At 68.8% G+C, this 215,900-nt stretch carries 154 protein-coding genes, 1 pseudogene and 1 riboswitch (1 of these 156 only partly in view); of the genes and pseudogenes, 84 read left to right on the top strand and 71 right to left on the bottom strand.

Going from position 1 to position 215,900, the window contains the following annotated elements; genetic code table 11:
* Positions 1-283 precede the first annotated feature (283 nt).
* From tnpA to tnpC, 3 genes and pseudogenes are all read left to right on the top strand, one after another.
* A complete protein-coding gene (gene tnpA, locus ACG0Z3_RS13610; RefSeq protein WP_394398231.1) occupies positions 284-688 on the top strand; it encodes an IS66-like element accessory protein TnpA in 405 nt (134 codons plus the stop codon).
* The gene (gene tnpB, locus ACG0Z3_RS13605; RefSeq protein ID WP_394398229.1) at positions 685-1,017 is read left to right on the top strand and encodes an IS66 family insertion sequence element accessory protein TnpB; all 333 of its coding nucleotides are present in this window, start codon (positions 685-687) and stop codon (positions 1,015-1,017) included. The genes tnpA and tnpB overlap by 4 nt, the downstream gene beginning before the upstream one ends.
* A gap of 76 nt (positions 1,018-1,093) precedes the next feature.
* Positions 1,094-2,653: pseudogene (gene tnpC / locus ACG0Z3_RS13600) on the top strand (IS66 family transposase).
* 766 nt (positions 2,654-3,419) lie between these two features.
* Here tnpC and lysS read toward each other — a convergent pair.
* Positions 3,420-4,925, bottom strand: a complete 1,506-nt coding sequence (gene lysS, locus ACG0Z3_RS13595) for a lysine--tRNA ligase (protein ID WP_394398227.1) — start codon at positions 4,923-4,925, stop codon at positions 3,420-3,422.
* Between the two features lie 46 nt (positions 4,926-4,971).
* Between lysS and ACG0Z3_RS13590 the strand changes: the two genes are divergently transcribed.
* From ACG0Z3_RS13590 to ACG0Z3_RS13555, 8 genes are read left to right on the top strand one after another with little or no spacing between them, the layout of a single operon-like run.
* Entirely contained in the window at positions 4,972-6,189 is a 1,218-nt protein-coding gene (locus ACG0Z3_RS13590) for a lipopolysaccharide biosynthesis protein (RefSeq protein WP_394398225.1), read from the top strand.
* Positions 6,186-6,779: an acyltransferase gene (locus ACG0Z3_RS13585; protein WP_394398223.1), complete on the top strand. Its 594-nt coding sequence runs from the start codon at positions 6,186-6,188 to the stop codon at positions 6,777-6,779. The genes ACG0Z3_RS13590 and ACG0Z3_RS13585 overlap by 4 nt, the downstream gene beginning before the upstream one ends.
* On the top strand, positions 6,776-7,861 hold the full coding sequence (locus ACG0Z3_RS13580) for a glycosyltransferase (protein ID WP_394398221.1): 1,086 nt from the start codon (positions 6,776-6,778) through the stop codon (positions 7,859-7,861). Before ACG0Z3_RS13585 ends, ACG0Z3_RS13580 begins: the two co-directional genes overlap by 4 nt.
* Positions 7,858-9,084 carry a glycosyltransferase family 4 protein gene (locus ACG0Z3_RS13575; protein ID WP_394398219.1) on the top strand — a complete coding sequence of 409 codons (1,227 nt, stop codon included), beginning with the start codon at positions 7,858-7,860 and terminating at the stop codon, positions 9,082-9,084. The genes ACG0Z3_RS13580 and ACG0Z3_RS13575 overlap by 4 nt, the downstream gene beginning before the upstream one ends.
* Complete coding sequence (locus tag ACG0Z3_RS13570) at positions 9,081-9,749, top strand: methyltransferase domain-containing protein (protein ID WP_394398217.1); 669 nt, start codon at positions 9,081-9,083, stop codon at positions 9,747-9,749. Before ACG0Z3_RS13575 ends, ACG0Z3_RS13570 begins: the two co-directional genes overlap by 4 nt.
* Before the next feature lie 19 nt (positions 9,750-9,768).
* Entirely contained in the window at positions 9,769-10,929 is a 1,161-nt protein-coding gene (locus ACG0Z3_RS13565; RefSeq protein WP_394398215.1) for a DegT/DnrJ/EryC1/StrS family aminotransferase, read from the top strand.
* Between the two features lie 7 nt (positions 10,930-10,936).
* The gene (locus ACG0Z3_RS13560; protein ID WP_394398213.1) at positions 10,937-11,521 is read left to right on the top strand and encodes a sugar transferase; all 585 of its coding nucleotides are present in this window, start codon (positions 10,937-10,939) and stop codon (positions 11,519-11,521) included.
* A 9-nt stretch (positions 11,522-11,530) separates the two neighbouring features.
* Complete coding sequence (locus ACG0Z3_RS13555; protein WP_394398211.1) at positions 11,531-13,468, top strand: polysaccharide biosynthesis protein; 1,938 nt, start codon at positions 11,531-11,533, stop codon at positions 13,466-13,468.
* A gap of 174 nt (positions 13,469-13,642) precedes the next feature.
* Here the strand turns inward: ACG0Z3_RS13555 and ACG0Z3_RS13550 are convergent, their stop codons facing one another.
* The 9 genes from ACG0Z3_RS13550 to ACG0Z3_RS13510 are packed head-to-tail and all read right to left on the bottom strand — an operon-like array spanning position 13,643 to position 25,446.
* On the bottom strand, positions 13,643-16,168 hold the full coding sequence (locus tag ACG0Z3_RS13550) for a GMC oxidoreductase (protein WP_394398209.1): 2,526 nt from the start codon (positions 16,166-16,168) through the stop codon (positions 13,643-13,645).
* Positions 16,169-16,184: 16 nt separating this feature from the next.
* Positions 16,185-17,405 (bottom strand): lipopolysaccharide biosynthesis protein, encoded by a 1,221-nt coding sequence (locus ACG0Z3_RS13545; RefSeq protein WP_394398207.1) that lies wholly within the window; start codon positions 17,403-17,405, stop codon positions 16,185-16,187.
* The gene (locus tag ACG0Z3_RS13540) at positions 17,402-18,250 is read right to left on the bottom strand and encodes a glycosyltransferase (protein WP_394398205.1); all 849 of its coding nucleotides are present in this window, start codon (positions 18,248-18,250) and stop codon (positions 17,402-17,404) included. The genes ACG0Z3_RS13545 and ACG0Z3_RS13540 overlap by 4 nt, the downstream gene beginning before the upstream one ends.
* Positions 18,237-18,986, bottom strand: coding sequence for a WecB/TagA/CpsF family glycosyltransferase (locus ACG0Z3_RS13535; protein ID WP_394398203.1), 750 nt, complete (start codon positions 18,984-18,986; stop codon positions 18,237-18,239). Before ACG0Z3_RS13535 ends, ACG0Z3_RS13540 begins: the two co-directional genes overlap by 14 nt.
* On the bottom strand, positions 18,967-20,166 hold the full coding sequence (locus tag ACG0Z3_RS13530) for a glycosyltransferase family 4 protein (RefSeq protein ID WP_394398201.1): 1,200 nt from the start codon (positions 20,164-20,166) through the stop codon (positions 18,967-18,969). The genes ACG0Z3_RS13535 and ACG0Z3_RS13530 overlap by 20 nt, the downstream gene beginning before the upstream one ends.
* Positions 20,167-20,172: 6 nt before the next feature.
* Positions 20,173-21,048 (bottom strand): hypothetical protein, encoded by an 876-nt coding sequence (locus ACG0Z3_RS13525; protein WP_394398199.1) that lies wholly within the window; start codon positions 21,046-21,048, stop codon positions 20,173-20,175.
* Positions 21,042-22,406 carry a hypothetical protein gene (locus ACG0Z3_RS13520; RefSeq protein WP_394398197.1) on the bottom strand — a complete coding sequence of 455 codons (1,365 nt, stop codon included), beginning with the start codon at positions 22,404-22,406 and terminating at the stop codon, positions 21,042-21,044. The genes ACG0Z3_RS13525 and ACG0Z3_RS13520 overlap by 7 nt, the downstream gene beginning before the upstream one ends.
* Before the next feature lie 50 nt (positions 22,407-22,456).
* Positions 22,457-23,533, bottom strand: a complete 1,077-nt coding sequence (locus ACG0Z3_RS13515; protein ID WP_394398195.1) for a Wzz/FepE/Etk N-terminal domain-containing protein — start codon at positions 23,531-23,533, stop codon at positions 22,457-22,459.
* Between the two features lie 41 nt (positions 23,534-23,574).
* Positions 23,575-25,446, bottom strand: coding sequence for an SLBB domain-containing protein (locus tag ACG0Z3_RS13510; RefSeq protein WP_394398193.1), 1,872 nt, complete (start codon positions 25,444-25,446; stop codon positions 23,575-23,577).
* A gap of 119 nt (positions 25,447-25,565) precedes the next feature.
* Here ACG0Z3_RS13510 and ACG0Z3_RS13505 point away from each other — a divergent pair, with 119 nt between their 5' ends.
* Together ACG0Z3_RS13505 and ACG0Z3_RS13500 are read left to right on the top strand one after the other, a co-directional pair.
* Positions 25,566-26,699, top strand: a complete 1,134-nt coding sequence (locus tag ACG0Z3_RS13505; RefSeq protein WP_394398191.1) for an MraY family glycosyltransferase — start codon at positions 25,566-25,568, stop codon at positions 26,697-26,699.
* Positions 26,696-28,189 (top strand): DEAD/DEAH box helicase, encoded by a 1,494-nt coding sequence (locus ACG0Z3_RS13500; protein ID WP_394398189.1) that lies wholly within the window; start codon positions 26,696-26,698, stop codon positions 28,187-28,189. The genes ACG0Z3_RS13505 and ACG0Z3_RS13500 overlap by 4 nt, the downstream gene beginning before the upstream one ends.
* On the opposite strand, the gene ACG0Z3_RS13495 is transcribed toward ACG0Z3_RS13500, so the two are convergent.
* Both ACG0Z3_RS13495 and ACG0Z3_RS13490 read right to left on the bottom strand, forming a co-directional pair.
* Positions 28,186-28,947 (bottom strand): SAM-dependent methyltransferase, encoded by a 762-nt coding sequence (locus ACG0Z3_RS13495; RefSeq protein ID WP_394398187.1) that lies wholly within the window; start codon positions 28,945-28,947, stop codon positions 28,186-28,188. The genes ACG0Z3_RS13500 and ACG0Z3_RS13495 overlap by 4 nt on opposite strands.
* On the bottom strand, positions 28,944-29,519 hold the full coding sequence (locus ACG0Z3_RS13490) for a Maf family nucleotide pyrophosphatase (protein WP_394398185.1): 576 nt from the start codon (positions 29,517-29,519) through the stop codon (positions 28,944-28,946). The genes ACG0Z3_RS13495 and ACG0Z3_RS13490 overlap by 4 nt, the downstream gene beginning before the upstream one ends.
* Positions 29,520-29,551: 32 nt before the next feature.
* Here ACG0Z3_RS13490 and ACG0Z3_RS13485 point away from each other — a divergent pair, with 32 nt between their 5' ends.
* From ACG0Z3_RS13485 to acpS, 21 genes are all read left to right on the top strand, one after another.
* Entirely contained in the window at positions 29,552-30,109 is a 558-nt protein-coding gene (locus ACG0Z3_RS13485) for a YceD family protein (RefSeq protein WP_394398183.1), read from the top strand.
* A 323-nt stretch (positions 30,110-30,432) separates the two neighbouring features.
* Positions 30,433-30,618, top strand: a complete 186-nt coding sequence (gene rpmF, locus ACG0Z3_RS13480) for a 50S ribosomal protein L32 (protein WP_056876082.1) — start codon at positions 30,433-30,435, stop codon at positions 30,616-30,618.
* Positions 30,619-30,748: 130 nt separating this feature from the next.
* Positions 30,749-31,855 carry a phosphate acyltransferase PlsX gene (gene plsX, locus ACG0Z3_RS13475; protein WP_394398181.1) on the top strand — a complete coding sequence of 369 codons (1,107 nt, stop codon included), beginning with the start codon at positions 30,749-30,751 and terminating at the stop codon, positions 31,853-31,855.
* The gene (locus ACG0Z3_RS13470; protein ID WP_394398179.1) at positions 31,852-32,850 is read left to right on the top strand and encodes a beta-ketoacyl-ACP synthase III; all 999 of its coding nucleotides are present in this window, start codon (positions 31,852-31,854) and stop codon (positions 32,848-32,850) included. The genes plsX and ACG0Z3_RS13470 overlap by 4 nt, the downstream gene beginning before the upstream one ends.
* A gap of 7 nt (positions 32,851-32,857) precedes the next feature.
* A complete protein-coding gene (fabD, locus tag ACG0Z3_RS13465; protein ID WP_394398177.1) occupies positions 32,858-33,802 on the top strand; it encodes an ACP S-malonyltransferase in 945 nt (314 codons plus the stop codon).
* Positions 33,803-33,806: 4 nt separating this feature from the next.
* The gene (gene fabG / locus ACG0Z3_RS13460) at positions 33,807-34,550 is read left to right on the top strand and encodes a 3-oxoacyl-ACP reductase FabG (RefSeq protein ID WP_394398175.1); all 744 of its coding nucleotides are present in this window, start codon (positions 33,807-33,809) and stop codon (positions 34,548-34,550) included.
* 145 nt (positions 34,551-34,695) lie between these two features.
* Positions 34,696-34,935: an acyl carrier protein gene (gene acpP, locus ACG0Z3_RS13455; protein ID WP_056204266.1), complete on the top strand. Its 240-nt coding sequence runs from the start codon at positions 34,696-34,698 to the stop codon at positions 34,933-34,935.
* Positions 34,936-34,970: 35 nt separating this feature from the next.
* The gene (gene fabF / locus ACG0Z3_RS13450; RefSeq protein WP_394398173.1) at positions 34,971-36,215 is read left to right on the top strand and encodes a beta-ketoacyl-ACP synthase II; all 1,245 of its coding nucleotides are present in this window, start codon (positions 34,971-34,973) and stop codon (positions 36,213-36,215) included.
* Between the two features lie 13 nt (positions 36,216-36,228).
* Positions 36,229-36,648 (top strand): hypothetical protein, encoded by a 420-nt coding sequence (locus ACG0Z3_RS13445; protein ID WP_394398171.1) that lies wholly within the window; start codon positions 36,229-36,231, stop codon positions 36,646-36,648.
* Positions 36,645-37,220 (top strand): sigma-70 family RNA polymerase sigma factor, encoded by a 576-nt coding sequence (locus ACG0Z3_RS13440; RefSeq protein WP_394398169.1) that lies wholly within the window; start codon positions 36,645-36,647, stop codon positions 37,218-37,220. The genes ACG0Z3_RS13445 and ACG0Z3_RS13440 overlap by 4 nt, the downstream gene beginning before the upstream one ends.
* Positions 37,217-37,765, top strand: a complete 549-nt coding sequence (locus ACG0Z3_RS13435) for a hypothetical protein (RefSeq protein WP_394398167.1) — start codon at positions 37,217-37,219, stop codon at positions 37,763-37,765. The genes ACG0Z3_RS13440 and ACG0Z3_RS13435 overlap by 4 nt, the downstream gene beginning before the upstream one ends.
* Before the next feature lie 40 nt (positions 37,766-37,805).
* Positions 37,806-39,272: a Do family serine endopeptidase gene (locus ACG0Z3_RS13430; RefSeq protein ID WP_394398165.1), complete on the top strand. Its 1,467-nt coding sequence runs from the start codon at positions 37,806-37,808 to the stop codon at positions 39,270-39,272.
* 533 nt (positions 39,273-39,805) lie between these two features.
* Positions 39,806-41,614, top strand: a complete 1,809-nt coding sequence (gene lepA, locus ACG0Z3_RS13425) for a translation elongation factor 4 (RefSeq protein ID WP_394398162.1) — start codon at positions 39,806-39,808, stop codon at positions 41,612-41,614.
* Positions 41,615-41,654: 40 nt separating this feature from the next.
* Entirely contained in the window at positions 41,655-42,632 is a 978-nt protein-coding gene (lepB, locus tag ACG0Z3_RS13420; RefSeq protein WP_394398247.1) for a signal peptidase I, read from the top strand.
* Positions 42,633-42,705: 73 nt separating this feature from the next.
* A complete protein-coding gene (locus tag ACG0Z3_RS13415; protein ID WP_394398160.1) occupies positions 42,706-43,038 on the top strand; it encodes a DUF4845 domain-containing protein in 333 nt (110 codons plus the stop codon).
* A gap of 25 nt (positions 43,039-43,063) precedes the next feature.
* A complete protein-coding gene (rnc, locus tag ACG0Z3_RS13410) occupies positions 43,064-43,756 on the top strand; it encodes a ribonuclease III (RefSeq protein WP_394398158.1) in 693 nt (230 codons plus the stop codon).
* On the top strand, positions 43,753-44,673 hold the full coding sequence (gene era / locus ACG0Z3_RS13405; protein ID WP_394398156.1) for a GTPase Era: 921 nt from the start codon (positions 43,753-43,755) through the stop codon (positions 44,671-44,673). The genes rnc and era overlap by 4 nt, the downstream gene beginning before the upstream one ends.
* 3 nt (positions 44,674-44,676) lie before the next feature.
* Positions 44,677-45,432, top strand: coding sequence for a DNA repair protein RecO (gene recO / locus ACG0Z3_RS13400; RefSeq protein WP_394398153.1), 756 nt, complete (start codon positions 44,677-44,679; stop codon positions 45,430-45,432).
* A gap of 165 nt (positions 45,433-45,597) precedes the next feature.
* Positions 45,598-46,365 (top strand): pyridoxine 5'-phosphate synthase, encoded by a 768-nt coding sequence (locus ACG0Z3_RS13395; protein WP_394398152.1) that lies wholly within the window; start codon positions 45,598-45,600, stop codon positions 46,363-46,365.
* Positions 46,362-46,856, top strand: a complete 495-nt coding sequence (locus ACG0Z3_RS13390) for a GNAT family N-acetyltransferase (RefSeq protein ID WP_394398150.1) — start codon at positions 46,362-46,364, stop codon at positions 46,854-46,856. The genes ACG0Z3_RS13395 and ACG0Z3_RS13390 overlap by 4 nt, the downstream gene beginning before the upstream one ends.
* Positions 46,853-47,248 (top strand): holo-ACP synthase, encoded by a 396-nt coding sequence (gene acpS / locus ACG0Z3_RS13385; RefSeq protein WP_394398148.1) that lies wholly within the window; start codon positions 46,853-46,855, stop codon positions 47,246-47,248. The genes ACG0Z3_RS13390 and acpS overlap by 4 nt, the downstream gene beginning before the upstream one ends.
* Before the next feature lie 11 nt (positions 47,249-47,259).
* Here acpS and ACG0Z3_RS13380 read toward each other — a convergent pair whose 3' ends face one another.
* From ACG0Z3_RS13380 to ACG0Z3_RS13370, 3 genes are all read right to left on the bottom strand, one after another.
* Entirely contained in the window at positions 47,260-48,939 is a 1,680-nt protein-coding gene (locus ACG0Z3_RS13380; protein WP_394398146.1) for a hypothetical protein, read from the bottom strand.
* A gap of 117 nt (positions 48,940-49,056) precedes the next feature.
* Positions 49,057-50,604: a POT-type proton-dependent oligopeptide transporter gene (locus ACG0Z3_RS13375; RefSeq protein ID WP_394398144.1), complete on the bottom strand. Its 1,548-nt coding sequence runs from the start codon at positions 50,602-50,604 to the stop codon at positions 49,057-49,059.
* A gap of 90 nt (positions 50,605-50,694) precedes the next feature.
* The gene (locus ACG0Z3_RS13370; RefSeq protein ID WP_394398142.1) at positions 50,695-53,598 is read right to left on the bottom strand and encodes an Rne/Rng family ribonuclease; all 2,904 of its coding nucleotides are present in this window, start codon (positions 53,596-53,598) and stop codon (positions 50,695-50,697) included.
* Positions 53,599-54,178: 580 nt separating this feature from the next.
* On the opposite strand from ACG0Z3_RS13370, the gene ACG0Z3_RS13365 reads away from it, so the two are divergent.
* Positions 54,179-55,174 (top strand): RluA family pseudouridine synthase, encoded by a 996-nt coding sequence (locus ACG0Z3_RS13365; protein WP_394398140.1) that lies wholly within the window; start codon positions 54,179-54,181, stop codon positions 55,172-55,174.
* A gap of 16 nt (positions 55,175-55,190) precedes the next feature.
* Here the strand turns inward: ACG0Z3_RS13365 and ACG0Z3_RS13360 are convergent, their stop codons facing one another.
* Entirely contained in the window at positions 55,191-55,763 is a 573-nt protein-coding gene (locus ACG0Z3_RS13360; RefSeq protein WP_394398138.1) for a TMEM165/GDT1 family protein, read from the bottom strand.
* A gap of 3 nt (positions 55,764-55,766) precedes the next feature.
* Positions 55,767-55,944, bottom strand: a riboswitch (yybP-ykoY riboswitch).
* Positions 55,945-55,997: 53 nt separating this feature from the next.
* Between ACG0Z3_RS13360 and ACG0Z3_RS13355 the strand changes: the two genes are divergently transcribed.
* Positions 55,998-56,663 carry an HAD family hydrolase gene (locus ACG0Z3_RS13355; protein ID WP_394398136.1) on the top strand — a complete coding sequence of 222 codons (666 nt, stop codon included), beginning with the start codon at positions 55,998-56,000 and terminating at the stop codon, positions 56,661-56,663.
* A 19-nt stretch (positions 56,664-56,682) separates the two neighbouring features.
* Here the strand turns inward: ACG0Z3_RS13355 and ACG0Z3_RS13350 are convergent, their stop codons facing one another.
* Positions 56,683-56,841, bottom strand: coding sequence for a hypothetical protein (locus ACG0Z3_RS13350; RefSeq protein ID WP_394398134.1), 159 nt, complete (start codon positions 56,839-56,841; stop codon positions 56,683-56,685).
* On the opposite strand from ACG0Z3_RS13350, the gene ACG0Z3_RS13345 reads away from it, so the two are divergent.
* Positions 56,840-57,217: a Rieske (2Fe-2S) protein gene (locus tag ACG0Z3_RS13345; protein WP_394398132.1), complete on the top strand. Its 378-nt coding sequence runs from the start codon at positions 56,840-56,842 to the stop codon at positions 57,215-57,217. The genes ACG0Z3_RS13350 and ACG0Z3_RS13345 overlap by 2 nt on opposite strands.
* Position 57,218: 1 nt before the next feature.
* On the top strand, positions 57,219-58,232 hold the full coding sequence (locus tag ACG0Z3_RS13340) for a S49 family peptidase (protein ID WP_394398130.1): 1,014 nt from the start codon (positions 57,219-57,221) through the stop codon (positions 58,230-58,232).
* A gap of 3 nt (positions 58,233-58,235) precedes the next feature.
* Here ACG0Z3_RS13340 and ACG0Z3_RS13335 read toward each other — a convergent pair whose 3' ends face one another.
* Both ACG0Z3_RS13335 and ACG0Z3_RS13330 read right to left on the bottom strand, forming a co-directional pair.
* Positions 58,236-59,138: a choice-of-anchor A family protein gene (locus tag ACG0Z3_RS13335; protein WP_394398128.1), complete on the bottom strand. Its 903-nt coding sequence runs from the start codon at positions 59,136-59,138 to the stop codon at positions 58,236-58,238.
* A gap of 156 nt (positions 59,139-59,294) precedes the next feature.
* Positions 59,295-59,612: a hypothetical protein gene (locus ACG0Z3_RS13330; protein WP_394398126.1), complete on the bottom strand. Its 318-nt coding sequence runs from the start codon at positions 59,610-59,612 to the stop codon at positions 59,295-59,297.
* 122 nt (positions 59,613-59,734) lie between these two features.
* Here ACG0Z3_RS13330 and ACG0Z3_RS13325 point away from each other — a divergent pair, with 122 nt between their 5' ends.
* The 3 genes from ACG0Z3_RS13325 to ACG0Z3_RS13315 all read left to right on the top strand — a co-directional run bounded on the left by ACG0Z3_RS13325 (position 59,735) and on the right by ACG0Z3_RS13315 (position 63,451).
* Positions 59,735-61,435, top strand: a complete 1,701-nt coding sequence (locus tag ACG0Z3_RS13325; protein WP_394398124.1) for a gamma-glutamyltransferase family protein — start codon at positions 59,735-59,737, stop codon at positions 61,433-61,435.
* A gap of 163 nt (positions 61,436-61,598) precedes the next feature.
* Positions 61,599-62,879: an MFS transporter gene (locus ACG0Z3_RS13320; protein ID WP_394398122.1), complete on the top strand. Its 1,281-nt coding sequence runs from the start codon at positions 61,599-61,601 to the stop codon at positions 62,877-62,879.
* On the top strand, positions 62,876-63,451 hold the full coding sequence (locus ACG0Z3_RS13315) for a GNAT family N-acetyltransferase (protein WP_394398119.1): 576 nt from the start codon (positions 62,876-62,878) through the stop codon (positions 63,449-63,451). The genes ACG0Z3_RS13320 and ACG0Z3_RS13315 overlap by 4 nt, the downstream gene beginning before the upstream one ends.
* A 63-nt stretch (positions 63,452-63,514) precedes the next feature.
* Here ACG0Z3_RS13315 and ACG0Z3_RS13310 read toward each other — a convergent pair whose 3' ends face one another.
* Both ACG0Z3_RS13310 and ACG0Z3_RS13305 read right to left on the bottom strand, forming a co-directional pair.
* Positions 63,515-64,948 (bottom strand): S41 family peptidase, encoded by a 1,434-nt coding sequence (locus ACG0Z3_RS13310; RefSeq protein ID WP_394398117.1) that lies wholly within the window; start codon positions 64,946-64,948, stop codon positions 63,515-63,517.
* Between the two features lie 198 nt (positions 64,949-65,146).
* Positions 65,147-66,538 (bottom strand): metallophosphoesterase family protein, encoded by a 1,392-nt coding sequence (locus tag ACG0Z3_RS13305; protein ID WP_394398115.1) that lies wholly within the window; start codon positions 66,536-66,538, stop codon positions 65,147-65,149.
* Positions 66,539-66,631: 93 nt separating this feature from the next.
* On the opposite strand from ACG0Z3_RS13305, the gene pelA reads away from it, so the two are divergent.
* A complete protein-coding gene (gene pelA, locus ACG0Z3_RS13300; protein ID WP_394398113.1) occupies positions 66,632-67,912 on the top strand; it encodes a pectate lyase in 1,281 nt (426 codons plus the stop codon).
* Between the two features lie 21 nt (positions 67,913-67,933).
* On the opposite strand, the gene ACG0Z3_RS13295 is transcribed toward pelA, so the two are convergent.
* The 5 genes from ACG0Z3_RS13295 to ACG0Z3_RS13275 all read right to left on the bottom strand — a co-directional run bounded on the left by ACG0Z3_RS13295 (position 67,934) and on the right by ACG0Z3_RS13275 (position 73,737).
* Positions 67,934-69,373, bottom strand: a complete 1,440-nt coding sequence (locus ACG0Z3_RS13295; RefSeq protein WP_394398111.1) for an aldehyde dehydrogenase family protein — start codon at positions 69,371-69,373, stop codon at positions 67,934-67,936.
* A gap of 11 nt (positions 69,374-69,384) precedes the next feature.
* Positions 69,385-70,713, bottom strand: a complete 1,329-nt coding sequence (gudD, locus tag ACG0Z3_RS13290) for a glucarate dehydratase (protein WP_394398108.1) — start codon at positions 70,711-70,713, stop codon at positions 69,385-69,387.
* 147 nt (positions 70,714-70,860) lie between these two features.
* The gene (locus ACG0Z3_RS13285; protein WP_394398106.1) at positions 70,861-71,823 is read right to left on the bottom strand and encodes a Bug family tripartite tricarboxylate transporter substrate binding protein; all 963 of its coding nucleotides are present in this window, start codon (positions 71,821-71,823) and stop codon (positions 70,861-70,863) included.
* 48 nt (positions 71,824-71,871) lie between these two features.
* Complete coding sequence (gene kdgD, locus ACG0Z3_RS13280) at positions 71,872-72,783, bottom strand: 5-dehydro-4-deoxyglucarate dehydratase (protein WP_394398104.1); 912 nt, start codon at positions 72,781-72,783, stop codon at positions 71,872-71,874.
* Between the two features lie 213 nt (positions 72,784-72,996).
* Entirely contained in the window at positions 72,997-73,737 is a 741-nt protein-coding gene (locus tag ACG0Z3_RS13275; RefSeq protein ID WP_394398102.1) for a FadR/GntR family transcriptional regulator, read from the bottom strand.
* Positions 73,738-73,854: 117 nt separating this feature from the next.
* On the opposite strand from ACG0Z3_RS13275, the gene garD reads away from it, so the two are divergent.
* Both garD and ACG0Z3_RS13265 read left to right on the top strand, forming a co-directional pair.
* Positions 73,855-75,438, top strand: a complete 1,584-nt coding sequence (garD, locus tag ACG0Z3_RS13270) for a galactarate dehydratase (RefSeq protein WP_394398100.1) — start codon at positions 73,855-73,857, stop codon at positions 75,436-75,438.
* A 41-nt stretch (positions 75,439-75,479) separates the two neighbouring features.
* Entirely contained in the window at positions 75,480-76,493 is a 1,014-nt protein-coding gene (locus ACG0Z3_RS13265) for a hypothetical protein (RefSeq protein ID WP_394398098.1), read from the top strand.
* Positions 76,494-76,508: 15 nt separating this feature from the next.
* Here ACG0Z3_RS13265 and ACG0Z3_RS13260 read toward each other — a convergent pair whose 3' ends face one another.
* From ACG0Z3_RS13260 to ACG0Z3_RS13230, 7 genes are all read right to left on the bottom strand, one after another.
* Complete coding sequence (locus tag ACG0Z3_RS13260) at positions 76,509-78,029, bottom strand: Lcl C-terminal domain-containing protein (RefSeq protein ID WP_394398096.1); 1,521 nt, start codon at positions 78,027-78,029, stop codon at positions 76,509-76,511.
* Positions 78,026-79,942 (bottom strand): hypothetical protein, encoded by a 1,917-nt coding sequence (locus tag ACG0Z3_RS13255; protein WP_394398094.1) that lies wholly within the window; start codon positions 79,940-79,942, stop codon positions 78,026-78,028. Before ACG0Z3_RS13255 ends, ACG0Z3_RS13260 begins: the two co-directional genes overlap by 4 nt.
* Positions 79,932-82,112 (bottom strand): PqqD family peptide modification chaperone, encoded by a 2,181-nt coding sequence (locus ACG0Z3_RS13250; protein ID WP_394398092.1) that lies wholly within the window; start codon positions 82,110-82,112, stop codon positions 79,932-79,934. The genes ACG0Z3_RS13255 and ACG0Z3_RS13250 overlap by 11 nt, the downstream gene beginning before the upstream one ends.
* 163 nt (positions 82,113-82,275) lie before the next feature.
* Complete coding sequence (locus ACG0Z3_RS13245) at positions 82,276-84,192, bottom strand: efflux RND transporter periplasmic adaptor subunit (protein WP_394398090.1); 1,917 nt, start codon at positions 84,190-84,192, stop codon at positions 82,276-82,278.
* A gap of 14 nt (positions 84,193-84,206) precedes the next feature.
* Positions 84,207-85,010 (bottom strand): efflux RND transporter periplasmic adaptor subunit, encoded by an 804-nt coding sequence (locus tag ACG0Z3_RS13240; protein WP_394398088.1) that lies wholly within the window; start codon positions 85,008-85,010, stop codon positions 84,207-84,209.
* Positions 85,007-86,656, bottom strand: coding sequence for a TolC family protein (locus tag ACG0Z3_RS13235; RefSeq protein ID WP_394398086.1), 1,650 nt, complete (start codon positions 86,654-86,656; stop codon positions 85,007-85,009). The genes ACG0Z3_RS13240 and ACG0Z3_RS13235 overlap by 4 nt, the downstream gene beginning before the upstream one ends.
* Complete coding sequence (locus ACG0Z3_RS13230; RefSeq protein ID WP_394398084.1) at positions 86,656-87,393, bottom strand: SapC family protein; 738 nt, start codon at positions 87,391-87,393, stop codon at positions 86,656-86,658. The genes ACG0Z3_RS13235 and ACG0Z3_RS13230 overlap by 1 nt, the downstream gene beginning before the upstream one ends.
* A 334-nt stretch (positions 87,394-87,727) precedes the next feature.
* Here ACG0Z3_RS13230 and ACG0Z3_RS13225 point away from each other — a divergent pair, with 334 nt between their 5' ends.
* Together ACG0Z3_RS13225 and ACG0Z3_RS13220 are read left to right on the top strand one after the other, a co-directional pair.
* The gene (locus ACG0Z3_RS13225) at positions 87,728-126,574 is read left to right on the top strand and encodes an LEPR-XLL domain-containing protein (RefSeq protein WP_394398082.1); all 38,847 of its coding nucleotides are present in this window, start codon (positions 87,728-87,730) and stop codon (positions 126,572-126,574) included.
* A gap of 33 nt (positions 126,575-126,607) precedes the next feature.
* Entirely contained in the window at positions 126,608-134,857 is an 8,250-nt protein-coding gene (locus tag ACG0Z3_RS13220; protein WP_394398080.1) for an LEPR-XLL domain-containing protein, read from the top strand.
* Positions 134,858-134,878: 21 nt separating this feature from the next.
* On the opposite strand, the gene ACG0Z3_RS13215 is transcribed toward ACG0Z3_RS13220, so the two are convergent.
* The 3 genes from ACG0Z3_RS13215 to ACG0Z3_RS13205 all read right to left on the bottom strand — a co-directional run bounded on the left by ACG0Z3_RS13215 (position 134,879) and on the right by ACG0Z3_RS13205 (position 137,764).
* Positions 134,879-135,937, bottom strand: coding sequence for a serine/threonine protein kinase (locus ACG0Z3_RS13215; protein ID WP_394398078.1), 1,059 nt, complete (start codon positions 135,935-135,937; stop codon positions 134,879-134,881).
* 27 nt (positions 135,938-135,964) lie between these two features.
* Positions 135,965-136,822: a DUF2726 domain-containing protein gene (locus ACG0Z3_RS13210; RefSeq protein WP_394398076.1), complete on the bottom strand. Its 858-nt coding sequence runs from the start codon at positions 136,820-136,822 to the stop codon at positions 135,965-135,967.
* Positions 136,823-136,960: 138 nt separating this feature from the next.
* Positions 136,961-137,764 carry a GNAT family N-acetyltransferase gene (locus ACG0Z3_RS13205; protein WP_394398073.1) on the bottom strand — a complete coding sequence of 268 codons (804 nt, stop codon included), beginning with the start codon at positions 137,762-137,764 and terminating at the stop codon, positions 136,961-136,963.
* Positions 137,765-137,970: 206 nt separating this feature from the next.
* On the opposite strand from ACG0Z3_RS13205, the gene rplM reads away from it, so the two are divergent.
* The 3 genes from rplM (at position 137,971) to erpA (ending at position 139,263) form a co-directional block, all read left to right on the top strand.
* Positions 137,971-138,399: a 50S ribosomal protein L13 gene (rplM, locus tag ACG0Z3_RS13200; protein ID WP_088482271.1), complete on the top strand. Its 429-nt coding sequence runs from the start codon at positions 137,971-137,973 to the stop codon at positions 138,397-138,399.
* Positions 138,400-138,408: 9 nt separating this feature from the next.
* A complete protein-coding gene (rpsI, locus tag ACG0Z3_RS13195) occupies positions 138,409-138,801 on the top strand; it encodes a 30S ribosomal protein S9 (RefSeq protein ID WP_233373278.1) in 393 nt (130 codons plus the stop codon).
* Positions 138,802-138,900: 99 nt separating this feature from the next.
* Positions 138,901-139,263 carry an iron-sulfur cluster insertion protein ErpA gene (gene erpA / locus ACG0Z3_RS13190; protein ID WP_268167289.1) on the top strand — a complete coding sequence of 121 codons (363 nt, stop codon included), beginning with the start codon at positions 138,901-138,903 and terminating at the stop codon, positions 139,261-139,263.
* A 38-nt stretch (positions 139,264-139,301) separates the two neighbouring features.
* On the opposite strand, the gene ACG0Z3_RS13185 is transcribed toward erpA, so the two are convergent.
* Complete coding sequence (locus ACG0Z3_RS13185) at positions 139,302-140,432, bottom strand: anhydro-N-acetylmuramic acid kinase (protein ID WP_394398245.1); 1,131 nt, start codon at positions 140,430-140,432, stop codon at positions 139,302-139,304.
* A gap of 37 nt (positions 140,433-140,469) precedes the next feature.
* Positions 140,470-141,858: a peptidoglycan DD-metalloendopeptidase family protein gene (locus tag ACG0Z3_RS13180; protein ID WP_394398070.1), complete on the bottom strand. Its 1,389-nt coding sequence runs from the start codon at positions 141,856-141,858 to the stop codon at positions 140,470-140,472.
* 222 nt (positions 141,859-142,080) lie between these two features.
* On the opposite strand from ACG0Z3_RS13180, the gene tyrS reads away from it, so the two are divergent.
* Positions 142,081-143,307: a tyrosine--tRNA ligase gene (gene tyrS, locus ACG0Z3_RS13175; protein ID WP_394398068.1), complete on the top strand. Its 1,227-nt coding sequence runs from the start codon at positions 142,081-142,083 to the stop codon at positions 143,305-143,307.
* 15 nt (positions 143,308-143,322) lie between these two features.
* Positions 143,323-143,646 (top strand): hypothetical protein, encoded by a 324-nt coding sequence (locus ACG0Z3_RS13170; RefSeq protein WP_394398066.1) that lies wholly within the window; start codon positions 143,323-143,325, stop codon positions 143,644-143,646.
* 202 nt (positions 143,647-143,848) lie between these two features.
* Here the strand turns inward: ACG0Z3_RS13170 and ACG0Z3_RS13165 are convergent, their stop codons facing one another.
* Positions 143,849-147,205, bottom strand: coding sequence for a S41 family peptidase (locus ACG0Z3_RS13165; protein ID WP_394398064.1), 3,357 nt, complete (start codon positions 147,203-147,205; stop codon positions 143,849-143,851).
* Positions 147,206-147,260: 55 nt separating this feature from the next.
* Entirely contained in the window at positions 147,261-148,151 is an 891-nt protein-coding gene (locus tag ACG0Z3_RS13160) for a 5'-nucleotidase (RefSeq protein ID WP_394398062.1), read from the bottom strand.
* A 60-nt stretch (positions 148,152-148,211) separates the two neighbouring features.
* Between ACG0Z3_RS13160 and ACG0Z3_RS13155 the strand changes: the two genes are divergently transcribed.
* Entirely contained in the window at positions 148,212-148,994 is a 783-nt protein-coding gene (locus tag ACG0Z3_RS13155; protein WP_394398060.1) for a substrate-binding periplasmic protein, read from the top strand.
* A 234-nt stretch (positions 148,995-149,228) separates the two neighbouring features.
* Here ACG0Z3_RS13155 and gspF read toward each other — a convergent pair whose 3' ends face one another.
* The 11 genes from gspF to gspG all read right to left on the bottom strand — a co-directional run bounded on the left by gspF (position 149,229) and on the right by gspG (position 159,625).
* Entirely contained in the window at positions 149,229-150,440 is a 1,212-nt protein-coding gene (gene gspF / locus ACG0Z3_RS13150) for a type II secretion system inner membrane protein GspF (protein WP_394398057.1), read from the bottom strand.
* A 1-nt stretch (position 150,441) separates the two neighbouring features.
* A complete protein-coding gene (gene gspE / locus ACG0Z3_RS13145) occupies positions 150,442-151,863 on the bottom strand; it encodes a type II secretion system ATPase GspE (protein ID WP_394398055.1) in 1,422 nt (473 codons plus the stop codon).
* A gap of 22 nt (positions 151,864-151,885) precedes the next feature.
* Positions 151,886-154,069, bottom strand: coding sequence for a type II secretion system secretin GspD (gspD, locus tag ACG0Z3_RS13140; protein WP_394398053.1), 2,184 nt, complete (start codon positions 154,067-154,069; stop codon positions 151,886-151,888).
* Between the two features lie 2 nt (positions 154,070-154,071).
* Positions 154,072-154,941 (bottom strand): type II secretion system protein N, encoded by an 870-nt coding sequence (gene gspN, locus ACG0Z3_RS13135; RefSeq protein ID WP_394398051.1) that lies wholly within the window; start codon positions 154,939-154,941, stop codon positions 154,072-154,074.
* Positions 154,941-155,471 carry a type II secretion system protein GspM gene (gene gspM, locus ACG0Z3_RS13130; RefSeq protein WP_394398049.1) on the bottom strand — a complete coding sequence of 177 codons (531 nt, stop codon included), beginning with the start codon at positions 155,469-155,471 and terminating at the stop codon, positions 154,941-154,943. The genes gspN and gspM overlap by 1 nt, the downstream gene beginning before the upstream one ends.
* A complete protein-coding gene (gene gspL, locus ACG0Z3_RS13125) occupies positions 155,471-156,721 on the bottom strand; it encodes a type II secretion system protein GspL (RefSeq protein WP_394398047.1) in 1,251 nt (416 codons plus the stop codon). The genes gspM and gspL overlap by 1 nt, the downstream gene beginning before the upstream one ends.
* A 68-nt stretch (positions 156,722-156,789) precedes the next feature.
* Positions 156,790-157,758, bottom strand: coding sequence for a type II secretion system minor pseudopilin GspK (gene gspK, locus ACG0Z3_RS13120; RefSeq protein ID WP_394398045.1), 969 nt, complete (start codon positions 157,756-157,758; stop codon positions 156,790-156,792).
* Positions 157,755-158,390, bottom strand: a complete 636-nt coding sequence (locus ACG0Z3_RS13115; protein WP_394398043.1) for a PulJ/GspJ family protein — start codon at positions 158,388-158,390, stop codon at positions 157,755-157,757. The genes gspK and ACG0Z3_RS13115 overlap by 4 nt, the downstream gene beginning before the upstream one ends.
* Positions 158,390-158,755: a type II secretion system minor pseudopilin GspI gene (gene gspI, locus ACG0Z3_RS13110; RefSeq protein ID WP_394398041.1), complete on the bottom strand. Its 366-nt coding sequence runs from the start codon at positions 158,753-158,755 to the stop codon at positions 158,390-158,392. Before gspI ends, ACG0Z3_RS13115 begins: the two co-directional genes overlap by 1 nt.
* On the bottom strand, positions 158,752-159,225 hold the full coding sequence (locus ACG0Z3_RS13105) for a prepilin-type N-terminal cleavage/methylation domain-containing protein (RefSeq protein WP_394398039.1): 474 nt from the start codon (positions 159,223-159,225) through the stop codon (positions 158,752-158,754). The genes gspI and ACG0Z3_RS13105 overlap by 4 nt, the downstream gene beginning before the upstream one ends.
* Complete coding sequence (gene gspG / locus ACG0Z3_RS13100; RefSeq protein ID WP_268167311.1) at positions 159,197-159,625, bottom strand: type II secretion system major pseudopilin GspG; 429 nt, start codon at positions 159,623-159,625, stop codon at positions 159,197-159,199. The genes ACG0Z3_RS13105 and gspG overlap by 29 nt, the downstream gene beginning before the upstream one ends.
* Before the next feature lie 52 nt (positions 159,626-159,677).
* Here gspG and ACG0Z3_RS13095 point away from each other — a divergent pair, with 52 nt between their 5' ends.
* Positions 159,678-160,256 carry a hypothetical protein gene (locus tag ACG0Z3_RS13095; protein ID WP_394398036.1) on the top strand — a complete coding sequence of 193 codons (579 nt, stop codon included), beginning with the start codon at positions 159,678-159,680 and terminating at the stop codon, positions 160,254-160,256.
* A 4-nt stretch (positions 160,257-160,260) separates the two neighbouring features.
* On the opposite strand, the gene ACG0Z3_RS13090 is transcribed toward ACG0Z3_RS13095, so the two are convergent.
* Both ACG0Z3_RS13090 and ilvA read right to left on the bottom strand, forming a co-directional pair.
* Complete coding sequence (locus ACG0Z3_RS13090) at positions 160,261-161,334, bottom strand: nicotinate-nucleotide--dimethylbenzimidazole phosphoribosyltransferase (RefSeq protein WP_394398034.1); 1,074 nt, start codon at positions 161,332-161,334, stop codon at positions 160,261-160,263.
* Positions 161,335-161,368: 34 nt separating this feature from the next.
* Positions 161,369-162,889 carry a threonine ammonia-lyase, biosynthetic gene (ilvA, locus tag ACG0Z3_RS13085; RefSeq protein ID WP_394398243.1) on the bottom strand — a complete coding sequence of 507 codons (1,521 nt, stop codon included), beginning with the start codon at positions 162,887-162,889 and terminating at the stop codon, positions 161,369-161,371.
* A 98-nt stretch (positions 162,890-162,987) separates the two neighbouring features.
* Here ilvA and ACG0Z3_RS13080 point away from each other — a divergent pair, with 98 nt between their 5' ends.
* Complete coding sequence (locus ACG0Z3_RS13080) at positions 162,988-163,173, top strand: hypothetical protein (RefSeq protein WP_394398032.1); 186 nt, start codon at positions 162,988-162,990, stop codon at positions 163,171-163,173.
* A gap of 2 nt (positions 163,174-163,175) precedes the next feature.
* Positions 163,176-163,607 carry an OsmC family protein gene (locus tag ACG0Z3_RS13075; protein WP_268167314.1) on the top strand — a complete coding sequence of 144 codons (432 nt, stop codon included), beginning with the start codon at positions 163,176-163,178 and terminating at the stop codon, positions 163,605-163,607.
* Here ACG0Z3_RS13075 and coq7 read toward each other — a convergent pair whose 3' ends face one another.
* Positions 163,608-164,270 (bottom strand): 2-polyprenyl-3-methyl-6-methoxy-1,4-benzoquinone monooxygenase, encoded by a 663-nt coding sequence (gene coq7, locus ACG0Z3_RS13070; RefSeq protein ID WP_394398030.1) that lies wholly within the window; start codon positions 164,268-164,270, stop codon positions 163,608-163,610.
* A gap of 194 nt (positions 164,271-164,464) precedes the next feature.
* Here coq7 and ACG0Z3_RS13065 point away from each other — a divergent pair, with 194 nt between their 5' ends.
* The 6 genes from ACG0Z3_RS13065 to ACG0Z3_RS13040 all read left to right on the top strand — a co-directional run bounded on the left by ACG0Z3_RS13065 (position 164,465) and on the right by ACG0Z3_RS13040 (position 170,893).
* Entirely contained in the window at positions 164,465-165,478 is a 1,014-nt protein-coding gene (locus ACG0Z3_RS13065) for a porin (RefSeq protein ID WP_394398028.1), read from the top strand.
* A gap of 173 nt (positions 165,479-165,651) precedes the next feature.
* Complete coding sequence (locus ACG0Z3_RS13060; RefSeq protein WP_394398026.1) at positions 165,652-166,821, top strand: porin; 1,170 nt, start codon at positions 165,652-165,654, stop codon at positions 166,819-166,821.
* A 177-nt stretch (positions 166,822-166,998) separates the two neighbouring features.
* Positions 166,999-167,976: an ABC transporter permease gene (locus ACG0Z3_RS13055; protein ID WP_394398024.1), complete on the top strand. Its 978-nt coding sequence runs from the start codon at positions 166,999-167,001 to the stop codon at positions 167,974-167,976.
* Between the two features lie 3 nt (positions 167,977-167,979).
* A complete protein-coding gene (locus ACG0Z3_RS13050) occupies positions 167,980-168,924 on the top strand; it encodes an ABC transporter permease (protein ID WP_394398022.1) in 945 nt (314 codons plus the stop codon).
* Positions 168,921-169,901 (top strand): ABC transporter ATP-binding protein, encoded by a 981-nt coding sequence (locus tag ACG0Z3_RS13045; protein WP_394398020.1) that lies wholly within the window; start codon positions 168,921-168,923, stop codon positions 169,899-169,901. Before ACG0Z3_RS13050 ends, ACG0Z3_RS13045 begins: the two co-directional genes overlap by 4 nt.
* The gene (locus ACG0Z3_RS13040) at positions 169,898-170,893 is read left to right on the top strand and encodes an ABC transporter ATP-binding protein (RefSeq protein WP_394398018.1); all 996 of its coding nucleotides are present in this window, start codon (positions 169,898-169,900) and stop codon (positions 170,891-170,893) included. Before ACG0Z3_RS13045 ends, ACG0Z3_RS13040 begins: the two co-directional genes overlap by 4 nt.
* Here the strand turns inward: ACG0Z3_RS13040 and lptM are convergent.
* On the bottom strand, positions 170,890-171,036 hold the full coding sequence (gene lptM, locus ACG0Z3_RS13035) for an LPS translocon maturation chaperone LptM (protein WP_394398016.1): 147 nt from the start codon (positions 171,034-171,036) through the stop codon (positions 170,890-170,892). The genes ACG0Z3_RS13040 and lptM overlap by 4 nt on opposite strands.
* An 11-nt stretch (positions 171,037-171,047) precedes the next feature.
* On the opposite strand from lptM, the gene cyaY reads away from it, so the two are divergent.
* A complete protein-coding gene (gene cyaY / locus ACG0Z3_RS13030) occupies positions 171,048-171,380 on the top strand; it encodes an iron donor protein CyaY (protein ID WP_394398014.1) in 333 nt (110 codons plus the stop codon).
* A 6-nt stretch (positions 171,381-171,386) separates the two neighbouring features.
* Here cyaY and ACG0Z3_RS13025 read toward each other — a convergent pair whose 3' ends face one another.
* Entirely contained in the window at positions 171,387-173,777 is a 2,391-nt protein-coding gene (locus ACG0Z3_RS13025) for a penicillin-binding protein 1A (protein WP_394398012.1), read from the bottom strand.
* Positions 173,778-174,061: 284 nt separating this feature from the next.
* On the opposite strand from ACG0Z3_RS13025, the gene ACG0Z3_RS13020 reads away from it, so the two are divergent.
* The 12 genes from ACG0Z3_RS13020 (at position 174,062) to ACG0Z3_RS12965 (ending at position 192,575) form a co-directional block, all read left to right on the top strand.
* On the top strand, positions 174,062-175,141 hold the full coding sequence (locus ACG0Z3_RS13020) for a pilus assembly protein PilM (protein WP_394398010.1): 1,080 nt from the start codon (positions 174,062-174,064) through the stop codon (positions 175,139-175,141).
* Positions 175,138-175,740, top strand: coding sequence for a PilN domain-containing protein (locus tag ACG0Z3_RS13015; protein WP_394398008.1), 603 nt, complete (start codon positions 175,138-175,140; stop codon positions 175,738-175,740). The genes ACG0Z3_RS13020 and ACG0Z3_RS13015 overlap by 4 nt, the downstream gene beginning before the upstream one ends.
* A 5-nt stretch (positions 175,741-175,745) precedes the next feature.
* Positions 175,746-176,423, top strand: coding sequence for a type IV pilus inner membrane component PilO (locus ACG0Z3_RS13010; RefSeq protein WP_394398006.1), 678 nt, complete (start codon positions 175,746-175,748; stop codon positions 176,421-176,423).
* A complete protein-coding gene (locus ACG0Z3_RS13005) occupies positions 176,420-176,944 on the top strand; it encodes a pilus assembly protein PilP (protein ID WP_394398004.1) in 525 nt (174 codons plus the stop codon). The genes ACG0Z3_RS13010 and ACG0Z3_RS13005 overlap by 4 nt, the downstream gene beginning before the upstream one ends.
* Positions 176,941-179,145, top strand: a complete 2,205-nt coding sequence (locus tag ACG0Z3_RS13000; RefSeq protein ID WP_394398002.1) for a type IV pilus secretin PilQ — start codon at positions 176,941-176,943, stop codon at positions 179,143-179,145. Before ACG0Z3_RS13005 ends, ACG0Z3_RS13000 begins: the two co-directional genes overlap by 4 nt.
* A gap of 37 nt (positions 179,146-179,182) precedes the next feature.
* Positions 179,183-182,593, top strand: a complete 3,411-nt coding sequence (locus tag ACG0Z3_RS12995; protein WP_394398000.1) for a beta strand repeat-containing protein — start codon at positions 179,183-179,185, stop codon at positions 182,591-182,593.
* A gap of 6 nt (positions 182,594-182,599) precedes the next feature.
* Positions 182,600-183,160, top strand: coding sequence for a shikimate kinase (locus ACG0Z3_RS12990; RefSeq protein ID WP_394398241.1), 561 nt, complete (start codon positions 182,600-182,602; stop codon positions 183,158-183,160).
* Positions 183,161-183,198: 38 nt separating this feature from the next.
* Positions 183,199-184,293: a 3-dehydroquinate synthase gene (gene aroB, locus ACG0Z3_RS12985; RefSeq protein ID WP_394397998.1), complete on the top strand. Its 1,095-nt coding sequence runs from the start codon at positions 183,199-183,201 to the stop codon at positions 184,291-184,293.
* Positions 184,293-185,432 (top strand): deoxyguanosinetriphosphate triphosphohydrolase, encoded by a 1,140-nt coding sequence (locus ACG0Z3_RS12980; protein ID WP_394397996.1) that lies wholly within the window; start codon positions 184,293-184,295, stop codon positions 185,430-185,432. The genes aroB and ACG0Z3_RS12980 overlap by 1 nt, the downstream gene beginning before the upstream one ends.
* Before the next feature lie 60 nt (positions 185,433-185,492).
* Positions 185,493-186,200: an REP-associated tyrosine transposase gene (locus ACG0Z3_RS12975; protein ID WP_394397994.1), complete on the top strand. Its 708-nt coding sequence runs from the start codon at positions 185,493-185,495 to the stop codon at positions 186,198-186,200.
* A 130-nt stretch (positions 186,201-186,330) separates the two neighbouring features.
* A complete protein-coding gene (locus ACG0Z3_RS12970) occupies positions 186,331-191,088 on the top strand; it encodes a glutamate synthase-related protein (protein ID WP_394397992.1) in 4,758 nt (1,585 codons plus the stop codon).
* Positions 191,089-191,099: 11 nt separating this feature from the next.
* A complete protein-coding gene (locus ACG0Z3_RS12965; RefSeq protein ID WP_394397990.1) occupies positions 191,100-192,575 on the top strand; it encodes a glutamate synthase subunit beta in 1,476 nt (491 codons plus the stop codon).
* A gap of 124 nt (positions 192,576-192,699) precedes the next feature.
* Here ACG0Z3_RS12965 and ACG0Z3_RS12960 read toward each other — a convergent pair whose 3' ends face one another.
* The 6 genes from ACG0Z3_RS12960 to ACG0Z3_RS12935 are packed head-to-tail and all read right to left on the bottom strand — an operon-like array spanning position 192,700 to position 199,753.
* A complete protein-coding gene (locus ACG0Z3_RS12960; RefSeq protein WP_394397988.1) occupies positions 192,700-196,509 on the bottom strand; it encodes a pilus assembly protein in 3,810 nt (1,269 codons plus the stop codon).
* Positions 196,510-196,538: 29 nt separating this feature from the next.
* A complete protein-coding gene (locus tag ACG0Z3_RS12955) occupies positions 196,539-197,120 on the bottom strand; it encodes a pilus assembly PilX family protein (RefSeq protein ID WP_394397986.1) in 582 nt (193 codons plus the stop codon).
* A gap of 47 nt (positions 197,121-197,167) precedes the next feature.
* Positions 197,168-198,319, bottom strand: a complete 1,152-nt coding sequence (locus tag ACG0Z3_RS12950) for a PilW family protein (protein ID WP_394397984.1) — start codon at positions 198,317-198,319, stop codon at positions 197,168-197,170.
* Positions 198,316-198,708: a type IV pilus modification PilV family protein gene (locus ACG0Z3_RS12945; protein WP_394397982.1), complete on the bottom strand. Its 393-nt coding sequence runs from the start codon at positions 198,706-198,708 to the stop codon at positions 198,316-198,318. The genes ACG0Z3_RS12950 and ACG0Z3_RS12945 overlap by 4 nt, the downstream gene beginning before the upstream one ends.
* Entirely contained in the window at positions 198,708-199,298 is a 591-nt protein-coding gene (locus ACG0Z3_RS12940) for a pilus assembly FimT family protein (protein WP_394397980.1), read from the bottom strand. Before ACG0Z3_RS12940 ends, ACG0Z3_RS12945 begins: the two co-directional genes overlap by 1 nt.
* Positions 199,292-199,753 (bottom strand): type IV pilin protein, encoded by a 462-nt coding sequence (locus ACG0Z3_RS12935; RefSeq protein WP_394397978.1) that lies wholly within the window; start codon positions 199,751-199,753, stop codon positions 199,292-199,294. The genes ACG0Z3_RS12940 and ACG0Z3_RS12935 overlap by 7 nt, the downstream gene beginning before the upstream one ends.
* A gap of 250 nt (positions 199,754-200,003) precedes the next feature.
* On the opposite strand from ACG0Z3_RS12935, the gene ACG0Z3_RS12930 reads away from it, so the two are divergent.
* The 6 genes from ACG0Z3_RS12930 to ACG0Z3_RS12905 are packed head-to-tail and all read left to right on the top strand — an operon-like array spanning position 200,004 to position 203,983.
* Positions 200,004-200,855 (top strand): ABC transporter ATP-binding protein, encoded by an 852-nt coding sequence (locus ACG0Z3_RS12930; RefSeq protein ID WP_394397976.1) that lies wholly within the window; start codon positions 200,004-200,006, stop codon positions 200,853-200,855.
* On the top strand, positions 200,852-201,631 hold the full coding sequence (mlaE, locus tag ACG0Z3_RS12925) for a lipid asymmetry maintenance ABC transporter permease subunit MlaE (RefSeq protein ID WP_394397974.1): 780 nt from the start codon (positions 200,852-200,854) through the stop codon (positions 201,629-201,631). Before ACG0Z3_RS12930 ends, mlaE begins: the two co-directional genes overlap by 4 nt.
* 19 nt (positions 201,632-201,650) lie before the next feature.
* Positions 201,651-202,142 (top strand): outer membrane lipid asymmetry maintenance protein MlaD, encoded by a 492-nt coding sequence (gene mlaD, locus ACG0Z3_RS12920; RefSeq protein ID WP_394397972.1) that lies wholly within the window; start codon positions 201,651-201,653, stop codon positions 202,140-202,142.
* The gene (locus tag ACG0Z3_RS12915; RefSeq protein WP_394397970.1) at positions 202,142-202,972 is read left to right on the top strand and encodes an MlaA family lipoprotein; all 831 of its coding nucleotides are present in this window, start codon (positions 202,142-202,144) and stop codon (positions 202,970-202,972) included. The genes mlaD and ACG0Z3_RS12915 overlap by 1 nt, the downstream gene beginning before the upstream one ends.
* Positions 202,973-203,027: 55 nt before the next feature.
* Positions 203,028-203,666, top strand: coding sequence for an MlaC/ttg2D family ABC transporter substrate-binding protein (locus tag ACG0Z3_RS12910; protein WP_394397968.1), 639 nt, complete (start codon positions 203,028-203,030; stop codon positions 203,664-203,666).
* Positions 203,667-203,668: 2 nt separating this feature from the next.
* On the top strand, positions 203,669-203,983 hold the full coding sequence (locus ACG0Z3_RS12905) for an STAS domain-containing protein (protein WP_394397966.1): 315 nt from the start codon (positions 203,669-203,671) through the stop codon (positions 203,981-203,983).
* Between the two features lie 125 nt (positions 203,984-204,108).
* Here ACG0Z3_RS12905 and ACG0Z3_RS12900 read toward each other — a convergent pair whose 3' ends face one another.
* Positions 204,109-204,969, bottom strand: a complete 861-nt coding sequence (locus ACG0Z3_RS12900) for a MurR/RpiR family transcriptional regulator (protein ID WP_394398239.1) — start codon at positions 204,967-204,969, stop codon at positions 204,109-204,111.
* A gap of 73 nt (positions 204,970-205,042) precedes the next feature.
* Positions 205,043-206,488, bottom strand: a complete 1,446-nt coding sequence (gene zwf, locus ACG0Z3_RS12895) for a glucose-6-phosphate dehydrogenase (RefSeq protein WP_394397963.1) — start codon at positions 206,486-206,488, stop codon at positions 205,043-205,045.
* Positions 206,489-206,599: 111 nt separating this feature from the next.
* Here zwf and tal point away from each other — a divergent pair, with 111 nt between their 5' ends.
* Genes tal through ACG0Z3_RS12880 form a run of 3 tightly spaced genes read left to right on the top strand, consistent with a single transcriptional unit; the run spans position 206,600 to position 209,805 of the window.
* Complete coding sequence (gene tal, locus ACG0Z3_RS12890) at positions 206,600-207,541, top strand: transaldolase (protein WP_394397961.1); 942 nt, start codon at positions 206,600-206,602, stop codon at positions 207,539-207,541.
* Between the two features lies 1 nt (position 207,542).
* Positions 207,543-209,177: a glucose-6-phosphate isomerase gene (gene pgi / locus ACG0Z3_RS12885; RefSeq protein WP_394397959.1), complete on the top strand. Its 1,635-nt coding sequence runs from the start codon at positions 207,543-207,545 to the stop codon at positions 209,175-209,177.
* Positions 209,178-209,184: 7 nt separating this feature from the next.
* Entirely contained in the window at positions 209,185-209,805 is a 621-nt protein-coding gene (locus tag ACG0Z3_RS12880) for an HAD family hydrolase (RefSeq protein ID WP_394397957.1), read from the top strand.
* Between the two features lie 31 nt (positions 209,806-209,836).
* On the opposite strand, the gene ACG0Z3_RS12875 is transcribed toward ACG0Z3_RS12880, so the two are convergent.
* From ACG0Z3_RS12875 to pilB, 6 genes are all read right to left on the bottom strand, one after another.
* Complete coding sequence (locus ACG0Z3_RS12875) at positions 209,837-210,049, bottom strand: DNA gyrase inhibitor YacG (RefSeq protein ID WP_394397955.1); 213 nt, start codon at positions 210,047-210,049, stop codon at positions 209,837-209,839.
* A complete protein-coding gene (gene zapD, locus ACG0Z3_RS12870; protein WP_394397953.1) occupies positions 210,046-210,801 on the bottom strand; it encodes a cell division protein ZapD in 756 nt (251 codons plus the stop codon). Before zapD ends, ACG0Z3_RS12875 begins: the two co-directional genes overlap by 4 nt.
* Positions 210,802-210,815: 14 nt before the next feature.
* The gene (coaE, locus tag ACG0Z3_RS12865; protein ID WP_394397950.1) at positions 210,816-211,421 is read right to left on the bottom strand and encodes a dephospho-CoA kinase; all 606 of its coding nucleotides are present in this window, start codon (positions 211,419-211,421) and stop codon (positions 210,816-210,818) included.
* 11 nt (positions 211,422-211,432) lie between these two features.
* Positions 211,433-212,377, bottom strand: coding sequence for a prepilin peptidase (locus ACG0Z3_RS12860; protein ID WP_394397948.1), 945 nt, complete (start codon positions 212,375-212,377; stop codon positions 211,433-211,435).
* 70 nt (positions 212,378-212,447) lie between these two features.
* Positions 212,448-213,665, bottom strand: coding sequence for a type II secretion system F family protein (locus tag ACG0Z3_RS12855; protein WP_394397946.1), 1,218 nt, complete (start codon positions 213,663-213,665; stop codon positions 212,448-212,450).
* 20 nt (positions 213,666-213,685) lie between these two features.
* Positions 213,686-215,353 carry a type IV-A pilus assembly ATPase PilB gene (pilB, locus tag ACG0Z3_RS12850; protein ID WP_394397944.1) on the bottom strand — a complete coding sequence of 556 codons (1,668 nt, stop codon included), beginning with the start codon at positions 215,351-215,353 and terminating at the stop codon, positions 213,686-213,688.
* Between the two features lie 173 nt (positions 215,354-215,526).
* On the opposite strand from pilB, the gene ACG0Z3_RS12845 reads away from it, so the two are divergent.
* Complete coding sequence (locus tag ACG0Z3_RS12845) at positions 215,527-215,724, top strand: hypothetical protein (protein ID WP_394397942.1); 198 nt, start codon at positions 215,527-215,529, stop codon at positions 215,722-215,724.
* On the opposite strand, the gene ACG0Z3_RS12840 is transcribed toward ACG0Z3_RS12845, so the two are convergent.
* Positions 215,725-215,900, bottom strand: partial view of a phosphohydrolase gene (locus ACG0Z3_RS12840; RefSeq protein ID WP_394397940.1) — the 3' end only. 448 nt of this gene lie beyond the right edge of the window; 176 of the gene's 624 nt are visible here — the last part of the coding sequence; the start codon falls outside the window, past its right edge; its stop codon occupies positions 215,725-215,727.

The following is a 215,900-nucleotide window of genomic DNA, read 5'->3' as shown; positions in this document are numbered from 1 at the left end:
GCGGCCTGATGGGTGCCAATGCCGACCCATCGCGTCAGCCGCTGCTCCGCACCTCATAACCGCGCCCTGCTCGCCGGGCTCACCCCGCCAGTGAGTTGCGTGGAAATGTATTTTGCAGGTCTGACTACGAAGCCTTGACGGATGCCGACCGCCTGCTGGCGGCGTTCGTTGTTGCTCCCATTGCCGACGACAGCGTTTTGGGCGTAGGCGTCCGCCCAAGTCACCTTGAAGTCCGGTGGCCGGACTTGGATGCTTGTGTCCACGACAAACGATGCGTGGACACATGGACACAACAGATTTGAGCGCGGGAGATCTGACGACACCTGCGGGGCGCAGCTGGCGCCGACACTCGGCCGAGTTCAAGGCACGAGTCATCGAGCTGGCTCGCCAGCCCGGCGTTTCGACGGCAGCAGTGGCCCTGGCCAATGGCCTCAACACCAACATGCTGCGCCGCTGGGTTCGGGAGGCTGACGAGTGCGTGCCGAGCAGTGCACACAAGGATGCGGCGGCGGTGCCGGCGTTCGTTCAACTGCCAATGCCGCAAGGGGTGCCGCCTGCCTTGCCCCCCGCAACGGTGCAAGCGCCGAGCCGCATCTCCGTGGAGATCCGCCGTGGCAGCACCACGGTGCAGGCTGAGCTGCCACTGGACGCGCACAGCGCCGCCTGGCTGCGCGAGGTCCTGGGTTGATTCGCGTCGACGCGGTCTGGCTGGCCGTGCAGCCCCTGGATATGCGACTCGGTACTGAAGCAGCATTGGCCCGCGTGGTCGGCATCTTCGGTGCCGCGCATCCCCATCACGCCTACCTGTTTGCCAACCGGCGCGCCAACCGCATGAAGGTCCTCGTGCACGACGGTATCGGCGTGTGGCTCGCGGCCCGGCGGCTCAACGCCGGCAGGTTCGTGTGGCCACTGGACAGTGCGAGCACGCTGAGCCTGACGCGCGTGCAGCTCGATGCGTTGGTGCTGGGCCTGCCGTGGCAGCGCCTGGGCGAGGCCGGCATCATCTGTACGATCTGAGCGTAGCTGCCCGAGGTCGGGCAATTGCCGGATATGCCGATGCGCTGAGTCGCTGCCTTGGGCACCATGGCTGTCCATGATCAGCGCGCAGCAACTGGACGCCTTGGACCCGCAGACGCGGCAGGCCGTGCAGTCGCTGCTCGCCCAGGTCCAGCAGCGTGACCACGAGATCGCCTTCAAGCAGGCGCTCATCGACAAGCTCACGCACGAGATGGCGATCCTGAAACGGATGAAGTTCGCTGCCACCAGCGAGCGCTTCGCCAGCACCCTCTCGCCCGAGCAGAGAAGCCTGCTGGAGGAGACGCTGGACACCGACATCCATGAGCTCGACGGCGAGCTGCAGCGCCACCGCAAGAAGAGCGACAAGACGGACGAGAAGCAGCAACCGAAGCGCGCCCAGCTTCCCGCCCACCTGCCGCGTCGCGACGTGCCGCACGAGCCGGCGGATACGACCTGCGGCTGCGGCCAGGCCATGCAGCGCATCGGCGAGGACGTGGCCGAGAAGCTGGACTACCAGCCCGGCGTGTTCACCGTCGAGCGCCATGTGCGCGGCAAGTGGGTCTGCAAGTGCTGCGAGCGCATCGTGCAGGCACCGGTGCCGGCCCACGTGATCGACAAGGGCATCCCTACCACCGGCCTGCTGGCCCACGTGCTGGTGGCCAAGTTCATGGACCACTTGCCCCTGTACCGGCAGGAGGCCGTGTTCGCACGGGCCGGCCACGTGATCGCCCGCTCGACGCTGGCGGAGTGGGTGGGCGCCTGTGGCGCGCAGTTGCAGCCGCTGGTGCAGGCCCTGGCCGACGAGCTCAGGCGCCACATGGTGCTGCATGCTGACGAGACGCCGGTGGCGATGCTCAAACCCGCTGGACAACGAGATGGCAAGACCCACAAGGCCTACATCTGGTCGTACTGCACGCCCAGCACCAACCCCGTCAAGGCGGTGGTGTTCGAGTTCAGCGAGACCCGCAGCGGCAAGAACGTCCGAGACTTCCTGCGGCTGGAGACGCCCAACGCCTGGAAGGGCACGCTGGTCACCGACGGGTTCAGCGGCTACTCGGCCTGCGTGGACAAGGGCGTGACGTCGGCACAGTGCATGGCGCACAGCCGCCGCAAGTTCCATGAGCTGTGGGCCAACCACGGCAGCAAGGTCGGCGAGCAAGCGCTGCGCTTCTACCAGGCCTTGTTCCGGATCGAGCGTCAGGCCGAGCCGCTCACCGGTGAGGAGCGACAGCGGCTGCGGCAACGCAAGTCACGCCGGGTCCTCGCTGTGTTCCACCGATGTTTGCTCAGGCAGCGACAACTGGTGCCGCCCGGCTCGGCCACCATCAAGGCCATCGACTACAGCCTGAAGCGCTGGCAGGAGCTCACGCACTTCGTGAGCGACGGCGACGTGCCGATCTCGAACAATTGGGTCGAGAACTAGATCCGCCCGATTGCTCTCGGAAGAGCGAACTGGCTCTTCGCCGGCAGCCTGCGCGCCGGCAAGCGGGCTGCGGCCATCATGAGCTTGCTGCACTCGGCTCGCATCAACGGGCACGACCCGTACGCCTACTTCAAGGACGTGCTGGATCGCTTGCCGACTCACCCCGCCAGCCGCATCGACGAGCTGCTGCCGCATCGCTGGTCACCGAGCTGAGCCTCCTCGTCGTCGGACGATTCCTATCCCCGGTGTCCGGGGATGGGAATCTGCATGGGTCCCCGGACTGCAACGGTCAAGGTGTGTTCGCCGCGCGCTTACTTTTGGGCGCGCGGGGTAGGCGCTGGAAGTAGGCACGCTGGGCCTCCTGCGCCCCGGCTGCTTCGGACTGCTGCTGCCCTCGTTCCGTGGCGGTGCCGACGCGCTGCGGGTGAGGGAATACGGCGTCGAGGCGATGAAGTCCTGACACCTGCCGGGAAAGCTGGTTGGCCGCCCGGCGTTTCGTCGTGCCGGTGGCGCGGCTGACGACGTGGTGCCACGACACGGGCCAGCCCCATGCCTTGGGGCATCCAGCGGGCTGACGGTGATCCGCTGGGCTTGGCCGGCCTGTGTAGCGAGACGATCGATGCCAGTGGCACACCAGTCGCAGCGTTCTGCGTGCTGACCCTGGGGGCGGCGGGGTGCCCAGTTTTTGGCCGACTGGTGCCACCGATGTGGCAGGAGCCGCGCACGCCGGTAGTCCTGGGCGGATGCCGAGCGGGTGCTGCCGCGCCTGCTGGCCGAACTGATGAGCGCCGGCCCGCTGGAGGCGAGCGATCCAGCCTCACAACGCAGGTCTGCTGGTGTGTGCGTGGCGGAGCTGTTCTAAGGGGCGGGCTGGCTGCCAGTGCAGGCCCGCCAGCGCCGTAAGGCGCGCCGCCGCGTGACGCGGCCGCGGGTGGTGATCCGTGCGCCCGGTGGCCGGCGCCTGTTCGCCCGAGGCTGCTCAAGCTTCCCGGCGCAGCGCCGGGAACAGGATGACGTCGCGGATCGACGGGCTGTCGGTGATCAGCATCATCAGCCGGTCGATGCCGATGCCGCAGCCGCCGGTCGGGGGCATGCCGTACTCCAGTGCGCGGATGAAGTCGGCATCAAAGTACATCGCCTCCTCGTCGCCATCGTCCTTGTTGGCCACCTGGGCCTGGAAGCGCGCGGCCTGGTCTTCGGCGTCGTTCAGCTCGGAGAAGCCGTTGGCGTATTCGCGGCCGGTGATGAAGAGCTCGAAGCGCTCAGTGATCTTGGGGTCGGCATCCGACGCTCGGGCCAGCGGCGACACCTCGACGGGGTAGTCGATGATGAAGGTGGGCTCCCAGAGCTTTTCTTCGACGACGGCCTCGAACAGGCCGAACTGCAGCTCTGCCAGGCTCCAGCGGGCCGGCGCCTGTTCGCCGGCGGCGATGATCTTCGCGCGCAGCACGTCGGCGTTGTCGGCCTCTTCACCGCTCAGACCGGCGAACTGGATCAGCGAGTCGCGCACCGACAGGCGCGTGAACGGCTTGTCCAGTGCGACCGGCTTGCCGGCGTAGGTGAGTGCAGCGCTGCCCGTCGCGGCAATCGCGGCGTGGCGCAGCACGGCTTCGGTGAAGTCCATGATGTCGTGATGCGTCCAGTAGGCCGCATAGAACTCCATCATCGTGAACTCGGGGTTGTGCCGAACCGAGATGCCTTCGTTGCGGAAGTTGCGGTTGATCTCGAACACGCGCTCGAAGCCGCCCACGACCAGGCGCTTCAGGTACAGCTCCGGCGCGATGCGCAGGAACATCTCCTGGTCCAGCGCGTTGTGGTGAGTGATGAAGGGCTTGGCGTTCGCGCCACCCGGGATGGGGTGGAGCATGGGCGTTTCGACCTCCAGGAAGCCGTGGTCCACCATGAAGCTGCGGATGGCCGACACGCCCTGGCTGCGGGCGACGAAGCGCTTGCGGGCGTCCTCGTCGGTGATCAGGTCGACATAGCGCTGGCGGTACTTCTGCTCCTGGTCGGTCATGCCGTGGAACTTGTCCGGCAGCGGGCGCAGGCTCTTGGTCAGCAGGCGCAGCGTCGTGACGGCCACGGACAGCTCGCCGGTCTTGGTACGCATCAGCGTGCCTTCGGCGCCCAGGATGTCGCCCAGGTCCCAGTGCTTGAACGCGTCGTAGACCTCGGCGCCGACGTTGTCGATGGTCACGCGCAGCTGGATGCGGCCGGTGGCGTCCTGCAGCGTGCAGAAGCTGGCCTTGCCCATCATGCGCTTGAGCATCATGCGGCCGGCCACGCTGACCTTCACGCCTTGCGGCTCCAGCTCCTCGTTGGGCACCTGGCCGTACTGAGCCTGCAGCGGCTCAGCGCGGTGCTGGGGCTTGAAGTCGTTGGGGAAGGGCACCGCCGTCGCAGCCCGCAGCGCGGCCAGTTTGGCGCGGCGCTCGGCGATCAGTTGGTTGTCGTCGGCGGCGGGGGGGGTAGGGGTCGTGGTCATTGCGGGCCTTCAGTCGAACCATCGATTCTAGAATCTCGCGCCCCCTATGAGCCTGACGCGCGCCACTCTCACTCTTCTTGCCGGCAGCGCGCTGGCCCAGGCCCTGCCGCTGCTGCTGGGGCCGTGGATCGCGCGGCTGTACACGCCGGCCGAGTACGGGCAGTTCTCGCTGCTGTGGACAGTGGCCAGCAACCTGGCTGTCGTCGGCTGCGCGCGCTACGAGTTCGCGCTGGCGCTGGAGACGGGCGACAAGGGCGCTGCCGCGCTGCTGGCGCTGTGCCTGCGCGTGCTGCTGGTGATGACAGCAATGGCCATCCTCGTCGGTGCGGCATGGATGCTCTGGGCCGACCTGTCGGTCGCCGCCGCGTTGCCGCTGGCCGTGCTCGCGCTGGCGGCCAGCCAGGCGCTGGCGCAGTGGGCGGCGCGGGCGGGTGAGTTCGCCACGCTGGCCCGGGCGCGCGTCGTCCAATGGGGCGGAGGTGCCGTGGGGCAGGTGGGCTTTGGTCTGCTGCAGGCCGGCCCGTGGGGGCTGGTGGGCGGCGCCACACTGGCCACTGCGGCGGCGGCGATGCTGCAGGCCCGGCCCGCGCCGACCGGCGGCTGGCGCGGGCTGCTGAGGCCTCAACCGTTGCGTCAGATGGCGCACAAGCACCGCGACTTCCCGCTGCTGAACACGCCGCATGCGTTTGCCGGCGCACTGCAGGACACGCTGGCCATCGCGCTGCTGACGGCCTGGCTGGGCGCGCCCGAGGCGGGCGCGTGGGCGCTGGCGCTGCGCTACCTGAAGGCGCCGGCGTCGCTGGTGGGCGGCTCGCTGTCGCAGGCGCTGTACCCGAGGCTCACGCAGTCCACGAATCTGGCCGAAGCCCGCACGCTCGTGCGCCACAACCTGCTGCTGCTGGCCGCCATCGCGTTGCCGCTGATGGGGGGGCTGCTGGCCTTCGGGCCGTGGTTGTTCGCCACCGTCTTCGGCCCGCAGTGGCGCGGCGCCGGTGAGCTGGCGTGTTCGCTCGCGCCCTACATTGCGCTGCACTTCATCGCGTCGCCGCTGTCCGTCGTGCCCATGGCCTGGGGCGCGCAGGCCTGGGCGCTGAAGCTGGCGCTGGTGGGGCAGGTGATGTTCGTTGCTGGCCTGGCCGCCGGGCTGCACTTGGGTGGCCTGGCCGGGGCGGGCTGGGGCGTGTCGGCCGCGATGCTGTTTTACTTTTGCTATTTCTTCTGGGGCCTGCTTCAGCGGGCGCCAGCCAACAAGGAGATGCCGTGAAGGCAAGCCTGGCAAGGCGTGCGTGGCAGCCGATCAAGCGCCTGGTCTCGCGCCTGTGGGGGCCGCGCATGGTGGGTGGTTTCGTGCGCGGTGACGGTGAGTTCCTGCCGCACACGCGGCTGAGCAACAGCGCGGTGGTGTTCGCCCGCGAGCAGTTGGACGTGGGAGACCATGTCTTCATCGGCCACTTCAGCGTGCTGGACGCGACCTATGGCCTGCGCATCGGCGAGGGCTGCCAGATCGGCTTCTTCACGGGCGTGTTCACCCATTCCAGCCATGCCGCCATTCGCTTGTACGGCCGCGAGTACGTCAAGGTCGCGGACAAGCAGGCCTACTTCACTGCACCGGTGGAGATCGGGCCTTACTGTTTTGTCGGTGCGCATGCCACGCTGCTGCCCGGCACGCGTCTGGGCAAGGGCTGCCTCGTGTCGGCCTACAGCCTGGTGCAGGGCGAGTTCCCGGATTACGCCATCCTTGCCGGGCAGCCGGCCAAGGTGGTGGGAGACACCCGCAAGCGCGACGCACAGTTGCTGCGCCAACACCCGGAGCTGGCGGTGCACTACCAGGCCTGGGCTGGGGAGTTGCCATGAGCGGGCCGTTGTTGGGCGGCGGCCTGAAGCTGGTGCTGATCGGCGACGGCGAGAGCCCGCATCTGCTGAAGTGGGCCCGCGCGCTGAAGCCACGGGTGCAGCTTTATGCGATCTCGTCGCGCGGCTTCCTGCCCGAGTTTCTGCAGCTGCTGCCCGACGCGCAGCGGCTGGCGCTGAACACCGAGCCCGACCATGGTGGCGGCAATGTCGCGCTGATCAAGCAGCTGCCGCGCATGGGCCAGTGGCTGGCCGCCGTGGATGCTGACTGGCTGCATGCGCATTACCTGACCTCGCACGGCTCGCTGGCCTGGGCGGCCAAGCTCGGGTGGCGGCTGCGCGCGCAGATCGCCGGCTCGGCCTGGGGCAGCGACATCCTCGTCACGCCGCAGCGCGGTGGCGCCTGGCGCTGGATGACGAAGAAGGTGCTGCGCCATTGCGCGCTTGCCACGTCCGACTCGCTCTACATGACCGAGCGCATGCGCGAGCTGGGCGCGGGTGAGGTGATGACCTTCCCGTTCGGCCTGGAAGCCCTGCCCAAGCAGAACGCGAAGAAGCAGCCCTGGCTGTGCTTCGCGAACCGGGGCCTGGAGCCGATCTACCGGCCTCAACTCGTCATCGACGCGTTCGCGCGCATCGCCGCCGGGCAGCCCGAGGCCCGCCTCGTGGTGGCCAATGACGGCTCGCTGCGGCAGGCCCTCGAGGCCGACGTGTCGGCACGCGGCCTGGCGGACAAGGTGACGTTCGTGGGCCGGCTGGACGCGGCGGCGCAAGCGGCCCATTACGCCCGGTCGACGTGGTTCCTGAGCCTGCCCGAGAGCGACTCGGTGTCGGTGTCGGTGCTGGAGGCCATGGCGCATGGCTGTGTGCCGCTGCTGTCCGAGCTGCCGGCCAACCGCGAGGTGATCGGCGACTCCGCGCGCGGCCTCATCGTCGGCGCGCTGGAAGACCTGCCGGCGCGCCTGGCCGCCCTGGACGCAGCCAGGCTCGGCCCCATCAACCGCGACTGGGTCGCCGCAAACGGCCTTTTCGAGCCGCATGTGCAGCGCTTCCTGACCCGCCTGAAGGAACTTACCCCGGCATGAGGCTGCTGCTTGTCAACCACTATGCCGGCTCGCCCCGCCATGGCATGGAGTTCCGGCCCTACTACCTTGCCCGCGAGTGGGTGCGGGCCGGGCACGAGGTCACCATCGTGGCCGCGTCCTACTCGCATGTGCGCGCCGTGCAGCCCGAGGTGCCGGGTCAGCCGGTCGAGGAGCTCATCGACGGCATACGTTACCGCTGGCTGCCCACGCCGCAGTACGCCGGCAACGGCGTGGGCCGGCTGCGCAACATCCTGTCCTTCCTGCGCCAGCTGCGCGCCGATGCGTGGCGGCTGACGCGCGAGATCCGGCCCGATGCGGTCATCGCGTCCAGCACCTACCCGATGGACATCTGGGTGGCCAAGAAGCTGGCCAAACTCGCCAAGGCCAAGCTGGTCTACGAGGTGCACGACCTCTGGCCGCTGTCGCTGATCGAGCTGTCCGGCATGTCGCCGCGCCACCCGTTCGCCATGATGTGCGGCAAGGCCGAGGCCGATGCCTACCGCGATGCCGACGTCGTCGTCTCCATGCTGCCCTGCGTGCATGAGCACATGGCTTCGCGGGGCCTGGACCTGCGGAAACTTCATGTCGTGCCCAACGGCTTCGCGCCTGAGGAATGGCAGGGTGAGACCGCGCCTCTGGGGGCGGCGCTGCAGGCTCATCTGGACGCCGAGCGCGCTGCGGGCCGCGTGGTTGTCGGCTATGCCGGCTCCATGGGGCTGCCCAATGCGCTGGACGTGCTGCTGGACGCGGCGGCCCGCGTGAAGGACGCGCCGCTGAGCTTCGTGCTCGTCGGCAGCGGCCACGAGGCTGCCCGGCTGGCCGAGCGCGCGACGGCCGAAGGGCTGGCGAACGTGCGCTTCTTCGCGCCCATCCCGAAGGCGCAGATCCCGACGTTGCTGGGCCACTTCGACATCGCCTACATCGGCTGGCAGCGCACGCCCATCTACCGTTTCGGCATCGCGCCCAACAAGCTCATCGACTACCTGATGGCCGGGCGCGCCGTACTGCATTCGGTCGAGGCGGGCAATGATCCTGTGGCTGAAGCGGGCGCGGGCCTCACGGTGCCGCCCGAAGACGCCACGGCTGTTGCGCAGGGCCTGTTGAAGCTCGCGGCGCTGACCCCCGCCGAGCGCGCCGCGATGGGCGAGCGCGGCCGCGCCTTCGCGATGGCACATCACGCCTTCCCCGTGCTGGCGGCACGCTTCATCGAGGCCTTGCGATGAGCGAGCTCGACGCCATTGCCCAACGGTACGCCCGACGTGATGCGGGCGACCGCTACAGCCTGCTGCGCCCGGAGGTCTGGCAGATGTGGCAGGAGCGCCAACGCGCGCTGCTGAAGCTGCTGGTGCAGCGGCCGGGTGTGCCGGCCGACTGGCGCGCCACGGAGGTTGGCTGCGGCGCTGGTGGCAACCTGCTGGACCTGCTGCGCCTGGGCCTGCGGCCCGCGCACCTGACCGGCATTGAATTGCTGCCGGAGCGTCTCGCGGCGGCCCGTGCCGCCTTGCCCGAGGGCGTGCGCCTGCTGGCCGGCGATGCCGCGAGCGCTGACGTCGCCCCCGAGAGCCAGGACTTGGTGCTGCAATCCACGGTCTTCTCGTCCATCCTCGACGACACGCTGCAGCAGCAGGTGGCTGACGCCATGTGGCGCTGGCTCAAGCCGGGCGGTGCCGTCGTCTGGTATGACTTCACCGTCAACAACCCGCGCAACACCGACGTGCGCGGCGTGCCGCTGGCGCGCGTGCGCGAGCTGTTCCCGCACGGCCACTTCACGGCGCGCCGCGTGACGCTGGCGCCGCCGCTGGCGCGTGCGCTGCCGGCGGCCTATGCGCTGTTCAACCTCGTGCCATGGCTGCGTACCCACCGCCTGGTCCTGATCGAGAAGCGCTGATGCGCGAAAATCCCGCCCGATGAGCTCCCAGCCCTTTCTTCCCTTTGCCCTGCCCGACATCGGCGACGACGAGATCGCCGAAGTGGTCGACACGCTGAAATCCGGCTGGATCACGACCGGCCCCAAGGCCAAGCGCTTCGAGCAGGCCTTCGCCGAGTTCCTCGGCGACCCGCAGATCGAATGCATCGCCGTCAACTCCGCCACGGCCGGCCTGCACCTGGCGCTGGAGGCCATTGGCATCGGCCCCGGCGACGAGGTCATCACGACGACGCACACCTTCACCGCCACCGCTGAAGTCGTGCGTTATCTCGGTGCCGACGTGAAGCTGGTCGACATCGATCCCGCGACGCTGAACATCGACATCGCCGCCATCGAGGCGGTGATCACGCCGCGCACCAAGGCCATCATGCCGGTGCACTACGCCGGCCTGGCGGTGGACATGATCGCGGTGCTGGACATCGCGCGTCGGCACGGCCTGCGCGTCATCGACGACGCGGCGCATGCGCTGCCCACGACGCTGGAGAAGGAACTGATCGGCACGCTGGGCACCGATGCCACGGTGTTCAGCTTCTACGCCAACAAGACCATGACGACGGGCGAGGGCGGCATGCTGGTCACGCGCAACCCGGAGATCGCCAAGCGTGCGCGCATCATGCGGCTGCACGGGATGAGCCGCGACGCGTTCGACCGTTTCACGGCCAAGGTGCCAAGCTGGTACTACGAGATCGTGGCGCCGGGGTTCAAGTACAACCTGACCGACATTGCGGCGGCGCTGGGGCTGCACCAGCTCAAGCGTTTGCCGGCTTTTCAGGCCCGTCGCGAGCAGATCGCGGAGCGCTTCAACGACGCGTTCGCCGACCTGCCGCTGATCCTGCCGCCCGTTGCGCCCGAGGGCGACACGCACGCCTGGCACCTGTACGTAGTGCGCCTGGCTGAAGACGCGTCGATCACTCGCGATGCCTTCATCGAAGGCATGTTTGCGGCGGGCATCGGCTGCAGCGTGCACTACGTGCCGCTGCATCTGCATCCGTACTGGCGCGACCGCTACGGCCTGACGCCAGAGCAGTTCCCGCAGTCCCAGAAGGTCTTCGAGCGCACGGTCAGCCTACCGCTCTACACGGCGATGAGCGATGCCGATGTGGAGCGCGTCATCGCCGCCGTGCGCGCACTGCTGGGCTGAGCGCACCTTGGCCAAGCGCTTGTTTGACGTGATTTGCTCATTGTTGGGTCTGCTGCTGCTGTCGCCGCTGCTGCTGGCCGCAGCTGTGTGGGTCAAGCTCGATTCGCCCGGCCCGGTGCTGTTCCGCCAGATCCGCGTGGGCCGTTTCGGCGTGCCGTTCACCATCCACAAGTTCCGCACGATGCGAGCCTCGGCGGGGGCGCAGATCACGGTCGGCGAAGACCCGCGCATCACCCGCGCTGGCCGTCTGCTGCGTGCCACCAAGCTCGACGAACTGCCGCAGCTTTGGGATGTGCTGCGCGGCGCGATGAGCCTCGTCGGCCCGCGACCCGAGGTGCCGCGTTACGTGGCGTTGTACCCGGCCGAGCTGCGCGACGTGGTGCTGTCGGTGCGGCCGGGCATTACCGATCCGGCGTCGCTGCGATTTCGCAACGAGAGCGAGTTGCTGGCGCACGCGGCCGACCCCGAGCGCGAGTACGTGGAAGTGGTGCTGCCGACCAAGCTGCAACTGGCGGCCGACTACGTGCGCAGCGCCAGCCTGATGGGCGATGTGCGGCTGATCCTCGCCACGCTGGGCGCGTTGAAGAACTGAAAGCCGACGATGAACTGGTTGTCTCTGGATGCCTGGCTGACGCGCATCCGTCCTCACCGCGAGGCGCTGGCGCTCGCACTGGACATGGCGGCTGTGGCCGTTGCCTGGCAGGCCACCTACCTGTTCCGCCTCGGCTTCGAGCGCTGGTTCAGCGCCCGGCCCGACTACGACCACTGGGTGCTGCTGGGCGTTGTCGCCATCTACGCGTTGCTGTTGAAGCTGCTGAAGGTGCCCAAGGGCATGTGGCGCTTCAGCGGCTTCGGCGAGATCAAGCGGCTGGCCGCAGTCTGCGTGGCCTCCGGCCTTCTCGTGGCTGTCGTCGTGTTGATGGCCCAACTGACCAAGGTGCCGCGGGCTGTGCTGGCGCTACACCCGCTCTTCACGCTGATGGCGCTGGCCATGATGCGCATGGGCTACCGCATGCTGTACGAGCACATGCGCAGCCGCATCAGCGGCAGTGCCCAGGAGCAGCGGCGCGCCTTGGTCATGGGCGCAGGCGACGCCGGTCGGTTGCTGGTGGCTGGCATCCAGCACAGCCAGGGCTGGGTGGTGGTCGGCTTCCTCGACGACGCACCCGGGAAACGCGGTGCCCGCGTGGCCGGTGTGCCGGTGCTGGGCGCGCTGGAGGAGGCTCCGCGCCTCGCCGAACTGCACGGCATCACGCACATCGTCGTCGCGATGCCGGCGGCCACGATGGGCCTGCGCCGCCGTGCGCTGGAGCTCGCGGGCCAAGCTGGGCTACCGGTGTTGACTGTGCCGAGCAGTGAGGAACTGCTGGCCGGCAGCCATGTCGACCAAGTGCGAGACATCGAACCCGAGGACTTGCTGGGCCGCGAGCCGGTGGAGCTGGACGAAGGCGGCATCAGCGAATGTCTGAACGGCAAGGTGGTGCTGATCACTGGCGCGGGCGGTTCGATCGGCTCCGAGCTGTGCCGCCAAGTGGCTCGTTATGGCCCGTCAAAGATCGTGCTGTACGAGCTGAGCGAGTTCAATCTCTACACGATTGAGCAGGAACTGGGCGAGACCTTCCCGCACATCCCGCTGGTGCGCCTGATCGGCGATGTGAAGGAGCTGGAACACCTGCGCCACGTCTTTGGCAAGTACAAGCCGCAGATCGTGTTCCATGCGGCGGCGTACAAGCATGTGCCCTTGATGGAAGAGGAGAACGCTTGGGCGGCGCTGCGGAACAACACGCTGGGCACCCACAACGCCTGCCAGGCCGCCGCAGAGTGCGGGGTTGATCGCTTCGTGCTGATTTCTACGGACAAGGCCGTCAATCCGACCAACGTGATGGGGGCGACCAAAAGGGCTGCCGAGCTCATGATCAGCCACATGGCGGGCCAAGGCCACACGACGAAATTCATGGCGGTGCGATTCGGGAATGTGCTGGGCTCAAGCGGAAGCGTGATCCCCAAGTTCAAGGAGCAGATCGCCAAGGGCGGGCCGGTGACGGTGACGCATCCCGACATCACGCGTTACTTCATGACGATTCCAGAGGCGGCAAGACTGGTGGTGCAGGCCTGCGCGATCGGCGAGACCGGGCAGGTCTATGTGCTGGATATGGGGAAGCCAGTAAGGATCTTGGATTTGGCCGAGACGATGATTCGGATGGCTGGACGCTCAGAAACAGAGATTGGCATTCGGTTTACGGGGCTGCGACCGGGAGAGAAGCTGTATGAAGAGTTGCTTTCTGACATGGATAAGACAGTGGCGACCCGTATCCCACGCTTGCGCGTCGCGATCATTGAACCTTGCATAGCCGAACGCGTTTTGGCCTATGTCGCATTCAGCGCGAAGCAAGTCGTCCAGTATGGCGAAACCGATGTCGTCAAGCTCCTGATCAACTGGTTGCCGGAATATCGACCTGCCGCGGCTCAACCGAGGGGACGGCCCCAAGTCTCTGACGCGCAAATTTCCCAGCAGCTACAGCGCTCTCAAAATACCTGATCAGGCACAAAGTTTCGCTGATGCATTTCGCAAGCCGGCTCGAGGGTTGGTAACCGTACGCCTCAGAGCCCGACAGTGAAACTTCGCCGCGCAGGCTGCTCTCGCAGCGGCCAGCGGGGCAGCATGCTTTGGCGTTTTGAGCAGAACCACTACGAAGTGCGGGCTCGGCCCGGCTCAGTCGATCAGTCCTGCACGCCGAGCGGCTGCAGCGTCGACGACCGCCCAACCTGCGACGGTAAGGCGATCGAGGCCCCGGAGGGTTAGCGCCTGGGCGGGCATCTTCCCGTCGCTTTGCGGCGCAACGCCCAAGCGGGGATAGTGCCAGCGGCGGCCGCCGGTGTACTTGAGGCAGAGCAGGAGGTTCATGACCAGGCTTTCCGCTAGCAGTCCGCGACCAGCCCTTGCAATACGCGGAGGCTGCGCCTTCGCGCTGGCGGCGATGCGATCGGCCCAGCTCGATGCGGCTGACCCGTTCAGCAGGAACTTGTGGAAACCGGCGGACAGTCCTGTCGTTCCCAGCGCGGCGCGCACAGCCGCTTCGGCCACGACATCGACGTCGACGGCATTGAGCGGGGCTGCGCCGCCGTGCGGCAACACTACGGCCAGTGATTCTGCAGCATGGTCGAAAAAGCGGTTCCAGGACCCGCCGGCTCCTGTCACGATGGTGGGCTGCAGCATGAGGATCTTGGCTTCCGGGTACTTCTCCGAAAGCGTGCGCAGACTGCTCTCAAGTCCTTGCTTGCCTACGATGTAGGGTAGCCGCAGCGACGAGTTTGGGCTGGCCTCGTCCACCCGATCGCGAAGCGAGTCGTAGGTGGAGTAGGTGCCAAAGAACACGAAGGATCGGATGCCCGCCCGCATCCCGGCGTCTACGAGCCGGCCGGCAAACTCGCCCTCCCGCATTGGCTGATTTGGATCATAGGCTGCGTGGATCACCACGTCGCAGTCAGCGACGGCTGCAGAAACAGAACGTTCGTCCGCATAATCGATTCGAACGCGCCCTGGCGCCTGTCTGGCCGGCGCGTCGGCACGCACGCCCGACAGCACCGATAGCCTGCCGGCGGCGCGTTTTGCAATCGTTCTTCCGATGAAGCCTGTAGCGCCTGTGAGCAGTGCCCTGGGCAGGCCTCCGGGCGTATCGACGATTGCCTGTACGTCCGTTCGGGTATCAGTGGCGCGCAGAAGTGGCTGCAGATGATCGAAAAGTCGATGCGCCAGCGCACAGATTGTCAGCGAAGGATTCGCGTTACCCACGCTCGGGAACACGGAACCGTCGCAGACCCACACATTGTTTGCGGCGTGCAGCCGTAGGTCTGAAGAAACGACGCCGTTCTCGCCTGTCGCCGACATTCGCATGGTGCCTAGATGATGCGCGGCCGATGTGAAGTGCTCGCGCCAATGCTCGATCGTCGGTGCGGCGGTGAGTGTCAGCCCCCCAGTTTGCAGACTAGGCGCGATCACCTCCTTGAACATGACGTCCAGTCTTCGAAGATCGCCGTCCGGGACATGCCAGTGATAGCCCCCCTCGCGCAGGCCGTCAGCCGCCGGGGCGGCGCGGAGCTGGACGCGACTAATCCGTTCGCTGCCCTGTTCAGTCACGAAGAATAGGTCTGCGTGTCTATACCGCACCGGCAGTGCGAACCGATTGGCAACGGCTCTGTAGGCCACGCGGGGGTGTGCGAGGATCGTCGCCAGGTCTTTTATGCGGACGCTGCTGGGGCGACGCAGCGCGACCATGCTTAGCAGTATTTTGTCCTCTACGTCGTTGCTGCGTTCGCCGAAAGAGGGCCTGAGATAGAGGTTGGAGTTGCCGAAGGTCGGGATGTCCTTGGGACGCAGACCGATTCTGACGCGATTGCCCATGCCGTCGGACATGTCGGAGTAGAGCGGTGCGCGCCTCGGCTGTTGGACCCGGACCTTACCGACGAAGGCCATCGGGTGGTCGCCTAGATACCGTCCGACATGGCCCATACGGTTGTAGCGGCCGCCGGGCTCGCCGCCCGGGCTGTTGAGCAGCACGACCGGCGATTCGAGCGCGCCGGCGGCGATGACAATCTGCGAAGCCACCAGCCGATGCAGTTCGCCGCCTCGGTTCACGATGACCGCCTCAGCGAGCGTGCCGTCTTGCGACCATTCCAGTCGCCGTGCTCGGCAACCCCGTAACAAGGTCAGTTGTCGTTTGCGCTCCAGTTCCAAAAGTATCGGCTTGAGGCGCGTGGGCTTGTGCAGTACTCGGAACAGCTTGGGTGTGACCCGGGTGAAATCAACCCCGAGGTCGGTCGCATGCGCGCTTAATTCAGCTGGCCAGTGCCCCAATTCAAGGCGTGTCGGCTCGCGGAAACCCAGGAACGTGGCAGCAGCGGCCCAGTAGGGAACCAAGGTGTCGCGTGTGATCGGCCAGCCCGGGTGGCGTTCGGGACGACTGTCTTGGAAGTCCTCCTCGTCCAGCGGTGCAGTAACGCCGTGCCAGAGATTCGTGCCTCCGCCGATCTCAATTGCACGGTTCTTCGCTATGCCGAATGGGCGGCCCGTTGCCGGCTCGTCGGCGATCGACCATTCCCGTTCGTCACCGGCCTCGATGACAACAGGGTGGTATCCGGCCCGGGCTAGTAATACGGCAAGCGTGCCGCCTCCCATGCCAGATCCGATGATGACGATCGAGCGGTCGCCATTGATGGTCTCGAACGACAGTTGCTTCATCCGGGCATAGCCTCGCTCATGCTGGATAGCGCGTGTGGCGGCTCGCGCGTAGGGCAGTCAACATCACAATGAACATGATGAACTCGCCCAACAGAATGGAAAAGATGCCGCCTTGGGGGCCCCAATAAGATGTCAAAGGATGAACTAGTGCCATCGTGCTGGCTGCGCCAGCAATGGCGGCGCCGACAACGACCACGTCGCGCTTTCGCGGCAGCAGGTAGTTCAGGCCAAGGGCAGCGTTGATCGCCAGTAGCGGTAAACCGATGGCGTATAGGCGGAGCAGTTGAGTTGTGTCGGCATGCCACCCACCCCAGAACAGCAGCACAAGCCAAGGCGCTGTCAGCGCCACGAGCACGGCAGCCAACGAACTGACCCCTAGCTGGTAGAACGTCGCCCGAAGCGCCGTGCGACGAGCTTCGCTGTGGTCCCCGTTCTGTTTGACGATAAGTGCGTAGCTGGCCTGTGACACCACCAGCAGTACCGATTGGGCAGCGGTGAAGATGCGTTCTGCACGTTGGAATCCGAGCAACTCCGGACGGGTCAGCATATAGGCAATCACAACTGGTACGCCGAGATGCACAGCATTGGCAGACGCCTTGTGAAGGAAGAGTGGGAAAGATTCTCGTAGAGTCGTCATCACCATCCGCAGCGGAATCCACTCGAACCCGTGAGTGGCATGGATGCCCAGAATCAACACCATCGTCGCAATGAATCGCGGTATGACCCAGGCGATGGCGAGCGCGCCAGGATGGGGGATATGCTGCGCAGCGACGGTCACTGATGCTAAAGCCACAACGCTCGCCGCGATCTCGATTTTGATCAGACGCCAGTACGTTTCGTTCGCCTGGAAGTACCACAACGGTCTGGCACCGTAGGAGAAGATCGCCATGCAGACGCCCAGTAGCATGTCCGGCGTCACAGTGATCTGCGTGCCGAAGGCGGCCACGCTAACAGCAATCGCCAGCGCGATGACTAGCAGCACCGCCTTGGCGGCATGAATGGATGAGTAGGTCCGGCGTTCGGTCCCGGTGGTAATCGCCTCACCTGCCATACGGACGGCAGACAAGTGGAATCCGTACTCCACGATGATCGCCAGTAACGCTGCCAGCGACTGCACGTAGAGAAACCCCGAGAGCGCAAGCGGCGGGGCCAGTCGCCCCGCCGCCGCAAGCGTCGCAAAGGGCACAACATAGCCGGCGATCTGTATCACCCCGAGGGACATCGCGGAGCGAATCATTGAGAGACTCCGCGCTTTGGGAACACTCGGCGAGTCAATGCAACGGCTATGCGTAGTAATTCGAAGCCCAAGTGCCGCAGCATCGACAGCGCGAACGTCGGGTTGGCCGTCAAGATCAGCTCGCGCAATAACAAAGCCTGCACGTTCGCTATGTTCCGGCGTGCGGCTTGCAGCGATGTGCTCTGACCGGCGTGGATGCGGTAGAGGAGCACAAGGTCGGGAATATTCGCGAAGCGTTTTCCCGCTCGGCGCATACGCAGCCACAAGTCCCAGTCCTCCGCGTACAGACCGTAGGCGTAACCGCCCACCTGGATTGCGTCAGCGCGCCGCATCATGACGGTCGGATGTGGGATGCAGGATTCGTACGGCATGCGTTCATGAATCTTGTCGGGGTCCAGTCTCAGCGAGGTGGGTTGACCTATCAAATGGCCGCGTTCGTCGATGTGCTCATAGTTGCCGCCGACCACGCTGACGCTAGGATTCGCGCGCAAAAAATGCAGCTGACGGGCCAGGCGGTCTGGTAACGCGAGGTCATCTGCGTCCATGCGCGCGATGAACTCGCCGCGAGCCTGGTGCAGGCCGACGTTGAGGTTGTAGGGTAGTTGCCCCAGCGGCGTGCGCAACGGCCGCAGGCGTGTGTCTCGCGTTGCCAGCATTTGCAGATGAGCCCAGAGTTCGTCGCTGCAGTTGTTTGCGACCACCAAAAGTTCCAGGCTTTGCATCGATTGCGTGAGGATGCTCTCGATGGCAGAGGTTAGGAAGCCGTCGTCGCGATTGACGGCCATGACCACGGAGACGACAGGCGTCGCGGCCTCAAATTCGAGGACGGGGTCATTTGAAGACATAAGCGAAAACTCGGAAGCTGCGGAGGAGGCGGAGCAGCCGGAAAAAGCGAGGTTCAGACACGAGGCGGTAAATGCCCTCCATCCCGATGGATTGAACCCAGCGTGGGGCGCGCTTTATCGTGCCGCCGAGGAAGTCGATGCTGCCGCCGCAGCCCATCACGCACTCGACGCCTGCGACACGCAGTGCATCGAGGTTGTCGGCAATCCAGCGTTCCTGTTTTGGCGCGCCGAGCGCGACGAAGAGGTAAGCTGGCCGCGCAGCGCTGATACGTTGTAGCGCCTCTTCGGTCCAGGTCGCGGGCAATGGCTCCTCGGCGATCGGCGGCGAGTAGCCAAGCACCAGACCACCATAGAGCTCCTTACTCGCCTTTACCGCGCGCTCGTTCGCCGCAGGTGAAGCGCCAAACAGGAAAGAGGTTTTGCCTGCTTCAGCCGCTTCCTTCAAGTACGTGTAGATTAGATCCGAACCGCTCAGTTTCTCGATCTGTGAGGCCCTGTCGCGATTGAGCATCCGCGCCAGGGCGAATGGCACCTGGCCGTCGAAGGTGGACAAGTGGCTTTCGATTAGTCGACGGAAGTCGACGTCCTCCTGGGCGCGCACGATGAAGTCCGCATTGACCGTCACGATGAACTTCGGCATGTCCGGTGCCCGCCGGATTGCCTCAAGGTTGTGGCCGCGAAAGGTCAGCCCGGCAAAGGGCACGGGCTGTGATGTTTCATGACCGGACGCTGACATTCAGGCACTCCTCCAACTTCGAGCGAGCGGCTTCGGTTGAGAAGTGCCGAGCCGCGTATTGTTTTGCTTGACTGCTGGCAGTTGCCCAGCCTGTCGTGTCATTGATGAGCTCGCGCACCGCCTGGCGGAAGCCGGCCGGATCGTCGCTGACGCGTACTGCACCCTCCCAACCTGGTGGGAATCCTTCGATGCCGCAGGAGGTCGTGACCACCGGCAGCCCGCGTGCAAGCGAATTCACGATCTTGATCTTGATGCCTGAGCCCGAGAAGACGGGCGCGATCATGACGCCTGCCTCGGCATAGAGCGGCTCGACGCTAGGGACGCGTCCGAGAAACTCCACTTTTGCTGCTGATGGCAATTGAAGCCAGGCGGGCACCGGGGGGCCGCCCACCACTTGTACGGTTTGGGCGATGTCTAGGTTCGGCAGAACCTCGCGCAGGAACCAGTCTAGGCCCTCGACATTTGGTATCCAGGTCAAGGTTCCGGCGAACAACACATGACCGCCCGGTCGGCCTGACGAGGCTGTGCCGGCATTGACGCAAGGCAGGATCGCCGTGATGTTCGATGCGGGAATGCCGGTGGCGATGAGTTCCTGACGATCGGCTTCGCTGATTGAGTGCACGGCGTCTGCCTGCACGCCGATTCGTCGCACATAGCGGCGCACGCGCTTCGCTTCGAGGCTAAGCAGGTACTTGAGTGCACCCTGGTGAGCTTCTGCTGCGCGCTGGAAGATCAGATGTTCGGCGTTATGCAGGTTCAGCAGGCGGCGGGCGGCTGGATTGAATCCCTTTGATGCCGGCCACATCAGCCAATGATCCACGTACACCACGTCGTAGGTCGTGCCTGCGTGGCGATCGACCAGGGCGCGCAACTCAGCGATGTTGTTGCGCCAGACGCTCAGCGGCATGCCGCGTAGCATTGACTCAGCCCAGTGGCGCATCGTCCGGGGCTTTAGCTGGCCTGCAGCGTGCACCGGCCGACCACCAAGGAGCTCAGACAGACGACGCAGTTGCTCGGGGGCATCCTCAAGGCAGAACACATCGACGTCGGCAAGTGTGGCTAGCCCGAGCAGCCGATCCAGGGTGAACTGCTTCCCGCCCGAGTCAGCATCAATCGGGTTGGACGGCGTCAGGAATGCGAGGCGTGGGCGAGTTATATCGGCGGAAGGATGGCTAGCCATAATGATTTAGCGATTGGGAGCCAAGGGCGAGCCCAATTGCTCGTGGTCCGCGCGACCGGCGAAGTAGCCTCGGAGCAGGGTCCATGGCATCTTGAAAGAGAGGGCGCCGGGGCGCAGTACGAACGCAGCCAGCGAACGCAGCCATTTATATCGGAAGTAGCTCGCGGCGTAGGGATAAGGTCCCTTGGCGCACCATCCCAAAAAGTAGGCCAAGGAATGGTGATTGCGACTGTTCGTGGCGATCTTGTGAGGATGGAACACCGGCGCGTCGTCTAGGCTCAGCACGCGTATCCCTGGCGCCGCGTCCAATGCGTGGAAAAGAAAAAGCGTTTCCTCGCCTTGCGCGATGTGGCAGCCGAGTCCGATCTTCTCGTTGAATCGCAGGCGAAGACCTAGCTTGGCGGGCATGTCGATGCCTATGGACGTCGCGCAGTAAAGCAACCGGTCCGGCGCGATGAGCGAGTGACGAGGCAGGCCGCGGACGTCGGTGACGGCGAACGCGCGGCCGTTGGCCGGGTCGTAGGCCGGGTGTACCAGGATCGCTTCGCGAGCGATCGCCTCGAGCCCTGCGTCAAAGAATGCCTGTGTATACCAGCAGTCGTCATCGGCCAGAATCAGGCGCGTGGTCGGCCCCAGTTCTGCAGGATCGAGGCGCTGAGTGAGGTTATCCAGCAGACGGTTCCGAGCCACCGACAAGGGAATGCGGTTAGGGCTAGATAGCCGGAGAAATCTCCGTCCCCCATCCGGTAGCTCTGCTGCACTGCCACACTGCTCCAGCAGGGCAATAAGGATTCGGCCGTCGGCGGGAACGGACGTAATGAGCCTGCGCAGTTCTGCAGGACGGCTGCCGTCGGTCGTGACGAGAAGAATGTGAGTCAGCATTGGTTGGCTGGTGCTGCGTGCGGATGTGAGGGTGCGAGTGCTGTTGCCAACCTTCCGCCAATTGCGTATATCGCATAGAGCGTGACCACCTGGAGGACGAGATAGCTCACCTCGCCGCGGTTTAGCTCCAGCGCGTGGGCGTACACGATAAATCCGACAAGGGGCCTTCGGCGGGCGATCCGGAGCAGCAGGCCGAGCATCAGGCCAGCAACAAGGGGAAAGGCGAATCCGGCAGCATTGCCGAATGTGCACCACGCTTCCGCCATGGGGACGATGGAGAAGCCTTCCTGGCCGTCGTAGAGATAGTTCGACAGCGATTGCGCGAGCGAGAACGGCTTGTCGTCCCACAAGATCCGAGGGACGAACTGCAGGCCTGTCATCAGGTAGCTGTTGACGCTCGACTCATAGAAGCTGCATTCCGACGCTATGGTGGTCGGGAAGGTCAGGAAGGTGAATACAAACTCGCCACCGAGTTGCAGTGCGATGGAGGCGAAGCCATCAGCCTCTCCTGAGAACTTGTCGTAGAAGATCGCCCGGACCGACATCGCCACCATCGCGACGGGTATCGCCATCGTGATCGTGCGCAGGCGCGGTACACCGAAACGCAGGGCGCCGTAGATCGTGCCGAGCAGCGCCGCCGCGATGATCTTTCGACCTCCCACCGCCGAGTCCATCGCACAATAAAGGGCCAGTAGCATGGCTGCAACAATCAGGCGAGTCCGGACGCCTCTGTGGTTTGGCGATCGAGCGGCCTGGAGAATGGCGGCAAAGTAGAACAGCAGGTGCATCCAGCCGAGAAACACCCATTGGTACAGGTTGAAACTCTGGGCGACGCCCAAGCGCCCCGCTTCGGCTGAGATATCCCCAGCGATGGTCGAGAAGTAACCAAGCGACGTAAGCATCAGCAGTGCGTTGCCGCCGATGATCCACCTTGACGGCGCTACGGCGAGACATCGGACTCCTTTCGCTGACGACGTTGCGTGATTGGTGCCGCGCCAAGCGTCCAGTGTTGCCAGCATGCACATGATCACCAGAGCTACTGTGGCTTGCGCCTGGGCGATCGCCGTGAACTCCTCGGAGGTCTCCAGTCCGGGATAGACGAGGTCGATGCCGCTTTGGAGGATGAACGGATAGGTGTTGTTGTACAAGAAGAAAGCAATCAGGAAAGGGGGCCACAGGCTTACTTCCTGATCCCGGGACGCCGACACGCGCACGCTCCACAGGCTGATCAAATATGCGACAAAGCAGAGGAGTGCTGCCAGTAGCGTGGCCGAGAGGTCGCTTGCCTGGAGTGTGGTGATCCCTGCTGCGAGGTAGCACGCGAGCAGTACGGCCACCTTCAGCGAGTTGTTCACCATGATGTTGGGCTCAAGCTTCTACCAAAAACGCGCGTCGTCAATGGACGCTGTTAGCGCAGCCTGAACACCGCGCGCGTGACTGCACCGACGATGCCGACCATCATCGCCAGCATAGCCAGAGAGCTGCGCTTGGGCTTGCTCCGCTTCTCCGGAGGCGTGGCCACATCCAGAACTTGAATCAATGTTCCCTCGCGCGCTTCATCCGTCTTTGCGAGCTCGAACTGGCGGCTGAAAATTTCGAACAAGGCTTCCCGATACTTGTAGTCACGGTAGGCGCTTACGTAATCCTGGTTTCCGGAAGACGTTCCAGGTAGTTCCATCTGCGTGAGTTGCCCGCGCAGTGCAGACAGCGCAGAGAGGGCCTGTTGAACTTCCGGCGCACTATTGGCGAGGCGTTGGCGTAGGGCCGCCAAGCGGATTTCGGTAGCAGAAACCTCGGCCTTGGTCCGCGCGTAGATCTCCGCTGCGGCCTTGGGTTCGTTCTTCAGAGCGCCGGCTGTGAAGCCGGTTTCTTGCAGGCGCACCTGGGCTGTGACCATTTGATCCCGGGTGCCCTCCATTTGCTGTTGGAAGAACATGCGGCGTTGTTGAGCCTCTGTGACAGCGAGTCCGTTCGTGAGTTTGCGCAACTCTGTCACGTAGGCATTTGCCATGGCTGCGGCCCGCTCCGGGTCGTGATCATCGACATCGATGGAAATGAGGTTGTCTTTCCTCCCTGCGGTGATGCGTACGTTATCGCCCAGTTCCTTACGGGCGTCCATCATGTACTTCGAGTCGTATACCTTGCTCAGCGCAAACTGCTCAATGATCCGATCCGAAAGGGTGACGCTCTTCATTAAGGCGACGTACTGGTCGGCCGGGCTCTTTATGCCTGTTGCCGCCCCTGTCAAACCGGACAATGCACCGAGAGAAGCCAAGGCGGCGGCGGCCGTGTTCTGCTGCTGTTGCGGGCTGATAAAAGTTGTGCGCGCCGTGTACGTAGGCGGAATCAGGTGGCTGAGCCCGTAACCGACCAGACCTGTCGCCAGACCCGTGCTCAGTATGAACTTCCAGTCAGATCGGATTGCGCGCCAAGCAGCGTGGGGGTCGAAACCCGGCGCCTGTGCGCCCTTACTTTGTTCAGACATTTGTTGGGGGGAGCTCCGTGCCCTGACGGGCGCGCTGAAGATTAATTGCGAATCGTCTTGAGGGCTGCGGCACCTAACCCGAACTGCGCCAGGATCTGCGTCCAGTCCTTGGCCTCTTGCATGAACGTGGTCTTGTTCATTTCCTCCGGCACGAAAACAGTGTCTCCGGGCAGTGCTGTTATGTTTGTCAAGGTATTGCCGCCAAACCAGCCGCTGCGCGATTGACGCGCGCTGATCACACTTCCGTTTGCGCGCAATACAAACATGCTTGCTATATCGGCGCCGCGCGTCGCCCCCCCGGCCAAGCGAATGGCGTCTTCGATCGAATTGCCGGTTTTGACCAGATAACTGCCCCCGTTGAATACGCTGCCGAACACGCCCACCGTGTTGGGCATGGATGGCACATAGAGCCGATCACCGTCTTCAACGGCAAGCGGAGGCAGGGTTCTAGTGGTTTCGCTCATATCCAGCACGATGCGGCCGGTCGGTCGCACGGCACGCAGCCGTTCAATCAACTTGGCTGTTCCGGTCTGCTGCTGGTTCAACGCGATAGCGCCGTCCGAGTTGCTGATCTTCTGCGTCGAGGTTGAGCGGGTGAAATCGGTTTCGAGGTCACGCAGTGCGCGGTCGTATTGCGCCTCTTGCGCGCGCTTGACACTTTCGCGAGTGAAGTCGGCGCCAAACAGATAGGCTTCCTTTGTGAGGCCTCCGGCGGCGGCCAGCGCATCGGGCAAGGTGCTGCCGGGCGGCAGGATGTATTCGCCAGGCTTGCCGACCTCGCCTTCAACCCGCACCCGCTTGTATTGCTTGGCTTGTGGCAATGCGACGGTGACAGTATTGAAGGCGCGCAGTACATCGCCGTTCACGAGTTTCATGGAGTTGGACTCCGGGAGAGCCAGTTCTACCACTCGGTGGTTGTTGCGGTCGCTCAGGCGTTCCAGCGACAGTCGGCTTGTGTCGGCAACCGTGGCGAGGCCGCCGGCGTAGCTTGCAGCATCGGCCACCGTTTCGTTGTCCTTCAGTTCGACGACAGCCCCACGGTTGAAGGTGCCGATCAGGCCCACCTGTGGCCCTACAGGCCCCACATGAACCACGTCGTCGGCTTGCAGTGGAACGTCAGCTCGTTTGTCGCCCTTGACCATCAGGTCGTACAGATCGAAGCGGCTGACCACTTGGCCATTGCGACGGAGTTCAATGTTTCGGAAGCTGCCGCTGCTGGATGGGCCGCCCGCCTGTGCTAGTCCAGACATGACGGTAGCCAAGCTGCTGACGCTGTAAGCGCCTGGGTGTGTCACGAAGCCGGTAACGTAATACCGGATGCTGCGCAACTTGCCGAGACTCGCGCTGAGCTGAAAGTTCTTGAACACTTGCCCGACACGGCGCGTCAGCAGTTCATTCAGGTCGCCGTGCCGCACTCCCGCCACCACCACGGGGCCAACGCGCGGGATCACGATCCGACCGACGCGGTCCACCGTGAGTCGCAGATCGGCATCCACGGCCCCCCAGGTCGTCAATTGAATCTCATCGCCAAATCCGACGATGTAGTCGGGCGGCACTTGGCGATTCGATTCAACAAGCGAGGCATTTCGGTTGGGGAGCATCAATTCAGCGCCCAGTCGACGAACGCTTGCGCCGGCGAGGTTGCTGACGTACGCCTCGAATTCACTGAGTGGCCCCGGCTTCAGGGGTTCCGAACGAGACTGTTCAAGAGGTTGGTCCGCGGGAGATGCTGATCTGGCGCTGGGCTCCTCGCTCGCTGCGGGTGCACGTGTCGTGCTATCGACAAGCCGAATCGGGCCGGATGTCGCCTGCTCGATATCTGCGGCCATAGAAGCCGTGCTGGCCATCGCGTTGCAAGCGACGAGTGCTGCCGTCAAGTGGCCGAAGATGCGAGACCGGCTGAGGAGTTTCATCGAGGGCGGGATCATTTGTGGCGGGATGTGGCGGGCGCGACACGCCGCATAGGTGAAGGTGAATTCTAGTGGTCGCTACAGGGCAGCCTTGGGCTTGCCTGCTTCGTACACTAGCGCCAATGCTTTACCTTCTGGTGTCGTTCTTCGTGGCCGCCGTGGTGACCCTGCTGGTCATCCACTCCTCTCGTAGCCATGCGCATTTTTCGGCTGATGCAGACCTGTCCGGGCCGCAAAAGTTTCATGCCGCACCAGTGCCTCGCATCGGTGGCGTGGGAATGTTTACGGGCTTGGTGTGTTGTGTCGGCGCCGCAGCGGTAACAAATCGTGCCGAGTGGGTGTTGGGGGCGTTGTTGTTGGTGTGCGGTTTGCCGGCGTTTGCCGCAGGGCTGATCGAAGACCTGACCAAGCGTGTGTCGCCAGCCAAGCGGCTGTGTGCCACGGCGGTTTCCGCTGCGCTTGGCATCTGGCTGTTGGATGCGACCATCTCGCGAACCGACGTCCCTGGGCTTGACTGGCTGCTGGCTGTGGCAGCGGTTGGATGGGGCGTCACTGTTTTGACAGTGGCGGGTGTCGCCAACTCAGTCAACATCATTGACGGCTTCAACGGGCTCTCGTCCATGTGCGTGAGCCTGATGCTGCTGGTGTTTGCGTACGTCGCCTACATGGTGGGTGATGTGCCGCTGGCGGTGTGGGCCTTGGCGGGGGTTGGAGCGGCTCTTGGGTTTTTCGTCTGGAATTTCCCTGCGGGCCTGATTTTTCTCGGTGACGGCGGTGCTTATTTCCTGGGCTTCTACCTGGCGGAGATCGGCATCTTGCTGGTGGCGCGGAATGCAGAGGTGTCGCCGCTGTTCCCGCTGATGGTGTGCATCTACCCGGTGTTCGAGACGCTGTTTTCGATGTACCGGCGCAAATTCATCCGCGCTGTGCCGACTTGGTTGCCGGATGGGATCCACCTGCACTCCCTGGTCTACCGCCGGCTGATGCGCTGGGCGATCGGGGCTGCTGACGCTCGCATCGTGACGCGACGCAACTCGATGACGGCACCTTACCTGTGGATGCTGTGCATCACGTCCCTGGTGCCGGCGGCGCTGTTCTGGGACTCCACGCCATGGATGGCTGTGTGCCTGCTGTTGTTCGTGACCATTTACGTGGGGCTCTACCGTCGAATCGTCCGGTTCAAGACGCCCAAATGGCTCGTCGTAACGGGCAAAAACATGCCCGCCAGCATGACCGGCGATAATCGTCGGCTATGAGCGACACCGCCTCCCCGTCCGTCCAGCCTGACCTTGCAGGCGCTGAGCCCGCTCCCCCGGCCCGTTTCGACACCCTTCCCCTCGACCCCAAGCTCCTCCGTGCGGTCGCTGATTCCGGCTACCTGACGATGACGCCCATCCAGGCCAAGGCGATCCCCATCGTCCTGGAGGGGCGCGATGTCATGGGCGCCGCGCAGACCGGCACCGGCAAGACCGCAGCGTTCTCGATCCCGTTGCTGCAGCGCATGCTCAAGCACGAGAACCCCAGCGTGTCGCCCGCCCGCCACCCGGTGCGGGCCCTGGTGCTGGCGCCGACGCGCGAGCTGGCGGACCAGGTCGCGGAGAACGTCAAGAAGTACGCCAAGCACACGAATCTGCGCTCTGTCGTCGTCTTCGGCGGCGTTGACATGAAGCCGCAGACGGCCGCGCTCAAGGCCGGCGTCGAGGTGCTGATCGCCACGCCCGGCCGACTGCTGGACCACATCGAGGCCAAGAACTGCGTGCTGAACCAGGTCGAGTACGTCGTGCTCGACGAGGCCGACCGCATGCTGGACATCGGCTTCCTGCCGGACCTGCAGCGCATCCTCAGTTACCTGCCCAAGGCACGCCAGACGCTGCTGTTCTCGGCGACGTTCTCGCCCGAGATCAAGCGGCTGGCGCAGAGCTATCTGCAGGATCCCATCCTTGTCGAGACCGCGCGGCCCAACCAGACGGCGTCGACCGTCGAGCAGCGCTTCATCAGCGCCACCGATGACGACAAGCGCGCCATCATCAAGCAGATCTTGAAGGAGCGCGCCATCCGTCAGGCCATCGTGTTTGGCAACTCCAAGCTGGGCGTCGCCCGTTTGGCGCGTGCCTTCGAGCGTGACGGCCTGCGCACGGCGGCGCTGCATGGCGACAAGTCGCAGGACGAGCGGCTCAAGTCGCTGGAAGCCTTCAAGCGCGGCGAGATGGATGTGCTGGTCGCGACTGACGTCGCGGCCCGCGGCCTGGACATCGCGGATCTGCCGGCGGTCTTCAACTTTGACGTGCCGTTCAACGCCGAGGACTATGTGCACCGCATCGGCCGCACGGGCCGCGCGGGTGCGTCGGGCCTAGCGGTCACGCTGGTAACCAAGTCGGACGCGCGCCTGGTGGCGGACATCGAGAAGCTCATCAAGCGCGAGATCGTGCTGGACAGCTTTGAACTCGAGAATGAGCGGCCGCGCTTCGAGCGTCGTCCGCGTGAAGATGCGCCGGAGCGCCAGGAGCGCTACGAGCGCCCGGAGCGCCCCGCGCGAGCGACCAGCCCCGCGCTGCGCACGCCAGCGCCTTCCGCCGACCCGTTCTTCAACAAGCCCTACGAAGCCAGCTCGCGCGACGAGCCGCCGGCCTGGGAGAAGGCCAAGGCGGCCGCGCCGGTCAAGGGCCTGTCCAGCTACATCAAGCCCAAGAAGCAGGTCGCGGCGCTGTTCGGCGTCAAGAAGCCGGCGGCGCCGGCCGAGTCCTAAGCCAGCAGCGCGAAGACCGCAGGGATGCGGTCGGGCAGGGTGGTGCGGTTGGCGCGCCAATCGGCCACCGTGGCGGTCTGTGTCCAGCCGCCCGGCAGCGTCAGGCCCACACTGACCGACAGCCGCGTCGACGGCTTCAGCGCGGCCAGCAGCGCCTGGCGCAGCGCCTCGTTGCGGTAGGGCGTCTCGATGAGCAGTTGCGTCTGCTGCGCCTTGACGGACATCGCCTCCAGCTCGCGGATGCGCGCGGTGCGGGCCGCGGCGTCCACCGGCAGGTAGCCGACGAACGCGAAGCTCTGGCCGTTCAGGCCGCTGGCGGCCAGCGCCAGCAGCAGCGAGCTCGGCCCCGACAGCGGCACCACCTCGATGCCGGCCTCGTGCGCCAGCGCCACCAGCCGCGCGCCGGGGTCGGCGACGGCGGGCAGGCCTGCTTCCGACATCAGCCCCACGTCGTGTCCGGCCAGCGCCGGCGCCAGCAGTGCACGCCAGGCTGTCGAATCGTCGCCCGCCGGCCGGCTGCCCTTGGGTGGCCGCGGCAGCTCGGCGATCTGTAGCGCCTGCAGCGGCTGGGCCAGCGGCGCGATGGCGTCGATGCGCTTGAGCAGCGCCCGCGTCGTCTTCGCGTTCTCGGCCGCCCAGTGCGTCAGCCGTGCGGCGGTCTCGATGACGCGCTGCGGCAGCACCTCGCGCAGGTCCAGCGAATCGTCCACGCCGAAGTCCAGCGTGTTGGGCATCAGGATGAGTCGGCCGTGCTTCATGCCAGAGGCTCCAGGCCGGCGCGGCGCAGCAGCGCGCAGGTGCGGATCAGCGGGAGGCCGATCAGCGCGGTGGGGTCATCGGACTCGACGGCGTCCAGCAGTGCGATGCCCAGGCTCTCCACCTTGGCGCTGCCGGCGCAGTCGTAGGGTGTGTCGGCGCGCAGGTAGGCCTCGATGGCCGCGTCGCTCAGTTCGCGCACCCGCACCCGCACCTCGGCCCGCTCGATGGCGGCCATGCCGGGGGCAACCACGGCCACGGCGGTCTGGAACACGACCTCGCGGCCGCTCATGCGGCGCAGTTGCGCGGTGGCGGCGTCGTGGGTGCCCGGCTTGCCCATGGCGTCGCCCGCCAGGTCGGCGACCTGGTCGGAGCCGATGACGATGGCGCCTGGGTGTTGCGCCGCCACGGCCCGGGCCTTGGCCAGGGCCAGGCGTTCGGCCAGCGCCGCCGGCGCCTCTCCGGGCAAGGCGGTTTCATCGACTTGTGGCGCCATGGCGTCAAAGGGCAATCGCAGCCGGGCCAGCAATTCCTGGCGGTAGCGCGATGTCGAGGCGAGGATCAATCGGGGCATCGCGGCATTTTCGCCCGCCTAAACTTCAGCCTATGAAACAGCGTGCCTTTGTTCCCGAGAAGCTTGACCTTGCCGCCTTTGCCCATGACGGGGCCAGTCTGGAGGGCGAGTGGCCGGCGGCGGCGTTCGAGCGCTTGGCGGAGTCGGGCGCGCCCGAGTCGCCGGCCTCGCAGTGGCCGGCGCTGCGCTGGTCGCTGCGCGGTGAGTTGCGCCAGCCCAAGGGAGGCAAGGCCCAGACCTGGCTGCACGTGACGGCGCAGGCGCAGGTGGCACAGACCTGCCAGCGCTGCTTGCAGCCGGTGCAGGAGTCGCTGGTGGTTGATCGCTGGATCCGGTTCGTCGAGACCGAGGCCGAGGCTGCGGAACTGGATGCGGACAGCGACGACGACGTACTGGCCATGCCACGCCACCTGGATGCGCGCGAGCTCATCGAAGACGAGCTGCTGCTGGCATTGCCGCTGGTGCCCCGTCACGAGGTCTGTCCCGAGCCGCTGCCGCAGCCCGATGCGGATGTGCCGGAAGCGGCCGAGGATGAGCGCCCGAATCCGTTTGCCGCGCTGGCCGCGTTGAAGCGAAGCGGCAAGGCCTGAGAGGGTGAGAGCCTTTCATCCATGCCCGCCTTGCCCGTCAAATCACCCCCGCCCGTCGTTGCAAATGCTCGGCATAGCCCGAGCTATGCCTGCGCTTTGCGCCTCGTTCGAGGGCGTTTTGACGCGCCTTTCGAGCACGGCCGAAAAACTCTCACCCTCTGAGGCCATGGACGAGCGGGCGCTCGCGCGTCCAGCAGGTGGGGGTACTTGGCGACTTCGGCAACCGGCGCTATACTCACGGGCTTTTCTGCGGCCTGGAGTTCGAGCGTTGTTCTCACTCTACGGGGTCGCAAGCCCCAACCCCGCAGATTTCGGAGAATTTCATGGCCGTTCAGCAAAACAAGAAGTCGCCTTCCAAGCGCGGCATGCACCGTTCCCACAATGCCCTGGTGACCCCGGGCACGGCCATCGAGCCGACGACGGGCGAAGTGCACCTGCGTCACCACATCAGCCCCACCGGCTTCTACCGTGGCCGCAAGGTGCTGAAGAGCAAGGCCGACGCGGCCTGAGCCCGGTCAGGCCTGTGACGGGCCTGAGGCTGACGCGCTGCACTGTCGTGGCGCGCACCGATGAATTTGCCAACCCGGCCTGCGCCTGCGCTGTGCCGGGTTTGGTCTTTTCTGAATAGCTTTTGTCTCGATGACCCACGCGCCCCTGCCTGATCCCGTTCGCCTCGTTGTCGACTGCATGGGCGGCGATCACGGTCCCTCGGTCACGCTGCCCGCCTGCCGGGCCTTCCTCGACAAGTACCCGGCGGCGGAGCTCATCCTTGTGGGCCAGCCGGAAGCGCTGAAGGCGGCCGTCGCCTGGCCGCGTTGCCGCATCGTGGCGGCCAGCGAGGTGGTCACGATGGACGACCCCATCGAGGTGGCCCTGCGCCGCAAGCGGGATTCGTCCATGCGCGTGGCCATCCAGCAGTTGAAAGAGGGGCGCGACGGTGAGGCGCCGCTGGCGCATGCCTGCGTCTCGGCCGGCAACACCGGTGCGCTGATGGCCGTGGCCAAGGTGCTGCTGAAGACCGTGGCCGGCATCGACCGCCCGGCCATCGCAGCCGTGATGCCCAATGTCAGCGGCGGCTTCACCACGGTGCTGGATCTGGGCGCCAACGTCGACTCGTCGGCCGAGAACCTGCTGCAGTTCGCCGTGCTGGGCAGTGCGCTGGTGTCGGCCGTGGACGGCATCGAGGAGCCCAGCGTGGGCCTGCTCAACATCGGCGAGGAAGCCATCAAGGGCAGCGAGACCATCAAGCGGGCCGGCGAGTTGCTGCGCGCCGCAGGCGGCGCCGGCCAGCTGAACTTCTACGGCAACGTCGAAGGCAATGACATCTTCAAGGGCACGACGGACATCGTCGTCTGCGACGGCTTCGTCGGCAACGTCATGCTCAAGGCCTCCGAAGGCCTGGCCGGCATGATGGGCGGCTTCATCAAGACCGAGTTCACGCGCGACTGGCTCAGCATGCTGGGCGGCCTGCTGGCCAAGCCCGTGCTGAACCGCTTCAAGCACCGCGTGGACCATCGCCGCTTCAACGGCGCGGCGCTGCTGGGCCTGCGCGGCCTGGTGTTCAAGAGCCACGGCTCGGCCGATGCCTTCGCCTTCGAGAACGCGCTGGCCCGCGCTTATGATGCCGCCCGCAACCGGCTGCTTGACCGGGTACACGAGCGCATCGTCGCCACGCTGCAGGCCTCTACGGGCGCAGCGGCTGCCGATGCCGGAGACAAGGCGGCGCCCGCTGCCCAGGCTGCATGAGCCCCACCGCACACCCCTCTCCCCGCCATTCCCGCATCCTCGGCACCGGCAGTTTCCTGCCCGCCGACAGGCTGACCAACCAGGCCCTGGCCGACCGCCTCGCCGCCGACGGCATCGAGACCTCTGACGACTGGATCGTCGAGCGCACCGGCATCCGGGCGCGCCATTTCGCTTCGCCTGACCAGGCTTCCAGCGATCTCGCGCTGCCGGCCGCGCAGGCGGCTTTGCAGGCGGCTGGTATCACGGCCGACGACCTCGACCTCATCATCGTCGCCACGTCCACGCCCGACATGGTGTTTCCGTCCACCGCCTGCCTGCTGCAGAAGAAGCTGGGCGCTTTCGGCTGCGCGGCCTTTGATGTGCAGGCTGTCTGCTCGGGCTTTGTCTACGCGCTCAGCGTGGCGGACGCCATGATCAAGAGCGGCGCCGCCAGCAAGGCGCTCGTCGTCGGCGCCGAGGTGTTCTCGCGCATCCTGGACTTCAAGGACCGCACCACCTGCGTGCTGTTCGGCGACGGCGCCGGTGCCGTCGTGCTGGGTGTCAGCGACACGCCGGGCATCCTCGCCACCGAGCTGCATGCCGACGCGCGCCACAGCGACATCCTGTGCACGCCCGGCACCGTGTCCGGCGGCCAGGTGCTGGGCTCGCCGCTGCTGAGGATGGACGGCCAGGCCGTCTTCAAGCTCGCCGTCGGTGTGCTCGAGAAAGTGGCCCGTTCGGTGCTCGACAAGGCCGGCATGACCGATGCCGACATCGACTGGCTCATTCCCCACCAGGCCAACATCCGCATCATGCAGGGCACGGCCAAGAAGCTGCGCATGCCGCTGGACAAGCTCATCGTCACCGTCGATGAGCATGGCAACACCTCGGCCGCCTCCGTGCCGCTGGCGCTGGACGTCGCGGTGCGCAGCGGCCGCATCCAGCGCGGCGACACCGTGATGCTGGAAGGCGTCGGCGGCGGTTTCACCTGGGGCGCGGCCCTGCTGAACTACTGAGATCTTTATGACTGCACCTTTCGCCGTTGTCTTCCCCGGACAAGGCTCGCAGGCCGTCGGCATGCTCGACGCCTTCGCCGACCACCCGGAAGTCCGCCGCACGCTTGACGAAGCCTCCGCCGCCCTCGGCGAGGACATCGCCGCGCTGATCCACGCCGGCCCCAAGGACCAGCTGGACCTGACCACCAACACCCAGCCCGTCATGCTGACGGCCGGCATCGCTTGCTGGCGTGCCTTCGTCGCCGAGACGGGCCTGGTGCCCGCGGCTGCCGCCGGCCATTCGCTGGGCGAGTACACGGCGCTGGTCGCGTCGGGCGCGCTGAGCCTGGCCGATGCGTTGCCGCTGGTGCGCTTCCGCGCCCAGGCCATGCAGGAGGCCGTGCCCGTGGGCGTGGGCGCGATGTACGCCATCCTGGGCCTGGACGGCGATGCCGTGCGCGCCGGCTGTGCGCAGGCCGCCGCCGAGACGGGCGAGGCCATCGAGGCCGTCAACTTCAACGACCCCAAGCAGACGGTGATCGCCGGCAGCAAGGCCGGCGCCGAGAAGGCCGCCGAACTTCTGAAGGCCGTGGGCGCCAAGCGCGCGCTGCCGCTGCCGGTGTCGGCGCCGTTCCACTCCAGCCTGATGAAGCCGGCCGCCGAGCGGCTGAAGGAAAAGCTGGCGACGGTGCAGTTCGCCGCCGCCGCCTTCCCGGTCATCAACAACATCGACGTGGCCATCACTGACAACGCCGACGCGCTGCGCGACGCGCTGTACCGCCAGGCCTTCGGCCCGGTGCGTTGGGTCGAGGTCGTGCAGGCGCTGAAGGCCCGCAGCGTCGGCCACATCATCGAGGCTGGCCCCGGCAAGGTGCTGACGGGCATGGCCAAGCGCATCGACGCCGAACTGCAGGCTGCCTGTGTCTTTGACCCCGCCTCGCTGGCCGAGGCCCGCGCCCTGCTGGGAGCCTGAATCCATGACTGAATCCGCTTCCAAGGGCGTCGCCCTCGTCACCGGCGCCAGCCGCGGCATCGGCCGTGCCATCGCGCTGAACCTGGCCCAGGCCGGCTGGCGTGTCATCGGCACCGCCACGACCGAGTCCGGCGCCGCCGCCATCACCGAGGCGCTGGCGGCCCACGGCGGTCGCGGCATCGCGCTGAACGTGACCGACGCCGCCGCCAGCCAGGCCGCCGTCGACGACATCGTCGCCAAGGACGGCCGCCTGGACGTGCTCGTCAACAACGCCGGCATCACGCGCGACACGCTGTCCATGCGCATGAAGGACGACGACTGGGACGCCGTGCTGGACACCAACCTCAAGGCCGTGTTCCGCCTCGCCCGTGCCGTCACCAAGCCGATGATGAAGCAGCGCGCTGGTCGCATCATCAACATCACGTCCGTCGTCGGCGCGTCCGGCAATGCCGGCCAGGCCAACTACGCCGCCGCCAAGGCCGGTGTGGCCGGTCTGACGCGCTCGCTGGCCCGCGAACTGGGCAGCCGCGGCATCACCGTCAACTGCGTCGCGCCGGGCTTCATCGCCACCGACATGACCGAGGTGCTGCCCGAGGCTCAGAAGGCCGCGCTGCTGGCGCAGATCCCGCTGGGGCGCCTGGGCGCGCCCGAGGAAATCGCGGCGGCCGTTGCCTTCCTGGCGTCACCCGGCGGTGCTTACATCACGGGCACCGAGCTGCACGTCAACGGCGGCATGTACATGGCCTGAGTCCGCGGTTCGCCCCACGGGGCGAGCCGGGATGCGGAGCGCGAAGGCGCTCTGGAATTCAGGCCGGGAGCCCCGATTTAGGGGTGCCCATCTAGAGCCCGTAGAATGCTGGGCTGTTTTCTGCAAACCTCTCCTGGAGGAGTTCATGAGCGATATCGAAGCACGAGTCAAGAAGATCATTGCCGAGCAACTTGGCGTGGCGGAAGCCGACGTCACCAACGAGAAGGCTTTCGTTGCTGACCTGGGCGCCGATTCTCTGGACACCGTGGAACTGGTGATGGCCCTCGAAGACGAGTTCGGCATCGAGATTCCCGACGAAGAAGCCGAGAAGATCACCACCGTCCAGCTGGCGATCGACTACGCCGTCAAGCACCAGAAGGCCTGAGCGCCTTTTTCTCTCGCAACTCTGATCCGCACCGCATGACCCGTCGCCGTGTTGTTGTCACCGGCCTTGGCCTTATCAGTCCCGTCGGCAATACCGTTGCCGAAGGCTGGGCCAACATCCTTGCTGGTCGTTCCGGCATTGCCACCGTCACCCGCTTTGATGCCAGCAACCTGGCTTGCCACTTCGCGGGTGAGGTCAAGGGCTTCAACATCGAGGACTACATCCCCGCCAAGGAAGCCCGCCATATGGACGGCTTCATCCATTACGGGCTGGCGGCGGCGTTTCAGGCGGTGCGTGATTCCGGCATCCCCACCGGGGATCAGCTGACCGAAGAGCAGGCCGAGCGCATCGGCGTGCTCGTGGGGTCGGGCATCGGCGGCCTGCCGCTGATCGAAGACACCCACACCGAACTGATGAACCGCGGCCCGCGCCGCATTTCTCCGTTCTTCATTCCGGCCTCGATCATCAACATGATCTCAGGCCACGTCTCCATCAACTTCGGCTTCCAGGGCCCCAACCTGGCGATCGTGACGGCCTGCACCACGGGCCTGCACGCGATCGGTGAAGCCGGCCGCCTCATCGAGTACGGCGACGCCGACGTGATGATCGCGGGCGGCGCCGAAGGCGCGGTCTCGCCGCTGGGCATCGGTGGCTTCGCGGCCGCCCGTGCGCTGTCCACCCGCAACGACGACCCCGCGACCGCGTCCCGCCCCTGGGACAAGGACCGCGACGGCTTCGTGCTAGGCGAGGGCGCCGGCGTGCTGGTGCTCGAAGAGTACGAACACGCCAAGAAGCGCGGCGCCAAGATCTACTGCGAACTGGCGGGTTTCGGCATGGGTGCGGACGCGTACCACATGACCGCGCCCAACGTGGACGGCCCCAAGCGCTCGATGCGCGCGGCGCTGCGCAACGCGGGCATGAACCCCGACCAGGTCAACTACATGAACGCGCACGGCACGTCCACGCCGCTGGGCGACGTGAACGAGACCAACGCGATCAAGCTGGCCTTTGGCGACCACGCCAAGCAGATGGTCATCAGCTCGACCAAGTCCATGACCGGCCACCTGCTGGGCGGCGCGGGCGGCATCGAGTCCGTCTTCACCGCGCTGGCCATCCGCGACCAGATTGCGCCGCCGACCATCAACATCTTCAACCAGGATCCCGCGTGCGACCTGGACTACTGCGCCAACGAGGCGCGGCCGATGAAGATCGAAGTCGCAGCGAAGAACAACTTCGGCTTCGGCGGCACCAACGGCACGCTGATCTTCAAGCGCGTCTGAGCGCCTGCCGGCGATGCGCCGCACGCCGCCTGTCGTCGTGCAACTGTTGCCGCAGCCGGCCGTCCAGGTCGTGGTGGCCGTTCTCGTGCTGCTCGCGGCGGCAGGGCTCACCGCCTGGGCCTGTTCGCACGAGGCGCGCGCCTGGCCCCTGTGGCTGGCCGTGCTGCCAGCCACCGCTTGGGGCTGGCGGGCGGCGACCGTCGCGCGGCGTCGCCTGCGCTGGGATGGCGAGGCCTGGTGGCTGTCCGCCCCGGCGCGCGACGATGAGACCGTGGTTCGGCTGGCCGTGCTGATCGACCTCGATGCCTGGTTGCTGCTGCGGGCCAGCCCCGGGCCGCACTGGCTGCCGCTGTCGCGCCGCCAGCAGCCGCAGTGGGGCGCCCTGCGGGCCACACTGTTCTCGGCGGCGAACGGCGCCGTGCGCCAGCGATGAGTACCGACGCCGATGTGCTGCTGGTGCGCCAGGCCCAGGCCGGCAGCCGGGCGGCCTTCGACATGCTGGTGCTGAAGTACCAGCGCCGTGTCGAGCGACTGCTCTCGCGCAGCGTGCGCGATCCCGCCGACGTGGCCGACCTGTGCCAGGAGACCTTTCTCGCGGCCTATCGCGCCTTGCCCGCATTCCGCGGCGAGAGCGCCTTCTACACCTGGCTCTACCGCATCGCGATCAATGCGGCCGGGCGCCACCGGGCGCGGCGCCGGCCCGAGCAGCCGCTGGGCGACGAGGAGGGAACTTTCGTCACCGACCCGCATCCAACCGACGATGCGACCCCCGAGGCCATCCTTGCCAGCCGCCAGTTGGCGCAAGGGTTGGACGAGGCGGTCGACGGCCTGGCGGAAGATCAACGCCGGGCCTTGCTGCTTCGTGAGGTGGATGGATTGAGCTACGACGAAATCGCCGATCTGATGAATTGCCCGCCCGGCACCGTGCGTTCGCGCATCTTCCGCGCCCGCGAGGCGCTGGCCGCGCGGCTGCGCCCGTTGCTCAGCGGCGGGGGCTGGCGATGAGGCCGGCCGACCAGGCGCTGGACGCCTCGCTCAGCGCCGTGATGGACGGCGCCGCGACGGCGGCGGACTGGGCGCGCGTGAATGCGGCCTGGGCCACCGACGCCGGTCTGCGCGAGCGCTGGGCCTTGTGGCATGCCGCCGGCGATGGCCTGCGCTCCGCCGACCTGCTGAAGCTGCATCGCGAGCCCGGGGCGCTGCTGGCTGATTTGCACGCCCGCCTGCCGGGCCCGGCGGCGCGCATGGCGGCATCGCGCCCGGCGTCTGCGTGGCTGCCGCCGCTGGCCGTGGCGGCGAGCTTCGTCGTGCTGGCCCTGGGCTTGGGGCCGCTGCGCGCACCGCCGGCGAGCGATGCGTCGGTGGCCCAGGCGCCGTCGACAGCCTGGCTGGGCCAGGGGCTTGCCGGCGCCAGCTTTGCGCAGACGGCCGCAGGCCGTACGCTGCCGCCCGTGATGCCCGGGCGTGACGCCGCCTGGCTGGCCGAGCCGGCGCCCGAGATCGACTCCTGGGAGGCGGCGCCGCCCGCCGCGCCGGCCTCTGGCCTCTAGTCTCGACATCTGTTGTTGCCTGTTGAACCTGGAACCGTCTATGCCTGTTGAGAAACGCCACCCTCCCGCACGTGCAAGCCTGCTGCTGTCCGGCACCGCGCTGGCGCTGGCCCTTGCGTTGAGCCCCGCGCTGGCCACGGCCCAGGCGCGCGAACTGCCCGATTTCTCCCAGCTGGTGGAGCGCGTTGGGCCGGCCGTCGTCAACATCCGCACGGCCGAGAAGGTGAAGGCGCCCGAGGGCCAGCCCGAGATGAACGAGCAGATGCAGGAGCTGCTGCGCCGCTTCGGCCTGCCCGTGCCCAACCAGCGCCGCGGGGCGCCGCGCGGCGGCGTGCCCGATGAGGACGAGGGCCCGATGCGCCGCGGTGTCGGCTCCGGCTTCATCCTCAGCGCCGACGGCTATGTGCTGACCAACGCCCATGTCGTGCAAGGCGCCGACGAGGTCATCGTCACGCTGACCGACAAGCGCGAGCTCAAGGCCAAGATCATCGGCGCCGACCAGCGCTCCGACGTGGCCGTCGTGAAGGTCGAGGCTTCGGGCCTGCCGGTCGTCAAGGTGGGCGACAGCAACAAGGCCAAGGTCGGCGAGTGGGTGATGGCCATCGGCTCGCCGTTCGGGCTGGAGAACACCGTCACTGCCGGCATCATCAGTGCCAAGCAGCGCGACACGGGTGAGCTGCTGCCGCTGATCCAGACGGACGTGGCCATCAACCCGGGCAACTCGGGCGGGCCGCTGGTCAACATGCGTGGCGAGGTGATCGGCATCAACTCGCAGATCTACAGCCAGAGCGGCGGCTACATGGGCATCGCGTTCGCGATCCCGATCGCCGACGCCATCCGTGTCGCCAACGACCTGCGAGCCGGCGGCCGCGTGGTGCGTGGCTACCTGGGCGTGCTGCCCGACGACATCACCAAGGAGATCGCCGAGGCTATCGGCCTGGGCAAGGCGCAGGGGGCGGTGATCCGCTCAGTCATCGCCGGCAGCCCGGCCGAGAAGGCCGGCGTCGAGGGCGGTGACGTCGTCGTCAAGGTGGACGGCAAGACCGTGGAGAAGGCGGCCGACCTGCGCCGCCTCGTGGCGGCGGTGAAGCCGGGCGCCAAGACCACGCTGACCGTATTCCGTCGCGGCGAGACCCGCGACCTCACCGTCACCATCGGTGAGGACGAGCGCAGCAAGCGGCCGGGCGCGGACAGCGACGCGGCTGGTGACGGCGCGGCGGCTGCCGTGCCCAGCGCCGCGCTGGGGCTGAAGGTGTCGGACCTGACCGAGGCCCAGCGCAAGGAGCTCAAGCTGAAGTCCGGGGTCAAGGTGGATGCTGCGACCGGCGCCGCCGGGCGCGCCGGCCTGCGTGAGGGGGATCTCATCCTGTCGGTCGACAACGTCGAGGTCGCCACGGTCAAGGCCTTCCAGGCGCAGGTCGCGAAGGCCGACAAGGCCAAGGCGCTGAGCCTGGTGGTGCGTCGCGAGGACGTGACCAGCTTCGTGCTGCTCAAGCCCGCCCGTTGAGCCCGCCCCGGCCGCTGGCTCCGCAAGGCGGTACTGGCGGCGCGGGCTTTTCGCCATGCGACAAGAGCTTGGCCGACAGGCGCCGGGGTTGTCCACCGTTTGTGAAAGTTGGCGCCGGCTAACTTTCTGGCGCGGGTGCGGATTGTTCGCGCAGCCCGTTAAAATCAGGCGCTGACGCACCCCCGATAGGGCTGTCTGGCGATGCAATCGTGGACTGCCGGCAACGGCAGGATTTGATCCACAGGCCATCCACAAGAACTTGTGGATAAGTTGTGGATGAAATTCCATGTTGGCAGCCCGCAACGGCCGGAAAACCAATGCTGGTGCGGTTTCCCGGCCGACCCTTTTGGCTACAATGGAAGCCCAACAAGCAGTTGCCATACCTTTTGTTGGAAGGCGCGTCACCTCTTCGACGTGCCTTTTTTTTATCTTCGGCACGGCCCTGATGGGCCCTCACGGCGCGGCTGCGTCGTGAGCCCTGGACGCAGCGGATATGGCCGCCGCGTCGTCAGTGCCGAGCGCAGTTCCAACGCATGAACCACATCCGCAACTTCTCCATCATTGCCCACATCGACCACGGCAAGAGCACGCTGGCCGACCGGATCATCCAGCGCTGCGGAGGCCTGTCGGATCGCGAGATGGAAGCGCAGGTGCTGGACTCCATGGACCTGGAGCGCGAGCGCGGCATCACGATCAAGGCGCAGACCGCGGCGCTTCAGTACAAGGCCCAGGATGGCCAGGTCTACAACCTGAACCTCATCGACACGCCGGGGCATGTGGACTTCTCGTACGAAGTCAGCCGCTCGCTGTCGGCCTGCGAGGGCGCGCTGCTCGTCGTCGACGCGTCGCAGGGTGTCGAGGCGCAGACGGTGGCCAACTGCTACACGGCGCTGGACCTGGGCGTCGAGGTCGTACCGGTGTTGAACAAGATGGACCTGCCGTCCGCCGACCCCGACAACGCCAAGGCCGAGATCGAGGACGTCATCGGCATCGATGCTGACGACGCGATCCCCTGCTCGGCCAAGACCGGCATGGGCATCGACGAGATCATCGAGGCCGTCATCGCCCGCATGCCGCCGCCGCGCGGCAACCCGGAAGCGCCGCCACGGGCCATGATCATCGACGCCTGGTTCGACAACTACGTCGGCGTCGTCATGCTGGTGCGCATGGTGGACGGCGAACTGCGCAAGAACGAGCGCATCCGCATGATGGCGACCGACTCGGTCTACCCCATCGATCACCTGGGTGTGTTCACGCCGAAGAGCGAGAACCGCGACGTGCTGAAGGCCGGCGAGGTGGGCTTCATCATCTGCGGCATCAAGGAACTCGCCGCGGCCAAGGTCGGCGACACCGTCACGCTGGAAAAGAAGCTGCCGAACAACCAGGGTCCGGCGACCGAGGCGCTGCCCGGCTTCAAGGAGATCCAGCCGCAGGTGTTCGCGGGGCTCTACCCGACCGAGGCGAGCGAATACGACCAGTTGCGCGACGCGCTGGAGAAGCTGAGCCTGAACGACTCGTCGCTGCGCTACGAGCCCGAAGTGAGCCAGGCGCTGGGCTTCGGTTTCCGCTGCGGCTTCCTGGGCCTGCTGCACATGGAGATCGTGCAGGAGCGTCTTGAGCGCGAGTTCGACCAGGATCTCGTGACGACGGCGCCCAGCGTCATCTATGAGGTGGAGCTGAACACCGGCGAGGTCATCCAGGTCGAGAACCCGTCCAAGATGCCCGAGATCGGCGCGATGAAGGAAATCCGCGAGCCCATCGTGACGGTGCACCTGTACATGCCGCAGGACTACGTCGGCGTCGTCATGACGCTGGCCAACCAGAAGCGCGGCGTGCAGCTGAACATGGCCTACCACGGCAAGCAGGTCATGCTGACCTACGAGATCCCGCTGGCCGAGATCGTGCTGGACTTCTTCGACAAGCTGAAGAGCGTCTCGCGCGGCTATGCATCCATGGACTACGAGTTCAAGGAGTACCGCGCCGCCGACGTCGTCAAGGTCGACATCCTGATCAACGGCGACAAGGTCGATCCGCTGTCGATGATCGTGCACCGCAGCCAGAGCCAGTACCGCGGCCGCGGCGTTGCCGCCAAGATGCGCGAGCAGATCCCGCGCCAGATGTACGACGTGGCCATCCAGGCCGCCATTGGCGCCAACATCATCGCCCGCGAGAACATCAAGGCGCTGCGCAAGAACGTGCTGGCAAAATGCTACGGCGGCGACATCACCCGCAAGCGCAAGCTGCTGGAAAAGCAAAAGGCCGGCAAGAAGCGCATGAAGCAGATCGGCTCGGTCGAGGTGCCCCAAGAGGCCTTCCTCGCCATCCTGCAGGTCGATGACTGACCCCTCCACTGCACGAATCCCCGCCTTGAACACGTCCCTGATGAGCGCACTGACCGGTGTTTTGTACGCGGCCCTGGTGGCCTACCTCGGCGGCTGGTACGTCGGCCGCTGGAGTGGCAACTTCGCGCTGCTGCTGTTCGTGCTGACTTTCGTCACCATGCTGTACTGGCTGGCCGAGCGTTTCCACTTCGCCCCGGCCCGCCGCGCGGCAGCGCAGCGCCTGGCTGACGACGACGCCAAGCGCCGCGAAGCGCTGGCTGCGCAGGGCATCAACCGCGTGGACGGCGACATCGAGCCGGCTCGCCAGCAGTTGCTGCAGCAGCCCTGGTGGCTGGACTGGACTGCCGGTTTGTTCCCGGTGATCCTGGTCGTGTTCCTGCTGCGCTCCTTCCTGTTCGAGCCGTTCAAGATCCCGTCCGGCTCCATGGTGCCCACGCTGCTGGTGGGTGACCTCATCCTCGTCAACAAGTTCCACTACGGCGTGCGGCTGCCGGTGATCAACAAGAAGATCATCGCCAACAACGACGTCAAGCGCGGCGACGTGATGGTGTTCCGCTACCCCGAGGACACCAGCACCGACTTCATCAAGCGCGTGGCGGCCGTCCCCGGCGACGAGGTGAGCTACCTCAACCAGAAGCTCTACATCAACGGCAAGCCGGTGCCACTGCAGGCTCAGGGCAACTTCTACGACGATGATGCCCGCGTGTACCGCCAGCGCTTCCTCGAGAAGCTGGGCGAGCGCGAGCACCAGATCCTCGTCGAGCCCGGCGCGCCGCGCATGTTCCGCCCCGACCGCGTCGACGGCCCGTTCCCCTTCCAGGACAACTGCCGCTACACCATCGAGGGCGTGACCTGCAAGGTGCCCGCCGGCCACTACTTCATGCTGGGTGACAACCGCGACAACTCGCGGGACTCGCGCTTCTGGGGGTTCGTGCCCGACGAGAACATCGTCGGCAGGGCCTTCTTGGTATGGATGAATTTCGGTAACCTCAAGCGCGTCGGTACCTTCTTCGATTGATGCCCAGATGACCCGCTGCCGTCGTTCGCCCTTGCGCTCCTCCGCTGTTTCGCCTCGTGGCCGTCAGCGGGGATTGACCCTGATCGGCCTGCTGTTCTGGGGTGCCGTGATCGCCATGCTGGCGGTGGTGGCCATGAAGGTCTTCCCGACGGTGCTGGAGTACTACACCGTCAAGAGCGTGGTCAACCGCATCGCAGCGGGCAACCCGGCGACGGTGCCGGCCGCGCGCGCCGAGTTCGACCGCGCCACCGTCACCGAGTACTCCATCCAGAGCATCAAGAGCTCGGACCTCGTCATCAGCAAGGATGGCAACGACAAGGTCGTCATCGAGTTCGGCTGGGACAAGGAGATCGACCTCTTCGGCCCGGTCTACCTTGTCATCAAGTACCGAGGTTCATCGCGTTGACCCTGCTACTGCCGGCGCCCCGACCATGAACGCCGCGCTCGATGCCCTTGAACGCCGCCTGGGCCACCGCTTCCAGCGCCCGGAACTGCTGGCGCGGGCCCTGACGCACCGCAGCTACGGCGCGGACCACAACGAACGCCTGGAGTTCCTCGGCGACGCGGTGCTCAGCCTGGCCGTGTCCAGCCTGCTGTACGAGCGCTACGCCGGCTCCGATGAGGGCGACCTGACGCGCGTGCGCGCCCACCTGGTGCGCGAGGACAGCCTGCACAAGCTGGGCCTGGCGCTGGGCCTTCCGGCGGTGCTGAAGATGTCCGACGGCGAGGCGCGTGGCGGCGGCGCGCAGCGGCCGTCCATCCTGGCCGATGCGGTGGAAGCCGTGCTCGGCGCGGCCTACATGGACGCCGGCTACGACGCCGCGTTGGCCGTCGTGCGCCGCCTGCTGGGCGACACCATCGCCACAGCCGCCAGTGCCGGCGACTTCGGCAAGGACGCCAAGACCGCGCTGCAGGAATGGCTGCAAGCCCGCCGCATCGCCGTGCCGGCTTACCGCATCGTGGCCACCCGCGGCCAGGCCCATGCGCAGACCTTCGAGGTCGAGTGCGCGGTGCCGGCGCTGGACGTGGCCGAACTGGGCGAGGGCCGCTCGCGCCGCGCCGCCGAGCAGGAGGCCGCCCGCCGCCTGCTGGACCGATTGACCGCCGAACGAGGCCGAACATGACCCAAGAGCCCAAGCCCGAATCCCTGACCCCGCAGCCGGCTCAACGTTCTGGCCTCATCGCCATCGTTGGCCGCCCCAACGTGGGCAAGTCCACGCTGCTGAACGCGCTGGTCGGCCAGAAGGTCAGCATCACGTCCGACAAGGCGCAGACGACGCGCCACCGCATCACCGGCGTGCGCACGGTGGACGAAGCCCAGTTCGTGTTCGTCGACACGCCGGGCTTCCAGACCAAGCACAACGCCGCGCTGAACCGCACGCTGAACCGCACGGTGCATGGCGTGCTGGCCGACGTGGACCTGGTGCTGTTCGTCGTCGAGGCCGGCCGCTTCGGCCTGGATGACGCCAAAGTGCTGGGCCTGCTGCCCGAGGACAAGCCGGTCGTGCTGATCGCCAACAAGCTGGATGCCGTGCACCGCCGCGCCGAGCTGGCGCCGTGGCTCAAGGGCATGCAGGAGCGCCGCAACTTTGCCGAGTTCGTGCCGCTGTCGGCCAAGAAGGAGGCCGATGTCACGCGCCTGTTCAAGATCCTCAAGCCGTATCTGCCGGAGCAGGGCTGGTTCTACGACGGCGAAGCGCTGACCGACCGCAGCGAGAAGTTCCTGGCCAGCGAGATCATCCGCGAGAAGCTGTTCCGCTTGACCGGCGATGAGCTGCCCTATACCTCCACCGTCGTCATCGACAAGTGGGAAGAGGAGGGCGAGCTGCGCCGCATCAGCGCCAGCATTGTCGTCGAGCGCGATGCGCACAAGGGCATGATCATCGGCCAGGGCGGCGAGCGCCTGAAGCGCATCGGCTCGGAGTCGCGCCAGGAGCTGGAGCACCTGATGGACGGCCGCGTGTTCCTGGAGCTGTGGGTCAAGGTGCGCTCGGGCTGGGCGGACACGGAAGAGCATCTGCGCTCGTACGGCTACGAGTAACGGATGCGGCTGACGCGCCCTCCGGCGGTCCAGCCGGCCTACGTGCTGCACCAGCACGACTGGAGCGAGACCAGCCTCATCCTGGATCTGTTCACGCGCGACTCTGGCCGCGTGGCCGTGGCGGCCAAGGGCGCCAAGCGCCCGTACTCGCAGTTGCGCGCGGTGCTGCTGCCGCTGCAGCGCATCTCGGTGAGCCTGTCCAAGCCCGCCAAGGCCGAGGGCGGCGAGGTGCAGACGCTGCGCACCGCCGAATGGGGGGGCGGGGCGACGTTGCCGGCCGGCGCCGCGCTGTTCTCGGGCTACTACCTGAACGAACTGCTGCTGAAGCTGCTCGCCCGCCACGACCCGCATGCGCCGCTGTTCGACGCCTACGCCGACACGCTGGCGCATCTGTCCGCGGGCGACGAGGTGCTGCGGGCCTTCGAGCTCAAGCTGCTGTCGGAGTTGGGCCTGCTGCCCGACTTGAGCGTCGTCACGCCCACGCAGGCTGCGGTCGACCCCGCGCGCCGCTACCTGCTGTCGCCGGAGTCCGGCGTCATCCCGCCCAGCGGCGAGGCCGGGCTGCCCGGTGCGCTGCTGATCCAGCTGCAGGCCGCGCTGCTGCACGGCAGCATGGCCGCGCTGCGCCAGGCGGCTTGCACGGCCGAGCCGCAAGGCTTGAAGACGACGCTGCGCGGGCTGCTCCACTACCATCTGGGCCACCAGCCGCTGCGCACGCGCGCGCTGATGGTCGACGTGCAACAACTGCTCGATGCTTGAGAAGCTGTGAACGAACTCCACACGGCCGCTCATCCCGCCGCAACGCCGCCACTCGGCGTTGCGAATGCTCGCCGTAGCACCCGCTACGGCTCCGCTTCGCGCCTTGATTGGCGCCGCCGCGACGGTCTGCTCGGCCGCGCGGAGTCCATTCACAGCTTCTGACCCATGAACCCCTTCGCCCACGCTGGCGCTCGCTGCGCGCTCTCGGTCAACGTCAACAAGGTCGCGCTGCTGCGCAACACCCGGCACCTGGGCATCCCGTCGGTGCTGCGGGCCGCCGAGCACTGCCTGCTGGCCGGCGCGCAGGGCATCACTGTGCACCCGCGGCCCGACGCGCGCCACATCCGCGCGGGTGACGTCGACGACCTGGCGGCCTTCCTCAAGGACTGGCCGCAGGCCGAGTTCAACATCGAAGGCAACCCGACGCAGAACCTGATGGACTTCGTGCGCCAGCACCGCCCGCACCAGGTCACCTTCGTTCCGGACTCGGAAGACCAGTTCACCTCCGACCACGGCTGGACACTGCCGCAGGATGCCGCGCGCCTGAAGCCGCTGATCCAGGAGGCCCAGGACCTGGGCGTGCGCGTCAGCCTCTTCATGGATCCCCACCCCGCCGCCATGGCCGCCGTGGCCGAGCTGGGCGCGGACCGCATCGAGCTCTACACCGAGACCTTCGCCAGCGCCTTCGGCACCGAGCGCCAGGCCGCCGTGCTGGACGACTTCACGGCCACGGCGCAGGCCGCGCTGAGCGTGGGCTTGGGGCTGAACGCCGGCCATGACCTGAACCGCGACAACCTCAGCCTGTTCCTGCGCCATGTGCCGGGTGTGCAGGAGGTGTCCATCGGCCATGCGCTGATCGCCGACGCGCTGGAGCTGGGCTATGCCGAGACGGTGCGGGCCTACCAGCGCGTCATCGCGACCGCCTACACATGACGCTGCGCCGCGCCAGCGCGCAGGACGCGCCGCAGCTCGCGGCGCTGGCGCAGTGGGTGTGGCTGGACAGCTATGCCACAGGCGGCGTCGAGCCGCGCTTCCTGCCCTACCTGGCCGAGTCCTTCACGCCAGCGGCCTTCGAGCGTGCCATCGCCGACCCGCAGCAGGCGCTGTGGCTGGTGGAGGACGGCGCGGCGCTGCAGGGCTTTGCCCAGCTGCTGCGCGGCGCACCGGCGCCGGCGGCCAACGACGCGCAGGTTGAGCTGACGCGGCTCTACGTTGCGCCGCCCTGCACCGGTCGCGGGCTTGGCGCGCAGTTGCTGCAGGAGGCCCGCAACACCTGGCGCGGCGAAGGCCTGTGGCTCAGCGTCTGGGTGGGCAACGAAGGCGCGCTGCGCTTCTACGCCCGCGAGGGCGGGCGGGTCGCCGGCCAGACGCAGTTCATGCTCGATGGCCAGGCCATCGCCAACCACGTCATCGCCTTCCCATGATCTACGGCATCGGCACCGACATCTGCGACATCCGCCGCATCCGCGACACGCTGGCACGGCGCGGCGAGCGCTTCGCCGACAAGGTGCTCGGCCCGCACGAGATGGCCGTATTCCGTGAGCGCCATGCCAGCGTGCCGGCGCGCGGCGTGGCTTACCTGGCCACGCGCTTCGCGGCCAAGGAGGCCTTCTCCAAGGCCATCGGGATGGGCATGCGCATGCCCATGACCTGGCGGGCCATGGAGGTCGTCAAGGCGAGCAGCGGCAAGCCCGAGGTGGCCCTGCACGGGGAGCTGGCCGCGTGGTTCGATGCGCAGGGACTGAGCGCCCATGTGACGGTCAGCGACGAGCAGGACTATGCCGTTGCCTTTGTCGTCGTCGAGCGACGGCCCTGACGCAGCGGCGCTCAGCGCCGCGGCTGGAAGGCTAGCCGCTCGGCCAGCTCGCGGCGCGCCGGGGGCTGGCTGGCAAAGCGGTCCAGCACCGCGATGACAGGCTCGCAGGCCGGGCCGGTGCCGGCGGGGTCGGGCGCGTCAGTCCACAGCTGCGACAGCGCGCCCAGCGCCGCGCGGCCCACGGAGCGGTCCAGCACCTCGATCTCCAGTGCACTGGCCGGCTTGGGCAGCCAGCGTGGCGGCGGTGCGTTGGTGGCGTCCATCAGCCATTCGGTTTCGCGGATCTGCAGCGCCGTCGGCAGCTGGCGGCGTACCGCGAGATGGCCCTGCAGCAGCCCGCGGCAGGCCGGCGTGGCTTTCAGGGCGCGCAGTTGGTCGGCCGCCAGCTGCACATAACGCCGCCGTGCCTGCGGGCCGGCGCTGGCGATCAGCGCCGGCATCTTCTCGGCCAGCGGGGGCAGGGCGGCGGCCTGCACGTCGTCGTCGGGTGCGCCGGCCTGGTGGGCGGCCCACATGCGCCGGGCCACGGTGTCGATGAAGCCCGGCATGTGGCGGTCCAGCGCGTCCCACACGGGGTGCAGGCGCAGCGCATCGTCAATGTCGGGGAGGCTGGCCTTGCCCGCCGGGGGCAGCGAGATGGCCAGCGTCTGCGGCAGCGGCGCGATCAGGGCGTGCGCAATCAGCTCCTCGCGCGGCACGAACCACATGCTGCGCGACGGCGTGTCCAGCGTCCGGTCGATCATGGTCTCGGGCAGGCCCAGGCTGCGGTAGGTGGCTGCGAGCTTCTGGTTGGCCAGCTCTTCGAAGACGGGGTTGTAGGTGCCTGTGGACGCGCGGTGGAAGCCCAGCCGCGCGCCTGGCGTCAGCTGGCGCGACTTGCCGGCCAGGAACACCACCGTGCAGGCGCTGGCGCAGGTGCCGACGGCCCGCACGTCATGGCCGCTGGCCTTCAGCGTCGTGGCCATCTGCTCCGCTTCGTGCAGGCGGCCGCCGGGCGAGACCAGCTCCAAGCGCTTGAGCCTGCGGGCGTCATCGCTCTGCAGCAAGGTGCGCAGCCGCCGGGCGTCGCCCATGCCGATGGCGCCGTCCAGCCGCAGGCTGCGGCCGTCGGGCGACAGGCTCAGCGTGGCGTGGCCGATGGGGTCGATGCCGCGTGCCATCTGCCAATAGCTGCCCAGGCTGGGCAGCACGCCCAGCAGCACCGACGCGGCCAGCTGCAGCGTGCCCAGGATCAGCGTGATGCGCGCCAGCCAGCCCCACAGCGCGGAGCCCTGGTCGCGCAGGTAGTTCGTGGCCGAGCGCCAGGCGCCGACGATGCACCACACGTCCAGCGCCAGCAGCAGCGGCAACACCGCCAGCAGCGCGATGGCGCTGACCTGCAGCGACTCGCCCTTGACGCTGATCCAGGTCATCAGCCCGGTCAGCAGCAGGGCCAATGGCGCGGCCACGAGCAGGTGGTTGACCCAGTAGCTGCGCACCAGGCTCATCTCGCCGGCCCAGTGGCGGGCAATGTAGCTGCCGCCGCTGCTGGCAGGCGGTGCCACGCGGGGGCGCCGCGGGCCTGGTGCCGGGCGGGGGCGGGCCGAGGCCTGCTGCCAGGACGCCACCGGCTCGGGCGCGCGGGCGGCCTCCTGGTCGGCCGCGGCCGAGGTGGGGTCGATGTAGGGGCGGTGCGGGCGAGGGTCGCTCATGGCGCGGTCGGGCTGGCCAAGAAAAAAAATGCCGCCGGGCTGGCAGCCGGGCGGCATCGTAGGGGTGCAGCGCTGTCGCGGCGCGCGCGCAGCGTGGGGAATTTCACCCCGCGCGCCTCAATCGCGGTAGTTGTTCAACATCGGGTAGCGCCGCGCCACCAGCGCGAACAGCAGCGCCGCCAGCAGCGCGAAGCCGGCGAAGAAGAACATCAGGCAGGCCGTCTCGCTGTAGCCGGTGGACTGGATTGCGGAAAGCGCCTGCGGGCTCTTGATGCTGACGTTGGACAGCAGCACCCACAGGTTGCCCACCGTCACCGACAGGCTCCAGAACGCCATGATGGTGCCCTTCATGGACTGCGGCGCCTGGCTGTACGCGAACTCCAGGCCGGTGGCCGACACCAGCACCTCGCCCAGCGTCAGCAGCGCATAGGGCAGCACCTGCCAGACGATGCTGACCGCGTCGCCCGCGTCCATCCACAGCTGCAGCATGCCGGCGGCAATCCACGCAAAGCCCGCCAGCGCGATGCCCGCGCCCATGCGGCGCAGCGGCGTCACGCGCAGGCCGACACGCTCCAGCAGCGGGTAGAGCACCAGGTTGTTGAACGGAATGAGGATCATCACCAGCAGCGGGTTCAGCGCCTGCATCATGGAGGACTGGAACCACGCGGGCTTGGTCATCTGGTCGGCCTGCAGCACCCAGGTCGATGCCTTCTGGTCGAACAGCGACCAGAACGGCGTGACGAGCGCAAACAGCACCAGCACGCGCAGCACCGAGCGCACGCCGTCCACCGCCTCGTCAGGGTGGTGGCCGCGGGCGCGGTCCAGCTGCAGCCAGGCGCCGGCGCCGCCGAAGCCCATCACCAGCACCAGCGCCAGGCACACCGAGGCCACGATGCCCAGCGAGCCCATGCGGCTCAGGCTCATGGCCGCGCCCAGCAGGCCCAGCGCGGCCACGGCCATGCCCAGCCCGCCGGACTTCAGTGCCGTCCACACCACCCACAGGAAGCTGTGCGGGTTGGCACCGCGCGCCGGCTGGTGAACGTACTTCTTGCGGCCGCTCCACAGGATCAGCGTGGCCAGGCCCATCAGGATGCCCGGCAGGCCGAAGGCCACGCTGGCGCCGAATTCCTTGAGCATCACCGGCATCAGCAGCGACGCAAAGAAGCTGCCGAAGTTGATGATCCAGTAGAAGGCGTCGTACACCTTCTGCGCGAGCGACCGGTTGCTCTTGTCGAACTGGTCGCCGACGAAGCTGGTGACCAGCGGCTTGATGCCGCCCGAGCCCAGCGAGATCAGGAACAGGCCGAAGTAGAAGCCGCGGATGTTGTTCTCGAAGATCGCCAGGCAGGCGTGGCCCGCGCAGTAGACGAGGCTGAGCCAGAAGATGGTCGGGTACTTGCCGAAGAAGCGGTCGGCCAGCCAGCCACCCAGCAGCGGGAAGAAGTACACGCCGATGACGAAGGTGTGGAACACCTCCTTGGCCTCGGCGCGGCGGTGTTCCTCGGGGATGGCCAGCAGCAGGCTGGTCATCATGAACACCGTCAGGATGTTGCGCATGCCGTAAAAGCTGAAGCGCTCGCAGCCTTCGTTGCCGATGATGTAGGGGATCTGCGGCGGCATCTTGGCCGCGGGTGCGGCGCCGGCGCTGACGTTGTGTGTCGTCATGGTGGCCTGGGGTGAGGGCTAAGAGAAACGCCGCGCGGCTTGTGGCCGGCGGCGTTCGGGGTGGGTCAGGAACCCGGGGTCAGGCGGAGATCAGGCCTCGAAGGGCAGCTTTACCTGGCTGAGGTCCTTGCGCGTCTCGACGAGCACCAGCGGGCCCTCGTCGACGATGACCACCGGCGCCGGCTCGCGGCCCAGCGGCGCGGGGGCCGGCTCGGCGGCGATGGCGGCCTGGGCGGCGGCGATCTTGTCGGCGTCGGAGTTGACCCATTGCAGGCCGGCCCCTTCGGCGATGGCCTGCAGCTCGCCCATGGGCAGCTGGAAGGCTGCCGCGACTGGTGCGGGCGCCGGTGCCGGCGTCGGCTCGGGGGCCGGCGGCGGCGGGGCGATCACGTCGACTGGGGCCGGTGCCGGTGCGACGTCGGCGCTGGCCATGGCGGTCTCGATCAGCGAGCCCTGCACCGGGGCAGCGGCCTGCTCGTCGACCGGGGTTTCCTGGCCGTCGGCAGCGCCTTCCTCGCGGCGGTTGCGGTTGCGATTGCGGCCACCGCGGCGGCGGCTTTCGCGGGCCTGGCCTTCGCCGGTGTCGTCGCCCTCGGCGGCCGGGGCAGCATCGACGGCGTCGGCGCTGGTCTCGACAGGGCTGGCGGCTTCGGCCGGCACCTCGGCGCCAGCGTCCACGCTGCCTTCGGCGCCGGTGGCCTGCTCGTCACCACGGTCGCGGCCACCACGGCGGCGGCGGCGGCCGCGGCCCTGGCGCTCCTCGCCGGCCGGCGTGTCGCCGGTGGGCGGCAGGCCGGCTTCGGCCTGGCTGTCGACGAAGGCGGGCGGCGCGTCATGCAGGGCGGCCTGCTCGTCGGTCAGCTGCGCGGCCACGGGCAGCGCGGCCTCGACCGGCGCCTTGTCCTGGCGCTCGCCGCGCGGGCGGCGTTCGCCACGCTCACCGCGCTCGCCGCGTTCCTGGCGCTCGCCGCGCTCGGCGCGTTGCTGCTGCTGCTGTTCGGGCTTGTCGCCGCCTTCGGCGCGCGGCTTGCGATCGCCACGCTCCGGACGGTCACCTCGTTCGGTGCGCTCACCGCGGGCTTCCTGCGGCTTGCCGTCGCGGCGGCCACCCTGGCCACCCTGGCCACGTTCACCACGTTCACCACGGCGACCGTCGCGGCGGCCATCGCGGCCACCTTCACGCTTGGGCTTGTCGCCCGTGGTGGCAGCTGCCGGTGCCGGCGCTTCGGCCGCCGGTGCAGGCGCGGGGGCGGCGGAGTCGCCACCGCTGAAGAAGCTGAACAGGCGGCTGAAGAAGCCCTTGGGCGCCGGGGCGGCCACAACGGGCGCCGGTGCCGGTGCCGGCGGCGGCGGTGCCACGACCGGGGCCGGTGCGGCCACGGGAGCTGGCTGCTCGGGCAGGATGCCCTTGATCACCGGTTCCTGCTTGTTCTTCTTCTCGACGTCGCCACGACGCGTGATGCCCACCTCGTCGGTCGGCTCCTCGATCATCGTGTAGCTGGCCTGCAGGTTCTCCAGGCGCGGATCGTCGTGGCGCAGGCGCTCCAGCTTGTAGTTCGGCGTCTCGAGGTGCTTGTTGGGCACCAGCAGCACGGTCACGCGCTGCTTCAGCTCGATCTTGGTGATCTCGGTGCGCTTCTCGTTCAGCAGGAAGGACGTGACCTCCACCGGCACCTGCACGTGCACGGCGGCGGTGTTGTCCTTCATCGCCTCTTCCTGGACCATGCGCAGGATCTGCAGCGCCGAGGACTCGGTGTCGCGGATGTGGCCGGTGCCGTTGCAGCGCGGGCAGGTGATGTGGTTGCCCTCGGACAGCGCCGGGCGCAGGCGCTGGCGGCTCATTTCCAGCAGGCCGAACTTGCTGATGGAGGCGAACTGCACGCGGGCGCGGTCGTTGCGCAGCGCATCGCGCAGGCGCTGTTCCACGTCACGGCGGTTCTTGCTCTCCTCCATGTCGATGAAGTCGACGACGATCAGGCCGCCCAGGTCGCGCAGACGCATCTGGCGGGCGATCTCATCGGCCGCTTCGAGGTTGGTGCGGGTCGCGGTTTCCTCGATGTCGCCGCCACGGGTGGCGCGCGCCGAGTTCACGTCGACGGACACCAGCGCTTCGGTGTGGTCGATGACGATGGCGCCGCCTGAGGGCAGGTTCACCGTGCGGCTGTGGGCCGTCTCGATCTGGTGCTCGATCTGGAAGCGGCTGAACAGCGGCGCGTCGTCACGGTAGCGCTTCACGCGATGGCCCTGGTCGGGCATCACGTGGTTCATGAACTGGTGGGCCTGCTCGAACAGGTCGTCCGTGTCGATCAGGATCTCACCGATGTCAGCGGTGAAGTAGTCGCGGATCGCGCGGATCACCAGGCTGGATTCCTGGTAGATCAGGTAGGCACCCTTGCCGCCCTTGGCCGCGTCGTCGATCGCGGTCCACAGCTTGAGCATGTAGTTCAAGTCCCACTGCAGCTCCGGCGCCGAGCGGCCGATGCCGGCGGTGCGGGCGATCAGGGACATGCCCTTGGGGTACTCGAGCTGGTCGAGGTTCTCCTTGAGCTCCTCGCGGTCCTCGCCCTCGATGCGGCGCGACACGCCGCCGCCGCGCGGGTTGTTGGGCATCAGCACCAGGTAGCGGCCGGCCAGCGACACGAAGGTCGTCAGCGCTGCGCCCTTGTTGCCGCGCTCTTCCTTCTCGACCTGGACCAGCAGTTCCTGGCCTTCCTTGATCGCGTCCTTGATGGTCGCGTTCTTGACGTCGGTGCCTTCGCGGAAGAACTGGCGCGAGATTTCCTTGAACGGCAGAAAGCCGTGGCGGTCCTCGCCGTAGTCGACGAAGCAGGCTTCGAGCGACGGCTCGACGCGTGTCACGACGGCCTTGTAGATGTTGCCCTTGCGCTGTTCGCGGCCTTCGATTTCGGTCTCGAAGTCCAGCAGCTTTTGCCCGTCAACGATGGCGAGGCGCCGCTCTTCCGGCTGCGTCGCATTGATCAGCATGCGTTTCATGTCATCACTCCTTCGCGCGCCCCGTGTGGGAGCGCGCCACGTCATGCCACCCGGAGGTGGCGTTCAAGACGCACGAGCGACAGCGTGGAACCGTGGAAGGAGTGCCCTGGACCGCTCGGGTTTCTGACGGAGGTCAGACGCCGAGCAGCGTTGGCGCATGCGACCGGGCCGTCACCTCTCGGGCGTGCCCTGTCTCGACCCGGCCGCATGCAAGCGCGCCGGAGCGCACGACCACCGCAGCTTCTGGCTGGGGTCGCGCGGCGGGGCGCAGCGGGAGGGGGAGGGAAGGGCTCATCCGCGAAGGACTGCTGGACGCTGGCGCGAGCTGTTGCGGTGTGAACCGCGCGCTCTCGCGCCGTGAAAACCTTGTCTGGCCACCGGGCCCTGGTTGAGGGGCCGGAGGGTTCCGTGTGTCATCGCTCTGCCGCACCGCGCCGCCGACCGCTGCTTCACTTGGGGAAGCTGCCTGCCGGCTTCAGGATGCGTTGCATCGCCTGTTTGTGACCCGTGGGCAAACCCGCCGGGCCCCGCGTTGTCGCCGCTAAAATCAAAAAAATCAAACACTTACGGCAGCAACGTGGTGAAAAGGATTATAGGGGCAGGCCCTGCGGCCCCGGCCACGGGGTTGACAGCCGCCCAGGGTACGGACAAACCCGTGGTCAGACGGGTCATCGTGGACGAGGGATCGGCCGGCCAGCGGCTGGACAACTTCTTGCTGCGCGAGCTGAAAGGCGTGCCCAAGACGCATGTCTACCGTGTCATCCGCGCCGGTGAGGTGCGCGTGAACAAGGGTCGCGCGCAGGCCGACACGCGGCTGGAACTTGGCGACGAGGTGCGCATTCCGCCGGTGCGGGTGCCAGAGAAGGCGGCCGCGCCCGCCGCGCCGGCGCGCGAGTTCCCGGTCGTGTTCGAGGACGAGCACCTGCTCGTCATCGACAAGCCCGCCGGCGTTGCCGTGCATGGCGGCTCGGGTGTCAGCTATGGCGTCATCGAGGCGCTGCGCCGCGCACGGCCCACGGCCAAGTTCCTGGAGCTCGTCCACCGCCTGGACAAGGAAACCTCCGGCCTCCTGATGATCGCCAAGAAGCGCAGCGCGCTCGTGAACCTGCAGGACCAGTTGCGTGAGCGCGAGACCGGCAAGACCTATGCCGCCTTGGTGTGGGGGGACTGGCCGGCCAAGCTCAAGGTCATCGACGTGCCGCTGGTGAAGTTCATCGGCAGCGACGGCGAGCGCTGGGTGCGCCCCGGCACGGCGGACGAGGCGGACGCCAAGCGGTCCATCAGCCTCGTCAAGGTCATGCAGAAGACGCCGCGCTTCAGCCTGCTGGACGTGACCATCAAGACCGGCCGCACGCACCAGATCCGCGTGCACCTGCAGCAGGCCGGCCACGCCATCGTGGGCGACCCGAAGTACGGCGACTTCGACAAGAACCGCGAGCTGGCCCGCGGGGCGGCCAAGTTCGACCGCATGTTCCTGCATGCACGACGGCTGACTTTCCAGCATCCGGCCACCGGTGAGACGGTGACCTGCGAGGCGCCTTTGCCGGCGGACTGCCAGGCCGTGCTGAGCGCCTGACGCGCAGGCGCGAGGGTCAGAACAACTGGCCGACGTTGAGCAGCGTCAGCACGCCCAGCACCGCGAAGATGGCCGCCGCGATGCCATGGACCAGCGGCATGGAGACGCGCTTTGCGATGCGGTCGCCAAGGAAGACGGCGGGCGCGTTCGCCAGCATCATGCCCAGCGTGGTGCCAAGCACCACCTGCACCACCTCGGTGTAGCGGGCCGCCAGCGCGACGGTGGCGATTTGGGTCTTGTCGCCCATCTCCGCGAGGAAGAAGGCGATCACGGTCGTGCCGAACACGCCGAAGCGCCGACCGCGCTGGGCCTCGTCGTCGTCCAGCTTGTCGGGGATCAGCATCCAGCCGGCCATTGCGATGAAAGACAGGCCGACGACCCAGCGCAGCACGTCCGGCCCCAGCGCCTGGGCCACCCAGCCGCCCAGCAGGCCGGCGGCGGCATGGTTGAGCACTGTGGCCACGAAGATGCCCAGCAAGATGGGCAGCGGTCGGCGGAAGGTGGCGGCCAGCACCATGGCCAGCAACTGTGTCTTGTCGCCCATTTCACCGAGCGCGACGATGCCCGTGGACACGAGGAATGCTTCCAAAACGATCTCCAAAGGGCCGAACGGAAAACCAGCGACCGCACGCCTCCCGGCCCTTCCCGGAGGCAGTGCGGTCAAAGGTCTTGCCAGGCTGTTGGAGCTGCCTGCGCCATGGCCCATCGAGCCAAGTGTGTTGACGCAGGCTCCTGCAGGCGCAGGACGGCTACTCCCCAATGACGAGGCGCGCATTCTAGGCATGGCGCGCGAGGGCTCGCAGGCTGCGCCGACAATGCGGCCATGAGCACGCGACCCCAACGCTTCGACCTGATCGCCTTTGACTGGGACGGCACCCTGTTCGACTCCACCGCGCTGATCGCGCGCAGCATCCAGCGCGCGGCGGTGGACATCGGCCTGCCTGAGCCGGAGTTCGAACGTGCCAAGTACGTCATCGGCCTGGGCCTGCGCGATGCGCTGGAGCATGTGGTGCCCAACCTGCCGGCCGAGCGCTACCAGGACCTGGGCCTGCGCTACCGCCATCACTACCTGGCGTCCGAGAACGACGTGTCGCTGTTCGATGGCAGCCTGGCCATGCTGCAGGCGCTGAAAGCGCGCCACCACTGGCTGGCCGTGGCCACCGGCAAGAACCGCGTGGGCCTGGACCGCGTGCTGGCGCATGCCGAGCTGACCCGCATGTTCGACGCGACCCGTACCGCCGACGAGACGCGCTCCAAGCCACATCCGCAGATGCTGTTGGAGCTGATGCGTGAGTTCGGCGTGGAGCCCGAGCGCACGCTGATGGTCGGCGACACCACGCATGACCTGCTGCTGGCCCAGAACGCCGGCGTGGCGAGCGTGGGCGTGAGCTTCGGTGCGCATGATCACGAGACGTTCGCGGCGCACAACCCGCTGTTCGTCGCTCATTCCACACGTGAACTGCACGACTGGCTGATCACGCATGCCTGAAATGACGTCCCTCGCCCAGTCACGCGCCGCTGAGCGCGCGCGTGCCTCGTCGGTCCCCCGCGGGGACGGCGATGCCTGCGGCATCGAGTCGCGAGCACATCGCCAGATGGGCCTGCTTGGGGGCGGCCCGGCGCTCGGCCCGATAGACATGGCGGATCGCGCCAAGGATCACTGACATGGATATCGCCCCGCCGCAGCGCCTGTGCGCCTCGGCCGACCTGGCCGAGCGCGGCAAGGCGGTGAGCTTCGACGTCATCCAGTGGCGCGAGCCGGTGCGTGCGTTCGCGCTGCGCTACGAGGGCCAGGCGGTGGCCTACCTGAACCGCTGCGCCCACGTGCCGACCGAGATGGACTGGCAGGAGGGCGAGTTCCTGGACCGCGATAGTCGCTACATCATGTGCAGCATCCACGGCGCGGCCTATGAGCCGCTGACCGGCCACTGCGTGATGGGCCCCTGCCAGCGCGGCCGGCTGACCAAGATCGAACTGACGGAGCGCGAGGGTCAGGTCTACTGGCACCCCACGCGCGACACCCAACCCGCTTTTGAAGACTGAGATGAGCAGCACCTCCGACGACACCCTGCCGCCCCCCATGCCCGAGCCGGTCGGCGTCCCGGTCGCGCCTGCCGCACCGGCGGCGCCCGCCGCGACACCCAACGAGGCGCTGCTGGCGCAGCTGGCGCGCGACTTCCTGCGCGAGCGGCGGCTGGAGCGGCGCTGGCGCACGGTGTTCCGGCTGTTCTGGCTGGGACTGGCGGCGCTGCTGGTCTACAGCCTGTGGCAGCAGGGACGGCATGTGACGCCGACGACCGTGCCGCACACGGCGCTGGTGGAGGTGCGTGGCGAGATCGCCGTGGACACGGAGGCCAGCGCGGAGCTGCTGCTTGCGGCGCTGAAGGATGCCTTCAAGGACGAGGCCGCGCAGGCCGTCGTGCTGCGCATCAACTCACCCGGCGGCAGCCCGGTGCAGGCCGGCATCGTGCATGACGAGATCAAGCGGCTGAAGAAGCTGCACGGCAAGCCGGTGTATGCCGTGGTCGAGGAAATGTGTGCCTCGGGCGCTTACTACATCGCCGCGGCGGCCGACGAGATCTACGTGGACAAGGCCTCGGTGGTGGGCTCCATCGGCGTGCTGATGGACGGCTTCGGCTTCACTGGCCTGATGAGCAAGCTGGGCGTCGAGCGTCGGCTGCTGACGGCGGGTGACAACAAGGGCATGCTGGACCCGTTCAGCCCCGTCAACCCGCGCCAGCAGGCCTATGCCCAGGCCATGCTGGACCAGATCCATCAGCAGTTCATCACCGTCGTTCGCGATGGCCGCGGCAAGCGGCTCAAGGAAACGCCGGACACCTTCTCCGGCCTGTTCTGGAACGGCGAGCAGGCGGTGGCCATGGGGCTGGCCGACGACTACGGCAACCTCGACCATGTGGCCCGCGAGGTCGTCAAGGCCGAGGAGGTGATCGACTACACACCGCGCGACAACGTCGCCGAGCGGCTGGTCAAGCGCTTCGGTGCCAGCGTGGGCGCGGGCGCGGTGCGGGCGCTGCGCGAGGTCGCGCCCATCCGCTGAGGTTCAGCGGGCGCGGCGGCGTGCCAGGCCAGCAGCCGCCAGCGCCAAGCCGGCGAGCACCAGCGAGGCCGGTTCGGGCAGTTGCTGCGTCGAGCCGGAAACCGGCGGGGTCGGCACGCGCAGCGGCGCGTCGTTGACCTGCACGCTGCTGTTCCAGTCCTTCACGACCACCTGGCCGTTGATCTGGCCCCAGCCCTGCGCGACGCTGGCCCGCGTGGCCAACAGTGATGCGTTGATGCCGCCGTTGAGGATGACCTGCGTGGCGTCCGGCAGGTTGAACAAGACCTGACCCTTGTTGAAGCCGATGTAGCCGTGGTTGCCGAAGTCCACGCTGCTGCCGTGGATGTTGATGAGGATCTGCGCGCCGTCGGCGAGGTTGTCGATCTGCAGGTTGCGGGCGGCGTCGGCGGCCAGGATGTCGAACACGGCCAGCATCTGCCCGGCGGCGTCGAAGTGCAGCGTGCCCCACTGGTTGACGGCCGTGCCGGTGTTGGCGCGGGCGTCCAGCGACTGCGACAGCGCCGTGAGCCGCTGCTGCTCGGTGGCGAAGGCGAAGCCCTCGCCGGTTGCGGGTGTGCCCATCAGGTTGCCGCTGCTGGTGGGCGTGTACTGGCCGCCCACGGCGGCGCCGCCCCAAATGGTGCCGTTGGTGAAGCTGAGGTTGCCGCCCACCACCAGGCCCGTGCCGGAATACAGCGCGGCGGCGCCAGTCTTGGTGTTGATGGAGTAGCTGTTGAGGCTGGCGTTGCCGGCCACGGCCACGCGGCCTTCCACGTCGCTGCTGCCCACACTCATGTGGCCGAAGGCCAGCAGATTGAGGCTGGGGTCCAGGCCGAGGTTGATCGGCGCGGCATGGGCAGCGGCCGAGAGGGTGGTGAGGGCGAGCAGGCGGGTTAGGAAACGCATGGCCGGCAGTCTGGGAAGCGGGCCGTGATCGCGTCACGCCCCGACGCGGGGGTGGCCGATGCGGTTCGCGACGCAGTTCACGACCCGCCGTGGCAATCCGTCACGAAAAAGGCCGCAGCCAGTGAGGGCTGCGGCCTGCGCCGAGCGCGCTTGCGCTTACGGCGTCTTGGTGTCGGGCTTGGCAGCGACCTTCACGTCAGTGGCGCCCTCGGCCTTCTTGACGGCGGCCTTGTCGGCCTTGGGCGCCGGCTTGGCGGCGGCCGGCTTCGTGGTGGCCGTGTCGGTCGCGACGGCGGCCGGTGCGGGCTTGGCGGCCGGGGCGACTGCCGGGGTGGTGGTGGCCGCCGCCGTCACGGCCGGTGCTGCCGCCGGCGTGGCCGTCTGCGCTGCGGCGGGTGCTGCGGCCTGGGCCATGGCAACGCCCGAGGCGAGCGTGATGAGGGCGGTGGCGATGGTGGTCTTCAGCGTGTTCATCAGTGGGCTCCTGGGAAGGTTTCGGGGGATTCGGCTTCGCGAAAGCTTGTGACCACAACGACCCCTCGGCGCCGCACGTTGACGGCGTTGCAAAGCCTTACACCCCGCGCAGAATCCGGGGCATGAATACCCCGCACCGCTTCGACTGGCGCACCGGCTATCCCAGCCAGCGCAGCCCCCTGTTCGCACGCAACATCGTGTCCACCTCACATCCGCTGGCGGCGCAGGCCGGCCTCCAGGTGATGCGCCAGGGGGGCAACGCTGTGGATGCGGCCATCGCGACGGCCGCCTGCATGACGCTGGTGGAGCCCTGCAGCAACGGCCTGGGCTCGGACGCGTTCTGCATCCTGTGGGACGGGCGGCAACTGCACGGCCTGAACGCCTCGGGCCCGGCCCCGGCGGCCTGGACACCGGACTTCTTCGAGGGTCAGGTCATGCCCTGGCGCGGCTGGGGCTCGGTGACGGTGCCGGGCGCCGTGGGCGGCTGGGTGGCGCTCAGCGAGCGCTTCGGCCGACTGCCGTTTGCCGACCTGATGCAGCCCGCCATCGAGATCGCCGAGCGCGGCTTCGCCGTGCCGCCCATCGTGGCCGGCAAATGGGCGATGGCGGCGGCCCTGCCTGAGCTCACCGGGCAGCCCGGTTTCGCGCAGGCCTTCCTGCCGCACGGCCGGGCCCCGGCGGTCGGCGAGCTGTTCCGCTTCGCCGAGGCGGCGCGCGGCTTGCGCCTCATCGCCGAGACCCGCGGCGAGGCCTTCTACCGGGGCGAGATCGCGCAGGCGCTGGCCCGCTTCGCGCGCGACACCGGCGGGGCGCTGACCGAGGCCGACCTGGCCGCCTACCGGGCCGAGTGGGTCACGCCTCTGGCCAAGGACTTTGCGGGTCACACGCTGCACGAGATCCCGCCCAACGGCCAGGGCATCGCGGCGCAGATGGCGCTGGGCCTGCTGGCCCATTGCCGCGTGACCGACCACGCGGTGGACAGCCCCGAGGCGCAGCACTTGATGATCGAGGCGATGAAGCTGGCCTTCGCGGATGTCTATCGCTTCGTCGCCGAGCCTGGCGCGATGACGGTCAGCCCGGCGCAGCTGCTGGATGACGACTACCTCGCGCAGCGCGCCAAGCTCATCGATCCCACGCGGGCGCAGGTCTTCGGCGCCGGCAACCCTGTCAAGGGCGGCACCATCTATCTGACGGCGGCCGACGAGTCCGGGATGATGGTGAGCTTCATCCAGAGCAACTACATGGGCTTTGGCTCGGGCCTGGTGTTGCCCGGTTATGGCGTGAGCCTGCAAAACCGTGGTCACTGCTTCACGCTGGAGGCGGGCCACCCCAATCAAGTAGCCCCGGGCAAGCGGCCGTTCCACACCATCATCCCCGCGTTCCTGACGGCCCCCACGTCGCCTGCGGCTCCTGCCCCCCGAGGGGGCGCGGCGCCGCCTTGGGGCGGCCCGGCGGTGGCGCCAACCATGGAAGCACCAGCAGTGGTTCCCGTGATGAGCTTCGGCGTCATGGGCGGCAACATGCAGCCCCAGGGCCACATGCAGACGCTGGTGCGCATGCTGAGCTACGGCCAGAACCCGCAGGCGGCCTGCGATGCGCCGCGCTGGCGTTTCAACGAGGGCCAGTCCATCAACGTGGAGCCGCACATGCCTGCGGCCACTATCCAGGGCCTGAGCGATCGCGGCCACCAGGTCGGCGACATCCACGACAGCTACCAGGACTTCGGGGCCGGCCAGTTCATTTGGCGGCTGGGCGACCCGGGCACGGCAGGCTATGTAGCGGCCAGCGACCCGCGCCGTGACGGTGCGGCGGTGGGTTGGTAGGCCGGGCGCCACGAACTTCGCGCGTGCGACAGCTGGTGCCTGACCACGCTGCTAGCATGGCACGCATGACCAAGCTGCTCGATCTCGACTGACGCGCCTGCGCCGCGTCGCCGCGCCCCGCCGGGGCGCTCCTGCTCCGTCGAGCCTGCCAGCCCTTGCCGTCATGTTGTCCCGCCTGCGTTCCTTCTTCGCCCTCGCTCCCAACGACCTGCTGCGCGACGCCGTCTACCGGCGCCTGTGGACGTCCATCCTGTGCGCCTCGCTGGGCGGCCAGATCACGCTGCTGGCGCTGCCGCTGACGGCAGCCGTGCTGCTGGACGCCAGCCCCACGCAGATGGGCCTGCTGCAGGCGCTGGGCGTTCTGCCATTCGCGCTGTTCTCGCTGCCCTCCGGTGTGCTGCTGGACCGGGTGCGCAAGCTGCCGGTCTACATCGTTGGCGAGGCCGTGCTGGCGCTGGCCGTGGCTTCCGTGCCGCTGGCAGCCTGGCTGGGCCTGCTGGGCATGCCCTGGCTCTACCTGGTCAGCTTCGTCATCGGCACCGTGCACACCACGGCGGGCAGCGCCGCGCAGATCGTGCTGACGCAGGTGGTGCCGCGCGAGCGCCTGGTGGAGGCACATGCCAAGAACGCACTGGCCTCGTCCGGTGCAGAGGTGGCCGGGCCGGGCGTGGCGGGCCTGTTGATCAAGCTGGTGGGCGCGCCGCTGGCGCTGGCGGTGGACGCACTGATGCTGGCGGTGTCCGTGCTCATCCTGCGCGGTATCCGTGTCGAGGAGACGCTGCCCGTGCGCCAGGCACAGGACTTCTGGCGTGAGCTGAAGGCCGGCCTGCATTTCGTGCGCGAGCGGCGGCTGCTGGTGACCATGGCCGTGCTGATGGCCTGCTGGAACCTCTTCCACAACGCTGCGCTGGTGACGCAGATCCTGCTGGCTACGCGCGAGCTCAAGCTGGCGCCGCAGACGGTGGGCTGGTCCTACGTCGCCATCGGCGCCGGCACGGTGCTGGCCAGCGTGCTGGGCCACCGCATCAGCCGGCGCATGGGGCCCGGGCCCTGCCTGCTGCTGGGCTTTCTGCTGTGCGGCCTGGCGTGGCTGCAGCTGGCCTTTGCGCCGGCCGGCGGATGGGGCGTGGCCAGCTTTGCGCTGATGCTGTTCACCTGGGGCGTGGGCGCCGTGCTGATGTTCATCAACTTCCTGTCGCTGCGCCAGGCCGTCACGCCCGCGCCCATGCTGGGCCGCATGACCAGCACCATGCGCTGGCTCATCCTGCTGCCGGCAGCACCCGGCGCGCTGCTGGGCGGCTGGCTGGGCGAACACCTGGGCCTGCGCGCGGCGCTGGGCTTTGCCGGCGCCGGCTGCGTGCTGGTGGGGCTGTGGGCCTGGCGGCACCCGGTGCTGCGCAGCGTGCGCGAACTGCCCAAGCCCGTGGAGGTGGCCACGGCATGAGCGACCCGGTGCTGCTGGAGGTGCCCGAGCGGCTGGACGGGCCGCGCACGCTGCTGCTGATGCCGCGTGCCGGCGCGGGCGCCGAGATGGCGCTGGTGGTCACGCAGTCGCTGTCGCACCTGCGGCCGTGGATGGCTTGGGCACAGGAGCCGCCCTCGGCCGCCAGCGCCGAGGCCGTGGTGCGCCGCATGCATGCGGACTTCATCGCGCGGCGGGATCTCTGCTTTCACCTCTATGCCCGCCGGGCCGATGGTGGCCCCGGGCGCCTGTTGGGTGGCACGGGCCTGCACCGCATCGACTGGACGGTGCGCCGCTTCGAGATCGGCTACTGGATACGGCCCGATGCGGCCGGCCAGGGCCTGGTGGGCGAGGCGGTGCAGCTGCTGACGGCACTGGCCTTCGACCGGCTGGCGGCGCGGCGCGTGGAGATCCGCTGCGACGCGCGCAACACCCGCAGCCGTGCGGTCGCGCAGCGCGCCGGCTTCGCGCTGGAGGGCGTGCTGCGCCACGACGCGCTGGGCGTGGACGGCACGCCGCGTGACACCGCGGTCTACGCGCGCATCGCCGGCTGAGGTGCATGAAAAACGGGCTCCGTCGGGAGCCCGTGTTCAAGTGGCGCGCGGCCGGTTCGGCGATCACTCGGCCGGCTTGGCCTCGGCCTTGCGCTCAGCGGCTGCCTTGGCGGCGATGACGGGCTGGCCCTTGAGCTTGTTCAGCGCCTGCATCAGCGGGAAGTCCTCCGTCGAGCCGAACTCCGGCAGCGGCTTGGGCGGCTCGGCGCGCTTGGCGTACTCGGCCTCCAGCTTGGCGCGCGCTTCCTCGCGGGCCTTCTGGCGGGCTTCGTTGTCCTCGGGGCCGTTGGCGAGATGCTTCTCCAGGTCGGCTTCTCGGGTGCGCAGTGCGGCGAAGACGTTGCCCTCGGCCGTCTCGTCCAACAGCACGTCGGGCGTGATGCCCTTGGCCTGGATGGCACGGCCCTGCGGCGTGAAGTAGCGGGCAGTGGTGATCTTCAGCGCGGTTTCCGGGCCGAGCTGGCGGATGGTCTGCACCGAGCCCTTGCCGAAGGTCTGGGCGCCCATGACGGTGGCGCGCTTGTGGTCCTGCAGCGCGCCGGCCACGATCTCGCTGGCGCTGGCCGAGCCCTCGTTGACCAGCACCACCAGCGGCACGGTCTTCAGCGCCACGGGCAGGCGCTTGAGCGGGTCATCGCCGCCGCGGCGGCGGTAGTCGTCGGGTTCGGCCTTGTAGGCGGCCTTGGATTCGGGGATCTGGCCGTTGGTGGACACCACCTCCACACCCCTGGGCAGGAAGGCGGCCGAGATGGCCACGGCGCCTTCCAGCAGGCCGCCGGGGTCGTTGCGCAGGTCCAGCACCAGGCCCTTGAGCTTGGGCTCCTGCTTGTAGATCTCCTCGACCTTCTTGACGAAGGCGTCGACCGTGGGTTCCTGGAACTGGCTCACGCGCACCCAGGCATAGCCGGGCTCCACCACCTTGGCGCGCACGCTCTGTACCTTGATTTCCTCGCGCACGATGGTGACGGGAAAGCTGCGGTTCTCGGCCTTGCGGTAGATGGTGAGGCTGACCTTGGTGGCCGGATCGCCGCGCATCTTCTTGACGGCCTGGTCAATGGAGAGGCCGCGCACGGCGGTGTCGTCGATGCGGCTGATCAAGTCGCCGCTCTTCAGGCCGGCGCGGAAGGCGGGTGAGCCTTCGATGGGCGAGACGATCTTGACCAGGCCGTCTTCCATGCCGATCTCGATGCCCACGCCGACGAACTTGCCGGACGTGCCTTCACGGAATTCCTTGAAGGATTTCTTGTCGAAGAACTGGGAGTGTGGGTCCAGGCCGGACACCATGCCTGCGATGGCGTCGTTGATGAGCTTTTTCTCGTCGACCGGCTCGACGTACTCCGCCTTGACGAGGCCGAACACGGCGGCGAGCTGCTGCATCTCGTCCAGCGGCAGCGGAGACAGGCTGCTGCGTGCATTGGCCTGCAACTGCATGGTGGTCAGGCCACCCGCCAGCGCCCCAAGGGCCACCCAACCAGCGACTTTCAACTTCGAGCTCATGCGGCCGAGTCCTCTATCTGCGTGATCCTGTCGAAACACCTTGACAGGTGGCCCGAGTGTAAGCGTGGGGGTGGCGGCAGACGGCCGATTTACCCGCCGGAAACCCTTCAGATACGGGCCGAATTGGCGGATTGGCCGGCTGTTGCGGCCGCCGTGCGGGCCCGGCCGGGTGCCGGAAGTCAGGCTGGGCAGCGGCCCTCAGCAGCGCAGCTTCTGGCCCGCCAGCGTGCAGCTGGCCAGCGGCTGGCCCAGCGCGTCGTAGGCCTGCAACCGCCAGCCCTGCGGCGTGGCGCTGAGCAGCGAGAAGCCGAAGTCGGTGTGGCTCTGGAAGGTCTCCACGCGTGCGCCGGGCAGCGGTTGCGCCTGCTGCGCGGCACGCGCGTCCAGGCGGCCCTCGGTGGCCGAGCCGCCGTTGCCGATCACCAGGCTGGCCGGGTGGTTGCTGGCAAAGCCCAACAACTGGTGGATGTGCAGGTGGCCGTGCAGCGTGGCCTGCACGCCGGGCGGGAACAGGCGTCCGGGCTGGGCGTCCTGCAGCAGCGGCGTGAGGCCGGAGCGGGCCGGCTCGGGGCGGCCGTCGGCGCTGGGGCCGAAGGCCAGGCTGGGGTGGTGGCTGACGAACAGGCTCTGCGCCCGCTGGCCGGCCAGCAGCGCGACCTGGTCCAGCTGCTGGCGCCAGCGCATCCAGGCTGCCGAGCCGCGCGCTGGGGGCCGGCTGCCCACCTCGGCCGAGTCGAACACGATGAGCTGGCTGCGCGAGGACAGCGGCACGGCGAAGGGGGCGGTGAAGTCGCCTTCGTCCACGCCGTCGGCGGCCGGCTCGCAGGCGCGGGCGGCGCCGGTCTGCGCGTCCAGGTAGCGCAGCCAGCCCTGGCCGGCGCGCCGGCAGGACTCGTGGTTGCCGCGCACGAACACCCAGGGCGCAGCGGCCAGCAGCGCGCGGGCGGGGCGGAAGAAGTCGGCCTGCCAGGCGTCGTCGCCATAGCCCCAGGGGCTGGCGGCGCAGCCCGGCTGGCCGGCCGGGCAGGGGCTCTCGCGGTAGTGGTAGTCGCCCACGTGCACCACCAGGTCGGGCTTGAGCGCGACGGCGCGCGCCACGATGCGGGCGAACGGCCACTGGCCGGGGTCGTTACAGGGCTGCCAGGCCTCGTCCGAGGCCTTCAGGCGGCAGCCCGTGTCGCCGATGACGACGATGCGGCGCAGCTCCCGTGCCGGCGCGCGCAGCGTGAACTGGCCCAGTTGCACGCTGGCGACGCCCACCGGCCATGCGGCCTCGCAGGCCCGTAGCGTGAAGCTGGGGGGCTTGTGCTCGGGCCGGGTGTTGCCGGGCGGCGTAGGAGCCTCGCCGGGCTCGCTTCGCTGTGTCATCGGGGCCTGGCCGCCGGCCCAGCTCAGCGTGGGGCAGGTGGCCTCGTCAGTCAGGGCGCGCACCTGCCAGCCGGGGCCGGCCACGGCCTGCACCCAGGCCTGCTGCACGCCCAGCGGCACGGGCGCGGCCAGCGGCGCAGGCGGCGGCGGGTGGGCGCAGCCGGCCAAGGCCAGCAAGGTGGTCAGGGCGGGCCCAGCCCAGAAACGCGCGCGATGAATCATGTGTCGATCAACTGTGTGAGCGGCGGGAGATTAGCGCCCGGCGCGGGGCGCGCTGCCGCTAGATTGCCGGCCACGCCCACTTCGCTGCCCGCCATGCCTCTCGCCCACCGTCTTGCCGTGCTTGCGCTGGCATTGTCCTCGTCGGCATTCGCCGCCCAGATCGGCGCCATCCCGCCCGCCGAGGCGCTGACCACCGCACGCGTGGAGGCCCTGCCCCTCGCTGAACGCGGGGCCTGGCAGGCCTACCTGGCGCGCTCCGATGCGCAGCGCGCCGCCGACCGTGCCGTGCTGGCCGCCGAGCGCCAGGGGCTGGCCGAGCTGCCGGCGCCACCAGCGAGCGGCAATGGCGCGGCCAGCCTGCCGCTGGACCGGCCGACGGCCTGGTATGCCAGCGAGCCCGCACGGGCCGTGGCCCGCAACATCCTGAGCTACCAGACGCCGGCCGGCGGCTGGGGCAAGAACCAGCCGCGCGACGCCGCGCCGCGCCAGCGCGGCCAGGCCTTTGTGGCCGACGGCAACCCCAAGGCGCCGTCGCCCGGCGACTTCGACAAGCCCGGCCACTGGAGCTACGTGGGCACCATCGACAACGAGGCCACCACGCGCGAGGTCCGCTTCCTGGCGCGCATGGCGCAGGCGCATCCGGGCGACGTGGGCGCCGCCTACCGCCAGGCGGCTGAGCGCGGCCTGCGCTACCTGCTGGCCGCTCAGTTCCCCAACGGCGGCTGGCCGCAGGTGTGGCCGCTGCAGGGCGGCTATCACGATGCCATCACGCTGAACGACAACGCCATGATCGATGTGATGGCGTTGCTGGGCATGGCGTCGCGCGGCGAGGCCGGCTTCGATTTCCTGGGCGCGGCGCCGCGCGGCGAGCTGGCCGCGGCCGAGTCACGCGCGGTGCAGCTGCTGTTGACCCTGCAAATCCGCATCGACGGCCAGCCCGCGCTGTGGGCGCAGCAGCACGACGTACTGACGCTGGCGCCCACCTCGGCCCGCAACTACGAGCCGCCCGCGCTCAGCAGCGGCGAGAGCGCGCAGGTGCTGGCGTACCTGATGGCCATGCCCGCACCGTCGCCAGCCGTCGTGGCGGCCGTGAAGGGCGGCGTGGCGATGCTCAAGCGCCTGGCGGTGCGCGACCGCGTCTGGGTGATGGTGGACGCGCAGCAGGGCAAGCGCCTCGTCGAGCAGCCCGGCGCCGGCCCGCTGTGGTCGCGCTACTACGACGCCACGACGCTGAAGCCGGTGTTCGGTGACCGCGACAAGTCGCTGCACGATGACGTGCACGACATCAGCGCCGAGCGCCGCCGCGGCTATGCCTGGTGGGGCAGTTGGCCGCAGAAGACGCTGGACGCCTACGAGGCCTGGGCCCCGCGCTGAGCGCAGAGGCGCCCGGTCTGATCAGGCCTGTGTGTAGGCCGTCTTGACCGTCGTGTAGAACTCGGCGGCATGCCGGCCCTGCTCGCGCGGGCCGTAGCTGCTGCCCTTGCGGCCACCGAAGGGCACGTGATAGTCCACGCCCGCCGTCGGCAGGTTGACCATGACCATACCGGCCTGCGAGTGGCGCTTGAAATGCGTGGCGTGCTTCAGCGACGTGGTCGCGATGCCGGCGGCCAGGCCGAAGGGCGTGTCGTTGCTGAGTGCCAGCGCATGCTCGTAGTCGCGGGCGCGCAGCACGCTGACGACCGGGCCGAACACTTCCTCGCGGTTGATGCGCATCTCCGGCGTCGTGCCAGTGATCAACGCGGGCGTCAGGTAGAAGCCCGGCGCGCCGTCGGCGTTGGTCTCGATGCGCTCGCCGCCTTGCGCCAGCGTGCCGCCTTCGCCCTTGGCGATGCCGATGTAGTCGACGTCCTGGCCGAGCTGGCTGGCGTCGACGACGGGGCCGATGTCAGTGCCGGCCTTGCGGGCGTCGTCGATCTTCAGCGTCTTCATCTTCTCGACCATGGCGGCGATGAAGCGGTCGTGGATGCCCTCGGTGACGATGAGGCGGCTGGACGCCGTGCAGCGCTGGCCCGTCGAGAAGAAGCCGCTGTTGACGGCGGCGTTCACCGCGACGCCCAGGTCGGCATCGTCCAGCACGATCATCGGGTTCTTGCCGCCCATCTCCAGCTGGAACTTGGCCATGCGGGACACGCAGGCGGCGGCGACCTTCTGGCCGGTGGCGACCGAGCCGGTGAAGCTGACGGCCGCCACGCGCGTGTCGTGCAGCAGCTTCTCGCCGACCACCGAACCGCGCCCCATGACGAGGTTGAACACGCCGGCCGGCAGGCCCGCGCGCGACAGGATTTCGGCCAGCGCCCAGGCCGAGCCCGGCACCAGGTCGGCCGGCTTGAAGACGACGCAGTTGCCGTACGCCAATGCCGGGGCGATCTTCCAGGCGGGAATCGCGATGGGGAAGTTCCACGGTGTGATGAGGCCAACGACGCCAATGGCTTCGCGCGTCACTTCCACGCCGACGCCGGGGCGCACCGAGGGTAGGCTCTCGCCGCCCGGGCGCAGCGCCTCACCGGCGAAGAACTTGAAGATGTTGCCGGCGCGCACGACCTCGCCGATGGCCTCGGGCAGCGTCTTGCCTTCCTCACGGGCCAGCAGGTCGCCGAGCTCGGCGCGGCGGGCCAGGATCTCGGCGCCGACGGCGTCGAGGATGTCGAAGCGCTGCTGCGGCGTTGACAGGCTCCAGGCCGGGAAGGCGGCCGTGGCGGCCGTGATGGCCAGGTCGGCCTGGGCCGCATCAGCTTGGGCGTACTCGCCGATCAGGTCACGCGTGTCGGACGGGTTGATGTTGCGCGAGACGCTTTGGCCTTCCAGCCATTCGCCGTTGATGAGGTTCTTGAACATGGGTACTGCTTTCAGCGGTCGAGCGCGGGGCGCTTGGGGTTGAAGGTCCAGCCGGGGATCAGGTATTGCATCGCGATCGCATCATCGCGCGCGCCCAGGCCGTGCTGCTTGTACAGCTGGTGGGCCTTCTCGACCTCCGCCATGTCCAGTTCCACGCCCAGGCCCGGCTTCTTGGGCACCGCCACATGGCCACCGACGATCTGCAGCGGATCCTTGGTGAGCCGCTGGCCGTCCTGCCAGATCCAGTGCGTGTCGATGGCCGTGACCTTGCCCGGCGCGGCGGCGCCGACGTGCGTGAACATCGCCAGCGACACGTCGAAGTGGTTGTTGGAGTGGCTGCCCCAGGTCAGGCCCCAGTCGCGGCAGGTCTGGGCCACGCGTACGGAGCCAGCCATGGTCCAGAAATGCGGGTCGGCCAGCGGGATGTCCACGCTCTGCAGCGACAGCGCATGCTGGAACTGGCGCCAGTCGGTGGCCACCATGTTGGTGGCCGTGGGCAGGCCGGTGGCACGGCGGAACTCGGCCATCACCTCGCGGCCCGAGAAGCCCTCCTCGGCGCCGCAGGGGTCTTCGGCGTAGGCGACGACGCCGCGCATCTGCTGGCCCAGGCGGATGGCGTCCTTCAGCAGCCAGCCGCCGTTGGGGTCCAGTGTCACGCGGGCGTCGGGGAAGCGCTCGTGCAGCGCGCGCACGGCGTCCACTTCCTCATCGCCGCGCAGCACGCCGCCCTTCAACTTGAAGTCGTTGAAGCCGTAGCGCTCGCGCGCCGCCTCGGCCAGGCGCACGATGGCCTCGGGCGTCATCGCCGTTTCGTGGCGAACACGGCACCAGGCGTTGTCGGCGTCGGGCTCGCAGTGGTAGGGCAGATCGGTCTTGGTGCGGTCGCCGATGAAGAACAGGTAGCCCAGCATCTCCACCGACTCGCGCTGCTGGCCCTCGCCGAGCAGTGCCGCCACCGGCAGGCCCAGGTGCTGGCCCAGCAGGTCCAGGAAGGCCGACTCGATGGCCGCGGCGGCGTGGATGGTGGTGCGCAGGTCAAAGGTCTGCAGGCCGCGGCCACCGCGGTCGCGGTCGGCAAAGGCCTGGCTCACGCGCTGCAGCACGTTGAGGTGCGAACCCACCGGCTGGCCCACGACCAGCGGCCGGGCGTCCTCCAGCGTCTGGCGGATCTTCTCGCCGCCCGGCACCTCGCCGACGCCGGTGTTGCCGGCGCTGTCGGTGAGGATGAGCAGGTTGCGCGTGAAGAAGGGCGCGTGCGCGCCGCTGAGGTTCAGCAGCATGCCGTCGCGCCCGGCAACGGGGATGACGCGCAGCGCTTGGATGACAGGGGTTGAGGTCATGTCAGTTTTGTAGGGCGGGTCGCGACCCGCCGTTTGTGGGCGTTTCGCGGTCGCCGTTCGACGGTATCGGTGAGCCGAAACGGCGGGTCATGACCCGCCCTACGGCGCTTGATGGGGACAGCGAAGCCGGTACGGCGGTGGGTCTGTTCAATCCGCAGTGATCTTGCGATCGGTGATGACCTTCTTCCAGCGCTCGAACTCGGCGGCCTGGAAGGCGGTGAACTGCTCGGGCGTATTGGCCACGATCTCGAAGCCCTGCTCCAGCAGCTTGGGTTTCACGTCCGCCGCGTTCAGCGTGGCGACGATGGCCGCGTGCAGCTTGCCCTTGATGTCGGCCGGCAGACCCTTGGGCGCGGCCACCGCCTGCCACGAGTAGACCTGCAGGCCCTTGATGCCCAGCTCGTCCATGGTCGGCACGTCGGGCTGCACCGGCGAACGCTTGGCGCTCGTGATGCCCAGCGCGCGCAGCTTGCCGGCCTTGATCTGCGGCAGCGCGGTGTTGATGTTCATGAAGCTGGCGTCCACCTGGTTGCCCAGCAGGTCGGTCATCACGGGGCCGCCGCCCTTGTAGGGAATGTGCAGGCCGGAGGTGCCGGTCTGCTGCCAGAACAGCTCGGCGGTGATGTGGTCGCTGGAGCCGTTGCCCGACGACCCGAAGCTCATCTTCTCGGGGTTGGCCTTCAGGAAGGCGAGCACCTCGGCCATGGTCTTGTGCGGCGACGCGGCGGGCACCACCAGCACATTCGGCGCCTGCACGGCGACGGTCACGTAGTCCAGGTCCTTGGTCGGGTCGTAGGGCAGGTTCTTCAGCAGGTGCGGGCCGATGACCAGCGGGCCCAGCGACGTGACGAGCACCGTGTAGCCATCGGGCGCTGCGCGCTTGACGGCCGTGGTGCCGATGGTGCCGCCCGCGCCACCGCGGTTGTCGATGACGAAGTTGCCGCCCAGGCGCTCCTGCAGCTTGTTGCCCAGCACGCGGGCGATGGCGTCGGTGGAGCCGCCGGGCGGGAAGGGCACCAGCAGCGTCACGGGTTTGGCCGGCCAGGCCTGGGCCAGTGCGGCGCCGGTGGCGGCAAGGCTCAGCAGCACGGAGGTCAGCAGTCGCTTCATGGGTTGTCTCCTGGGGATGTGTTTTGTCGTGGTGGGGAGGCGGGCGCGTTACTGCGGGCCCAGCTTGGCGATCAGGGCGGACAGCGCCTCTACCTCGGCCGGCAGCAGGTCCGACAGCGGCGGGCGCACCGGGCCGGCGCTGTGGCCGATCAGCGTGGCGCCGGCCTTCACGATGGACACGGCATAGCCCTCGCCCTTGTTGCGGATGGCCAGGTAGGGGATGAAGAAGTCGCGGATCAGGCGGTCGCAGGTGGCCGTGTCGTTCGCAGCGTGCGCGTTGTAGAACTCCATCGCGGTCTTGGGGATGAAGTTGAAGACGGCGGACGAATACACCGGGCAGCCCATGGCCTTGTAGGCACCGGCGAAGACCTCGGCCGTCGGCAGGCCGCCGAGGTACGCGAAGCGGTTGCCCAGCGTCTGGCGGATGGCGACGAACTTCTCGATGTCGCCCAGGCCGTCCTTGAAGCCGATCAGGTTGGGGCAGCGGTCGGCCAGGATCTGCAGCGATTGCGGCGTCAGCTTGCAGGCGCCGCGGTTGTAGACGACGACGCCGAACTTCACGCTCTTGCAGACAGCCTCGACGTGGGCGATCAGGCCTTCCTGGCTGGCTTCGGTCAGGTAGTGCGGCAGCAGCAGGATGCCCTGCGCGCCCAGGCGCTCGGCCTCCTGCGCGTACTGGATGGCGACGCGCGTGCCACCGCCGGCGCCGGCCAGGATGGGCGTGCGGCCGCGGCAGGTGTCCAGGGCCACCTTGATGATGTCGGTGTACTCGCCCGGCTCCAGCGAGAAGAACTCACCCGTGCCGCCGGCCGCGAACAGCGCCGACGCGCCGTAGGGCTGCAGCCACTCCAGCCGGGCTGCGTAGCCCTTGGGGTCGAAGTTCAGTTGCGCGTCGAAGTCGGTCAGCGGGAAGGACAGCAGGCCGGCTTCCAGGACGGCTTTGAGTTCTTGGGGTGACATGGGCGGGTCTCCGTGGGGGTGATGACGAATAAGTTGTAGGTCATCGTACAACTTGGATCAAATCCACAATGATTGGGAAAAACCCGCAATTCGCTTTTCTTTGCGGGCCGAGCGCCGGGCCGCCCCAAGCCGGCCCGCGTTGGGCGATGTGCTTGCGGCTCAATGCCGCAAGCATCGCTGTCCCCTCGGGGGACCGGCTGGGCTCGCCAGCGTTCAGCGGGGCGAGACCGGACGAGGGGTCTCAGTTGCGCGTCGGCGGCGCTCGCGGCTGTTGCTGAGGTGGGTGCGCATCGCGGCGCGGGCCGACTCGGCATCCTGGCTGGCGATGGCGTCCAGGATGTTCTCGTGCTCGGTGTTGACGCGGCGCATGTAGGCCTGGCGCTCGGCACTCATCTCTACCGCCGGCTCCAGCCGCGCACGCGGAATGATCTGCGCGCCCAGCGTGGTCATCAGGTCGGCGAAGTGGCTGTTCTGCGTGGCGCGGGCGATCTCCAGGTGGAACTGGAAGTCCGCCGCCACCGAGTCTTGCCCGGCCTCGACGGCCACGATCACCGCATCCAGCGCCCGGCGCAGCGAGGCCAGGTTCGCCGGCGTGCGGCGCTGCGCGGCCAGGCCGGCGGCCTCGGTCTCCAGGCCGATGCGCAGCTCCAGCACCGCGATGACGTCCTGCAGCGTGCCGAACTGCTCCGGCGTGATCTTGAAGGACGGCCCATCGCCGGGCCCGAGCACGAAGGTGCCGATGCCATGGCGGGTCTCCACCAGGCCGGCGGCCTGCAGCTTGGACAGGGCCTCTCGCACCACCGTGCGGCTGACCTCGAAGTCCGCCATGATGGCCGCCTCGGTGGGCAGCTTCTCGCCGGCCTGCAACTGCCCGCCGCGGATGCGGTCGCTGAAACGTTCGACGAGTTCAAGGGCCAGCGTGCGCGGGCGGCGGCGGGCGGTGGAAGCGTGCATTCGCGGGTTTTCCCGGGGATTTGAATCAGGCAAGGCGTCTACAGTGAGGTGAGTTGTACGACAACTAGACGACGTACAACAGAAGCTGTCCCCACTGTAGCCACTGCGACGCCCGCCATGAATGCCGTAAACCCCCCGCTGACCCTGCGCATGCGCGACGAGGACAACGTCGCCATCGTCGCCAACGACGGTGGCCTGCCGGCAGGCACCGTGCTGCCGGCCGGGGTGCCCGGCGCTGGCCTCGTGCTGCGGGACAAGGTGCCGCAGGGCCATAAGGTGGCGCTGGTGGACATTCCCGAGGGCGGTGTCGTGCTGCGCTATGCCGTGCCCATCGGCTATGCACTGCAGGCTATCCCCGCCGGCAGCTGGGTGCATGAGCGTCTGCTGCAGATGCCCTCGGCCCGCGCGCTGGAAGGCCTGCCCATCGCCACTGTGAAGCCGCCGGTGCACGCGCCGCTGGAGGGCTACACCTTCGAGGGGTACCGCAATGCCGACGGCTCGGTGGGCACCCGCAACATCCTGGCCATCACCACCACCGTGCAGTGCGTGGCCGGCGTCGTCGCGCAGGCCGTGGCGCGCATCAAGGCGGAGCTGCTACCGCTGTACCCGAACGTGGACGACGTCATCGGCCTGGAGCACAGCTACGGCTGCGGCGTCGCCATCGATGCGCCGGACGCCATCATCCCCATCCGCACGCTCAAGCACATCTCGCTGAACCCCAACTTCGGCGGCGAGGTGATGGTGGTCAGCTTGGGCTGCGAGAAGCTGCAGCCCAACCGTCTGCTGCCGCCCGGCAGCTTCCCCATCGTCGACGAGCGTGGCGCGGACGCCGGCCCCGAAACGGTCTGCCTGCAGGACGACGCGCACGTCGGCTTCATGTCCATGCTGGACGACATCCTGCAGACCGCGAAGCCGCATCTCGCTCGCCTGAACGCGCGCCGCCGCGAGACCGTGCCCGCCGCTGAGCTCATCGTCGGCGTGCAGTGCGGCGGCAGCGACGCCTTCTCCGGCGTGACGGCCAATCCGGCCGTGGGCTTTTGCGCCGACCTGCTGGTGCGCGCCGGCGCCACCGTCATGTTCAGTGAGAACACCGAGGTGCGTGACGCCGTGGAGCAGCTCACCAGCCGCGCCGCCAACGACGAAGTGGCCCAAGCCATCATCCGCGAGCTCGGCTGGTACGACCGCTACCTTGATCGCGGCCGTGTCGACCGCGCCGCCAACACCACGCCCGGCAACAAGGCCGGCGGCCTGAGCAACATCGCCGAAAAGGCTATGGGCTCCATCATCAAGAGTGGCAGCTCGGCCATCAGCCATGTGCTGTCGCCCGGCGAAAAGCTGCGGCGCGACCAGCGCGGCCTGGTCTACGCCGCCACGCCGGCGAGCGACTTCATCTGCGGCACGCTGCAGCTGGCCGCCGGCATGAACCTGCACATCTTCACGACCGGCCGCGGCACGCCCTATGGCCTGGCCGAATGCCCGGTCGTCAAGGTCGCCACGCGCACCGACCTGGCGCGCCGCTGGCACGATCTGATGGACATCAACGCCGGCCGCATCGCCGATGGCGAGGCGACGATCGAGGAGACCGGCTGGGCCATGTTCCAGTTCCTGCTCGACGTGGCCTCAGGCCGCAAGAAGACGTGGGCCGAGCACTGGAAGCTGCACAACGCGCTGGTGCTGTTCAATCCGGCGCCGGTGACCTGATCACGATCTATGCTGGCGCCTCCATCACACGGAGGTCGCGAGTGAAGCAGGACAACCCGGTCGTCGTGTTCGACGGCGTGACCCAAGTCGTCGCCGAGCCCCTGCGCTTCAAGGCCAAGCTCGCCATCGGCGAGAACGCCTACAAGTCGCTGCGCATGATCAACCGCACCCGCGAGATCTGGGATGTGCTGGGCGCCGCTGGCGGCGGCGCCGCCTTGGCCAAGGCGGCCGCGATGGGGCTGGGCGCAGCCGCCACGCCAGTGGGCTGGATCGCCATCGCCGCGCTGGCGTCGGGCGGCGCCTGCTACGGCCTGTACCGCTGGATGGGCAACACCAAGGGCGAGCGTGTCATCGAGATCCCCAAGTTCCTGAACACGCCGCTGGACACGCTGGGCCTGGCGCTGTTCGACCTCATCGCGCCGCTGGCGCTGCGGCTGGCGGCGGTGGACGGCGCCATCGAGCCGGCCGAGCGCGCCGCGCTGGCCGCGCACCTGGTGGACGACTGGGGCCTGGATGCCGGCTTCGTGGCGCGCGCCATCGAGCGCATCGAGCCCGGCGTGCTGCAGGGCTCGGTGGACGAGATGGCGGCCGAGCTGTCCGCCTTCCTGCATGCCAACCCCGACTGCAACCACGCCGCCATTGCCGCCGACTTGGGCGACTTCCTGCGCCGGCTGCTGCAGGCCGGCGGGCCGCTGACGACGGCGGAAGAGGCTGCGCTGTCCGCCGCGATGGCCGCGCTGAACGAGGCGCCGGACACCACGCTGACCCGGGCCCTGGACGCGGCCCGCACGGGCGCCGGCAAGGCCGCCGGCCAGCTGGGCCAGACGGCCCGCGAGGCCACCGAATGGACCCGCGAGCGTCTGCCCACGCCCGAGGAGCTGCAGGCCGCAGCGGCGCAGGCGCAGCAAGCGGTGCAGCAGTCGGTTCAGAAGGCCGCGGCCTGGGCCCAGGACAAGCTGCCTGAGGCCGGTCAGCAGGTCGAGGGCCTGGCCAGAAAGTCGCTGGATCTGGCCAAGGAAGGCCTGGCCCAGCTGAAGCAGCGCACGCGGCGCTGACCCCGCCGCGGCGGTTTACTGCCCCGCGCGCACCAGCCGCAGCACGCGGTTGCCGGCGCTGCCGGACAGGCCCACGTTGCCGTCGGTGAAGTCCACATACCAGACGAAGCCGGCCACCGTCGCAGGCGAGGACGTCCAGGCGCTGCTGTTGGGCGTGCCGGGGAAGCGCGTGCGCTGGACGGCCGGGCTGCTGCAGCGCCAGTTCACCAGCGAGGCCAGCTCGTTGCGGTTGGGCACGCGCCAGTCGTTGTAGCCCTTGCCGGCGGCCGCCGCGTCGCCGTTGACGGCCGTGGCCCGCGCCAGCGCGGCCGAGAAGCTGGCGTGCGTCGTGGCCGTGCCGCTGCCGCAGCTGGCGCCGGAGAGGCCGTCCACGCACTGCATCCACATCAGGCCGGTGCGCAGGTCGCTGACCGTGCCGTTGCCGTGGTCGGTGTAGCGCGGCGTGGTGGCGTTGTCGCAGTCGGCGTCGGCGGCTGCGGTGCCGGCGACGAGGCGGGTCGCGAAGGTCTTGCCCAGCGGATTCGTGGCGGCCTCGAAGGCGAGTGCGCCGGAGCCGAAGTCCACCACCCAGTTGGCGCGCGTGTCGCCCGCGTAGGCGGTGCCGGTCCAGGACGGCACGGCGGCCGTGGTGCCGAGCTTGGGGTCGATGCGCGCGCCCGTGGTCACGCCGGCATCCACCAGGCTGGCCAGCTCGGCCGGTGTGGGCAGGCGCCAGTCGGTGCGGCCGCAGCGGCTGGCGGCGTTGGCGGCGTCGGCCAGCACCTGGGCGGCTGCCAGCGTGTTGGCGGTGGCGGAGGCGCTGTCCCACAGCAGGCCGGTCACCTGGTCCTGCACGCAGGCGCCGCCGTTGGTGGCGGCGAAGGAGAAACCGGCGCGGCCGTCGGCGGCGTCGTTGGTCAGCGTGCTGGCATCGCGGCCGGCGGCGCCGTCTTGGCCGGCGATGTCGGTGGCCGAGCAGGCCACCAGCGCGTTGGCCGTGTTCAGGCATTGCGCCACGCCGCTGTCGTTCAGCCCGCCGGCGGTGGTGTTGATGATGAGCACGCGGTTGGTCGTCGTGCGGCCTTCCAGCTCGGTCGTGATGTCCAGGCGCTCGTTGGGCTCGAAGGCCGTGTTGGCGCAGGTGGTGAGGGCCACGGTCACGCTGCTGGCGCCAGCCGGCACGCTGGCCGTGGCGCGGCTGGCGCTGATGTAGTCCACGCCCACGCTGTTGCAGCGGTCGCCGCCGGTGGCGTCACCGGTGACGCTGCCGGTCTGCGCGGTGGAATACACGATGTCTACCGGCCCGGTGGCGCCGGCCGCCAGCGTGATCTTCAGGCTCAGCGGGTTGCCGGCGGTGACCGGGTCGACGCTGACCGTCAGCGGCCCCTTGGGTGTGGGCGCGGGCGGCGGCGTGCTGCTGCCGCCACCTCCGCCGCCGCCACAGCCGCTGACGAGGGCGGCCGCGCCGAGCGCGCCGATCAGGGCCAGCGGCGACAACAGGCGGCGGCCGGTGGGGGCGGGCGGGGCGGTGAGCGGGCGCGGGGCGATGAGCGTCATGACGTCCTCCTGGGAGATGCGGATGCGGGCGACGGGGCAGGCGGCGTGGTCGACACCACGGCGGTGCCGCCGGCAAAAGACAGTTGCAGCTTGAGCTGGTGCTCGCGCTGGGCCTGGGCCTGCAGCGCGCGGGCCTGCTGACGGCCTGACTGCCAGCGTAGCAGCGCCAGCGTGACAGCCAGCAGCCGGGCCGTGCGCGCCGGCCACAGCCGGCACAGCGTGCGCAGCGCGTCGGCCAGCGGGCCCAGCGCCTGGTCGACCCAGCGGCCCTGCGGGTGCAGCAGCAGCCGGGCTTGCACTTCGGCGCCGGGCGGGGCGGCGTCCTGCACGCGGGCGATGAACTGCTGCTCGGCGCGGGCGCTGTCCAGCGGCTCGATGAACAGCACCTCGATGCGCGTGGCCGGCGGGCGGCCTTCGGCGTCGTCGGCCTGCTGGCGTTGTGTCAGCGCGCGCTGCGGGCCGAGGCCGGCCAGCACCCAGGCCTCGGCCTTGGCGCCGGGCAGGTCGGCAAAGCGGGCGGCCGAGGCCAGCTGGCGCAGCACGAACAGTCGGTGCACGCCGGCCGGTGCATCGAAGCCGGCCTGCACGCGGGCCTGCCAGGCGGTGTCGTCGAGACTGGCCTCGTGCGTGGTACTCAGCGTGGCGGCGTTGCCGGTGTGGCTGGGCTGTGCCAGCAGGCCGTGCTGGCGCCACAGTGCGGGGGCCAGGCCTTGCAGGCTGGCCCCGGCGCCGCCCAGGCGGTGCGCGCTGGCGGCCAGGCCCAGCACGCTGGTGCGGTCGGTTGCGCGAGTGACGGGGCTGATCGCCAGGCCGGCACGGGCCTGGATGGCCTGCGTCAGGTGCGGCAGCAGTGCGCGTTCGGGCAGGCGCTGGCTGATGGCGTCGTCCAAGTGCACCTGCGGGCCGGCGACGGTGTAGTCGCGCCCGGGCTGCAGCAGGTCGCGCACGGCCAGCGCCTGGCGCAGCAGCCATTCGCCGCGCTCGGCCGGGCGCCACAGCGGCGGCAGCGTCGCCAGCAGGCGGGTGGCCTGCGCCGCGCCCTCGGGCGTCCATTGCAGGCCGCGCTCGGTGCTCAGTGTGTAGTGGGCCGGGGCGGCCAGCGCGTCAGCAGCGCTGCAGGCCTGCTGCAGCGCCTCGCCGAGGGCGGTGCTGTCGTCGGGCACGGACAGCAACACCGGGTTGACCGCGTCGTCGAACAGCACGCGATCCAGCTCGTCCACCAGCAGCGCGAACAGGCCGCGCGTGACCAGCAGGCCGGCGCCGGTGTCGCCGTGCAGCCGCGCCTCCAGGCGCTGCGCGTCGCCGCTGCCGCGCTCGCGACGGTCGCGGGCCAGGTCGGCGGCCAGCCGGCGTGCCGGCACGATGACGACACCCGCCGCGTAGGCGCGGCGCAGCGCGCTGCCGCTGGCGTCCGAGCCGGCGGGGGCAGCGTCCACGCCCAGTGCCTCGAACAGCGGCAGCAGCAGCCGGCAGGCCTGGGCGGCGGCCTCGTCGTCGGCTGTCATCAGCAGGCAGGGCCGACCCGATGCGGCCCAGGCGGCGGCGGCCAGCGCGAGCGCGCGGTGGCGGTCGGCGGCGCGGGGCAGGGTGACGGCGCCTTGCTGCACCAGCGCACAGGCGGCGTCCAGCACGGCGGTGTCGAACTGCCAGGCATGCTGAGCGGCGGCCAGGCCCTGGGCCAGCGCGATGCGCTCGGCGGCGCCGTCCTCGCGGTTGAGCGCGCGGCGCAGCGCCAGGCCGGCGGCACGCAGGCTGGCCGGAGCGTCAAACACATGCGGCAGCGCGGCGTCCACGGCGGCGCGCAGCGCCGCGACGGCGGCGGCCCGGTCAGCCTCGCGCGGGGCCAGGCCGCGCGGCGCTGGCCGCTCCAGCGGCGGGCACCAGGGCGGGGCGAGCGCGGTGTCAGAGGCCATAGCGGGACTGCATCAGTTGCCGCACGCTGGCGACCAGCCGGTTGCCCAGCGGCTTCGGGGCGACGGGCACGCGCAGCACGCCGCTCATGCCGTGCAGGGCGAGGTCGGCCGGCAGGCCTTGCGGTTTGAACTCGGCCTGGATCTCGAAGAAGGCCTCGGCCGCCGTCGTGCCGGTGCTGTCGTCGGGGCGGATGGCCACCTCACCGCCGCCGCCGAAGCCTAGCGAGGGCGACATCAGCCGCTGGCGCTGGTAGGGCACCATGCGCAGGCTGGCGAGGTCCAGCGCGTCGCCGCGCCGGCCGGCTAGGCGCAGCTGGGCGGTGGATGCCGGCGGCAGCGCGCTGAGCTCGGCCGCGTCGGCCTGCGGCAGCACGGCGGCAAAGCGCAGCGCGCGGCGGTCCACCACTTCGCCCACGGGCTGGGCGCGGTCCACCCAGGCGCCCAGGCGCTCGTGCAGTGCCGGCGCCACCCATTCGCCATCCTGCGGCGCGCGCACGGCCAGCGAGGCGAGCAGCTTCTCGGTCTCGGCGCGGCGCGCCTCCAACGCTGCCAGCCGTGCCTGCAGCGGGCCCAGCTCGGCCGGCGTGCCGCTGAGCGCCAGGCCGAGCTGGGCGCGCGTCTCGGCGATCTGGCCCTGGATCAGCTCCAGCTGCAGCGACAGCTCGGGGCTGTCGAAGCGGGCCAGCAGTTCGCCCTGCTTGACGCGCTGGCCGTGGCGCACCGGCATTTCCTGCAGCCGCGCGGCGGCCTGCAGGTACAGCGGGCTGGTCTGGCGCGCCTCCAGCACGCCGGGCAGGCGCAGTGCATGCGGCAGCGGCAGCACGAACAGCAGCAGCCACAGCCCCAGCAGCATGCCGCCCATGGCCGCAACGGCGCGCGTGCGCAGCGTGCCCGAGGCCAGGCGCAGCCATGACCACAGCTTGGCGGCGGGCATCAGCACCATCGTGATGACGGTGGTGATGGCCATGATGACGCCGATGCCGAACCACTGGTCGGCCACGTACATCAGCACGCCCAGCGTCACCACCCAGCGGTACAGGAAGGCCAGCGCGCCGTAACCGGTGTACCAGGCGCGCTCGTGGCGGTCCTGCGCGGGCTCGGGGTGCTCGCGCTGGCCGAACAGGTGCTTGCTGCCGTAGTGCAGCCACTGCGCCTGGGCCTTCTGGTAGAGGTTGGGCATCTCCACCAGATCAGACAGGATGTAGTACGCGTCGTAGCGCAGCAGCGGGTTGCCGTTGAAGATCAGGCTGGACAGCGAGCCCACGATCATCACGTTGAAGGCCATGCTGTGCACCGTGCCGTCGGCCGTGGCGGCCCACACCACGCAGGCGATGGCGGCCAGGAACAGCTCGGCCAGCATGCCGGCCGCGCCGACGTAGGCGCGCTGCCATTTGTTGCGCAGTCCCCAGCTGGCCGACGCGTCCACGTAGGGCAGCGGCGCCAGCACCAGCACCATGACGCCGAAGGTCGGCACCTGGCCGCCGTAGCGCTTGCAGACGAAGGCATGCGCCAGCTCGTGCACCACCTTCACCAGCGTTGTGGCGAGGTAGAGCCAGGGCAGGTTGGACAGCGACAGCAGCCCCTCGCTGCCGTTGCCGATGGCGCCCCAGTGCTCGAACGCGGTGATCGCACCCCAGGCCACCACGGCCAGCCAGACGGCGCCGGCCAGGCGGCCGGTGCAGGCGCGGATGAAGGGCAGGATTGGGTCAAGCCACCGATCCAGCCCGAACAGCGGGAAGCGCCAGAACATGAAGGACAGCAGCTTGCCCATGAACTCGCGCGAGCGCTGCTTGCGCAGCCGCTCGACGATCGCGTCGGCATGCGGCTGCTCCTTGAAGTAGAGCAGGCTGGACAGGTGCAGCTGCGACAGCAAGCGCACCACGTCCTCCTGGCCGGGCGTGCCTTCGGGGTGGCGCCGGGCCAGGTCTTGCCAGACCTCGTCGACGGTGCGCTCGCCGTCCAGCGCGCGCAGGAATTCGTAGGCCTGAGGCGTGACGCGGAAGAAGCGGTGCGAGTAGCCGTCCTCTAGCAGCACCCAGGGCTGGCCGCGGTAGCGCTGGGCCTGGGCTTCGACCGTCGGCAGCAGCGCGACGCGGGACTGCGCGACTTGGTACCAGCTGTCGCTGAGCGTGCCCTGGGTCATGCTCGTGGCCCACTTGCCTCGGTGCATGCACGGCACGTGGCGGTGGCAGGCCGAGCGCCGGGCCGCTCCCAAGCCGGCCTGCGCGGGCGATGTGCTCGCGGCTCGACACCGCGAGCATCGCCGTCCCCTCGGGGGGCCGACCGGGCACGCCTGCGTTCAGCAAGGAGAGGCTGGGCAAGGGGCTTCATGTTCACCACCACAACCACAGCCGCAGCTGGTCGACGAAGCGATGCGTCAGCACCCAGATGATGCGGCGCTCACCGGCGTCGATGCGGGCATTGCCGCTCATGCCCGGGCGCCACCAGTCGGCCGGCGGTGCCAGCAGTTCGGCGCGCACCATGAACTGGTTGCCTTCCTGGCCCTTGATCTGCGCCACTGGGATGACCGAGGCCACGCGCAGCGGGATCTTCTCGTTGGGGCGCGTCATCAGCGTCAGCTCGCCCAGCGCGCCGGGCTGGAGCTGGGCCGCGTCGCGCTCGGGCACTTGCAGCGTGGCGTACAGCTTCTCCACGCGGGCCAGCCGGTAGAGCTTGTCGCCCTTGCGCACCGGCGCGCCCTGCAGCTCGCGCTTCTCGCCTTCCACGACGACCCCGTCGAAGGGCGCGCGGTTGGCCGCCAGCTCGATCAACTCCAGCGTGCGAGCCAGCCGTGCCTGCGCCTGCGCCGTGCGGGCGTTGCCCACCTCGGCCTCGGCCAGCGCACCGACCGCGCGGGCCTTGTCAGCCTCGGCGGTGTAGCGCTGCACCTCGGCGCGGGCGTCGGCCGCCTGGTTTTGCAGGTCGCGCACGTCCAGCTGCGCCAGCACCTCGCCGGCCTTGACCTGCTGGCCGGCGCTGACGCGCGCCTCCTCCACGCGGCCGTCGAACTGCGCCGACAGGATGCGCGTGCTGTCCGTCGCCAGCTGCGCGCTGGCGCCGACGCGGTAGTCCCAGTCCACAAACAGCGCCAGTAGCAGCGCCAGTGCGGCGACGCCGCTGCCCAGCTTCAGGCCCAGGTGCTGCGGGCCTAGCCACAGGCGCGCGCGCTGGCGCAGCTCGTCGCGGGCGCGCGAGGGCAGCGAGCGCTCGCGCCAGTGCAGCGTCTCCAGCCAGGGCAGGGCCACACGCAGCGCCAGCAGCAGCCGGGCCAGCTGGTCGGCGGCCAGCGGCGCGCCGTCGAACACCATCAGCAGCGCCGCGCGCGGTGCGCTGTGGCCGCTGGCCAGTGGCAACGAGGTCAGGCTGACCTCGCCCAGCGACTGCTGCAGCAGCCGGTGGGCTGGCAGCGCGAGTGGCGTGGCCGCGTCGTCGGCGGCCACCAGCGCCGTGCCGGCGGGCTCGGCGGCCTGCACGGCGGGCAGGCGCACGCCGTCCTCATGGTCCAGCGCCTCGTCCAGCGCGCCTTCGGTCAGCACCACGGCGTGGGCAAAGCGATCCAGCTTGTCGCGGTGGCTCAGCGCCACCAGGCGCACCGGCGCGCCCGCCTCGGCCCGCCAGCCTAAAGCGACCTGCTGCGCGCCCAGTGTGCTGGCCAGCGCGTTGACCAAGGCCAGCGCGGCCGGCTCGAAACCCTCGTGCCGCTGCGCGAACAGCACCGCGTCCAGCAGCGGCGCCCAGGTGTGCAGCGGTGCGTCGGTCGCCATGGTGGCGGCCGGCGGTTCATTCGGTACTTCGCCCGGCGCGGGCAGGTCGGCCACCAGCTGTGCGCGCAGCACCAGCTCGTTCAGGTGCGGGCGCTCGCGGTCGGGCAGGCACAGCAGCCATAGATCCTCGGGTGCGCGCTCGGGGCGCACGGCCACCAGCCACTGCGTGCTGCCCTGGGTCGAGCGCTGCGGCAGGCTGGCAAAGCCCTGCGTGCGGGCGCGCTGGGCCAGCGCCAGCAGGTCGGCGCCGAACTCGGGGCGCAGCGGGTCGGGCGCGGCATCACCGGCCGCCGCCGCGTCGCTGGCTTCGGCGCGCAGCTGCCAGCCGCTGCCGGCCTCAGTGAGCCACCAGCCCTGTTGCGCGCGCATCAGCCGCGCCAGCGCGGCCACCACCTGGGCCGCGTAGTCGGGCTGGACGCTGGCGCTGCGCAGCGCGTGCAGCGCCAGCACCAGCTCGCGGGCGCCGAGCGCGGGCAGGGCGGTCACGACGCCGGGGGCGTTCACTTTGTCGCGCCCCCATCGAGCTTGACGATGCCCTTGCTGCCGGCCGCGATGCGCCCACCGGTGTTGGCAAAGCGCACGCGCACCTCCACCAGGCCGCTGGCGGCGTCCGTCACCGGCGACACCAGGCTGATCGTGCCGTTGACGGCCTCGCCGCCGTCGATGTGCACCGGCAAGGCCTGGCCCTCCTTGAGCTTACGAGCCACGGCTGCCGGGATGTTGACGCGCAGGTGTAGCACCGACGCATCCACCAGCTCCACCAGCGTGTCGCCGGGCTTGGCCCATTCGCCGACATCGATGCCGACCTTGGTGACCACGCCGGCCACCGGCGCGGCGAGCCGGCGCTGTTGGCGGTCGGCCTCGGCGAGCTGCAGCTCCAGCTTCTCGCGCGCCTTCTGCACCTGTAGCTGGGCCAGGCGGCCCCGCGTGGCGATGAAGTCCAACTCGTTGCGGGCAGCGTCCTCACGGCTGAGGGCGCCGCGGCTGGCGGCCAGCTTGCGCGCGTCCTCGGCCAGCGGCTGCACGACCTTGAGGCGTTCCTCGGTGGCGCGCAGCTCGCTCTGGTCTTCGAACTGTGTGCGGCGGCGCTGTTCCTCCAGCGCCTGCGGGCGCTCGTCCAGCTGCACCAGCGTTTGGCCGGCGCCGACACGCTGGCCCGCCTCCACGGCTACCTTGGCGACGATGCCGGTGACCGGCAGGCTCAAGCTCAGCTTGTGGCGGGCGTGGACGATGCCGACGTAGTCAGCAGCCAGCGCGGGCGCAGTGGTCAGCGTGAAGAGGAGAAGCAGGGGAGAGGCGTTCATTCGTCGATGCGGACGTCGTGGGCGGCCAGCAGAGAGCCGTCCACCAGTTGCAGGGCCACGCGTGCCAGGGCCACGCGGCTGTTGCCGTCGACCAGGCGCAGCCGGGCGTCCAGCACGTCGGCCTGCAGGCGCAGCAGCCGGCTGCGCGGCGCGGCGCCGAGCGTGAACTGCTCGCGCACGCCGGCCTCCAGCTGCTCGCGGGCGCTGAGTTCGTCGCGAAGCTGGGCCAGTTCGCGGCGCAGCTCGTCCAGTTGCGCGGCGCGGTTGAAGTAGTCGCTGGCCAGCGCCTGGCGCACCGAGTGAACCTCCAGCGCCGACTGCTCCACTCGCAGCTGCTGCGCGCGGTACTCGGCCTGGGCGCGGCGGTCGCCGCCCAGCGGCACCTCCATCGCGACGCCGACGGTCCAGTCTGGGTTGCGGCCCTGCGTGGCCTTGATGGCGGCATCCAGCGGGCCGTAGACCAGGCTGTTGCTGCTGTAGCTGGCCTGCACGTCCAGCGCCGGTAGCTTCTTGCTGTGGGCTAGGCGCAGCCGCGCGTCGGCCTGCTCGCGCTTGAGCTGCGCCATGCGCAGCGGCGGCCAGGCGGCCTCCACGTCGGGCAGGCGTTCAGCCAGCGCGGCCAGCCCGCGGGCGGGCGGGGCAGATTCGGGCTCGGGCTCGGCCAGGTCCCAGCCGCCGTCCTGCGGCGGCAGGTCCAGCAGCACGCGCACGCGGGCCTCGGCGTCGAACAGCGCCTGCTGGCCGCGCGCCAGCTCGGCGCGGCGGGCCGACAGCACGGCGCTGGATTCGTCCAGCGCCGCCGGCGGCAGCCGGCCGCCGTCGACGCGGCTCTTCACGTCGCCCAGCGCCTCCTGGGCGTTGTCCAGCGCGGCGCGGCGCAGGGCCTGCGTCTCGCGGGCCCGCCACAGCTGCCAGTAGGTGGATAGCGCCTCGCTGCCGATGCGCAGCACCTGCTGGCGGAATTGCCAGGTGCCGATCTCGCGCTCGTGGCGGGCCACGCGCAGGTCGGTCTCGACGACGTCGCGCCCCGCGCCGCGCAGCAACGGCTGGCGCAGAGACAGCACCAGCGCGCCGGTCGCCTCGGCGTCGCTGGTGGCAAAGGTGGCGGAGCCGATTACGTTGTTGCGCCGCTGGTTGGCCCGCCAGGCCAGTGCCACCTCGGCGCCGCTGGGCGCCTTGACGCGCACGCCAGTCTCGCCAGCCAGCACGCTCTCGTTCAGGCGCGTGATGCCGCCGAGTGCGGCCGTCAGGCGTTCCTCGACGGTGCGCTGGCGGTTGCGGCCCTCGCGGCGCAGGTTGGCATAGGCCACGGGCAGGTAGAGCCCGCTCTCGGCCTCGGCCGCCTGCTCGGACACGCGCGACTGCAGCCGCGCATACAGCACCTCGGCGTTCTGCTCCAGCGCGAGCTGAGCCAGCGTCTTGGCGTCCAGGCGGGCAGGGCGCTGCGCCGGCGCCTTGGGGGCCGGCACATAGGGGATGTAGCCCATGGGCGCGGGCGCGAAGTCCAGCGAGATCTCGGCGGCACTGCCATCCGTGCCGGCGGCCGTGCGCGAGCCGGGCAGCCCCGCCCACGCCGGCCCGGCGCAGGCCGCTGCCGCGGCCACCGCGCCGAGGGCATGGCGCCAGGCCGCGGTGCGCGGGCGCATCAGGCGCCCTTCTGCGGCGCCAGGCGCTTGTCCTTCAGCTGCATCAGGCGCTCGATCTGCGCCAGCGACATCAGCTGCGCGTAGATGGCCGGCAGGAAGCGCTTGCTGCGCAGCTCCAGGAACTTGTCGTTGGACAGGTTGTTCAGGCGCTCTTCGTTGACGACCCAGCAGCCGGCGATGTTCTTCTCGCGGTCGCCCTCGCGCACGCGCATCTGCAGCGGCGTGAACATGTTCAGCTCGGCCAGCATCTTGGAGAACGCCAGCGTGACCTGGTCCATCTGCTGCAGCTCGGACAGGTAGCGCTTGACGTTCTCGATGACCTGCGTGGGCTCGCCCTTGTCATCAAACAGCGGGCTGCCTTCGCCGTCCTTGCCGTCCACGCTGACCAGGTCGCTGGCTTCGTCCAGGCAGATGGTGAAGTGGCCCTCGGTGCCGTTGCCGGCCAGGGCAAAGGGGTAGCGGCGGATGATGGCGGGGATGTAGCTCGCCTCCCACTTGCCGGCTTCGCCGATGAACAGGTTCTCGCCGGCATCCAGCCCCAGCAGCGTGACGGGGCGGAAGGCGTCCTTCTCCTTGTCCTCGACGAACACGATGGGGTAGACCGCGGAGGCGCGGGCGAACTCGTGCATCGTCAGGTAGGCGATGTGGAAGTCCTTCGCGAAACCGAAACCCGTGATCTCCTTGATGCGGGTGCGGGCGTGGCGCTCACGGTTGACGGGGACGACTTTCTCAAACATCACAGATCCTTCAGGCGCGGTTTTCCAGTGCAGTGGCTGCGGCGGGCTCCCGTGGGGCGCACGCGCAAGCGGCCGGCAGTATCCGCGAAGGCCATGCCCCCTGGAGGCAGGAAAGTCCTAGGCGGGCGCGCTGTCGCAGTCGGGCGTGCGATGGCGTCTGTCCCTCTGTGCCTCCTCGGGTCCGGCGACCGCCGGCGCATCCGGTCGTGAGGCTCAATGCTGAAAACTCTCATCAAGCTGCCACTCTGGCACCGCTATGCTGCGCCCCTATGACCGTGCCCTTCCACGCCTCTGACGCCCTTGCCATGGCCGGCACCTGGGCTGAGGTGCGTCGGTGACAGGTCTTGCCCGCCTGGCGCGCGCCATGCGCGACGCCTACAAGCTGGAGGCGCTGGAGCCGCGCGTGCTGCTGTCCGCCGACCCGGTGCTGGGCGCCGCGCATGCGGTCGTCATGCAGCCGACCGACCCCTACGCCACGACGCTGGACGGCGCCTATGACCCCGCCGACGCGCTGGCCCTGCACCCCGGCCAGGAGGCGCATGCCAGCCTGCCCGACGGCTGGCAGCAGTGGCCGGGCGACACGTCGGCGTCGTCAACAGGCAGCGAGACCTTCGCGGTTGATGCGCGCGCCTTCGATGCCGGCTACGCGCAGACCGCCAGCGGCTTCATGGCCGGCACGATGGCGATGGACGCCGCCGCCAACGACCCGGCGGACTTCAGCGTCAGCAGCGGCCCGACCATGCAGGCGATGGCAGTCGTCAACCCGGGCGGTGGCGGCGCGGCCACCACCAGCACCGCGGCCGACCTCACCCTGGTGGCTGCCGACATCTTCGAGGTCGAGATCGACGGCAGCGCGTCCGACCGCCTCAACGTCTCGGGCGCCGTGTCGCTGGACGGCACGCTCAAGCTCAGCCTCATCAACGGCGCCACGCCCACCGACGGCCAGACCTTCACCTTCCTGACCTACGGCACGACGCTGACCGGCAAGTTCGCCGAAGGCCAGGGCCTGGTCAGCCTGGGCAACGGCCTGTTCTTCGAGATCCAGCACGACGCCGCGGCCAAGGAGCTGAAGCTGGTCACGCACCGGCTGGATGAGCCCAGCGCCTTCGTCGTCAACCTGCTCTACAGCGCCGCCGGCGCGCAGGGCGACGCGCTGGCCGACCAGGCCGGCGAGTGGTTCAACGCGAGCTACTTCGCCCGCAACATCGGCTACACGATCAGCAACGCGTCGCTGGACCTGGGTCAGGGCGTCAAGCTGTCGGGCTCGCTGGCGGCCAGCTACACGCAGGGCCTGTCCTTCAACGACGGCACCGGCCCGCACACCTACGACGTCTGGAAGATCGGCCTGGCCAACGGCGCCGGCTACCTGGGCCTGGACGCGAATGACGCGACCAAGCCCGGCCTCACGTTCGGCCAGATCGACGCGGCCATCGTCATCCTCGACGGCCAGGGCGCCAACGCCGCCGGCTGGCTGCTGGCCGAGGGCTCGGCCGGCAGCATCGGGCTGCAGGGCGTCAGCGACCTGACGCTGGCGGCCAGCAATCTGCAGCTGGAAATCAGCCGCGGCCTGGGCCAGCTGAACGGCCAGACCAACGTGTCCGGCATCAACCTGTCCGCGCAGGCGCAGAGCCTGCTGGTGGACGGCACCACCTTCACGTTCGACGGCGACGGCGCGCTGGGCAATTTCGCGTCCATGAGCGGCTCGGGCCTGTTCAGCTACGGCCCGGTCACGCTGAGCGGGACCTTCGGCCTGGCGGTGTCGGCCGGCGAGCTGGTGGCGCTGGGCGACAGCATCGAGGCGCGCCTGACGACCGGCAGCTTCTCGGCCGGCGTCACCGGTGGCGCGTTCGGCGCCGTCATGACGACAGGCAGTGGCCTGGCGCTGGAAGTCAGCGGTGGCTTCCACCTGTCCGGCGGCGGCTTCGCCAACGTGTCGGCCACGTCGGCGCTGCTGCGCCTGAACCTCACCGGCACCGACCAGACCGGCCGCTCGCTGGCCGCCGGCGGCATCACCCACACCTTCGGCACGATGCCGACTAGCAGCACGCCGGCCGTCGACATCCGCGGCTTGAGCGCCACGCTTGCCGATACCTTCAGCCTCAGCGGCGACTACGCTTTCGGTCGCGATGCCAACACCGGCGGCATGGCCATCATCGCGGCCAATGCCGGCGTGCAGCTGGTGGCGGGCAGCTTCAAGGCCGGTGTCACCGGCGCCACGGTGGCGCTGGCGATGAAGGCCGACGGCAGCGGCGTGGACCTCGTCGAATCCAGCGGCTCTCCCTTCCTGCAGCTGGGCAGCGATGTGTCGGCCAGCGCCAGCTCGGTCGCGGTGCGCTGGAACGCCAGCGGCGCCGACGCCAGCGGCCGCGCACTGGCCGTGGGCAATGCCAGCTACAGCTTTGGCAGCGGCTTTGCGGCTGGCCTGCAGCAGGTCAGCCTCAGCGGCGCCAACCTGACCATCGGCGAGTTCTTCAACGTCAGCGGCAACTTCGCGCTGGAGCGCAGCACGGCCACCGTGCTGCTGGCGGCCGACAACACCGCGACCGCCGGCGTCGACGAAGCCACCGCCGGCGTTACGGTGGACCGCCTGCTGCTGGGCGCCAGCGGCCTGACGGCCAACGCCGGCATCCCCGGTGGCCCGGGCCTGGCGCTGGCCGGCGTGGACTTCGCGCTGGCGCTGATGAGCGTGCGCAACGACGCCACGCGCGGCTGGACCAGCCTGCAGGCCAGCGCCACCTCGGTGAGCCTGAACGGCCTGCCCGGCGTCACGCTGAGCGGCAGCAACCTGTCGGTGCACATCAACACGGCCCGCAGCGCGGCCGATGCTGTCGTCGATTACGGCACCGGCCGCACGGCGCTGAGCGTGGCCACCGGCGCCACGCCGATCACGCTGAGCATGGAAGGCTCGCGCGGCCGCCTGATGCAGGCCGCTGGCACGCTGACCTTCGACCTCTACGAGTTCGTGCGCCTGAGTGGCAGCCTGGCCGTCACGCGCAGCGACCAGGCCGTCACGCTGGCCGGTGGCGAGGTGGTGCAGACCCGCCTGCTGAGCGTCGGCGCGGCCGGCGTCAGCGGCTTCGCCGGCATGAACGCCGGCCAGGCCAGCGCGATGGGCCTGAACCTGACCGGCCTGGACTTCGCGCTGGCGATGTTGTCTGACCGCAACAACGCCGCGCGCAGCTGGACCAGCCTGCAGGCCGCGGCCGGCTCGGTGGGGCTGGTCGGCGTCGACGGCGTCACGCTGACCGGCAGCAACCTGGCCGTCTCGCTGAACCAGGCCAGCGGCGTTGGCGACGCGGTTGTCGACTACGGCGCCACCGCGCTGACGGTGGCCACCGGTGCCACGCCCATCACGCTCAACATGGCCGGCAGTGCCGGCGAGCTGCTGCGCGCCAGCGGCACGCTGTCGCTGGGCGTGTTCGACTTCTTCTCCACCAGCGGCAGCCTGGCCATTGAGCGCCGCGACGGCACGGTGCTGCTGGCCGACGGCAGCACCGTCGCCACGCGCCTGCTGACCGTGGGCGGCAGCGGCATCAACGGCTTTGCCGGCAACAACGGCGCCTCGGCCGACCGCCTGGGCCTGGAGCTCACCAACCTCGACTTCGCGCTGGCCCTGCAGAGCAGCCAGGCCACGCCCGCGCGCAGCTGGACCAGCCTGGAAGCCAGCGTCGGCAGCGTGGCGCTGGTGGGCGTCAGCGGCCTGACGCTGACGGGTAGCAACCTGGCCGTGGCCATCAACCAGGCCGGACAGCTGAACGATGCGGTCGCCAACTACGCGGGCCAGAACCTCGTCGTCGCGACCGGCAGCGGCACCTCGCGCACGCTGGCGATGTCGGGCGCCGACGGCGAGCTGCTGCGCGCCAGCGGCACGCTGAGCCTGGACGCCTTCGGCTTCGTGCAGCTGGCTGGTGGCTTCACGCTGGAGAGCAAGGATTCGACGCTGACGCTGGCGGACGGCAGCACCGTCGCCACGCGCCTGCTGACGGTGGGCGGCGCAGGCATCAGCGGCTTTGCCGGCAATAACGGCAACTCGGCCGACCGCGTGGGCCTTTCGCTGACGGGCGCCGAGTTCGCGCTGGCGCTGCAGTCCAGTAAGGCTGCCCCGGCGCGCAGCTGGACCAGCCTGCAGGCCAGCGTCGACAGTGTCGCGCTGGTGGGCATCAACGGCCTCACGCTGGCCGGCAGCCAGCTCGCCTTGAAGCTCAACCAGGCCAAGCAGGCCGGCGATGCGGTGGCCGACTACGCCGCGCAGAACCTCATCGTCGCCACGGCGCCCGGCAACACGCTGACGCTGGATTTCGCCGGCAGCGACGGCCGCGTGCTGAAGGCCAGCGGCAACCTGGCGCTGGACGCCTTCGGCTTCGTGCAGCTGTCTGGTGGCTTCGCGATCGAGAGCAAGGATTCGTCGGTGGTGCTGGCCGATGGCAGCACCGTCGCCACCCGCCTGCTGACCGTCGGTGGCTCGGGCATCAACGGCTTCGCGGGCAACAACGGCAACTCCTCCGACCGCCTGGGCCTGGCGCTGAGCGGCGCCGACTTCGCGCTGGCGCTGCAGTCGTCCACCGCCACGCCGACGCGCAGTTGGACGACGCTGCAGGCCAACGTCGCCAGCGTGGGCCTGGTGGGCATCAGCGGCCTGACGCTGTCCGGCACCAACCTGTCGCTGCAGCTGAACCAGGCCAAGCAGGTGGGCGACAAGGTCGTCGACTACGCCGCGCAGAACCTCGTCGTCGCCACCGGCCCGTCCGGCACGCGCACGCTGGATCTGTCCGGCGCCGAAGGCCAGGTGTTGAAGGCCAGCGGCGTGCTGGCGCTGGATGCCTTCGGCTTTGTGCAGCTCAGCGGCGGCTTCGCGCTGGAGAGCAAGGATTCGACGCTGACGCTGGCCGACGGCTCCACCGTCAACACACGCCTGCTCACCGTCGGCGGCGCCGGCATCAACGGCTTTGCCGGCAACAACGGCGGCTCCGCCGACCGCGTGGGCCTGGCCCTGACAAATGCGGAATTCGCCCTCGCGCTGCAGAGCGACAAGGCCAACGCGGCACGCAGCTGGACCAGCCTGCAGGCCAGCGTCGACAGCGTCGCGCTGGTCGGCATCAACGGCCTGACGCTGTCGGGCAGTCAGCTCGCGCTGAAGCTCAACCAGGCCAAGCAGGCCGGTGATGCGGTGGCTGACTACGCCGCGCAGAACCTCGTCGTCGCCACGGCGCCGGGCAACACGCTGACGCTGGACTTCGCCGGCAGCGACGGCCGCGTGCTGAAGGCGAGTGGCGTGCTGGCGCTGGACGCCTTCGGCTTCGTACAGCTCAGCGGCGGCTTCGCCATCGAGAGCAAAGACGCCTCGGTCACGCTGGCCGGCGGCGAGGTCGTGCAGACCCGATTGCTGACCGTCGGCGGCTCGGGCATCAACGGCTTTGCCGGCAACAACGGCAACTCGGCTGACCGCCTGGGCCTGGAGCTGACCAACGCCGAATTCGCGCTGGCGCTGCATTCGTCCACCGCCGCGCCCACGCGCAGCTGGACCAGCCTGCAGGCCTCGGTCGGCAGCGTGGCGCTGGTGGGCATCAACGGCCTGACGCTGGCGGGCAGCAACCTCAGCATCCAGGTCAACCAAGCCAAGCAGCTCAACGACGCCGTTGCGGATTACGCCGCGCAGAACCTCGTCGTTGCCACCGGCCCCGGCAATACGCTGACGCTGGACATGGCCGGTTCCGAGGGCAAGATCCTCAAGGCCAGTGGCAATCTGGCGCTGGATGCCTTCGGCTTTGTGCAGCTCAGCGGTGGCTTTGCCATCGAGAGCAAGGACGCTTCCGTCACGCTGGCCGGCGGCGAGGTCGTGCAGACCCGCCTGCTGACCGTCGGCGGCTCGGGCATCAACGGCTTTGCCGGCAACAACGGCAACTCGGCTGATCGCCTGGGCCTGGAGCTGACCAACGCCGAGTTCGCGCTCGCGCTGCAAAGCAGCAAGGCCGCGCCGGCCCGCAGCTGGACCAGCCTGCAGGCCTCTGTCGGCAGTGTGGCGCTGGTGGGAATCGACGGCTTGACACTGGCGGGCACCAACCTGTCGATCAAGCTCAATCAGGCCAAGCAGCTCAACGACGCCGTTGCGGACTACGCAGCGCAGAACCTCGTCGTCGCCACCGGCCCCGGCAACACGCTGACGCTGGACATGGCCGGTGCCGACGGCCGCATGCTCAAGGCCAGCGGCACGCTGACGCTGGATGCCTTCGGCTTTGTGCAGTTGGCTGGCAACTTCGCCATCGAGAGCAAGGATTCGTCCGTCGTGCTGGCCGATGGCACGACCGTGGAAACGCGCCTGCTGACGGTGGGCGGCAGCAACATCAACGGCTTTGCGGGCAATAACGGCGCCTCGGCCGACCGGCTGGGCCTGGAGCTGACGGGCGCCGAGTTCGCGCTGGCGCTGCAGAGCAGCAAGGCCGTCCCGGCGCGGGGCTGGACGACGCTGCAGGCCAGCGTCGGCAGCGTGGCGCTGGTGGGCATCGATGGCCTCACGCTGGCTGGCAACAACCTCGCCATCCAGATCAACCAGGCCAAGCAGCTCAACGACAGCGTGGCCGACTACGCGGCGCAGAGCCTGACGGTTGCCACCGGCCCGGCCGACACGCTGACGCTCAGTCTTGCCGGCAGCGAAGGCAAGGTGCTGAAAGCCAGCGGCGACCTGCAGCTCGACGCCTTCGGCTTCGTGCAGGTCAGCGGCGGTTTTGCGATCGAGAGCAAGGACTCGTCCGTCGTGCTGGCTGACGGCTCCACCGTGCAGACCCGCCTGATGACCGTTGGCGGCGCGGGCATCAACGGCTTCGCTGGCGCCAGCGGCGGCACCGGCCTGCAGCTCACCAACCTCGAATTCGCGCTGGCCCTGCAGAGCAGCAAGGCCGCGCCGGCGCGCAGCTGGACCAGCCTGCAGGCCAGCGCCGGCAGCGTGGGCCTGGTCGGTATCGATGGCTTCACGCTGAGCGGCAACGACCTGTCGCTGCGCATCAACCAGGCCAAGCAGCTGGGCGACAAGGTCGTCGACTACGCGGCGCAAAACCTCGTCGTGGCCACCGGCCCCGGCAACATGCTGACGCTGGACATGGCGGGCAGCGAAGGCAAGGTGCTGAAGGCTGCCGGCAACCTGACGCTCGATGCCTTCGGCTTCTTCCAGGTCAGCGGCGGCTTCGCCATCGAGCAGCGCGACCAGGCCGTCACGTTGTCTGCGGCCACCAACGCGCAGGGCGTGCAGACCGCCGCGCCGGCCACCGTCAACGCGCGGCTGCTGACCATCGGTGCCAGCAATGTGCGCGCCTTCGTCGGCGTCAACGGCGGCACGGCCGACCAGACCGGCCTGGATATGACCGGCGCCGACTTCGGCGTGGCGCTGGTCACCGAGGTGGGCGGCGCGGCGCGCAAGTGGACCTCGTTGCAGGCCACCGCGCAGCAGGTGGCGCTGGTCGGCATGCCCGACGGCCTGACCATTCAGGCCAACGACCTGAATGTGCAGATCAACCGGGCCGGCCAGGTCGTGCCCGCCGGCGCCAAGCCGGCCATCGTCGACTACGCGGCGGGCGCCACGACCATGACCGTCGCCACTGGCCCTGCCAGCGGCATCACCTTCGACATGGCGGGCGCCAACGGCCCCCTGCTGACGGCCACCGGCAACCTGACGCTGGACGCCTTCGGTTTCGTGCAGGTCAGCGGCGGCTTTGCCGTCGAGAAGCGCAGCACCACCGTGACGTTGGCGCCCACGCGCGCGCTGCCGGCGCAGACGCTGGCGGTGGACGTGCTGAGCTTCGGCATGGACAACGTCACCGTGTTCGCCGGGGTCAACGGCGGCACGGCAGACGCGACCGGCCTGCAGATCGCCGGCATCGACCTCGCGCTGGCGCTGATCAGCTCGTCGGCCGAGCCGGCCCGCAAGTGGACGGCGTTGCAGGCCAACGCGACGGCTGCCGGCTTTGTGGGCCTGTCGGACCTGCTGCCGACCATCCGCAACCTGACCGTCGAGCTGAACCAGGCCAGCCGCGCCAATGACCGTGTCATCGACTTCTCCGCCGCTCCGCTGACCGTGCCCATCGGCCCGGGCCAGACGGTGGACATCGACATCGACGGTGCTGCCGGCGAGCTGGTGCGCGTCGAGGGCGACATCACGCTGCAGCTGTTCGACTTCGCCTACCTGTCGGGCCGCATCGGCTTCGAGAAGTACACGCCCGCCGCGCCCCTCATGCTGGCCACGGCCTCGGGCGTGGCGCAGCCGGTCACGGCGACGTCCATGCTGGCCATCACGGGGCAGGGCGTCAGCGTCTTCATCGGGTATGCAGACGGCGGCTTCGACACCAGCAAGACCCCGGCCGAGCAGGCCGCCAACCTCTACGGTTTCGGTGTCAGCAGCGCGGACTTCGGCCTGCTCATCGCCAAGGCCGGTGGCCAGTCCTACACGGCCGCCAAGGCCAACCTGGCCAATGTGGCGGTGTTCGGCTTCGACCCGAACGACTTCGAGCTCAGCGCCAGCGACCTGCAGCTGGAGATCAACCGCGCCGACGCGCAGGGCCGCAGCATCGACTTCGTGCGCAGCTTCGGTGCCGGTGGCCTGGCGCTAGGGTCCACCGGCGCCATCGCGCTGGACTTCCGTGGCGGTGACCGCATTGGCGTGTTCGCCCGCGAGGCGGTGCTCAAGGTCTCGGACTTCATCTACTTCCGCGGCGCCATAGGCTTCCAGAAGGCGGACTTCGGCAACACGCTGCGCGCCGGCAGCGGCCTCGTGCCTGTGCTGGGCGCCAAGGGCTTCAGCATCGCCGGCAGCGGCATCGACGCCTTCGTCGGCTACGCGGACGGCGGCATCGACGCGAGCAAGCCCTTCGCCGAGCAGGCCGGCAACCTGTACGGCTTCGGCGTGCAGAGCCTGAGCTTCGGCTACCTCAGCGTGAAGGATCAGGCCGGCAAGGCCTACCAGGCACTGCGGGCCGATGCCAGCAACGTGTCCGTCTATGGCGTGGACGCGAATGACTTCACGCTCGCTGCCAGCGATGTCCACATCGAGTTCAACACCGCGACGCCAGGCGTCGGCGGCCTCGTCACGCCGCTGAACTTCGCTGGCAGCCGCGCGCTGGACCTGCCCACCGGCGCCGACCCGGTCACGCTGGACTTCGCCGGCGAGCGGCTGATGCTGTCGGTCGCGCAGGCCACGCTGGCGATCTCCGACTTCGTCCTCATCCAGGGCAGCTTTGCGTTCCAGAAGGCCAGCTTCACCGGCCTGCGCAACACGCTGGGTCTGCCGGTCGGCACGCCTGTCAACCCGCTGCGCGGCTTCACGGTCGGCGCGAGCAATGTCGACATCTTCGTCGGCTATGCCGACGGCGGCCTGGACCGCACGCGCCGCTTCCAGGACCAGGCCGGCGCGCTGTACGGCCTGGGCGTCGAGGGCGTGGACCTGGGCCTGCTGATGGCCAGGGACGCCGGTGGCATCAAGTACACGGCGCTGAAGGCGCATGCCGATGCCGTCGGCGTCTACGGCTTCAACCCCAGCGATTTCGAGCTGTCCGCCCAGGCCATCGACATCGAGGTCAACACGGCCAGCGGCGTCGCCCGGCCCATCGACTTCACGGCCGGCGGCAGCATGGGCTTCAACGTGCCCACCGGTGGCGATCCGGTCGTGCTGGACATGTCCGGCCACGTCATCGCCGCCAGCCTCAGCGACGCGCGGCTGACCATCAGCCAGTTTGTCCACATCGAGGGCGATGTCGCCTTCCGCAAGGCCGACGACACGCGCCTGACCGTCAAGGGCCCGCTGGGTGCCAGCATCCCCGACGTGAAGATGCGCGCCATCGAGATCGGCGCCAACGACGTGAACGCCTTCATCGGCGTGGGCGGCAACGGCAGCAACCCCGACGCCATCGGCCTGGTCGTCGACGACTTCGACTTCGCGCTGGGCCTGTACAAGGCGCTGCCCGATGTGCTGAACCCGGCGGCCAACGTCGTCGCCGGCACCAAGTTCACGGCGCTGAAGGCCTCGGCCGCGCAGATAGCCTTCGTCGGCTTCGACCAGTTCATCGAGTTCTCGCTGAACGACGCGCTGGTCGACATCAACACCAGCAGCAACCCGCTGTACATCATCGACTTTGCGGCCGGTGGTGGCCACGCCATTGCCACCGGCGGCACGCCCATCACGCTGGATGCCAGCAACCGCGTCGTCAGCGCCACGGTGGGCCAGGCGCGCGCCAGCGTGGCCGGCATCGTCAGCCTGTCCGGTGGCTTCACCTTCCAGAAGCAGACGGTCGACAGCGTCAACTTCAACGCCGTCGGCCTGAACCTGGATGTGCCGGCCGAGGTGCTGGTGGTCGCCGGCAAGAACGTCAACGCCTTCGCCGGCATCAACGGCCCCTACCGCCGCGATACCAACGGCGACGGCGTCATCGACGCCGGCGACACGCCCAACGACGACGCCATCGGCTTCGCCATCGACAGCCTGGACTTCGCGCTCGCGATGCTGACGCCCACGCCCGGCGCTGGCATCACGCTGCCGGGCAAGTTCTATGCGCTCAGCGCCACGGCCGGCCTGGCAGGCCTGGTGGGCACCGACCCCTTCCTGACGTTGCAGGCCACCGATGTGCGGCTGGGCTTCAACGGTGCCTTCCTGGGCAGGTACCCGGTGCCCAGCGCCTACGTGGACTTCAGCAAGATGGCCGGCGGCGGCCTGGCCATCCCCATCGGCAGCGACCCGCAGGCCTTCCTGATCGACTACGACAGCAACTCGCTGAGCATCGCGATGTCCGCGACGCTGGGCCTGTTCGACCTGTTCTCGATCAGCACCAGCTTCGACTTCGATTTCGAGCTGCCGTCCACCGGCCTGCTGATTCCGACCATCAGCCTGAAGAAGCTCACCAGCTTCCTGCCGGACAAGCTGCCGGGCTTCGACTTCCTCGACGGCGCTCTGGGCTTCCTGAAGAACCTGGAACTGTCCATCGGCTTTGATCCCAGCCTGGGCCTGACGCTGTTCGGCTCCGTCGAGCTGCCGGACCTGAGCCTGAACATCGGCAACTTCGTCCACATCCACGGCGACTTCAAGCTCAACCTCGGTGAGACCTTCACCGCCGACATGTACACCGGCCTGCCGGCCGAGCTGTCGCTGATCGAGAACCTGCTCCCGGCTGGCCAGGCCTCGATGATTCTTGACGGGCTGCGCGCGCTGGGCGGCTTGTCGGCCGACTACTCGCGCCTGTCCAACGTCACTTTCAAGGGCTTGAGCTTCGGCGCGTCGGACGTCAACGTCTTCATCGGTGTGGGCGATCCGGACTTCGCGCGCCCGCTGTCCGAGCAGGACGGCCTGATCGGCTTCGGCCTGCAGGACGTCGACCTGGGCCTGGGTTACTTCAAGGCCGACCTGCCGAGCTTCTTCAACGCGCAGAATTTCCTGTCGCTGCAGCTGCACGCCGACCAGATCGGCACCTACGGCTTCGGAGACATCCTGACCATTCGCGCCAGCAACGTGACGCTGGAGGTGCAGAACGGCGGCAAGCTGTTCGGCGGCGTCATGCGCTCGACGGCGGACTATTCCAGCATCCGCACCGTCGATACCGGCGGCGTCACACGCGTCGGCTACGAGATCAAGACCGGTGGTACGCCGGTGCGGCTGACGCTGCGCGGCAACGACCTCATCGGCCTGGACATCGGCCTGGCCGAGATCGCCGTCGCGGACTTCCTGTTCCTGCGCGGCTCGCTGGCCTTCCGCCAGGGCGACGTGTTCAACGTCGCCGTCGACATGGGCGGCCTGCGCCCGCTGCTCGAAAGCCTGGGCGTCAATGGCGACAGCCTGCCGCTGCAGGTCTCGGCCATGACGCTGGGCGGCGCCAACCTGACCGGCTTTGCCGGTGTCGGCGGCCCCTACCGCTACGGCCCCGACGCCAACAACGACGGCCTGCCCGACAACATCAACGACGGCGCGGTCGGCATCGCGCTGGACGACGTGGACTTCGGCCTGGCCATCATGACGCCGGCCATCGGCAAGTTCATCCCCGGCCTGGAGCAGTACTCGCCGCGCTTCGTGTCGGCCAAGGCCTCGGTAGGCCAGGCCGGCCTCGTGGGCATCGACCGCAACCTGCTGGACGTGCGGGCCGAGGACGTCGAAGTCAACATCAACACCTTCTACGTGCCGGCGCTGCCCGCGCCGGTGCAGGCGGCCATCCAGCTGTTCGGCCCGCCGGCCATCAACTACCAGCTCAGCCCGTCGTTCAAGGACTACACCGAGGACGCCAACGGCAACGGCCAGCTCGACACCGGCGAGGATCGCAACCGCAACGGCGTCATCGACCGGGCCGGCTTCGCGCTGCCGGCCGGCGGTGGCAACAGCGTCTTCCTCGACTTCACCGGCGACCTGGTGCAGGCCAAGGTCGGCTACGCCGCCATCAACCTGGCCGGTTTTGTGCAGATCTCGGCGTCGATGGCCTTCACCAAGCGCGGCTCCGAGCGCGTGACGCTGGACAACGGCGAGGAAACCACCGTCACCACGCTGGCCATCGGCATCAACGACGGCTACGGCTTCATCGGCGTCGGCGGCTACTGGCGCGACAGCAACGGCGACGGCCGCATCAACGAGGCCGACAGCCCCGACACCTCGGCCGTGGGCTTCGCCATCGAAGACCTGGATGTCGGCCTCATCGTCGCCAAGGAGCTGGTCATCACGGCGCAGGGCGCGTCGGTGGGCGTGTACCTGGCGGCCAACGCGCAGGTCACCAGCATCGGGCTGGTGGGCGTGCCCGACGTGACCTTCCGCGCCGACAACCTGGCGCTGGAGCTCAACACCGGCGTGCGCATCCAGATCGGCACATCACAGTTCACGCAGGACAGCGCCTCGGGCGCCGTCACGCTGGGCGGCGGCGTCAGCCTGACGGGCAATTTCACCGTCATCGACTTCTCGCGCGCCAGTTGGAAGAACAGCGCCGGCCTGGTGTCGCCAGGCTATGCGATCGAGACCGGCAACCCCGACGAGCCCATTGTGCTGCTCTACAACGAGCAGTTCCTGCGCCTGTTTGGCGAGGCCGAGATCGACGTGTTTGGCCTGGTCAACATGACCGGCGTGTTCGACGTGCGCGCCAGCGCGTCGCAGGGAATTTCGGTGTTCGTCGATGTGCAGGCCCGCGTGGGCCCGTCCAGCGCGCCACTGTTCACGACGCACGCGACAGGCCTGCTCGTCATCCGCGACGGCATCGCGATGCGGCTCAGCCTCAGCCGCAACCTCGACCTCGGCCCCGTCGCGCGGCTGGATGCCGAGCTCGAGCTGACGATGAACAGCTTCGGCCAGGAGATCGTCTACGAGGTGCCGGACGAGTTCCTCGACAAGGTCGACTTCCCCGTCTACACCATCGCCGCCACGCCGCCGGGCAAGCCCAACTGGACCGGCCCCTACATGGCGCTGACCGGCAACGGCTCGCTGAACCTGCTCAGCGGCCTGCTGGACCTGCGCGGCGACTTCAGCGTCATCATCTCCACCAGCGGCGTGGAGCTGGCCGTGTCCGCCGTGCTGGACCTGCCGGTGCTGGAGCCGCTGCAGGTCACCGGCACGCTGGGCATCGTCTCGGGCGGTATCTACGGCAGCCTCGAAGTGGGCGGCAGCGGCGCCGAGTCCAAGATCATCGACGGCGGCGGCATCTTCGACGTCACCGGCAGCTTCCTGCTGCAGATCAACACTACGGCGCAGAGCCAGCAGGTGCGCGGCCGCGATGCCAACGGCAACGTCTACAACGCGCAGGGCCAGCCCGTCATCGTCACGCTGCAGCCGCAGATGCTGCGGCTCAGCGGTGCCGCGTCCATCAACGTCGGTCCCATCTCGCTGGAAGGCGGCATGGACCTGCTGATCGACCAGCGCGGCCTGCAGGCCAGCGGCAACGTCACGCTGGACCTGGGCGACTTCGGCGAGATGGCCTTCGCGCTGGATGCCGCCTTTGGCGTGGACGCCGGCAACACGCCGTTCTTCGCGCTGCGCGTGCAGACGCAACTGGAGTTCGGCATCTCGGTGCTGAACGTGAAGGCCAACGCGACGCTGCAGATCAACACCAGCAGCAACGCGTACACGACGCTGTCCGGCCACACCATCGCCGGCAGCACGATGTTCGACCTGTCACTCGCCGGCTCGCTGAAGCTGCTGGCCTTCGACATCGACTTCGGCGGTCGCATCAGCATCGTCAACGAGGTCTTCAAGCTCGAATACAGCGGCAGGCTGAACTTCTTCAATGCGCTGCAGGTCAACGTCGGCGGCTTCATCTCCAGCGACGGCCAGTGGGAAGTGCGCGGCAGCGCCGAGATCGACATCCACCTCGGCCCGTTGCACTTCAATGCCGGCATGAGCGTGCTGCTGTCCAGCCGGCCGCGTTTCTTCGCCGAGGCGCATGGCTCGCTGGACTTCGAGATCGACCTCGGCATCTTCGGCAGCATCGACTTCACGATTGCTGGCTTCGACGCGCAGATCGACATCACGCCGGCCGCAGCCTACGTGGCGGCGCGCGTGCGCGTGATGGGCATCTCGGTCGGCGGCAGCTACAAGTGGAGCTTCGGCGCGCCGCCCGACATCAGCCACCTGGCCGCCGACGGCACGCTGTACTTGCACGCCGGCGACGCCTCCGGCCGCTACGGAAGCGGCTCGCTGTACGACGACATCACCAACGAGGCCTTCAGCGTCGACCAGGACGGCGGCACCATCACCGTGCGCTCGCTGGGCGAGACCGACAGCTACGCCGCCAGCGCCGTGCGCCGCATCGTCTACACCGGCGGCAAGGGCAATGACAGCCTCTACGTTGGCCACAGCGTCACGGCGCTGCTGGACATCGACGGCGGGCTGGGCAACGACGCCTTCGTCATCATGGGCGGCGCGGCCGGCAGCCTGGTGCGCGGCGGCGCCGGCAAGGACGAGTTCTCCGGCGGCCCGGCCAGCGGCCTGCAGTTCCTGGGCGGCGACGGCGACGACAAGTTCGTCGGCGGCGACGGTGCCGACATCGTCGACATGGGCGCGGGCAACAACCGCATCTGGGGCAATGGCGGCAACGACCTGATCACCCTCGGCGCCGGCGAGAACATTGTCGACGGCGGCGCAGGCGACGACCTGATCCGCATCGCTGTGGCCGGCGGCAAGCTGATGCTCAATGCCGGCGCCGGCACTGACCGCGTCGTCGTCGCGCCGTTCACGAGCAACGCGCCGCTGCAACTGCGAGACCATGAGCTGCTGATCGCCGCCTCGGCCGGCAGCCGCCACCTCGTCTTCAACGACAGCCTGGAACGTATCGAGCTGACCGACCAGAACGCGACGGCCACCGTGCTGTCCAACCCGGGCGGCGCCAGCTGGGGCCGCACCGGCCTGGTCATCGAGGCCGCCGGCGTGCTGGACGTGACCAACGCGCGCCTGGTTGCGCCCGAGGGTCTGTTCAGCGTGGGCGCCAGCGGGGTGCGCGGCGTGCTGAACACCGAGCTGGCCCAGCTGTCGGTGCTGAACCGCGGCACGGCCGGCGCCGACACCGCAGACATCGTCGTCCGCGAGGCCGACGGCCTTCAGCTGGTGGCCGATGGCCGCGCTGCAGGCGGCCTGGTGTCACTGGCCGGCGGCATCGACGTCGACCTGGCCGGCCGCGAGGCGCTGCTGGACCATGTCAGCGGCCGCATCCTGGCTGGTGGCGCTGGCCGCGAGTTGCGCCTTATCGCCGACGACATCGACCTGCGCGCCGGCAACGACAGCGTCATCGGCAGCGGCCGCCTGACGGTGCGCACGCACGCGGCCGACCAGCACTACCGCCTCGGCAGCGCCGGCCAGAGCGAGTATGGCAACGACCGCTCCTACGGCCTGACCGGCGCGATGGAACTCAGCGAGCGCGACTTTTCCGCGCTGGCCAACGGCTACGCGCTGATCGACATCGGCCACCGCGCGGTCGGCGTCATGATGCGCGTGGGCGACCTGAGCAACGGCAGCGTCTACGACAAGACCTTCTCAGCGCGCCTGGAGGATGTCGCGCAGTTGCAGGCCGACTGGGTCATCGTGCAGGGCGATGTGCAGTCCAGCGAGGCGATGACCGTCGACGCGCGCCTGCTGGAGGTGCGCCGCCAGAACGTCAACGACCCCGAGGGCGCGCCGCGCTCGGGCATCGCGGCGCAGACGATCACGCTCAACGTGGCCGAGCAGGCCGTGCTGTCCGGCTGGCTGCGCGCGCAGGCCAGCCTGAGCCTGAGCGTGCTGTCCAGCACCGGCGTCGGCGCCTTTGTCAGCCACGGCGACGGCCCCACCAGCATCTCCGGCAGTCAGGGCGCCGAGATCAGCGTGGCCCAGGCCGGCGGCGCGCTGACGCTGCGCGGCAGCGGCGCCATCGTGCTGGGCAGCTATGTGGAAGCCAAGGCCGCTAATTCCACTCTGCGCATCGAGGCCGGCGCGCGGCTGGCGCTGGTGGAGGGTGGCAGCGTCGTCGCGTCGCAGGGCGGCTCGTTGGTCAGCCTGAATGGCGGCCAGAAGGTGCACCTGCTCAGCGGCAGCGCCGTGCTGGGTGGTGCTAGCTATGCGGCCGATGGCCGCACGCCGCTGCTGACTGGCACCGGCACGCGCGTCGAGATCAACTCGCCGGGCGAGCTGCTGCTGGGCGGCGCCATCACCACGGCCGCGAGTGCCGTGTTCAACGTCGGCGAGGTCACCAGCACGCTGGCCGACTACTTCGACCGCCTGCCCGGTGTCGTGCTGGCCCGCACGGCCGACACGGCGGCAGTCAACGCCATCCTGCAAGGGCTGGCCGCCGGCACGCTGAACGCCGATCTGCGCGCGCTGCTGACCGGCAACGATCTCGCCCTCGGCGCGGCCACGCCGGTGGCGGTGGGCGACTACACGCCCTTCGGCGAACTCAGCCGCGAGGCGCAGGCCGCCGTTGCCGCCAGCCTGGGCTACCAGGTACTGGAGAACGGCGCCTACTACCGCGCCGACACCAACACCTTGCGCGAGCAGCTGGTGGTGGGACACGCCGTCGGCTACGACCCGGCCGCCGTCAACTGGGGCGCCGCCGGCGCGCCGGCCGCCAACACCGCGTTCGCGGCGCTCACGCCCGCGCAGCAGGCGGCCGTGGCAGCCCACCTCGGCTACACGATGCTGGCGCAACCGGCCTACTACAGCGCCACGGCCGGGCTGCGCACCGGCTTCGCCGAGGGCGTGTCAGCCGACTACGACAACGCCACCGTCAACTGGGCGGCGGCCGGTGTGGCCGCGCCCAGCGGCGACCCGGGCTTCGCCCAGCTCAGCGCTGCGCAGCGCATGGCCGTGGCCGACCACCTGGGCTACCGCGTCGACTACTACGGCATCCCGGCCGACCGCTGGAGCAGCCAGCCGCTGGACTACGCGGCCATCCCGCGCGAGGTCTGGATCGAGGCCTACACCGGCAACTACGCGCTGCTGGTCGACGCCGCGCTGTGGGGCGCCGCCGGCAAGCCGGAAATCGCCACGCCGTACGAGCTGCTGAGCAGCGCGCAGCAGGCCGTGGTGGACAGCGTCATCAGCTTTGCGCCGGCCCAGGGCACGCCGTATGCCCAGCTGACGCTAGACCAGCGAACGGTGGTCGACGCGCTGCTGCGCCCCGCCGAGGACGCCCGCTTCCAGGACCTGACCGCCGCGCAGCAGGCCACCGTCACCGCCTGGCTGCAGGCGGGCGACGCGGCCGGCAAGCCGGTGCAGTTCTTCAACTACAACGCCGCGCCCGACAAGCGCCTGGTCACGAGCTTCAGCGAAGGCGTCGTCACCGACTACCGCAACGAACAGATTGACTGGGGCAGCGTCGGTGCGCCGGCTGCCGGCACGCCGTTCGCGGCGCTGACGGCGGCGCAGCAGCGCGTCGTGGCGCACAGCCTGGGCTTCGAGCGCGCCGAGGCGCAAAGCTTCTTCAAGGCCGATGCGGCCGAGAGCCTGCGCTGGGTGGACGGCTTCACGGCCGGCGGCGCCGATGTGGACTACACGCAGATCGACTGGGGCGGCACGCTCAAGCCGGCCGCCGGCACCGCCTTCGGTGAGCTGAGCCTGGCGCAGCGCGCCGTCGTGCTGACCAGCCTGGGCTACGCCGAGGTGCAGCGCGAGGTCTACGTCAACCGCGGCGCCAACCCCGACCAGCAGGTGCTGGGCACGCTGGCCGAGGGCACGCACTACCAGCTCGCCAATGTCGCCTGGGGCGCGGTGGCGCCGGTGCAGGCCGGCGTCGCGTTTGCCGACATGACGACGGCGCAGCAAGACCGCGTGCTGGCCGCCGCGGGCTACAGCCGCTGGAATGGCGAGGTGTTCGCCAAGATCAGCGGCGCGCCCGAGTACCGCACCAGCCTGAGCTTCGACGTCAATGCCGTCAGCTGGTCCGCCACCGATGTGCCGGCGCCCGGCACCGCCATCGCCGACCTGACGGCCGAGCAGCTGGCCCGCGTGCTTTCGCAGACAGGCTTCGAGCAGTACAGCGCCGATAACCTCGTCTTCTACAAGTCCGACGCGGCCGACGGCCTGAAGCTGCGCACCGGCTTCGTGCAGGGCCAGGACTACAGCAACGCCTCGGCTGGCGTGGGCCGCCCGACGCGCTGGGTGCTGGACGACGGCGCCGGCCATCGCTACATCGCTTATGCCTACGACGACAACGGCGACGGCGTGGCCGAGGAGCTGCGCCTGCTGGACCCGCACCCGCTGTTCGGCCAGCGTGGCGCGGGCTTCCTGCTGACCGGCACCATCACGACGCTGCAGGCCAATGCCGATCTGAACGTCAACACCCGCGATGACATCATCATCCAGGGCAACATCAACCTCCTGGGCAACGGCTCGGACCTGTCGCTGACCTCCGACCGCTGGGTCTACTGGCAGGGCCAGGCCGAGATCCACGGCAACATCAGCTTGACCGGCCTGGGCGCGCCTGAGGCCGGCAAGCCCGGGGCGGGCACCAGCGTCTACGTGCACGGGAGCTCGACGCTGAACGCCATCGCGGCCGGCGCCAGCATCACCATCAACGGTGCGCGCGATGTGGAGCTGCACGGCGCGCTGGTCGCCGGCGCCGACCTGAGCAGCGGCGTCAAGCAGTGGCTGGGCCCAGACTCCCGCATCACCGTCACGGCCGGCGAGCGCATCGACCTCGACACCGTGCTGACGGCCGGCCGCTCGGTCACGCTGACGACCACCGGCGCGCCGGGCGCCGACGACGCCGGCTTGGGCCTGGTCATCAGTTCGGCCGGCGGCATCGACGTGCCGGGCCTGACCAGCAACGGTAGCGGCGCGCAGGTCAGCATCAACACGGCCGGCGGCGTCAGCATCGCCGGCAGCATCCTGGCCGGCGCCGAGGCCACGACGACGGCCGGTGTGACGAGCTACGCCTGGTACGACGAGGCCTCGCGCGTCAGCATCACGGCCGGCGGCCAACTGTGGCTGGGCGGCATGGCGCGCGGCGCGCTGTCTGGCCAGCTGGTCGAGGTGGGCGCGACCATCCGCGCCGGCCAGTCGGTGTTCCTGAGCGGCGGTGCCTCCAGCGACGGTTTGAGCCTGCGTCTGCCGGGCGGTGCCCGCGTCGTGGTGCATGACGAAGCCGGCCGTATTGACCTGCGCGCCGTTGGCGCCGCCCACCTGGACGGCCAGCTCGTCGCCGGCGGCGACATCGAGGACGTGCGCGACCGCGACGGCTTCGACCTTGGTTCGCGCGTGACCACCTTCGGCGGTAACTCCGTCATCACCGTCGAGGCCGGCGGCGCCGTGCGCCTGACCCGCGACCTGCAGGCCGGCCGCACGCTGGACGTGCGCGGCGGCGTGCCGGCAGCGGGCGACCCGAACGATCCCTTCAACGGTTACGGCCTGCTGGTGGGCGGCAATGCGCAGCTGCGCACCTGGCAGGAGGACAGCACCATCTCGCTGTCTGCCGCCGGCAAGCTGGGCGTGCTGGCGCCGGCCTGGACGCAGGAACTGCAGGCCGACGGCTTTGCCGAGCTGGCCAGCGGCCGCCTGGGCGGCGACGCGTCTTTCACGATCACCTTCGATGCCGGCGCCTACACCGTCAGCGGCACGGTCACCGTGCGCGCGGCGGACACGGCCGACAACCGCGGCATCGCCGACCTGCGCGACGACCTGCAGTCCGCGCTGGCCGGCGCGGCGTTGACGGTCACGCGCTCGCCCACCGGCACGCCGGCGCTGGGCGCGCAGCTGGGCATCACGGCGGCGCAGCTGCAGGTGGGCTTGGATGACGGCCGCCTGGTGCTGACGAGTTCGACCGCGCAGCCCTTCACGGTCGTTGCGGGCAGCGGCTCCGACCGCCTGGGCTTCACGCTGGCGAGCAGCACCTCCAGCCGGCCCTATGCGGTGGACGCCGCCGCGACCGGCTCGGTCATCAAGATCGGGCGCGAGAACGCGGCCACCGGCGAGATCCTCGTGGCCGGCTCGCTGCGCGCGCACAGCGGCATCGAGCTGAACGCCGGCACGACGGCCGGCGGCAGCGCGATGGTTACGTTCGCGCCGACGGCGCGCGTCGAGACGCTGTCGGGCAGCATGCGCTTCGCGCCCACCGGCGCGGCCGTGCTGCATGGCGAGTTCATCGCCCGTGGCCCCGGCGCCGACATCACGATCACCGCGCAGGACACGCTGGAGCTACGCGGTAGCTTCACGGCCCAGCGCGACATCGTCATCAAGGCCGGCACCGTGGAGCGCGCCGGCGAGCTCAGCTTGCACACCTTCAGCAGCAGCGTGCTCAACACGCAGGACGTGGGCAGCCGCATCCTGATCTCCGGCGTCAACGACGTGCTGATCGGCAGCACCATCGGCACCACCAGCCCGGGCCTGGCCCAGCTGGAGGTGCGCTCCACCAAGGGCACGCTGACCATCGGAGAGATGGCCGGCGCCAACACCGGCGGCCTGCTGGAGACGGCCGGCCTCATCACGCTGGCCGGCGTGGATGTGGACGTGCTGGGCGTCGTGCGCAGCACCGGCGCGACGGCGGCTGCCTACGACGACGAGATCAGCGTGCTTGCCCAGCGCGACGTGCGCCTGCATGGCCAGTTCGACGTGGCCGGCTCCATGCGCGCCATCGCCGGCCGCGACCTGCAGGCCTGGGACACCCGCATCTCCGCGCAGGCGGCCGACCAGCGCCTCATCCTCGGCGCCACCCGCAACCTGGAACTCGGCAGCCTGGCCGGCCGCACGGGCGGCCTGGTGCTGGAAGCCGACAGCCTGCTGCAGCTCAGCGCCGGCGGCAGCCTGACGCTGGCGGCCGATGCGCAGGCCTACACCAGCGGCATCAGCAGCCGCCTGCAGGTGCTGGCGCCGACGCTGAACCTGCTGGGTGCGCTGCGCGCCGGCGGCGACTACACCGGCGGCGCCGGTGCCGGCTGGGTGTACGAGGGCGGTGGCGCGACGCTGTCCGTCACGGCGCTGCAGGGCATCACGCTCGGCGGCGAGCTGACGTCCACCGGTGTGCTGCTGGTGCAGACCGGCAGCGATGCGACCGGCCGTGGCTTCACCAGCAGCGCCACCAGCCTGGTGCGGGTGGACGCCTCGCAGGGCGACGCGCCGGCCGTGGCCGCGCCCGGCCTGATCCGCATCCAGAGCGACGGCGACATCGTGCTGGACGGCGCCGTACGCGCCGCCGATGCCGGCGCCGACGTGCAGGTTCAGTCGCGCTCGCGGATCGACGTGAAGGGCCTGGTGCACGCGGCCGACCGCGTCGAGCTGATCGGCGGCACCGACGACAGCCGCGTTGCCATCCGCGTGGACGTGCAGAGCAGCGGCATCACGGGCGCGTTGGGCACCGACCTGGGCGGCAGCATCGTGCTGGCGGCGATCGACGCCATCGTCATCGAAGGCGTGGTGGGCCAGTACGACCTGGGCGGCCAGGGCAGCACCGCGCTGGTGGACATCCAGTCCGTCGCGGGCGACGTGATCCTGCGGCGCGACATCAACGTGCGCAGCGACGTCGTGATGACCGGCCGCGACCTCTCCGCGCAGGCCGGCAGCCACATCTTCGCGCTGGGCGCCACGTCCAGCGTCTACCTGGAGGCGCGCAACGCCATCACGATCGCGCAGGGCCAGACGGCGCCGACCGTCGTGAACCCCGCCATCGTGCAGGCCGGCCGCCTGGTGCATTTCGCGGCGCCCAGCGTCACGCTGGATGGCTTCGTGCAGGCCACGCAGGCCAATGGCCGCGTGCTGGTATCGGCCGAGCGCAGCGTGGTGGTGGGCGGCAGCGTCATCTCCACCGGCAACATCGAGGTGCATGCCGGCGTGGATCTGGCGCGTGGCCGCAGCGCGCTGGAAGGCAGCATCACCCGGGCCGACGTGCAGGGCGGCGACATCCTCGTGCGCGGCCAGGGCGTGCTGACGGCCGGTGGCCAGGTCAAGCTGATGGCCGGCGGCGACGTGACGCTGGACGCCGACGCTGCGCTGAACGCCAACCTCGACCTGACCGTGCAGATCGTGCGCACCGTGGCCGACACGGTGGACAAGATCGTCAGCTACCGCAAGGAAGAGGCCGGCCAGATCAGCGTGCCCGAGGTGCAACTGGTGTCCACGCTGCTGACGCAGCAGGTCGGCACCGAGCTCGTGCCGGTGGGCCGCTCGTACACGACGATGAACGTCACGCTGTCGCAGGTGGGCTACTACAACCCGACGACCAACCAGTTCGCCGAGTACCTCGTCGAAGGCCGTGACTACTTCAACCAGGCGCCGCCGGCAGGCGTCGCCACCAACGGTGCGCCGAAGGTCAACTGGGCGAACGCGGGCAACGAGCAGGGCCCGGCCAGCGTCACGAACGAGCCGACCGCCTTTGGTGGCAACAACTACAAGACCTTTGCCGAGCTGACCGACGAGGAACGCTGGGCGGTGCTGAACGCGACCGGCTTCAAGCCGCTGTACGACTTCGGCTACGACAACGCACGCCTGCACAAGACCCTCAACGGCCAGACGCTGGCGCCGCAGGCCGTCACGCCGGACTGGGACAAGGGCGCCAGCACCGAGCGCCGCATCTACTTCGTTGATGTGGCCGGCTGGCGCGACAAGTATGTCTACATGCCCGTCGGGGCGCAGGAAGACATCCTGGCGCTGGCCTCCGTCGGGGCCGGCACGCGCTACCTGCAGGGCGACAACGCTGCGGACGGCAGCAACGGCACGGCCAGCTGGAGCGTCACGGCCGCGGGCGGCGGCGAGCTCGTCGGCTACACCCGCGAGCGCGCCCAGGTGCTGTACACGCAGACCGCGTCGGTCTTCCAAAACAGCGGCGAGCGCAACATCGGCGACACCGACGGCGCGGGCCGCTGGACGGCCAGCCACTTCACCGGCAACTACGCCGGCGAGCGCATCTACGACCTCGTCAACGCCGGCTTCGGCGGTGCCAGCGGCCAGGCCGACGCGACGCTGGTGCGCAAGCCCACCTGGGCGGTCAACCCGGCGGCACCGGTCGACTTCACCGACAGCCTGACGGGCTGGACGCGCGCGACGGCCAATGTGACGGCCAGCGCCAACTGGCAGACGGCGCTCAACGGCAACACCTCGGCCATCAGTCTGGCGAACGCCTACTACGCCTACACGGTGCTGGCAGGCGGCTCGATGGACGCCTACTTCGACTTCAAGCTGTGGGTGCACGGCATCGGCAGCTTCGGCAGCGTCTTCTCGACCTACAACGGCGGCGCCTCGAACGGCGACATCCGCAACACCCCGTTCACCGACATCCCGATCTTCAACTACGGCTGGCACGACTACGCCAGCGCGATCAGCATCGGCTCGGCCTACCGGGTGGATCTGTACAAGCACGTCGGCTTCGGTGGCGGGCCCGACAGCTACACCGCCGACGACGGCTGGATCGGCGACAACCCCATCGGCAACGACAACGTCACGTCCTACAAGGCCTGGGGCAAGGTCTACGAGAACTACTACAACTACCTCTACAACTGGACCAGCAACAACAGCGAGATCCGCGACAAGCGCGTGCAGCTGCAGTACACGCTGACCACGCAGGCGCAGGATGAGCTGGGCTACCGCCCGGTCTACCAGACGACGACGACGATGGTGCCCACCGTCGTCAACAAGCTGGTCACCGTCTGGAAGGACGTGCCCGTCATCCAGACCGAGACGCAACTGCGCACCGAGGTCGTCACGCAGACGCTGTCGGCCGCGCTGGCCGGTTCCAGCGTGTCCATCAGCGGCGGCTCGGTGCTGGTGGATGCCGGCAACGCGGTGCGCCTGTCCGGCCACCTGACGGCGGCCACCACCATGACGGTGAACGCCGGTGGCGAACTGGCGCTGCATGGCCGCGAGCAGGGCGGCCGGCCGCTGGCGGTCGAGCTGGACGCGAACGACCTGCGCCTGCATGCCGGCGTCACGCTGCGCCTGGACAACTCGGCCGTGCTGTCCGGCACCGCCGGCAGCGCGCCGGCCAGCATGCAGCTGACGACCGACGGCGACCTGCTGATGGCCGGTCGCATCCAGGCCGCCGCTGGCGCGACGCTGGGCCATGTCAGCGTCGAGGCGCTGGGCGACATCAGCTTCAGCGGCGGCAGCGCCGAGGCCGGCGGCGTGCGCGGCAGCGGCATCACGGCCGGCAGCATCGGCATCAGTGCGGGCCACCTGGAACGCGACGGCGGCGGCCAGGTCACCTACGGCATCGGCAGCGGCAGCATCAGCGTCAGCGAAGGCACGCGCCTGAGCGCGACCGCCGGCGACCTGACGATGTCCACCGGCGAGTTCGCCGGCACGCTGCGCCTCAACGGCAGCCACCTGACGGCCAGCGCCGCCATCGACCTGTCGGCCGCGGCCGGCCAGATCCTGCAGTCCTCCACCGGCAGCGGCGCCAACGTCGCCATCAGCGGCGTGCTGACCGCCAACGTGCTGCGCGCGACGGCCGAGGCCGGCATCGTGCTGGCCACCGACGTGGGCACGGTCGAGCGCGCGCTGCTGACCGGCGAGGGCAACATCGAGCTGTCCAACGCGCGCTCGCTGGTGCTCACCCATGTCACGGCCACCGACGGCTTCGTCAGCATCAAGGCCGTGGGCGACATCCTCGCCACCCGCGTCGAGACGCTGGGCAGCACCGACCGTAACGACATCAACCTGCGCAGCCTGCTGCGCGACGGCGCCACCACGCGCGCCAGCATCACGGTCGGCGACATCAGCACCGGTGTGCGCGGCGACGTGCTGCTGGACGCGCAGGGCAAGCTGCTGAAGGCCTCCAGCGCCTCGCGCATCACCGCCGAGGAGCTGACGCTGCTGGCTGGCTCGCGGCTGGACCGCGGCATCGACCCGGCCATCAGCGGCGACCTCGGCGACCCTGGCCGCGTCGACCTGAACCTGCTGGTCAGCACCGTGTCGGTCACCACGCGCGGCATCGGCGATGTGACGCTGGACCAGGGCGCACAGCGCCTGACCGTGCTCAATTCCAGCATCGCCGATGGCAGCGTGACGCTGACGGCCGGCGGCGCGGTGGACCTGGCCCGCCTCGTCATCGCGTCCAACCGCGCGGGCGCCGACATCAGCGTGACGGCACAGGGCAACCTGTCGGTGCGCGAGGTCTCGGCGGGCATCCACCTCGCGAGCCTCGCCAACGCGCCCACGGTGCGCGACGCGCAGGGCAACGTCATCTCGCTGGCCGGCTACAGCTCGGCCGGCCATGTCAGCCTCACGTCGCTGGCCGGCGCCATCAGCGAAAGCTTCGGCGACGACGCAGCCGACGTGGTCGCCGACCGCCTGACGCTGCGCGCCGCCACCGGCATCACGGGCCTGGAGATCGCGGCCAACCGCCTGAACGCCGACACCGCCGCCGGCGACATCGTGCTGGCCGACCTCGACGGCGCCAGCGAGACCTCGCCGGGCCTGACCGTCGAGCGCGCCACCACCGTGCTGAACGCCGGCACGCGCGTGGAGCTCAGCGCCACCGGCCAGGACGCGGCGCGCGTGAACCGCACCGGCATCGAGGGCGACCTGCGCGTCACCGACACCAGCTGGCTGCGCGGCGACAGCCTGCGCCTGGCCAGCACGACCGACAGCGTCTTCGTGCTCGCGCCCACGTCGGGCGGCCGCTCGACGGACTTCGGCCAGAGCCAGGCCGAGTCGCTGCACTACACGCGCGGCGTGGCCTTCGTCGCCGCCCACACGTTGCAGCTCAACCGCTTCTACGCCGCGCCGGAGCACACCGAGTACCGCGCGGGCGACTACTTCTCCTTCGCCGACCAGGGCGCCAACCGCCGCCTGCTGCCCGCCAGCATCACGGCCGACACGCTGATCCTGGAAAGCGGCAGCACGCTGAGCCTGAACGGCACGTTGAGCGCCAACCGCCGCCTGGAGCTGGTGTCCGGGCAGGACGTCATCCTGCGCGGCCAGGTGCTGGTGAAGGGCCAGCACGTCGATGGCAGCAGCGCCGGCAGCGCCATCGAGCAGCTCGTCATCACGGCGCATGGCTTCACCAACACGGTCAAGTCCATCGACGTCAACAACGACCTGGACACGCTGGACCGCTTCGTCGAGACCGGCGTCGATGCCAACCACGACGACCTGCTGGACAGCGACACCACGGTGCGCATCCTCGGCGTGGACTACGACGGCGACGGCGTGCTCAGCGCGACGGTGCGTGCCGAGGCCGACGTCTCCACGCCCACCGGCCACATCGACCTGCAGTTGGCCGCGCTGCCCGTCAATCAGCTGACCTTGCGCGCCGCGCGGGACGTGCGCATCGACGTCGACAGCAGCCTCGCGGTCGCGGGCTTCGTCGGCGGCCTGGAAGGCTTTGATGCGGCCGCCAACGTGCGGCTGGACGTGCTGGGCACGCTGACGCTGCGCAGCGGCATCGTCAGCGCCCGCGGCGACCTCGTCGTGCGTGCGGGCACCGTCGCGGCAGACGGCGCCTCGGTATTCATCGCGGCCAGCCTGGACGTCGAGACCACCGCCAACGCCAGCGGCACGCTGGCCATCCAGCTCAACACCTTCACGCAGAAGCTGCGCGCCATCAGCCACGGGACCGGCGGCATCAGCGTCAAGGAAGCAGGCGCCATCACCATCGAGCAGGTCGAGGCGCGCGACGGCAGCATCCTCATCGACGCCGGCGGCGCGCTGTCGGTGCGCAGCATCCTGAACTACGCCGACGGCGACGACATCACCGTCAAGTCCGGCGGCAACCTGCGCATCGACCGCATCGAGGCCGGTTTCGCCGTCGGCGCCTACAAGACCGGCGGTACCGTCAGCGTCGACGCCGTTGGCAGCATCACCGAGTGGGAGGCGCTGGGCCGCACCGCCACCGGCCAGCTCGACGGCACGAGCGCCTACGACCAGCAGGCCGCCGAGCTCTACGGCCACACCGTCAAGCTCTACAACGACGCACCGGTCAGCATCAAGCGCCTGCTGGGCAATGCCGACGCCGGCACCGGCAGCGAGATCGAGATCCGCCAGGTCGTGACCGACGACATCACGCGCCAGGACAGCCGCATCGGCGAGAACGGCGCGGCCACCGGCAGCGGCAGCATCCGCAGCATCGCCGCCACGCCGCTGACGCCCGCAGGCGTGGACCGCCAGCAGATCAGCCAGATCGACTTCGGCGGCGCGCTGGTGGCCGGTGACCGCTACATCGTGACGCTGGGCGGCCAGCGCCTGTCCGCCGTGCTGTCGGCGGCCACGTCGGCGGCCTTCGAGACCCTGCTGGCCAGCCTGGAAACGCAGATCGAGGCGCTGGGCTACAGCGTCGACGTGGACGCCAGCCTGGGCACGCTGACGCTCACGCGCACGGCCGTCAACACCGCCTTCACGGCCGCGGCCGAGGTCAAGCAGGACGTCTTCACGCCGTTCGCGCGCACGCTGGTCAGCGACGGCAGCCAGCCCACGCAGGCCGCCACCGCCAGCCTGCCGCAGATCAGCCAGATCCAGGTCAGCAGCGCCACGGCGCCCACGTTGGGCGACGAGGTCACGGCCGACATCGGCTACACGGTGGGTGGAGTCACCACCAGCATCACCTACCGCGTGGTGGCCGGCGCCTCGCCGAACTGGAGCGCCGTGCTGGGCGCGCTGCGTGATGCCATCAACGCCGATGCCGCGCTGCCCGTCACGGCCAGCGTCAGCGGCGGTGACACGCTGGTGCTGACCGGCGACGCGGTCAACCAGGTCTTCACCGTGTCCAACGTCGTGGCCCGCCACGCGACCGAGGACGCCGGCGCCACGCCGCTGACCGCCGCCGGCATCAGCCAGGCGCAGCGCAGCCAGCTCTGGCTGGACACCAGCGTCGGCCTGGACGCGATGAAGACCTACAGCGTGACCGTCGGCGGCACCACCTACACCGCCAAGGTCGACGATGCGCAGGGCGGCGCCACCGTGGTGGCCAACGACTACGCCAGCCTCACGGCCGTGCTGGCCGCGCGCATCGACAGCCACAGCCTGGTCAACGCGGCCGAGCGCGTCGTCGACGGCAGCGCCATCCAGTCGCCCAACGGCAAGGTCTACACCGTCACCATCGGCGGCACGGCCTACAGCTACAGCGGCATCGACGGTGACGACGCCACCACCGTCATCAGCGGCCTGGCCAGCAGCATCAACAGCGGCACCACGCCGCCCTACACGGCCGTGGCCCAGGGCAGCACGCTGCTGCTGATCGACGGCGCCACCGGTGCCACGACGCTGAGCACCAGCGTCACCGCCGGCGGCGGCAGCCTGGCCGTGGACCCGGCCGACGGCGTGATCTGGCTGGTCGGCCAGGACCCGAACCAGGCCTTCAGCTTCGGCAGCCTGTCGGTCACCGACACGCCGACGGCGGTCAAGACCGTCACGCACGCCGCCGGCGTCGCGCAGAAGTCCGTCGTCACCTTCTCCACCAGCCCGCTGGCGGGGGCCACCTACCGTGTCGACATCGGCGGCCGCACCTACCAGTGGGTGGCCGACGCCACACCCACGCAGGCCGAGATGAACACGGCCCTGGTCAATGCCATCGCGGCCGACGGCACCGGCGGCGCCAATGCCGTGGTCACGGCCGCCATCGTCAGCGATGCCGTCGAGCTGACGGCCAAGACTGTCAACACCAACGTCACCGTCAGCGTCACGGCGGCGTCGCGCAGCGCGTCCACTGACACGCCGACGCTGAGCGAGGTGCAGGCCGCCACGGCCGGCGTCGCGCAGCAGACCGACATCGACTTCTCCGCCTCGCCGCTGACGTCCGCGGCCTACAGCTTCGTCATCGACGGCCGCAGCTACAGCTTCACCAGCGATACCAACCCCACGCGCGCCGAGCTGCAGCAGGCGCTGGTGGATGCCATCAACAACGACGGCGGCGCCGACGTGACGGCGGCCATCCAGGGCAATGGCGTTCGCATCACGGCGGACGATGTCAACGAGCGCTTCACGGTCACCATCAACCCGGCCTTCAAGGTCGCTGCGGCGGTCAACCTGCTGGAAGCCGGCGCCGACGCGACGCAGATCAGCCGCATCACCTTCGCCGACAACACGCTGACCGCCGGTGACAAGATCAGCTTCAAGCTCGGCGGTGTGGACTTCAGCCACACGGTCACCGCCGGCCGTACTGGCTGGGCCGAGGTGCTGGCCGACATCCAGACTGCCGTTGGCACCTACAACACCGCGCAGGCGTCCTTCGCCATCACGGCCACGGCGCTGGACGCGAGTGCCCGCAGCATCACCTTCACCGCCGACGTGGCCAACGCCGGCTTCGGCATCGGCGACGTTCAGGTGCTGGACAGCCGCGAAATTGCGTCCGCTGCCGCGAACGGCGCCGCGACCCAGCTGCAGGCGGCCGGCACGCTGGCTGCCCAGCACAGCCTCATCACGTTCAGCGGCTTCGCTGCGACGGACCCCATCACGGTCGGCACGCTCGTGCGCGCGACTGCCAACACCGTGTTCGAGGTCACCGCCGGCGCGAACGAGACCTGGGGCGACGTCATCGACCGCCTCGTGACGATGATCGACAACGTCGGCCTGATCGACGCCAGCCGCGCCGGCAACGCGCTGGACCTGCTGGCGCGCAGCAACAACACGCCGTTCACCGCCGGGGCCGCCATCCGCGCCGGCGATGCGCTCAGCAACATGAGCTTCACGGGTGACGGCGTCGTCATCATCCCGTCGCGTACCGTGCTGGGCGACATGGATATCAGCGCGACGGCCGACCTCTACATCGTGCGCCTGCCGGTCAACGCAGAAGAGAACATCGGCCTGGCGGCCGGCGGTTCGGTCGTCGTCGTGGACGAGTTCAACCTCGGCGCCACCGGCACGCTGACCGTCTCCGCCGGCGACAGCGTCACGCTGGGCAAGCTGGTCACGGCCGGCACGCTGACCGTCACGGCTGGCGCCGACCTGAGCCTCAAGACAGCCGTCAGCGAGATGACCATCACGCTGTCCGGCGCCACGAGCGACCTGACGCTGCAGCAGACCGGCGCGCTGCACATCGACACGTTGACGCTGGCCGGCGGCGACATCGACATCCAGGCCAGCGGCAACATCGTCATCGACCGCATCGTCGGCAGTGTGGGCAACATCCGCATCGTGTCCGGCGGCAGCATCGTCATCGGCGGCGTGCTGTCGGGCGGCGTGCTGACGACCGCGTCTTCCGGCCAGGTGGTGCTGCGCGCAGCCACCAGCGTGGACGTGGTGCTGGACGCCGACGAGCTGGACGTGCAGGCCCAGGGCAGCATCACCGTGCGCGAGGAAAACGCGCTGCTGGTGTCGCGCATCGACAGCGGCGGCGGTGCAGTAGACCTGCAGGCCGGCGGCAACATCGACCTGCGCGCCGCCATCGCAGCGCTGGGCACGGCGGCCGTGCGCGTGGTGTCCACCGGTGGCGATCTCACCGCCACGCAGGCCATCACCAGTGTCACGGGCGGCGTCACGCTGCGCGCCGCTGGCGCGCTGGACCTGAAGGAGCTGGCCGACGTCACGACCCAGGGCGGCAACGTGCTGCTGCAGGCCACCACCGGCCGCATCGACCTGACGGCCGAGACCTATGTGAATGCCGGCAGCGGCACGCTGGAGCTGCACGCCGGCGGCCGCATCACACTGGGCAAGCTGCGCAGCACCTCGTCGGCCGATGTCGTCATCACGGCCGGCGACATCGTCACGCTGCCGGCTGACGCGATCAATGCCGGTCTGCGCGATGGCGGCGAGGGCGATATCGACATCGTCGCGGCCAATGCGCGCCTGGTCATTACCTCGCGCGGCGGCATCGGCGCGCAGGCCAACCCCATCGAGGTCCAGGTCGCGCGGCTGCTGCTGGACAACACCGTCGGCGGCGACATCGCGCTGGAAGAGGTGGACGGCGTCACCATCGAAGGCATCACCCAGGCCACGACTGGCAGCATCAACATCACCACGCGCGTCGGTGCCATCGCCGTGACTGGCGCCATCACGGCCGCCGATATCGGCAGCGGCTCGGCCGTGCCCGGTATCACGCTGTACGCCGGCAGCGGCGCCATCACGCTGGGCGCCAACATCACGGCCGGCGGCCGCGCCGTCAGCCTCGTGGCCGAGAGCGGCAACCTGGTGCTGGGCGCCGGCATCAACGCCAACAAGGCGGCCGGCAACGGCGGCACCATCACGCTGCGCGCGGTGCAGGGTGCCATCCTGGCCAGCGACGCCGCCGCCCCGTGGCTGCGCGAGAACGGCGGCTACGCCAGCGGCGCCTTCGAGAGCGAGCTGGACTGGGTGCTGACACGCGGCCGCTTCCAGGTGGACGCCGCCACCGGCGCCGTCACGGCCCACAACCTGACCGCTGCCGAGGCCGCCCAGCACGGCCTGAGCAATGGCACCGTGCTGCGCCAGGCCGGCGGCGCCTACCTGCAGAGCGTGGGTGGCCGCGTCGTGCTGTCCGCGCTGAACGAGATCGGCCAGGCCATGGCCGGCATGCGCTTCAGCCCTCTGGCCATCTACGTCGGTGCGTCCAGCGTGGCGGCGGGCAGCACCGAGCGCGACAACGTGTCCGTGGTCGCCAGCGGCGCCATCAGCGTCGGCGGCGGTGGCTCTGCCGGCTCGCGCGGCGGCTCCACTGACGTGGTCAGCCTGGCCGGCAAGCAGACGCTGTCCAGCAACATTGACGCGAACGGCGAGAACGTCGACATCGCTGCCGACGACCTCGACATCCTGGCCGACGTGCGCAGCGCCGGCGCCGAGGTGCGCTTCCGCTCCATCTCGCCGGATCGCCAGATCGTGCTGGGCCAGGCCCTCAGCGGCGGCGACTACATGCTGCTGGCCGCCAGCGAGCTGGGCCGGCTGAAGGACGGCTTCTCGCGCATCGTGTTCGGCGCGGACGGCTCGTCCAACGGCATCATGGTGACGGGCACCCAGGTCGAGATGAAGGACGACCTGGTCTTCTACACCAACGGCGAAGGCGGCCACGTCGGCATCAGCGCCAACCTCATCGCGCCGTCGCTGACCATCTTCGGCTCGGGCGACACCACGACGCTGTCCGGTGACGCCACCGCCACCACCGGCGACATCCTCATCAACGACTCGGTGCGCATCTCCGGCAACCGCGTGCTGACGGCCCAGGACGGCGGCATCCAGCTCGGCGGTAGCAACCTGCACTACCTGGGCGGCGACAGTGCCGCTACCACCGACCGCCTGACGCTGGACGCCCGCAACGGCAACGTTCGCATCACCGGCCGCATCGGCGGCGGCGAGGAGGCCAGCGACCTGCTGAACCACCTCGAGGTGCTGCATGCGCAGGACGTCGTGTTCGACCAGGACGTCACCATCGACGGCGACCTCGTCATCCAGGCCAGCGGCGTCGTCACCTTCTCCGGCGCCATCACGCTGATCAACGGCGGCAGCCTGAAGATCCTGGGGGCCAGCCACATCGTGTTGCGCGGCAGCATCGTCCTCAGCGGCACGAACGCCGGCGCGGCCGGCGACGTGGTGCTGGAGGGCGACGAGATCGACCTGCGCATGAGCGAGGAGCAGTTCAGCGGCCGTGGCCTGCTGACGCTTCGGCCGACGACCGTGTCGCAGTCCATTGCCATCGCCTCGCCCACCGGCGTGGGCAGCGCCGGCGTGCTCAACCTCGACGTCACCGAACTGCGCACGCTGGCCGACGGCTTCGCCGGCATCGTCATCGGCCACCAGTCCGGCGGCCATGCGCTGGCCAGCGGCGGCGCCGTCAGCGTCGGCGCCCGCGGCGATGTGGACAGCCTGACCTTCAGCGATCACGTCACCATCTACGGCTCCACCATCGCCGTCACCGACTACAGCGACGCCGCCAACGTGCTGCGCCTGGGCGGCGACAGCCGCCTGACGCTGGACGCCAGCAACCTCATCACCCTGTCCAACGCCATCGAGGCCCGCGCCATCACGCTGGTGGCGGGCGCGTCCGGCGTGCGCCAGGTCGACGCCGCGGCCGACGGCCTGCTGGGCGAGGCGCTGCGCACGGTGGATCTGACCGTCTCGTCCACCGGTGGCGTGTCGCTGAACGCGCTGGAGGTCAGCCGCGTGGACGTGGTCAACGACGGCGGCGGCGCCATCAGCCTGACCACGCTGGCCGCACGCGACAGCTTCAACGTCGGCCGCAACCTCGTCGACGGCAGCGTGCTGATCCAGCGCCTCGCGCAGCTCAGCAGCACCGAGAGCGGCGCCATCGAGTTCACCAGCCAGGGAGGTGACGTCACCGTGCTGGCGGCGGGCGCCGGCGTGAGCACGGCCGGCGGCGGCATGGTCAGCGTCAAGGCAGCGGCCGAGGGCGCGGCGCTGCGCGTGCAGCAGCTGGTCACTGCGCTCAACGGCCAGATCGCGCTGGAGGCTGCCGGCCTGCTAGCGACCAGCGGCGCGGGCCGCATCGCGCCGACGGGCAATGCGCTGATCTCGCTGACCGCCGGTGGCAACCTGCAGCTGGGCACCGACGTGACGGCGCTCGGCGGTCTCGTCACGCTGACCACCGGCGCCGCGCTGCAGATGGCCGACGGCACCGTCGTGTCCTCGCTGGGCGGCGGCACGCAGGATGCGCGTCGCGTCGTCGTCGAGGCGGTGGGCGACGTGCAGCTCTCCGTCATCCAGGCCGGTGCGTCCATTGCCATCAACAGCAGCAGTGGCGCGCTGGTGGACCAGCTCACCGGCAACGCCGCTAACCTCCGCACCGAGACGCTGCGCCTGTCCGCCGGCAGCGCCATCGGCGCCGCAGCGCTGCCGCTTCGCACCGAGGTCACGACGCTGGCGGCCAGCGTCACCGCCAGCACCGGCGGCCTGCACGTGTTGGAGGCCAACGGCCTGCGTCTGGCCAGTGGCGGCCTCAGCATTGCCGGCGCCAACGGCGCGCTGGTCATCGACGTCGCGGCCGGCGACCTGCTGATCGACCAGTCCGTCAGCAACAACGCTGCGGCCGGCGGCGACATCCGCCTGAGCGCACTGGCCAGCGGCGCGCAGCTGAGCATCGCCGGCCTGGTGGTCACCGACACCGGTGCCGTGCAGTTGCAGGCCGCCGCCGATGTGGCGATGGCTGCGCAGAGCCGCGTGCAGACGCGCTCGGCCACGGCCGCGTTGGATCTCTCCGCCGGCGCCCGCCTGGTCATGGCGGCCGACGCCCGCCTCGTCACCGCCGGCGGCGCGCAGCGCCTGGTGGCTGCCAGCGGCGTCGTGCTGGGCCAGGTGTCGGCCGGTGGCGGCGTGGTCGCCATCAGCACCGCCGGCAGTCTGCTGGACGCCGACGCCGCCGGCGCCGCCCAGACCGTCAACATCACGGCCGGCGGCGTGCAGCTGACGGCGGCCGCCGGCATCGGCAGCGGCAGCAACGCCATCGAGACGTCCATCAACACGCTGGCCGTGCGCGCGGTCGCCGGCGGCGTGTTCGTCGCCGAAGGCAACGGCCTGGAGGTCGGCAGCGTCGCCGCCGTCGGCGCGAGCGGCGCCATGGCCGGCGCGCAGGGCGGCGGCCACATCGTCATCACCAGCGGCAACACGCACGAAGGCCGCCTGACCGTCAACCAGGACGTCGTCAGCACCGGCAGCGGCAATGTGCTCATCGCCGTCAACACGGCCGCGCTGGCCCAGCCCACGCTGCAGCTCAACGCCACCGTGGACGCCGGCACCGGCGCGCTGACCGTCGTGGCCCAGGGCAGCATCGCCCAGGCGGCCGGCGGCCTGCTCGTCACGCGCGGCGGCAGCGTGGACGTGCGCGCCGTGGGCGGCAGCTTCACGCAGGCCGACGGCGCCCAGATCAGCAGCGGCGGTGGCACCGTGCGCGTGCAGTCGGGCAGCGACCTGACCGTGGGGCTGGTCGACGCCGGCAGCGGCGCCGTCAGCCTGGTCAGCGGCGGCAAGATCCTCGATGCCGACACCACCGGCGGCGCCGACGTCGTCGCCGGCACCGTGCGCCTGCAGGCCGGCGACGCCGTCGGCAGCGCCACCAACGCGCTGGACGTGCTGGCCGGTAGCGTCGCCGTGCAGGCCGGCGCCGGGCTCAACATCGCCAGCAGCGGCAGCCTCACCGTTGCCACCAGCGGCACCGTCAGCGTCGCCACCGTGCAGGCCGACGGCAGCGTTGCGGCAGGCGCACAGTCCGACGCCTCGCTGGCCGGCGCTACCGCTGCGGGCGACCTGCAGCTGCGCACCACGCAGCACCTCGTCATGGCCGATGCCGAGCGCATCAGCGCCGGTGGCTCGCTGGCCCTGGTGGCCGGCGGCAACCTCGCGCTTGGCGACGTGCGCACGCCGGGCGCGGCCACCGTCATCGCTGGCGGCCATATCTCCGATGGCGACACCGCTACCGACGTGACGGCCGCCTCGCTGCTGCTGCAGGCCGGTGGCAGCGTGGGCTCGGCCGCGTCGCCCCTCGAGATTGCCGTCGGCCAGTTGGCCGCCAGCGGCGCCGGCGTGGCGCTCACGCAGACCGGCGCACTGACCGTCGGCGCGCTGACGGCCAGCCTGTCCGTTGACGGCGCTGCCGCGCAAGCCGTGCAGGGCAACGGCATCGTCAGCGGCCAGGGCCTGCATCTGCAGGTCAGCGGCGGCGACCTGCAGCTCGCCGCGAATGCGACGACCCAGGGCGGCAGCCTGGCGCTGGCCGTCAGCGGCGGCAGCCTCGTCATGGCCGGGGGCAGCGTCGCCGGCAGCCAAGGCGGCGCGCTGACGCTGGCCGCCTCTGGCGATGTCGTGCTGGGCCGCGTCGATGCAGGCGCCGGCACGCTCAGCGTCACGGCCGGCGGCAACGTCGCAGTGGCCGCCAACGCGCCAGCCACGCAGTTGGTCGGCAGCACGGCCAGCCTCGTGGCCGGCGGCAGCATCACCGGCCTGCGCACCGACCTGGACGGCCTGCAGCTCACCGCCAGCGGTGCGGTCAGCATGGCCAACACGGGCGACCTGACGCTTAGCGGCGCGGCCCTGAACGTCGACAGCTTCGCGCTGCAGTCCAGCGGCCACCTGAGCGTGCAGCAGACCATCGCCGCCAGCGGCAGCGTGGCGCTGCAGTCCGGCGCGGCGCTGACCGTCTCGGCCGCCATCGCCGGCCAGTCGCTGGATCTGCACGGCGCCAGCAACGTGACCGTCCACGCGGCGCTGACGGCCCAGTCCACGCTCGACATCACCAGCGGCAGCACGCTGACGCTGGCCGGCACGGCCCAGGCCGCGTCCGTCAGGCTGGCCAGCGCCGGGGCGATGAGCCTGCAGGCGGCGGTGACCAGCGCTGGTGCACTGTCCGCCACGGCTGGCGGCTCGCTGGACACGGCGGCCGCGCTGGCAGCGGGTGCAAACCTGAGCCTCACCAGTGGCGCTGACCTGACGCTGGGCGGCACGGCCCAAGCCGCGACCATCACGCTGGTCAGCACCGGCGCCACCGCCGTGCAGGCGGCGGTGCAGGCCGGCACCCTGCTGCTGGCTAGCGCCGGCACCACGCTGACGACCAGCGCCACGCTGGCCGTCGGCACCGGCTTGAGCCTCAGCAGCGGCGCCGACCTGACGCTGGGCGGCGCCGTCCGCACGACCGGTGGCCCGGCCAGCCTGTCGGCCGGCCGCGACCTGCTCGTCAATGGTCAGCTGTCCAGCGCCGCGAGCCTGGAGGCCCAGGCCCAACGCGACATCGTGTTCGTGAGCAGCGCGGGCGCCGAGGCGCTGGCTGCGCTGCGCCTGCAGGCCGGTGGCGACGTCCGCATCGGCGGCGCGCTCGCCAGCGCCAGCGCGGTGTCGCTGATCGCCGGCGGCAGCATCGTCGGCAATGCGGCCAATCGCGTCGACATTACGGCCCCGGTGCTGCGCCTCGCGGCCGGCAATGCCATCGGCCTGAACACCGCCAGCGCCGCCGACCGCCTGCAGACCCAGGTGGGCACCGTGTCGGCCCGCGCCGGCAGCGGCGGCATCTGGCTGCTGGAGAGCGACGCCGTCACCGTGGACGACGTGGCTGTCAGCGTCACGCGCGTGGGCGCCAACGGCCTGTCCAGCACCGTGACCGACGCTGTGCAGAGCGATCTCATCACCACGGCCAACGGCAGCATTGCGCTGCGCACGCTGGCCGGCGGCATCGTGCTGAACGACGGCAGCGCGCCCAGCAACGGCGTGGCCGTGCTGGCCGACGGCACCGGCCTCGTCAGCTTGCAGGCCCAGGGCCCGGGCGCCGTGCTGGACGTGCCGGCCCAGACCATCGATCAGGCCGGTGATGTCGTGCTGGACAGCGCCCTCGCGCTGCAGGGCGGCCTCGTCGTCAATGCTGGCCAGGGCGCCGGCAGCGGCGGCATCACGCTGACCGGCAGCGTCGACGGCCAGGCCGGCGGCCCGGCCGACACGCTGACGCTGCATGCCGATGGCGGCGCCGTCACGGTGCTGGGCGCCGTGGGCGCCACGACGGCGCTTGGCAGCGTGCTGGTGGACGGCGCCACCGACGTGCGCTTCGCCTCCACCGTGCGCTTGACCGGCGACATGACCATCCACGCCAGCGGCACCGTCGAGTTCGTCGGCGACCTGCAGCTGGACGGTGGCAGTCTGCACATCGTCGGCGCGACGCGTGTGGTGCTCAACGGCGTCGTCATCGCGCAGGGCGACCTCATCGTCGATGGCGCCGCGAGCCTCACGTTGGGCGGCGGCAGCGTCAGCGGCGGCAAGGTGCAGCTGGACGTGGACGCGCTGACGCTGACCGGCCCGCTGACCTCGGCCGGCGGCGCGCTGAGCATCCAGCCGCATGCCACTGGCCGCGCCATCACGCTGGCCGACAACGGCGACGGCCTGCTGCTGAGCACCGCGACGCTGTCCCAGCTGCGCGGCTTCGGTGCCGTGCAGCTGCAGACGGCCGGCCAGATCGTGGCAGCCACCGACACGTTGGCCGCACTGGCCGCCAGCAGCCTGGACCTGACCGGCCAGACTGTCAGCCTTGCCGGCGGCAGCGCCAGCCTGCAGTTCACCAGCCACCTGTCGCTGCAGGCCACGGGCGACGTGGCCATGAGCGGCCGCACGGCGCTGGCCGCGGCCGGGGCCGACCTGCGCATCAGCGCCGGTGGCGCGCTCACCATGGCGCCGGGCGCGCTGGTGCGCACCAACGGCGGCGACGTCAGCGCGCTGGCCGGCACCGGCATCACGCTGGGCCGCGTCGAAGCGGGCACGGGCGGTGTGCTGCTGCAGGCCCAGGCTGGCAACATCGTCGACGCCGACAACGACGAGGCCGTCAACGTGCAGGCGGCCTGGCTGTCGCTGCGCGGTCATGGCGCTGTGCTGCCGGCCGGCACCTCGACGACTGCCGCCGCCATCGACGTGGCCGTGGAGCGCCTGGACGCCGACGACAGCCGCGGGCTGATGCTGCGCGACACCGGCGCCGACGGCCGTACCCGCTTCAACCTGCTGGACAACGGCGTGCTGTACCAGCAGGCCGTGGCCGATGGCAGCCCGCTGCGGGGCTCCACCGCGCCCATCGCCCCGGGCGCGGGCGGCAGCGCTGCCGATGCAACGGCTCACATGGCCGCGTGGCTGCAGGCGCTGCGCCCGCTGTCCGAGCTGCGCCAGGGCTCGGCGCTGGACGGCCCGACGCGCCACGCGCTGTCGGCGCTGACCGTGATGGCCGGCGATACGCTGCCGCACGACAGTGCCGCCAGCGTCTACCTCGCCACGCTGACCGACGCGGCCCCGGCCCTGGCGCCAGCCGGCAGCGACGGCACCGCGCTCGCGCTGCTGTCCGATGCCGCCTTCGGCCTGGCCCACAGCCTGGAGCGCGCCTGGCTGCTGGGCAGCGGCTCCGAGCAGCCGGCGGCCAGCGGCCTGCGCGCCGCGGCCGATGCCGCCTTCGACGTCTGGGAGGAAAGCCTGGCCCTGTGATGGGCGGGCTGGCCCATCAACAAGGAATCACCCGTGAAACTCCGCTCCCTGCTGCCGCGCCGCTGGCGTGAGGCCCCGCCCGCCGCCCCGCGGGCCGTCAAGCCGAGCCTGCGCGCCTGGAGCCTGGAAGCGCTGGAGCCCCGCGTGCTGCTGTCGGCCGACCCGGTGCTGGGCGCGGCCCATCTCGCGCTGCAGCCGCTGGACGGCGGCGATGCCGACCTGTTTTCGCAGGCCTACTCGCCCGAGCCAGCGGATGCCGGCCCGACGATGCGCATCCTGGCCGTCACGCTGCCCAACGGGGGCGTCACCAGCCCCATCGTCGGCGCCAGCTACTCGCTGCCCAACGACTCGTTGCAGGTCAGCGGCAACCTCAGCATCCAGGCCACGGCCGGCAACATCACCATCGGCACGCTGGGGCATGGCGACAAGATCTCCGGTGCCAGCAGCGCCACCGCCGACCACCTGACGCTGAGCGCCACGGGCAACGTGACCATCAACGCCGAGGTCAACGTCGGCGCGGCCGGCACCGACCTGCTGGCCAGCCTGACCGTGTTGTCGGCGCAGAACGTCAGCTTCAAGGAAGGCGTGACGCTGGACGGCGCTTTGACCATCAACGCCACCGGCACCGTCACCTTCGACGCGCCGCTGACGCTGCGCAACGGTGGCAGCTTGACCATCAACGGCGCCACGCAGATCGTCATGAAGGGCGCCGTTGCGCTGCAACTCAACGGCGCGAGCACGGCCGGCAACATCCTGCTGGAGGCCGACGAGATCGACCTGTTCGACGTGGGTGAGGAGCTCATCAGCGGCAGCGGCAGCGTCACGCTGAGGCCGGCTACGCTGGCGCAGGGCATGGCCCTGTTCTCGCCGCAGGGTGCGCCCACGGCCGCCACGCTCAACCTCGACGCCACCGACCTGCGGGCGTTCGCCGATGGCTTCAGCGGCTTCGTGTTCGGCCACCGCAGCGCGGGCCATGCGACGGTGGGGGCCGGCACGGTGCTGGTAGGCGCCAGCACGGCACCCGACAGCTTCGCGATGCACGACCCCGTGCAGGTCTACGGCGGCAGCATCACCGTGTCGGACTACAGCGCCGCCAACGCCATCCTGCGGCTGGGCAGCGGCAACAGCCTGTCACTGGATGCGCGCACCGACATCGCGATCTACAACGAGATCGAGGCCGACCAGATCCAGCTCTACTCTGCCACCGGCCGCATCGCCCAGTTCGATGCCGGCGCCGACGCCCGCAGCGCCGAGGCCGTGCGCACGCTGAGCCTGACGGCCGTGGCCGTCACCGGCGTCAGCCTGCCCAGCCTGGAGGTGGGCCAGCTCGACGTGGACAACACCGGCAGCGGCAACATCGACCTGGGCCAGAACGCTGCACGGGCGACGACCCGCTTCCCGACCGAGATCGACGGCAGCCTGGACATCGGCCACCTCGCGCAGACCGCCGTCAGCGGCGCCAACGGCATCTCGGTGCTGGCGCGGGCCGGCAGCGTGCAGCTGCTGAGTGGCGCGGGCATCTCGCTGGCGGGCACGGGCGCGCTGTCGGTCGTCGCGCAGGGCGCGGGCTCGGACATCAGCCTGCTGGCCCCGGTCAGCCTGGTCAGCGGCGCAGCCACGTTCAACGCGGCCGATGCCTTCACGGCCAGCGCCGCGGCAACGATCACGGCCAGCGGCGCCTCGACCGTCAGCATCACCTCGGGCACCGGCGCGCTGACGCTGGGCGCGGCCGTCACCACCGTGGGCGGCACGCTGACGCTGAGCAGCGGCGGCGCGCTGGACCTGACCGGCGTGACGCTGTCCGCCGGCGCCAGCGGCGCCATCACGCTGACCGCGGCGGGCGACCTCAAGGTCGGCGTCATCAGCGCTGCCAGCAGCATCCACCTGACGTCCACCGGCGGCGCCATCCTCGACGCGCTGAGCGGCAACGGAGCCAACCTCATCGGTGATGCCGCCAGCGTGACGCTGACGGCTGCCAACGGCGTGGGCACCGGCGCCGCGCCGCTGCTGACGACCATCGGCAGCCTGACGGCCACTGTGAGTGGCAGCAGCGGCGGCATCTTCATCAGCGAATCCACGGCGCTGACCCTCGCGGCCGGTGGCCTGACGACGGCGGGCAGTGGCGCCATTGTCGTGCTCAACAGCGCGGGTGACCTGACGGCAGTCGGCGCGGTCCAGGCCAACGGCACGGGCCACATCCTGCTGGACGCCGTGGCCGGCAACCTCATCGTGCAGAACGACGTGCTGGCACAGGGCGGCAGCATCAGCCTCGTGGCCGGCGCTGCGCTCAGCGCCACCGGCACCCAGGTGCGCAGCAACGGCGCCAACCAGACGCTGGACCTGCGCGCCGGCACCGGCCTCACGTTGGGCGGTACCACGCTGCTGGCCACGGCCCATGCGGCGCAGCGCGTGCAGGCGGGCGGCGCCATCGTGCTGGGCGGCGTCAGCGCCGGCAGCGGCACGGTCACGCTCATCGCGGGCGACACGCTGGCCTCGGCCTCGCAGGCCGCCAGCATCAGTGCTGCCAGCCTGCGCGTGCAGGCGGTCAACGGCATCGCCACCGGCAGCGCGCCGCTGCAGACGCAGGTGGCCAATCTGGCCGCCAGCAGCGGCGGTAGCGTGGCTGTCAATGAACTCGACGACGTCAGCGTCGGCAGCGTGGCCGAGGTGGCCGTCAACCGCGTCGGCAGCAGCGGCACGGTCAGCGCCAGCACGCCCGCCAGCGCGCTGGCGGGCCTGGCCGCCACCGGCAGCGGCACGCTGGTGTTGAACGCCGGCGGCAGCATCACGTTGAACGCCGCCGCGAGTGCGGCTTCGCACCTGCGCCTGAGCGCGGGCTCGGCGCTGGCCGTCAATGCGGCGGTGGCGAGCAGCGGCGGCCAGCTCACGCTGTTGGCCGGCGGCGCCATCAGCCACGCGGCCGCCGGTGTGCTGAGCACGGCGGGCGGCGCCATCGACGAGCAGGCTGGCGACGCGTTGAGCTTCGCCGCGGCCACCACCGTCAATAGCCAAGGGGGGCGCCTGCGCCTGCAAAGCGGCGGCGCGATGACGCTGGGTCAGCTGGACGCCGGCACCGGCGAGGCCTGGCTGCAGGGCATGCGCATCGTCGGTGCGTCCGGCAGCACGGCGCTGGATCTGCGGGCCGGCGCCGCGCGCCTCATCGCCACGGGCACCGGCGCGGCCGACGGCCTGGGCCTCGGCACCGACGCGCTGTCGCTGAACGTACAGCGTCTGGCGGCGCAGTCGGCCGGTGCGGGCGGCGTGTTCTTGGCGGAAGGCGACGCCGTCGCCCTGGACGGCCTGCTGGCCAGCGCTGGCCCGCGCGTGCAGGCCGATGGCAGCACCGCCGCACTGACGGTCGACCCGACGCTGTCCGGCCTCACGAGCGCCGGCACGCTGGTGCTGACGGCGCCGGGCGACGTCGTCATCATCTCGTCCGTCACCGCGCAGCGCGCGCTGCTGTCGTCGGGCAACGACCTGAGCCTCACCGGCGCGGCGACCGTTGCCGGTGCGCTGAGCCTCGCAGCCGGCCGCGACATGCTGCTCAACCAGGTGGCGCCATCGCTGGCCATCGCCGCCGGCAGCACGCTGGACGTGCAGGCCGGGCGCGACCTCACGATGGGCGCCACCACGCTGCTCAGCGCGCAGGGCGCCGCAGCGCTGCAGGCGGGAGGCGACATGCGCCTGGCCGTGGTCGATGTGGCCGGCACGAAGTCGCTGACCGTGATCGCCGGCGGCACGCTGCGCGATGCGGACGCCCCTGGCGACACCGCCGTCAACCTGAAGGCCGGCCGCCTGATGCTGACGACGGGCGGCAGCGTGGGCGTGTCGGGCAATGCCATCGAGACGACGGCGACCTGGCTGAGCGCGAGCGCGGCCGGCGGGCTCTATGTCGACGAGACCGATGCGCTGGGCATCGCGGGCACGCTGACCGGCTTCGGCAGCGTGGAGCGCGTGGTGGCCGATGGCACGCTGTCGGCCCTGGCGCTGGCCGAGGTGCAAGGCTTGAGCAGCACGACCGTGGCGACGGCGCCGCTGGTGCTGCGCACGCTGGCGGGCGCGTTGACCGTCAACGCGGCCGTGCAGACGCTCAGCAGCGCCGTGCGGCTGGAGGCCAGCGGCGCGATCACGCTGAATGCGGCCGTGACCGGCAGCAACATGATCAGCATCCTGGCCGGCGGCGCCGTGCAGCAGGGGGCGGCCATTGCGGTCGGCAGCGGCGGCGGCAACGTCGACCTGCAGGCCGCTGGCGCCTGGACCATGGTGCAGGGCAGCAGCATCACGAGCGGTGGCGTCGGCAGCACGCTGCGGCTGGCCGCCACCGGCGCGCTGGCGCTGGCGCAGATGGACGCCGGCATCGGCGCCATCAGCCTTACCGCAACCGAGGTGAAAGATCTGGCCGGCGATGCGGCCGGCGCCGACATCACCGGCGCCAGCCTGCTGCTGCGCACCACCGGCACGGCGGCGACGAATGGCGTGGGCAGCGGCACCGATGCCGTCGACGTGGCCGTGCTGCGCCTGGCCGTGGACACAGCCGGCGGCGGTGTGTTCCTCGCGCACAGCGGCAATGTGCTGGTGGACAGCCTGACCGCCTTCACCAGCTCGCGCACGCAACTGGACGGCAGCGTCAACGCCGCCGCGCTCAGCGACGCCGCGCTGGCCGGCGTGCGCAGCAGCGCCAGCCTGGTGCTGGCCGCCACGGGCAGCATCGGCGTCCAAGCGGCCACCAGCGCCGCCGGCACCGTGCTGCTGAGCAGTGCCGCCGACCTCGCCATCGGCGCCGCGCTGACCGGCACGGCCGCGATGAGCCTGAATGCCGGCCGTGACCTGGCCTTGAACGCCAGCGTCACCAGCAGCGGCAGCACGCGCAGTCTGGATCTTGTCGCCGGCCGCGACCTCACGCAGGCCCAGGGGGCCGCGCTGCAGACGGCCAATGGCGTCATCTCGCTGCAGGCGAACCGCGACCTCACGCTGGAGAGCGTGAACGCTGGCACCGCCGGCGTGGCCGTGATCGCGGGCGGTGCTGTCGTCGACGGCGATACGGCGGGCGACGCCGAGACCGACATCACTGCGTCCGCGCTGCGGTTGACGGCCGCTGGCGCCGTCGGCACTGGCGCCAACGCGCTGGAGACTGCCGTCACCACGCTGAGCGCCAGTGCGGCCTCGCTGGCGCTGGTCCAGGGCCAGGCCCTCACGCTGGATCGCGTGGCCACCAGCCTGGTGCGGGTGGGTGCCGACGGCGCCACCACCGCGCTGGATCTGGGCGCCCAGGAAGACCTGACGACCCACAGCGGCGCGTTGCTGCTGACGGTCAACAGCGGCGACCTGACGATCAACGGCGGCACGGCCAGCGCCGAGCAGGCCGTGAATGCCGGCGGCGCGCTGCTGCTGCGCGCCAGCACCGGCAGCATCGCCGTGAAGGCGGGCCTCGTGGCTGCCGGGCCCGCCAGCCTGCGGGCCGGCGGCGACCTCAGCGCCACGGCGACGGGCGACATCACGCTGGCTGGCGCGTCCAGCCTGGACGCCGAGGCGGGCGCCTCGATCACGCTGGCCGACGGCAGCGTGTTCAGCAGCGGCACCGGCACGCTGCGCCTGGCGGCGACGCTGAACCTGGCCGTCGGCGCGTTGCAGACCGGCGGCGACGTCAGCCTGCTGGCGCGCAGCATCACCGACGCGGGCGGCGCCGAGACCGATGTGGTGGCGCGCGCGCTACGCATCGTGACCACCGGAACCGGCACCACCCAGGGCGTGGGCACTGGCGCCGCGCCCCTGCAGCTGCAGGTGGGCACGCTGGCCGCCAGCGTGGCTGGCACTGGCGCGGGCGGCTTCTTTGCCCGCGAGGCCGACGGCCTGAACATCGACAGCGTCGCCGTCAGCGTCAGCCGCGTGGCTGCCGACGGCACGCAGGCCGCGCTGGCCGATGCCGCGCTGGCCGATCTCGTCTCCGGCGGCAACATCGTGCTGGTGGCCGGCGGCAGCCTGGCCCTGGCCGATGGCAGCAACGCCGACGGCCTGACACTGCAGTCGGGCGGCAATGTGCTGCTGGACGCGGCCGGCGACCTGCTTGTGTCAGCCCAGCTGCGCAGCACCTCGGGGGCAGTCAGCCTGCTGGCTGGCGGCACGATGACGCTGGCGGCCGACGTCGCCATCACGCGCACCGGTCGCACGCTGGACCTGCAGGCCGGCGGCGCCGTCAGCATGGCCGCGTCAGCCGATCTGACGGTGGTGGACTCCGCCATCCGCGTGCAGGCCGGCGGCGACCTGCGCGTGGCCGGCATCGCGGCCGGGCTGGGCCAGGTGTCGCTGGTCTCCACCGGCGGCAGCATCCTGGCCACGGCCGGCCACGCGGGCGCGGAAGTCAGCGCGGCATCGCTGCGGCTGCAGGCGGCCGTGGGTGTCGGCAGCGCGGAGGACCGCCTGGACACGGCCGTGCAGCGCGTCAGCGCGCGGGCGGCTAGTGGCGGAATCTGGCTGCACGAGGCCGACGCCATCACCATCACCGACGTGGCCGTGTCCGTGCGCCGCGTCAGCGCCCTGGCAACGACCACGGCCACCGTGGACGACGCGACGCAGTCCGACCTCGTCACCACGGCCGGTAACGGCAGCATCGGCCTGTCTACGGTGGACGGCAACATCAGCTTCGCCGACGGCACGGCGCCGGCCGACACGCGCAGCGTGACGGCCCATGGCAGCGGCAGCGTGTCGCTGAAGGCCGGCGGCGCTACCGCCGTCGTCAACCTGCCGCCCGGCAGCATCGAGCAGCAGGGTGCGGTCAGCATCGACAGCGGCCTGAAGTTCGACGGCGCGGTCGCCATCACCGGCGGCCAGGGCGGCGGCCGGGGTGACGGCGCCATCACCGTGGGTGGTGCCATCGACGGCACGGCCGGCGGTGCGGCCGACACGCTGGTCGTCACCAGCGACGGCGCCGACGTCGTCTTCGGCGGTGCCATCGGTGGGATCGAGCGCCTGGGTGGGCTGGTCGTCAACGATGCCCGCAACCTGAGCTTCAACCAGGACGTGCGGCTGGCTGGCGACCTGACGCTGCAGGCCTCGGGCCGTGTCGAGTTCAAGGGCGCGCTGGACCTGAGTGCCGGCGCGCTGCGCATCGTCGGCGCGACCGAGTTGGTGGTCGGCAACGTCGTCATCGCCAGTGGCAGCGCGGTCATCCGCGTCGACGCGCTGACGTTGTCGGGCCTCATCAGCGGCAGCTCGGGTGCCCGCATCGAGCTGGCCGGCGCGAGCGGCGGCGTTGCGGTGGGTACGGCGGGCAGCGGCCTGGCGCTGAGCGCGGTGCAGCTGGGCGCGCTGCGGGGCTTTGGCCAGGTGCAGATCGGCCGCAGCGATGCGGGGCCGACGGCGGTCTCCATTGCCGCGCTGAACGCGCTGGCCACGCCGCAGCTGACGCTGGCCGGCGCCTCGCTGGATCTGCAGGGCGGCAGCACGGCGCTGAACACGGCCGTGACGCTGCTGGACCTGAGCGCCGCGCAAGACCTGACCCTGGCCGGCGCACTGACGCTGGCGGCCGCCGGCGCCGATGTGCGCGCCACGGTGGGCGGCGCGCTGCGCATGGCGGCAGATGGCCAGCTGGCCACGCAGGCCGGCGAGGTGCAGCTGCAGGCCGGCGGCGACCTGCGCGTGGGCCGCATCGACACCCGCGCGGCCGGCAGCGGCACAGCGGCGGCGGTGGTGCTGGCGTCCTCCGGCGGCAGCATCAGCGAGGCGAACGCCGACAGCATGGCCGACGTGTTCGCCGACCTGCTGACGCTGCGCGGCCGCGGCCCGGTGCTGGCTGGTGGGGCCTCGGAGGCACTGGCGGCGTTGGACGTGCAGGCCAATCGGCTGGACGTGGACGGGCCTAGCGGCGTGATGCTGCGCGACAGCGGCAGCGACGGCCGCACGCGCTTCAACCTGCTGGACGGCGGCCAGCTCTACCAGCAGCTGGTGGCGCTGGGAGCGCCGGCGCGCCAGGCCAGCGAGGCCGCAGCGCCGACCGCCCAGCAGGCGGGCGCCGCGCCGGCCGAGGCCTGGGCCTGGCTGAATGCGGTGCGGCCGCTGGCCGAGTCGCGCGCCGCGCCGCTGGCCGGCCTGTGGACGGCGGGGCCGACGATGTCTGCGCTGGCTGCAGCGCCCGTGCGCGAGGCCGCACTGGTGTTCGCTGACGACCCGGCGCCGCTGCTGCCCAGTCAGCTGGCAGCGCTGCTGAACCTGGACGCCGCGACGGTCCAGGCGTTGCCGCAAGACCCGCAACGCTTCCGGGGCTGGTCGGAGGAGTTGGTGCTCTGAGTGCCTGACGCCGGCTAGGTGTCAGGCGAAGCCATCACCGTCGAAGTCCACCGCGTCCTCGTCGCGGGCCAGCGCCGGCGGCGCGTCCTTGGGGCGCATGGCCTCCAACTGCTCGCGCAGCTTGGCGACCTGGTCCAGCCAGTAGTTGGGCGTGCCGAACCACGGGAAGGCCAGCGGGAAGGCCGGGTCGCCCCAGCGGCGCGCCAGCCAGGCGCTGTGGTGGATCATGCGCATCGTGCGCAGCGGTTCGATGAGGCGCAGCTCGCGGTCGTCGAACTCGGCGATCTGCTCGTAGCCGTCCAGCACGGCGTTGAGCAGCTGGCGCGCGGCATCGGGTTCGCCCGGCAGCAGCATCCACAGGTCCTGCACGACCGGGCCCATGACGGCATCGTCCAGGTCGACGAAATGCGGCCCGCGGTCTGGCGTCCACAGGATGTTGCCGGGGTGGCAGTCGCCGTGCAGGCGGGTGAGCGCCAGGTCGGGCAGGCTGTCGAAGGCGGCCTGGATGCTGTCGATGCAGCGGCGCGCGGCGTCATCCCAGCTCGGGGCGATCTCGGGTGGGATGGCGTCGTTGTGCATGAGCCAGTCACGCGCCGTCTGGGCAGGCGCGGCGCTGGCCCATGACAGGCGCGCGGCAAACGGCCGCTGGCGCCCGACACCGTGCAGCCGCGCCAGCAGCCGGCCGATCCAGCGCAGCACTTCGGGGTCTTCCAGCTCCGGCCCTCGCCCGCCCTGGCGCGGCGTGACGGCCAGGCGCTGGCCCTGGTAATAGAACAGCGTGGTGCCGCCGTCCAGCGCCCAGGGCGCAGCCACGGGCACCTCGGCGGCGGCCAGTTCGGCGGCGAAGGCGTGCTCCTCCAGGATCTGTGCATCGCTCCAGCGGCCCGGCCGGTAGAACTTGGCGACGCCCACGCCGCAGCCGGGGCGGTCGTCCTCCAGGTGGACTTGCAGCACGCGGTTCTCGAAGGAGTTGAGCTGCAGCATCCGGCCGTCGGCACGCAGGCCGGCGGCATCCAGGGCGTCGAGCATGAACTCCGGTGTCAGGTCGCCGAAGCTGAGGTCAGGGGTTGCGTGGTGCATCCGGCGAGTGTCGCCGGTCGGCTGCGGTCAGCGGCGGCGGGGCCGTTCGGTCGCGTAGCGCGGCGCGTCGACGACGACGCCCACGATGTCATCCATCATGGCTTCCTCGTCGGCATCGTCCAGCACCGGCAGGTTGCGCGGGTTGTAGCGCGAGGTGTCGAGGCTGCGCGGCGGCGCGCGGCGTTCGAGCGGATGCTGGGCGCGTGACGGCGGGGCGGGCATGCGCGGTTGGCGCTGCTCGGCGTAGCCTGGTTCATGGCCGCCGAAGGCATGGGCGTCTTGCCACAACGGCAGCGGCTGCGAGAACTGGCCCCAGTCGCTGCCGAACTCGTCGTCGCCGCCGCGGCGGCGCGGCAGGCTGTGCGTTGCAGCCGGCGCCGGCAGCGGGCCGCGCGGGTTGCTGCCCTGCGGCACCAGCAGCTGCAACTCGGCGACGCTGGGCAGCTGGTCCATCGCGCAGCGCAAATAGCGCACGCGGCAGGCGGACAGCACGGCATGCTTGATCTGCAGGCTGCGCGGCGTGACGCCCCGCTCGCCTTCCAGGTCGATGGCGGCCAGCACACGGCCGTTGGGGCTGCAGACGGCAAAGGTCACGTGTGAGGCGCCCAGCAGGTCGAACCAGTAGCGCACTTCCTTGGCCTCGGTTGGCTGGCAGAAGCGCACCAGCGGCAGCTTGGACAGCACGACGTGGTGGGGCAGGGCCTCGCGCAGCAGGCGGAAGACGCGCCGTTCGTCGGTCGTGAACACAGGCCTTGCTGTGAGTGACCACTCTCCAGGAAGGCCCTTGTTGGCGTAGGCCGGCCGCCGCAGCGCCCAGACCAGGCTGATGGCCAGGCCCAGCACGCAAACAGCCAGCGCGGCGATCCAGTAGATGGCGTACGGCATGTCCCTTGGGAGTTCGGCGGTGTCGCCGACGGACTCGCGGCGTATTGGGAATTCAATGTAGCGTAATCAGGGGACAGCTCATTGCTCGCTATTCCTGATTCCCCCGGCATGAGGGGCCCCGGGGCGAGGGGCCACCGGCTACTCCTTGGCCGCGCGACCCGAGGCGTCGAAGTGCGACTTGACCTCGGCGACGCTGTCGACGAAGTCGTTCAGCACCCGGGCCTGGCGCTTGAACTGGAAGTCCAGCTCGCCGAAGTGGCGCTCCAGCGCCTGCTCGACCTGGGAGCCGAAGGAGTCGGGCGGCAGGCGCAGCCAGGCGGCGGACTCGCTGCCGTCGCGTTCCACGACGGCGCCCGCTGCGGTTGCGATGTGCAGCATGGGGCGGTTCTCGCTGAGGGCGTGGATGAAGAGCGTGTCGATGCCGCGGTTGCGGGCGTGCAGTGCAGCGGCTTCGAACAGCCGCCGCCCCAGACCCCGGCCACGCGACTCGGGCAGCACCGAGACGCCGAACTCCGCCATGGTGCGCGCAGGGTCGCCCGGCGCGGGCAGGCCGTAGGCCAGGTGGGCCATGGCCACCAGCTGCAGCCTGCGGTTGAAGATGCCCAGCACCTCGTCGCGAGAAAAATCCAGCGACAGCGCATAGCGCCGGATCTGCTCGTCGGACGCGGCATAGCCGAAGCGCAGGTAGCGATCGCGGGCATCGAGCGCGAACAGGTGGTCGATGATGCGGCGGCGGTGCCGGCGCGCCAGCGAGCGGATGGGCACCCAGGTCGACAGCCGCTCCAGCGCAGCACGCGCCGTGGCCAGCAGCGGGCCGCTGCCTTCCTCGGGGGGCGCGGCGGCGGGGGGTGGATGCGGGTCGGGCCCGAACGCCGACAAGACCTCGTCCCAGCCGGTGGCCGGGGTGTCCGATGGGGGGGCTGTGGTGGGCTTGCGGGGCATGGCCTGGCGCTCCTTGGCGTAGGGTAGCGTGCCGGGCCCTTCCAAACCAGTGGGTCGCCTGCTACACTCGCCGGCTTTTCCGTCAAAAGGCTGCGGGAAAGAGTCGCTCGAGAGGCTGTGCGTCAGATACAGCACCGAGGGTGACAAGAAGTTCAGCCATCCATCGCCGGCGTGTTCAACCCGCCGGCATAGCGAAAGCAAATCTCATGAAGACCTTCAGCGCCAAGCCGGCCGAAGTGACGCACGAGTGGTTTGTGATTGACGCCACCGACAAGGTGCTCGGACGTGTTGCCAGCGAAGTGGCACTCCGTTTGCGCGGCAAGCACAAGGCCATTTACACGCCTCACGTCGACACCGGTGATTTCATCGTCATCGTCAACGCCGACAAGCTGCGTGTCACCGGCAACAAGGCCACCGACAAGGTGTACTACCGTCACTCGGGCTTCCCCGGCGGCATCTACGCCACGAAGTTCAAGGACATGCAAGCCAAGCACCCCGGCCGCGCGCTGGAGAAGGCCGTCAAGGGCATGCTGCCCAAGGGCCCGCTGGGTTACGCCATGGTCAAGAAGCTGAAGGTCTACGCTGGCCCGACGCACCCGCACACCGCCCAGCAGCCCAAGGCTCTGGAAATCTAAGGAACGGCCATGATCGGAAACTGGAATTACGGTACTGGTCGCCGCAAGTCGTCGGTCGCTCGCGTCTTCATCAAGAAGGGCACGGGCCAGATCGTCGTCAACGGCAAGCCTATCGAGAGCTACTTCGGCCGCGGCACGTCCATCATGATCGCCAAGCAGCCCCTGCTGCTGACGAACAATGGCGAAGCGTTCGACATCAAGGTCAACGTGCACGGTGGCGGCGAGTCCGGCCAGGCCGGCGCGCTGCGCCTGGGCATCACCCGCGCGCTGATCGACTACGACGCGACGCTGAAGCCCGAACTGAGCCGCGCCGGCTTCGTCACGCGTGACGCGCGTGAAGTTGAGCGTAAGAAGGTCGGTCTGCACGGCGCCCGTCGCCGCAAGCAGTTCAGCAAGCGTTAATTCGACGCTTCGACTCAAAAGGCCGCTTCATGCGGCCTTTTGTTTTTGCGCCGACAATCCCCATTTACGTTTCCCGACAGATCCCAACAGGAGCCCGCCATGAGCGCCGTGCTTGACACTCCCACCGACATCCCCGTGCCCCTGGTCTTCACCGACAGCGCCGCCGACAAGGTGCGCGACCTGGTCGCCGAAGAGGGCAACCCGGACCTGAAGCTTCGTGTGTTCGTGCAGGGCGGCGGCTGCTCCGGCTTCCAGTACGGCTTCACGTTCGACGAGGCCGTCAACGACGACGACACGCAGATGCAGAAGAACGGCGTGACGCTGCTGATCGACTCGATGAGCCTGCAGTACCTGATGGGCGCCGAGATCGACTACAAGGAAGACCTGCAAGGCGCGCAGTTCGTCATCAAGAACCCGAACGCGACGACGACCTGCGGCTGCGGCTCGTCCTTCTCTGTTTGATCGACCTGCGGATGCAGGTTCGGCTTGTCCCGGTCTGATCAGGCCGGGTACAGGCAACCCAGGAGCCGCAGTCCGGCGGCTCCCGTGACGGCCGGCAGATTGCCCGGCCGTTTTTCATGGAAGCATTGCGCCAGCCAGGCGAAGGCGACTGCCTCCACCTGATCCACCGGCAGACCGTGGTCGGCGCTGGATGCCAGTCTCGCGGCGGGCAGCAACTCGGCCAGGCGTTGCATCAGCCGCCGGTTGCGCGCGCCGCCGCCGCAGGCGATCAGCGTGGCTGCTGTGGGCATTTGCGCGCCCAGGGCCTCGGCGATGCTGCGGGCCGTCAACTCCAGCAGCGTGGCCTGCACGTCGGCCGGCGCGGCATCGGGCGGAAGCTGGGCGTCCAGCCAGTCGAGGTGGAAGAGGTCGCGGCCGGTGCTCTTGGGCGGTGCGGCGGCGAAGAAGGGCTCGGCCAGCAGGTGCTCCAGCAGGGCGGGCAACACCTGGCCGCTGGCGGCCCAGGTGCCGTCAGCGTCGAAGGCCAGGCCGCGGTGGCGGGCGATCCAGCCATCCATCAGGCAGTTGGCCGGGCCGGTGTCGAAACCGCCGGTGCGTCCGTCGGCAAACAGCAGGCTGAGGTTGGCGATGCCGCCCAGGTTCAGCACGGCCAGGTCCTGCTGATCGCTGCCGAAGATGGCGCGGTGGAAGGCCGGCACCAGCGGGGCGCCCTGGCCGCCGGCGGCGACGTCACGGCTGCGCAGGTCGCAGATGACATCGATGCCGGTCTGCTCGGCCAGCAGGGCGCCGTTGAGCAACTGAGTGGTGTAGCCCAGCGGGCCGTCGGGGCGGTGGCGCACGGTCTGGCCGTGGGCGCCGAGGGCGGTGATCTGTTCGCGGCGATGGCCTGTGGCCTCCAGCAACTGGGCCACGACATCGGCATAGCTGCAGGCCACGCCGTTGGCAGCCAGGGCAGCGCGGTGCAGCTCGTTGTCGCCGGGGCTGTTCAGAGCGAGCAGTTCATCGCGCAGCGCGTGCGGGAAGGCCCGGTGGACATGTCCCCGCACGGCCCGGCCGTCGAACAGCACGGCATCCACGCCGTCGAGCGAGGTGCCCGACATCAGCCCGACAAACAACTGACCTTCAGGCGCGGAAGGTGTCCGGGCCTCCTCGGGGGCGGTTGTGCTCAGCTCGGGGCGGCCTGTCGCCGACGCATCGAGGCGGCCTTCAGTCGGCGGCAGAGATGCCATCCACTGTCTGGGCCACGCTCAGCTGGGTCTTCACGCTGGCGACGACCTGCTGGAACTGGGCCTTGGCGTAGTTGGGCAGCGTGACGGCTTCGGAGGCGCGGGCGATCACGCGCGGATCGACATGGCGGCCGCCAACGCGGAACTCGAAGTGCAGGTGCGGGCCGGTGGCCCAGCCCGTGGAGCCGACGGCGCCGATGCGCTGGCCTTGCTCGATGCGCTGGCCTTTCTTGACGTCGATCTTGCTCAGGTGGGCGTAGACGGTGGTGCGGTCGCCGGCATGGCGCACATGCACCACGTTGCCGAAGCCGTTCTGCCAGCCGGCCATCTCGACGACGCCGTCGCCCACCGTGCGCACGGCCGTGCCGGTGGGCGCGCCGTAGTCCACACCGTTGTGCTGGCGCCAGGTCTTGTGGATGGGGTGAAAGCGCATCGCGAAGCCGCTGGTGACGCGCGAGAACTCCATCGGGCTGGCCAGGAAGGCGCGGCGCTTGCTCTGGCCGTCGAAGCCGTAGAAGCTGGCCTTGCCACTGGCGCTGTCCTTGAAATAGACCGCCGAGTAGGTGCGGCCGTTGTTCGTGAACTCGGCGGCCAGCAGGCGGCCGGCGCCGCCATCCCACTGCACAGGCTCGCCGTCGGCGGTCAGCGTCTCATAGACCAGGCTGAAGCGGTCGCCCTTGCGCAGTTCGCGGTGGAAGTCGATGTCGCCCGAGAACATGTCGGCCATCTGCGAGGCGATGGCGTCCGGGATGTTGGCGTCGTCCGTCGCGGCAAACAGCGAGGTGCGGATGCTGCCGCTGCCCAGCGCGATCTGGGCCTGGAGCGGGGCGGTCTCGGTGCGGGCGCTGAAGCGCTCACCGTCACGCGCGATGGTCAGCCGCGTGAAGTGGCTGCTGGCCTGCTCTGACTTCTCGGCCGGGAAGCGGGCAACGATCTGCTGCACCCGGCCCGAAGCGTCGGCCGTCACGTGCACCATCTTGCCGGCGCGGCCCTGTAGCAGGCGTCGGGCCAGCGGGTCTGTGCGCAGAAAGGCGGCGGCGGCGGCGTCGAAGGCGCCGGCGCGGCGCAGCAGGCTGTCGGGCGTGTCGCTGGAGCGGGTGGCTTCGGCGCGGGTCAGGCCGATGGCATGGGTGGCCAGCGCTTCCAGCTGGGCTTCGATGTCGGGCGTGGCGAGGGTCTCGACCACCGTGCGGCGTGGCAGCTCGGCAGCGTCCGGGGCCAGCGGCGCGATGCCGAAGGCCGTGACGGCGAAGCAGCTGAGGGCGCCGACCACCGAGGCGGTCAGGGCGCGGGGGTGCTTGGCGGCGAAGGTCTCGGCGCTTTGCAACGCCGTCTGCAGCTGTCGGACTCGTTGTTGGAAGGCGGTCACGCTGGGCAATCTCGGGGTTGTCGCTGGGGCAATCCCGGCCAGGCCGGTTCCACGCGAGGGCCGCTTGTGGCGGCCTTAAAATCCATGACGGTTGTGTTGAAGCAACACCCCGTACTCGAAGGGTGAATTCTAACGGCTCCCGCCTACAAGGGGTGCCGGTTTACCCCGATGGATCAACAACTTAACAATTTCGTTCGGCGCGCTGCCGAACGGTGCTGCGCCATGTCTGACGACGCCAAGTTCCCCGTCACCGATGCCGTCCTGGAGGCGCTGGCCATCACGCGCCGCGGCGTGGACGAATTGCTGCCCGAGGCGGAGTGGACCCGCAAGCTGGCGCGCTCGGCCGCCACCGGCGTGCCGCTGCGCATCAAGCTGGGCTTGGACCCGACAGCGCCCGATATCCACGTCGGCCACACCGTGGTGCTCAACAAGATGCGCCAGCTGCAGGACCTGGGCCACCAGGTGATCTTCCTGATCGGCGACTTCACGTCGCTGATCGGTGACCCCTCCGGCCGCAATGCGACGCGTCCGCCGCTGACCAAGGAACAGATCCTGGCCAACGCCGAGACCTACTACGCCCAGGCCAAGCTGGTGCTGGACCCGGCGAAGACCGAGATCCGCTACAACTCCGAGTGGTGCGAGCCGCTGGGCGCCGTGGGCATGATTCAGCTGGCGGCCAAGTACACGGTAGCCCGCATGATGGAGCGCGACGACTTCACGAAGCGCTTCGCCGCCGGCACGCCCATCTCGGTGCACGAGTTCCTGTATCCGCTGATGCAGGGTTACGACTCGGTGGCGCTCAAGAGCGACCTGGAGTTGGGCGGCACTGACCAGAAGTTCAACCTGCTGATGGGGCGCCACCTGCAGCAGGAATACGGCCAGGAGCCGCAGTGCATCCTGACCATGCCGCTGCTGGAGGGCCTGGACGGCGTCGAGAAGATGTCCAAGTCCAAGAACAACTACATCGGCATCACCGAAGCACCGAACACGATGTTCGCCAAGATCCTGTCCATTAGCGACGTGCAGATGTGGAAGTGGTACGACCTGCTGTCGTTCAAGTCCATCGCCGAGATCGCTGTGCTGAAGGCCGAGGTCACGGCAGGCCGCAACCCGAAGGACGCCAAGGTTGCGCTGGCCAAGGAGATCACGTCGCGCTTCCACAGCGCAGAAGCGGCGGACGCGGCTGAGCAGGACTTCATCAACCGTTCCAAGGGCGGCATCCCGGACGACATCCCGACGGTGGAACTGACCGGTGCGCCGCTGGGCATCGCCCAGGTGCTGAAGGCCGCCGGCCTGGTGGCCTCCACCAGCGAAGGCCTGCGCATGGTGGAGCAGGGCGGCGTGCGCCGCTCGGGTGAGGTGCTGTCGGACAAGGGCCTGAAGCTCGACGCCGGCGAGCACGTGCTGCAGGTGGGCAAGCGCAAGTTCGCCCGGGTGGTGCTGAGCTGAGCGATGCGGCTGCAGATGCCCGAACCGGGAACGGATCTGCAGCGCCATGTCGATGAGCGGGTGCAGGCTGGTGCCCTTGATGCGGCGCTGGACCTCAGCGTCGTCGAGTTTGACGAGCTGGCCCAGCTGGCCAGCGTCACGGTGAGCCGCGTGGAGACCTCGGCCGCGGGCATCGCCGTGCACTACACGGTGGCGTGGACGTCGTTCCACGCCTGCGATGACCGCAGCTTCGGTGGCCGCCACGCACGCGTACTTCGCGGCCGGTTCGAGGGCGACGAGTGGGTGTTTCCGCCGCACGCGCCCTGGCCCGCGGCCTGGGGCACGGCCGACGAGCTCTGAGAGGCTGAGAGTTTTTCACCCATGCCCGCCTTGCACGCCAAAACGCCCTCGCCCGTCGTTGCAAATGCTCGCCATAGCCCGAGCTATGGCTGCGCTTTGCGCCTAGTTCGAGGGCGCTTTGACGCGCCTTTCTGGCACGGCCGAAAAACTCTCAACCTCTGAGTACCCACAAAAAAGGGAGGCTGCGGCCTCCCTGTGGCGTTCACGGCTTCACGGGCCGCGGATAGGGGCCGGGCTTCACGATCGGCACGGGCTGTTCGGCGATCTTGCGCTTGAGCTCGGCGATGGCGGCATCCAGTTGCGCGTCCTGGCCCAGGAAGGTGGCGCGCGGCGGGTTGTCGACGTCGATGTCGGGTTTCACGCCGATGCCCTCGATGAGGAAGCGGCCGTCCGGTGCGATCTGGCCGAACTCGGCGGCGCGCATGATGCCGTTGTCCAGCAGCCGGTTGCCGTCGGACAGCCACACGCCCGCGCCCGAGCTCTGGCGGCCGATGACCGGGCCCAGCTGCAGGCGCTTGAAACCTTCGGCGAAGGTCTCGCCATCGGAGTAAGTGGCCTCGTTCATCAGCACCACCGTGTGGCCGCGCCAGACGTTTTGCATGTTGGGATAGGTCGCGGCACCACCCGGTGAGCGCGGCTGCCAGAAAGCCCAGGCGCGGCGCATCAGCTTCTCCAGGATCCAGCTGTCGATGCTGCCGCCGTTGTTGTGGCGCACGTCGATGATGAGGCCGGCGCGGTCACCGGCGGCGTAGAACTCGCGCACGAAGTCGGCGATGTCGGCGCCGCCCATGGCGCGCAGGTGTACGTAGCCGATGCGGCCCTGGCCAGCCTGCGCCACGGCGCGGGCACGGCTGGTGCGCCAGTCGTTGTAGCGCAGCTGGATCTCGCGCATCTGGTTCACCGGTGTGACGATGCGTTGCACCGGCTTGCCGCCCGCCGCCGGCTTCACATCCAGCAGCACCTGGCGGCCAGCCTGGCCGCGCAGCAGCTCAAGCAGGTGCGGTGCCTCGGCCGTGGCGCGGCCGTTCACTGCGCTGATGACGTCCCCCACCTTGAGCGACAGGCCTGGTGCGGCCAGCGGCGGCGCGTCGGACGGCAGCTCTGTGTCGTAGGCGTAGATGGTGTCGATGCGCCAGCCGTCGGCCACCTTGGAGAAGCGGCCGCCCAGGCCAGCAAGACCTGGCACCTCGCCGGCCTCGCGCGTGTCGCCCGCGCCCACCTGGCTGTGCAGCGCACCCAGCTCGCTGGCCATTTGGGCCATCAGCTCGGCCAGCTCCAGGCGGTCGGTCACGCGGTCCACCATCGGCTCGTACTTGGTGCGCATGGCGGCCCAGTCAACGCCGTGCATGCCCTTGTCGTAGAAGTGGTCACGCTGCAGGCGCCAGGCGTCGGCAAACATCTGCCGCCACTCCGCGCGCGGCTGCGTGGCGATCTGCCAGTCGCTCCAGCGCACCTGGTGCTTGGCCAGCTCGGCGGGCAGCTTGGGCGCGGCGTCCACGATCAGCACTTCCGGCGCGCCCTGGCCCTGATTGCGCATCAGCATGAGCTTCTTGCCGTCGGCGCTGAGGTCGTAGCCGCGCACGTCCGGGGCCAGCGTCTCGGCGGCAGCGCCCTGGTTGTCGATGGCGATCGACTTGAGCTGGGTCTTGCGCTCCAGGTCCGTGTCCAGGAACCATAGACGCTTGCCGTCCGTCTTCAGGGCCCGGTAGGTGCCGGCTGGCACCGGCAGTTCGTGCAGGCGCTCGGCCAGGCCGTCGAAGACGATGGCCGGCTTGGCCTTCTTGTCGTCCTTCTTGTCCTCGGCCTTCTTGTCGGTGGCCTTGCCCTCAGGAGCTGCCTTGTCTGCGGGCTTATCGGCAGGCTTGTCGGCGGCCTTGTCCGTGCTGCCCTCCAGCTCGTCCTTCGCGGCGAACGGCGAGCGCAGGCCCGGCTGCAGCGCCAGCGCAAAGAGCTTGCTGCGTGAACCGAAGAACGGGCCGGTGTTGCGGTCGCCCCAGGGGCTGGGGTTGCCGGTCACCGCGAAGTGGCGGGCCGAGGCGAAGTACAGCCACTGCCCGTCCGGGCTGAACGTGGCGCCGCTGACGTCGAAGCGGTCGCTGGTCAGCGTGTGGGTCCGGTTCTCGGCGATCTGGTGCAGCTGCAGTTGGTTGCGGTCGTCGTGGTTCAGCGGCACGGTCCAGGCCAGTGCCTTGCCGTCGGCGCTGAAGCCCAGCAGTGTCGGCACGTCGTTGAAGCGACCGCGCGCGATCTCGCGCGTGGCCAGGGTCTTCAGGTCGGTCAGCCAGACATGGCCTTCCTTGTCGGTGTGGGCCAGCCAGCGGCCGTCGGGCGAGGGCAGCAGATCGCCGCGCTGCGTGACCATGCCGCTCGGGTTGCCGCGTGTGATCTGCTCGGCTTTGCCCGTGCCGTTGGCGGCAAAGCGCCAGATCTCGGTCTCGCCACTGAAGTCGCAGGTGGCGAACACCTGCTTGCTGTCGCTGCTGAACTCGGCCTTGCGGCAGCGGCCGTCGGCCGGCTGCGGCAGCTCGGCGCGGCGCAGCTGCTGCACGCCCTGCGTGGCCAGGTGGCCGCGCGCGGCCAGCACGACACGCTCGCCGTTGGGCGCGAAGGCCACGTCGGTCAGGAAGTCCTGCGGTTTGCGCACCCAGCGCTCGCGGGTCTGGTCGAAGTCGCCGCTGAGGGTGACGGCCAGCCGGGTCGGTGCATCGCCCTGGGTGAGGTCCAGCGTGTGCAGGTCGGCCCCCAGCGCGTAAACGACGCGGCTGCCGGCGATGGAGGCATGGCGGATGTCCCAGCCCTTGTGCGCACTGTGCTGGCGCAGGTCGCCGCCTTGCATATTGGCCGACCACAGGTTGACCGTGCCGTCGCGGTCCGACAGGAAGGCCACGCGGGCGTCGCCGTTGGCGGTGCGGTACGGCAGGGGGCGGCGGTCGTTGTGGCCCTCGGCGATGAAGGGCCGGGCCTCGGTGTTGCCACTGAGCTCCAGCGCCCACAGGCGGGCGATGTCGCCACCGCGGTACTGGCGGGCGTTGTCGTTGCGGGTCTGGCCGTTACGCGTGAAGTACAGCGTGCGGCCGTCGGCGCTGAGTGCGCCATCGGCGGCTTGGGCCACGGGCAACTGGCGGCGCTGGCCGGTCTGCAGGTCCAGCGCATACAGCTGCGTGCCGGGGTGGGCCGCTAGGCCGGTGTAGATCACCTCGCCGGCAGCGCTGATGCCCCACACCTTCACGCCGCCGCCTTCCCAGGTCAGCCGCCGAGGAGCGCCGCCGGCCGTGGGCATGACGTAGACCTCGGTACCACCGTCGTACTGGCCCGTGAAGGCCAGCCAGCGGCCGTCGGGCGAGACGGCGGGCTGGCTCTCCAGGCCGGGGTGGGTGGTCAGGCGCTGGGCCGGGCCGCCCGCGACACCGGTGCGCCACAGGTCACCCTCGGCGACGAAGTAGATGTGATCGCCGCTCAGTGCGGGCAGGCGGTAGAAGCCGTTGGTGCTGGCCCAGGCGCTGGTGGCGCTGGCCATGCACAGTGCCGCGGTGAGGGCGGCAAGGGGCAGACGGGGCATGGGGGTCTCCTCAAGGAGGCCGCATTGTGGGCCGGCTCGGTGCGCCGGCTATTCGTCACCCGCCCGTGATGCCCATGGCCACCTGGCCTGCCGGCACATGGGCTGCGGCGCTCTGCACATGGCCGGCCTGGTCGTCGAAGAAGAAGTCCGGCTCGAACTCGCGAAGGAACTCGCCCTTGGCCAGGCCACCGAGGAACATGGCCTCGTCCACCTCGATCTGCCAGTCCATCAGCGTGCGCAGCGCACGCTCGTGGGCCGGCGCGCTGCGGGCCGTGACCAGCGCCGTGCGTACCCGCATGCCAGGCGCCAGCTGCAGCGTGTGCAGCGCCTGCAGCAGCGGCTTGAAGGGGCCGGCGGGCAGCGGTCGGTGGGCGTGATGACGCTCGTGAGCCTGGAAGGCGGCCAGGCCATCGCGCTGGAATACCTGCTCGGCCTCGTCGGAGAACAGCACCGCGTCGCCGTCGAAGGCGATGCGCAGCTCGTCTGGGTGGGCGGCCGAGGCGCGGGCCGCATCGGGCAGCACGCGCGCTGCGGCCACGCCGGCCGCCAGCGCCTGGCGCACATCGTCCTCGTTGGCCGACAGGAAGAGCTCGGCGGACAGCGGCCGCAGATAACGCCACGGTGACGCGCCGCGCGTGAACACGCCGCGCTCGATGGTCAGACCGTAGTGCTTTGCCGAGCGGAACACCCGCATGCCTGAGACCGGGTCATTGCGCGACAGCACCACCACCTCCACGCGCGGCGTGCCGCCGGTGTTGAAGGCCAGCAGCTTCTTCACCAGCGAGAACGCCACACCGGGCGGCGCGGGTTCCTCCATGAGGCGCTGCTGCAGCGCCATGTAGGCCCGGTCGTCCCCGGCCTCGAAGACGCGGTTCTCGGCTTCGAAATCGAACAGGGCGCGCGACGAGATCGCGACGACGAGCTGACCGGTGAGCGTGGCTGGCATGCGCGTGATTGTCGCGGCAGCAGTCGCGCCCTAGGATGCGGTCGGTCAAGGGAGAAAGCATTGAAGCGTCGACACTGCATCGCCGCCTGTATTGCCTGTGCCGGTGGAGCGCGGGTCCAGGCGTCGCGCCCGCTGCCGGCTGTCATCGGTTTTGATGAGGGCAGCCTGCCCACCATGTACCGCTCTGGCGCGCCCGCGCCGGCCCATGGCATCTACCCGACCCTGGTGGGCGCGGCGTTCGCGCAGATGGGGCGGCCGTGCGAGCTGCAGGCCATGCCTTTCAAGCGGCTGCTCAGCGAGACCGACGCGGGCCATGTGTTGGCCGGCGCCGTCATCCGCACACCCGAGCGCGAGCAGCGTTGGCTGTTCAGCCAGCCCTACTTTGTCGAGCGCCTGGCGGTGTATGGCACAGGCGCGCCCTTCAAGGGCCTGGACAGTCTGGCTGGCAAGCATGTCGGCGTGATCCGTGGCTGGTCCTACGGCGAGGCCTTTGACAACGCGCGCCGCCAGGGGTTGTTCCAGTGCGAGGAGGTGGCCGCCGACGTCAACAACTTCGCCAAGCTGATGCGCGGCCGCATCGACTACGCCGTGGCCACGGAGCTGGGCGGGCGCATGCTGCAGCAGCTGCCAGCCTATGAAGGCCGGGTGCTGGCCGGCGGCGCGCCGCTGGGCGCCACGCCCATCCACCTGGCCGTGCTGCGCGGCCTGGACGGTGCGGCGGCCTTGCTGCCGTCCTTCAACGCGGCGGTGGAGTTGATGCACCGCAGCGGGCAGGTTGACGCTCTGGTGGCGCGCGAGATCGCGGCTGCGGCCGAACTGGTGAGATTGCTCCCCGCCGGCTGAGCTGGCTGGCCCTACCATGCGGCCCGCGCCGGGCCCGGGTGGGCGGGGGCATGTCATGTTCAAGCTCTTAGCGGGGAGGCTGCCGGATGCAGAAGTTGGCCCGTGCGACGGTGGCACGCCCACGCCCGTCGGCGCAGCACTGCACGATCGAGGTGGTGGCGCTGGATCCTGCTTTTGCTGGTCCACCAGCGGTGCCTCCTTGAGGGGCGCAGCTCCGCTGCGGTAGGGGTTGGTCTATTTCACCCAGGTGTTGAGCTGGATGATGGGCAGCAGCACGGCCAGCACGATGAGCAGCACGATGGCGCCCATCGCGACGATGAGCAACGGCTCCAGCAGCGTGGCGGCGGCCATGGAGCGGCGCGTCACTTCCACGCTGAGCTGGCGCGCGGCGCGGCTCAGCATCTCAGGCAACTGGCCGGTCTGCTCGCCCAGCCGGGCGAACATGGCCAGGATGCCGGGGAAGCGCTTCTTGCCCGCCAGTGCCGAACCCAGCGGCGCGCCCTCGCGCACCTGCACCAGCGCGTCCAGCGCGTCGGCCTGCATGGCGCGGTTGGACAGCGTCTCGGCCGCGGCCTGCAGCGCCTTCAGGATGGGCACGCCGGCCGAGGCCAGCATGGCCAGCGTGCCGGCGAAGCGCGCCGCGTTGTAGCCGCGCGCCAGCCGGCCGATCAGCGGCACACCCAGCAGCGCCGCGTCGAAGCGCAGCCGGAAGGCGGGTGCCTTCAGCGCCTGGCGCAGCAGCAGCGCGCCGCCCACGGTGGCCGCGAGCAAGGCCCAGCCCCAGGCGCGCACGAAGTCGCTGATCGCCAGCATGGCCACGGTCAGCGCTGGCAGCGCACGCTTGGAGCTGGTGAACACGGTGGCGATCTGCGGCACCACGTAGGTGACGAGGAAGATCACGATCAGCACCGAAATCGCCGAGATGATGGCCGGGTAGGCCATGGCACCGATGAGCTTGCCCTTGAGATCTTCGCTGGCTTCCAGGTCGTCGGCCAGCTTCTCCAGCACCTGGCCCAGCGCGCCGCTCTGCTCGCCGGCCGCCACCACGCCGCGGTACACGTCGTCGAACTCACGCGGGGCCGTGGCCAGCGCACGCGCGAACGCCGAGCCGGCATTCACCTCGGCCTTGAGCTGGCTGATGAGCTCGCGCTGACGCCCGTCCTCGCTCTCGTCGGCCAGCGCCGTCAGCGCCCGCTCGATGGGCAGGCCCGAGCCCACCAGGCCGGCGAGCTGGCGCGTCCAGACAGCCAGCGCCGTGGTGCTGAACACGCGGCGCGTGAATCGGCTGGACTCCTGCGCACCATGCTGCTGCACTGGCTCGATGGACAGCGGCGTCAGCCCCTGGGCGCGCACGGCGGCGCGCGCAGCGCGCGGGTTGTCGGCTTCGATCAGGCCGCTGCTCTGGCGGCCGGCGTCGGTGAGGGCTTCGTACTTGTAGGCGGGCACTTCAACCCTCTCGGGTCACGCGGAGGACTTCCTCCAGCGACGTGACGCCAGCCTCGATCAGCCGTTCGCCGTCCTCGCGCATGGAGCGCAGCCCGGCGGCCTGCGCCGCGGCCAGCAGCTCGCTCTCGGCGGCGCGGTTGTGGATGAGGCTGCGCACGGCGTCGTCGGCCACCATCAGTTCGTAGACACCGGTGCGACCCTTGTAGCCGGTGTGGCCGCACGCCTCGCAGCCCACGGGGTGCCAGTGGCCGTCGCCGTCCTGGCGCTTGCAGGCCGGGCACAGCCGGCGCACCAGGCGCTGCGCCAGCACGCCCAGCAGCGAGCTGCTGAGCAAGAAGGGCTCCACGCCCATGTCGGTCAGCCGCGTGACGGCGCTGGGCGCGTCGTTGGTGTGCAGCGTGGCCAGCACGAGGTGGCCCGTGAGCGACGCCTGGATGGCGATCTGCGCGGTCTCGTAGTCGCGGATCTCGCCGATCATGATGACGTCCGGGTCCTGGCGCAGGATGGCGCGCAGGGCCTTGGCAAACGTCAGGTCGATCTTGGCGTTGACCTGGGTCTGGCCAATGCCGGGCAGCTCGTACTCGATCGGGTCTTCCACCGTCAGCACGTTGGTGGTGCTGGTGTCCACCGTCTGCAGCGACGCGTACAGCGACGTCGTCTTGCCCGAGCCCGTTGGGCCGGTGACGAGCACGATGCCATGCGGCTGCTGCACCAGGCGCTTGAAGGCGGACAGCACCTGACCGTCCATGCCCAGGCCTTCGAGTGTGAACTTGGATTCGCTCTTGTCCAGCAGGCGCAGCACGGCGCGCTCGCCATGGGCGCTGGGCAGCGTGGACACGCGCACGTCGATCGCACGGCCGCCGATGCGCAGCGAGATGCGGCCGTCTTGCGGCAGGCGCTTCTCGGCGATGTCCAGCTCGGCCATGATCTTCAGCCGGCTGATGAGAGCCGCGTGCAGCGCCTTGTTGGGCTGCACCACCTCGCGCAGCGTGCCGTCGACACGGAAGCGCACCGAGCTGCTGCGCTCGTAGGGCTCGATGTGGATGTCGCTCGCGCCGTCCTTGGCGGCCTGCGTCAGCAGCGCGTTGAGCATGCGGATGATGGGCGCGTCGTTGGCGGCTTCCAGCAGGTCTTCCACGGCGGGCAGATCCTGCATCATGCGGCTCAGGTCCACCGCGCTCTCGACTTCGCCCACCACCGTGGCCGCGCTGCTCTCGCTGCCGGCGTAGGCGACGCTGATGCGCTCGGCCAGTGTGCTGGCGGGCTCGGATTCCAGCCGGTCCACGGCGTACAGGCGCTGCACTTCGGACAGCGTGGCCCAGTCCACATCGGGTGCGGCCCACAGCGTCAGGGCGCTGCCGTCGTCCTCCAGCAGCACGCGGTGGGCCTTGGCGAAGGCATAGGGCAGGGGGTGGCGGGGCATGGCCATGGCTGCGGGGCCGTTCTTACTGCTGCGGCGCGGGCTTGGCTGCCGGCGTCTTGGCCTCGGGCAGCACGGGCGCGCCGGTGTCGGGCAGCAGCACGTTCTTGCCCGGCTGCGCGCCCTGCTGCACCGCGCGGATGCTGTCGTAGCGGCCCAGCGTCAGCTCGTTGGCGCCGTCAGCCGTGCGCAGCACCACCGGGCGTAGGAAGACCATCAGGTTGGTCTTCACGCGCTTGCGGTTCTTGCTGCTGAACAGGTTGCCCAGCACCGGGATCTTGGACAGGCCTGGCACGCCGTCGTCGCCGTCGGTGTACTCGTCCTTCATCAGGCCGCCGAGCACGATGATGTCGCCGTCGTCCACGACCACCGAGGTCTCGATGGCGCTCTTGTCCAGCGTCGGGCCCTGCGTGCCGCTGCTGCCGGGTACGACAGAGGAGTTTTCCTGGTAGACCACCATGCGCACCGTGCCGCCTTCGCCGATCTGGCTCTTGATCTTCAGCGTCAGGCCGACGTCCTTGCGATCCACGGTGGTGAACGGGTTGACCGTGCCGCTGCTGCTGGTGCCGGTGTTGGCGTAGGAGCCGGTCACGAAGGGCACGTTCTGGCCGATGACGATGCGGGCCTCCTCGTTGTCCAGCGACACGAGGTTGGGCGTGGACAGCACGTTGGCGCCGCTCTGGCTCTCGAAGAAGTTGGCCACCGCGCCCAGCGTGTACAGGCTGCCGAACTTCTTCAGCAGGCCGATGTTCAGGCCGGTGGGCGCAGACGCGCTGGCCAGTGCCGTCGTCACGCCCGATGTGCCGTTGGCCACGGCACCGGTGGCGTTGATGATGTTGGCCAGGCCGGTGCCGTAGTTGGTGCCGGCGCCGTAGATGGTGGCGTCGCCGCTCTTGCCGAACATGTTCTGCCACTGCACGCCGAACTGGCCGGCCTTGGTGTTGTCGATCTTGACGATCAGCGACTCGACATAGACCTGCGCGCGGCGCGCATCCAACTGCTCAATGACGGCGCGTACCTGGCGGTACAGCGGCTCGGCTGCCGTGATGATCAGCGAGTTGGTGGACGGGTCGGCCTGCACAAAGCCGCCGGTGGACGGGCCGGCCGAGGCGTTCAGCGGCGAGGTGGCCGCCGAGGACAGGCCGGTCGTGCTGCTGCTGCTGTTGGCGGTGGTCGTCGTGGTGTTGGTCTGCCCGCCGAAGCTGGTGCCGGCGCCGGCCAGGCCGCCGGTGCCGCTGCTGGTGGTGTTGCCACCGCCCGCGCTGCTGGACGAGCCCGCGCTGAAGGCCGCACGTAGCACGGTGGCCAGCTTGGTGGCGTCGGCGTTCTTCAGGTAGACGACGCGGATCTGGTTGCCGCCGCCGTCGGCGCTGGGCTGATCCAGCTTGTCGACCATGGCGCGCACGGCGGCCAGGCGTGCCGGGTTGCTGGCGCGCAGGATTAGGCCGTTGGAGCGCGGATCCACCAGCACGTTGACGGCGCTGCTGCTCTGGCCCGGCACGGCGGCGGCCGCCGTCTGGCCGCCGTCGGCCAGGCGCTGCACCAGCGGCGCCAGGTCGGCCGCCACGGCGTGCTTCAGCGGCACCAGTTCGATGTCGCTGGTGCCCGGCGTGTCCATCGCCGCGATGATCTTGGCGATGCGGTTCAGGTTGTCCGCGTAGTCCGTGATCACCAGGCTGTTGTTGCCCGGATTGGCGTTGATGGTGTTGTTGGGGCTGATCAGCGGGCGCAGCACGGCCACCAGGTTGTTCGCGTTCTCGTGCTGCACGCGGAAGATCTGCGTGAGGATCTGGTCACCGCGGGTGTTGGTGCTTTCTACAGCCACCGAGCCGGCCTGCAGCTTGGCATCGGCTTCGGGAAGCACCTTCAGGAAGCCGGCGGACTCCACCACCGTGAAGCCCAGGCCGCGCAGCGCCGCCAGGTAGTTGCGGTAGGCCTCGCCCACCGACACCGCCTGCTCGCTGTACACCGTGATGGTGCCTTTGACGCGCGGGTCGATGATGATCTGGCGGTCCATCATGACGCCGATGGCGCGCGTGACGGCCTCGATGTCGGCGTTGACGAAGTTCAGCGTTACCGGCGAGCTGGCCTTGACGGCGGGCCCCTTGGTGCGGGCGCGCTGCACGCTGGCGTTGTCGGGCTGGGCGTGCGCGCTGCCGGCAGCCAGCAGCAGGGCGGCGAGGGCGGTGGCGGTGCGGTGGAGATTCATGATCATCCGATCGTCAGGACAGAGCGCGCGCCTTGGCGGCGCCCGATGATGTTCAGCAGGTTGTTCAGCGCTTCCTCGCGGCCCGGCGCGGCGGCGGCCTCGCCGGTGAAGCGGCTCTTGCCGCCCGGGTTGAGCGTGCCCACGCCGTTGAGCTGCAGCGCGCCCTCCAGCGTGGACAGCCGCAGCGTGCTCGTGCCGGGCGCGGCGGTATCGGCGTTCAGGTCCAGCCGGTAGCTGCCCAGCGGCGCGACCGTGGAGATGCGCGAGGACAGGTTGCTCAGCTCCAGCTGCAGGCTGCCGGACTGGCGCCAGCGCCCCTGTGCCGACTCCAGGACGAACTCGCGCGCCGTGAGCCGCAGCGAACCGCCCAGCTGCAGCGTGTTCCACGGCGTGCCCAGCCCGGCCAGCACGCCGGCCGGCAGGCGGGCCAGCCAGTCGGCGCGGTTCTCGAGCGCGATGCGGGTGCGGCCCAGCCCGGGCTGGATGAGGAAGCGCAGCTCGCCGTTGATGCAGCAGTCCTGCCGCGCGGCGAGCTGCAGGCCCAGGCCCTGCAGGCTCATCCGCCAGTGCAGGCGGCCGGGCAGCGAGGCCGCATCGCGGCTGCCGGCACCGCCGGTCAGCACCAGCACGCCCGAGCCGTTCCAGATGCTGCCCCGGGTGTCGACTACCAGCACATGGCCGGCGCTTGCCGAAGCCAGCCAGCCGGCCAGCCAACTGGCGGGTGCGAACACGATGACGGCTGCCAGCAGTCCCGCCACCAGGCCGGCGATGCTCCAGCGCCGCGCCGGGTCCATGCGTGCGGGCCGTGCGGTTGGCAGTGCGCTCGCCGTCAGGCCGGCGTCACCGCTGTGCTTGCGTTGCAACCAGGCCATCACGCGCCCCCTCCGAGGCTGAGCACCAACGTGCCCGAGTAGCCGTTGGGGCCACGCGCCAGCTGCGCTTCGACCGGGCGTGCGCGCGCTGCGGCACGGGCCTCGCCCAGCCAGGCCTGCAAGGCCGGCGGTGCGATGCCGTTGAAAGTGACGACGGCGCGGTCGCCCGTGAGGCTGAGCTTGGCGACCGGGCCCAAGTGCTCGACGGACGCGGTGAGCGCCGCCTGCGCCTGGGCGGACGGCACCGCCGGTGCGGCTTGCAGCACGCGGGCCTCCTGAGCTTGTGCCTGCATGCGCTGCAGCTGCAGTTCCAGCTGGTCGAGCTCTGCGGGCGCCGTTTTCAGCGTGCGCAATGCCGGTGCCAGCAGCAGCGCCCAGCCCAGCAGCAGGGCCAGCAGCACACCAGCGGTGGTCAGCGCGAAGCGCTCGCGCTCGCCGAGCGCCTGCCATTGCGTCAGCGCCTGCGTGCGCAGCTGGTGCCACTGGGCCGTGAGGCTGTCGCCGCCGGCGGAGGAAGAGGGGCGTGCCATCAGCGTCGTCCTTGCGCGGCGGCGCGGCTGAGGGTCAGCTTGCCGTCGCTCGCGTCCAGTTGCCAGCCGTCGCTTTGCAGCTGGCTGCGGAAGTTGTCGATCTGCGGCGGGGTCCAGCCCGGCGCTGCGAGGGTGAGCCGCCCGGGCTCGAAGGCCAGCGCGTCGGCGGGCGGGCGGTCGGCTGGCCAGGCCGTGGCGGCGGCGCCCAGCAGGGCTTCCAGGTCCGCGTCTCCGACGGCACCAGCGCTGGTGCGCAGCAGGTCCAGCTGCTTCTGCATCTGTACCGGCGCGTCCAGCACGGCGCGCACCTGCGGGAAGGCGCTGGTGAGCGTGCTGCGCTGGCTGTCACGGCGCGCACTGATCTCGCGCTGCAGATGCCAGGCGCGGTAGTTCAGGCCCAGCACTTCCACCGCGATGAGCAGCAGCAGGCCGATGCGCACCGGCTTCCACGGGTTGTGCATCAGCGTGCGCGCAAACAGACGCAGCGCCCGCACACCGCGGGCGCGCGGCGCGAGTTCGAACTGGCGCAGGTCCCAGCCGTTGTCGATGACGGCGAGCGCGCGCTGGGCCGGAGTCTGCACGCTGACGGCGTGGCCCAGCCAGCGCTCGGCAGCCGTGGCGGCGGACGGGGTGGCCGTCCACTGCGGAGCCGGCGCGCCTTCAGTGGCGATGAGCTGGCGCGTCAGACTGCCCTGCAGCGGCAGGGTCGCCACGCCGCCGGCATGGCTCCAGCGCAGTGCCAGTTCATCGCTGCCGTGGGGCTCGAAGACATGGCCGCGCGGCACCTCGTCGGGCCAGGACAGCGGCGCGATGCGGTCGACGAAGACCTGGGCGGCGTCCAGCTCGGCCAGGTGGCTCATCAGCCAGGGGCGCGACGCGATGGCCACCCAGGCGGTGTCACCGCCGCTACTGTCCGGCGCCAGCGCGAAGTGCAGGCTGTCGGGCTCGTCCAGCAGCGACTCCTCCAGCCGGCCAGCCAGCGCGGCGCGCATCTGGCGGCCGGCGTGTGGGAGCACCAGCTGGCGCCAGCTGACGTCGGACTCGGCGACCACGGCGATGACCGTGCCGGCCGCCGGCAGCGCGGTGGCCGCCGAGCGGCCCTCGCGGTCGATCTGGCGGCCGTCGGCCGTCAGTGCCCAGTCGTATTCGCGGGCCGTGCCGGCGCGGGCCATGTCGGACGCGGCAGGCGTGGCCCGTTCCGCCGCACGCAGGCGGTTTCTGGGGGGCAGGAATAGCAGCAGGGTGCTCATGGGGGCAGGCAGGCGCGGCGCATTCTAGGAGGGGGCTGTGACGGGTCTGGCCAGGGCGGTGCGAGCACTCAGCGGTCCAGCAGCTGGCTGACCCGTTCGCGGGCCAGCACGGTGGTGGTCTTGCCCTGGCGCTCGACGAGCGAGCGCTGTTCGAGCTGGCGCTCGTCAAGCCGCAGCCGGCCCGTCACGATGAAGTAGGACGAATTGACCGACGCGCGGTCGGCGGCGATCTGCACGTTGCCCGACAGCAGGGCGGCGGCATCGGTGATCGCCTTGAAGGCCTGGCCCTTGCGGGCCTGTACCAGGCGCTCGGCGGACGCCAGGTCGATGTTGAGCAGCGCGGCGATGACCTCGCGCGGCGCGGTGTTCAGGTTGACCGGCGTGGCCTTGGGCAGCAGCACCACGTAGGGCTGCAGGCGCCGCACGGTGTCGGTGTCCAGCCCCAGCCAGGTGAGCTGGTCCAGGCCGGCAGGCTGCAGCGGGCCGCTGCTGGCGACGCTGGTGGGCGCGCTTGCGCCGCTGGCCGGGGCGGGGAAGGCGGCGCGCAGGCCGTCGATGATGAGCGCCGCGGTGCCGGGGGGGGCGCCCACCTGGCTGCACAGCTGGTTCAGCACCAGGGCCTCGGCCGCCGGCACCTGCGGCCCCGGCAGCAGCGCGCGCAGGTTGTAGCGGCTTTGCGCGTCCTCGATGTAGCCGGACAGGAAGGCCTCGGGGCCGTCGTCGCTGGCGGTGGACTTGTCGGCCGCGAGGAAGGTGGACAGACGGGACTCGGCCAGCGGCGTGGCCCAAAAGTCGTTGAGCTCGTCGACGCTGGGCGAGTCGCTCTTGAGGATGAGACGCGCCCAGTCCAGCGCGCCCTGCAGCACCCACACGCTCTGTGCCCGGGCGCGGTCGGCGGCTTCCACCTGCACCGCGCGGTACTGCTGCCACACCATGCCGGCGGCCAGGCTGGCGATCAGCGTGACGATGATCATGGCCGTCAGCAGCGCGGTGCCGGCCTGCGCCCGGCGCGGTGACAGCAGCGCGGTGGCCTTCATCGGACGGTCACCTCCAGCTCACGCGTGAGCGTGCCGTTGAGGCCGCTGCCTTCGGCGAACTGCATGGCGATGCGCAGGCCCGACGGCGGTTGCGTGGTCGCGTTCGGATTGGCGGGGCCCACGCTGGCCGTGTTGCCGGTGGACTGGCAGTTGGCCCAGGCGTTGGTCCAGAAACAGGCGAACTGCCAGCCGGCCACGCCGTCGAAGGCGCGCAGCGCCGGGTTGCGCTGGGCCAGTTGCTGGATGCCGCTGTCGCGCTGGGCCTGGAGGTCCTGCACCGTGCGCACTGAGGGGCTCTCCCAGCGCCACAGGCTGCCCTCGCGCAGGCTCCACACCACGACCTGCAGGCCGCCGGGGGACTGGCGCGTCAGCACGAGGTTGCCGCCGTCGAAGGCCAGAGGCGCAATGCTGCTGTGGCTGTCCTGCACGGCGCGCAGGTCCACGTCCCACTGCGCCATGACGGTCTGCAGCCGCGCAGTCTGCGACAGGCGGGCCTGGGCGATCTCACGGCTCTTGACGAGGGCGTCGATGCCGCGCCAGGCCATGGCCGCCATCGTGGCCATGACCACCAGCGCCACCAGCACCTCCACCAGTGTGAAGCCGCCCGCGTGGTGTGAGCGCGCCGCGTGCATCAGATGCGGCCCACGATGGTGGTCAGCGTCAGCATGGGCAGGCCTTCGTCGTTCTCGACGGCAGCGTCCACGCGCCGGAAGTCCGGGTTGGGCGTTGTGCTGACCCTGAGCTTGCCGGTGTAGCTGCGGCCCAACTGCTCGCAGCTGAATGGCGCTTCGCCGACGCTGGGGAACTGCTGGTTCAGCCGCAGGTCCGTCAGCGCGTTCTCGGCACACCACTGCGCGGCGCTGACCTGGGCCAGTCGGTCCGCGTTGTTGGCCAGCGCGCCGGCCGCCTTGACGCCTGCGCCCAGCGCAATGGCCACGATGACCAGCGCCACCAGCACCTCAATGAGTGTGAAACCGCGTTGCGCCGTGGTGCTCATGGGGTCACGACGTCGAACGCCGACAGGCCATCGGTGCCCAGCGTGAGCTGTTGGCTGCCCAGTTGCAGGCGCAGGCGCTGGGCCGGGATGATGGGCTCCGGCCCCAGCACCAGCGCCGGGTTGGCGGCATTGGCGTTGGTGATGGTCACGGCGACCGGCTCGCCCAGCCAACGCGAGGGCAGCTGGATGGTGCGGGGCAGGCCCTCGAACTGGAAGTGCTCACCCGTCTTGCGTGACTGGGGCAGCCAGCGCACGGTCAGTCCCGAGGCGCGGCTTTCGGCGCGCGCCGTCTCCAGCAGTGCCGCCAGGCGCTGGGCTTCGCGTTGCAGTTGCAGCTCGGTCGGGTCGCGCAAGGCCAGCGAGATCGTGGCGGAGGCGATCGCCACCAGCGCGACGACGACCAGCAGCTCGATCAGCGTGAAGCCTGCTGCCCGGCCCGCGTCACTGCCAGGAGCCGATGTCTGCGTCACGGCCCTCGCCGCCAGCGCGACCGTCGGCGCCAAAGCTGTAGACATCGACTTCGCCCTTCACGCCCGGGTTGGCGTATTGATAGGGCTGGCCCCAGGGGTCGTTGGGCAGCTTTTCGAGGTAGTTCTTCCAGTTGGGCGGCGGCGTGCCGGCCGTGGGCTTGCGCACCAGAGCGTCCAGGCCTTGCTCGGCGCTGGGGTAGCGCTGGTTGTCGAGCTTGTAGAGCTTGAGCGCCTGCATCAGGTTGTTGACGTCGGTGCGGGCGGCGGTGATGCGCGCGTCTTCGGCGCGGTCCAGCACGTTGGGCACGACCAGCGCGGCCAGCACGCCGATGATGACGAGCACCACCAGCAGTTCGATCAGCGTGAAGCCGCGGGCGATGGAGGAACGCAGGGCAGGCATGGACAAGGTCTGGGGCAATGAAGCGGCAGGAATCAGACCATCATAATGGGCCATGGTTGCTCGATTCATGGCGTTTCTGGTGTGGCTGGTGCTCGGCCTGTCGGTGGGTTACTGGCTGTTGCAAGCGGCGGCCCGGCCGCTGCCGATGCCGGCCTCCGTGCTGCCAGCGGGGGAGTCCCGCGCGGCGCAGGCTGACCTGAGCCGTCTGCTCGGAACCGTGGCGCCCGAGGCCGTGCAGGAGCCCGAGCAGGTCCAGTCCTCTCGTTTGCGGCTGCTGGGCGTCGTCGCCCCCCGCAACGCGCGCGCCGCGGAGGCGGGCGAGGGCGTGGCCCTGATCGAGGTGGACGGCGTCGCCCGCACGGTGCGTGTCGGTGCGGTGGTGGACGGCGAGTTGCGCCTGCTGCGCGTGGGCGCCCGCAGCGCGAGCCTTGGCCGGCTGGGCCAAGCGCCTCAACAGGTGCTGGAGATCAGTCCGCCCGCCGCGCCCGCCACGGGCTCGCTGATGGCCGCCGCGCCGTCGCCGGTGGTACTGGGTGGCAACCCGCCCGGGGCGATGCCGCCAGCCGGCATTCAGCCGCAGTACGGGCTGCCGCTGGCCGCGTCCGTGCCGGGCGGTCAGCCGCTGCGCTGAGGCCTCAGCCGCCCAGCGTGGGCACCTGGGCGCTGGCGTCGGGGCGCATGGACAGCCGCGCCTCGGCCACCTCGTGCAGGTCGGTCAGCAGGGCTGCTGCGGAACGGATCATGGGCCAGGCCAGCGCGGCGCCGGTGCCGTCGGCGCTGTCCATGCCGAGCTCCAGCAGCGCCGACGCGTGGAACAGCGCCAGCGCTTCATCCAGCCCTCGGTGCACGTGGCTGCGGCAGAACACGGCGTAGTCGGTCACCGGTGCGCAGATCAGCGAGGCCAGCTTGAGCGCGGCGCAGGCGGCGATGCCGTCCACGATGATGAGGCTGCGTTTGCTGGCCGCTACCAGCATGGCGCCCACCATCACCGCCAGCTCATGGCCACCGAAGGCGGCCAGCAGGTCCATCGGGTCTCTGGCATCACGGTGACGCGCCTGGGCGCCGTTCAGCACATCCAGCAGATGGACGAGGTCGTCCTGGCGCATGGTGGGGCCGGACACGACGAAGTCGCGCACCGGTAGATCGGCCAGCCGCGACAGCACCAGCGCCGCGCATTCCGCCGAACCCTGGCCCATGGACGCGCAGGCCAGCACGTTGCCGGGCAGGTTGTCGGCGATCTCCATGCCCACGCGCACGCCCGCATGGGCCTGCTCCAGGCTCATGGCCAGCGCCGTGCGCGCATTACGCGTGCCGTGCGCGACCTTGCGGGCCAGCAGGCGGGCATGCGGCGGCAGGTTGTCGGCGACGCCGCAGTCCACCACCGTCAGGTGCAGACCCTGCAGCCGCGCGAACACGGAGACGGGCAGTTGCGCGTGCAGCGCCATCTGCACCTGGTCCTTGGTGGCGCGGCCCCATTGCGCGCCCACACCGTCGACGACGATGCCGTGGTCCGCCGCGAACAGCGCCAGCACGGGGTCGCGGAAGCGCGGCGTGAGGCTGTTCTGCACCAGGCCCAGGCGCACGGCCAGTGGTTCCAGTTCGCCGAGGCCGCCGGCAATGGCCGACCGCCGGTCGACGCGGTCGCGCAGGGCTTTTTCCAGTTCAGGATTGGCGGTGGGTGAAATCAGCGACTGTTGGGCGACGGTCATGGCACAGGCGGCACGAAGGTGCCCGGATTTCAACTCAACCCAGGAACAAGCGATAGACCGGGTTGGCCGTCTCGTCCTCAAACGGGTAGTTCAATCCGGCTAGGAACTCCCGCAACGCGGCGGTGTTGCCCTTGGGAACCTGGATGCCGACCAGGATGCGGCCGTGGTCGGCGCCCTGATTGCGGTAGTGGAACAGGCTGATGTTCCAGTCCGGGTGCATGCTGGAGAGGAACTTCATCAGCGCGCCTGGCCGCTCGGGGAACACGAAGCGGTACAGCCGCTCGTTGCGCGCCAGCTCGCTGTGGCCGCCCACCATGTGCCGCACATGCTGCTTGGCGAGTTCGTCGTTGGTCAGGTCCAGCGTCTCGAAGCCCGCCTTCGTGAAGGTGCGGGCCAGCTTGGCGGCCTCGTCGGGCTTGGAGATGCCGATGCCGACGAAGATGTGGGCGACATTGGCGTCGGCGATGCGGTAGTTGAACTCGGTGACGCTGCGCGGGCCCAGCAGCTCGCAGAAGCGCTTGAAGCTGCCGCGTGCCTCGGGGATGGTGACGGCGAACAGCGCCTCGCGGTGCTCGCCCACCTCGGCCCGCTCGGCGACGAAGCGCAGGCGGTCGAAGTTCATGTTGGCGCCGCAGGTGATGGCGATCAGCGTCTGGCCCTTGGCACCGGTCTTGGCGGCGTACTGCTTCACGGCGGCCACGCTCATCGCGCCCGAAGGCTCCAGGATGGAGCGCGTGTCCTCGAAGACGTCCTTGATCGCGGCGCAGACGGCATCGGTGTCGACGACGATAAAGTCGTCCACCAGCTCGCGGGCGATGCGGAAGGTCTCCTCGCCCACCAGCTTGACGGCGGTGCCATCGGCGAACAGGCCCACGTCGGTCAGCGTGACGCGCTTGCCGGCCTTGACCGAGCGCAGCATGGCGTCGGAGTCGGTGGTCTGCACGCCGATGATCTTGATCTCGGGGCGCAGCGCCTTCACGTAGGCCGCGACGCCGGAAATCAGCCCGCCGCCGCCGATGGCGACGAAGATGGCGTCGATGGGGCCGGGGTGCTGGCGCAGGATCTCCATCGCGATGGTGCCCTGGCCGGCGATGACGTCGGGGTCGTCAAAGGGATGGACAAAGGTCAGGCCCTGCGCCTGTTCAAGCGCCTTGGCGTGGCCGTAGGCGTCCGTGAAGCTCTCGCCGGACAGCACGACCTCGCCACCCAGTGCCTTGACAGCATCGACCTTGACCTGCGGCGTCGTGAGTGGCATCACGATGACGGCGCGGCAGCCCAGCTTCTTCGCCGACAGGGCCACGCCTTGCGCGTGATTGCCCGCCGACGCGCAGATGACGCCCGCAGCGCGCTGCTTGGCCGTCAGGTGCGCCATCTTGTTGTAGGCGCCGCGCAGCTTGAAGCTGAACACGTCCTGCTCGTCCTCGCGCTTGAACCAGATCTTGTTGGCCAGCCGCTTGGACAGCTTGGCCGCATGCGTCAGGTCGGTTTCCCGCGCCACTTCGTAGACCCGGGCATTCAAGATGCGCTGCAGGTAGCTGCTGCCGGGCGGCAGCATCGCGGGCGCCTGGGATGCGGGCGGGCGGCGGCGCGAGGCGCTCATCGGGTCTCCATGCGGTTTTGTTGCGGCGCCGCATGATAGGGGAGACCCTTCGCGTGCCGCTGCCGGCTGGCTTCGGCGAAAAAAAACCCGAGCTCTTTCAAGCTCGGGTTGAATCCACCATGGAGGCGGTGGAGGAGACAATCGGTGCGAAAGCGTTTTCGCGTGCCGCCAGTTTAGCGCCGAGTTATGCTGCGGTGCAATATTTTTCTGTGAAAAATTGGAGCTTTGCCTCTAGATGAGCATGGACTGCACGGTGAGTTGGCTGGGCCCCGAGGGCCCGAGTGGGATGAGTTTTGTTGCCGAGACCGGCAGTGGTCACGTGCTGTCCATGGATGGCGCTCCCGACGGCGGTGGGCGCAACCTGGCGCCGCGGCCCATGGAAATGGTGCTGGCGGGCACCGGTGGCTGCACGGCTTATGACGTCGTCCTCATCCTCAAGCGTGGTCGCCACGATGTGCGCGGCTGCAAGGTCGTGCTGAAGGCTGAGCGGGCCACGAGTGACCCCAAGGTCTTCACGGCCATCAATTTCCACTTCGTGGTGAGTGGCAAGGGCTTGAAGCCCGAGATCGTCGAGCGCGCGATCGGGTTGTCGCATGAGAAGTACTGCTCGGCGACCGCCATCCTGGCCAAAACGGCCGCCATCAGCACTTCCTACGAGGTCGTCGAGGTCTGATCAGACACGGTGGGCCACGGTCGTCATGACCTTGGCCGCCAGTCTCATCAGTCCGGTCACGGGCGCGGGCAGCGGTGCGGCGCCGGCAGCGAGGGCGGCCTCGGCGTGCTCGGCCTCTTCGCGTTTCATCTGATCCACGATGACGCGTGAGGCGGTGTCGCCGGCGGGCAGGCGGTCCAGGTGGGACGCCAGGTGCGCTTCCACCTGGCGTTCGGTCTCGACGACGAAGCCCAGGCTCCACCGGTCGCCCGCCGCGCCTGCCAGGCTGCCCCAGGCAAAGGCGCCCAGCCACCAGACCGGTGCAAGGTGGCTCGTGTGAGTGCCCAGTTGGGCGACCCGCTCTGCCGTCCACGCGAGGTGGTCCAGTTCTTCCTGCGCTGACTGCTTGAAGTGTTGCTGCAGGGCCTCGGTGCGGCTGAACAGGGCCTGCGACTGGTAAAGCGCCTGGGCGCAGATTTCGCCGACGTGATTGACGCGCATCAGTGCGCCTGCATCGGCGGTGTCGATGGTGCTCAAGGTCTCGGTCTGAAGCCCGGCAGCCGGCGAAGGGCGCGTGGCGCGTGTCTTGGTGAATACCGTCCGCAGGCCTGATTCGACCGCCGCAAGCGCACGGTCGCCGAAGCTCAGGCTTGGCACTCGGGTGGTGTTGCCAGGAAGTTGCATTCAGTTGGTGTCGAGTTGCATGAAGAAATCATGACATTGACGTTGCCGTTGTGGATGAGCAACGGCTTGACGTCAATTCATATCCGTGAATTCCCCGAGGGTCCAAACCTGTAGTGGAATATGCGGGCTTCCTCTTGGGAGTGTGTCGCCGCGTCGTATCGGCCGGCGGCTGAATGAATATCTAGGAGTATCGAATGAAGAAAGCTCTGATTGCCCTGGCCGTGCTCGGTCTGACCGGTGGCGCTGCCGTCGCGCAATCGTCGGTCACCATGTTCGGCGTGCTGGACATGAGCCTGCGCTACACGAAGGCCAGCGGCCAAACGCTGAAGCAGCTGGCCAACGATGGCCTGAACAGCAGCCGTCTGGGCGTGCGTGGCGTCGAAGACCTGGGTGGTGGCCTGAAGGCCGGCTTCTGGCTCGAAGGCCGCATCAACGGCGACAACGGTTCCGTTGACACCTCCCGCTTCTGGGGCCGTCGCGCCAGCGTCAGCCTGATGGGCGAATTCGGTGAAGTGCGCCTGGGCCGCGGCAAGACCTCGACCCGCCTGCACATCGACGACTTCGATCCGTACTCGACCACCGGTCTGGGCGACGTCGAGAAGGTCTACTCGGTGCTGGGCAGCGCGTCCGACACCCTGAACCGCTCCGACAACATGGTGCAGTACTTCCTGCCGAGCAACCTGGGCGGCTTCTACGGCTCCGTGGACGTTGCTGCCGGTGAAGGCACCGCGGGCAAGAAGATGTACGGTGGCCGCCTGGGCTACAAGCAAGGCCCGATCAACGTCGCTGCCGCTCTGCAGGAGACGACCGGTGCCGGCAACGTCAAGTTCAAGCAAATGAGCATTGGCGGTTCGTACGACTTCGGCGTCGCCAAGCCGTCGCTGAACTACAGCCAGAACGAGTTCGGCGCTCGTGAGCAGAAGCTGCTGACCTTCGGCCTGACCGTGCCGCTGGGCCAAGGCCAGATCCTGGCTTCGTACACCGATGCCAAGGCCAACGGCGCTGCCGAGTCTTTGAGTGGCGTGGGCGATGCCAAGCTGATGGCTGCCAGCTACGTCTACAACGTGTCCAAGCGCACCGCGCTGTACACGACCGTGGCCCAGATCAAGAACAGCGGCCTGGGTCGCTTTGCCCTGGCCGGTTCGCCGACGGTGACGAACGGCGCGAAGTCCAGCGGCTTCGATGTGGGCGTGCGCCACAGCTTCTGATCCAGTGCGGCTGCGGCCGCCTTGCTCAGTCAGAGCCGCCTTCGGGCGGCTTTTTCTTTGTCTCGCCGGAGACAGGGGAATCGCTGTGGACAGGGAACAACAGACGGCGCTGCGCCCGTTGATGCTTCGCTGAGAATAAGTTTGTTCACATTCCTACTCAGGAGACATCCCTCATGAAAAAAGCCACCTTGGCCCTCGCCGTCCTGGCCGCCAGCACCTCGGCCGCCTGGGCTCAGTCCAGCGTCACGTTGTACGGCATCGTTGATGTGGGCGTGCGCTACACGTCGAACGCCAATGCCGGCACGTCGACCAAGACCGTGGTGCCTGGCGGCATGTCGCAGAGCCGCCTGGGTGTGAACATCACCGAGGACATGGGTGGCGGCCTGAAGGCGCTGGCGAACCTGGAGCACCGCCTGCAGTCCGACACCGGCGCGGTGTCTGGCAGCCCTGATTTCTGGCGTCAGGCCTGGGTGGGTCTGCAGTCCAGCGAGTTCGGCCAGATCCGTCTGGGCCGTCAGTACAACATCCTGTTCGACCTCTACACGTCGACCTTCGCCTCGTTCCGCTACTCGCCGTACATTGAGGCTTACAAGCCCGAAATCGGCCTGGCTATGACGGCTCGCCAGGACAACATGGTCAAGTACCTGGTTCAGCTGGGCAACATCTACGGTGAAGTGCAGATCAGCGCCGGTGAGGGCGCCTCGGGTGCTGCGGCTGCCCAGCCGGCCAAGACGGTCGGTGGCCTGCTGCGTTACAACGACGGCAAGTGGGGTGCTGGCGGCGCTTACCTGCAAGCCACCGAGCAGACCGGCAAGAAGATCAAGGCGACGGTGCTGGGTGCGTCCTACACGGACGGACCGCTGTACGTGCACGCCTCTTGGGGTGAGAACAAGTTCGACGGCCTGTCGAACCTGATTACCGGCGCCACGTCGGTGAGTGATGCGACCAGCGCGTTCCGCGTCGGCCTGACCACCCGCGGTGCTTACACCAGCGGCCTGCTGGGTGCCAGCATGTTCAACACGAACTCCGCTGACATCAAGACTCGCACGATGTACATGTTTGGTGCCACCTATCAGCTGACGCCGCAGTTCAACATCGGCGCCAATGCCTGGCTGACCAAGCAGACGCACTACGGCCTCGCGCTCGCACCCCTGGGCCTGTCGACCAGCGCAAACCGCTCCTCCAAGGCGGACTTCTACGCGGTTGTGCTCGACTACGCCTTCTCCAAGCGCACGGACGCCTACCTGGAAATGGACTACACGAAGACGAGCGGCTCGGTGACCTTCGCCAATGGTGCCGCCAAGCGCGGTGGTGCCATGGTCGGCGTGCGCCACCGCTTCTGATTCAGCGGGCGGCTTGCTGCCGCCTCGTTGCTGCGACGGGCCGCTTCAGCGGCCCGTTTTCTTTGTGGGCATTGCTCTTGCTGAGCTAGGGCTTTCCCGGGCGCTTGAGCCTGCCCGCCTTCGCCATGATCGCGCCTTCGCTCAGCGCCACAAGCGCGACAGGCTCTACCGAACCTCATGCTGGTTTTCATCCTCCGCCGTCTGGCCCAAGCCGTCGTTGTCATGCTGTCGGTGGCCTTCATCGCCTTCATGCTGTTCCAGTATGTCGGTGACCCCGTCACCAACCTGCTGGGCCAGGACGCCACCGAGGAGCAGCGCGTCGCGCTGCGCAAGGACCTGGGGCTGGACCAGCCCTTTCCGGTGCAGTTCGCCCGTTTTGCAGCCAACGCCGTGCAGGGCGAGTTCGGCATCAGCCTGCGCCAGGGGCGCAAGGTGTCGGCCCTCATCGTCGAGCGCTTCCCGGCCACGCTGGAACTGGCGCTGGTTGCCGGCCTGATCGCCCTGTCGGTCGGCATCCCGCTGGGCGTCTACGCGGCGCTGCGTCGTGGCAAGGCGAGTGCCCAGGTGCTGATGACGGGCACGCTCTTCGGTGTCAGCCTGCCCAACTTCGTCATCGGCATCGTGCTGATCTGGGTGTTTGCCGTGGAGCTGAAGTGGTTGCCCAGTTTCGGTCGCGGCGAGGTGGTGACGCTGTGGGGCTGGACGACCGGCCTGCTGACGCGCGACGGCCTGCTGCACCTGATCCTGCCTGCCGTCACGCTGTCGGCGTTCCAACTGACCCTGATCATGCGGCTGGTGCGCGCGGAGATGCTGGAGGTGCTGCGCACGGACTACATCCGCTTCGCTCGCGCCCGCGGCCTGACCAATCGCAGCGTCTACTTCGGCCATGCGCTGAAGAACACCTTGGTGCCCGTCATCACCATTACCGGCCTGCAGCTGGGGTCGCTGATCGCGTTTGCCATCATCACCGAGCAGGTTTTCCAGTGGCCCGGCATGGGGCTGTTGTTCATCCAGGCCGTTCAGTTCGCCGACATCCCCGTGATGGCGGCCTACCTGTGCCTGATCTCGCTGATCTTCGTCGTCATCAACCTGGGCGTGGATCTGCTTTATTTCGCCGTCGACCCGCGCCTGCGCGTCGAGGGCAAGGCTCACTGACGCATGGCTTCCGACGCCACTCCTTCTGCCGCGCCGCCGACCTCGGCGCTGCGCCGCTTTCTCGACGGCGACATCTGGCACTCGTTCCGCTCATCGCCGGTGGCGATGCTGGCGGCGCTGATCGCGACGATCTGCATGGTCTGCGCGTTGTTCGCGGGCTGGGTCGCGCCGCACAACCCGTTCGATCTGGCCACGCTGGAGCTGATGGACTCGCTGAAGCCGCCCGCTTGGGTGGAGGGTGGGGACGCGCGCTTCCTGCTGGGCACGGACGGCCAGGGGCGCGACATCCTGTCGGCGCTGATGTACGGCGCGCGGATCTCTCTGCTGGTGGGCATCGCGTCGGTGCTGCTGTCCATCGTGATCGGTGTCAGCCTGGGTCTGCTGGCCGGCTTCCTGGGTGGCCGCACGGACGCCTTCATCATGCGCCTGTGCGACGTGATGCTGTCCTTCCCGTCCATCCTCGTTGCGCTGATGATCAGCGGCATCGCCCGCAGCCTGTTCCCTCAGGCGCCGGATGCGCTGGCCTTCGTCGTGCTCGTGCTGGCGATCGCATTGACCGGCTGGGTGCAATACGCCCGCACGGTGCGCGGCTCCACGCTGGTGGAGCGCAACAAGGAGTACGTGCAGGCTGCCCGCGTCATCGGCGTCGGCTCGCTGCGCATCATGCGTCGGCACGTGCTGCCCAATGTGCTGGGGCCGGTGCTGGTGCTGGCCACCATCCAGGTCGCGTCGGCCATCATCACGGAGGCGACGCTGTCCTTCCTTGGCGTCGGCGTGCCGGTCACGAGCCCCTCGCTGGGCACGCTGATCCGCAACGGCAACGACACCCTGTTCTCCGGTGAGTGGTGGATTACCGCCTGGCCCAGCCTGACGCTGGTGCTCATCACCCTGAGCGTCAACCTGCTGGGCGACTGGCTGCGTGATGCGCTCAATCCCCGTCTGCGATGACTACTCCCCTGCTTGAAGTCGACCACCTTCGGGTGGAGTTCCCGACCCGCCGCGGCACGCTGCTGGCGCTGGACGACATCTCCTTCTCCATTGCTCCGGGCGAGATCCTGGGCGTTGTCGGCGAGTCCGGTGCTGGCAAGTCGCTGACGGGCGCGGCCATCATCGGCCTGCTGGACCCGCCGGGTCGCATCGCGGCCGGTGAGATCCGCCTGGCCGGCCGGCGCATCGACCAGCTGCCCTACGACGAGATGCGCCGCGTGCGCGGCCGCGAGATCGGCGCCGTGTTCCAGGACCCGTTGACCTCGCTGAACCCGCTCTACACGGTGGGCCGCCAGCTCACCGAGACCATCACGACCCACCTGGATCTGACGGCCTCGCAGGCCCGGGCCCGGGCCATCGAGCTGCTGGCATCCACGGGCATCCCGGCGCCTGAGGCGCGCGTGGATCACTACCCGCACCAGTTTTCTGGTGGCATGCGCCAGCGTGTTGTCATCGCGCTGGCGCTGGCGGCCAACCCCAAGCTCATCGTGGCCGACGAGCCGACGACGGCACTGGACGTGTCCATCCAGGCGCAGATCATTGCGCTGCTGAAGAAGGTTTGCAAAGAGCAGGGTGCGGCGGTCATGCTGGTCACGCACGACATGGGTGTCATCGCGGAGACCTGCGACCGTGTCGCCGTGATGTACGCGGGGCGCATCGCCGAGATCGGCCCCGTGGCGGACGTTATCCACCGGCCAGCGCATCCCTATACGGTGGGCCTCATGGGCTCCATCCCGGCCATGGACGTGGACCGTGAGCGGCTGCTGCAGATCGATGGCGCGATGCCGCGCCTGAATGCCATTCCGACGGGGTGCGCCTTCAATCCGCGCTGCTCGCGTGTGGCAGACCGGTGTCGCAGTGACCGGCCGGAGCTGGCTGTGGCCGGTGCGACCCAGGCGGCCTGCTGGCTGCCGGTGACGGCGGAGGTGGTGCGATGAGCAAGCCGCTCGTGGAGGTGCGTGACCTCGCCAAGCAGTTCGACGTCTCGCCGCCGTGGTTGAACCGCGTCATCGAACGCAAGCCCAAGGCTTTTGTGCATGCGGTGGACGGTGTGTCCTTCAGCATCGCGCGTGGCAAGACGCTGGCGCTGGTGGGCGAGAGCGGTTGCGGCAAGAGCACCGTGGCGCGGCTGCTGGTGGGGCTGTATGGTGCGACGCAAGGCAGTGTCAGCTTCGATGGCGAGGACATTGCGAAGACGTTGTCGGGCCCTGGGGCTGCCAAGCTGCGCCGGCGCATGCAAATGATCTTCCAGGACCCCTATGCGTCGCTGAACCCGCGTTGGAAGGTGTTGGACATCGTTGCCGAGCCGCTGCGCGAGCACGGCCTCATCAAGACCGATGCCGAGGCGCGCCAGCGCGTCGGCGAACTGCTCAGCTCGGTGGGCCTGAACCCGGCCGATGCGCTGAAGTTCCCGCACCAGTTCTCGGGCGGCCAGCGTCAGCGCATCTCCATCGCGCGGGCGCTGGCCACGCAGCCGGAGTTCCTGGTCTGCGACGAGCCCACGTCGGCGCTCGATGTGTCGGTGCAGGCGCAGGTCCTCAACATCATGAAGGACCTGCAGCGCGAGCAGGGCCTGACCTATCTCTTCATCTCGCACAACCTGGCCGTCGTGCGCCACGTGGCGGACGAGGTGGGGGTGATGTATCTGGGCCGTCTGGTGGAGGTGGCCGACAAGGCGACGCTGTTCTCGGCGCCCCGGCATCCGTACACGCGCATGCTGTTGGACGCGATCCCGGACATCCACATGACCGGCCGCGCCCGCACGCCCGTGCAGGGCGAGGTGCCCAACCCGCTGAACCCGCCCAGCGGTTGCAGCTTCCACCCGCGCTGCCCGCTGGCGAACGCGCGTTGCAAGGCCGAGCGGCCGGCGCTGCTGGAGATTCGTGGCGTGCGCGTGGCCTGCCACGCGGTCGAGGAGGGGCGCGCCTAACGCGCCGCCGACTTGGGTGCTGAGGCCGCGTCGGTTGGCTTGGGTAGCGTCAGCGGCCCCTTCTGTCCACAACCCGCAAGTGCGGCAAGGGTGATGGTCAGGGCAATCAGGCGCCCACCTACACTGACGACAGTTCTCTTCATTGCCGCAGTTTATGTCCCTGTCCGACGCTGATTACCACGCCAAATCCCACGCACTGCTGGCCCGCATCGAGGCGCAGGTCGATGCCTGGCTGGACGATGATGTGGTCGACATCGACAGCCACCGCACCGGCGGCCTGCTGGAGCTCAGCCTGCCGGGTGGCAGCAAGATCGTCATCAACACGCAGCCGCCGCTGCAGGAGATCTGGCTGGCGGCGCGCTCGGGCGGCTACCACTTCCGGTGGAACGGCGCGCAATGGGTGGACCGCGAGGGCCACGAGTTCCTGGCCTGCCTGTCCCGCAGCGCGAGCGAGCAGGCCGACCAGGCGCTGACGTTCAGCGCCTGACGCTGCTCAGCGTTTGAAGAGGTCCAGGATGGACTTCTTCTCGTCGTCGGTTGCTGCCGGTGGCGCGTTGGGTTCGGCCGCGAGTTCCTTCACGCCGCTGCCGGACGTGAATTCCTCGTAGAACCACTCGCCCTTGAGGTTGACCACACCCTCGGGTGGCGTGATCTCATCGACCGCCTTGTTCTTCAGCGCAAAGCCCATGTACTCGATCCACACCGGTAGGCTCAAGCCCCCGCCGGTCTCCCGGTCGCCGAGCTTGCGCGGCTGGTCGTAGCCAATCCAGACGACGGCGACCAGCTCCTTCTGGTAGCCGGCGAACCAGGCATCCATCGAGTCGTTGGTGGTGCCGGTCTTGCCGTAGATGTCCGGGCGCTTCAGTGTCGCCTGGGCGCGCGCCGCCGTGCCGCTGCGGGTGACCTCCTGCAGCAGGCTGCTCATCAAAAAGGCGTTGCGCGGCTCGATGGCGCGGGCCTCCTCGGCGAGCGCGATGGTCTGGGCTTCGTAGAGCAGGCGACCATTGCTGTCGGTGACGCGGGCGATCAGCTGGGGGCTGATGCGGTAGCCGCCATTGGCAAAGGCGGCATAGCCCTGGGCCATCTGCATCGGCGTCACCGAGCCGGCCCCGAGCGCCATGGTCAGGTAGGCCGGGTGCTTCTCCGCTTCGAAGCCGAAGCGGGTGATCCACTCCTGCGCCTCCTTCACGCCCACCGAGTGCAGCACGCGGATGGACACCATGTTCTTGGACTTGGCCAGCGCCGTGCGCAGCGGCATCGGGCCTTCGAACTTGCCGTCGTAGTTCTTGGGCTCCCACGGCTGGCTGCCGGTTGTGCCGGCGTCGAAGAACAGCGGCGCGTCATTGACGATGGTGGCCGGTGTGAAGCCCTTCTCCAGCGCGGCGGAGTAGATGAAGGGCTTGAAGCTGGAGCCCGGCTGGCGCCAGGCCTGCGTCACGTGGTTGAACTTGTTCTTGGCGTAGTCGAAGCCGCCCACTAGCGCGCGCACCTGGCCGGTTCGCGGGTCCAGCGACACGAAGGCGCCTTCCACCTCAGGCAGTTGCGTGATGGTCCACTCGCCGCCGTCCTTCTGCTTGGGGCCTTTGACCACGCGGATGACGGCGCCGCGGCGGATGCGCGTCTTGGGGTTGCCCTTGTCGGACAGGCCGGAGGTGGCCGGGCGCAGGCCGTCGCCGGTGATGGTGATGGCATCGCCGCTCTGCAGCACCGCGGTTACCTTCTTGGGGTCGGCGCTGAGGACGACGGCCGCGAGCAGTTCGTCATTGGCCGGGTGATCGGCCAGCAGCAGCGCGACTCGGGCGTCCAGTTCCTTGGCGTCGCCAGGCAGGTCCGCGTAGGCCTCGGGGCCACGGTAGATCTGGCGCTTCTCATAGTCCAGGATGCCGCGCCGCAGCGCGCGGTAGGCCACGTTCTGCTCGGCGCTGTCCAGCGTCAGGTAGACGTTCAGGCCGCGCGAGTAGGACTCCTCGCCGTACTGACTGAAGATCAGCTGGCGGGCGGCTTCGGCCACAAACTCGGCGTGCGAGACCGAGGTCTGCACCGGCCGGATGCGCAGCTTCTCGGCCTTGGCCTCATCCCGCTGCTCCTCGGTGATGTAGCCCGTCTCGTACATGCGCTCGATGATGTACTGCTGCCGGATCGTCGCGCGCTTGGGGTTGTTGATCGGGTTGTAGGAGGAGGGGGCCTTGGGCAGGCCGGCCAGCATGGCTGCTTCGGCCACGCTGAGCTTGTCCAGCGTCTTGCCGAAGTAGATCTCGCTGGCTGCCGCGAAACCATGTGCGCGGTGACCCAGGAAGATCTGGTTCATGTAGATCTCGAGGATCTTCTCCTTGGGCAGTGCGGCCTCGATCTTCAGCGCCAGCAGGATCTCGTAGATCTTGCGCGTGAAGGTCTTCTCGGTGGACAGATAGAAGTTACGCGCCACCTGCATCGTGATGGTGGACGCGCCCTGGCTGCGCGACTCCGTGACATTGGCCAGGCCGGCGCGGATGACGCCCAGGTAGTCCACGCCGCCATGCTGAAAGAAGCGCGCGTCCTCGATGGCCAGCACGGCTTCCTGCATCAGCTTGGGGATCTGCTGGATGGGCAGGTAGTTGCGGCGTTCCTCGCCGAACTCGCCCAGCAGCACCCCGTCACTGGACAGCACGCGCATGGGCAACTTGGGGCGGTAGTCGGTCAGGCCGCTGATGTCAGGCAGCTTGGGGTAGGCCAGCGCCAGGCCCAGTGCCAGCAGCAGCGCCACGGCCAAGGCCCCGCCCGCCAGCAAACCCAGGCCCCACAGCATCAGCCGGCCCAGGCGGGCCGCCAGCGTGCGGGCAAATCGTGGATGCGGCGCGGGGCTGGCGGCTGCGTCGGGCGCAGCGGATCGAGACTTGTCTTTCATGTGCCGGCTGAGCACGCCCGCAGGCGCATGGGAGGGAGGCGGCGGATTATAGGAAGGGCTGCCGGCCCGATCAGTCGGCCTGCACGCCGCCGGGAATCTGTGCCAAATCAACGCCAGCCATGTGTTTGTCAGGAGCTTGTTTCATTGTCGAATCGTGTATGTTCAGCAACGTGGCGTTACCAGCTCGGGCCGGATTTTCGTTCGGTGTCAACGGCTTTGCTGCTAGCATTCAAGTAACTTATTAATAGTCCGATACGGTACTTCTCGTATTGGCATCAAGGGGCATGGGAATACTTGACGCGCTTTTGGGTCGCAAGCACCCAGCCTTGATCGGCTTGGATATCAGCTCCTCCAGCGTCAAACTGGTGGAGTTGAGCCAGACCAAGAGCGGCGAGTTCGTGCTGGAGCGGTTCGCCAGCGAGCCCTTCGAGAAGGGCTGGATTGCCGACGGCCAGATCGAGAAGTTCGACGAGGTGGCCGATGCCGTGCGCCGCGTCGTCTCTCGCAGCGGCACCAAGACCCGTGATGCTGCCCTGGCCATGCCGCAGTCGGCCGTCATCACCAAGAAGATCATGCTGCCTGCCGGGTTGCGTGAGGAGGAGCTGGAGCTGCAGGTCGAGGCCGAGGCCAACCAGTACATCCCGTTCTCGCTGGACGAGGTGAGTCTGGATTTCTGCGTCATCGGCCCGAGCCCGACCTCGGTGGGGGACGTCGAGGTGCTGATCGCTGCGTCGCGCAAGGACCGTGTGCAGGACCGCCAGGGCCTGGCCGAGGCTGCGGGCCTGCGGCCCGTCGTGCTGGACATCGAGTCGCACGCCTCCCGCATGGCCATGGGCCGTCTCGTGCAGGCCTTGCCCAATGAGGGCAAGGATGCGCTGGTGGCGCTGTTCGAGATCGGTGCTGACACCACCAGCCTCAAGGTGCTGCGCGACGACGAGCTGCTGTACGACCGCGACCAATCCTTCGGCGGCTCGCAGCTGACGCAGCTCATTTCGCGCCAGTACGGCTTCTCCTTCGAGGAGGCCGAGCAGAAGAAGCTGTCCAACGATCTGCCCGAGGACTACGAGACCAGCGTGCTCAACCCCTTCGTCGACAGCCTGTCGCAGGAGATCGGGCGTGCGCTGCAGTACTTCTTCACCAGCACGCCGCACCACAAGGTGCATTACGTGATGCTGGCCGGTGGCACGGCCACCCTGCCGGGCTTGAAGGAGCGCGTCACCGACCTGACCGGCTTCGCCTGCATGGTGGTCAACCCGTTCGAGAACATGGGCATGGGCTCCGCGGTGCGCGAGCCCAGGCTGCGTCGTGAGGCGCCGTCCTATCTGACCGCCTGCGGCCTCGCGATGCGGAGGTTCTTCCAGTGATCCTGATCAACCTGCTGCCTTACCGAGAGGAAAGGCGCAAGCGGCGCAAAGCTGCGTTCTTCGCGGGGCTGGGGCTGGCCGGGCTGGTGGGGGCCGGCATGGTCGTGGCCGCCTACTTGCTGCTGCAGTTCCTGACGCAGGAGCAGCGCGCGCACAACCAGTACATCCAGAACGAGATCTCGCGCCTGGAGGCGCAGATCAAGGACATCGCCAATCTGAAGGCGGAGATCGAGTCGCTGAAGTCGCGCCAGCGTGCGGTGGAAGACCTGCAGACCGACCGCAACACGCCGGTGCACCTGCTCAACGACCTGGCCCGCCTGGCGCCTGAAGGCATCTACCTGACGGCCATCCGCCAGTCCGACAAGGCCGTGAACGTCAGTGGTATCGCGCAGACGAACGAGCGCGTCTCCGAGTTCCTGCGCAATATCTCGCGCGGCTCGGAATGGCTGGAGAAGCCGGACCTGATCGAAGTGAAGCTCGCCAACGTCAGCACCAGCACGCGCGACGCGCGGCGGCTGCTGGACTTCTCCATGACGGTCACGATCAAGGTGCCGCCGCGTGAACCCGCTGCGGGCGCCTCCGCGCCGAAGAAGGGCTGACCGACATGGCCATCGCACTGTCCAAGATTGACGTGAACGCCTGGTTCAACGACCTGAGCGCGCAGTTCCAGGGGCTCAACCCCAAGGAGCCCGGCCAGTGGCCGCTCGCCCCCAAGCTGGCCTCCGCGCTGGGCGTGATGGTGGCTGTGATCGCCGCCGGCTACTTCTTCGTGCTGGCTGACGAACAAGCCGGACTGGATGCAGAGCGGGCCCGCGAGCCGCAGTTGCGCCAGGACTTCCAGGGCAAGCTGGCCCAGGCCGTCAACCTGCCCGAGCTGCGCAAGCAGAAGAGCCAGGTCGAGGAGTACGTGACGCAGTTGGAGAAGCAGTTGCCGGGCAAGGCCGAGATCGATTCGCTGCTGTCCGACATCAGCGGCGCCGGCGTGGGCCGCGGCTTGCAGTTCGAGCTGTTCCGCCCGGGCCAGGTGCTGATCAAGGACTACTACGCCGAGCTGCCCTTTGCGCTGCGCGTGTCGGGGCGGTATCACGACATCGGCGCTTTCGCGGCCGACGTCGCCAACCTGTCTCGCATCGTGACGCTGCACAACCTCGTCGTCACGTCGCCGCCGGCGCCGAACAGCCCGCTGAGCATGGAGGCCACGGCCCGCACCTACCGCTACCTCGATGCAGCGGAAGTGGCGGATCAGAAGAAGGCTTCCGCCAAGGCTGGAGGCAAGAAATGAAGCGGCTGCTGATGTGTGTGGCCGCCACGGTGGGCCTGGCCGGCTGTGGCAGCGATGTGGAAGAGCTGCGCCAGTGGATGGAGCAGCAGCGCAAGGAGGCCAAGCCGTCCGTCACGCCGCTGCTGCCGCCCAAGAAGTTCCTGCCCCAGCCCTACGAGTCGTTGGCCGGGGTGGATCCGTTCAGCACGCAGAAGCTCAGCGTCGCCATCAAGCAGGAGGCGGCCCAGCCCAACTCGCTGCTGACGGCCGAGATCAACCGGCGCAAGGAGCCGCTGGAGGCCTACCCGCTGGACAGCATGTCCATGGTGGGCAGTCTGACGCGCGACAACCGGCGCTATGCGCTGCTGCGCGTCGACAACCTGCTCTACCAGGTCAAGGCCGGGGACTACCTCGGTCAGAACTTCGGTCGCGTCACCAAGATCAGCGAAACCGAAATCACGTTGCGAGAAGTCGTCCAGGACGCTGCGGGCGAGTGGATTGAACGCACCAGTACCCTCCAGCTACAGGAGAAGGGACGATGAAGACACTGCAGGAGAACAAGGCCATGGGGCGTAGCGGGTTGCTGGGGGTTGCCTTTGCGCTGCTGTGCGCGCCAGCGGCATGGGCGCAGACCCAGATCCGGGCGATCAACTCCAGCCAGCAGGCGGGTGTGGATGTCGTGCGCATCGAGCTCAGCGAACCGCTGCCGGCCGTGCCCACGGGCTTCACCGTGCAGACGCCGCCGCGCATCGCCATCGACCTGCCCGGCGTCGTCAACGGCATCGGTCGCAACCTCGTGGACATCAACCAGGGCAACCTGCGCTCGGCCAACGTCGCCCAGGCGGGTGATCGCTCGCGCGTGGTGCTCAACCTGCGCCAGGCGTCCAACTACAGCGCCAAGCTGGAAGGCAACGCGCTGGTGCTGGTGCTCAACGCCGCCGTGGCGGCGGTGCAGGCACCCGGCGAGCCGGTGCATTTCGCCCAGAGCCTGAACGCCGCGCCTCAGCCGCTGCGCGACATCGACTTCCGCCGCGGTGCCGACGGGGCCGGCCGCGTCATCGTCAACCTGCCGAGCAACCAGGTGGGCGTCGACATCCAGCAGCAGGGCCAGGGCTTGGTGGTGGAGTTCTTGCGCTCCAGCCTGCCCGAGAACCTGCGCCGCAAGGTGGACGTGACCGACTTCGGCACGCCGGTGCAGCTGATCACGACGACGCAGTCGGGCGACCGTGTGCGCATGATCGTCGAGCCCAAGGGCAACTGGGAGCACAGCGCCTACCAGAGCGACAACCAGTTCGTGCTGGAAGTGCGGCCGCAGAAGGTCGACCCCAACAAGCTCACGCAGGGGCCAGGCTACGCTGGCGACAAGCTGTCGCTGAACTTCCAGAACATCGAAGTGCGCGCGCTGCTGCAGGTCATTGCCGACTTCACGAACTTCAACGTCGTCACCAGCGACACCGTGACCGGCAGCGTCACGCTGCGCCTGAAGGACGTGCCCTGGGACCAGGCGCTGGACATCATCATGCAGGCCAAGGGCCTGGGCCTGAAGAAGTCCGGCAACGTGCTGTGGATCGCGCCCAAGGACGAGCTGGCCACCAAGGAAAAGCTGGACCTGGAGGCCAAGGCGGCCATCGCCCAGCTGGAGCCCGTGCGCACCCAGTCCTTCCAGCTCAACTACGTGAAGGCCGAGGAAATTGCCAAGGGCCTGACGGGCCAGAGCATCGGCACCGGCGGCAACAGCGCCAGCGGTGGCAGCAACTCGGGCGGTGGCAGCAGCGGTGGCGCCGGCACCGGCACGCGCATCCTGTCGCCGCGTGGCAGCGTCATCTCCGAGGCGCGCACCAACCAGCTCTTCGTGTCGGACATCCCGAGCAAGCTCGAAGAGATCCAGGCCATGATCGCCAAGATCGACATCCCGGTCCGCCAGGTGTTGATCGAGGCCCGCATCGTCGAGGCCAATGACCGCTTCGGCCGCGCGCTGGGGGTGAAGCTGGGTGGCTACGACGCCCGCGGCCAGTCCGGGGGCGTTCCGGGCTACAACGTGGGCGGTAGCAACTACCTGACGCTGGGCAGCAACTACAACCTCGTCGGCTGGCAGACGCGTCAGACCGCCACCGACCCGGGCTACAACAACACCAACTTCGTCAACCTGCCGGCCAACACCTCGTCGGACAGCTTTGCTGGCGCTGTGGCCCAGACCGTCGCCGTGTCGCTGTTCAGCGCGACCGCCAACCGCTTTCTGAACCTGGAGCTGTCGGCGCTGGAGTCCGACGGCAAGGGCAAGGTCGTGTCCAGCCCGCGCGTCATCACGGCCGACCAGGTCAAGGCGCTGATCGAGCAGGGCGAGGAACTGCCCTACCAGGTCGCCACCGCCAGTGGCGCCACGTCCATCGCCTTCCGCAAGGCCAACCTCAAGCTCGAGGTCACGCCGCAGATCACGCCGGAAGGCAGCGTCATCCTGAACGTGGATGTCAACAAGGACAGCCGCGGCACGCTGACGCCGCAGGGCTACGCGATCAACACCAAGCATGTGCAGACGCAGGTGCTGGTGGAGAACGGCGGCACGGTGGTCATCGGCGGCATCTACACCCAGGACGAGGGTGAGACCATCAACAAGGTGCCGCTGCTGGGCGATGTGCCCTTCGTCGGCAACCTGTTCAAGAACAAGACGCGCACGACGTCCAAGACCGAGCTGCTGATCTTCCTGACGCCCAAGGTCGTCAGCGAGCGGGCTGCAGTTCGCTGAGCCGTCAAGACATTCAGAGATATCCAGGAGTTCGAGCATGTTGCAAACCATCGTCACGCAGGGCTGGCGACGCCTGGCCCAGGCTGCGCTGGGGCTGGGGATGGCTGCCTTCCTGTCCGCCTGTGGCGGCGGCGGCGGCAGCGCCGGCGATCCGACCTTCCCCGGCACGGGCGGTGGCACCACCAGCCCCACGGCGGCAGACCTTGTCGTCACGCTGAGCGGTGGGACCTTGCCGAACGACGGCAGTGGTTCGGCGCTCGTCAGCGTCTACGCGGTCGACGCCAAGCGCAACACCGTGGCTGATGTGCCGGTGTCCTTGTCGGTCAATGCCAATGCCGTGCTGACGCCCAGCGGCACCAAGACCGACGCGGCCGGCTTGGTCACGGGCGCGGTGCGTATCGGCTCCGACACCGCCTTGCGCACCATCACCGTCACGGCCGTCAGCGGCTCCATCACGAAGACGGCACAGATCACCGTCGTCACGCCCACGCCGGGCGGCACGACGTCCGGCCCGTCGCTGACGGTCGGCCTGTCCAACCAGCTGATCACGCCGGCTGTCGGCGCCACCGTGACGGTGACGCTGAAGTCCTCGACGGGGACGGCCTTGTCCGACGTGGTGGTCAACCTGTCGACCAGTCGCGGCAACCTGGGCACCTTGTCGGTCACCACGGTGCGCACGGATGCGAACGGTCAGGGCACGGCGCTGTTGAAGGCCAGCACCTCGGGCATCACGGGCGCGGACTATGTGACGGCCGTGGCCACGCTGGGCGCCTCGACGGTCAGCGCCGAGCAGGCGTTCACGGTCAGCAATGCGCTGCCGACGCTCACCTTGAACCCCACCAGCGCGACACTGCGTCTGTCGCAGGCCGCGCCTCAGGTGACGGCGACGCTGCGCGACGCTGCCGGCCAGCCGGTGGCCAACCAGATCGTCAGCTTCGCAGCGACGTCGGGTGTCAACTTCACGCCCAATCCGGCCACCGTGCCCACCGATGCGACCGGCATCGCGCGCACCACGTTGAATCTCACCGCCGCCGGTGGCTCGGTGTCGTCCTCCGAGATCCTGCGGGCGACGGCCAGCTACGCTGACCAGTCCCTGTCGGGCAGCGTGGTCGTCCAGATCGTTGGCGAGACGCCGACGGCGACGATGACGCTGAGCAACTCCACGATCAATTCGCTGCAGTCCTCGTCCAACGTCAACGTGCTGGTCCGGGATGTCGGCGGCAACCCGGTGTCGGGCCAGGTGGTCCGGTTCAGCTCCGAGTTCGGTCTCGTCAAGTTTGACGCGGCGACGGCTGTGACGAATGCCAGCGGCGTGGCGAGTGCCGTCGCGACGCAGGCGGTTTCGTCTTCCAACGGCGCGGACGTGATCCGCGCCACGGCGACGCTGAGCAACATCACGGCCACCGACAGCAAGCCGGTGCAGGTGGTCAGTGCCACGTCTCCGGGTTCGCCGGTGCTGCAGCTGGGCTTGTCGACCACCTCGGTCAGCGCCGCCGTGCCCGCCACGGTCACGGCCACGCTGACTGATGCACGCGGTCAGCCGGTCGCCGGTCAGGTTGTTACGTTCGCCATTGTTCGCGGTCTGGGCCGTACCAATGTCGGCACGGCGCTGACGGACGCCAACGGCCGCGCGGTGGCGCTGCTGTCTCCTGCCACCTCGGCCTCGGCCGGTGCGGACGAAGTCACTGCGTCGGTGCAGTACTCGGCCACCGCGCTGTCGGCCACGCAAGGCTTCCAGGTGCAGGCGACCAACGCCACCATCGCCAGCTTCGCCGGCCCGGCTTCCATCTCGCCCTACGGCCAGGACTCGCTGACGCTGACCTTGACGGGCGCCGCGGTCGAGTCGCCGGTCAAGCTGAGCGTGTCGTCGGCCTGCGCGGCCGCCGGCAAGGCCACGGTGTCGCCGGCCACGATCTCGGCCACCAGCAACACCGTCACGCTGCAGTACCGCGACAACGGTTGCGGTGCCGTGCAGCCGTCTGACTTGCTTCAGGTCGTCATCGACGGCACGTCTACGGCGCGGCAACTGACACTGCCCATCGGCGCGCCTGCAGCCGTCAGCTTGGCCTTCATCTCTTCGCTGCCGGAGCAGATCTTCCTGAAGGGGTCGGGCTTCACCGAGTCCTCCATCGTGACATTCGAGGTGCGCGACGCCGCAGGCAACCCGCTGCCCAACAAGCTGGTGGAACTGCGTCTGCAGACCGGTGCCGGTGGCGTGACGATGGAGGGACGTGGTGTCGAGTCGGTGGACCCGCTGTCGCCCAGCCCGTTCACGCAGACGTCCAACGCGCTGGGGCGCGTGCAGGTGCGCGTGAATTCGGGGACGCAGCCCACGCCGGTGCGTGTGCATGCCAAGCTGAGCGGCGAAGCGATCGCGACGGTGTCCAGCAACCTGAGCGTGGGCATCGGCCTGCCTTCCCAGCTGAACTTCTCGATGTCGCAGCGCACCTTCAACATCGAAGGCTACGACCGGGACAACACGCTCAACACCTACACCATCATTGCCGCTGACCGCAGTGGCAACCCGGTGCCGGTGGGCACGGTGGTCAACTTCATTGCAGAGGGCGGCCAGATCGAGTCCAGCAAGCAGATCACCCAAACCGGTGGCATCTCGCAGGCAACGGTGAACTTCGCGTCCGCCCAGCCCAAGCCGGTCGACGGGCGTGTGAGCATCGTGTCCTATGCGCTGGGTGAAGAGTCCTTCATCGACAAGAACGGCAACAACGTCTATGACCTGAGCCAGAACGAAGAGTTCCAGGACCTCGGCAACATCTTCAAGGATCGCAACTACGACGGCAGCTACGACAGCGCCTTCGACGAGTACATCGGCCTCACGCTTGCCAGCAACACCAACAGCAGCTGCCGCACGTGGACGGGGACCGCCGGCATCCTGTTGCGGCTGGACTCGTACACGCCGTCCGTGCCCACCACCTGCGACAACAAGTGGAGCGGTTCGGGCCAGGTCTATGTGCGTCGGGCCATGGAGACCGTGCTGTCGACCTCGACCGCCCGCCCGCTGTGGCCGTTCGGCAGTTCCTCCACCGGCAAGGCCAGCAGCCCGATGCGCCTGCAGGTCGGCCGCAACGTGACGGACACGGCGGACTTCTACCCGCTGAGCTCGGGCGACCGCGTCTGCAATGCAGGCAGCACCGGTAGCGTCTATCTGATCGCAGCCGACAACAACCCGGGCCTGATCAGCAGCGGCGTCTACCCGCGCCTGAACCCGATGGCGGCCGGCACGGTCATCACGGCGACGACGCCGACCATCGGTTTCGCCGCCTCGGTGTCGGGCGGTTCGCCGGTGGCCAGCACCTACGACGCAACGGCCTTCGCAGTCGGCTACACCTTCGACACCGCCACGTCCGGCGCCGTGTTCGTCACGCTGACCTCGCCCAGCGGCGTGGGTACCAGCTTCGGCTTCACGGTGTACCGCGGCGCCTGCCCCTGAGTGACGCTGAAGCTCTCGCTCGTCGGCATGCCCGGCGGTGGCAAGTCCACCGTCGGCAAACAACTGGCACGCCAAATCGGCGTGCCTTTTGTCGATTCGGACCATGAGATCGAGCACCGCATCGGCGGCAGCATCAAGGACTTCTTCGCCCGCCACGGCGAGGATGCCTTCCGTGATCTGGAGACCGAGGTCATCGCCGACCTGGTCGCCCGCCCGGGAGACTGCGTGCTGGCCACCGGTGGCGGCGCCGTGCTGCGCGAGCGCAACCGCGAGTTGCTGCACGCAAACACCACGGTGCTGTACCTGCGTTCGACGCCCGAGGACCTGTTCCGCCGCCTTCGTCATGACACGACCCGGCCGCTGCTGCAGGTGAAGGATCCGCTGGCCCGACTTCGTGAGCTGCACCATCAGCGCGACCCGCTGTACCGCCGCTGCGCTCACTATGTGCTGGAGAGCAGCCGGCCTGCCGTGCAAGCGCTGGTCAACATGGCGCTGATGCAGCTGGAGCTGGCCGGTTTGCTGGACCCGGGGCGCGTGTCCGCCACCGTGGGTGCCGAGCCTCAGTGAGGCCGGGGCCGCGCAGGCCGGCTCTTACACTTGGCCGCATGCCTGCCTCCGACACCGTCCGTATCCCGCTTCCTGACGACCGCGCCTACGACATCCGCATCGGCTCCGGCCTGCTGGATGAGGCAGCCAGCTGGCAGGGACTGCCCAAGGCGGCGGCAGCCGTCATCGTCAGCAATGACCGCGTGGCGCCGATGTATGCGCAGCGGCTGCGCGAGCGCCTCCTGGCGGTGTATGCCCGGGTGGATGTGGTGGAACTGCCCGATGGCGAACAGCACAAGGACTGGGCCAGCCTGAACCGCGTGTTCGACCACCTGCTGGCCCAGGCGCTGGACCGCAAGACCGTGCTGTTCGCGCTGGGCGGCGGTGTCGTTGGCGACATGACGGGGTTCGCGGCGGCCACGTACATGCGCGGCGTGCCTTTCGTGCAGGTCCCCACCACGCTGCTGGCGCAGGTGGATTCGTCGGTGGGCGGCAAGACCGCCATCAATCACCCGCTGGGCAAGAACATGCTCGGCGCGTTCTACCAGCCCGAGCGTGTCATTGCCGACCTGGACACGCTGGACACCCTGCCTGACCGCGAACTGCGTGCCGGACTGGCCGAGGTCATCAAGTACGGCCCCATCGCCGATGCCGACTTTCTTAGCTGGATCGAAGGCAACCTCGACGCGCTGCTGGCCCGTGACAAGGCGGCGCTGGCCCATGCGGTGCGCCGCAGCTGCGAGATCAAGGCCGACGTGGTCGGGCAGGACGAGAAGGAGCAGGGCCTTCGTGCCATCCTGAACTTTGGCCACACCATCGGGCATGCCATCGAGTCGGGCCTGGGTTACGGCGAGTGGTTGCACGGCGAGGCCGTGGCCTGCGGCATGGTGCTGGCAGCGGATCTGTCGCACCGCCTGGGCCTGATGCCGGCCGACTTCACTGCGCAACTTCGCACGCTGATCGAGCGTGCCGGCCTGCCGGTGGTGCCGCCCAGGCTGGGGGGCGATCGCTACCTGCAGCTGATGCGCGTGGACAAGAAAGCCGAGGCGGGTGCGATCCGCTTCGTGCTCATCGAAGCGCTGGGCCAAGCCGGCCTGCATGCAGTGCCCGACGCGCTCATCGTCGAGACGTTGACCGCGCACGGAGCCGCCTGATGACGCCGGCGGCCCGCCTGGCTTGTGCCGCCGACCCGGCGCGCAGCCGTGGCCGCCGCCTCCCTGAGCCGGCCGCGCCGACGCGCAGCGAGTTCCAGCGCGACCGTGACCGCATCATCCACAGCACGGCTTTCCGCCGGCTGGTCTACAAGACGCAGGTCTTCCTCAATCACGAGGGCGATCTGTTTCGCACACGGCTGACGCATTCGCTGGAGGTCGCCCAGCTGGGACGCTCCATCGCGCGCAGCCTGGGCCTGGACGAAGACCTCGTGGAGGCTGTGGCACTGGCCCACGACCTGGGCCATACGCCTTTCGGGCACGCCGGGCAGGACGTGCTGGATGCCTGCATGCAGGGCCACGGCGGCTTCGAGCACAACCTGCAGTCGCTGCGCGTGGTGGACCACCTGGAACAGCGCTATGCGCGGTTCGACGGCTTGAATCTGTGCTTTGAGACCCGTGAGGGCATTCTCAAACATTGCTCGCGCCGCAATGCCGAGTTGATCGAGGCGACCGAGCCGGGCGGCATCGCGACCCGCTTCCTGCATGGCGGTCAGCCCAGCTTGGAAGCTCAGCTGTGCAACCTGGCCGACGAGGTGGCCTACAACGCGCACGACGTCGACGACGGTGTGCGCTCCGGCCTCATCGAACTGGAGCAGCTGTTGGCTGTGGACTTGGTGCGCGAGCACTGGCGTTCAGCGCTGGACGAGCACCCGCAGCTGACAGGCAAGCGGCTGCTGGCCGAGACCATACGCCGCATGCTGTCGGCCCAGGTTTACGACATCATCGACGCCACGCGGGCCGCACTTGCCGAAACGGCGCCGCCGGACGCAGACGCCGTGCGGTGTGCCGAGAAACCGCTGCTGCGTTTCAGTGCCGATATGCGGACCAGGAGCACGGCGCTGAAGCGCTTTCTGTTCGTCAACCTTTACCGCCATCCGCAGGTGCAGGTCACGCGGGCGCGCGCCGAGGAGGTGCTGCGCGATCTGTTTGGCGTCTATGCGAGCGATCCGGCACAGTTGCCGGCCGACTTCGCTGACCGTCCCGACCGCGAGCGCGCCTGCGCCGACTACATCGCCGGGATGACCGACCGCTTTGCCATTCGCGAACACCAAAGACTGACCGGCAAGCATCTGTTCTGAAAATGGGGTCGGAGTCGAATATGCTGGCCTCGATGCGCCACCGGCGCGACAAGGACATGCATGGCCCGTCTTCCCCGATTGATCCTGCCGGAGCTCCCCCACCACGTCATCCTGCGCGGCAACAACCGCCAGGCGATCTTCTTCAGCGATCTTGATCGCCAGCAGCTGCTGGCGACGCTGGCAGAGTCGGCGGCGCTGTACCGCGTGGCCGTCCACGCCTACGTGCTGATGGACAACCACCTGCACCTGCTGCTGACACCGCCGTCGGCTGATGCGCTGAGCCGCATGATGCAGTCGGTGGGGCGGCGCTATGTGGGTTGGTTCAACGCACGTCACCAGCGCAGCGGCACCTTGTGGGAGGGGCGGTTCCGCGCCGGCCTGATCGAGGGCGATCGGCACCTGCTGGCCTGCATGCGCTACATCGAGCTGAATCCGGTGCGTGCCGGCATCTGTGCAGCGGCGGCGGACTGGCCGTGGTCCAGCGCCGCGCACCATTTGGGTCTGGCGCGCAATGTGCTGATCAGTGAGCACGAGATGTACTGGCAGCTCGGCAACACCCCGTTCGAGCGCGAGCATGCCTACCGGGAGTTCCTGGAGCAGGGCGTCACGAGCAGCGAAAGGGCGCAATTCACCGAGGCGGTGCTTCGTGGCCGGCCGGTGGGCAGCCAGGGCTTCTTGCGTCCGCTGGCTGTGGATCATGCGGCGGTTGTGGTGGCACGGCCTCGCGGCAGGCCGCGGAAGGCGCCGATGGCCTCCGGCGGTGAATGACTCTGGCCCCATTTATGCCGTCGTCGCACCCGTGGTGATCTTTAAATTGACTCTGACCCCATATTAATCGGGTTGCTGCATTTGCTGCACTGCATTACGCTTCCGGTCTGTTGTGATCCAGGAGGCCGCCATGAGCCATGCCGCGCAGATTCAGTCCGAACTTCAAGACCTCGCAGAACACGGGCTGTACCGGCCAGCCAATGAAAAAGACGCTTGCGGCCTCGGCTTCGTGGCCCACATCAAGGGCCAGAAGGCGCACAACATCGTCCAGCAGGGCCTGAAGATCCTTGAGAACCTGGATCACCGTGGTGCCGTCGGTGCCGATGCGCTGATGGGCGACGGTGCCGGCATCCTGATCCAGATCCCGGACGAGTACTACCGCGAGGAAATGGCCAAGCAGGGTATCACGCTGCCGCCGCCCGGCGAGTACGGCGTCGGCATGATCTTCCTGCCCAAGGAAGCTGCCTCCCGCCTGGCCTGCGAGCAGGAGCTGGCCCGTGCCATCAAGGCCGAGGGTCAAGTGCTGCTGGGCTGGCGCGACGTGCCGGTGGACCGCGACATGCCCATGTCGCCAACCGTGCGCGAGAAAGAGCCGGTGATCCGCCAGATCTTCATCGGTCGCGGTCCGGACATCATCGTCCCCGACGCGCTGGAGCGGAAGCTCTACGTCATCCGCAAGACGGCCTCCAGCGCCATCCAGGCGTTGAAGCTCACGCACAGCCGCGAGTACTACGTGCCCAGCATGAGCTGTCGCACGGTCATCTACAAGGGCCTGCTGCTGGCCGACCAGGTCGGCAAGTACTACCAGGACCTGGCCGACCCGCGAGTCGTGTCCGCCATCGCGCTCGTCCACCAGCGCTTCTCCACCAACACCTTCCCCGAGTGGCCGCTGGCCCACCCCTACCGCATGGTCTGCCACAACGGCGAGATCAACACGGTCAAGGGCAACTTCAACTGGATGCGCGCCCGCGAAGGCGTCATGAAGTCGCCGGTGCTGGGTGACGACCTGCAGAAGCTCTATCCGATCAGCTTCGAGCACCAGTCCGACACGGCCACCTTCGACAACGCCATCGAGCTGCTGACGATGAGCGGCTATCCGCTCGCGCATGCCGCCATGATGATGATCCCGGAAGCCTGGGAGCAGCACGAAGGCATGGACGAACGCCGCCGCGCGTTCTACGAATACCACGCGGCCATGATGGAGCCGTGGGACGGCCCGGCCGCCATGGCCTTCACCGACGGCCGCCAAGTCTGTGCGGCGCTGGACCGCAACGGCCTGCGCCCGGCGCGCTACTGCATCACCGACGACGATCTCGTCGTCATGGCGTCGGAATCCGGCGTGCTGCCGATTCCCGAAAGCAAGATCGTCAAGAAGTGGCGCCTGCAGCCCGGCAAGATGTTCCTCATCGACCTGGAGCAGGGCCGCATCGTCGATGACGAAGAGCTGAAGAACCAGTACGCCAACGCGCGCCCGTACCGCCAGTGGATCGAGAACGTCCGCGTCAAGCTGGACGACATTGCCGTTCCCGAGACGGCGCGCCCCGGGTTTGCCACGTCGCTGCTGAACCGCCAGCAGGCCTTCGGCACGACGCAGGAAGACATCAAGTTCCTGCTCGCCCCGATGGCCGCCAACGGCGAAGAGGGCATCGGCTCCATGGGCAACGACTCGCCGCTCGCGGTGCTGTCGGGCAAGAACAAGCCGCTGTACAACTACTTCAAGCAGCTGTTCGCCCAGGTCACGAACCCGCCGATCGACCCGATCCGCGAAAACATCGTGATGTCGCTGAACAGCTTCATCGGCCCCAAGCCGAACCTGCTGGACATCAACGCGGTGAACCCGCCGATGCGCCTGGAAGTCAGCCAGCCCGTGCTGGACTTCGACGACATGGCCCGCCTGCGCCACATCGAAGGCCCGACCAACGGCAAGTTCAAGTCCTGCGAGCTGGACATCACTTACCCGCGCGAGTGGGGCCGTGAGGGCGTGGAGGCCCAGCTGGCCTCGCTGTGTGCTTCGGCTGTGGACGCGATCAAGGGCGGCCACAACATTCTCATCATCACGGACCGCAACGTCAGCGCCGACCGCATTGCGATTCCCGCGCTGCTGGCCCTGTCCGCCGTGCACCATCACTTGGTGCGTGAAGGTCTGCGTACGACGGCCGGCCTGGTGGTGGAGACCGGCACCGCGCGCGAAGTGCACCACTTCGCCGTGCTGGCTGGTTATGGCGCCGAAGCCGTTCACCCCTATCTGGCGCTGGAGACGCTCGAAGCCATGGGCGATGAGCTGCCGGCCAAGCTGACCGCCGAGCAAGCCCGCTACAACTACATCAAGGCCGTGGGCAAGGGCCTGTCGAAGATCATGTCCAAGATGGGCATCTCGACCTACATGTCCTACTGCGGCGCGCAGATCTTCGAGGCCATCGGCCTGAAGGCGGACTTCGTCGAGAAGTACTTCCGCGGCACGGCCACGCAAGTGGGCGGCATCGGCGTGTTCGAGGTGGCGGAAGAAGCCATCCGCATGCACGAGGGCGCCTTCGGCGACGACCCGCTGCTGGAGACCATGCTGGAGACCGGCGGCGAGTACGCCTGGCGCAGCCGCGGCGAAGAACACATGTGGACGCCCGACGCCATCGCCAAGCTGCAGCACAGCTCGCGCAGCGGCAAGTTCGAGACGTACAAGGACTACGCGCAGCTCATCAACGACCAGAGCAAGCGCCACATGACGCTGCGCGGTCTGTTCGAATTCAAGTTCGACCCGAGCAAGGCCGTGCCGCTGGAAGAGGTCGAGTCGGCGGCCGAGATCGTCAAGCGCTTCGCCACCGGCGCCATGTCGCTGGGCTCCATCTCCACCGAAGCCCACGCCACGCTGGCCGTCGCGATGAACCGCATCGGCGGCAAGAGCAACACCGGTGAAGGCGGCGAAGACCCGGCCCGTTACCGCAACGAGCTCAAGGGCATCAAGATCGTCGGCGGCGCCAAGATCGGCGACGTGCTCGGCCACAAGATCATGGAGGCCGACTACGAGCTGAAGGAAGGCGACTCGCTGCGCTCCAAGATCAAGCAGGTCGCATCGGGCCGCTTCGGTGTCACGACGGAATACCTCGTCAGCGCCGACCAGATCCAGATCAAGATGGCCCAGGGTGCCAAGCCCGGCGAAGGCGGCCAGCTGCCCGGCGGCAAGGTGTCCGAGTACATCGGCTTCCTGCGCCACTCGGTGCCGGGCGTCGGCCTCATCAGCCCGCCGCCGCACCACGACATCTATTCCATCGAGGACCTGGCGCAGCTCATCCACGACCTGAAGAACGTCAACCCGAAGGCGGACGTGTCGGTCAAGCTGGTGTCGGAAGTCGGCGTGGGCACCATCGCCACCGGCGTGACCAAGTGCAAGGCCGATCACATCGTCATCGCCGGCCACGACGGTGGCACGGGCGCGTCGCCCTGGTCGTCCATCAAGCACTGCGGCACGCCGTGGGAGCTTGGCCTGGCCGAGACGCAGCAGACGCTGGTCGTCAACCGCCTGCGCGGCCGTGTGCGCGTGCAGACCGACGGCCAGCTGAAGACCGGCCGCGACGTCGTCATCGGCGCGCTGCTGGGTGCCGACGAGTTCGGCTTCGCCACGGCGCCGCTGGTGGCCGAGGGCTGCATCATGATGCGCAAGTGCCACTTGAACACCTGCCCGGTGGGTGTGGCCACGCAGGACCCGGTGCTGCGCAAGAAGTTCACCGGCCGGCCCGAGCACGTCGTCAACTTCTTCTTCTTCGTCGCTGAAGAGGCGCGCCAGATCATGGCCCAGCTCGGCGTGCGCAAGTTCGACGAACTGATTGGTCGCTCTGACTGGCTGGACACCAAGAAGGCCATCAGTCACTGGAAGGCCAAGGGCCTGGACTTCGCCCGCATCTTCCACCGCCCGAACGTGCCGGCCGACGTGGCCCGTATCCACAACGACGTGCAGGACCACGGGCTGGATCGCGCGCTCGACGTCAAGCTCATCGAGAAGTGCCTGCCCGCCTTCGAGAAGGGCGAGAAGGTGCAGTTCATGCAGGAAGTGACGAACGTGCGCCGCTCGGTCGGTGCGCGCCTGTCCGGTGAGCTGATCCGCCGCAAGCCCGAAGGCCTGCCCGACCACACCATCTTCATCCAGATGGAAGGCACGGGCGGCCAGAGCTTCGGCGCCTTCCTGGCGCAGGGCATCAGCTTCTACCTGATCGGCGACGCCAACGACTACACCGGCAAGGGCCTGTCCGGCGGCCGCGTCGTCGTGCGCCCGAGCATCGACTTCCGCGGCGACGCGACGAAGAATATCATCGTCGGCAACACCGCGCTCATCGGTGCGACCCGCGGCGAGGCCTTCTTCCGCGGCGTGGCTGGCGAGCGCTTCGCGGTGCGCCTGTCGGGCGCCACGGCGGTCGTCGAAGGCACGGGCGACCACGGTTGCGAGTACATGACCGGCGGCACCGTCGCGGTGCTGGGCAAGACCGGCCGCAACTTCGCCGCCGGCATGAGCGGCGGCATCACCTATGTCTATGACGAGGACGGCCACTTCGCCAAGCGCTGCAACACCAGCATGGTCACACTCGAGAAGCTGCAGACTGCAGCGGAGCAGGAAGCCGGCGTCGACAAGGCGATCTGGCACCGTGTCAAGGGGGTCGACGGCGTGGACCGCGAGGCCCAGACCGACGAGGCCATCCTGAAGAAGCTGCTGGAAGACCACCACCGCTGGACCGGCAGCCAGCGCGCGCGCGACATCCTCGACCACTGGGCCGAGTCGCGCACCAAGTTCATCAAGGTGTTCCCGAACGAATACCGCCGCGCGCTGGGCGAGCTGAACGCTGCCAAGGAAGCCGCCACCACCATCGCCCAGGCCAAGGCGCCTGCGGCCGCCAAGGTCTAAGGAGTCGAGCCATGGGAAAAGTCACTGGCTTCATGGAGTACGAGCGTCTGGAAGAGGGCTACGAGCCCGTCACTGCGCGCGTCAAGAACTACAAGGAATTCGTCATTGGCCTGAACGTTGATCAGGCCAAGCAGCAGGGCGCACGCTGCATGGACTGCGGCACGCCGTTCTGCAACAACGGCTGCCCGGTCAACAACGTCATTCCCGACTTCAACGACCTGGTCTACAAGGGCCGGCCGGAAGACTGGAAGCACGCCATCACCGTGCTGCACAGCACCAACAACTTCCCCGAGTTCACCGGCCGCATCTGCCCCGCGCCCTGCGAGGCGGCCTGCACGCTGAACGTCAATGACGACGCGGTGGGCATCAAGTCCATCGAGCACGCCATCATCGACCGCGCTTGGGCCGAGGGATGGGTGCAGCCGCAGCTGCCCAAGACCAAGACGGGCAAGACCGTCGCCATCGTCGGCGGCGGTCCCGCCGGCCTGGCCGCCGCGCAACAGCTGGCGCGTGTGGGTCACAGCGTCACGGTGTTCGAGAAGAACGACCGCGTCGGTGGCCTGCTGCGCTACGGCATCCCGGACTTCAAGATGGAGAAGTCCCACATCGACCGCCGCGTCGAGCAGATGAAGGCCGAGGGCGTCGTGTTCCGCACCGGCGTCATGGTCGCCGCGCTGCCCGAAGGTTTCAAGGTCACCAACTGGGCCAAGGAAACCATTTCGGCCGACGAGCTGAAGAGCCAGTTCGACGCCGTGCTGCTGACCGGCGGCGCTGAGCAGTCGCGCGATCTGCCCGTGCCGGGCCGTGAGCTCTCCGGCGTGCACTTCGCCATGGAGTTCCTGCCGCAGCAGAACAAGGTCAACGCCGGCGACAAGCTGAAGAACCAGATCCGCGCCGACGGCAAGCATGTCATCGTCATCGGCGGTGGCGACACCGGCTCCGACTGCGTCGGCACCAGCAACCGCCACGGCGCCAAGAGCGTCGTGCAGTTCGAGCTGATGCCCCAGCCGCCCGAAGTCGAAGACCGCCCGCTGACCTGGCCCTACTGGCCGATCAAGCTGCGCACCTCGTCCAGCCATGAAGAGGGCTGCGAGCGCGAGTTCGCCATCGCTACGAAGGAATTCCTCGGCGAGAAGGGCAAGCTCACCGGCGTCAAGACCGTGCGCCTGCAATGGCAGGGCGGCAAGATGACCGAGGTCGAGGGCAGCGAGCAGATCCTGAAGGCTGACCTGGCCTTCCTGGCGATGGGTTTCGTGTCGCCGGTCGCCACCATCCTCGATGCCTTCGGTGTCGACAAGGACGCACGCGGCAACGGCAAGGCCAGCACCGAAGGCGCGGCCGCCTACAAGACCAACGTCGACAAGGTCTTTGCCGCCGGCGACATGCGCCGCGGCCAGAGCCTGGTCGTCTGGGCCATCCGCGAAGGCCGCCAGGCCGCGAAGGCGGTGGACGAGTACCTGATGGGCGCGAGCACGTTGCCGCGCTGAGCCGGGCTCGGCTGGCCCTGACCGGCCGCGCGTGAGGCGCGGTCGACGGCGGAGCTGGAAACACGGCGGCCCCGGTGGTGCTGACTTGCGAAGTCAGCACCACCGGGGCCGCCGGCTTTGGAGATCAGTTGTTGACGATGATCTCGCGCCAGTTCAGGCGTTGCAGGCCCATCACGGAAGGGGGCGACAGTTCATTGCCGCCAGTCTTGCCGCGGTCGGTGCCATAGACCACGCGCTTCTTGTTCTTCTCGCCCTTCTCACCCGTCTCGCAGTGGCTGGTTGTGCATAACGGGTCTGCCACCACCTCGACATCGACGATGACGCCTTCGGGGGGGCTTACGTAGCAGGTCGACGTGCCGTCTTTCAGGGCGCACTTGCCGCTGCCAAGGTCAATTGCATAGAGCCGGCTGTTGCCGTTGGGCGAGCAGGCATCACCGGAGTTGGGGGCAGTGGCGGCGAACGTGACCACGCCGTAATAGGAGGCCGGGTCGGACAGGACGCGCCAGCCTGGCCCCCCCGTCGAGACGCCCAGGTCCACGTACCAGCCGATCTGGCTGCGCAGGTCCAACACGATCTTCGAGCTGAGATCTGTCAACTGCCGCATGTGTGTCACGGTCAGCGGGAAGCTTGCGCCCGTCGGCAGGTCGGCGGCCTTGCTGAAGCTCGCATTGGTGCCGTCCAGGATGGCAAAGAACCGCTGTGCCTGACCGTTGTTCAGGTCCGACGAATCCAGCAGGCGACCGGTGCCCACCGTGACGTAACGACGGTTGGTGCCAGGCTGGATGACCGGCAGCGGCTTGGTGGTGATGGGCAGGGCCTTGCCGTCGGAGCCGGTCAGCGATGCGAAATGCACGGGTGTCGGGTAGGCAGAGCTGCCCGTGACGTCCAGACGCCAAAGGTTGCCCAGCAAGTCGCCGCCGTAGATGGAGTCAGCCGTGCCGTCGCGTGTATCGGTGATGAAGGCATTCACGTGGGCCATGCCGGCCTGCTTGGCGGACGAGCAGGCGTCACATGGGGCTGCGACTTTCTCCAGCAGCGCGCCGGTGCGCGGGTTGATGAAGAAGAAGTAGCCCTTGCCGTTGGCGTTGTTGTAGCCAGAACCGACCACGATCACCCAGCCGTACTTGCGGGTCTTGACCGCAATCGGTTGGCCATAGACGTAGCCCAGGTCGGTGTCGGTGAACTCCCAGAGCACCTTGGCGGCGGCCGTGGCTTCGCTGGTGATCGACGCGGGGTTGGTGATGTCGAGCGCGTAGATGACCTTGCCGCCCTTGCCCAGCCCGCCCAACAGCAGGGTGCGCCAGTCGGTGCCGCTGCCACCTACAGTGCGGCCGAAGTCGACATCGACGTCGATGGGAGGTGCATCCACCAGGAAGCGATGCAGGAAGTCCGGGTTGCCGACCGAGGCCAGGCCATTGACGCTGGGCGTACCCGTCGGTCCGGCGATCACCGCCGATGGGATGTAGGCGAACACCTCCTTGCCAGCATCGGTGCCGGTCAGGCTGCCGTTCACGGCGTGCAGCATGCCCGCATTGCTGCCGGCATACACCATGGGTGTGCGGCTCGCGTAGGTCGTCTTGAAGACGTCGTAGCCCGGGTTCATGGTCGCGGAGTACGCGGCGCTCGGCGGCCCCACGGGGCGTGACTTGGCATTGACGATGTCGCCGACCAGGGCAGCACGGTCACGGTAGGCCTTGGTCGATCCAGCGGCGGCGGATGAGCGCTCGTTCTTGCGGTCCCCCCGCACGTAGCTCACATAGTCGCTGGCATCGCTGCTGGTGGTGTAGGTGGGGTCCAGTTGCGACAGTTGAGTCGTGGTGAGCGATGCTGCGCGGAACGCGAGGCCGGCCTTGGTGCTCGTGTTGAACGTCACGATGTTGCGGCCCGAGTCCCAGCCGGTACCGCTGGCCTGGATGGCCAGCTTCTCTGACAGAGCCCAGCGCTTGGCGAGCTCCGGCTTTCCCGTCGCAGCGTCGATCGTGGCCAGGCTGGCCTCCAGGTCGCCTGTCCAGGTCTTGGAGTCGTACTTGGTGGCGTATGAGGCCAATCCCAGCGTTGAAAACTGGGGGGAGGCCGTGCTGAAAGAGGTCGAGTACGCAGCCAGTTGAGACGCGATGCTGGAGAAGGACTTGGTCAGGCCGGCGACCATCTGATCGGCCTGCGAGGCGGTGTAGTAGTTGTCAGGCCGCGCCGCGCCGTTGGGCGTGGTGTCGGTGGTGGTGGCCCACCAGGACTTGTTGGTGCTGAACAGCGCTGGTGTCGCGGTGTCTGCGGAGAAGGTTTCCGGCGCGTTGAAGCCGCCGTACTTGGCCGCCAGATAGAACTGGTTGTACGGGTCGAATTGCCCGTACTCCAGCACGTCAAGCCAATAGGTCTTGATGTTCTGCACGCCCGTGAGGTCGCTGCGCACGTCACTGACGTTCGCCCAGTACGCCAAACCCGCCATCAGCGCACCGTTGTTGTTGCAGCAGCCGTTGTAGCCTTGTACGTCACCCAGCGCGTTCCCGAGGCCTTCCAGAACGCCCACGCGGTTCGTCCAGGTCGTCGCATTGACGTCGGTGTCGTTCGACACGGCGGTTGGTTTGGTCGGTTCCTGACCACCCGTTGCCCCCGGCAGGTTGCGGTCTGCATGCGTATTGGTGTCGCCAATGCCGAGAATGAAGTTGCGTTGGCAGGAGTATTGGACCGGGTCGTCCCAGGAGGTGATCACTGGAAACGCATCGGCCAGGACGCGGCGGCGGTTCTGGTCGGCGCCTGGCATGCTGGACCAGGCGGTGACGTTCCCCTTGTTGCGCAAATAGCGTTGAGCCGCGTAGTAGAGCTCGCCCACGGGGTCATACGTCTTGTAGTTGCCGCCACTGACGCTACCGAACTTGTTGAGGTAGTTCATGACGCCGCTGTGCGAGATCGTGATGCCCAGCGCAGTCCCGGTGCTGGTGGCGTCAGTGCTGTCTGGGTTTGTGGCCATGATGCCCGTGGCTGCGTCCCACTCGGCAGCGGGGTTGCTGATGGGGAGGCCGCCGGGCACGGGCATGGTGGGGCCAATGAACTTCTGGCGCGCGCGCAGCACGCCACCGTCGCGCTTGATGTCGTCGTCGTTCAGATAGCCGAATGCGCTGTAGCGGATCTTGTCCGAGTACTGTTGCAGCAGGCCGGTGGGCTTGTAGGAATCCGTGCCATACAACTGGCAATTGCTCTCCAGACCGCCCGCACTGCTTGAAGGATCGCAGACCTTCACACGGACGAACACCTGATAGAGCGTGCCGTGGTCGTACTTCGCGGTCGGGTTGTAGTCGGTTACTGTGCCCTGCTTGACGTCCGGCGCGCCACTGGTGGATGTCTTGAAGTACATCTTGTTGCCAAGACTCAAGACACGGGTCGCGACGTCGGATGCCGTCGAGAACGGCGTTGCACCTGAGATCAGCGTGGTGCCGGCCGATTTGCGTATGGGGAAATTGCTTTCGCTGCCCTGATTGCCCCAGGCCTTCTCAAGCACGGTGAGGGATGACGTGTCCACGACCCGGTAGCCGCCCGTGAGCGCCCAGCGGAACGGATCGATGGTCTGCATCGTTGCCCAGTTGAGGTAGTTGCCACTCCATTTGCCGGAGCAGGTTCGTGTGGTGGTTTTGCCGGTGGGGTAGAAGTAGTTGTCAAGCCCGCCACCGGCGGTGTACTTGTAGTCGTAGCACTTCATCGGATCGAAATAGCCGATGTAAGTGGCTGCCGACGAGTAGGTGCCGGACGGGTGCGCCACGCTGACTGCAGTCGGGAACTCGACCGACAGCGCCAAGACCAGATTGCCAGGCACGCTGACCGAGGAGAACACCGGCTGATCAGCCAGTGGAACTTGTGCCGAGGACGTTGCTGCGATGACGGCCAGGCTGGATGTCAGCAGCAGGCCTCGCGCAGCGTGGAGGGGAAGTTGGGCAGGCATAGGGAGACCTCTTGGCACGGTGGGTGCGTTCAATCCGTCGTGAACGTGGATTGGAAGAAGGACAGGGTGTTGCGCGGGCCGGTTACCCGCAGCGTGAGGCGATAGACCGTTTGCTCCGCAGGTTGCAAGGGGCTACCACCTGCTGCAGCACCGCCGAAGACTTGGGAGTTGCCTGTGGCCATCGTGCATCGGCTGCTGTTGCAGGCGCCCTCAGTGGTCGCCAGTCGGTCGATGACGTAGCGGATCCTGACCCCCATACCATCGACGGTGATGTCGGGTGCGTTGCCAACAGCCGCGAATGCAGTGTCCGACAGCAGCGCATTGGGGATCCCGTGCGCGTTGGTAGGGAGAATCGTTGCGCTGTAGTTGGCGCCGATCTGGTGGGTGTTGCGCGTGACCTCGCTGGCAAGCACGCCGGCGTTGCGCACGGCATTCATGGCTAGCAGCACCGCTCGCTCACCCTGGTTGGTCAGGTCGCGCTTGAAGCCGATGTTGCCGATGTTGAATTGGTTGGCGGTGATGGAGCGTGAAATCGCTACGGCGCCGATCATCATGATCACCAGGGTGATCAGTGCATAGATCAGCACCACGCCCTGCTGGTGCCGGCGCATGCGGGAAGGGGGCTGGATGACTGGCCTCATAGGAGAATGCGAACGGGCTAGCGAGAGAAGCGCACGTTGCGCAAGGACACCGTGAACTCGACCACGCGGTAGCGCTGGTTGGTCGTGCCCGCAGGCACGTTGTAGGTGTGCTGCAGCCCGTTGGGCAGGCTGGCAAACATCGTCAGATCTTCCGGGGTGACGGTGGTGCGCTCAGCGAGATCGCTACGCAGCACGAGGCCCACCCGCACGGCCAGGATGGATCGAAGTTGCGCCACACTGGCCACCGTCTGAGCCTGCAGGGCTGCGGGCGTGAAGTTGGCATCGGTGGGCGCAACCCAGCTGTTGACGACAGCCGTTGGGCCGGTGTTGCCGGTGTTGTCGAAGCCATAGCGCACGCGCAGATCGACGACCCCTTCCACGAGCGCTGCGACGTTTGCCCCAGTGGTCTGGAGCACGTCATAGCTGACCAGCGTCGCGTCGTTGGCGACGCCAATCAACTGCAAGCGGGGCAGGTTGCCCGCCACGTTGCCCAACACAACGGCACGCGCATCGCCGATCGCACCGAAGTCGAGTAGTGAGGTGCCGGCGATCACATTGGCTGCGTAGTTGCCGCCAAAGGTGAGCAACGGCGCCTCATCACCGGCAAAGTTGGCGGTGACTTGTTGCAGCATGCAGCGCTGGCCCGCCTGCGAGAGCAGCACCAGATCACCACCTCGCAGGCCGATGGTGTTGGTTAGGCTGACCTGGCCCGCTGCCGCCGAGTTGGGCGCGATCTGCATGACAGATTCGCCGAGTCCCGAATTGCCGACGGCCAGCGCAATGACGTCCGAGCCATTGGCGCCTGCTCCCGGATGCACGATCAACGGGGCCAGTGCGAAGGCCTGTGGAATCGTGTTGAACGGTGCCGGAAAGGCTCGCGTGGCAGGCAGCAGCTGCGCGTTGTCACGTGACACAGCGAGCGGGCAGCCATAGTGGGCCGTGGCATCCTGGCTGAAGCCAGATCCAGCGCTGCGCAGCTCACGCTCCAGTGCGAAGGCGGCGTAGGCGCTGTTGCTCGTGAGATCGTTGCCTGAGGTCACGCCGCGCCGAATGGACTCCTGGCGGGCCACCATGGTCGAGATGGTCAGCATCAGCACCAGGCCGATGGTGATGGCCACCATCAGCTCGATTAGCGAGAAGCCGCGTTGAGGGAGGCACCTTGTCTTCAAGGGATCACCACGTCGGTTATGTATCGGTTGGTGGCGCCCGCTGCAGCATTCGCCGGGCGCCAGGTGACCGTGATGCGCGCCTCATTGGCGTTCACCGGCGTGACCGTGCCCACCCCATTTGGCAAGCCTGCATCGGCGGGATCTGCGACCCGCACGTTCCACGCATCCACGACAGCCGCTGGCAGATCGACAGTGTTTTGATTGAGCATGGTGCTGACCAACTCGTTGGCCAGCAAGGCGGCACGCTGGCTGTCTTCACTGCCGACCGAGGCCTGCAGTGCCCGGCCTTGCAGTGTGATCAGGCCCAGAAGCCCGAAAGAGATGATCAGCACGCCCACCATCAGCTCGATGATGGCGATGCCGTGTCGTTTGTTGTGGAGGCGCTTCATCATCGGCATCCGTCAGGGGCAGTGCCGGCCTTGAGCGGGTCACAAATGCGAACAGCGCCGGCGAGGCCTGCGGTCACGCGCAGCGGCCGGTTCTCTGCATGCGTTGCGTCTGGGGTGACATCAAAGCTGGCCACAGCTGCAGCGCAGCTGACGCCGATGCCATCGGGATCGGCCAGCGTGATCTGCCGACCCTCACCGCTGAAGCACAGCGCGGTGGCGGTGGAGGTGATGGTCACGCCGACCTGCACGTCCGTCAGGACGCCACATTGAACCGCTACCGAGGGCTGTGCGTTGATCAATGTGCCCGGCAGCGCTCGCACCTGCCAGAACTGGCCGTTGGCATCGGCTGTGGTGGTGTTGGTGCAATCCCGGTCGGCGGTTCGGAACATCACCACTGCGTGTCCTCTACGTTGCGCCTCGGCCTGAGCCAGCCGCACACTTGATTGGATGGCGTCGGCAACTGTGCGCACGCGCGCATTGCGCATCCAGGTGGCCATGCTCGGGACAGCCATGGCCACCATCAGGCCGAGGATCACGACGCCGATCATCAACTCGACCAAGCCCAAGCCGGCCTCGCGACGCTTCAACATGCGTCGCCCTTCTTCATGATCCACTTGCTGGTGCACGTACCCCAGCCTGTAGGGGCGGCCGTCGTGGCACGCACATCTTGGTGGTTGATCGTGAACTTGAAGTCGCTGACTGGCCCACTGCCGGTGGCTTGCAGCGTGAACTCATTGGCATCAAGCGTGTTGATGCAGCTGATGACGAAGTTGCCGAAGGTCCGTGTCGATTCGGTGGCGTTGTTGCAGGGTGAAATGAAGGTCGTTCCGACGTTGGCGAACGTGCGGTTGTCCTGGAAGTAGCGCTCCATCTGGGCGCGCATGGTGGCCAAGCCGGTGCTGGCGTCGGCCAGGCGGCTGCGGGTCACATAGGTGGTGTACTGCGGCACCGCCACGGCCGCCAGCACTGCCACGATCGCCACACCGATCATCAACTCGATCAACGTGAAACCTCGGGTGCTGTGCAGGCGGTGGGGGCGGTACATGGCGGCCTTCTTCATGACGGTGTGTTGATTCTGGTGTCGGGGCTGCTTTCTAGCCTGCCGCTCGTCGCGCGCTGCCCCACGCTGGTCGGTTGCCGATCTTGATGCGTGAACTGACGCACGCTCTAAGCGGTTGCCGTTAGCTTCGCTGAGCTTGTTTGGCCGGCGGACGCAGCGGCCGCAATGCCATTGCGCAGCAGGCTTTACCTTGGCTTTGCATGGTGACCCGGGGGATCTTGGTGTTTCCCCTATCATGGCGCCCTTTCATCCCGCTCGGCTTCGGCTCGCCCGCGTGACTTCCTTGGCATCTGCACCTCTGATCGAACTGCGCAACGTCAGCTGTGGCTATGGCGATCGCGTGATCCTCGACGGCGTCAACCTGAAGCTGGAGCGCGGCAAGATCCTGGCGCTGATCGGTACCTCGGGCGGCGGCAAGACCACCGTGCTGCGGCTGCTGGGCCGGCAATTGCGCCCGCTGTCGGGCCAGGTGCTGTTCGACGGCCAGGACCTGGCGCCGCTGGACCTGGCCGGCCTGTACGCCGTGCGCCGGCGCATGGGCATGCTGTTTCAGTTCGGCGCGCTTTTCACCGACCTCAGCGTGTTCGAGAACGTGGCTTTCCCGCTGCGTGAGCACACCGACCTGCCTGAGGCCATGATCCGCGACCTCGTGCTGATGAAGCTCAATGCCGTGGGCCTGCGCGGCGCGCGCGACCTGCTGCCCAGCGAGATCTCCGGCGGCATGGCCCGTCGCGTGGCGCTGGCCCGTGCCATCGCGCTGGACCCCGACCTCGTGCTGTACGACGAACCCTTCGCCGGCCTGGACCCCATCTCGCTGGGGATTGCCGCGCGGCTGATCCGCGACCTCAACGACGCGCTGGGCCTGACCAGCGTCATCGTGTCGCACGACCTGCACGAAACCTTCCAGATCGCCGACCACGTCGCCATGGTGGCCAATGGCCGCATCGTCGCGCAGGGCACGCCCGACGAGCTGCGCCACAGTGACGACCCGCTGGTGCGCCAGTTCGTTGGCGCCGAGGCCGATGGCCCGGTGCGCTTCCACCAGCCGGCCAGGCCGGTGGCCGAAGACTTCGGGGTGTCGGCATGATCGCGTTTGCAGCACGTCTTGGCGCCGGTGTGCGCCACAAGCTCATCGATGTCGGCGCGGCGTCCCGCCTGTTCCTCAGCCTGCTGGCACGGTCGCCGAAGGCGCTGGCGCGCTTCGTCCTCGTGCGCGAGCAGGTGTTCCACCTGGGCAACAAGTCGCTGTCCATCATTGGCGTGTCGGGCCTGTTCGTCGGCTTCGTGCTGGCGCTGCAGGGCTACTACACGCTGCAGCGCTACGGCTCGGCCGAGGCGGTGGGCCTGCTGGTGGCGCTGAGCCTGGTGCGCGAGTTGGGGCCGGTCGTCACGGCGCTGCTGTTCGCCGGGCGCGCGGGCACGTCGCTGACGGCCGAGATCGGCCTCATGAAGGCGGGCGAGCAGCTGACGGCGATGGAAATGATGGCTGTCGACCCCGTGCAGCGCGTGCTGGCGCCGCGCTTCTGGGGTGGTTTTATTGCCATGCCCTTACTTGCGGCAGTCTTCTCGGCCGTCGGCATCATCGGCGGTTGGCTGGTGGCGGTGCCGTTGATCGGCATCGATGCCGGCGCTTTCTGGTCGCAGATGCAGGGCGGTGTGGATGTGTTCGCGGACGTCGGCAACGGCGTCGTCAAAAGTCTGGTGTTCGGCGTGACCGTGACCTTCGTCGCCCTGCTGCAGGGCTACACCTGCCGGCCGACGCCGGAAGGCGTGTCCGCTGCCACCACGCGCACGGTCGTGTTGTCGTCGCTGGCCGTGCTGGCGGCCGACTTCATGCTGACCGCGATGATGTTTTCTATTTGAATGGAGTCAGGGAGTACACATGCAAGCCTCTCGACATGACGCCTGGGTCGGGTTCTTCGTGCTGCTGGGCGGCGCGGCGCTGCTCTTCCTGGCATTGAAGGCCGGGAATCTGCTCAGCCTCAATTTCGACGCCACTTATCAGGTGTCGGCGCGCTTCGATAACATCGGCGGCTTGAAGCCCAACGCGGCAGTCAAGAGTGCCGGTGTCGTCGTCGGCCGCGTGGAGTCCATCAGCTTCGACGACAAGACCTTCCAGGCCAAGGTCGTCATCAACCTGAACAAGACCACGCTGTTCCCCAAGGACAGCTCGGCCAAGATCCTGACCTCGGGCCTGCTCGGCGAGCAGTACATCGGCCTGGAGCCGGGTGCCGACGAGAAGAACCTTGCCGGTGGCGACCTGATCAGGCAGACGCAGAGCGCCGTCGTGCTGGAGAACCTGATCGGCCAGTTCATCAACAGCAAGGCCTCCGACATGGGCAGTGCAGCACCCGCCACCGGGGGCAAGCCGTGATGCGGCGCCTCGTACGAGGGCTTGCCGTGCTGGCGCTGGCCGTGGGGCTGGCGGGCTGCCAGACCGTGCAGGGCGTGGGCACGCGCATCGAGCGCGCGGTCGACAAGGTCATGGGGTCCAAGGGCCAGCGCCTGGACCCGTGGGAGAACTGGAATCGCAAGGTCTTCGCCTTCAACGAGAAGCTCGATGCCCACGTGCTCAAGCCCGTGGCGACTGCCTATTCGGAGGTCGTGCCGTCGCCCATCCGCACCGGCATCGACAACTTCTTCGGCAACATCGGCGATGCCTGGTCTGCGGTCAACCTGGTGCTGCAGGGGCGCTTCAAGCCCGGCGTGGAGCAAGGCATGCGCTTCGCTGTGAACTCCACCCTTGGATTGGCCGGTGTGCTGGACGTCGCGACCGAAGCGGGCCTGGAGAAGAACAGCCAGGACTTCGGCAAGACGCTGGGCCATTGGGGCATGGGCACGGGCGCCTATGTCGTGTGGCCGCTGTTCGGCCCGTCGTCCGTGCGGGATTCGCTGGCGCTGCCGGTGGACTGGCAGGTCTCGCCCGCCAACCTCTTCGACGATGGCAGCAAGCGGGTGCTGATCACCTCGCTGAACATCGTCAACACGCGCGCCAACTTCCTGCGGGCCGGTGAAATGCTGGAAGGCATTGCGCTGGACAAGTACACCTTCTACCGCGACGCCTACCTGCAGCGTCGGGGCAGCTTCGATGATGACGACGAAGTCGAGGTGCTGGTGCCTGGCGATGTCGCATCGGCGCCAGCCCCCGAACCTGCCCCCACCGTCAAGAAGCCTGCCGATCCGGCACCCGCCACGGCGCGGTGAACCAAAACCCGGGCTGGCGCGTTGAGTGCCCGTCCCGTTTCGAGAAAGCGACACCATGACTCTGATGTCCACCCTGCGCCGCCGCCTGCTCGTGGCCGCTGCCATTGCCTCGCTGGGCCTGACCCAGGCTGCCCAGGCTGCCGACGGCAGCGCCCCTGACCAGCTCATCCGTGGCCTGTCCATCGAGGTGCTGGAGACGGTCAAGTCCGACAAGGACATCCAGGCCGGCAACGTCGGCAAGATCGTCGCCCTGGTTGATGCCAAGGTGATGCCGCACGTGAACTTCCAGCGCATGACGGCGTCGGCGGTTGGCCGTTTCTGGCGCCAGGCCACGCCTGACCAGCAGGCCAAGCTGCAGGCCGAGTTCAAGACGCTGCTCGTGCGCACCTATGCCGGCGCACTGACGCAGGTGAAGGACCAGCAAATCGGTCTGAAGCGCTTCACCGGCCAGCCGACCGACACCGAGGTGGTCGTGAAGACCGAGATCCGTGGCAAGGGTGACCCCATCCAGCTGGACTACCGCCTGGAGAAGACGGGTGCCGTCTGGAAGATCTATGACGTCAATGTGCTGGGCATCTGGCTGGCGGATCAGTACCGCAACAGCTTCGCCCAGGAGATCGGCGCCAACGGCATCGATGGCTTGATCAAGAGCCTGGCCGACAAGAACGCCAAGGCTGGCGCGGCCAAGGGCTGATCTTGAGCGGCTTGAAGCTTCCCGCGCGGCTGCGCACGGACGGCGCCCGCGCCGCCTGGGTACAGATGTCGCCCGCGCTGCGCGCCGAGGCGGCGCAGGTGCTGGCGGCGGCCGGCCGCGAGGTGCGGCTGTCGGCGGCCGAGTTGAAGGACTTCGATTCGTCGGCGCTGAGCCTGCTGCTGTCGGCGGCGCGCCAGTGCAGCGAGCAGGGCGCGACGCTCAAGCTCGATGGCGCGCCCGAGAAGCTGCGCGAGCTGGCGCGTGTCTACGGGGTGGCGGAACTGCTCTGGCCGCCAAGCCACGCCGCACAAGCCTGAGCCAGAAAGCACAAAGCCCGCCAAAAAGCGGGCTTTGTCTTATCCAGCGCCGTCGTGGAGCCGGCTTTGCCGGGCCATTGACTGCGCTCCCTTGAGGGGTCGGCGAAGCCGGTAGGGGGGCGATTCTAGCCCGCGTAGCGCTTCGCGCGCAGGTTCTTCTTGATTTCCTGCAGCACCGGTCGCAGGTGCTGGCCCAGCTTCAGCGCCACACCGGTCGTCAGGATGTCCACGGCGATCAGGTGCAGCAGCCGCGACACCATGGGGCTGTAGCGGTCGAAGTCCTCGGGGTGGTCCACCGCCAGCAGGATCTGGCCGGGGCCCAGCGCTAGCTGCGCCAGCGGCGACGCGCTGGCCGTGATGATGATGATGGTCGCGCCTTTCTTGCGCGCGATCTCGGCGGCGTCCAGCAGGTCGCGGCTGCGCCCTGAGTTGCTGATGATGACGGCGCAGTCGCCCGGTTGCAGCATCGTGGCGCTCATCAGCTGCACGTGGCCGTCGCTGGTGGCGACGGTGTTCACGCCAAGGCGGAAGAACTTGTGCTGCGCGTCCTGCGCGACGATGCCGGAGTTGCCGACGCCGTAGAACTCGATGCGCTTGTTGTGGCGGGCCGAATCGGCCAGCGCGTCGATAGCGCGCTCGAACGCGTGGCTGGCGGCGTCGTTGCGGTAGTGCAGCAGCGCCGCGACGGCGTTGTCGACGACCTTGACGATGATGTCGCCCGGCTTGTCGTCCTCGTCCACCGCGCGGTGCACGAAGGGCACGCCCTCGTTGACGCTGCCGGCGAGCTTGAGCTTGAAGTCGGCGAGGCCGTCGTAGCCGACGCTGCGGCAGAAGCGCACCACGGTGGGCTTGCTGACATGCGAGCGGTCGGCCAGTTCACTGACCGGCAGGTTGGCGAAGCTGCGTGCGTCCTGCAGCAGCAGCTTGGCGACGCGCTGCTCGGCCGGGGGCAGGGCCGGCAGGGCCGCCTTGACGCGCTCTAGGATGCTCATGTCCGCTCCCCGCTCAAGGCGTATGTGGTACGCCCCTCGGAGGCGGTGTGGCCCAGCATGGCGGCCTTCATTGCTCTTCTGCCCAGGAGAAGCCGTCACGCGCCACCAGCGCACTCGCGGCGGCCGGGCCCCAGGAACCGGCGGAGTAGGGGCGCGGGCCGGTCGCGTCGGCGGCCCAGGCGTCCAGGATGGGCTCGACCCAGCGCCAGGCCTGCTCCTGCTCGTCGCTGCGGACGAACAGGTTCAGGCGGCCGGCGATGGCGTCCAGCAGCAGGCGCTCGTAGGCGCCGACGCGCTGCGTTGCGAAGGCCTTGTCGAAGTCCAGGTCCAGCGACACCGGCGTCAGCTGCTCGCCGGCGCCGGCGCCCTTCTGGGCCAGCAGCTGCAGCTCCAGCCCGTCCTCGGGCTGCAGCTTGATGACGAGGCGGTTGGGCTGGCTGGCGCCCGGGAAGATCTTGTGCGGCACGGGGCGGAAGTTGACGACGATCTCCGCGTCGCGCTCGGCCAGGCGCTTGCCGGTGCGCAGGTAGAAGGGCACGCCGGCCCAGCGCCAGTTGTTGACCTCGGTACGCAGCGCGACGAAGGTTTCGCAATGGCTGTCCGCGGGCACCTTGACCTCTTCGAGGTAGCCCGGCACGGCCTTGCCCTCGATGTTGCCGGCGCGGTACTGGCCGCGCACGACATCGCGGGCGACGCTTTCGGCCGTGAAGGGCTTCAGCGAGCGCAGCACCTTGAGCTTCTCGTCACGGATGGCGTCGGCGTCGTTGGTGGACGGCGGCTCCATCGCGATCATCGTCAGCAGCTGCAGCGCATGGTTCTGGATCATGTCGCGCAGCGCGCCAGTGCCGTCGTAGAACGCGCCGCGCGTGCCCACGCCCAGGCGCTCGGCCAGCGTGATCTGGATGTTGGCGATGCTCTCGCGGCGCCACAGCGGTTCGAACAGCGCGTTGCCGAAGCGCAGCGCCATCAGGTTCTGCACTGACGGCTTGCCGAGGTAGTGGTCGATGCGGAAGGCCTGGCTTTCGGCAAAGACGCTGCGCACCGCGCGGTTGATCTCCTGCGCGCTGGCCAGGTCGTGGCCCAGCGGCTTCTCCAGCACCACGCGCACCTTGTCGTGGTTCAGGCCGACGGCGCCGAGTTGCTGGCAGATACCGGTGAACAGGTGTGGGCTGGTAGCCAGGTACAGCACGACGGTGTCGGCGTTGCGCGCATCCAGCCAGTCCTTCAGGCCCTGGTAGTGCTCGGGCTGGGACAGGTCCATGCGGCGGTAGTGGATCAGCGCCGCGAACTTCTCGAACTCCTCGTCGTTGGGGCGCTTGGCGCCGTCCACCTCGCGGAAGCGCTCCTTCAGCCATTCGCGGTAGCGTTCATCGGACTGATCGTCACGGGCGACGGCGAGAATGCGGCCGCCCTCGGGCAGCTTGCCGTGCCGGAAGGCCTGGAACAGCGCGGGCATCAGCTTGCGCCATGTCAGGTCGCCGGTACCACCAAAGAACACGAGATCGAAGGACATCGAGAGCGTCTCCAGGCCAGGCCCACGCAGGGGGCGCTAACCGTTGTGTAACTAAGTTTCGTGAAATACTATGCAGCAGTTTCTTCGCCGGGTCAATCCGGAGCTCAAGCCATGAACCAGCTCGACCAACTCAAGTCCTTCACCACCGTGGTTGCTGACACCGGCAACTTCCTGCAGCTGGCGCAGTTCGCGCCACGGGACGCGACGACCAACCCTTCGCTGATCCTGAAGGCCGTGCAGTCGCCCGACTACGCGCCGCTGCTGAAGGAGACCGTCGACGCACACCGGGGCAAGCCGCTGGACGAGATCGTCGACCACGTGTTGGTGCGCTTCGGTCTGGAGATCCTGAAGGTCGTGCCGGGGCGCGTGTCCACCGAGGTCGACGCTCGCCTGTCGTTCGACAAGGCCGCCAGCCTGTTCCGCGCACGCCGCATCATCGGCCTGTACGAAGCCGCCGGCATCTCGCGCGAGCGCGTGCTGATCAAGCTGGCGTCGACGTGGGAAGGCATCCAGGCCGCTGCCGAGCTGGAGCGCGAAGGCATCCGCTGCAACCTGACGCTGCTGTTCGCATTCGCGCAGGCCGTGGCCTGCGGTGAGGCCAAGGTGCAGCTGATCTCGCCCTTCGTCGGCCGCATCTACGACTGGTACAAGAAGGCCGCCGGCCCGGCCTGGGATGAGGCAGCGATGGCGGGTGTCAATGACCCGGGCGTGAAGTCGGTGTCGCAGATCTACGCGTACTTCAAGCAGCACGGCATCAAGACCGAAGTGATGGGCGCGAGCTTCCGCAACATCGGCCAGATCCAGGCGCTGGCCGGCTGCGACCTGCTGACCATCAGCCCCGACCTGCTGGCACAGCTGCAGGCGACGGACGCCAAGCTGGAACGTGCGCTGAACCCGGCCAAGGGTTCGGGCACGCCCGCCATCCATCTGGACGAAGCCGCCTTCCGCTTCGCGCTGAACGAGGACGCCATGGCTACCGAGAAGCTGGCCGAAGGCATCCGCCTGTTCGCTGTCGACGCTGGCAAGCTCGACAAGCTCATCGAGGCGGCCTGACATGACGGTGCGCTGCGACCTCTCCCCCGTCTGGGCCGAACTGCAGGCCCATTTCGACCAAGACGGCGCCGCGAGTGGTCGCGGCTTCGACATCCGCTCGGCCTTCCAGGCTGATGCGGGCCGCTTCGGTGTGCTGTCGTTCGAAGCGCCCGAGGTCTTTGCCGACCTGTCCAAGAACCGCATCGATGCGCCGACGCTGGCGCTGCTGCTGAAGCTGGCCGCCGACTGCGGCCTGGAAGCGCGGCGCGACGCGCTGTTGCGCGGTGACCCGGTCAACCACACCGAAGGCCGCGCGGTGCTGCACACGGCGCTGCGTGCGCCGGCCGGCAGCGACGCGCCGTTCAATGCCGATGTGCAGGCGTCGCTGGACGCGATGCTGGCGTTCGCCGAGAGCGTGCGCCGTGGCGATCGCGGCGCTATCACCGATGTCGTGCATATCGGCATCGGCGGCAGTGACCTCGGCCCGGCCATGGTCGTGCAGGCGCTGCAGGCCTTCGGTCGCCGTGACCTGAAGCTGCACTTCGTCTCCAACGTCGATGGGCACGACCTGGCGCCCGTGCTGGCGGGCCTCGACGCAGCGCACACGCTGTTCGTCATCGCGTCCAAGACCTTCACGACGCAGGAGACGCTGGCCAACGCGCAGGCCGCCAAGGCCTGGTTCCTGAGCCAGGGCTGCACGGACGTGGCCCGCCACTTCGTCGCCACCAGCAGCAACACCGCTGCCGCCGCCGCGTTCGGCATCGACACCGCCTTCGGCTTCTGGGACTGGGTCGGTGGCCGCTACTCCCTGTGGTCGGTGATCGGCCTGCCCATCGCCATCGCCGTCGGTGCCGACAACTTCCGCGCGTTGCTGGCCGGCGCGCACGCGATGGACCAGCATTTCGCGTCCACGCCGCTGGCGCATAACCTGCCCGTGCTGCTGGGCCTGGTCGACATCTGGTACCGCAACTTCCACGGTTTCACGAGCCGCAGCGTCGCGCCCTACCACCAGGGCCTGCGCCGCCTGCCGGCTTATCTGCAGCAGTTGGAGATGGAGAGCAACGGTAAGGGCGTGGACCTGGACGGCCATGCGCTGGCGATCGGCACGTCGCCGGTCGTCTGGGGCGAGGCCGGTACCAACGGGCAGCATGCCTACTTCCAGATGCTGCACCAGGGCACGGACGTGATTCCCGTCGAGTTCATTGCCGTGAAGCGCCCCAACCATGGCGTGACCGGCGAGCTGGCCGAGAAGCTGGCCGACCAGCACCGCAAGCTGCTGGCCAACTGCCTCGCCCAGAGCCAGGCGCTGATGCAGGGCAAGACCGCTGCCGAGGCGCTGACCGAGAAGGCGCCGACGGCCTCGGCCACGCTGGACCGCGATGTGCTGTCCCGTCACCGCAGCTTCCCTGGCAATCGTCCGAGCACGACGCTGGTGCTGGACGCGCTGACGCCGCGCTCGCTGGGTGCGCTGATCGCGCTGTACGAGCACCGCGTCTTCGTGACCGGTGCGCTGTGGGGCATCAACAGCTTCGACCAGTGGGGGGTTGAGTTGGGCAAGGCACTGTGCAACCAGCTGCTGCCGCGCCTGGACTCCGGCGACACGTCGGGCCTGGACGGTTCGACCGCTGGTCTGCTGGCCCGACTGACGAGCGCCTGAGGCCCCCATGAAGATCGTCTTCGACTTTGGCGGCGTCGTCTTCCGCTGGCACCCGGCCAGCTTCCTGGCGCGCGTCTGGCCGCACCGCATCGAGACGCTGGAGCAGGGCGCCCAGGTCGCGTCGGTGTTCTTCCAGAACTACGGCGGCGACTGGGGCCTGTTCGACCAGGGGCTGATCGGCGCCGACGAGGTGGTGCGTCGCATCTCGGCCCGCACCGGCTGGCCGCGCGGCGAGGTCGAGACGGTCGTGCGCGCGGTGCCCGACGAGTTGATGGCCATTCCGGGGACGGTCGTGCTGATTCGCGATCTCAAGGCTGCGGGGCACACGCTGCACTTTCTGTCCAACATGCCCGAGCCCTATGCCGACCATCTCAGCCAGACCTATCCGCTGAGCGAGTGGTTCGAGTCGGGCATCTTCTCGGGCCGCGTCAAGCAGAGCAAGCCGGGGGCGGAGATCTTCTCGATGGCCGAGCGCCAGTTCGGCGCAGCGCCGTCGGAGCTGCTGTTCATCGACGACCACCCGGCCAACATCGACGCTGCGCTTGCTCGTGACTGGCAGGCCTTCCTGTTCACGGATGCGGCCAGCGCACGGCGCGAATTGGTGTCCCGCCGGCTGTTGAACGCCTGAGGTGCCTCCGCCGGGCGGGGCCGGCGCCTCGCTAGTGCAGGTGCTGGCCGTCGGGGCCGAGCTCGTCAGGATCCTGCGGGGGCGTGGCCGGCACGCGAAAGCTCTCGCTGGCCCACGCGCCCAGGTCGATCTGGCGGCAGCGCTCGCTGCAGAACGGCCGCCATTTGTTGCTGGGCGCGAACACGCTGTCGCCGCTGCATTGCGGGCAGCGCACCAGGCGCTCACCTTGGGCGTTCTTCTTCATTGGCACAACGCCAGTTCGAAACCGGTGTCCTCGGGCGCCAGCTTGAGCCGACCTTCCTCGTCCTGGCGCATCAGGCGGATGGAGACCATCAGCCGGTGGCCGGTGATCTCGGGGATCAGGCCCAGGCTGGGGTCGATGCGCATGCGCAGCAGCTGGTAGACGCGGCCGGCCGGCAGGCTCTGTTGGAACTGGCCCGCATTGGCGGCCACCTTGTGCGGTGTGCCGGAGTCGCGCAGCAGGCCCAGCAGCAGCTGCAGCGCCTCGGCCAGCGGCATCAGCGACTGTGCCCAGGCCATCAGGTCCTTGCGGCGGCGCACCGGCAGCAGCTGCTGCCAGTGGTAGTAGGCGGGCAGGTCGAACTCGCAGGTGCCGCCCGGGATGCTGATGCGGCTGCGGATGCTCATCAGCCACTCGTTGCTGTTCAGCGCCGCACCGGTCTTGCCGCTCTGGGCGTTCAGCCGCTGGAACGCGCCGTCGAGGCGGGTGATGACGTCGTCCAGCCGCGCCTCGTCCACGCCCGCGCTGCCGCGGTAGCCATTGAACTGGGCCTTGTGCTTCTCCAGCTCCTTCAGCAGGTCGCTCTTGAGGTCGGCGCGCGAGGCGACGTCGAGGATTTCGAACAGCGAGACCAGCGCGAAATGGTGATCCAGCGCAGGGTCGCGGGCCATCAGCGCACCGAAGCGATCAAACAGGTGTTCGAGGCGGAGCATCGTGCGGATGCTCTCGTTGAACGGGTACTCGTACAGGACCACGGCGCAGGCTTCAGTCAGGGCGTTGTCATTGTTTCACAGCCCCAGCGTGCGGCCAGGCTCATGACCTCGCTTCTGAGCGCGGCCAGTGGCAGGCCATCGTTCAAGATCACGGCGTCGGCTGCGGCGCGGCGGGCTTCGCGCGTGGCCTGTGCGGCCAGTGCGCCCTCGACGCGCTCCGGCGTCCAGCCCGGGCGCTGCAGCACGCGGGCCCGCTGCGTCTCGACCGTGCAGTCGATCACCAGCACGCGCGCCACGCGTGGCCGCCAGCGGCCGGACTCCACCAGCAGTGGCACGTCGAACACTACCAGCGGGGCTCGGGCCGCCTCGGCCTGGGTCAGCGCCTCGGCGGTGATCAGCGGATGCAGGATGGCTTCCAGCCGGCGCTTGGCGGCGGTGTCCGAGAAGGCGAGGGCGCGCATGCGGTCGCGGTCCAGCGCGCCATCGGCCGTCACGAACTCCACGCCGAACTGCTGAGCGATGGCGGGCATCGCGGCGCCGCCCGGTGTGGTCAGCGCGCGCGAGATGACGTCCGTGTCGACGATGGCTGCCCCGGCCTCGCGCAGAAAGCCGGCGACCGTGCTCTTGCCGGAGCCGATGCCGCCCGTCAGCCCGATGCGCATGGTCGGCCGTCTCAACCCAGGTAGAGGCCCAGCAGCCCCAGCAGCGCGGGCTGGCCCACGAACAGGGCCACGAGGCCGCCGCCGACCAGGTAGGGGCCGAACGGGATGGGGATCTCGCGCCCATGGCCGCGGAACAGGATCAGGCAGATGCCGACCACGGCGCCTACGGCGGAGGACAGCAGGATGATGGGCAGCAGCATGGGCCAGCCCAGCCAGGCGCCCATGGCGGCCAGCAGCTTGAAGTCGCCGTAGCCCATGCCCTCGCGCTTGCGCACCAGCTTGTACAGCCAGTAGATCGACCACAGCGACAGGTAGCCGGCCGCTGCGCCCACAAGGGCCTTGTCAAGCGGAACGGTCCAGCCCATTGCCGCGGCCACGAGGCCTGCCCACAACAGAGGCAGCGTGATGTCGTCGGGCAGGAACTGCGTGTCCAGGTCGATCATCGCCAGCGCGATCAGCGCCGCGACGAAGCCGCACCACAGCAGCGTCGTCGGCTGCGCACCGAAACGCCAGGACAGCGTGGCGAACGCCAGCCCCGTGATCAGCTCGATGAGGGGATAGCGCTTGGAGATCGGCGCCTTGCAGGCCGCGCATTTGCCGCCCAGCCGCAGCCAGCCGACGAGCGGCAGGTTCTCGTGCCAGCGCAGCTGGTGGCCGCAATGCGGGCAGCGCGAGCGCGGTGCAGCGATGCCGAAGTGGGGCAGCGATTCGATCCGGGTGCCGAAGTCGTCGACGGCCTTGGCCAGCTTCTCGGTCTCGGCCAGCGGCAGCCGCGCCGCACGCGCCATCGCCGCAGCATCGGTCAGCTGAGCCGCCGACTCGTGCACCCACTGCCGCTCCAGCATCAACGGTAGCCGGTGGATGACGACGTTCAGGAAGCTGCCGATGCACAGCCCGAAGAGGCCCAGCACCCAGGGCGAGAGCCAGAGGGACCAGTCGATGGTGGCAAGGAACATGATGCGCGGCGGGGTCAGGTGGAACGCGGGCTGCAATCTACCCGCATTCCGAGCCGGCGCCGCGCTCGGATCACACGACCGCGCCGATCTTGAAGATGGGCAAGTACATCGACACGACGATGCCACCGATCAGGGTGCCGAGGATGACGATGATGAAGGGCTCCATCAGGCTGGACAGCGCCTTCACGGCCTCGTCCACCTCGTCCTCGTAGAACTCGGCCGCCTTGGCCAGCATGTGGTCCAGCGAGCCGGATTCTTCGCCGATGGAGGCCATCTGCAGCACCATGGTCGGGAAGATGCCGGTGGTCTGCATGGACGTGGTCAGCGCCGAGCCGGTGGAGACGTCGCGCTGGATCTGCTCGGTGGCTTCCTGGAAAACGGCGTTGCCCGAGGCGCCGCCGACCGAGTCCAGGGCTTCCACCAGCGGCACGCCGGCCGCGAACATCGTCGACAGCGTGCGCGTCCAGCGAGCGACGGCGGACTTGAACATCAGGTCCCCGAAGACGGGGATCTTCAGCAGGATGCGGTCCATGCGCTTTTGCATCTTCACGGAGCGCTTCCAGCTCTGGATGAAGAAGTACAGGCCGCCGCCAATGCCGCCGAAAATCAGGTACCAGTAGCTGACGAAGAACTCCGACATCGCCATGACGATGAGCGTGGGCGCCGGCAGGTCGGCGCCGAAGGACGTGAACACCTCCTTGAACGCCGGGATCACGAAGATCATGATGACCGCGACGACGATGAAGGCCACCGTCAGCACCGCGATGGGGTAGGTCAGCGCCGACTTGATCTTGTTCTTCAGCGCGACGGTCTTCTCCTGGTAGATCGCCAGCCGGTCCAGCAGCGCCTCCAGAATGCCGCCGGCCTCACCGGCCTCGACGAGGTTGCAGTACAGCGCGTCGAAGTACATCGGATGCTTGCGGAACGCGGACGAGAGGCTGGTACCGGTCTCCACGTCCTGGCGGATGTCGTTCAGCAGCCGCGTCAGGCGGGGATTGGTCGCACCGCGAGCCACGATGTCGAAAGACTGCAGCAGCGGCACGCCGGCGCGCATCATCGTGGCGAGCTGGCGTGTGAAGACGGCAATGTCCTTCTGCTTGATGGCGGTGCCGCCACTGACGCGGCGCTTCTTGACCTTGTTGACCAGGATGCCCTGGCGGCGCAGCGTGGCGCTGACCATGGCCTCGCCGCCGGCACGCAGTTCGCCCTTGACGATCTTGCCATTGCGGTCCTTGCCTTCCCATTCGAAGACAAAGTCCTTGACGCCTTTTGCTGCGGCGGTGGCCATGCGCTCTCCTCGCGACTGTTTTATTCGTTGGTGGCGGACAGGACTTCTTCCAGCGTCGTGACGCCGGCGCGGACCTTGACCAGGCCCGACTGCCGCAGGTCACGAACGCCTTCCTTCCTGGCCTGCGCGGCGATGTCCATCGCCGTTCCCTCGGCGAGGATGATGCGCTGGATGTCTTCCGTGATGGGCATCACTTGGTAAAGGCCCACGCGGCCACGGTAACCGTTTGTGCAGTTGCTGCAGCCCACGGCGCGGTAGGGCTTCCAGCTGCCGTCGAAGTCTTCCTCGACGAAGCCGGCCTTCAGCATCGCATCGCGCGGGTACTCGGCCGGGGCCTTGCAGTTCTCGCACAGCCGCCGCACCAGCCGCTGCGCGGTGATCAGCAGCACGCTGGACGCAATGTTGAACGGGGCGACACCCATGTTCAGCAGGCGCGTCAGCGTCTTGGGCGCATCGTTGGTGTGCAGCGTGGACATGACCATGTGGCCCGTCTGTGCTGCCTTGATCGCGATGTCGGCGGTTTCCAGGTCGCGGATTTCGCCGACCATGATGATGTCCGGATCCTGACGCAGGAAGGACTTCAGCGCGGCCGAGAAGTTCAGGCCCGCCTTGTCGTTCACATTGACCTGATTGATGCCCGGCAGGTTGATTTCGGCCGGGTCCTCGACGGTGGAGATGTTGACGCCCGGCTGGTTCAGGATGTTCAGGCAGGTGTAGAGCGACACCGTCTTGCCAGAGCCGGTCGGGCCCGTCACCAGCACCATGCCGTAGGGGCGGTAGATGGCGGCGAGCAGCCTATCCTTCTCGATCTTCTCGTAGCCCAGGGCCTCGATGCCCAGCTTGGCCGAGGACGAGTCCAGGATACGGATGACGATCTTCTCGCCGAACAGCGTGGGCAGCGTGCTGACGCGGAAGTCGATGGACTTCGCGCCGAACTTGAGCTTCATGCGGCCGTCCTGCGGCACGCGCTTTTCGGCGATGTCCAGGCGCGAGATCACCTTGATGCGCGAGGCCAGCTTGTCCTTGATCGCGATCGGCGGCTGCGTGATCTCGCGCAACTCGCCGTCGACGCGGAAGCGCACGCGGTAGTGGAACTCGTAGGGCTCGAAGTGCAGGTCGGACGCGCGCAGGTTGATCGCGTCCACCAGCATTTTCTGCAGGAAGCGCACGACCGGCGCGTCCTCCACGTCGGCCAGTTCGGCGGCCTCCTGCTGCGGCGTGGCATCGTCCTCGGCGATGTCGAAGTCGAAGTCGCCACCGGCGATGGACTCCAGCGACTCGGTCGCGCTGACCCCGACGCTGCTGAGCAGCTTGGTCAGCTTGTCATGCTCGACGATGACCCATTCGGGCTGCAACTGCGTCGCGAACTTGATGCGCTCGATGACCTCCAGGTCGGTGGGGTCGGCGCCTCCAACGAACAGCCGGCTGCCACGGCGCGACAGGGCCACGACCTGGTACTGCTGGGCCAGCTTGCCGTCGATGATGTTCTGCGGCAGCTTCTGCGGGTCCATCGCCGACAGGTCCAGCAGCGGCAACGCCAGCGCGCTGGACAGCGTGTGGGCCAGATCGGCGGCCGAGACCTGGCCACTGGCGATCAGCGCATTGACGAAGCTGGTCTTCTTGTCGCGCGCCTGCCGCACGAGCTCTTCAGCCGCCTTGACGGGCAGTTTGCCCGCGTGCACGAGCATGCGCGCAACCCCGGATAGGGCGGACTGATGCGGCTCGGCGAGCGTGGTTTCCACTGCGTTGGCGTCCGTGACGCGAGGAACTGAAGTCCGCTGATTGTGCCAGCGGGCGGTGGCCCGGCAGTCGGCGCAACCGGGCGGTTGGCGGCGTATCCTTGCCAGGGGAATCCCTGGCCATGAATGACGCGATGCTGCCGCAAATCCTGCTCAGGCCCGACGTGCCGGAGCAGGCTGACCTCGAACTCGCCACCGACGGCGTGTTGCGCTATGTATGGCGCAGCGCTTTCGGGGAGATGCTGATCGAGGTGATCGACGGTGCGACGTACGTCAACGGCGAACGTGTGGAGGCGGCGCCGGTGTTGCGTCGCCGGTGATCAGCCCGGCTGAAGCCGGCGCAGTTCGTCAAGGAAGCGCGCAGCGGCGAGGTCCGACGGCCAGGGCTCCCAGGCGTTGTCGCCGTAGATGGCCTGCAGCGGATCGACGGTCATCACGGGCTCCTGGATGCCGAGCACCTCGCGTACCTCTTCCTTCGACCATCCGGTGCAATGCA

This window comes from Pelomonas margarita (assembly GCF_043555875.1).
In the GTDB taxonomy this organism is placed as follows: Bacteria; Pseudomonadota; Gammaproteobacteria; order Burkholderiales; family Burkholderiaceae_C; genus Pelomonas; species Pelomonas margarita.
This window is presented reverse-complemented; position numbering and strand designations above follow the sequence as displayed.

Excerpts from the sequence above, each read along its gene's own strand:
- gspI (WP_394398041.1), bottom strand. The coding sequence starts at position 158,755 with ATGAGCACCACGGCGCAACGCGGTTTCACACTCATTGAGGTGCTGGTG.
- ACG0Z3_RS12915 (WP_394397970.1), top strand. The coding sequence starts at position 202,142 with ATGCGGCGCCTCGTACGAGGGCTTGCCGTGCTGGCGCTGGCCGTGGGG.
- ACG0Z3_RS13535 (WP_394398203.1), bottom strand. The coding sequence starts at position 18,986 with ATGTCAGCGTCCGGTCATGAAACATCACAGCCCGTGCCCTTTGCCGGG.
- ACG0Z3_RS13235 (WP_394398086.1), bottom strand. The coding sequence starts at position 86,656 with ATGCGCCCGCGCACCGCGGCCTGGCGCCATGCCCTCGGCGCGGTGGCC.
- ACG0Z3_RS13345 (WP_394398132.1), top strand. The coding sequence starts at position 56,840 with ATGGATATCGCCCCGCCGCAGCGCCTGTGCGCCTCGGCCGACCTGGCC.
- gspL (WP_394398047.1), bottom strand. The coding sequence starts at position 156,721 with ATGAGCACCCTGCTGCTATTCCTGCCCCCCAGAAACCGCCTGCGTGCG.
- ACG0Z3_RS12855 (WP_394397946.1), bottom strand. The coding sequence starts at position 213,665 with ATGGCCACCGCCGCAGCAAAAGGCGTCAAGGACTTTGTCTTCGAATGG.
- ACG0Z3_RS13550 (WP_394398209.1), bottom strand. The coding sequence starts at position 16,168 with ATGAAGCAACTGTCGTTCGAGACCATCAATGGCGACCGCTCGATCGTC.
- ACG0Z3_RS13495 (WP_394398187.1), bottom strand. The coding sequence starts at position 28,947 with ATGAAGCACGGCCGACTCATCCTGATGCCCAACACGCTGGACTTCGGC.
- ACG0Z3_RS13355 (WP_394398136.1), top strand. The coding sequence starts at position 55,998 with ATGAGCACGCGACCCCAACGCTTCGACCTGATCGCCTTTGACTGGGAC.
- ACG0Z3_RS13305 (WP_394398115.1), bottom strand. The coding sequence starts at position 66,538 with ATGATTCATCGCGCGCGTTTCTGGGCTGGGCCCGCCCTGACCACCTTG.
- ACG0Z3_RS13285 (WP_394398106.1), bottom strand. The coding sequence starts at position 71,823 with ATGAAGCGACTGCTGACCTCCGTGCTGCTGAGCCTTGCCGCCACCGGC.
- mlaE (WP_394397974.1), top strand. The coding sequence starts at position 200,852 with ATGATCGCGTTTGCAGCACGTCTTGGCGCCGGTGTGCGCCACAAGCTC.
- ACG0Z3_RS13095 (WP_394398036.1), top strand. The coding sequence starts at position 159,678 with ATGGTTGCTCGATTCATGGCGTTTCTGGTGTGGCTGGTGCTCGGCCTG.
- ACG0Z3_RS13515 (WP_394398195.1), bottom strand. The coding sequence starts at position 23,533 with ATGTCTGAACAAAGTAAGGGCGCACAGGCGCCGGGTTTCGACCCCCAC.
- ACG0Z3_RS13215 (WP_394398078.1), bottom strand. The coding sequence starts at position 135,937 with ATGCACCACGCAACCCCTGACCTCAGCTTCGGCGACCTGACACCGGAG.
- ACG0Z3_RS13055 (WP_394398024.1), top strand. The coding sequence starts at position 166,999 with ATGCTGGTTTTCATCCTCCGCCGTCTGGCCCAAGCCGTCGTTGTCATG.
- fabF (WP_394398173.1), top strand. The coding sequence starts at position 34,971 with ATGACCCGTCGCCGTGTTGTTGTCACCGGCCTTGGCCTTATCAGTCCC.
- ACG0Z3_RS13020 (WP_394398010.1), top strand. The coding sequence starts at position 174,062 with ATGGGAATACTTGACGCGCTTTTGGGTCGCAAGCACCCAGCCTTGATC.
- ACG0Z3_RS13530 (WP_394398201.1), bottom strand. The coding sequence starts at position 20,166 with ATGGCTAGCCATCCTTCCGCCGATATAACTCGCCCACGCCTCGCATTC.
- ACG0Z3_RS13000 (WP_394398002.1), top strand. The coding sequence starts at position 176,941 with ATGAAGACACTGCAGGAGAACAAGGCCATGGGGCGTAGCGGGTTGCTG.
- ACG0Z3_RS13490 (WP_394398185.1), bottom strand. The coding sequence starts at position 29,519 with ATGCCCCGATTGATCCTCGCCTCGACATCGCGCTACCGCCAGGAATTG.
- ACG0Z3_RS13570 (WP_394398217.1), top strand. The coding sequence starts at position 9,081 with ATGAGCGAGCTCGACGCCATTGCCCAACGGTACGCCCGACGTGATGCG.
- fabG (WP_394398175.1), top strand. The coding sequence starts at position 33,807 with ATGACTGAATCCGCTTCCAAGGGCGTCGCCCTCGTCACCGGCGCCAGC.
- ACG0Z3_RS13255 (WP_394398094.1), bottom strand. The coding sequence starts at position 79,942 with ATGGCCTCTGACACCGCGCTCGCCCCGCCCTGGTGCCCGCCGCTGGAG.
- ACG0Z3_RS13260 (WP_394398096.1), bottom strand. The coding sequence starts at position 78,029 with ATGACGCTCATCGCCCCGCGCCCGCTCACCGCCCCGCCCGCCCCCACC.
- erpA (WP_268167289.1), top strand. The coding sequence starts at position 138,901 with ATGAGCGCCGTGCTTGACACTCCCACCGACATCCCCGTGCCCCTGGTC.
- kdgD (WP_394398104.1), bottom strand. The coding sequence starts at position 72,783 with ATGTCACCCCAAGAACTCAAAGCCGTCCTGGAAGCCGGCCTGCTGTCC.
- ACG0Z3_RS13390 (WP_394398150.1), top strand. The coding sequence starts at position 46,362 with ATGACGCTGCGCCGCGCCAGCGCGCAGGACGCGCCGCAGCTCGCGGCG.
- ACG0Z3_RS13335 (WP_394398128.1), bottom strand. The coding sequence starts at position 59,138 with ATGCGTTTCCTAACCCGCCTGCTCGCCCTCACCACCCTCTCGGCCGCT.
- ACG0Z3_RS13330 (WP_394398126.1), bottom strand. The coding sequence starts at position 59,612 with ATGAACACGCTGAAGACCACCATCGCCACCGCCCTCATCACGCTCGCC.
- cyaY (WP_394398014.1), top strand. The coding sequence starts at position 171,048 with ATGTCCCTGTCCGACGCTGATTACCACGCCAAATCCCACGCACTGCTG.
- ACG0Z3_RS13510 (WP_394398193.1), bottom strand. The coding sequence starts at position 25,446 with ATGAAACTCCTCAGCCGGTCTCGCATCTTCGGCCACTTGACGGCAGCA.
- ACG0Z3_RS13470 (WP_394398179.1), top strand. The coding sequence starts at position 31,852 with ATGAGCCCCACCGCACACCCCTCTCCCCGCCATTCCCGCATCCTCGGC.
- ACG0Z3_RS12965 (WP_394397990.1), top strand. The coding sequence starts at position 191,100 with ATGGGAAAAGTCACTGGCTTCATGGAGTACGAGCGTCTGGAAGAGGGC.
- ACG0Z3_RS13445 (WP_394398171.1), top strand. The coding sequence starts at position 36,229 with ATGCGCCGCACGCCGCCTGTCGTCGTGCAACTGTTGCCGCAGCCGGCC.
- ACG0Z3_RS13370 (WP_394398142.1), bottom strand. The coding sequence starts at position 53,598 with ATGAAACGCATGCTGATCAATGCGACGCAGCCGGAAGAGCGGCGCCTC.
- ACG0Z3_RS13380 (WP_394398146.1), bottom strand. The coding sequence starts at position 48,939 with ATGAGCGACCCTCGCCCGCACCGCCCCTACATCGACCCCACCTCGGCC.
- ACG0Z3_RS13545 (WP_394398207.1), bottom strand. The coding sequence starts at position 17,405 with ATGATTCGCTCCGCGATGTCCCTCGGGGTGATACAGATCGCCGGCTAT.
- gspK (WP_394398045.1), bottom strand. The coding sequence starts at position 157,758 with ATGAAGGCCACCGCGCTGCTGTCACCGCGCCGGGCGCAGGCCGGCACC.
- ACG0Z3_RS13375 (WP_394398144.1), bottom strand. The coding sequence starts at position 50,604 with ATGACGACACACAACGTCAGCGCCGGCGCCGCACCCGCGGCCAAGATG.
- rpmF (WP_056876082.1), top strand. The coding sequence starts at position 30,433 with ATGGCCGTTCAGCAAAACAAGAAGTCGCCTTCCAAGCGCGGCATGCAC.
- lysS (WP_394398227.1), bottom strand. The coding sequence starts at position 4,925 with ATGACCACGACCCCTACCCCCCCCGCCGCCGACGACAACCAACTGATC.
- pilB (WP_394397944.1), bottom strand. The coding sequence starts at position 215,353 with ATGCTCGTGCACGCGGGCAAACTGCCCGTCAAGGCGGCTGAAGAGCTC.
- ACG0Z3_RS13250 (WP_394398092.1), bottom strand. The coding sequence starts at position 82,112 with ATGCACCGAGGCAAGTGGGCCACGAGCATGACCCAGGGCACGCTCAGC.
- ACG0Z3_RS13160 (WP_394398062.1), bottom strand. The coding sequence starts at position 148,151 with ATGCCAGCCACGCTCACCGGTCAGCTCGTCGTCGCGATCTCGTCGCGC.
- ACG0Z3_RS13520 (WP_394398197.1), bottom strand. The coding sequence starts at position 22,406 with ATGGTGAACAACTCGCTGAAGGTGGCCGTACTGCTCGCGTGCTACCTC.
- ACG0Z3_RS13575 (WP_394398219.1), top strand. The coding sequence starts at position 7,858 with ATGAGGCTGCTGCTTGTCAACCACTATGCCGGCTCGCCCCGCCATGGC.
- pgi (WP_394397959.1), top strand. The coding sequence starts at position 207,543 with ATGACGGTGCGCTGCGACCTCTCCCCCGTCTGGGCCGAACTGCAGGCC.
- ACG0Z3_RS13580 (WP_394398221.1), top strand. The coding sequence starts at position 6,776 with ATGAGCGGGCCGTTGTTGGGCGGCGGCCTGAAGCTGGTGCTGATCGGC.
- ACG0Z3_RS13340 (WP_394398130.1), top strand. The coding sequence starts at position 57,219 with ATGAGCAGCACCTCCGACGACACCCTGCCGCCCCCCATGCCCGAGCCG.
- ACG0Z3_RS12945 (WP_394397982.1), bottom strand. The coding sequence starts at position 198,708 with ATGAAGCGCCTCCACAACAAACGACACGGCATCGCCATCATCGAGCTG.
- ACG0Z3_RS13320 (WP_394398122.1), top strand. The coding sequence starts at position 61,599 with ATGTTGTCCCGCCTGCGTTCCTTCTTCGCCCTCGCTCCCAACGACCTG.
- ACG0Z3_RS12995 (WP_394398000.1), top strand. The coding sequence starts at position 179,183 with ATGTTGCAAACCATCGTCACGCAGGGCTGGCGACGCCTGGCCCAGGCT.
- ACG0Z3_RS12970 (WP_394397992.1), top strand. The coding sequence starts at position 186,331 with ATGAGCCATGCCGCGCAGATTCAGTCCGAACTTCAAGACCTCGCAGAA.
- ACG0Z3_RS13210 (WP_394398076.1), bottom strand. The coding sequence starts at position 136,822 with ATGCCGTACGCCATCTACTGGATCGCCGCGCTGGCTGTTTGCGTGCTG.
- gspM (WP_394398049.1), bottom strand. The coding sequence starts at position 155,471 with ATGGCACGCCCCTCTTCCTCCGCCGGCGGCGACAGCCTCACGGCCCAG.
- rnc (WP_394398158.1), top strand. The coding sequence starts at position 43,064 with ATGAACGCCGCGCTCGATGCCCTTGAACGCCGCCTGGGCCACCGCTTC.
- plsX (WP_394398181.1), top strand. The coding sequence starts at position 30,749 with ATGACCCACGCGCCCCTGCCTGATCCCGTTCGCCTCGTTGTCGACTGC.
- gspG (WP_268167311.1), bottom strand. The coding sequence starts at position 159,625 with ATGCCTGCCCTGCGTTCCTCCATCGCCCGCGGCTTCACGCTGATCGAA.
- rpsI (WP_233373278.1), top strand. The coding sequence starts at position 138,409 with ATGATCGGAAACTGGAATTACGGTACTGGTCGCCGCAAGTCGTCGGTC.
- ACG0Z3_RS12860 (WP_394397948.1), bottom strand. The coding sequence starts at position 212,377 with ATGTTCCTTGCCACCATCGACTGGTCCCTCTGGCTCTCGCCCTGGGTG.
- acpP (WP_056204266.1), top strand. The coding sequence starts at position 34,696 with ATGAGCGATATCGAAGCACGAGTCAAGAAGATCATTGCCGAGCAACTT.
- garD (WP_394398100.1), top strand. The coding sequence starts at position 73,855 with ATGAATGCCGTAAACCCCCCGCTGACCCTGCGCATGCGCGACGAGGAC.
- ACG0Z3_RS13430 (WP_394398165.1), top strand. The coding sequence starts at position 37,806 with ATGCCTGTTGAGAAACGCCACCCTCCCGCACGTGCAAGCCTGCTGCTG.
- ACG0Z3_RS13240 (WP_394398088.1), bottom strand. The coding sequence starts at position 85,010 with ATGAACGCCTCTCCCCTGCTTCTCCTCTTCACGCTGACCACTGCGCCC.
- gspN (WP_394398051.1), bottom strand. The coding sequence starts at position 154,941 with ATGGCCTGGTTGCAACGCAAGCACAGCGGTGACGCCGGCCTGACGGCG.
- coq7 (WP_394398030.1), bottom strand. The coding sequence starts at position 164,270 with ATGCAACTTCCTGGCAACACCACCCGAGTGCCAAGCCTGAGCTTCGGC.
- ACG0Z3_RS12880 (WP_394397957.1), top strand. The coding sequence starts at position 209,185 with ATGAAGATCGTCTTCGACTTTGGCGGCGTCGTCTTCCGCTGGCACCCG.
- ACG0Z3_RS13040 (WP_394398018.1), top strand. The coding sequence starts at position 169,898 with ATGAGCAAGCCGCTCGTGGAGGTGCGTGACCTCGCCAAGCAGTTCGAC.
- era (WP_394398156.1), top strand. The coding sequence starts at position 43,753 with ATGACCCAAGAGCCCAAGCCCGAATCCCTGACCCCGCAGCCGGCTCAA.
- ACG0Z3_RS13295 (WP_394398111.1), bottom strand. The coding sequence starts at position 69,373 with ATGTTCAAGAACCTCATCAACGGCGAATGGCTGGAAGGCCAAAGCGTC.
- rplM (WP_088482271.1), top strand. The coding sequence starts at position 137,971 with ATGAAGACCTTCAGCGCCAAGCCGGCCGAAGTGACGCACGAGTGGTTT.
- ACG0Z3_RS13005 (WP_394398004.1), top strand. The coding sequence starts at position 176,420 with ATGAAGCGGCTGCTGATGTGTGTGGCCGCCACGGTGGGCCTGGCCGGC.
- ACG0Z3_RS12875 (WP_394397955.1), bottom strand. The coding sequence starts at position 210,049 with ATGAAGAAGAACGCCCAAGGTGAGCGCCTGGTGCGCTGCCCGCAATGC.
- ACG0Z3_RS13010 (WP_394398006.1), top strand. The coding sequence starts at position 175,746 with ATGGCCATCGCACTGTCCAAGATTGACGTGAACGCCTGGTTCAACGAC.
- ACG0Z3_RS13565 (WP_394398215.1), top strand. The coding sequence starts at position 9,769 with ATGAGCTCCCAGCCCTTTCTTCCCTTTGCCCTGCCCGACATCGGCGAC.
- ACG0Z3_RS13165 (WP_394398064.1), bottom strand. The coding sequence starts at position 147,205 with ATGCCCCGTCTGCCCCTTGCCGCCCTCACCGCGGCACTGTGCATGGCC.
- tyrS (WP_394398068.1), top strand. The coding sequence starts at position 142,081 with ATGTCTGACGACGCCAAGTTCCCCGTCACCGATGCCGTCCTGGAGGCG.
- tnpA (WP_394398231.1), top strand. The coding sequence starts at position 284 with ATGGACACAACAGATTTGAGCGCGGGAGATCTGACGACACCTGCGGGG.
- lptM (WP_394398016.1), bottom strand. The coding sequence starts at position 171,036 with ATGAAGAGAACTGTCGTCAGTGTAGGTGGGCGCCTGATTGCCCTGACC.
- ACG0Z3_RS13395 (WP_394398152.1), top strand. The coding sequence starts at position 45,598 with ATGAACCCCTTCGCCCACGCTGGCGCTCGCTGCGCGCTCTCGGTCAAC.
- ACG0Z3_RS13350 (WP_394398134.1), bottom strand. The coding sequence starts at position 56,841 with ATGTCAGTGATCCTTGGCGCGATCCGCCATGTCTATCGGGCCGAGCGC.
- ACG0Z3_RS12910 (WP_394397968.1), top strand. The coding sequence starts at position 203,028 with ATGACTCTGATGTCCACCCTGCGCCGCCGCCTGCTCGTGGCCGCTGCC.
- ACG0Z3_RS13205 (WP_394398073.1), bottom strand. The coding sequence starts at position 137,764 with ATGCCCCGCAAGCCCACCACAGCCCCCCCATCGGACACCCCGGCCACC.
- ACG0Z3_RS13525 (WP_394398199.1), bottom strand. The coding sequence starts at position 21,048 with ATGCTGACTCACATTCTTCTCGTCACGACCGACGGCAGCCGTCCTGCA.
- gspE (WP_394398055.1), bottom strand. The coding sequence starts at position 151,863 with ATGCCCCGCCACCCCCTGCCCTATGCCTTCGCCAAGGCCCACCGCGTG.
- ACG0Z3_RS13590 (WP_394398225.1), top strand. The coding sequence starts at position 4,972 with ATGAGCCTGACGCGCGCCACTCTCACTCTTCTTGCCGGCAGCGCGCTG.
- acpS (WP_394398148.1), top strand. The coding sequence starts at position 46,853 with ATGATCTACGGCATCGGCACCGACATCTGCGACATCCGCCGCATCCGC.
- gspD (WP_394398053.1), bottom strand. The coding sequence starts at position 154,069 with ATGAATCTCCACCGCACCGCCACCGCCCTCGCCGCCCTGCTGCTGGCT.
- ACG0Z3_RS12930 (WP_394397976.1), top strand. The coding sequence starts at position 200,004 with ATGGCGCCCTTTCATCCCGCTCGGCTTCGGCTCGCCCGCGTGACTTCC.
- ACG0Z3_RS13485 (WP_394398183.1), top strand. The coding sequence starts at position 29,552 with ATGAAACAGCGTGCCTTTGTTCCCGAGAAGCTTGACCTTGCCGCCTTT.
- lepA (WP_394398162.1), top strand. The coding sequence starts at position 39,806 with ATGAACCACATCCGCAACTTCTCCATCATTGCCCACATCGACCACGGC.
- ACG0Z3_RS13050 (WP_394398022.1), top strand. The coding sequence starts at position 167,980 with ATGGCTTCCGACGCCACTCCTTCTGCCGCGCCGCCGACCTCGGCGCTG.
- coaE (WP_394397950.1), bottom strand. The coding sequence starts at position 211,421 with ATGCGCATCGGGCTGACGGGCGGCATCGGCTCCGGCAAGAGCACGGTC.
- zwf (WP_394397963.1), bottom strand. The coding sequence starts at position 206,488 with ATGTCCTTCGATCTCGTGTTCTTTGGTGGTACCGGCGACCTGACATGG.
- ACG0Z3_RS13325 (WP_394398124.1), top strand. The coding sequence starts at position 59,735 with ATGAATACCCCGCACCGCTTCGACTGGCGCACCGGCTATCCCAGCCAG.
- ACG0Z3_RS13230 (WP_394398084.1), bottom strand. The coding sequence starts at position 87,393 with ATGTTTGAGAAAGTCGTCCCCGTCAACCGTGAGCGCCACGCCCGCACC.
- pelA (WP_394398113.1), top strand. The coding sequence starts at position 66,632 with ATGCCTCTCGCCCACCGTCTTGCCGTGCTTGCGCTGGCATTGTCCTCG.
- ACG0Z3_RS13090 (WP_394398034.1), bottom strand. The coding sequence starts at position 161,334 with ATGACCGTCGCCCAACAGTCGCTGATTTCACCCACCGCCAATCCTGAA.
- ACG0Z3_RS12960 (WP_394397988.1), bottom strand. The coding sequence starts at position 196,509 with ATGCCTGCCCAACTTCCCCTCCACGCTGCGCGAGGCCTGCTGCTGACA.
- ACG0Z3_RS12940 (WP_394397980.1), bottom strand. The coding sequence starts at position 199,298 with ATGTTGAAGCGTCGCGAGGCCGGCTTGGGCTTGGTCGAGTTGATGATC.
- ACG0Z3_RS12845 (WP_394397942.1), top strand. The coding sequence starts at position 215,527 with ATGAATGACGCGATGCTGCCGCAAATCCTGCTCAGGCCCGACGTGCCG.
- ACG0Z3_RS13540 (WP_394398205.1), bottom strand. The coding sequence starts at position 18,250 with ATGTCTTCAAATGACCCCGTCCTCGAATTTGAGGCCGCGACGCCTGTC.
- ACG0Z3_RS13275 (WP_394398102.1), bottom strand. The coding sequence starts at position 73,737 with ATGCACGCTTCCACCGCCCGCCGCCGCCCGCGCACGCTGGCCCTTGAA.
- ACG0Z3_RS13075 (WP_268167314.1), top strand. The coding sequence starts at position 163,176 with ATGGACTGCACGGTGAGTTGGCTGGGCCCCGAGGGCCCGAGTGGGATG.
- ACG0Z3_RS13555 (WP_394398211.1), top strand. The coding sequence starts at position 11,531 with ATGAACTGGTTGTCTCTGGATGCCTGGCTGACGCGCATCCGTCCTCAC.
- ACG0Z3_RS13025 (WP_394398012.1), bottom strand. The coding sequence starts at position 173,777 with ATGAAAGACAAGTCTCGATCCGCTGCGCCCGACGCAGCCGCCAGCCCC.
- ACG0Z3_RS13065 (WP_394398028.1), top strand. The coding sequence starts at position 164,465 with ATGAAGAAAGCTCTGATTGCCCTGGCCGTGCTCGGTCTGACCGGTGGC.
- ACG0Z3_RS12935 (WP_394397978.1), bottom strand. The coding sequence starts at position 199,753 with ATGTACCGCCCCCACCGCCTGCACAGCACCCGAGGTTTCACGTTGATC.
- ACG0Z3_RS13315 (WP_394398119.1), top strand. The coding sequence starts at position 62,876 with ATGAGCGACCCGGTGCTGCTGGAGGTGCCCGAGCGGCTGGACGGGCCG.
- gudD (WP_394398108.1), bottom strand. The coding sequence starts at position 70,713 with ATGACCTCAACCCCTGTCATCCAAGCGCTGCGCGTCATCCCCGTTGCC.
- ACG0Z3_RS13310 (WP_394398117.1), bottom strand. The coding sequence starts at position 64,948 with ATGAGCTCGAAGTTGAAAGTCGCTGGTTGGGTGGCCCTTGGGGCGCTG.
- ACG0Z3_RS13435 (WP_394398167.1), top strand. The coding sequence starts at position 37,217 with ATGAGGCCGGCCGACCAGGCGCTGGACGCCTCGCTCAGCGCCGTGATG.
- mlaD (WP_394397972.1), top strand. The coding sequence starts at position 201,651 with ATGCAAGCCTCTCGACATGACGCCTGGGTCGGGTTCTTCGTGCTGCTG.
- fabD (WP_394398177.1), top strand. The coding sequence starts at position 32,858 with ATGACTGCACCTTTCGCCGTTGTCTTCCCCGGACAAGGCTCGCAGGCC.
- ACG0Z3_RS13115 (WP_394398043.1), bottom strand. The coding sequence starts at position 158,390 with ATGCACGCGGCGCGCTCACACCACGCGGGCGGCTTCACACTGGTGGAG.
- ACG0Z3_RS13505 (WP_394398191.1), top strand. The coding sequence starts at position 25,566 with ATGCTTTACCTTCTGGTGTCGTTCTTCGTGGCCGCCGTGGTGACCCTG.
- recO (WP_394398153.1), top strand. The coding sequence starts at position 44,677 with ATGCGGCTGACGCGCCCTCCGGCGGTCCAGCCGGCCTACGTGCTGCAC.
- aroB (WP_394397998.1), top strand. The coding sequence starts at position 183,199 with ATGCCTGCCTCCGACACCGTCCGTATCCCGCTTCCTGACGACCGCGCC.
- ACG0Z3_RS13440 (WP_394398169.1), top strand. The coding sequence starts at position 36,645 with ATGAGTACCGACGCCGATGTGCTGCTGGTGCGCCAGGCCCAGGCCGGC.
- lepB (WP_394398247.1), top strand. The coding sequence starts at position 41,655 with ATGAGCGCACTGACCGGTGTTTTGTACGCGGCCCTGGTGGCCTACCTC.
- ACG0Z3_RS13500 (WP_394398189.1), top strand. The coding sequence starts at position 26,696 with ATGAGCGACACCGCCTCCCCGTCCGTCCAGCCTGACCTTGCAGGCGCT.
- ACG0Z3_RS13045 (WP_394398020.1), top strand. The coding sequence starts at position 168,921 with ATGACTACTCCCCTGCTTGAAGTCGACCACCTTCGGGTGGAGTTCCCG.
- ACG0Z3_RS13170 (WP_394398066.1), top strand. The coding sequence starts at position 143,323 with ATGCCCGAACCGGGAACGGATCTGCAGCGCCATGTCGATGAGCGGGTG.
- ACG0Z3_RS12980 (WP_394397996.1), top strand. The coding sequence starts at position 184,293 with ATGACGCCGGCGGCCCGCCTGGCTTGTGCCGCCGACCCGGCGCGCAGC.
- ilvA (WP_394398243.1), bottom strand. The coding sequence starts at position 162,889 with ATGCTGCCGCCCGGCAGCAGCTACCTGCAGCGCATCTTGAATGCCCGG.
- ACG0Z3_RS12975 (WP_394397994.1), top strand. The coding sequence starts at position 185,493 with ATGGCCCGTCTTCCCCGATTGATCCTGCCGGAGCTCCCCCACCACGTC.
- ACG0Z3_RS13060 (WP_394398026.1), top strand. The coding sequence starts at position 165,652 with ATGAAAAAAGCCACCTTGGCCCTCGCCGTCCTGGCCGCCAGCACCTCG.
- ACG0Z3_RS12955 (WP_394397986.1), bottom strand. The coding sequence starts at position 197,120 with ATGCGCCGGCACCAGCAGGGCGTGGTGCTGATCTATGCACTGATCACC.
- tal (WP_394397961.1), top strand. The coding sequence starts at position 206,600 with ATGAACCAGCTCGACCAACTCAAGTCCTTCACCACCGTGGTTGCTGAC.